At 62.9% G+C, this 227349-nt stretch carries 204 protein-coding genes, 2 pseudogenes and 2 riboswitches (2 of these 208 running past the window's edge); of the genes and pseudogenes, 109 read left to right on the top strand and 97 right to left on the bottom strand.

Translation table 11 applies throughout. From position 1 onward, the window contains the following. Positions 1-888: the 5' portion of a LysR family transcriptional regulator gene (locus BLT98_RS19745; RefSeq protein WP_034788899.1), read on the bottom strand. The gene continues 30 nt to the left of window position 1, outside the view; the window shows 888 of its 918 coding nt (coding positions 1-888); the start codon lies at positions 886-888; its stop codon lies beyond the left edge, outside the window. Between the two features lie 121 nt (positions 889-1009). Between BLT98_RS19745 and BLT98_RS19750 the strand changes: the two genes are divergently transcribed. Genes BLT98_RS19750 through mmsB form a run of 3 tightly spaced genes read left to right on the top strand, consistent with a single transcriptional unit; the run spans position 1010 to position 4663 of the window. After that, a complete protein-coding gene (locus BLT98_RS19750) occupies positions 1010-2227 on the top strand; it encodes an ABC transporter substrate-binding protein (RefSeq protein WP_034788901.1) in 1218 nt (405 codons plus the stop codon). Positions 2228-2244: 17 nt separating this feature from the next. After that, complete coding sequence (locus BLT98_RS19755) at positions 2245-3759, top strand: CoA-acylating methylmalonate-semialdehyde dehydrogenase (RefSeq protein WP_092610724.1); 1515 nt, start codon at positions 2245-2247, stop codon at positions 3757-3759. Between the two features lie 10 nt (positions 3760-3769). Continuing rightward, a complete protein-coding gene (mmsB, locus tag BLT98_RS19760; protein WP_092610726.1) occupies positions 3770-4663 on the top strand; it encodes a 3-hydroxyisobutyrate dehydrogenase in 894 nt (297 codons plus the stop codon). Here mmsB and BLT98_RS19765 read toward each other — a convergent pair. Beyond that, on the bottom strand, positions 4660-5049 hold the full coding sequence (locus BLT98_RS19765; RefSeq protein WP_170846439.1) for a DUF1090 family protein: 390 nt from the start codon (positions 5047-5049) through the stop codon (positions 4660-4662). The genes mmsB and BLT98_RS19765 overlap by 4 nt on opposite strands. Before the next feature lie 134 nt (positions 5050-5183). Between BLT98_RS19765 and BLT98_RS19770 the strand changes: the two genes are divergently transcribed. The 4 genes from BLT98_RS19770 to BLT98_RS19785 all read left to right on the top strand — a co-directional run bounded on the left by BLT98_RS19770 (position 5184) and on the right by BLT98_RS19785 (position 9236). After that, positions 5184-6026, top strand: coding sequence for a tetratricopeptide repeat protein (locus tag BLT98_RS19770; RefSeq protein WP_092610730.1), 843 nt, complete (start codon positions 5184-5186; stop codon positions 6024-6026). Further along, positions 6023-7024, top strand: a complete 1002-nt coding sequence (locus tag BLT98_RS19775) for a tetratricopeptide repeat protein (RefSeq protein ID WP_092610732.1) — start codon at positions 6023-6025, stop codon at positions 7022-7024. Before BLT98_RS19770 ends, BLT98_RS19775 begins: the two co-directional genes overlap by 4 nt. A gap of 68 nt (positions 7025-7092) precedes the next feature. Next, positions 7093-8307 carry an AGE family epimerase/isomerase gene (locus tag BLT98_RS19780; RefSeq protein WP_092610734.1) on the top strand — a complete coding sequence of 405 codons (1215 nt, stop codon included), beginning with the start codon at positions 7093-7095 and terminating at the stop codon, positions 8305-8307. Beyond that, entirely contained in the window at positions 8304-9236 is a 933-nt protein-coding gene (locus tag BLT98_RS19785) for a carbohydrate kinase family protein (protein WP_070253666.1), read from the top strand. Before BLT98_RS19780 ends, BLT98_RS19785 begins: the two co-directional genes overlap by 4 nt. Before the next feature lie 29 nt (positions 9237-9265). Here the strand turns inward: BLT98_RS19785 and BLT98_RS19790 are convergent, their stop codons facing one another. Together BLT98_RS19790 and BLT98_RS19795 are read right to left on the bottom strand one after the other, a co-directional pair. Further along, the gene (locus BLT98_RS19790; protein WP_092610736.1) at positions 9266-10345 is read right to left on the bottom strand and encodes a LacI family DNA-binding transcriptional regulator; all 1080 of its coding nucleotides are present in this window, start codon (positions 10343-10345) and stop codon (positions 9266-9268) included. Then, on the bottom strand, positions 10329-12242 hold the full coding sequence (locus BLT98_RS19795) for a glucokinase (RefSeq protein ID WP_070253665.1): 1914 nt from the start codon (positions 12240-12242) through the stop codon (positions 10329-10331). Before BLT98_RS19795 ends, BLT98_RS19790 begins: the two co-directional genes overlap by 17 nt. 346 nt (positions 12243-12588) lie before the next feature. Between BLT98_RS19795 and BLT98_RS19800 the strand changes: the two genes are divergently transcribed. The 5 genes from BLT98_RS19800 (at position 12589) to ugpC (BLT98_RS19820) (ending at position 18371) form a co-directional block, all read left to right on the top strand. Next, positions 12589-13887 (top strand): maltoporin, encoded by a 1299-nt coding sequence (locus BLT98_RS19800; protein ID WP_052140684.1) that lies wholly within the window; start codon positions 12589-12591, stop codon positions 13885-13887. A 245-nt stretch (positions 13888-14132) separates the two neighbouring features. Then, positions 14133-15386: an ABC transporter substrate-binding protein gene (locus BLT98_RS19805; RefSeq protein ID WP_034777937.1), complete on the top strand. Its 1254-nt coding sequence runs from the start codon at positions 14133-14135 to the stop codon at positions 15384-15386. Between the two features lie 115 nt (positions 15387-15501). Next, a complete protein-coding gene (locus tag BLT98_RS19810; protein WP_034777935.1) occupies positions 15502-16386 on the top strand; it encodes a carbohydrate ABC transporter permease in 885 nt (294 codons plus the stop codon). Then, positions 16383-17252, top strand: a complete 870-nt coding sequence (locus BLT98_RS19815) for a carbohydrate ABC transporter permease (protein ID WP_034777933.1) — start codon at positions 16383-16385, stop codon at positions 17250-17252. The genes BLT98_RS19810 and BLT98_RS19815 overlap by 4 nt, the downstream gene beginning before the upstream one ends. 9 nt (positions 17253-17261) lie before the next feature. Continuing rightward, positions 17262-18371, top strand: a complete 1110-nt coding sequence (ugpC, locus tag BLT98_RS19820; protein ID WP_070279178.1) for an ABC transporter ATP-binding protein — start codon at positions 17262-17264, stop codon at positions 18369-18371. 70 nt (positions 18372-18441) lie between these two features. Here the strand turns inward: ugpC (BLT98_RS19820) and BLT98_RS19825 are convergent, their stop codons facing one another. From BLT98_RS19825 to BLT98_RS19855, 7 genes are all read right to left on the bottom strand, one after another. After that, positions 18442-20109 carry a ParB-like protein gene (locus BLT98_RS19825; protein WP_139179334.1) on the bottom strand — a complete coding sequence of 556 codons (1668 nt, stop codon included), beginning with the start codon at positions 20107-20109 and terminating at the stop codon, positions 18442-18444. A gap of 77 nt (positions 20110-20186) precedes the next feature. After that, on the bottom strand, positions 20187-21218 hold the full coding sequence (locus tag BLT98_RS19830; RefSeq protein ID WP_092610741.1) for a ParB/Srx family N-terminal domain-containing protein: 1032 nt from the start codon (positions 21216-21218) through the stop codon (positions 20187-20189). A 112-nt stretch (positions 21219-21330) separates the two neighbouring features. Beyond that, positions 21331-22566: a maltoporin gene (locus BLT98_RS19835; RefSeq protein ID WP_092610744.1), complete on the bottom strand. Its 1236-nt coding sequence runs from the start codon at positions 22564-22566 to the stop codon at positions 21331-21333. Positions 22567-22656: 90 nt separating this feature from the next. After that, a complete protein-coding gene (gene ugpC / locus BLT98_RS19840) occupies positions 22657-23790 on the bottom strand; it encodes an ABC transporter ATP-binding protein (RefSeq protein ID WP_092610747.1) in 1134 nt (377 codons plus the stop codon). A 10-nt stretch (positions 23791-23800) separates the two neighbouring features. Beyond that, on the bottom strand, positions 23801-24640 hold the full coding sequence (locus BLT98_RS19845) for a carbohydrate ABC transporter permease (RefSeq protein WP_034777925.1): 840 nt from the start codon (positions 24638-24640) through the stop codon (positions 23801-23803). Between the two features lie 8 nt (positions 24641-24648). Further along, positions 24649-25563, bottom strand: a complete 915-nt coding sequence (locus BLT98_RS19850) for a carbohydrate ABC transporter permease (protein ID WP_034758088.1) — start codon at positions 25561-25563, stop codon at positions 24649-24651. A 111-nt stretch (positions 25564-25674) separates the two neighbouring features. Continuing rightward, positions 25675-26940, bottom strand: a complete 1266-nt coding sequence (locus tag BLT98_RS19855) for an ABC transporter substrate-binding protein (RefSeq protein ID WP_034777923.1) — start codon at positions 26938-26940, stop codon at positions 25675-25677. Positions 26941-27295: 355 nt separating this feature from the next. Here BLT98_RS19855 and BLT98_RS19860 point away from each other — a divergent pair, with 355 nt between their 5' ends. From BLT98_RS19860 to BLT98_RS19870, 3 genes are read left to right on the top strand one after another with little or no spacing between them, the layout of a single operon-like run. Further along, positions 27296-28624: an ABC transporter substrate-binding protein gene (locus BLT98_RS19860; RefSeq protein WP_244517592.1), complete on the top strand. Its 1329-nt coding sequence runs from the start codon at positions 27296-27298 to the stop codon at positions 28622-28624. After that, positions 28599-29312: a response regulator gene (locus tag BLT98_RS19865; protein ID WP_034777921.1), complete on the top strand. Its 714-nt coding sequence runs from the start codon at positions 28599-28601 to the stop codon at positions 29310-29312. Before BLT98_RS19860 ends, BLT98_RS19865 begins: the two co-directional genes overlap by 26 nt. Next, entirely contained in the window at positions 29305-30768 is a 1464-nt protein-coding gene (locus BLT98_RS19870) for an ATP-binding protein (RefSeq protein WP_034777919.1), read from the top strand. The genes BLT98_RS19865 and BLT98_RS19870 overlap by 8 nt, the downstream gene beginning before the upstream one ends. A 21-nt stretch (positions 30769-30789) precedes the next feature. Here BLT98_RS19870 and BLT98_RS19875 read toward each other — a convergent pair whose 3' ends face one another. After that, positions 30790-31440: a TetR/AcrR family transcriptional regulator gene (locus tag BLT98_RS19875; protein WP_244517594.1), complete on the bottom strand. Its 651-nt coding sequence runs from the start codon at positions 31438-31440 to the stop codon at positions 30790-30792. Positions 31441-31560: 120 nt separating this feature from the next. Between BLT98_RS19875 and BLT98_RS19880 the strand changes: the two genes are divergently transcribed. After that, positions 31561-32940 carry an MFS transporter gene (locus tag BLT98_RS19880; RefSeq protein ID WP_092610756.1) on the top strand — a complete coding sequence of 460 codons (1380 nt, stop codon included), beginning with the start codon at positions 31561-31563 and terminating at the stop codon, positions 32938-32940. 3 nt (positions 32941-32943) lie between these two features. On the opposite strand, the gene BLT98_RS19885 is transcribed toward BLT98_RS19880, so the two are convergent. Beyond that, positions 32944-34161 carry a hypothetical protein gene (locus tag BLT98_RS19885; protein ID WP_211615017.1) on the bottom strand — a complete coding sequence of 406 codons (1218 nt, stop codon included), beginning with the start codon at positions 34159-34161 and terminating at the stop codon, positions 32944-32946. Positions 34162-34401: 240 nt separating this feature from the next. Here BLT98_RS19885 and BLT98_RS19890 point away from each other — a divergent pair. Next, positions 34402-34789 (top strand): annotated as a pseudogene (locus BLT98_RS19890) (type II toxin-antitoxin system RelE/ParE family toxin). Then, a complete protein-coding gene (locus BLT98_RS19895; RefSeq protein ID WP_092610759.1) occupies positions 34758-35093 on the top strand; it encodes a helix-turn-helix domain-containing transcriptional regulator in 336 nt (111 codons plus the stop codon). The pseudogene BLT98_RS19890 and the gene BLT98_RS19895 overlap by 32 nt, the downstream one beginning before the upstream one ends. 15 nt (positions 35094-35108) lie before the next feature. Here BLT98_RS19895 and BLT98_RS19900 read toward each other — a convergent pair whose 3' ends face one another. The 3 genes from BLT98_RS19900 to BLT98_RS19910 are packed head-to-tail and all read right to left on the bottom strand — an operon-like array spanning position 35109 to position 38005. After that, a complete protein-coding gene (locus tag BLT98_RS19900; RefSeq protein ID WP_092610762.1) occupies positions 35109-36131 on the bottom strand; it encodes a Gfo/Idh/MocA family oxidoreductase in 1023 nt (340 codons plus the stop codon). A 28-nt stretch (positions 36132-36159) separates the two neighbouring features. After that, positions 36160-37146 (bottom strand): inositol 2-dehydrogenase, encoded by a 987-nt coding sequence (iolG, locus tag BLT98_RS19905; protein ID WP_081345411.1) that lies wholly within the window; start codon positions 37144-37146, stop codon positions 36160-36162. Next, positions 37139-38005, bottom strand: coding sequence for a MurR/RpiR family transcriptional regulator (locus BLT98_RS19910; RefSeq protein WP_034757651.1), 867 nt, complete (start codon positions 38003-38005; stop codon positions 37139-37141). The genes iolG and BLT98_RS19910 overlap by 8 nt, the downstream gene beginning before the upstream one ends. A 274-nt stretch (positions 38006-38279) precedes the next feature. Between BLT98_RS19910 and BLT98_RS19915 the strand changes: the two genes are divergently transcribed. From BLT98_RS19915 to cobA, 12 genes and pseudogenes are all read left to right on the top strand, one after another. Beyond that, positions 38280-39302 carry a sugar ABC transporter substrate-binding protein gene (locus BLT98_RS19915; protein ID WP_223279159.1) on the top strand — a complete coding sequence of 341 codons (1023 nt, stop codon included), beginning with the start codon at positions 38280-38282 and terminating at the stop codon, positions 39300-39302. Between the two features lie 139 nt (positions 39303-39441). Beyond that, positions 39442-40611 (top strand): ABC transporter permease, encoded by a 1170-nt coding sequence (locus BLT98_RS19920; protein ID WP_034777904.1) that lies wholly within the window; start codon positions 39442-39444, stop codon positions 40609-40611. Positions 40612-40614: 3 nt separating this feature from the next. Then, positions 40615-41400: an ATP-binding cassette domain-containing protein gene (locus BLT98_RS19925; protein WP_034777901.1), complete on the top strand. Its 786-nt coding sequence runs from the start codon at positions 40615-40617 to the stop codon at positions 41398-41400. An 8-nt stretch (positions 41401-41408) separates the two neighbouring features. Continuing rightward, positions 41409-43355 carry a bifunctional 5-dehydro-2-deoxygluconokinase/5-dehydro-2-deoxyphosphogluconate aldolase gene (iolC, locus tag BLT98_RS19930; protein ID WP_092610765.1) on the top strand — a complete coding sequence of 649 codons (1947 nt, stop codon included), beginning with the start codon at positions 41409-41411 and terminating at the stop codon, positions 43353-43355. Beyond that, a complete protein-coding gene (iolD, locus tag BLT98_RS19935) occupies positions 43352-45181 on the top strand; it encodes a 3D-(3,5/4)-trihydroxycyclohexane-1,2-dione acylhydrolase (decyclizing) (protein ID WP_092610768.1) in 1830 nt (609 codons plus the stop codon). The genes iolC and iolD overlap by 4 nt, the downstream gene beginning before the upstream one ends. Beyond that, on the top strand, positions 45178-46098 hold the full coding sequence (gene iolE, locus BLT98_RS19940) for a myo-inosose-2 dehydratase (RefSeq protein WP_092610771.1): 921 nt from the start codon (positions 45178-45180) through the stop codon (positions 46096-46098). The genes iolD and iolE overlap by 4 nt, the downstream gene beginning before the upstream one ends. Further along, positions 46095-46892 (top strand): 5-deoxy-glucuronate isomerase, encoded by a 798-nt coding sequence (gene iolB / locus BLT98_RS19945; protein WP_092610774.1) that lies wholly within the window; start codon positions 46095-46097, stop codon positions 46890-46892. Before iolE ends, iolB begins: the two co-directional genes overlap by 4 nt. A 10-nt stretch (positions 46893-46902) precedes the next feature. Continuing rightward, positions 46903-48402 (top strand): CoA-acylating methylmalonate-semialdehyde dehydrogenase, encoded by a 1500-nt coding sequence (locus BLT98_RS19950; RefSeq protein WP_092610777.1) that lies wholly within the window; start codon positions 46903-46905, stop codon positions 48400-48402. 70 nt (positions 48403-48472) lie between these two features. Next, positions 48473-48664: pseudogene (locus tag BLT98_RS28880) on the top strand (methylmalonate-semialdehyde dehydrogenase (CoA acylating)); the annotation flags it as partial. Between the two features lie 75 nt (positions 48665-48739). Next, a complete protein-coding gene (locus BLT98_RS19955) occupies positions 48740-49378 on the top strand; it encodes an ANTAR domain-containing response regulator (RefSeq protein ID WP_034777888.1) in 639 nt (212 codons plus the stop codon). Positions 49379-49535: 157 nt separating this feature from the next. Continuing rightward, a complete protein-coding gene (locus BLT98_RS19960) occupies positions 49536-50726 on the top strand; it encodes a CmpA/NrtA family ABC transporter substrate-binding protein (protein ID WP_092610780.1) in 1191 nt (396 codons plus the stop codon). A gap of 14 nt (positions 50727-50740) precedes the next feature. Then, complete coding sequence (cobA, locus tag BLT98_RS19965; protein ID WP_092611146.1) at positions 50741-51511, top strand: uroporphyrinogen-III C-methyltransferase; 771 nt, start codon at positions 50741-50743, stop codon at positions 51509-51511. 1 nt (position 51512) lies between these two features. On the opposite strand, the gene BLT98_RS19970 is transcribed toward cobA, so the two are convergent. Beyond that, positions 51513-52505 carry a cyclase family protein gene (locus BLT98_RS19970; RefSeq protein ID WP_070279192.1) on the bottom strand — a complete coding sequence of 331 codons (993 nt, stop codon included), beginning with the start codon at positions 52503-52505 and terminating at the stop codon, positions 51513-51515. A gap of 108 nt (positions 52506-52613) precedes the next feature. Between BLT98_RS19970 and BLT98_RS19975 the strand changes: the two genes are divergently transcribed. The 6 genes from BLT98_RS19975 to BLT98_RS20000 all read left to right on the top strand — a co-directional run bounded on the left by BLT98_RS19975 (position 52614) and on the right by BLT98_RS20000 (position 67885). Beyond that, the gene (locus tag BLT98_RS19975; RefSeq protein ID WP_092610783.1) at positions 52614-53504 is read left to right on the top strand and encodes a LysR family transcriptional regulator; all 891 of its coding nucleotides are present in this window, start codon (positions 52614-52616) and stop codon (positions 53502-53504) included. A 143-nt stretch (positions 53505-53647) separates the two neighbouring features. Further along, complete coding sequence (locus BLT98_RS19980) at positions 53648-56686, top strand: CHASE domain-containing protein (RefSeq protein ID WP_092610786.1); 3039 nt, start codon at positions 53648-53650, stop codon at positions 56684-56686. A gap of 75 nt (positions 56687-56761) precedes the next feature. Then, complete coding sequence (recC, locus tag BLT98_RS19985; RefSeq protein WP_092610789.1) at positions 56762-60181, top strand: exodeoxyribonuclease V subunit gamma; 3420 nt, start codon at positions 56762-56764, stop codon at positions 60179-60181. After that, a complete protein-coding gene (gene recB / locus BLT98_RS19990) occupies positions 60178-63849 on the top strand; it encodes an exodeoxyribonuclease V subunit beta (protein ID WP_092610792.1) in 3672 nt (1223 codons plus the stop codon). The genes recC and recB overlap by 4 nt, the downstream gene beginning before the upstream one ends. Beyond that, positions 63839-65797, top strand: a complete 1959-nt coding sequence (recD, locus tag BLT98_RS19995) for an exodeoxyribonuclease V subunit alpha (protein WP_092610795.1) — start codon at positions 63839-63841, stop codon at positions 65795-65797. Before recB ends, recD begins: the two co-directional genes overlap by 11 nt. A 159-nt stretch (positions 65798-65956) precedes the next feature. After that, positions 65957-67885 carry a methyl-accepting chemotaxis protein gene (locus tag BLT98_RS20000; protein WP_092610798.1) on the top strand — a complete coding sequence of 643 codons (1929 nt, stop codon included), beginning with the start codon at positions 65957-65959 and terminating at the stop codon, positions 67883-67885. 4 nt (positions 67886-67889) lie between these two features. Here BLT98_RS20000 and BLT98_RS20005 read toward each other — a convergent pair whose 3' ends face one another. Continuing rightward, positions 67890-68789: a LysR family transcriptional regulator gene (locus BLT98_RS20005; protein WP_092610801.1), complete on the bottom strand. Its 900-nt coding sequence runs from the start codon at positions 68787-68789 to the stop codon at positions 67890-67892. Positions 68790-68898: 109 nt separating this feature from the next. Here BLT98_RS20005 and BLT98_RS20010 point away from each other — a divergent pair, with 109 nt between their 5' ends. Next, a complete protein-coding gene (locus BLT98_RS20010) occupies positions 68899-69831 on the top strand; it encodes a DMT family transporter (RefSeq protein ID WP_092610804.1) in 933 nt (310 codons plus the stop codon). On the opposite strand, the gene BLT98_RS20015 is transcribed toward BLT98_RS20010, so the two are convergent. Further along, on the bottom strand, positions 69832-70710 hold the full coding sequence (locus BLT98_RS20015) for a serine hydrolase (protein WP_035826880.1): 879 nt from the start codon (positions 70708-70710) through the stop codon (positions 69832-69834). Between the two features lie 416 nt (positions 70711-71126). Between BLT98_RS20015 and BLT98_RS20020 the strand changes: the two genes are divergently transcribed. Genes BLT98_RS20020 through BLT98_RS20030 form a run of 3 tightly spaced genes read left to right on the top strand, consistent with a single transcriptional unit; the run spans position 71127 to position 73604 of the window. Next, entirely contained in the window at positions 71127-72386 is a 1260-nt protein-coding gene (locus tag BLT98_RS20020) for a sensor histidine kinase (protein WP_092610807.1), read from the top strand. Continuing rightward, entirely contained in the window at positions 72383-73132 is a 750-nt protein-coding gene (locus tag BLT98_RS20025) for a LytR/AlgR family response regulator transcription factor (RefSeq protein ID WP_092610810.1), read from the top strand. The genes BLT98_RS20020 and BLT98_RS20025 overlap by 4 nt, the downstream gene beginning before the upstream one ends. A gap of 43 nt (positions 73133-73175) precedes the next feature. Continuing rightward, positions 73176-73604, top strand: coding sequence for a DsrE family protein (locus BLT98_RS20030; RefSeq protein WP_092610813.1), 429 nt, complete (start codon positions 73176-73178; stop codon positions 73602-73604). A 54-nt stretch (positions 73605-73658) separates the two neighbouring features. Here BLT98_RS20030 and BLT98_RS20035 read toward each other — a convergent pair whose 3' ends face one another. Next, positions 73659-73877: a TOBE domain-containing protein gene (locus BLT98_RS20035; protein ID WP_034757699.1), complete on the bottom strand. Its 219-nt coding sequence runs from the start codon at positions 73875-73877 to the stop codon at positions 73659-73661. Between the two features lie 170 nt (positions 73878-74047). On the opposite strand from BLT98_RS20035, the gene BLT98_RS20040 reads away from it, so the two are divergent. Continuing rightward, on the top strand, positions 74048-74548 hold the full coding sequence (locus BLT98_RS20040; protein ID WP_092610815.1) for a hypothetical protein: 501 nt from the start codon (positions 74048-74050) through the stop codon (positions 74546-74548). 58 nt (positions 74549-74606) lie between these two features. Here BLT98_RS20040 and BLT98_RS20045 read toward each other — a convergent pair whose 3' ends face one another. Then, the gene (locus BLT98_RS20045; RefSeq protein WP_092610818.1) at positions 74607-75662 is read right to left on the bottom strand and encodes a sulfate ABC transporter substrate-binding protein; all 1056 of its coding nucleotides are present in this window, start codon (positions 75660-75662) and stop codon (positions 74607-74609) included. A 301-nt stretch (positions 75663-75963) separates the two neighbouring features. Between BLT98_RS20045 and BLT98_RS20050 the strand changes: the two genes are divergently transcribed. Continuing rightward, positions 75964-76494 (top strand): GNAT family N-acetyltransferase, encoded by a 531-nt coding sequence (locus tag BLT98_RS20050; protein ID WP_070253641.1) that lies wholly within the window; start codon positions 75964-75966, stop codon positions 76492-76494. A 65-nt stretch (positions 76495-76559) separates the two neighbouring features. Here BLT98_RS20050 and BLT98_RS20055 read toward each other — a convergent pair whose 3' ends face one another. Beyond that, positions 76560-77372 carry a class II glutamine amidotransferase gene (locus BLT98_RS20055; protein ID WP_092610821.1) on the bottom strand — a complete coding sequence of 271 codons (813 nt, stop codon included), beginning with the start codon at positions 77370-77372 and terminating at the stop codon, positions 76560-76562. Between the two features lie 234 nt (positions 77373-77606). Here BLT98_RS20055 and BLT98_RS20060 point away from each other — a divergent pair, with 234 nt between their 5' ends. After that, the gene (locus BLT98_RS20060; RefSeq protein WP_092610824.1) at positions 77607-78443 is read left to right on the top strand and encodes an EAL domain-containing protein; all 837 of its coding nucleotides are present in this window, start codon (positions 77607-77609) and stop codon (positions 78441-78443) included. Between the two features lie 132 nt (positions 78444-78575). Continuing rightward, positions 78576-79292: a YcbK family protein gene (locus BLT98_RS20065; protein WP_034787230.1), complete on the top strand. Its 717-nt coding sequence runs from the start codon at positions 78576-78578 to the stop codon at positions 79290-79292. A 6-nt stretch (positions 79293-79298) separates the two neighbouring features. On the opposite strand, the gene BLT98_RS20070 is transcribed toward BLT98_RS20065, so the two are convergent. Then, positions 79299-79502 carry a DUF3460 family protein gene (locus BLT98_RS20070; RefSeq protein WP_034787227.1) on the bottom strand — a complete coding sequence of 68 codons (204 nt, stop codon included), beginning with the start codon at positions 79500-79502 and terminating at the stop codon, positions 79299-79301. 77 nt (positions 79503-79579) lie between these two features. On the opposite strand from BLT98_RS20070, the gene BLT98_RS20075 reads away from it, so the two are divergent. After that, positions 79580-80461 (top strand): LysR family transcriptional regulator, encoded by an 882-nt coding sequence (locus tag BLT98_RS20075; protein ID WP_092610827.1) that lies wholly within the window; start codon positions 79580-79582, stop codon positions 80459-80461. On the opposite strand, the gene BLT98_RS20080 is transcribed toward BLT98_RS20075, so the two are convergent. Beyond that, positions 80437-80904, bottom strand: a complete 468-nt coding sequence (locus tag BLT98_RS20080) for a PACE efflux transporter (RefSeq protein ID WP_070253636.1) — start codon at positions 80902-80904, stop codon at positions 80437-80439. The genes BLT98_RS20075 and BLT98_RS20080 overlap by 25 nt on opposite strands. Positions 80905-81086: 182 nt before the next feature. Here BLT98_RS20080 and BLT98_RS20085 point away from each other — a divergent pair, with 182 nt between their 5' ends. Both BLT98_RS20085 and BLT98_RS20090 read left to right on the top strand, forming a co-directional pair. Further along, complete coding sequence (locus BLT98_RS20085) at positions 81087-81539, top strand: hypothetical protein (protein ID WP_092610830.1); 453 nt, start codon at positions 81087-81089, stop codon at positions 81537-81539. A gap of 117 nt (positions 81540-81656) precedes the next feature. Further along, positions 81657-83822 carry a putative bifunctional diguanylate cyclase/phosphodiesterase gene (locus BLT98_RS20090; protein ID WP_170846440.1) on the top strand — a complete coding sequence of 722 codons (2166 nt, stop codon included), beginning with the start codon at positions 81657-81659 and terminating at the stop codon, positions 83820-83822. Here the strand turns inward: BLT98_RS20090 and BLT98_RS20095 are convergent. From BLT98_RS20095 to flgB, 13 genes are all read right to left on the bottom strand, one after another. Further along, a complete protein-coding gene (locus tag BLT98_RS20095) occupies positions 83807-84907 on the bottom strand; it encodes a glycosyltransferase family 9 protein (protein WP_170846441.1) in 1101 nt (366 codons plus the stop codon). The genes BLT98_RS20090 and BLT98_RS20095 overlap by 16 nt on opposite strands. Before the next feature lie 147 nt (positions 84908-85054). Continuing rightward, positions 85055-86101: a hypothetical protein gene (locus BLT98_RS20100; RefSeq protein WP_034787803.1), complete on the bottom strand. Its 1047-nt coding sequence runs from the start codon at positions 86099-86101 to the stop codon at positions 85055-85057. Between the two features lie 5 nt (positions 86102-86106). Then, positions 86107-87018, bottom strand: coding sequence for a flagellar hook-associated protein FlgL (gene flgL / locus BLT98_RS20105; protein WP_034787818.1), 912 nt, complete (start codon positions 87016-87018; stop codon positions 86107-86109). A gap of 10 nt (positions 87019-87028) precedes the next feature. Then, on the bottom strand, positions 87029-88390 hold the full coding sequence (gene flgK, locus BLT98_RS20110; RefSeq protein ID WP_092610836.1) for a flagellar hook-associated protein FlgK: 1362 nt from the start codon (positions 88388-88390) through the stop codon (positions 87029-87031). 81 nt (positions 88391-88471) lie between these two features. After that, positions 88472-88861, bottom strand: coding sequence for a rod-binding protein (locus tag BLT98_RS20115; protein WP_092611155.1), 390 nt, complete (start codon positions 88859-88861; stop codon positions 88472-88474). A 114-nt stretch (positions 88862-88975) separates the two neighbouring features. Continuing rightward, complete coding sequence (locus tag BLT98_RS20120) at positions 88976-90088, bottom strand: flagellar basal body P-ring protein FlgI (protein ID WP_034787825.1); 1113 nt, start codon at positions 90086-90088, stop codon at positions 88976-88978. A 9-nt stretch (positions 90089-90097) separates the two neighbouring features. Then, entirely contained in the window at positions 90098-90772 is a 675-nt protein-coding gene (gene flgH / locus BLT98_RS20125; protein ID WP_034787828.1) for a flagellar basal body L-ring protein FlgH, read from the bottom strand. Then, a complete protein-coding gene (gene flgG, locus BLT98_RS20130) occupies positions 90772-91560 on the bottom strand; it encodes a flagellar basal-body rod protein FlgG (protein ID WP_170846442.1) in 789 nt (262 codons plus the stop codon). Before flgG ends, flgH begins: the two co-directional genes overlap by 1 nt. 32 nt (positions 91561-91592) lie before the next feature. After that, a complete protein-coding gene (locus tag BLT98_RS20135) occupies positions 91593-92321 on the bottom strand; it encodes a flagellar basal body rod protein FlgF (RefSeq protein WP_092610839.1) in 729 nt (242 codons plus the stop codon). 26 nt (positions 92322-92347) lie between these two features. Next, positions 92348-93526 carry a flagellar hook protein FlgE gene (locus tag BLT98_RS20140; protein WP_034787837.1) on the bottom strand — a complete coding sequence of 393 codons (1179 nt, stop codon included), beginning with the start codon at positions 93524-93526 and terminating at the stop codon, positions 92348-92350. A gap of 58 nt (positions 93527-93584) precedes the next feature. After that, positions 93585-94238: a flagellar hook capping FlgD N-terminal domain-containing protein gene (locus BLT98_RS20145; protein WP_092610842.1), complete on the bottom strand. Its 654-nt coding sequence runs from the start codon at positions 94236-94238 to the stop codon at positions 93585-93587. Between the two features lie 3 nt (positions 94239-94241). Further along, positions 94242-94658, bottom strand: a complete 417-nt coding sequence (flgC, locus tag BLT98_RS20150; protein ID WP_034757795.1) for a flagellar basal body rod protein FlgC — start codon at positions 94656-94658, stop codon at positions 94242-94244. Positions 94659-94666: 8 nt separating this feature from the next. Next, positions 94667-95029, bottom strand: coding sequence for a flagellar basal body rod protein FlgB (gene flgB, locus BLT98_RS20155; RefSeq protein ID WP_034758109.1), 363 nt, complete (start codon positions 95027-95029; stop codon positions 94667-94669). 254 nt (positions 95030-95283) lie between these two features. Between flgB and flgA the strand changes: the two genes are divergently transcribed. Further along, positions 95284-95931: a flagellar basal body P-ring formation chaperone FlgA gene (gene flgA, locus BLT98_RS20160; protein ID WP_052140608.1), complete on the top strand. Its 648-nt coding sequence runs from the start codon at positions 95284-95286 to the stop codon at positions 95929-95931. Between the two features lie 6 nt (positions 95932-95937). Here flgA and BLT98_RS20165 read toward each other — a convergent pair whose 3' ends face one another. The 17 genes from BLT98_RS20165 to BLT98_RS20245 all read right to left on the bottom strand — a co-directional run bounded on the left by BLT98_RS20165 (position 95938) and on the right by BLT98_RS20245 (position 109613). Then, a complete protein-coding gene (locus BLT98_RS20165; RefSeq protein WP_092610845.1) occupies positions 95938-96690 on the bottom strand; it encodes a glycoside hydrolase family 73 protein in 753 nt (250 codons plus the stop codon). After that, positions 96677-97117 (bottom strand): flagellar export chaperone FlgN, encoded by a 441-nt coding sequence (flgN, locus tag BLT98_RS20170; protein WP_092610848.1) that lies wholly within the window; start codon positions 97115-97117, stop codon positions 96677-96679. Before flgN ends, BLT98_RS20165 begins: the two co-directional genes overlap by 14 nt. Beyond that, positions 97114-97404 carry a flagellar biosynthesis anti-sigma factor FlgM gene (gene flgM / locus BLT98_RS20175; protein WP_034757812.1) on the bottom strand — a complete coding sequence of 97 codons (291 nt, stop codon included), beginning with the start codon at positions 97402-97404 and terminating at the stop codon, positions 97114-97116. The genes flgN and flgM overlap by 4 nt, the downstream gene beginning before the upstream one ends. A 16-nt stretch (positions 97405-97420) precedes the next feature. Beyond that, complete coding sequence (locus tag BLT98_RS20180) at positions 97421-98425, bottom strand: flagellar motor protein MotB (protein ID WP_034787914.1); 1005 nt, start codon at positions 98423-98425, stop codon at positions 97421-97423. After that, positions 98409-99323, bottom strand: coding sequence for a flagellar motor stator protein MotA (motA, locus tag BLT98_RS20185; protein WP_034757817.1), 915 nt, complete (start codon positions 99321-99323; stop codon positions 98409-98411). Before motA ends, BLT98_RS20180 begins: the two co-directional genes overlap by 17 nt. A 56-nt stretch (positions 99324-99379) precedes the next feature. After that, positions 99380-100123, bottom strand: coding sequence for a FliA/WhiG family RNA polymerase sigma factor (locus BLT98_RS20190; protein WP_034787845.1), 744 nt, complete (start codon positions 100121-100123; stop codon positions 99380-99382). A 33-nt stretch (positions 100124-100156) separates the two neighbouring features. Further along, complete coding sequence (locus tag BLT98_RS20195; protein ID WP_092610851.1) at positions 100157-100633, bottom strand: flagellar basal body-associated FliL family protein; 477 nt, start codon at positions 100631-100633, stop codon at positions 100157-100159. After that, positions 100633-101778, bottom strand: a complete 1146-nt coding sequence (locus BLT98_RS20200) for a flagellar hook-length control protein FliK (protein WP_092610854.1) — start codon at positions 101776-101778, stop codon at positions 100633-100635. Before BLT98_RS20200 ends, BLT98_RS20195 begins: the two co-directional genes overlap by 1 nt. Then, positions 101775-102017 (bottom strand): hypothetical protein, encoded by a 243-nt coding sequence (locus BLT98_RS20205; protein ID WP_225317290.1) that lies wholly within the window; start codon positions 102015-102017, stop codon positions 101775-101777. The genes BLT98_RS20200 and BLT98_RS20205 overlap by 4 nt, the downstream gene beginning before the upstream one ends. A 67-nt stretch (positions 102018-102084) precedes the next feature. Further along, entirely contained in the window at positions 102085-102474 is a 390-nt protein-coding gene (gene fliS / locus BLT98_RS20210; protein WP_034757830.1) for a flagellar export chaperone FliS, read from the bottom strand. A 50-nt stretch (positions 102475-102524) separates the two neighbouring features. Beyond that, entirely contained in the window at positions 102525-103937 is a 1413-nt protein-coding gene (fliD, locus tag BLT98_RS20215; RefSeq protein ID WP_034787851.1) for a flagellar filament capping protein FliD, read from the bottom strand. Positions 103938-104026: 89 nt separating this feature from the next. After that, the gene (locus BLT98_RS20220) at positions 104027-104464 is read right to left on the bottom strand and encodes a flagellar export protein FliJ (RefSeq protein ID WP_046684908.1); all 438 of its coding nucleotides are present in this window, start codon (positions 104462-104464) and stop codon (positions 104027-104029) included. 8 nt (positions 104465-104472) lie between these two features. Beyond that, positions 104473-105783, bottom strand: coding sequence for a flagellar protein export ATPase FliI (fliI, locus tag BLT98_RS20225; RefSeq protein ID WP_034787854.1), 1311 nt, complete (start codon positions 105781-105783; stop codon positions 104473-104475). Continuing rightward, positions 105780-106469 carry a flagellar assembly protein FliH gene (gene fliH / locus BLT98_RS20230; protein WP_034787861.1) on the bottom strand — a complete coding sequence of 230 codons (690 nt, stop codon included), beginning with the start codon at positions 106467-106469 and terminating at the stop codon, positions 105780-105782. The genes fliI and fliH overlap by 4 nt, the downstream gene beginning before the upstream one ends. Beyond that, the gene (locus BLT98_RS20235) at positions 106466-107506 is read right to left on the bottom strand and encodes a flagellar motor switch protein FliG (RefSeq protein ID WP_034787864.1); all 1041 of its coding nucleotides are present in this window, start codon (positions 107504-107506) and stop codon (positions 106466-106468) included. Before BLT98_RS20235 ends, fliH begins: the two co-directional genes overlap by 4 nt. Next, on the bottom strand, positions 107484-109214 hold the full coding sequence (fliF, locus tag BLT98_RS20240; RefSeq protein ID WP_092610858.1) for a flagellar basal-body MS-ring/collar protein FliF: 1731 nt from the start codon (positions 109212-109214) through the stop codon (positions 107484-107486). Before fliF ends, BLT98_RS20235 begins: the two co-directional genes overlap by 23 nt. A gap of 60 nt (positions 109215-109274) precedes the next feature. Continuing rightward, entirely contained in the window at positions 109275-109613 is a 339-nt protein-coding gene (locus BLT98_RS20245; RefSeq protein WP_034787870.1) for a flagellar hook-basal body complex protein FliE, read from the bottom strand. Between the two features lie 623 nt (positions 109614-110236). Between BLT98_RS20245 and BLT98_RS20255 the strand changes: the two genes are divergently transcribed. From BLT98_RS20255 to BLT98_RS20285, 7 genes are read left to right on the top strand one after another with little or no spacing between them, the layout of a single operon-like run. Beyond that, positions 110237-111037, top strand: coding sequence for a FliM/FliN family flagellar motor switch protein (locus tag BLT98_RS20255; RefSeq protein WP_034787875.1), 801 nt, complete (start codon positions 110237-110239; stop codon positions 111035-111037). A gap of 1 nt (position 111038) precedes the next feature. Further along, a complete protein-coding gene (locus tag BLT98_RS20260; protein WP_070253622.1) occupies positions 111039-111404 on the top strand; it encodes a FliM/FliN family flagellar motor switch protein in 366 nt (121 codons plus the stop codon). Beyond that, positions 111401-112171 carry a flagellar type III secretion system pore protein FliP gene (gene fliP, locus BLT98_RS20265; RefSeq protein ID WP_034787879.1) on the top strand — a complete coding sequence of 257 codons (771 nt, stop codon included), beginning with the start codon at positions 111401-111403 and terminating at the stop codon, positions 112169-112171. The genes BLT98_RS20260 and fliP overlap by 4 nt, the downstream gene beginning before the upstream one ends. 3 nt (positions 112172-112174) lie before the next feature. After that, positions 112175-112447, top strand: a complete 273-nt coding sequence (locus BLT98_RS20270) for a flagellar biosynthetic protein FliQ (protein WP_034757874.1) — start codon at positions 112175-112177, stop codon at positions 112445-112447. Positions 112448-112458: 11 nt separating this feature from the next. After that, on the top strand, positions 112459-113259 hold the full coding sequence (locus BLT98_RS20275; protein ID WP_070253621.1) for a flagellar biosynthetic protein FliR: 801 nt from the start codon (positions 112459-112461) through the stop codon (positions 113257-113259). Further along, positions 113249-114388, top strand: coding sequence for a flagellar type III secretion system protein FlhB (locus tag BLT98_RS20280; protein WP_034787883.1), 1140 nt, complete (start codon positions 113249-113251; stop codon positions 114386-114388). Before BLT98_RS20275 ends, BLT98_RS20280 begins: the two co-directional genes overlap by 11 nt. After that, on the top strand, positions 114385-116472 hold the full coding sequence (locus BLT98_RS20285; RefSeq protein WP_070253620.1) for a flagellar biosynthesis protein FlhA: 2088 nt from the start codon (positions 114385-114387) through the stop codon (positions 116470-116472). The genes BLT98_RS20280 and BLT98_RS20285 overlap by 4 nt, the downstream gene beginning before the upstream one ends. A 67-nt stretch (positions 116473-116539) precedes the next feature. On the opposite strand, the gene BLT98_RS20290 is transcribed toward BLT98_RS20285, so the two are convergent. From BLT98_RS20290 to BLT98_RS20350, 13 genes are all read right to left on the bottom strand, one after another. Then, positions 116540-117646: a hypothetical protein gene (locus BLT98_RS20290; RefSeq protein WP_211615019.1), complete on the bottom strand. Its 1107-nt coding sequence runs from the start codon at positions 117644-117646 to the stop codon at positions 116540-116542. A 57-nt stretch (positions 117647-117703) separates the two neighbouring features. Further along, on the bottom strand, positions 117704-118579 hold the full coding sequence (locus BLT98_RS20295) for a flagellin N-terminal helical domain-containing protein (protein ID WP_034787895.1): 876 nt from the start codon (positions 118577-118579) through the stop codon (positions 117704-117706). Positions 118580-118760: 181 nt separating this feature from the next. After that, positions 118761-119633, bottom strand: a complete 873-nt coding sequence (locus tag BLT98_RS20300) for a flagellin N-terminal helical domain-containing protein (RefSeq protein ID WP_070253617.1) — start codon at positions 119631-119633, stop codon at positions 118761-118763. Positions 119634-119875: 242 nt separating this feature from the next. Next, positions 119876-120751 carry a flagellin N-terminal helical domain-containing protein gene (locus BLT98_RS20305; protein WP_070253616.1) on the bottom strand — a complete coding sequence of 292 codons (876 nt, stop codon included), beginning with the start codon at positions 120749-120751 and terminating at the stop codon, positions 119876-119878. A 138-nt stretch (positions 120752-120889) separates the two neighbouring features. Continuing rightward, a complete protein-coding gene (locus BLT98_RS20310) occupies positions 120890-121654 on the bottom strand; it encodes a class I SAM-dependent methyltransferase (protein WP_034784226.1) in 765 nt (254 codons plus the stop codon). Between the two features lie 10 nt (positions 121655-121664). Continuing rightward, positions 121665-122120, bottom strand: a complete 456-nt coding sequence (locus BLT98_RS20315) for a GNAT family N-acetyltransferase (RefSeq protein ID WP_092610860.1) — start codon at positions 122118-122120, stop codon at positions 121665-121667. Further along, positions 122117-123088, bottom strand: coding sequence for a glycoside hydrolase family protein (locus BLT98_RS20320; RefSeq protein ID WP_092610863.1), 972 nt, complete (start codon positions 123086-123088; stop codon positions 122117-122119). Before BLT98_RS20320 ends, BLT98_RS20315 begins: the two co-directional genes overlap by 4 nt. After that, entirely contained in the window at positions 123085-124074 is a 990-nt protein-coding gene (locus BLT98_RS20325) for a glycoside hydrolase family protein (RefSeq protein WP_092610866.1), read from the bottom strand. The genes BLT98_RS20320 and BLT98_RS20325 overlap by 4 nt, the downstream gene beginning before the upstream one ends. A gap of 106 nt (positions 124075-124180) precedes the next feature. Beyond that, positions 124181-124891, bottom strand: a complete 711-nt coding sequence (locus BLT98_RS20330) for a WbqC family protein (RefSeq protein WP_092610870.1) — start codon at positions 124889-124891, stop codon at positions 124181-124183. Further along, positions 124888-126036: a dTDP-4-amino-4,6-dideoxy-D-glucose aminotransferase VioA gene (gene vioA / locus BLT98_RS20335; protein WP_092610873.1), complete on the bottom strand. Its 1149-nt coding sequence runs from the start codon at positions 126034-126036 to the stop codon at positions 124888-124890. Before vioA ends, BLT98_RS20330 begins: the two co-directional genes overlap by 4 nt. After that, the gene (locus BLT98_RS20340) at positions 126033-129221 is read right to left on the bottom strand and encodes a tetratricopeptide repeat protein (protein ID WP_170846443.1); all 3189 of its coding nucleotides are present in this window, start codon (positions 129219-129221) and stop codon (positions 126033-126035) included. Before BLT98_RS20340 ends, vioA begins: the two co-directional genes overlap by 4 nt. Before the next feature lie 196 nt (positions 129222-129417). Next, entirely contained in the window at positions 129418-130146 is a 729-nt protein-coding gene (locus BLT98_RS20345) for an LbetaH domain-containing protein (protein WP_092610879.1), read from the bottom strand. A gap of 186 nt (positions 130147-130332) precedes the next feature. After that, positions 130333-132009, bottom strand: a complete 1677-nt coding sequence (locus BLT98_RS20350) for an electron transfer flavoprotein-ubiquinone oxidoreductase (RefSeq protein WP_170846444.1) — start codon at positions 132007-132009, stop codon at positions 130333-130335. A gap of 264 nt (positions 132010-132273) precedes the next feature. Between BLT98_RS20350 and BLT98_RS20355 the strand changes: the two genes are divergently transcribed. Continuing rightward, a complete protein-coding gene (locus tag BLT98_RS20355; protein ID WP_034752351.1) occupies positions 132274-133050 on the top strand; it encodes an SDR family oxidoreductase in 777 nt (258 codons plus the stop codon). 22 nt (positions 133051-133072) lie between these two features. Here BLT98_RS20355 and BLT98_RS20360 read toward each other — a convergent pair whose 3' ends face one another. Next, complete coding sequence (locus BLT98_RS20360; RefSeq protein ID WP_034784217.1) at positions 133073-133639, bottom strand: LuxR C-terminal-related transcriptional regulator; 567 nt, start codon at positions 133637-133639, stop codon at positions 133073-133075. 147 nt (positions 133640-133786) lie between these two features. Here BLT98_RS20360 and BLT98_RS20365 point away from each other — a divergent pair, with 147 nt between their 5' ends. Together BLT98_RS20365 and BLT98_RS20370 are read left to right on the top strand one after the other, a co-directional pair. After that, complete coding sequence (locus BLT98_RS20365) at positions 133787-134488, top strand: CoA transferase subunit A (RefSeq protein ID WP_034784215.1); 702 nt, start codon at positions 133787-133789, stop codon at positions 134486-134488. A 20-nt stretch (positions 134489-134508) separates the two neighbouring features. Continuing rightward, on the top strand, positions 134509-135159 hold the full coding sequence (locus tag BLT98_RS20370) for a CoA transferase subunit B (RefSeq protein ID WP_070253603.1): 651 nt from the start codon (positions 134509-134511) through the stop codon (positions 135157-135159). A gap of 50 nt (positions 135160-135209) precedes the next feature. Here the strand turns inward: BLT98_RS20370 and BLT98_RS20375 are convergent, their stop codons facing one another. Next, positions 135210-135620 (bottom strand): DoxX family protein, encoded by a 411-nt coding sequence (locus BLT98_RS20375; protein ID WP_070253676.1) that lies wholly within the window; start codon positions 135618-135620, stop codon positions 135210-135212. A gap of 236 nt (positions 135621-135856) precedes the next feature. Beyond that, the gene (locus tag BLT98_RS20380) at positions 135857-137194 is read right to left on the bottom strand and encodes a dicarboxylate/amino acid:cation symporter (RefSeq protein WP_230521989.1); all 1338 of its coding nucleotides are present in this window, start codon (positions 137192-137194) and stop codon (positions 135857-135859) included. Between the two features lie 215 nt (positions 137195-137409). Between BLT98_RS20380 and BLT98_RS20385 the strand changes: the two genes are divergently transcribed. Genes BLT98_RS20385 through BLT98_RS20395 form a run of 3 tightly spaced genes read left to right on the top strand, consistent with a single transcriptional unit; the run spans position 137410 to position 140989 of the window. Further along, positions 137410-138291 (top strand): alpha/beta fold hydrolase, encoded by an 882-nt coding sequence (locus BLT98_RS20385; RefSeq protein ID WP_092610882.1) that lies wholly within the window; start codon positions 137410-137412, stop codon positions 138289-138291. Between the two features lie 54 nt (positions 138292-138345). After that, positions 138346-138696, top strand: coding sequence for a RidA family protein (locus BLT98_RS20390; protein WP_034784210.1), 351 nt, complete (start codon positions 138346-138348; stop codon positions 138694-138696). Positions 138697-138736: 40 nt separating this feature from the next. Beyond that, a complete protein-coding gene (locus tag BLT98_RS20395; RefSeq protein WP_034784208.1) occupies positions 138737-140989 on the top strand; it encodes a RelA/SpoT family protein in 2253 nt (750 codons plus the stop codon). Between the two features lie 153 nt (positions 140990-141142). Here BLT98_RS20395 and BLT98_RS20400 read toward each other — a convergent pair whose 3' ends face one another. From BLT98_RS20400 to BLT98_RS20410, 3 genes are all read right to left on the bottom strand, one after another. After that, positions 141143-142093: a cation diffusion facilitator family transporter gene (locus BLT98_RS20400; protein WP_070257419.1), complete on the bottom strand. Its 951-nt coding sequence runs from the start codon at positions 142091-142093 to the stop codon at positions 141143-141145. A gap of 117 nt (positions 142094-142210) precedes the next feature. Next, positions 142211-143086: a pirin family protein gene (locus tag BLT98_RS20405; RefSeq protein ID WP_092610885.1), complete on the bottom strand. Its 876-nt coding sequence runs from the start codon at positions 143084-143086 to the stop codon at positions 142211-142213. A gap of 57 nt (positions 143087-143143) precedes the next feature. Beyond that, a complete protein-coding gene (locus tag BLT98_RS20410) occupies positions 143144-143743 on the bottom strand; it encodes an FMN-dependent NADH-azoreductase (protein WP_070257417.1) in 600 nt (199 codons plus the stop codon). Between the two features lie 125 nt (positions 143744-143868). Here BLT98_RS20410 and BLT98_RS20415 point away from each other — a divergent pair, with 125 nt between their 5' ends. Beyond that, on the top strand, positions 143869-144774 hold the full coding sequence (locus tag BLT98_RS20415; protein WP_034784204.1) for a LysR family transcriptional regulator: 906 nt from the start codon (positions 143869-143871) through the stop codon (positions 144772-144774). 15 nt (positions 144775-144789) lie between these two features. Here the strand turns inward: BLT98_RS20415 and asd are convergent, their stop codons facing one another. Continuing rightward, the gene (asd, locus tag BLT98_RS20420; RefSeq protein ID WP_070257416.1) at positions 144790-145638 is read right to left on the bottom strand and encodes an archaetidylserine decarboxylase; all 849 of its coding nucleotides are present in this window, start codon (positions 145636-145638) and stop codon (positions 144790-144792) included. A gap of 284 nt (positions 145639-145922) precedes the next feature. Between asd and BLT98_RS20425 the strand changes: the two genes are divergently transcribed. The 5 genes from BLT98_RS20425 (at position 145923) to BLT98_RS20445 (ending at position 152173) form a co-directional block, all read left to right on the top strand. After that, a complete protein-coding gene (locus BLT98_RS20425; RefSeq protein ID WP_244517596.1) occupies positions 145923-148094 on the top strand; it encodes a TonB-dependent receptor plug domain-containing protein in 2172 nt (723 codons plus the stop codon). Positions 148095-148213: 119 nt separating this feature from the next. After that, a complete protein-coding gene (locus BLT98_RS20430; RefSeq protein WP_092611158.1) occupies positions 148214-149452 on the top strand; it encodes a DEAD/DEAH box helicase in 1239 nt (412 codons plus the stop codon). Between the two features lie 53 nt (positions 149453-149505). Then, on the top strand, positions 149506-150123 hold the full coding sequence (locus BLT98_RS20435; RefSeq protein ID WP_052140282.1) for an LON peptidase substrate-binding domain-containing protein: 618 nt from the start codon (positions 149506-149508) through the stop codon (positions 150121-150123). A 141-nt stretch (positions 150124-150264) separates the two neighbouring features. Next, positions 150265-151008 (top strand): DNA-binding protein, encoded by a 744-nt coding sequence (locus BLT98_RS20440; protein ID WP_092610891.1) that lies wholly within the window; start codon positions 150265-150267, stop codon positions 151006-151008. Positions 151009-151225: 217 nt separating this feature from the next. Beyond that, positions 151226-152173: a cupin-like domain-containing protein gene (locus BLT98_RS20445; protein ID WP_092610894.1), complete on the top strand. Its 948-nt coding sequence runs from the start codon at positions 151226-151228 to the stop codon at positions 152171-152173. A 3-nt stretch (positions 152174-152176) separates the two neighbouring features. Here BLT98_RS20445 and BLT98_RS20450 read toward each other — a convergent pair whose 3' ends face one another. Continuing rightward, a complete protein-coding gene (locus tag BLT98_RS20450; RefSeq protein WP_092610897.1) occupies positions 152177-153085 on the bottom strand; it encodes a DMT family transporter in 909 nt (302 codons plus the stop codon). 51 nt (positions 153086-153136) lie between these two features. Here BLT98_RS20450 and BLT98_RS20455 point away from each other — a divergent pair, with 51 nt between their 5' ends. Next, a complete protein-coding gene (locus BLT98_RS20455) occupies positions 153137-153694 on the top strand; it encodes a helix-turn-helix domain-containing protein (protein WP_240317657.1) in 558 nt (185 codons plus the stop codon). Positions 153695-153702: 8 nt separating this feature from the next. Here BLT98_RS20455 and BLT98_RS20460 read toward each other — a convergent pair whose 3' ends face one another. The 4 genes from BLT98_RS20460 to trpS all read right to left on the bottom strand — a co-directional run bounded on the left by BLT98_RS20460 (position 153703) and on the right by trpS (position 158519). Continuing rightward, entirely contained in the window at positions 153703-154434 is a 732-nt protein-coding gene (locus BLT98_RS20460) for a class I SAM-dependent methyltransferase (RefSeq protein ID WP_092610901.1), read from the bottom strand. Further along, the gene (locus BLT98_RS20465) at positions 154431-155684 is read right to left on the bottom strand and encodes a voltage-gated chloride channel family protein (RefSeq protein ID WP_092610903.1); all 1254 of its coding nucleotides are present in this window, start codon (positions 155682-155684) and stop codon (positions 154431-154433) included. The genes BLT98_RS20460 and BLT98_RS20465 overlap by 4 nt, the downstream gene beginning before the upstream one ends. Before the next feature lie 36 nt (positions 155685-155720). Continuing rightward, positions 155721-157310 carry a pyridoxal-dependent decarboxylase gene (locus tag BLT98_RS20470; protein ID WP_092610905.1) on the bottom strand — a complete coding sequence of 530 codons (1590 nt, stop codon included), beginning with the start codon at positions 157308-157310 and terminating at the stop codon, positions 155721-155723. A 132-nt stretch (positions 157311-157442) separates the two neighbouring features. Further along, positions 157443-158519, bottom strand: a complete 1077-nt coding sequence (gene trpS / locus BLT98_RS20475; protein WP_225317293.1) for a tryptophan--tRNA ligase — start codon at positions 158517-158519, stop codon at positions 157443-157445. A gap of 318 nt (positions 158520-158837) precedes the next feature. On the opposite strand from trpS, the gene BLT98_RS20480 reads away from it, so the two are divergent. Continuing rightward, entirely contained in the window at positions 158838-160781 is a 1944-nt protein-coding gene (locus BLT98_RS20480; RefSeq protein WP_092610907.1) for a CocE/NonD family hydrolase, read from the top strand. Here the strand turns inward: BLT98_RS20480 and BLT98_RS20485 are convergent. From BLT98_RS20485 to BLT98_RS20500, 4 genes are all read right to left on the bottom strand, one after another. Next, positions 160778-161635, bottom strand: a complete 858-nt coding sequence (locus BLT98_RS20485; protein ID WP_034784190.1) for a DMT family transporter — start codon at positions 161633-161635, stop codon at positions 160778-160780. The two genes, BLT98_RS20480 and BLT98_RS20485, sit on opposite strands and share 4 nt — an antisense overlap. A gap of 7 nt (positions 161636-161642) precedes the next feature. Beyond that, on the bottom strand, positions 161643-162464 hold the full coding sequence (locus BLT98_RS20490; protein WP_034784189.1) for a substrate-binding periplasmic protein: 822 nt from the start codon (positions 162462-162464) through the stop codon (positions 161643-161645). Positions 162465-162564: 100 nt separating this feature from the next. After that, entirely contained in the window at positions 162565-163848 is a 1284-nt protein-coding gene (locus BLT98_RS20495) for a TCR/Tet family MFS transporter (protein ID WP_092610909.1), read from the bottom strand. Between the two features lie 157 nt (positions 163849-164005). Beyond that, positions 164006-164656, bottom strand: a complete 651-nt coding sequence (locus tag BLT98_RS20500) for an HD domain-containing protein (protein ID WP_070279236.1) — start codon at positions 164654-164656, stop codon at positions 164006-164008. A 350-nt stretch (positions 164657-165006) separates the two neighbouring features. Here BLT98_RS20500 and BLT98_RS20505 point away from each other — a divergent pair, with 350 nt between their 5' ends. The 3 genes from BLT98_RS20505 to BLT98_RS20515 all read left to right on the top strand — a co-directional run bounded on the left by BLT98_RS20505 (position 165007) and on the right by BLT98_RS20515 (position 169139). Continuing rightward, positions 165007-165498 carry a chemotaxis protein CheW gene (locus BLT98_RS20505; protein ID WP_034784183.1) on the top strand — a complete coding sequence of 164 codons (492 nt, stop codon included), beginning with the start codon at positions 165007-165009 and terminating at the stop codon, positions 165496-165498. A 314-nt stretch (positions 165499-165812) separates the two neighbouring features. Beyond that, positions 165813-167420, top strand: a complete 1608-nt coding sequence (locus BLT98_RS20510; protein ID WP_092610911.1) for a methyl-accepting chemotaxis protein — start codon at positions 165813-165815, stop codon at positions 167418-167420. Positions 167421-167501: 81 nt separating this feature from the next. Further along, on the top strand, positions 167502-169139 hold the full coding sequence (locus BLT98_RS20515) for a methyl-accepting chemotaxis protein (protein WP_092610913.1): 1638 nt from the start codon (positions 167502-167504) through the stop codon (positions 169137-169139). On the opposite strand, the gene BLT98_RS20520 is transcribed toward BLT98_RS20515, so the two are convergent. Further along, positions 169136-169810, bottom strand: a complete 675-nt coding sequence (locus tag BLT98_RS20520) for a ribonuclease HI family protein (RefSeq protein ID WP_092611161.1) — start codon at positions 169808-169810, stop codon at positions 169136-169138. The genes BLT98_RS20515 and BLT98_RS20520 overlap by 4 nt on opposite strands. A 142-nt stretch (positions 169811-169952) precedes the next feature. Between BLT98_RS20520 and BLT98_RS20525 the strand changes: the two genes are divergently transcribed. Continuing rightward, the gene (locus tag BLT98_RS20525) at positions 169953-171161 is read left to right on the top strand and encodes an NAD(P)/FAD-dependent oxidoreductase (protein ID WP_092610915.1); all 1209 of its coding nucleotides are present in this window, start codon (positions 169953-169955) and stop codon (positions 171159-171161) included. Positions 171162-171220: 59 nt separating this feature from the next. After that, positions 171221-171787: an RrF2 family transcriptional regulator gene (locus tag BLT98_RS20530; protein WP_092610917.1), complete on the top strand. Its 567-nt coding sequence runs from the start codon at positions 171221-171223 to the stop codon at positions 171785-171787. Positions 171788-171805: 18 nt separating this feature from the next. On the opposite strand, the gene BLT98_RS20535 is transcribed toward BLT98_RS20530, so the two are convergent. Together BLT98_RS20535 and mgtA are read right to left on the bottom strand one after the other, a co-directional pair. After that, on the bottom strand, positions 171806-172147 hold the full coding sequence (locus BLT98_RS20535) for a hypothetical protein (RefSeq protein WP_092610921.1): 342 nt from the start codon (positions 172145-172147) through the stop codon (positions 171806-171808). A gap of 36 nt (positions 172148-172183) precedes the next feature. Then, positions 172184-174868 carry a magnesium-translocating P-type ATPase gene (mgtA, locus tag BLT98_RS20540; protein ID WP_092610925.1) on the bottom strand — a complete coding sequence of 895 codons (2685 nt, stop codon included), beginning with the start codon at positions 174866-174868 and terminating at the stop codon, positions 172184-172186. Positions 174869-175464: 596 nt separating this feature from the next. Between mgtA and BLT98_RS29250 the strand changes: the two genes are divergently transcribed. Then, complete coding sequence (locus tag BLT98_RS29250) at positions 175465-175806, top strand: hypothetical protein (protein ID WP_170846445.1); 342 nt, start codon at positions 175465-175467, stop codon at positions 175804-175806. Positions 175807-175879: 73 nt separating this feature from the next. On the opposite strand, the gene BLT98_RS20545 is transcribed toward BLT98_RS29250, so the two are convergent. Both BLT98_RS20545 and BLT98_RS20550 read right to left on the bottom strand, forming a co-directional pair. Further along, on the bottom strand, positions 175880-176494 hold the full coding sequence (locus BLT98_RS20545) for a TetR/AcrR family transcriptional regulator (RefSeq protein WP_092610928.1): 615 nt from the start codon (positions 176492-176494) through the stop codon (positions 175880-175882). A 22-nt stretch (positions 176495-176516) separates the two neighbouring features. Next, the gene (locus tag BLT98_RS20550) at positions 176517-177734 is read right to left on the bottom strand and encodes a Bcr/CflA family efflux MFS transporter (protein ID WP_092610931.1); all 1218 of its coding nucleotides are present in this window, start codon (positions 177732-177734) and stop codon (positions 176517-176519) included. Between the two features lie 163 nt (positions 177735-177897). Here BLT98_RS20550 and BLT98_RS29255 point away from each other — a divergent pair, with 163 nt between their 5' ends. Next, positions 177898-178056 carry a hypothetical protein gene (locus BLT98_RS29255; RefSeq protein WP_170846446.1) on the top strand — a complete coding sequence of 53 codons (159 nt, stop codon included), beginning with the start codon at positions 177898-177900 and terminating at the stop codon, positions 178054-178056. A gap of 184 nt (positions 178057-178240) precedes the next feature. Here the strand turns inward: BLT98_RS29255 and gcvP are convergent, their stop codons facing one another. The 3 genes from gcvP to gcvT form a co-directional block, all read right to left on the bottom strand. Next, on the bottom strand, positions 178241-181141 hold the full coding sequence (gcvP, locus tag BLT98_RS20555; protein ID WP_092610934.1) for an aminomethyl-transferring glycine dehydrogenase: 2901 nt from the start codon (positions 181139-181141) through the stop codon (positions 178241-178243). 103 nt (positions 181142-181244) lie between these two features. Further along, entirely contained in the window at positions 181245-181625 is a 381-nt protein-coding gene (gene gcvH, locus BLT98_RS20560; RefSeq protein ID WP_034784168.1) for a glycine cleavage system protein GcvH, read from the bottom strand. A gap of 70 nt (positions 181626-181695) precedes the next feature. Continuing rightward, the gene (gene gcvT / locus BLT98_RS20565) at positions 181696-182817 is read right to left on the bottom strand and encodes a glycine cleavage system aminomethyltransferase GcvT (protein ID WP_070279245.1); all 1122 of its coding nucleotides are present in this window, start codon (positions 182815-182817) and stop codon (positions 181696-181698) included. A 74-nt stretch (positions 182818-182891) separates the two neighbouring features. After that, positions 182892-182997, bottom strand: a riboswitch (glycine riboswitch). Between the two features lie 28 nt (positions 182998-183025). Beyond that, positions 183026-183112, bottom strand: a riboswitch (glycine riboswitch). Positions 183113-183281: 169 nt separating this feature from the next. Here gcvT and BLT98_RS20570 point away from each other — a divergent pair. The 7 genes from BLT98_RS20570 to def all read left to right on the top strand — a co-directional run bounded on the left by BLT98_RS20570 (position 183282) and on the right by def (position 193342). Further along, positions 183282-183854: an ATP-dependent Clp protease proteolytic subunit gene (locus BLT98_RS20570; RefSeq protein ID WP_070257426.1), complete on the top strand. Its 573-nt coding sequence runs from the start codon at positions 183282-183284 to the stop codon at positions 183852-183854. 147 nt (positions 183855-184001) lie between these two features. Beyond that, positions 184002-184637 (top strand): phosphatase PAP2 family protein, encoded by a 636-nt coding sequence (locus tag BLT98_RS20575; protein WP_225317295.1) that lies wholly within the window; start codon positions 184002-184004, stop codon positions 184635-184637. A 184-nt stretch (positions 184638-184821) separates the two neighbouring features. Then, positions 184822-188349: a chromosome segregation protein SMC gene (gene smc / locus BLT98_RS20580; RefSeq protein WP_092610937.1), complete on the top strand. Its 3528-nt coding sequence runs from the start codon at positions 184822-184824 to the stop codon at positions 188347-188349. Further along, on the top strand, positions 188346-189509 hold the full coding sequence (locus BLT98_RS20585; RefSeq protein WP_034784162.1) for a cell division protein ZipA C-terminal FtsZ-binding domain-containing protein: 1164 nt from the start codon (positions 188346-188348) through the stop codon (positions 189507-189509). The genes smc and BLT98_RS20585 overlap by 4 nt, the downstream gene beginning before the upstream one ends. A gap of 14 nt (positions 189510-189523) precedes the next feature. After that, complete coding sequence (gene ligA / locus BLT98_RS20590; RefSeq protein WP_092610940.1) at positions 189524-191890, top strand: NAD-dependent DNA ligase LigA; 2367 nt, start codon at positions 189524-189526, stop codon at positions 191888-191890. Positions 191891-191915: 25 nt separating this feature from the next. Then, positions 191916-192809, top strand: coding sequence for a UTP--glucose-1-phosphate uridylyltransferase GalU (galU, locus tag BLT98_RS20595; RefSeq protein WP_034784160.1), 894 nt, complete (start codon positions 191916-191918; stop codon positions 192807-192809). Beyond that, a complete protein-coding gene (gene def / locus BLT98_RS20600) occupies positions 192806-193342 on the top strand; it encodes a peptide deformylase (RefSeq protein WP_034784158.1) in 537 nt (178 codons plus the stop codon). Before galU ends, def begins: the two co-directional genes overlap by 4 nt. Before the next feature lie 78 nt (positions 193343-193420). Here the strand turns inward: def and BLT98_RS20605 are convergent, their stop codons facing one another. The 4 genes from BLT98_RS20605 to map form a co-directional block, all read right to left on the bottom strand. After that, positions 193421-194185, bottom strand: coding sequence for a flagellar brake protein (locus tag BLT98_RS20605; RefSeq protein WP_080753528.1), 765 nt, complete (start codon positions 194183-194185; stop codon positions 193421-193423). Positions 194186-194337: 152 nt separating this feature from the next. Next, the gene (locus tag BLT98_RS20610; protein WP_034752263.1) at positions 194338-195087 is read right to left on the bottom strand and encodes a pseudouridine synthase; all 750 of its coding nucleotides are present in this window, start codon (positions 195085-195087) and stop codon (positions 194338-194340) included. Positions 195088-195130: 43 nt separating this feature from the next. Next, positions 195131-197698 (bottom strand): [protein-PII] uridylyltransferase, encoded by a 2568-nt coding sequence (locus BLT98_RS20615; protein WP_034784157.1) that lies wholly within the window; start codon positions 197696-197698, stop codon positions 195131-195133. A gap of 47 nt (positions 197699-197745) precedes the next feature. Continuing rightward, a complete protein-coding gene (gene map, locus BLT98_RS20620; RefSeq protein WP_070257392.1) occupies positions 197746-198558 on the bottom strand; it encodes a type I methionyl aminopeptidase in 813 nt (270 codons plus the stop codon). 400 nt (positions 198559-198958) lie between these two features. Here map and rpsB point away from each other — a divergent pair, with 400 nt between their 5' ends. The 17 genes from rpsB to BLT98_RS20705 all read left to right on the top strand — a co-directional run bounded on the left by rpsB (position 198959) and on the right by BLT98_RS20705 (position 215967). Beyond that, positions 198959-199711 (top strand): 30S ribosomal protein S2, encoded by a 753-nt coding sequence (rpsB, locus tag BLT98_RS20625; RefSeq protein ID WP_010397614.1) that lies wholly within the window; start codon positions 198959-198961, stop codon positions 199709-199711. Positions 199712-199869: 158 nt separating this feature from the next. Continuing rightward, the gene (tsf, locus tag BLT98_RS20630; protein ID WP_034784153.1) at positions 199870-200781 is read left to right on the top strand and encodes a translation elongation factor Ts; all 912 of its coding nucleotides are present in this window, start codon (positions 199870-199872) and stop codon (positions 200779-200781) included. A gap of 147 nt (positions 200782-200928) precedes the next feature. Beyond that, entirely contained in the window at positions 200929-201645 is a 717-nt protein-coding gene (gene pyrH, locus BLT98_RS20635) for a UMP kinase (protein WP_034752258.1), read from the top strand. Between the two features lie 184 nt (positions 201646-201829). Then, positions 201830-202390, top strand: a complete 561-nt coding sequence (gene frr, locus BLT98_RS20640; RefSeq protein WP_034784152.1) for a ribosome recycling factor — start codon at positions 201830-201832, stop codon at positions 202388-202390. 99 nt (positions 202391-202489) lie between these two features. After that, on the top strand, positions 202490-203257 hold the full coding sequence (uppS, locus tag BLT98_RS20645; RefSeq protein WP_034784151.1) for a polyprenyl diphosphate synthase: 768 nt from the start codon (positions 202490-202492) through the stop codon (positions 203255-203257). After that, on the top strand, positions 203257-204090 hold the full coding sequence (locus BLT98_RS20650) for a phosphatidate cytidylyltransferase (RefSeq protein WP_034784149.1): 834 nt from the start codon (positions 203257-203259) through the stop codon (positions 204088-204090). Before uppS ends, BLT98_RS20650 begins: the two co-directional genes overlap by 1 nt. A gap of 8 nt (positions 204091-204098) precedes the next feature. Then, a complete protein-coding gene (gene ispC, locus BLT98_RS20655; protein ID WP_092610943.1) occupies positions 204099-205283 on the top strand; it encodes a 1-deoxy-D-xylulose-5-phosphate reductoisomerase in 1185 nt (394 codons plus the stop codon). Further along, a complete protein-coding gene (gene rseP, locus BLT98_RS20660) occupies positions 205280-206641 on the top strand; it encodes an RIP metalloprotease RseP (RefSeq protein WP_092610946.1) in 1362 nt (453 codons plus the stop codon). Before ispC ends, rseP begins: the two co-directional genes overlap by 4 nt. An 83-nt stretch (positions 206642-206724) precedes the next feature. After that, the gene (gene bamA / locus BLT98_RS20665) at positions 206725-209061 is read left to right on the top strand and encodes an outer membrane protein assembly factor BamA (protein WP_034784144.1); all 2337 of its coding nucleotides are present in this window, start codon (positions 206725-206727) and stop codon (positions 209059-209061) included. A gap of 51 nt (positions 209062-209112) precedes the next feature. Next, positions 209113-209631 (top strand): OmpH/Skp family outer membrane protein, encoded by a 519-nt coding sequence (locus BLT98_RS20670; RefSeq protein WP_051958405.1) that lies wholly within the window; start codon positions 209113-209115, stop codon positions 209629-209631. A 149-nt stretch (positions 209632-209780) separates the two neighbouring features. Continuing rightward, positions 209781-210836: a UDP-3-O-(3-hydroxymyristoyl)glucosamine N-acyltransferase gene (gene lpxD, locus BLT98_RS20675; RefSeq protein ID WP_092610949.1), complete on the top strand. Its 1056-nt coding sequence runs from the start codon at positions 209781-209783 to the stop codon at positions 210834-210836. Further along, a complete protein-coding gene (fabZ, locus tag BLT98_RS20680; RefSeq protein ID WP_070257388.1) occupies positions 210833-211327 on the top strand; it encodes a 3-hydroxyacyl-ACP dehydratase FabZ in 495 nt (164 codons plus the stop codon). Before lpxD ends, fabZ begins: the two co-directional genes overlap by 4 nt. A gap of 1 nt (position 211328) precedes the next feature. Beyond that, positions 211329-212120 carry an acyl-ACP--UDP-N-acetylglucosamine O-acyltransferase gene (lpxA, locus tag BLT98_RS20685; protein ID WP_092610952.1) on the top strand — a complete coding sequence of 264 codons (792 nt, stop codon included), beginning with the start codon at positions 211329-211331 and terminating at the stop codon, positions 212118-212120. Further along, positions 212104-213288 carry a lipid-A-disaccharide synthase gene (gene lpxB / locus BLT98_RS20690; protein ID WP_092611164.1) on the top strand — a complete coding sequence of 395 codons (1185 nt, stop codon included), beginning with the start codon at positions 212104-212106 and terminating at the stop codon, positions 213286-213288. The genes lpxA and lpxB overlap by 17 nt, the downstream gene beginning before the upstream one ends. Positions 213289-213332: 44 nt before the next feature. After that, on the top strand, positions 213333-213971 hold the full coding sequence (rnhB, locus tag BLT98_RS20695; RefSeq protein WP_092610955.1) for a ribonuclease HII: 639 nt from the start codon (positions 213333-213335) through the stop codon (positions 213969-213971). Further along, the gene (locus BLT98_RS20700; protein WP_092610958.1) at positions 213968-214753 is read left to right on the top strand and encodes a TrmH family RNA methyltransferase; all 786 of its coding nucleotides are present in this window, start codon (positions 213968-213970) and stop codon (positions 214751-214753) included. The genes rnhB and BLT98_RS20700 overlap by 4 nt, the downstream gene beginning before the upstream one ends. A gap of 11 nt (positions 214754-214764) precedes the next feature. Continuing rightward, positions 214765-215967: an aminotransferase class V-fold PLP-dependent enzyme gene (locus BLT98_RS20705; RefSeq protein ID WP_092610961.1), complete on the top strand. Its 1203-nt coding sequence runs from the start codon at positions 214765-214767 to the stop codon at positions 215965-215967. 53 nt (positions 215968-216020) lie between these two features. On the opposite strand, the gene BLT98_RS20710 is transcribed toward BLT98_RS20705, so the two are convergent. Next, positions 216021-216869, bottom strand: a complete 849-nt coding sequence (locus BLT98_RS20710; protein ID WP_034784135.1) for a posphoenolpyruvate synthetase regulatory kinase/phosphorylase PpsR — start codon at positions 216867-216869, stop codon at positions 216021-216023. 152 nt (positions 216870-217021) lie between these two features. On the opposite strand from BLT98_RS20710, the gene ppsA reads away from it, so the two are divergent. The 5 genes from ppsA (at position 217022) to BLT98_RS20735 (ending at position 222591) form a co-directional block, all read left to right on the top strand. Then, positions 217022-219454, top strand: coding sequence for a phosphoenolpyruvate synthase (ppsA, locus tag BLT98_RS20715; protein ID WP_034752367.1), 2433 nt, complete (start codon positions 217022-217024; stop codon positions 219452-219454). Between the two features lie 146 nt (positions 219455-219600). Then, complete coding sequence (locus BLT98_RS20720; protein ID WP_092610964.1) at positions 219601-220098, top strand: Dps family protein; 498 nt, start codon at positions 219601-219603, stop codon at positions 220096-220098. Positions 220099-220275: 177 nt separating this feature from the next. Continuing rightward, positions 220276-220692: an NfeD family protein gene (locus BLT98_RS20725; protein WP_034784134.1), complete on the top strand. Its 417-nt coding sequence runs from the start codon at positions 220276-220278 to the stop codon at positions 220690-220692. Positions 220693-220707: 15 nt separating this feature from the next. Then, positions 220708-221652 (top strand): SPFH domain-containing protein, encoded by a 945-nt coding sequence (locus BLT98_RS20730; protein WP_070257384.1) that lies wholly within the window; start codon positions 220708-220710, stop codon positions 221650-221652. 630 nt (positions 221653-222282) lie between these two features. Beyond that, entirely contained in the window at positions 222283-222591 is a 309-nt protein-coding gene (locus BLT98_RS20735; protein ID WP_010397665.1) for an H-NS histone family protein, read from the top strand. 312 nt (positions 222592-222903) lie between these two features. Here BLT98_RS20735 and smpB read toward each other — a convergent pair whose 3' ends face one another. Beyond that, positions 222904-223353: an SsrA-binding protein SmpB gene (gene smpB, locus BLT98_RS20740; RefSeq protein WP_034784131.1), complete on the bottom strand. Its 450-nt coding sequence runs from the start codon at positions 223351-223353 to the stop codon at positions 222904-222906. Positions 223354-223446: 93 nt separating this feature from the next. On the opposite strand from smpB, the gene BLT98_RS20745 reads away from it, so the two are divergent. The 4 genes from BLT98_RS20745 to guaA form a co-directional block, all read left to right on the top strand. After that, positions 223447-223878 carry a type II toxin-antitoxin system RatA family toxin gene (locus BLT98_RS20745; protein WP_035818194.1) on the top strand — a complete coding sequence of 144 codons (432 nt, stop codon included), beginning with the start codon at positions 223447-223449 and terminating at the stop codon, positions 223876-223878. Next, complete coding sequence (locus tag BLT98_RS20750) at positions 223871-224167, top strand: RnfH family protein (RefSeq protein WP_034784128.1); 297 nt, start codon at positions 223871-223873, stop codon at positions 224165-224167. Before BLT98_RS20745 ends, BLT98_RS20750 begins: the two co-directional genes overlap by 8 nt. Positions 224168-224302: 135 nt before the next feature. Continuing rightward, complete coding sequence (guaB, locus tag BLT98_RS20755; RefSeq protein WP_034777711.1) at positions 224303-225763, top strand: IMP dehydrogenase; 1461 nt, start codon at positions 224303-224305, stop codon at positions 225761-225763. Between the two features lie 70 nt (positions 225764-225833). Continuing rightward, positions 225834-227349 carry the 5' portion of a glutamine-hydrolyzing GMP synthase gene (gene guaA / locus BLT98_RS20760; RefSeq protein WP_034777714.1) on the top strand. Its footprint extends 95 nt past the window's final position, so the window shows 1516 of its 1611 coding nt (coding positions 1-1516); the start codon lies at positions 225834-225836; its stop codon lies off the right edge, out of view.

Raw genomic sequence — 227349 nt, forward strand, 5'->3', positions numbered from 1 at the left:
GCCCATCAGGTAGCCATGATTCAAATCGACGGCGGCACGCAAGTAGTTCCACAGGGCGCTGACCCTGGCAATATTGCGCCGCTCGCTGGGCGAAATCATCCAGAAGGCGCGCAGCAGGTCGATCTCGCCATCGAGCACGGGCACCAGCTCATTCGACTGCTGGGCCACGAAGCAGGGCAGGATGGCCAGCGCCTGGCCCGCGCGCGCCGCGTGGTACTGGGCGATCACGCTGGTGCTGCGAAACGCGCGCAGGGAATCGGGCGCCACGTTGTCCATGTAGCGCAGCTCCGAACTGAAGACCAGGTCGTCCACGTAGCCGATGATGGGGTGCTGCGCCAGCTGGGCCACGCTGGTGATCGGCGCGTGGCGCGCCAGGTAGGCGGGCGTGGCATACAGTTTCAGGCGGTAGTCGGACAGCTTCGTCACCACGTAGGGGCCGGACTGGGGGCGTTCGACGGAAATGGCCACGTCCGCCTCGCGCTTGGACAGGCTGACGAAGCGGGGCACGGCGATCAGGTCCACGCTGATGTGTGGGTATCGCCCGCAGAACTGCGCCAGGTGGGGCGCCAGCACGATGGCGCCGAAGCCTTCCGTGGCGCCCAGGCGCACCTGGCCCGACAACAGGCGGTTGTGCTCGCCTAATTCCTCGGTGGCGGCAAACACCGTGCTTTCCATGGTTTCCGCGTATTCCATCAGGCGGTGGCCTTCGGGCGTCAGCTGGTAGCCCACGTAGTTGCGGTCGAACAGCTGCGTGCCCACCTGCTCCTCGAACTTGCGCATGCGCCGCGACACGGTGGAATGGTCGATGCCCAGCTTTTTCGCCGCATCGACGAGGCCGGCGCTGCGCGTCAGTTCCAGGAAGACCCGTACATTGTCCCAATCGAGCATGGCAAACCCTCTCTGTGCATTTTTGCAAAGGAATTATGCATTAATTTTACTTGAGTGCATATTTTTACACATGCAGAATGCATCTAAACATATAAGAAAACCCATTCACCTGGAGACACGCATGAAAAAAACCGTTCTGGCCATGGGCGCGCTGGCGCTCACCCTTTCCTTTGGCGGCGCGCACGCGCAAATTTCCGATGGCGTCGTCAAGGTCGGCATCCTGACCGACATGTCCGGGCCGTATTCGGCCATGGGCGGGCGCGGCTCCGTCGTCGCCAGCCAGATGGCCGTCGAGGATTGCCTGAAGGCCGAATGCAAGGGCATGAAGATCGAAATCCTCTCGGCCGACCATTTGAACAAGGCCGACATCGCCGCCTCCAAGGCGCGCGAATGGATAGACCGCGACAAGGTCGACGCCATCGCCGACCTGACCAATTCCTCCGTAGCCCTGTCCGTGCAAAAGCTGATGAAAGAGAAGGGCGGCATCGCCATGTTCAGCGGCCCGGCCACGGGGCGCCTGACCAATGAAGACTGCTCGCCGAACGGCTTCCACTGGATGTTCGACACATATTCGCAGGCAGCCGGCACGGCGGCGGCGCTGACCAAGCTGGGACAGAAATCCTGGTACTTCGTCACCGTCGATTACGCGTTCGGCCATTCGCTGGAAAAGGATGCCAGCGAGGTCGTCAAGCGCAACGGCGGCACGGTGTTGGGCGCTGTGCGCCATCCCCTCAACGCGTCCGATTTCTCGTCCTTCCTGGTGCAGGCGCAAGGCTCGAAAGCGCAGGTGATCGGCCTGGCCAATGGCGGCGCCGACACGGTATCGGCCATCAAGCAGGCGCGCGAATTCCGCATCGGCAGCGGCAAGGACCAGCGCCTGGCCGCCTTGCTGGTGTTTCTCTCCGACGTGCACGCGCTGGGACTGGATACGGCCCAGGGCCTCGTCTACGCGGACGGTTTTTACTGGGATTACGATGACCGCAGCCGCGCCTTTGCGAAACGCTTCGAGGCGCTCAACAAGGGCGCCAAGCCGACCATGGTGCAGGCGGGCGTGTATTCCAGCGTCTACCACTACCTGAAGTCGGTGGCGGCCGCGAAGAGCGACGACTCGAAAATCGTTGCCGAAAAAATGCGCCAGCTGCCCATCAAGGATTCCGTGATGAACAACGCCTCGATCCGCCCCGATGGCCGCGTGATCCACGACATGTACCTGGTGCAGGTGAAGACCCCGGCCGAATCGAAAGGCGCGTGGGATTACCTGAAAGTGCTGTCCACCATCCCCGCCGACCAGGCGTTCAAGCCGATGGATGCTGCGGCGTGCAATCTCGTTAAAAAATAACCACGGAGTCTCGAACCATGAACCAAGCCCTCACCCAAGTCCCTGCCATCCCCCTGCACATCGGCGGCAAGCACCATGCGTCAAGCAGCAGCGAATGGCGCGACGTCGTCAACCCGGCCACGCAGGAAATCGTCGCCAAGGTGCCGTTTTCCACGCCGGACGAAGTCAACCTGGCCGTCGCCACGGCCAGGGAAGCGTTCAAGACCTGGCGCAATACCCCGCTGGCCGCGCGCATGCGCATCATGCTCAAGTACCAGCATCTGATCCGCGAAAACATTGGTGCCCTGGCCGAACTGATCACGCGCGAACACGGCAAGACCCTGCCCGACGCGGAAGGGGAAGTCATGCGCGGCCTGGAAGTGGTGGAGCACGCGTGTTCGATCGCCACCCTGCAGCTGGGCGAGATTGCGGAAAACGCGGCCACCGGTGTCGATGTCTACAATATCTACCAGCCGCTGGGCGTGGGCGCCGGCATCACGGCGTTCAATTTCCCCGTCATGCTGCCGTGCTTCATGTTCCCGATCGCTATCGCCTGCGGCAATACGTTTGTGCTGAAACCGTCGGAACAGGATCCGTCTTCGACCATGTACCTGGTCGAACTGATGTACCAGGCGGGCTTGCCGGCCGGCGTCCTGAACGTCGTGCATGGCGGCGCCGACGTCGTCAACATGCTGTGCGACCATCCCGACATCAAGGCCGTGTCCTTCATCGGCTCCACCCACGTGGGCACGCATGTGTACCGCCGCGCCAGCGAATCGGGCAAGCGCGCGCAATCGATGATGGGCGCGAAAAACCATTGCGTGGTGCTGGCCGACGCCAACAAGGAGCAGGCGATCAATAACCTGATCGGCGCGGCCTTCGGTGCGGCCGGCCAGCGCTGCATGGCCAATTCCGTCGTGGTGCTGGTGGGCGCGGCCCGCTCCTGGCTGCCGGAAATCGTCGCCCGCTCGCAGGCGCTGAAAGTGGGACCGGGCAGCGACCGCGATGCCGACCTGGGACCGATGGTTTCCAAGGCGGCCATGCAGCGGGCGGAAAAGCTGATCCAGGCGGGCGTTGACGAAGGCGCGCAGCTGCTGCTCGACGGCCGCGGCCACAAGGTGGCCGGCTACGAGGGCGGCAATTTCATGGGCCCGACGATTTTCTCCAAGGTCCAGGCGTCGAACTCCGTCTACACGCAGGAAATCTTTGGCCCCGCCATGTGCGTGGTCGAGACGGACACGCTGGACCAGGCCATCGCCTTCATCAACGCCAACCCGAACGGCAACGGCACCTCGATCTTCACCTCGTCCGGCTGGGCGGGGCGCAAGTTCCAGAACGAGATCGATGTGGGGCAGGTGGGCATCAACGTGGCCATTCCCGTACCCGTCGCGTATTTCAGTTTTACGGGGTCGCGCGCGTCGAAGCTGGGAGACCTGGGCCCGAACGGCAAACAGGCCCTGTACTTCTGGACGCAGACCAAGACCGTCACGGCGCGCTGGTTCGCCCCGGACGATGGCGGCAGCGGCGTCAATACCACCATCTCGATGAAATAAGGGGAAGGCCATGGGCACCAATATCGTTTTCATCGGCCTGGGCAACATGGGCTTGCCCATGGCGCAAAACCTCGTGCGGGCCGGCCATGCGGTGACGGGCTTTGATTTGCTGCCGGCCAGCGTGCGGCAGTTTGCCGACGGCGGCGGCCTCGTGTCCGATGACCAGGTGGCGGCGATCGGCCAGGCCGACATCGTCATCACGATGCTGCCGGCCAGCCGCCACGTGCTGGGCGCCTACCTTGGGGATGGGGGTATTTTGGCGCAGGCGCGGCCCGGCACCCTGCTGATCGATTGTTCGACGATTTCCACCGAGGCGGCGCGCCAGGTGGGCCGCGCGGCGCAGGAAAAAGGCATGCCCATGCTGGACGCGCCCGTTTCGGGCGGCACGGCGGGCGCCACCAACGGCACGCTGACTTTCATGGTGGGCGGCGAAGAATCCGCGCTGGCGGCGGCAAGGCCCTATCTGGACGTCATGGGCAAGGCCATCTTCCACGCGGGCGGCTCCGGTTGCGGCCAGACGGTCAAGATATGCAACAACATGCTGCTGGGGATACTCATGATCGGCACCAGCGAAGCCATACGCCTGGGCGTGGCCAATGGCCTCGATCCCAAGGTAGTGTCCGACGTGATGGCGAAAAGCTCGGGCCGCAACTGGACCCTGGACGTCTACAACCCGTGTCCGGGCGTGGCCGAAAACGTGCCCGCGTCGCGCGGCTACACGGGCGGCTTTGGCGTCGACCTGATGCTGAAAGACCTGGGGCTGGCCGTGGAAAGCGCGCTGGCCAGCGGCGCCTCGGTGCCGCTGGGCGCCTTGTCGCGCAATCTATATAGTTTGCACAGCAAGGCGGGATCGGGCGCGCTGGATTTCTCCAGCATTTATCAGTTGCTGGGCGATAAAGCTTAAGGTTGCTGCGCCTGCAGGGCGGCCAGTTCCGCCCTGGCTTTTTCCAGCTTGCCTTCCAGCTTGGCGATCTTCTTCGGTTCCTTGTTGGCTTCCTGGGCCAGGCGCAGCGAGCGCTCCGTCTGGTTCACCTTCGCCTGCGCCTTGACGATCTTCTTGTTGTGGCGTTCGACCAGGGTACTGTCGCGGCAGTGGGCGTTGACTTCGTCGAGCGCGCGCGTGAGGCCCGCGACCTTGTCGGACAGGCCCTGTTCCTGCGCCTGGCGCAATTCGCTGCGGATGCTTTCGCGCTTGGCGGCGCAGCCGGCCAGCTGGGTATCGGCGGCGCTGGCGCCCACGGAGGCTGCGGCGATCAGCAGGGTCAAGGCGGTTGTGGCGAGGCGGTTCATGGCGTTCCTGTGTAAGTGGTGGGCTCGTGCAATGTAAGCCTGCCGGCTTGCCCTGTCAAACTTCTTGTGCAGTGCGCGCCTGTCTGGCATGGCATCGGCTACCATGCGTGTTTTCTTCTTTCCGACACCGCCGCATGCCCAAGAAATTCCTCTTGCTGATTCCTTTCCTGCTGCCGTTGCCGCTCCTGGCCCAGACCTCGCCCACCTTGCTCGACCTGCAGCTGATCGCCATCAAGGCCAGGGCTGATGTGGCTAGCCATAGCCCGGAAAGCATCGCCGAGTTTGAGCAGGCCCGGCGCGCGGCCGAAGCGGGCGACGTGGAGGCGCAGCTGGACCTGGCCCGCATGCTGCAGCTGGGCGTCGGCACGCCGCAAGATACGACGCAGTCGATGGCCTGGATACGCAAGTCGGCCGAAGGCGGCTATGCACCGGCACAGTCGGCTTTGGGGATGGCCTATACCTTGGGCGGCAAGGTGCCCATCGACCGCGTGCAAGGCGAATACTGGCTGCGCAAGGGCGCGGCGCAGGGCAATGCAGAGGCGCAAACCATCCTGGCGCTGGAATTCATCGATGGCGACAGCAGCGCCGAGGAGCAGGCGCTGGCCATCACCTGGCTGAAGGCGGCGGCGAACGAGCAGCACTTTGTGCCCGCCTACAATGCGCTGGGCGAGCACCTGATGCGCGCAGCCGTCGATGAACAGGATCGCGCCGAGGCTTTCCACTGGTATTCCAGATCGGCGCGTGAAAAGGAGCCGGCCGGCATGCGCAACCTGGCCCGCGCGCACGAGCTGGGCCTCGGTGTGGCGCAGTCGGACAAGTGGGCCCTGGTCTGGTACGAGCGGGCGGGGTGGAGCGGCGACTTGCCCGCCATGCGGCGCATGATCGATGTGTATGTCAAAGGCGAACTGGGACAGGCTGCGAATGCCGAAGACGCGGCCGAGTGGCGCGGCAAGCTGGCCGGGAAGGAAAAGAAATGAAGACCATGCTGTTTGTATTGAGCCTCGCCCTGGCGCAGCCCGTGCTGGCGCAGCCGGCTTCCACCAAGGAACCGCGTCAGCATCCGGCGCTGGCCGAATTCGATATGTCCGGCCTCGACGACATGCGCGCAAGGGTACGGGCCGTGATCGACCGTCCGGCCGACCTGTCGCCGGACAAGGTGGCAGCCTTCGGGAAGGCGCGCCTGGCTGCGGAAGGGGGAGACACGGCCGCCCAGCTGGAGCTGGCGCAGATGCTGCACGGCGGCGAAGGCACGCCGCGCGACGTCGACGCCGGCCTGGCGTGGATGCGGAAATCGGCCGAAGGCGGCTATGGTCCGGCGCAGGCTTTCCTCGGCGTGGCCTACACGCTGGGGCAGGGCATGGCCATCGACCGCAAGCTGGGCGAATACTGGTCGCGCAAGGGCGCCGCGCAAGGCGTGGAGCTGGCCAACTTCACGCTGGCCATGCACTTTGAAAATATCCACAGCAGCCCGGCAGAACAGGCGCATGCGCTGCACTGGCTGAAGTTCTATGCCGAAAACGGCTTTATCTATGCCTACAATGAAATCGGCTACCGCCTGATGATGACGGCCAAGGACGAGGCGCAGCGCAAGGAAGCGTTCACCTGGTACATGAAGGCGGCCAAGGCGCTCGACCCGCCCGGCTTGAACAATGTCGCGTACTCGTATGAAGTGGGGCAGGGCGTGCCGCAGAGCGACGAGGCGGCCCTGGGCTGGTATGAAATGGCCGCCATCGCCAAAAGTCCACCGGGACAGACGGGTTTTGCGCGGCTGCTGGAACAGGGCCGTGGCGGCCCCACCCGGCAAGGGCCGGCGCCCAAGCCTTTCGCGCTGTACCTGCTGGCGGCGAAGCAGGGCGACGCGGAAGCCATCGAACGGCTGGTCAAGGTGTACGATAAGGGCGAGCTGGAACAGGCGGCCGACCCGGCGCAGGCGGCACTGTGGCGCGAAAAGCTCAGGCTGGCCAAGACTCCCTGAGCGGGCATGACGGAGTCAGGACGGCATGCTATCATCATTGTTATCGATAACAATATCATGAGAGACCCATGAATCCCGATTTCCGCTCCAAGGCGACGCTTGAAAAGCATATCCTGCACACGATGAACTTTTATCACCCGCGCGCTGTTGACCCGAGCGGCGGTTTCTATCATTTCTTCCTTGATGACGGCACGGTGTACGACGCCAGTACGCGCCACCTGGTCAGCAGCACGCGCTTCATCTTCAATTACGCCATGGCGTACCGCCGCTTCGGCGGCGACGATTACCAGGCGGCCCTGCGCCACGGCGTGGCCTTTTTGCGCGACGTGCACCGCGACCCGGCCACGGGCGGCTATGCCTGGCAACTGTCGTGGAAGGATGGCGTCAAGCAGGTCGAAGACGGTGCCAACCACTGCTACGGCCTGGCCTTCGTGCTGCTGGCCTATGCCCACGCCTTGCAGGCGGGCGTGCCGGAAGCGCGCGCGTATCTGGACGAAACGTTTGAGCTGATGGAGCAGCGCTTCTGGCTGCCCGAACACGGCCTGTATGCGGACGTGGCCAGCGCCGACTGGTCCACCCTGGACGGCTACCGGGGCCAGAACGCCAACATGCATGCCTGCGAAGCCATGCTGGCCGCGTTCGAGGCGACGGGCGAGGCGAGATATCTGCACCGCGCCGAAACCCTGGCGCACAACATCACAGTGCGCCAGGCGGGCCTGGCGAACGGCATGATCTGGGAGCACTACACGCCCGACTGGTCGATCGACTGGGACTACAACCTGCACGACAAGAGCAATATCTTCCGTCCGTGGGGTTACCAGCCTGGCCACTTCACGGAATGGGCCAAGCTGCTGCTGATCATGGAGCGCCACAGCCGGTTCATGGCCGGTCCGTCCGACTGGCTGCTGCCGCGCGCGCGCGCGCTGTACGACATGGCCCTGGCCAAGGCCTGGGATGGCGCGCATGGCGGCATCCACTACGGTTTCGGCCCGCAGGACGAGATCTGCGATGGCGACAAATATTTCTGGGTGCAGGCGGAAAGCTTCGCCGCCGCCGCCGTGCTGGCCGCCCGCACCGGGGACGAGGCCTACTGGCAAAGCTATGACAAGATCTGGGACTACAGCTGGACGCATTTCGTCGACCATGAACACGGCGCCTGGTACCGCATTCTGACGCCGGAAAACGGCAAGATCAGCAACGAGAAAAGCCCGGCCGGCAAGACCGATTACCACACCATGGGCGCCTGCTACGAAGTGCTGAACGTAATTGGCGGTGCCGCATGAGCGCCACCGCTTTTCCCTCTTTCCCCGCTTTTGTGTCGGCCGGCGAAGCGCTGACGGACATGCTGCGCACGGGCGCGGACTCCTGGAACAGCCAGGTGGGCGGCTCAACCTGGAACGTGGCGCGCGTGATGGCGCGCCTGGGCGTGCCCAGCGCCTTTGCGGGCGGCGTCAGCCTCGACGTCTTCGGCGACGCGCTGGCGCAGGCGACCGACGTGGCGGGCCTGGACATGCGTTTTTTGCAGCGCCATGCGAAGTCGCCGCTGCTGGCCATCGTGCATGAACTGCATCCGCCTACCTATTACTTCATCGGCGACGACAGCGCCGACCTGCATTTCGACGCGTCGCTCTTGCCGGCCGGCTGGATGCAGGGGGCGCAATGGGTGCATTTCGGCGGTATCAGCCTGGCGCGCGAACCGCTGGCGGGCAAGCTGGTGGCGCTGGCGCAGGAGCTCAAGGCGGCTGGCGTGAAGATCAGCTACGACCCGAACTTTCGCATCATGATGGATGAACGCTATGACGCCACCCTGCGCCGCATGACGCAGCTGGCCGACGTGATCAAGGTGTCCGATGAAGACCTGGCGGGCCTGTTCCGCCATGACGACATCGATGGCGCGTTTGCCATGCTGCGCAGCTGGAATCCGCAAGCCACGTATTTGTATACGCGCGGCGCGCAGGGTGCGGCGCTGTACCAGGGCGAACAGACATGGCAGGCGGCACCGCCCGTCATCGAGGTGGTTGATTCAGTGGGTGCGGGCGACGCCAGCATCGGCGGTTTGCTGTACAGCCTGATGTACCGGCCCGATGCCAACGGTGGCCAGCACTTGCGCTTTGCCGTCGCGGCGGGCGCTGGCGCCTGCCTGGCGGCCGGTGGCTCGCCGCCGTCCGTGGAACTGGTGGAATCGCTGGCGGCGCGCACGGTGCTGCGCTAGCAGTACCAGTCCGGCGGTAAATGCCGGGGTCAGACCCGGCGGGTCTGACCCCGCGTAACGGGTCCCGTCGACGCCCGCTCCATCAAGGTAAACGCCATCAAATGATGCGTGGCGGTGGCCGGTTCCCCCGCGCGGCGCTGGCGGATTTCGTCGATGACGAGATTGACGGCGGCGCGCGCCATGTCGGCGATGGGCTGGTGGATGGTGGTCAGCTCGGGCCAGACGGTGGTGGCGACGGGCGTGTCGTCGAAGCCGCACACGCTCAATTCCGCCGGCACCTGCAAGCCCATGCCGTGCACCACGGCCAGGGTGGCGGCGGCCATGTCGTCGTTGCTGGCGAAGATGGCGCTCGGGTGCGGTTTCTGCGCCAGCAGCCGGCGCGCCGCGTCGAGACCCGAACGATACGTAAAGTAACCTTGCGCCACCCTGTGCGGCGGCACCTGCAAGCCCGCTTCCCGCATGGCGTCCTCGAAGGCCTGGCGGCGCAGCAGGGCGGGCGTGTGCGCCGGATCGCCTTCGATGAAGCCGATGTCGCGATGGCCCAGCGCGAGCAGGTGGCGCGTCATGGCCAGGGCACCTTCGTAGTCGTCGATGCGCACGGCCGAGACGCCGGGCGAGGGGCGCGCCGTGGCCACGGCGATGGCCGGGATACCCATCCGGTTCAGTTGCGCCAGCACTTCCGGCGAATCGCACAGGGGCGGCGGCACGAGGATGCCGTCCACGCCGGCCGCCACCAGGCAATCGATGCCGGCGCGTTGGCTGTCCAGGTCTTCGCAGCGTTCCAGCAGCAACTGGCCGCCGCCCTGGCGGCATTGGTCCATGGCGCCAACTAAAAATTCGCTGAGGAAGGCTGCGCTTGGATTGCTGTACAACAGGCCAATGCGCAGGGTGCCCGTGCGGGCCGCCCTGGCCGCCAGGTTGGGCTGATAGCGCAGGCTGGCGATCGCCGCCTCGACCTTGTCGCGCGTGGCCGCGCTGACGCTGCTGCGTCCATTGATCACGCGCGATACCGTCATGGCCGATACGCCGGCCACGCGCGCCACGTCGTGCACGGTGGCGCCGCTGGCGGTATCGGGGGCGGCGTGCGCCGCCTTATTCGAGGTGGCCACCGAACTTCAGCTTGCCGCTGATGCGCATGCCGTGCAATTGGCCTTCTTCCAGTTCGGCGGCGCTGGTGCGCTGCGCCGTGTCGCGCCGGGCCAGTCCCACGGACAGGATATCGAGCATCATCAGCTGCAGCAGGCGCACGATCATGGGCACGAAATTGAGATTGCCTTCCGGGTGGTTCAAGGTCAGCAGTACGTCGGCCAGCTTGGCCAGCGGCGAACCGCTGGCCGTGATCGCCAGCACGCGCGCGCCGCAGCCCTGCGCCACCTTGACGGTGCGCAGCAGGTCGGGCAGGGCGCCCGAACGGGAAATGACCAGCGCCACGTCGCCCGGTTTCAGCATGGCGGCGCTCATTTCCTGCGCCTGCGGATCGGCAAAGAAGCTGCTGACGATGCCCAGGTTGAGCAGCTTGTGCTGCATGTCGTCGGCCACCACGCGGGCGCTGCCCACGGCCAGCAGCTCCACGCGCTGCGCGCCTCGCAGCAGCTCGATGGCCGCCGTCAGCGCCTTCACGTCGAGCATGTCGCGCATGGCCAGCGCTGCCGAGGCGTTATTGCCCAGCACCTTGCGCGCCAGTTCGGCGTCGGAGTCCGAGATCTCCACGTGGCAGTGGGCTACCGTGATGGCGCCGCCCGTCAGGCCGGACGCCAGCTTCAATTTGAAGTCGGCCAGGCCCTGCACGCCGATCGAGCGGCAAAAGCGCATCACGGTCGGCTGGCTCACGCCGACCCTCTGGGCGATTTCCGCGATCGGCAGGGTCAGCATGGCGTTCGGCTCCTTCAGCACCCAGTCGGCCACCTTGCATTCCGAGGGGCTCATACGCCCGCGCGCCTGGCGCACGGATTCGAGCACGGGCGCGCCGGAATGGGCGCGCTTGAGCTTTTGCGCCAGGATGGCGGCGATACCGAGGAACGTCGGCAGTTCGGCCGTGATCAGAAAGGTGGGGATCTGCGCCAGGTAGTCGTTCAGGCGGCCCTTTTGCTCGAAGCGGGCGCGGAACTGCGACTGCTCGAACAGGGGGCCCAGGCGCGGCACGATGCCCCCGCCTATATAGATGCCGCCCAGCGCGCCCAGGGTCATGGCCACGTTGCCGGCGATGGAGCCGAGGATGGCGCAGAAACAGTCCACCGCTTCGAGGCACACTTCGCATTCATTGTTCAGGGCGCGGCTGGTGATTTCGGCTGCCAGCAGCGGCAGCGCGTCGGGCTTGCCGGCGCGTTCGGACAGTGCGCGGTAGATCAGTTCCAGGCCGCGCCCGGAGGCGAGGCGTTCGGCCGAGACGTGCGACAGTTCGCGCCAGGCGAAGGACAGCACGTCCATCTCGCGCTGGTCGCAGGGCGCGAAGCTGACGTGGCCCCCTTCGCTGCCCAGCGCGATCCAGCGGTCTTCTGCGGGGATCATGCCCGACACGCCCAGGCCCGTGCCCGAACCGAGCAGGCCGATGACGCTGTCGGCGCGCGCCATGCCGCCGCCGATCTGCAGGCGCTGGTCGGGCCGCAGATAGGGCAGGGCCATGGCCAGCGCCGTGAAGTCATTCACCACCAGCAGGGTGTCGAGGCCCAGCGTGGCGCGCATGGCCTCGATCGAGAAGAACCAGTGATGGTTCATCATGCGGATAGTGTCGTCGTCGATGGGATTGGCGATGGCGATGGCCGCATGGCGCACGCGGGCCGAACCGGCGGCGCGCGCCTCGCTGCTATCCATATACGCGGTGATGGCGTCGAGCAGTGAAGCGTAGTCGTCGCAGGGCAGCACGGCCACCGCTTCCAGGTGGCCCTGGCGCGTTTCAAGCACGAAGCGGGCATTGGTGCCGCCGATGTCGGCCAGCAGGCGCGGCCCTTCACTGAATCGCTCCGCCGGATCGCTGCCTGCTACTTCCATTTTTTCATCAATTTTCATGGCGGTGCCTAGTCTCGTTTGCGTGCGCTGTCATGGCGGCGCACTGTCGTTATGGCAAAAACCAAGGATTTTAATTCGTATACGTGCCGCGTGCCGAAAAATGCGGGGCACCCGCGCAAATGCTTGTCCGCAGCGCCGGAAACGGGTGGCGCCAGCTGAAAAATCAGGGCGGTCAACTGGCAAATCCCTGCGCAAATAAAGTGTCGCAGAGTAGTCGTAGGATTACAACATAATATGTTGATATTTGTTCGTAGTATAGTTACTATGTCTCTGCTGGAAAGAATTCTGGCCAGTACATTCGGCCACGAATGACTAGATAAAAAATAAATTACTGAGGAGACTTACCATGCTGCATCGCACCATGTTGAAGGCCGTGTTGAAGACACTGCCAGCTGCCATCGTCTTGGCCATCGCCAGCGGTTCCGCTGCCGCCGACCCTATGTACCCATCCGACTCCGAAGGCTTCCACGGCTACCTGCGCGCTGGCGCCGGCAGCAATACATCGGGCGACGGCGGTTCGCAAGGCTGCTTCGGCCTGGGTGGCAATACCATGAAATATCGTCTGGGCAATGAGTGCGACGCCTACACGGAATTCGGCTACACCAAGTCTGTTGCCAAGTCCGGCGGCGTGAACTACCTGGCCACCATCTGGGTCAACGCTTACGCGCCAAACTCGGATTTCGGCGACAACAAACTGGGCATCGTCAAGGCCTATGTCGAAGCGCAGGGACTCGATTTCCTGAACGGCGGCACGGCCTGGGTCGGCAAGCGTTTCTACTACCGTCCTGACATCCACATGCTGGATCTGCAATACATCAACATGAACGGCACGGGCGCCGGCCTGGACCGCATTCCTGTTGGCCCGGGTAAATTCTCGTATGCCTTCTTCAAGGACAACGACATCAATGCCCGCGACAAGAACACTGGCGCCATTACCGGCACCCGTTCCGCCGTGCGCCAGAACTTCATCTACGGCGAAATTCCCGTCAATGAAAATGGCACCCTGGACCTGGCCGCGACCATCATCACGGCCGAAGGCAAGGACAACGACATCTACGGCCCGAAACATAACGGCTGGCAACTGTCGGCATTCCACCGTCAAGGCAAAGTCTTCGGCGGCGGCAACACCTTCGGCGTGCAGTACGGCGTCGGCCCTGGTGTTGGCGGTGACGGCAACGGACAGTTCGGCGCCTCGGGCAGCACTTCCTACGGTTCTGACCGCAAGCGCACGCGCGTCTTCAATGACATGGCGATCCAGCCGATGGAAAACTTCGGCATGGAATTCGTCGCCCTGTGGCAAAAAGACGAATCGACCGCCGCCGGTTCCTCGACCTGGACCTCGGTCGGCGTGCGTCCTGTGTACGCATTCACCAACAACTTCAAGCTGGTGGGCGAACTGGGCACGGACCGCGTGACGCAATCGGGCGGCCAGCCAGCCAAGCGCCTGACCAAGCTGACTATCGCGCCGACGATCTCGGCCGGTCCTGGCCTGTGGTCGCGTCCTGAACTGCGCGCTTTCGTGACCTACGGCAAATGGAACGATGCGGCCACCGCCTCGGTCAACGCGTCGAACAACGGCGGCCCGATCTACAACAACAATACCAGCGGCACTTCCTACGGTTTCCAAGTGGAAACCTGGTTCTAAGTTAGCAGGCGTTGTAAGTCTAAATCAACCTGGCGCATCCTTCGCGGATGCGTTTTTGGCGCCGTCCCGTGATATAAATGCAATGTAGTCGTTTCATGGATCACGGCGCCGTCTTTTCACTGAAGATGATGCCCGTTTGCAAGCGGGTCTGAGTACAAGAGCGCCGGTACAGGCGCAGATTTCACCTTTTTCGGCCCCCGTATGCCGAAGCCCCCTAAAAGCTTGATCAAAAAAGGAATGTGGAGATGAAACTGAAATTCAAGATTACCCAACTGGCCGCATTGACCACCCTGGCATTCGCTGGCAGCGCCTTTGCGACCGACGTGGAAGTGTTGCACTACTGGACCTCCGGCGGCGAAGCGAAGTCCGTGGGCCAGTTGCAGCAAATCGTGAAAGAAAGCGGCTTTGGCTGGAAAGACTTCGCTGTGGCCGGTGGCGCTGGCGAAAACGCCGCGACCGCGCTGAAAACCCGCGTCATTTCCGGCAACCCGCCAACGGCCGCCCAGCTCAAGGGCCCATCGATCCAGGAATGGGGCGCAGAAGGCGTGCTGGCGAATATCGATGATGCCGCCATTCCAGGCAAATGGGATGCCGTGCTGCCGAAAGTCGTCGCCGACATCATGAAATACAAGGGCCACTACGTCGCCGCTCCCGTCAACGTCCACCGCGTCAACTGGATGTGGGTCAATCCGGAAGTGCTGAAAAAAGCCGGCGTGGCCACCACTCCGACCACCTGGGATGCATTCTTCGACGCGGCCGAGAAAATCAAGAAATCGGGCGGCATCGCTATCGCCCACGGCGGCCAGCCTTGGCAGGACGCCACCGTGTTTGAATCCGTCGCGCTGGGCGTGGGCGGCACGGAATTCTACAAAAAGGCCATCCTCAAGCTGGATCAGAAGGAATTGACCGGCCCGACCATGCTCAAGGTGTTCGACACCCTGGGCAAGGTGAAGACCTACATCGACAAGGATGCGGCAGGCCGCGACTGGAACCTGGCCACCGCCATGGTCATCAACAACAAGGCCGGCTTCCAGTTCATGGGCGACTGGGCCAAGGGCGAGTTCACGGCCGCAGGCAAGGTGCCGGGCAAGGATTACCTGTGCGTGGCAGCTCCTGGCACGGACAAGGCCTACACCTTCAATATCGATTCGTTTGCCATGTTCACGCAAAAGGATGCGAATGCGAAGAAGGGGCAGATCGCCCTGGCCAACGCCATCATGAATCCGAAGTTCCAGTCGATCTTCAACCTGAACAAGGGTTCCATCCCCGTGCGTTCCGGCGTTTCCAAGGACAAGTTTGACGCTTGCGCCCTGAAATCGATGGAAGACATGGACGCCACCAACAAGACCGGCGGCCTGGTGCCATCGTTCGCCCACGGCATGGCGCTGCCATCGGCCACGCAAGGCGCCGTGACCGACGTCATCGCCAAGTTCATGAACACCAACATGAGCTCGAAAGACGCGGTTGCGGCATTGGCCAAAGCGGCAAAAGTGAAGTAATCACGACGGCGCCGGCACTCCCGCCGGCGCCCGCTGCATCGCATGCATCGCAGGCGTCCGCCCTGGCGTTCGACCAGGCCGGCGCCACACGCAGTTCTACTTCTACGGCTGTCCTATGTCCATACGCAAGCAATTCGACCGATGGATACCGCAGATGGTGTTGGGCCCCACGCTCATCGCCAGCTTGGTATTCGTCTATGGTTTTATCTTTTTGACCGGTTGGCTGTCGCTGACCGAATCGCGGCTGATGCCGAACTACGAGTTCGCCGGCCTGGTGCAATACTACGAGCTGTTCGATAATGAGCGCTGGTGGACCTCGCTCAAGAACCTCGGCATCTTTGGTGTCCTGTTCATCGGTTGCAGCATCGCCATCGGCCTGTTCCTGGCCATCCTGCTGGACCAGAAAATCCGCGCCGAAGGCGCGCTGCGCGCCATCTACCTGTATCCGATGGCGCTGTCCTTCATCGTCACCGGCACGGCCTGGAAATGGATGCTCAATCCCAGCCTGGGCCTGGAAAAGGTCATGCACGACTGGGGCTGGACCTCGTTTACCTTCGACTGGCTGGTGAACTCCGACATGGCCATCTACACGGTGGTGATCGCCGGCGTGTGGCAATCGTCGGGCTTTGTCATGGCCCTGTTCCTGGCCGGCCTGCGCGGCATCGATGATGAAATCATCAAGGCGGCGCAAGTCGATGGCGCGTCCCTGCCGACGATCTACTGGCGCATCGTGATTCCCGCCATGCGACCCGTGTTCTTCAGCGTGCTGCTGATCCTCGCGCATATCGCGATCAAGAGCTTCGACCTGGTCATCGCATTGACGGCTGGCGGACCAGGCAACTCGTCGTCCGTGCCGGCCATCTTCATGTACCAGTTTTCCTTCACCCGCGGCCAGCTGGGCCTGGGCTCGGCATCGGCAATGATGATGCTGGCCACCATCGTGGCCGTGCTCGTGCCGCTGATGTACCTGGAAACGCGCAGCGCAAAGGCGATGAGATGACACCTACCCGCAATAATCGCCTCACCCTCGGACGGGTGGTGGTATACCTGCTGCTGATTCTGTTTGCGGTGTACTACATCGTGCCCCTGTACGTGACCCTGTCGACGTCGTTCAAGTCGCTCGACGAGATCCGCAGCGGCAACCTGCTGGCCTTGCCGCACGTGTGGCAGTTCGATTCCTGGTCCAAGGCCTGGTCCTCGGCCTGCACGGGCGTCACCTGCGACGGCATGCAGCCGTTCTTCTGGAACTCGATCAAGATGGTGATTCCCGCCGTGCTGATCTCGACCTTCCTGGGCGCCTTCAACGGCTATGTGTTCGCGCACTGGCGCTTCCGCGGTTCGGAAATCCTGTTTGCCGCCTTGCTGGTGGGCTGCTTCATTCCGTTCCAGGTGGTGATCCTGCCGATGGCGCGCCTGCTGGGCGAATTCGGCCTGGCCAATACGACTACCGGCCTGGTCTTCGTCCACGTGGTGTATGGCACGGCGTTCACGACCCTGTTCTTCCGTAACTACTATATCGGCGTGCCGGAAGAATTGATCAAGGCGGCGCGCATCGACGGCGCCGGCTTCTTCCTGATCTTCCGCAAGATCGTGCTGCCGATTTCGGGTCCGATTTTCGTCGTCTGCATCATCTGGCAATTCACGCAGATCTGGAACGACTTCCTGTTCGGCATCGTCTTCGCCAGCGGCGATTCGCAGCCGATCACGGTGGGCTTGAACAACCTGGTCAACACGTCCACGGGCGTGAAGGAATACAACGTCAACATGGCGGCCGCGGTGATTGCCGCGCTGCCGACCCTGCTGGTCTATCTGGTCGCAGGCCGTTATTTTGTGCGCGGTCTGACCGCAGGCGCAGTCAAAGGTTAAGGAAAGAATATGTCCAGTTTATCGATACGCAGCATCCGCAAGGTGTACACGAATGGCGTCGAAGTCCTCAAGGGCATCGACATCGAGATCAAGGATGGCCAGTTCCTGATCCTCGTCGGCGGCTCCGGCTCCGGCAAATCGACCTTGCTCAACATGGTGGCCGGCCTGGAAAGCGTCACGTCGGGCGAAATCCTCATCGACGGCAAGGTCGTCAACGACCTGCCGCCGAAGGACCGTGACATCGCCATGGTGTTCCAGTCCTACGCGCTGTACCCGTCGATGACGGTGCGCGAAAACATCGCGTTTGGCTTGAACGTGAAAAAAGTGCCGAAGGCGGAGCAGGAAGAAATCGTCGCCCGCGTCGCCGAAACCCTGCAGATCACGCATTTGCTCGACCGTCGTCCGGCGCAGCTGTCGGGCGGACAGCGCCAGAGGGTCGCCATGGGCCGCGCCATTTCGCGCAAGCCGTCGCTGTTCCTGTTCGACGAACCGCTGTCGAACCTGGACGCCAAGCTGCGCGTGGAAATGCGCGCCGAGATCAAGCTGCTGCACCAGCGCCTGAAGGCCACCATCGTCTACGTCACGCATGACCAGATCGAGGCGATGACCATGGGCGACCTGATCGCCGTCATGAAGGATGGGGTAGTGCAGCAGCTGGGCACGCCGCAGGAAATCTATGACAACCCGGCCAACCTGTTCGTGGCCGGCTTCATCGGTTCGCCATCGATGAACTTCATCACCGTCAAGCCTGTCATCGAAGGCAACGAGGTGTTTGTCGCCATCGAGAACGCGGGCAAGAGCATGCGCCTGGCCTTGCCGTTCGCGGCCGACAAACTGCGCAGCTATGCGGGCCGCGACGTGATCCTGGGAGTGCGCCCGGAGCAGATCACGGACATGAGCAGCGCGCACGGCGACGTGGGCCAGGAACTCGGTTGCCTGATCGACCTGGTCGAGCCGACCGGCCCGGATACCTTGCTGACGACGCGCCTGAACGGCGCCGCCGTGACTTGCCGCACGCACCCGCGCGAAGCCGTGCTGCCGGGGCAGACCATGCAGCTGTCGTTCAACCTGTCGAAAGCGGCCCTGTTCGATCCGGAGAATGGTGAACGCATCGCGTAAGCGTCGTTACCCATGAAAACGGCCCGCCTGTCAGCTGACAGGCGGGCCGTTGTTGTTTACGCCGGAGCGCTTACTTTGCCAGCGATTTCTTGTACGCGATGGAATAGCTGAGCTTGCCCGTCGGCGTGACCAGGTCGTCCAGCGCCGCCTGGCTGAAGACGCCCGTCCAGCCCAGGGTTTGCGCCGTCACGCCGCGGCTGACGATATCGTTCGCCTTCAGGCCGGCCATCGCTGTCGATGCGCTCTTGATGGTGGCCATGTAGCTGGCGGCGTCGCGCGTATCCGTCTTTGCCAGGTCGATGCCGGCCTGTGTGCGCAGCCAGTCGGCCCAGTAGAATTCGAGGAATTCCGTGGCCATCGACGGCACCACGTAGCCGGCGTCGCGCGTGAAGTAGACGAGCGAGCGGTACGGGTCGTTGTCCAGCGACTTCAAGCCGATGGACGCGGGCAGCTGGCTGGTGGCGATCGCCTTGTTGCTGCCGTCTTTCAGCCAGACCTTGTTGACCTTTTTCATCTGCGCCCAGAAATCGTATTCATTGAGCTTGCTGAAATTGTCCGTCACCTTGACCCACACTTTCAGCTGCAGGTTCTGGCCATTGTCGGCGTCGCGGAAGGCGGAAAACGTGTGGTGGCCGTCCGTCAGGTACAGGGTGCCGTTCGGGCCGATGACGACGGTTTTCATGTCGCCCGGCTTGGTGCCCACGGCGGCCTTGCACTGGAACGTCGCCGGTGGATTGGTCAGGGTGGCGCCGGCCACGTTGGCCGTCTTGCTTACCACGTCGTCCTGGCCGTTGGCTTCGCACAGTTCGGCGAATTTCTTCGGCTTGTTGGTCTTGGCCATGACCAGGTCTTCCGCGCCATAGCGGCCCAGCTTGTAGTACACCTGGTCGTAGCCGATGGCCGGCTGCGTGGGGTGCAGTTCGTCGAGCGACACTTGCAGGAAGACGGGCGCCGCATCGGTGCCGGCAGCCGTGGCTGCCAGGACTTGCTGGCGCGCGCTGAGCACGGGCGGCGTTTCCAGCACGCTCTTGCCGGTGGCGAGCGGCGCGCCGCCATCGGTGATCTGCGCGACGATGCTGCCGCTGGCATTGACGATGTCGATATCCGTGCCGTTCTGTTTTACCTGCAGGTTGTCGAGCAGGACGTCTGCCGGGTCCTTGCTGTTCGGCGTCAGGGGGCCATTGATGAAATCATAGCTGGCCGCCATGCCCAGGGTTTGCAGGGGCGCCGCCAGGGCCGTGCCCAGCTGCGTCTGCGCCGTTTGCAGGCGTGCCGCATCGATGGCGGCCAGGCTGGCGGGGGATGCGCCCGACGGGATGCTGCCCAGCAGCTGCATGGCGATGACGGAGGTGAGCGGCGTCAGGTTGACGGCGCTTTCCTTCAGCGACAGTACGTACAGCGTGGTGCCGCCTGCCGGCGTGACGGAGACGAGGAAGGGCGCCTTCGCCGTGGCGGCCAGGGTGATGGCCGCTTTGCCGTTCGCGTCCGTGGTGCCGCTGCCGACGGCATTCTTGCCGGCGTCGAGCACGGTGACGGAGGCATTCGCCACGGCCTTGCCGGTGGCCGCTACCACGTTGAGGATGCGTGCGGGGGCGACGGGCTCCACCGGGGCGACGGGCGCCGTGCTGGTATCGCGGTAGTCTTTACCGCCACAGGCGGCCAGGCTGGCGCCCAGTGCGAGGGTGATGGCAATGGCCAAGGTGCTGCGGGTGCTGCTGCGGATGCTGTGCTTGTACATGGTGTCCCGTGATGTCGGCCTGAAAAGTGCCGACATGCTAGCGGGCGCAGATGTCAGGATGATGACACGCCGGGAGGTTACTGGCGCGGCAGCGACTTGCGGTAGCCGATGGCGTAGCCCAGCTTGCCCTTGTCTTCGGTCAGTTCGTCGAATGCTGCGTGGTCGATTTCGCGCAGCGCGCCCAAGTCCGCCGCGCGCTTGCCGCCGCTGACGATCTCCGCCGGTTGCAGCGCCACCATCGCCTGCGCGGCCAGCAGGATGGCGCTGGCATACGCGGCGGGATCAAGCAGATCGGCACGTTCCAGGTTGAGCGCCGGTTTGCGGCGCAGCCAGTCGGCCCAGTAGAATTCGAGGAATTCCGTGGCCTTGTCGGGCGGCTCGTAGCCGATCCCGCGCGTAAAGTAGACGAGCGAGCGGTACGGATCGTCGCCCAGGGCCTTCAGGCCGATGGCGGACGGCAGCTGCTGCGGCGTGATGGCCTGGTTGCGGCCGTTTTTCAGCCACACCTTGTTCTCTTCACGCATGCGTGTCCAGAAGGCCGCTTCGCCCAGCGCGCTGAAATTGTCGCTGACCTTGACCCAGACCTTCAATCGATGATTGCGCCCGCCATCGGCATCCAGGAAAGTGGAAAACGTGTGGTGGCCATCGGTGAGGTATACCGTGCCGCGCGGGCCGATGACGACAGTCTTCATGTCGTCGGGACGGCTGCCCACGGCCGCCTTGCAGCGGTAGCCGGCCGGTGGCGCGGCCAGGGTGGCGCCTGCCACATTGGCCGTGCCGGGCAAGACGTCGCCCTGGCCATTGGCCTCGCACAGGTCGGCGAATTTCTTTGGCTTGGCGATGTCGGCGATGTGTTTTTCCTCGGCCGCATAGCGTCCCAGCTTGTAGTACACCTGGTCGTAGCCGATGGCCGGCTGGGTCGGATGCAGTTCATCGAGGCTTACCTGCAGGATGCGCGGTTGGGCGGCGCTGCCCACGACGGTGGCCATCAGCGCCTGCTGGCGCGCGTTCAGGACGGGGGCCGGCGCGACGGCGGCATCGCGGGCCCAGGCCATGCTGGCGAAAGACAGGGCCAGCGCGGCGGCGACCCGGGGAAATGCGGTGTGCATGCGACCTCCGAAGTGAGCGGTATGGCGTGCAGCATAGCGCGGCACGCGATTTCGCGCAGTCCGACAGGCGCATGCACTGCGCCATATCAAGAGGGGTAATTAAAACCAGCGCTTAAAACCACGTTTCCACTTGCAGGCCGAACGAGGTGCCGCTGGTGGCGTTGCCGTACACGGGGCCCGATTCATTGGCCTTGTTGACGGCGGCCGTGGCGGCGTCGTTCCATTTGCCGTAGGTGACAAAGGCGCGCAGCTCGGGACGCGACCAGTAACCTTTGCCCGCTGTCAGGGTGGGCGCGAAGGTCAGCTTGGTCAGGCGCTGCGCGGCGCCGCCCGTGGGCGAGGTCACGCGGTCCGTGCCCAGCTCGAATTGCAGCTTGAAGTTGTCGTTGACGGCATACACGGGGCGCACGCCCAGGGTGGTCCAGGTCGAACTGCCGCCCGTGGCGTCGGACTTGTCGCGCTGCACGATGGCGATCATTTCCGCGCTCCATTCCGGCGTCGGCTGTATCCACAGCGAATTGAAGATGCGCAGGCGCGTGACGTCGCTGCCGTTGCGGATCGAACCCGTCGTGCCCATGCGGTCGCAGCACTGGCCGCCGGCGCCCGTGCCCGGCCCCACGCCGTACTGGATGCCGAAGGTGTTGGCGCCGCCCCACACTTTATCCTGCTTGTGCAGCACGGTGGCCTGCCAGCCGCTGTGCGAGGTGCTGTCCTTCTTGTCAGGCGTGATGAGGGTGGTCAGCACTTCCAGCGTACCATCCTGGTTGATGGGGATGCCCTGGTAGACGAGATTTTGCCGGATGGCCGAGTTGCCGGGCTTGTCGTTATCCTTGAAGAAGCCATAGCTGATGCGGCCCGGTCCCAGCTTGTACTGGTCGATGCCGCCGCCCGTGCCGTTCATATTGATGTATTGCAAGTCCAGCATGTGGATGTCGGGACGCATGTAGTAGCGCTTGCCGATCCAGGCCATGCCGCCGTTGAGCATGGCGATGTTTTTCGCTTCCACGTACATCTTCGACATGCTCAGTTCCGAATCGCTGACGGCGGAGCTGGGCGTGTAGGCGGCCACCATGATATGGCCGACGAAGCTGACGCCATTGGGCGACTTGGCCATTTCCTTCTGGTATTCGAACTCGCCATAGGTGTCGCATTCGTTGCCGAGCCGGTAGCGCATGGTGTTGCCGCCCAGGCCGTAGCAGCTTTGCGGGCCGCGGCTGTCCGAGCTCGAGCCGAGGCCGGCGCGGAAGTAGCCGTGGTATTCGCCTTCGGCATCGCTGGCGTGGGCGGCGCCGCAGGCCAGCAGCATAGTGCAGGCCAGGGCCAGCGAGGTCTTGATCGGGTGTTGCATGGAATCTCCTTGTCGTTATCAAAATGCGTGCTTGGGCACGTCGTACCGGATCGCTGCCGATCCAATCGGGGGACTGCCTGGGCGGAAAGCTCAGGCGGCCAAAATCTGTTTCGATGAAATCAGGTTGCCGGGTTCGCGCCGCGTGCGCGCCACGCCTTGCGCGTCGAACAGATGGAAGGCGTTGCTGGCGGCCGAGACCGTGAATGGCTGGCCCAGCGGCACGCGGTTGTTGCCGTCGCCGCGTATCACCAGTTCCTGGCCGTTGTCCAGTGCCAGGTAGATGAAGTTGGCTTCGCCCAGGTGTTCCACCAGGCTGACGACGCCCTGGAAGTGGGCGCTGCCATCGCCGTTTTCCAGGATATGTTCGGCGCGCAGGCCGACCGTGACGGCATCGCCCGGCAGCAAGCCGGCCGGATCGACGAGGGCCGTGATTTCCTGGCCGCTGGCCAGCGCCACGCGCACGCCATCGTCCTGCGCGGCGATGACCTTGCCCTCGAAGAAATTCATCATCGGCGCGCCGATGAAGCCGGCCACGAAGCGGTTGGCCGGCTGCTGGTACAGCTCGAGCGGCGTGCCGGCCTGCTGGATATGGCCGCCATGCATGACGACGATCTTGTCGCCCAGGGTCATCGCCTCGACCTGGTCGTGCGTCACATACACGATGGTGGCGTTCAACTGGCGATGCAGCTTGGCAATTTCCAGCCGCGTCTGCACGCGCAGGGCCGCGTCGAGGTTGGACAGCGGCTCGTCGAACAGGAACAGCTGCGGTTCGCGCACGATGGCGCGGCCGATGGCCACGCGCTGGCGCTGGCCGCCCGACAGTTCGCGCGGCAGCCGTTCCAGCAGGTGGTCGATCTTCAGGATGGCGGCCGCGTGGCGCACGCGCTGGGCGATGGCTTCCTTGCTGGCGCCGGCGATCTTCAGGCCGAACGCCATGTTGCGGTACACGCTCATGTGCGGATACAGGGCATAGCTCTGGAAGACCATGGCGATGCCCCGTTCGGCCGGCGGCAAGTCGTTGACAACCTTGCCGCCGATGGACAAGGTGCCCTGCGAAATGCTTTCCAGGCCGCACAGCATGCGCAGCAAGGTCGATTTGCCGCAGCCGGAAGGGCCTACCAGCACGACGAATTCACCGTCGCGGATGTCGAGGTCGATGCCGGCCAGCACATTGTGGCGGCCGTCGTAGGATTTGGTCAGTTGTTGCAGGCTTACATGGGCCATGGCGCACCTATTATTTGACCGCGCCGGACGTCAGGCCGCGGATCAGTTGACGAGAGAAAATGACGTACATGACGAGCACGGGAATGACGGCCAGCGACAGCGCCGCCAGCACGGAGTTCCAGTCCGTCACGTATTGGCCGATGAATTGCTGCACGCCCAGAGTGACGGTCTTGGTGCGGTCCGATGGCGCCAGGATCAGCGGGAACCACAGGTCGTTCCAGGCGGGAATCATGGTGAACACGGCCACCGTGGCGATGGCGGGGCGGATCAGGGGCAGGATCACCTGGAAGAAGATGGCGAATTCGCCCACCCCGTCGCAGCGCGCCGCATCCTTCAGTTCGCGCGGCACCTGGCGCACGAATTCGGACAGAATCATCACGGCCAGCGGCAGGCCCTGCGCCGTGTACACGAGCACCAGCGCGCTCAGGGTGTTGATCAGGTCGAGCCGCACCACCAGTTCCAGGATGGACACCGTGCCGAGGCGGATGGGGATCATGATGCCCAGCGCCAGGTACAGGGTCAGCAGGCGGTTGCCCGTAAACGTGTATTCCGACAAGGCCCAGGCCGCCATGGCGCCGAACAGCACGATCAGCAGCAGCGACAGCAGAGTGACGAACAGGCTGTTGCCGAAGTACAGCAGGAAGTCGGAATTGGCCAGCACCTTGTGAAAGCCCACGAGTGAAAAGGTGGACGGTGTGGGCAGGGCCAGCGGATTGTCGAAGATGGCGGCCCGCGTCTTGACCGAGTTGATCAAGATCAAGACGATGGGGAACAGGGCAATGATGGTGTAGCCGGCCAGGATCGCATGCACGGCGGCGCGGCCCAGGGGGCGGGTGGAAACGTTGCGCATGGCGGCCCTTACAGTTCGTAGCGTGTCAGCTTGCGCTGCACGAAAAAGAAATACACGCCCACGCCCACGAGGATCACGAGGAACATCATGGTGGCCACGGCGGCGCCCATGGTGGGGCTGCCCAGCTGGGCCTGGTAGCCGAAGAAGGTGCGGTAAAAGAAGGTGCCGAGGATGTCGGTGGCGTAGTTCGGTCCCGCCAGCGCGCCTTTCACGGAATACACGAGGTCGAAGGCGTTGAAATTGGCGACAAACGTGAGGATGGTCACCAGTCCCAGGGTGGGCCAGATCAGCGGCAGCTTGATTTGCCAGAAGATGCGCATGGCGCTGGCCCCTTCCGCGTGGGCCGCTTCGATGATTTCCTCGGGCACGGCCAGCAGGGCCGCATAGATCAGCATCATGGGGATGCCGATATATTGCCAAACCGAAATGAGGGCGATGGTCAGCAGGGCCGTCGATTCCTGGCCCAGCCACGGCGCGAAGTAACTGCCGATGCCGACGCCATCCATCAGCGACTGGCCCACGCCCCACAGCGGCGACAAGATCAGCTGCCAGATGAAGCCGATGATGACGACGGACAGCAGGGTCGGCAGGAAGATCAGGGTGCGGTAGCTGCGCTCGCCCTTCAACCCCTTGAGGCTGAAGAGGGTGGCCAGCAGCAGGCCGATGGGATTTTGCAGCAGCATGTGAATGAGGAAGAACTTGCAGTTGTTCCACATCGCATTCCAGAAACTTTGCGACCATTGCGGGTCGAACAGGATGGTGGCGTAGTTGGCCAGGCCGGCAAAATGGTGCTGGCCGCTTTCATCGGTCGTGTACAGGCCGAGACGCAGGGTATCGGCCAGGGGCAGGGCGCTGAACAGCGAGTAAATGACCAGCGCCGGGGCCAGGAACACGAGCACGTGCCATGGGAAAGCTTTTTTCACGGCGAAACTCCAGACGAAGAAAAGCACCGGCGGCGGGGCCGCCGGCAAAACCGTGCCACCGGCTGCCGCATCGCTTTGCTCAGGCCGGTTGCGCGGGGAGGAGGGAGGAATTTATTGCTGCTGCGGCTTGTACCACTTGGCAAAGCCGGACTGGATCTGGCGCGCCGCGTCCTTCGGCGCCAGCTTGCCGTTCAAGACCTGGGCGTTGACGTTCCACAGCTCGTTTTCCATGCTCGGTTCGCCACGGTTGAGGATTTGCGCGTTCAGGCGGATGGTCGAGGCGCAGCTGGCGCGCCAGCCGTTCATTTGCTTGGCCAGCGGGTCCTTGATGGAGATCAAATGGTTCGACAGCGAGAAGAAGCCCGTCACCTTGTTGGTGTAGATGTCGGCGAATTCCTGCGAACCGAGCCAGGCGAGGAATTTGTAGGCGTCTTCCTTGTTCTTCGACTTTTTGTTGACGCTCATGCCGATGTCCGTGTGGTCCGAGATATAGCACTTGTCGCCGGCCTTGCGCACGGGCGGGTTGAAGGCGCCCAGCTCCAGTTCCGGGTCTTGCTTGAAGTAGGCGATGTCCCAGGAGCCGGACGGGTAGATGGCGGCCTTGCCCAGCGCAAACTGGTTCTGGCTGTCGCCATAGGTTTGCGCGCTGGCCCCCTTGGACAGGTAGCTGCCCAGGCGGGCCTCGTATTCCCAGGCGGCGACGAATTGCGGGTCGGTAAATTTGGCCTTGCCGGCGATCAGCGCCTTGCGGCCTTCTTCACCCTTCCAGTAATTGGCGCCGATGCTGGTGAAGACCACCTGGTTCGCTTCCCACTGGTCGGCCGTGCCCAGCGCCAAGGGCGCATATTTGCCACTTTTCTTGACCGTTTCCAGTACCTTGAAGAATTCCTCTTCCGTGGCGGGTGGCTGCAGTTTCAGTTCGCGGAAGATTTTTTTGTTGTACAGGAAACCATGCATGACGGAGGCGATCGGCATGCAGAAGGTGTCCTTGCCATCGTCCGTCTGCCACGCCACCTTGGCCGAGGCGGGGAAGTTATCCATGCCGGCCTTGCCGTCGAGCTTTTCCAGCTGGCCCCGCTTGTACAGGGCCAGCGAGACGTCGAACGGGCGGCAGGCCAGCAAGTCGCCTGCCGTGCCGCCGCTCAGGCGCGCGTTCAGGGTGGAATCGTATTCGGTGGGGGCCGTGGGCGAGAATTTGATCTCGATGCCAGGGTGCTTTTTCTGGAAGGCGGGAATGAGTACCGTTTCCCACAGGGTCTTGTCATCCACGCGCCAGCTTTCGATGGTGAGCGTGCCAGCTTGTGCCGTGCCGCTGGCCAGCAGCAGGGCCAGTAATGTGTTGCGCGCGGCCACGCCGCCTTTTGCATGCAGTTGCATGTCGTCTCCTTGTTGATGTTGGTCTTGTTTTACTGCCGGTTACGCTGCAGTTGGCGGACAGTAGCATCGGAGAAAATGTGACGCCAGCGCCCGGCATTGGACCGATGTATTTTTCTTATCCTGTTGATTCAAAAGGATAATTTTAAAATGCGCAGGTGCGCTTGCTTACCTTTCCTTACCGTCATCCGATGCCGTGGCGCGCCGCGCGGGGCGTCGGGTGGCTGGCCCGGTTTATCCTCCGCGCAAGATAGGGCAACAAAAGCTCACATTTCTTTACAAATCAAGGTACTAAATTACCAACATGCTGTTTTGTAGTTGGGCTATAGTTTGTCGCGACAAGAAAAAGGGGACAGGATTGAAGACGCCACCGCGCAGCACCGCCGACCGCCATGCCGGGGCCGCCCGCCGTCGCGGCGTGGCGGCGCTGGCGCTGCTGGCCGCCCTGTTCTGCAGCGTGCCCGTGCGGGCCGAGCCGCTGCAAGTGCTGCACTGGTGGACTTCCACCGGCGAACGCCGCGCCGCCGACGTGCTGGTGGCACGCCTGGCGCAGGAAGGCATCGAATGGCGCGACGCGGGCATTGCGGGCGGCGCCGGGGTCGGCGCGGGCAAGGTTTTGAAGAGCCGCGTGCTGGCCGGCAATTCGCCGGAAGTCATGCAGCTGATCGGCTATACCCTGGGCGAGTGGAGCGACCTGGGCCTGCTGCTGCAGCTCGACAGCGTCGCCGCCAGCAACAACTGGCGCGCGACCATGTATCCCACCGTGTGGGGATTGCTGCAAAACCGGGGCCATACGATGGGCGTGCCGGCCGGCATCCACCGCATCAATACCCTGTTTTACAACCGCAAGATCTTCCAGCGCCTGGTCCTGGCCGTGCCGCGCAGCTGGAGTGACTTCGAGCGCGTGGCCGGCAAGCTGCGCCAGGCCGGCATCACGCCGCTGGCGCAAAGCAGCGAAGCGTGGCAGGTGGCGACCTTGTTTGAAACGCTGGTGCTGGCCGAATCGGGGCCCGCGTATTACCGCGCCCTGTTTGTCGACAAGAAAGCCGAGGCGTATGCCGACCCGCGCCTGCTCCACGCCTTGCAGCGGCTGAGGTCGCTGAAGCAATGGATGGGCACGCCGCTGCGCGAACAGGGCTGGCCCGAAATGGCGCGCCAGGTGGGCGATGGCGAGGCGGCCATGTACATCATGGGCGACTGGGCGAAGGGCGAACTGAACGCCTGGGGCCGCGCCACGGACGAAGTGTTCGGCTGCGCCGCCGCACCGGACACGGGCGACTACCACCTGTACAGCATCGATACGCTGGCCATGTTCGCGTCCGACTACACGCACCAGGGCGCGCAGGAAAAGCTGGCGCAGGTGGTCGCTTCGCTGCCCGTGCAGCTCGAATACAGCCAGGTGAAGGGCTCGATTCCCGCCTTGCGCCAGGCCGACCTGTCGCGTTTGGACAGCTGTGCACGCGCCTCGGCGCAGGCATTCGCGCGCGGCGCCGCGTTCCAGGCGCCCAGCCTCGTGCACCGCATGGCCACCGATGAAACCAGCAAGGACGCCATCATCGCCGAAGTGCACCGCTATTTCCTGGACGAGACGATCAGCGCGGCCGACGCCCAGCGCCGTATTGGCAGCATGTTGCAGGCGCTGAATAAAAAAGGACGAGACCATGTCACGCAAAATCCTGGTCGTTGACGACGATCAAAAGACCCGCATGCTGTTGAAGGCCTACCTGGAAAAGAACCAGTACGAGGTGGGCCTGGCGCACGATGGCGCCACCTTCCTGGCCGAATTCCACCGCCACGTCGACAGCCTGTCGCTGGTGATCCTCGACGTGATGCTGCCCGACACGGATGGCTTTGCCCTGTGCAAGGTGGTGCGCGCCCGCTCGAACGTGCCCATCATCATGCTGACGGCCAGCTCCGACGAGACGGACCGGGTGGTGGGGCTGGAACTGGGCGCCGACGACTACATCGCCAAGCCCTACAGTCCACGCGAATTGCTGGCGCGCATCAAGGCCATCCACCGCCGCACGGGCATCGACGCGGCCGCGCCGCCCCGCTATTACCGCTTCGTCGGTTTCACCCTCGACACGCTGGAGCGCACGGTGACGGATGCCGATGGCGAAGCGCTGCAGCTGACGGGCCTCGATTTCCAGCTGCTGCGCTACTTTGTCGAGCATCCGGGCGATATCCTCGACCGCAGCGTGCTGTGCGAGCAGACGCGGGGGCGCGACGCGGGGCCGCTCGACCGCTCGCTCGACGTGCAGGTCAGCCGGCTGCGCTTGCGCCTGAAGGACGATGGCAAGCAGCCCATGCTGATCAAGACGGTGCGCGGCGCCGGCTATGTCTTTTCTGCCGACGTGAGCAGTGCGCATGCCTGAGCGGGGCGCGCGCCGGCTGCTCGAGCGCCTGTTGCCGCCGTCGCTGCTGGGGCGCTTGTCCGTGGTGATGGTCGCCGGCGTGCTGGCCACGCAACTGGTGGGCAACCTGATCTGGGCCACGCAGCTGCGCCGCGACTCGGCGGTGGAGGCGCGCATGGCTTCGCAGCACCTGGCCCGCAGCGCCGCCAGCACCATCCGTTTCTTCCTCAGCCTGCCGGCCAACTACCGCCCCATCCTGATCCAGCAATTTCGCGAGATGGGCGGCACGCGCTTCTTCGTCAACGTCAACCAGGGGCCGCTGGCCATCCGCGAAATCGCCCCGCACGCGCTGGCCGATACGGTGGTGGCCACAGTGGGCGCGGCGCTGAAGAACGACTTGCCGCAACTGGCCGGCTACCGCGTGGGCTTCGCCTGGCCGGGCGACCTGGTGGTGGCCGATAGCGGCGCGCACATCGGCGACTTGCCGGAAAACTGGGTGCAGCACATCTTGCTGCTGAAACCGAATCCCGCGCCCGTCCTCGTGATCCAGGCCGAGCTGGAGCCTGGCAACTGGCTGTACCTGGCGGCACTGATGCCCAACCCGTATTTCTTGCAGAGCAGTAATCCGTGGACACTGGACCGGGTATTGCTGCAAGCGTTGTCGCTGGCGGCCGTGCTGCTGCTGTCGATCCTCGTCGTCCGCTGGACAACACGGCCGCTGGCCGCCTTGTCGGACGCGGCCGAAGCGTTTGGCCGTGGCGAGACGCCGCCGCCCCTGCCGCAGACGGGCAGCCGCGAGTTCGTGCAGACGGCGCGAGCCTTCAGCGGCATGCGCGAACGCATCCAGCGCTACCTGGAAGACCGCGAACGGCTGTTCGTCTCGATTTCGCATGACTTGCGCACGCCCATCACGCGCCTGAAATTGCGCACGGAATTGCTCGACGACGATGTGCAGCGCAACGAATTCCACGATGACCTCGATGAGCTGGACATGATGGTCAAGGGCGCGCTGCAATGCGTGAAGGATAGCGATATCCATGAAAACGCCACCGAGGTGCGCCTGGACCCCTTGCTGCAGCGCATGGTGCGCGGGACCCAGCTGGCTGGCCATGAAGTGCATTACGCGGAGACGGGCCTGAGCGTGAAGGCCAAGCCCCTGGCCCTGAAGCGCGCCATCGGTAATCTGCTCGACAATGCCCTGTTTTATGGCAAGACGGCCCACCTGTCGGCGTGCCGCGAAGGCGTCAACGTGGTGATCCGCATCCGCGATGACGGCCCCGGCGTGGCCGAAGAGGCGTTCGCCAGCCTGTTCCAGCCCTATGTGCGCCTGGAGCATGGCCGCGAGCAAAACGCGCATGGCATGGGATTGGGGCTCGGTATCGCGCGCAGCATCATCCAGGCGCATGGCGGCGAGCTGACCCTGGCCAACCACCGCGACGGCGGCCTGGAAGCGACTATCCGCCTGCCGGCACACTGAAGTGCCGCCATGCCTGCCCCGTCAGTGCGGCGTGCCCAGCATGCGCAGGCAGGCGTCGGCCACGTCAGCGGCGAAGGCGCTGCTGTCCTGTAACTGCGCGGCGATGGCGTCGTCCGTCACGCCGTGCACGGCCGAGTAAATCATCAGGGCCGCCAGGCGCGGCTGCGGCAGGGGCCATGCGCCCGCCGCCGCGCCGCCCGCCAGGATGGCGCCGAGCTGGGCCAGGATGGCGTTCTTGTCGGCATTGTCCGCAGGGTCGATGCCGATGCTGCGCCGGTGGCTCGTGTAGACGATGTCGTGCAATTGCCAGGTGCCCAGGTAAGTGGCGACATTCGCCTGCACCCACGCGCGCAGCCGGCCTTCCCAGTCGTTGGGCATGCACAGGTCGATGGCCGCTTCCAGGCTGGCCAGGAAATGCTGCGTATAGCGTCCGGCCAGCGCCGCCAGCATCTCGTGCTTGGACGGAAAATAGTGATAGAAGGTACCTTTCGCCACGCCGGCCAGGCTGGTGATATCGCTGACGGTGGTCGCGTCAACACCCTTGTCGAGGAAAAGGCGCTCGGCGGCGGTCATCAATTCATCGAGGCGCACTTCGGCTGGTTTGGTGCGGGGGCGTGCGGGCGCGTCCGTGGCAGGGGCGGCGTCGTGCATGGCGCGGAGGAAAGTAGTCATGTGTCTAGTATAAGTGAAGCGCTGGCGCTGCCAAAGCTCACCGGTGCACACGATTTTTTTAATTGACCGACGGTCAGTCGATAGTTATGATGAAGCCAAACTCATACATCGGAATCACTCATGCAACGTTATCGCCGGGCGGCTCTGGTAGCCGCCGCCTACCTTGGAACCTTTCTTGCCTCGCTCGATATCAGCATCGTCAACGTGGCCTTGCCCACCTTGCAAACGGCGCTGGCGACGGATATGGCGGGCTTGCAGTGGGTGGTCAACGCCTACGCGCTGTGCCTGTCGGCCTGCATGCTGTCCGCCGGACCGCTGGGCGACAGGCATGGGCACAAGCGCATCTGGCTGCTGGGCGTGGCGCTATTTACAGTGGGCTCGCTGCTGTGTGCGCTGGCCGCCAGCCTGCCGCTATTGCTGGCGGGCCGGGCCGTGCAGGGCATCGCGGGGGCCTTGCTGATCCCCGGCGCGATGCCGATACTGAGCCACGCGTTTCCCGACCCGCGCGAACGGGCGCACGTGATCGGCGGCTGGTCGGCTTTCAGCGCGCTGGCGCTGATCCTGGGGCCGCTGCTGGGCGGCATGCTGCTGGAGACCACGGGCTGGCAAAGCATCTTCCTGATCAATCTGCCGCTGGGATTGCTGGCCATGCTGCTGGGAGCCTGGGGCATCACGGAGCGCCATTACCGTGAGCAGGCGGCGCTGGACCGGACGGGGCAGGTACTCAGCATTGTCTGGCTCGGCGCGCTCACCTACGGCTTGATCGCACTGGGCGAGGCGGACGGACCGGGCGGCATGGCTGCCGGGCCATCGCTGGGCGGGGCGCTGCTGGCCTTCATCGCCTTCCTGGCCGTCGAAGCGCGCGCGCCGCGCCCCCTGTTGCCGCTGCGTCTGTTTCGCGACAGGACCTTTGCGGTGATCAACCTGGCCTCGCTGGTGCTGGGGTTTGCCTGCTACAGCAGCCTGTTCTTTTTCTCGCTGTACCTGCAGCAAATCCAGGGCTGGCCGGCGGGCGCCAGCGGCTGGCGCATGTTGCCGCAGTTCGCGGCCATGGGCATCGTTTCCCTGTGCTTCGGCCGCCTCAGCCGTCACGTGTCCCTGCGGCGATTGATGCTGGCGGGTTATGTGCTGGCGGGGCTGGTGCTGCTGGCGACGGCGACCTTGGCGCCGCAGACGCCCTACGCCATCGTCGGCAGCCTGTTCGGCCTGCTGGGCCTGGCCATGGGATTGGCCGTGCCAGCCACGGGCTTGCTGGCGATGGCAGCCGTGGAAGGCGAGCGAGCCGCCATGGCATCGGCCATCATGAATGCCTTGCGCCAGGCGGGCATGACCATGGGCGTGGCCGTGCTGGGCAGCGTGATGAGCTTGCGCGCCGCCACCCTGCTGGAGCGGGCGGGGCAGGTTGCCGCCCTGGCCGCCGGCTTTCAGCTGGCGATGCTGCTGGCAGGGCTGGCGTGCCTGGCCGTGGCCTTGCCGCTGTACTGCTTGCCGTCGAAGTAAGGCTCAGGCACGCAAGGCGCTGGGCACGCGTGGCGACGACATCAGGTCGCGGAACGCGGCCCAGTGTTCCGCGCGCGTGGCGCCCTGGCGCTCGACATAGGCTTTCGCCATGTCCTGGCCCAGGTTGTAATTGATGACGTACGCGCCCATGGCATCGTAGAACTGCAGGCGCTGCGCGGATTTCTCTGCCGGATACAGGCGCACGTTGACCAGCCATTCCAGTGCCTCTTCGCGGCTCAGGCTGCCTTCGAGGTACTGGCGCGCGATATCGTTGTCGGCATAGCTCAGTTTGGCCAGCAGCCCATTGAGTTGCGCATAGCGGGGCGCCAGCGCCGGATCGAGGCCGGCCAGCGGGTACAGCACCTGCTGTTCGAAAGCCAGCCGCTCTGCATCCGTGAAACTCAGTTCGATGCCGTAATTGGCCGTGCCTTCGGCAATCAGGGATTGCGGAGAATATAGCGGATAGATGCAGTATTCCATCCAGCCCTTGCCGCGCACCAGGTCGCGCTCGAGCAGCACGTTGTAGACGTGGTGGCCCGGATACGCTTCGTGGCAGCCGAGGTCGACGGCGCGGTCTATGTACACGGGCAAGTCGGTATTGATCTGGATCACGCTCTGGTAGTTGCCCTTGTACCAGTTGTAGCCGCTCCACGGCTTGTCGGTGACGAATTCCAGCACGAAATCTTCGCCTTCGGGCAGGGCGATGTACTGCAAGGTGCGTTCGCGGCCCGCGCGGATGGCCGCATCCATGACGGCGCGTAGTTTGTCGGCGGGAATGACAAGTTGCGCGCGCAAGGCATTGACCCGGTCGCTGACCGTGCCGTCGCCAGGCAGCAGGGCATCGATCTGCGCCACCAGTTCTGCATAGTACGCGCGGCTGTGATGGGGCGAGACGGCGTCATACAGGCGCGCGCTTTCCGTATCGAAATCCAGGCGCGATCCCTGCAGCATGTCCGCCTTGGCCAGCACGGCCTGCAACTGCTTGCGCAGGTTGAGGGCGCGCAAGCAGGCGGCGTCGGTCAGCAGGGCCAGCGCCGCGTTTGCACCATCCTTGATGCCGCTCAAACTCAGTTGCTGTTCTACCGCTTCTTGTTGCCATGCGGGCGGGCCGTAATACGCGTCGACATACGAGGCATCGTGCTGGCCCATGGCCAGGACCAGCTTGACGTAGCGTTCGGCCACGTCGGCAAGGAGGGGAGAGTGGCTGTCGTGCTGCGTCATGGCGGCATGCTTCCTGGCGGTTGAACAGGTGCTTATTGTATAGCGCATCTGCATGCAGATGCGATGTACACACGCGACATCATTTCCCTATAACAATTAGAAAAACGCATCTTGATGTAGCTCAGTGAACCCGGCATTCGCGGCCTGTGCGCGCGGGTTTGGTAGCAAGATGGGCGGCCTACTTTTTTACATGTACACGTGATTTTCCCCTTGATCTTTCTTCGTTTATGGACGAATATGATGTACGAGATACGGCACTACCTGACATCATCGGGCAGGGATTTGTATACGGAATGGCTGAAGCGCCAGCGCGACAATACGGCCAGGGTAGCCATCGTGCGCCGGGTACTGCGTATGATTCCCGGCAATTTTGGCGACCATAAATTTTGCCGCGACGGTGTGTGGGAGTTGCGCATCGATGTGGGGCCTGGCTACCGCGTGTATTACGCCATCGCTGACGGGCAGATCATTTTATTATTGTGTGGCGGCGCAAGCGCGTGGAGACAAGCGCACGCAGTCGAAAGATATCGAATACGCCTGTGCCTGCTGGCACGACTGGAAGGAGAGGGAAGATGAAAGAGGATGTGAAAGAGGTCATGAGCAAACCACCAAGAGACCGCTCGCATGACGAGGCGATGGCCGAACTGTACCGCGACGATCCCGCTTTCGCCCTTGCATTGATCAACGAGATCCTCGTCGATGGCGACCACGGCGAACTGCTGGCCGTGCTGCGCCAGCTGACGCGCGCCTTTGGCGGCGTGCCCGCCGTGGCGCAGGCGGCCAAGCTCAATCCTACCCAGCTGTACCGCACCCTGTCGCCCGATGGCAATCCCTCCTTGAGCACCTTGACGGCCATCCTCGATGCCATGGGCTTGCGCCTGGCCGTGGAACCCAGGCAGCCCGAGCGTCCATTTCCCGCGCCGGCTGCCTGAGTCCCTGCCTCTGGCTTAAAACGCCACGGGCCGTGCCTCGCGCATCGCTTGCGTCATGGCCAGGCCGATGCGCGTCGCTTCCGTCGCGTCGTGCAAGGTCAGCGACAAGGTGCGCCGGCCCAGTGCCGCATCCGTAAACTCCTGCGCCTCGATCAAAAAGGCGTCGGCGAAGCGGGCATAGAAGTCCGGCGTGCATTCATTGCGCACGCCATGCGCATCCGAAATTTCCACCCTGTTCAGGCGCGGATTGCTGCCCACGGCCAGGCGGCCGCCCGTGCCGAACACTTCCGTCAGGGTTTCGTGGCCGTGCGCCATGGTGCGCGAGGCCATGAAGCTGGCCATGCTGCCATCGGAAAATTCGACCGTCGCCAGGCCATTGTCCACGTCGCCGAACGCCTGCAAGCCCGTGTGGATGGCGTTGGTGCCGCTCGCATACACGCGTTTGGGCACGGGATTGCCCAGCAGCCAGCGCGCCAGGTCGATATCGTGCACGCTGCAATCGAGGAAGATGCCGCCGCTGGTGGGGGCGAAGCGCATGAAGGCGCCGCTGGGGTCGTTCTGGTCGCAGGTTTGCGAACGCACTAGGTAGGGCTTGCCGATCAAGCCTTGGGCAATCTTTTGCTGCGCATCATGGTAGCTGGCGTCGAAGCGGCGCACGAAGCCGATCATGATGGTCAGCTGCGGGTGGCGCGCCGCTTCCGCTTCCACCTTCAGGCAATCGGCCAGGTCCAGCGACAGCGGCTTTTCGCAAAACACGTGCTTGCCGGCGCGCAGGGCGGCGATGATCTGATCCGCATGCAGCGAGGTGGGCGTGACGAGGAAGACGGCGTCCAGGCCCGGGTGGGCCAGCAGGGCGTCGTAGTCGGCATAACCGGTGGTGATGCCGAGCGTGCTGGCTGCCCAGTCCAGTTCGGCTGGTACGGGGCTGCAGGCGGCCACGACTTCGGCATTCGGCACGCGCTGCGCCAGGTTGATGGCGTGGCGCTGGCCCAGCCGGCCCAGGCCGACGATGCCGACTTTTAATGTTGGGGATGACATGGTGTCTCCAGGTATTTTTATTATTGGTTTATAAAGTGACCACGCGCTGTTCGCGCCACGACAAGGTGGCCGCTTCGGCCAGCTCCAATGCCTTCAAGCCATCGTGAACGGTGGTGCGTAGCGGCGTGCCGTGGGTGAGGGCGTCAAAGAAATGCGCCATTTCCTGCGCGTAGGCCACGCGATAACGTTCCAGGAAGAAGTCTTCTGGCTTGTCCACGCTGACATTCACCGAACCATAGGCCGTCACTTCCGTCGGCTTGTGGTTGCCCGCTTGCAGCATGCCGGCGCTACCCAGCACTTCGAAGCGCTGGTCGTAGCCGTAGGCGGCGCGGCGCGAGGCATTGATCTGGCACAAGCGTCCCTTGGCCGTGCGGATGGTGACGACGGCCGTGTCCAGGTCGCCCGCCTCGCCGATGGCGGGGTCGACGAGGCAGCTGCCCGTGGCGTGCACGCTGACGGCTTCATCGTCGAGTATCCAGCGGAAGATGTCGAAATCGTGGATCAGCATATCCTTGAAGATGCCGCCCGACACCTTGATGTAGCTGACGGGCGGAGGACCAGGATCGCGGCTGGTGACGACCAGCAATTCGGGCGTGCCGATTTCGCCCGCTTCGATGCGTGTCTTGACGGCATTGAAAGTGGGGTCGTAGCGGCGCTGGAAGCCCAGCATGCACAGTACCTTGGCTTCCTTGACGGCGGCGGCGCAGGCGCGCGCGCGGTCGATCGTCAGGTCGACGGGTTTTTCGCAAAAGATGGCCTTGCCGGCGGCGGCCGAGCGCAGGATCAGGTCCGCATGCGTGTCTGTGCTGGAAGCGATGACGACGGCCTTGATGGCGGGGTCTGCCAATGCCGCCTCGACAGTCGCGCTGCTGCCGCCATGCAGGCCGGCCAGCGCGGCGGCGGCCTCCTGGTTGACGTCGACCACGTACTTGAACTGCACGCCGGGTTGGGCAGCCAGGTTGGCCGCGTGGATTTTGCCGATGCGTCCGGCGCCGAACAACGCTACTTCAATCATCATGTTCTCCTGGGGTGTGGATTTCTTCGATGTCGAGCTCTAATTTGTATGCCAGCGCGATGAACAGCGCCTGGCACAGGCAGATGGTGCTGGTCAGCGAACGGAAGGCGAAGGCGCTGCCCTCGGTGACGGTGAGCAGCGCGTCGGCGGCCCGCGCGAGCGGGGCCAGTTTGCTGTCGGTAATCACGAGGACCTTGGCGCCCTTGTCTTGCGCCGCCTTGATGCACTGCTGGGTTTCCTTGCCGTAAGGCGAGAAACTGATGGCGATCGCCACATCGCGTTCGCGCACGCTGCGCATCTGTTCGCGGTGCATGCCGCCCAGTCCGCTGATCAGGTGCACGCGCTTGTCCGTGTGTTCCAGCGCATAGGCGATGTAGGAGGCGATCGGAAAGGAACGGCGCACGCCGATCACATAGATATTTTCCGCTTTCAGCAGCAGATTGACGGCCGCTTCCAGCTGCGCGTCGTCGAGGCCGGCCGCCAGGTCGTCGAGGCCGGCGCGGCTGGCGCCGACGAATTCGCGCGTCAGGTCGCCTGCGCTGAGGGCGGCGTCGCGCGTGGAAATGAGCTTGCGGATGCGCTGCTGGTAGTCGGGCGTGGCGCCGGCCTGGTCCGTGTATGCCTGGCGGAACACATCCTGCATTTCCGAAAAGCCCGTATAGCCGAAGCGCTGCGCGAAACGCACGATGGCGGATGGCTGCACATCGCAGGCGGCAGCGATATCGCTGATGCGCTCGAGCATCAGGCTGGCCCGGTGCTTTTCAATGTATTGGGCGATGACTTTCAGCTGGCGCGACAGGTTGTCGTACTCGGCGGCAATGTGCTGCATCAACTGTTCGATGGGGGCGGTGGCTGCCATGGTGTTTTCCTCTGTGTGTTGCTGGGCCGTGGGATTGCTGCGGCTGGTTCTGGCGAGAATTATAGGAGGGAAATCCAAAAATAGAAATGAATTTCTATTTAAATTTATTTTGAAAATTTTATTGCATTTGTCTTTTTTGTGGCCTAAGCTGTGCGCAGTGCATCGGTTCGTGTGCCGCAAGGCCAGGCCGGTGACACCCTTCATAAAAGCTCGCAACTATAAAAATTAATCCGTCTAGGAGACATTCATGCATAGCAATAAAAGCAAGGGTTTGATGAAGTGCCTGGCCATCGCCAGCCTGGGCCTGAGCCTGGGTTTGAGCACGGGCGCCAGCCATGCTGCCGGCGAGAAATTCGTCATGGTCAGCCACGCGCCAGACTCCGATTCCTGGTGGAACACCATCAAGAACGCCATCAAGCAAGCCGGTGAAGACTTCAACGTATCCGTCGACTACCGCAATCCGCCGAATGGCGACCTGGCCGACATGGCGCGCCTGATCGAGCAGTCGGCCGCGCGCAATTACGATGGCTTGATCGCCGATATCGCCGACTTCAGCGTGCTGCAAAAACCGCTGGGTACGGTAGTGGCCAAGAAAATCATGCTCGTGACCATCAATTCGGGCACCATCGCGCAAAGCGAGCAGTTGAAAGCCATCATGCACGTGGGCCAGCCCGAGTATGACGCGGGCCTGGGCGCCGGCAAGCGCGCCAAGGAGGCGGGCATCAAGTCCTTCGTGTGCGTGAATCACTATGCGATGAATGCCTCGTCGTTCGAGCGCTGCCGCGGTTTTGCCGATGCGCTCGGCGTCGACTTCAAATCGTCCACGCTCGACACCAATGGCGTCGACCCTGGCGTGATCGAAAGCAAGGTCAGCGCCTATCTGCGCAGCAATCCGAAGACCCAGGCCGTGCTGGCGCTGGGACCGGATTCGGCGCCGGCCGCCATGCGCGCCGTCGAGAAGCTGGGCCTGAAAGGCAAGATGTATTTCGCCAGCTTCGACTTGTCGGAAGAAATCGCCAAGGGCATCAAGGATGGCAGCATCCAGTTCGCGATCGACCAGCAGCCCTACCTGCAAGGTTACATTCCTGTCGCCGTAATGGCCATCATGAAACAGCAAAAGATCACTGACCTGGCCAAGGTCAAGGAAATCCTGATCGCCAATCCGAAATACCAGGCGCGCCTGGCGGAATACGGCCTGACGCCCATCTACGGCCCACGCCACATCAGCTCAGGCCCCGGTTTCGTGACCAAGGAAAATATCTCCAAGGTCGAAAAATACGCCGGCCAATACCGCTAATCCACACAGTCGCCACCGGGAGTTGCCCAGCGCCGCACCGCCTCCCGCGGGCGGCGCATGGGAGGAACACGCCTGGCGCCAGCGATGCTGGCAGGAAAGTAATTGGAATTGGTAACAAGTATCACTGAAAGGACATCGTATGACTGCGCTCAAATCCAGCCTGGCTAGCCCCGGCAAGTATCCTCCTCCGCCTCCCGGCGCCTCCAGCAAGCCAGTTGCCGCCGCCGACGAGCGCGTGGGCACGACCAGCTGGGTCAAACGGTTTTTTGGCCGCCCCGAATTCGCCTCGATTTCCGGCGCGGTGCTCGTGTTTGCCTTCTTCGTCATCACGGCCGGCGATTCCGGCATGTTCAATCTCGATGGCGTCGTCAATTGGATGCAAGTGGCGTCCTACCTGGGCATCATCGCCATCGGCGCCTGCCTGTTGATGATCGCCGGTGAATTCGATCTGTCGATCGGTTCCATGATCGGCTTTGCCGGCATGATGATCGCCATTCCGACGATCTATTTCCACTGGCCATTGTGGGCCGCCATCCTGTTCGCCTTTGCCGGTTCCATGGCGCTGGGCTGGCTGAACGGCTACATCGTCATCAAGACGCGCTTGCCATCGTTCATCGTTACCCTGGCGTTCCTGTTCATCCTGCGCGGCCTGACGCTGGCCCTGTCGATCATGTTTGCCAACCGCACCATCGTCAGCGGCGTGGGCGACCTGGCGGCGCAGGACTGGCTGGCCAGCCTGCTGTTCCACGGCAATGTGGCGACGGGCCTGTTCCAGTGGATGGGCGCGCATGGCTGGATCGCCGTGCTCGACGACGGCTCGCCGCTGGTGAAGGGCATTCCGAAAGTCATCGCCTGGTGGCTGGTGCTGGCTGCCGGCGCCGCATTCGTGTTGTCGCGTACCCGCTTCGGCAACTGGATGTTTGCCGTGGGCGGCGACGCCAACGCGGCCAAGAACGTGGGCGTGCCGGTGCGCAAGGTCAAGATCTCGCTGTTCGTCTTCACGGCCTTCTGTGCCTGCCTGTTTGCCACCTTGCAAGTATGCGACGTGGGTTCGGCCGCCGCCGACCGCGGCATGCAAAAGGAATTTGAAGCCATCATCGCGGCCGTGATCGGCGGCGCCTTGCTGACGGGCGGCTACGGTTCCGTCGTCGGCGCCTGCTTCGGCGCGCTGATCTTCGGCGTGGTGCAGATCGGCATCACTTATACCAACATCAATTCGGACTGGTTCCGCGTGTTCCTCGGCGTGATGCTGCTGATCGCGGTGCTGTTCAATAACTTTGTACGCTCACGCGTCACGGAAGCGAGATAAATCATGAGCGAGCATATTCTTGCCCTGGAAAATGTCAGCAAGCGTTTCGGCTCCGTGCTGGCCCTGCAAAACATCACCATGCGCTTGCGCGAGGGGGAGGTTCATTGTTTGCTGGGCGACAACGGCGCCGGCAAGTCGACTTTGATCAAGACCCTGGCCGGTGTGCACAAACCGACCGATGGCCAATACCTGGTCGATGGCAAGCCCGTCGTCTTCAATTCGCCCAGCGAAGCGCTGGACATGGGCGTGGCCACCGTCTACCAGGATCTGGCGCTGGTGCCGCTGCTGTCCGTGGCGCGCAATTTCTTCATGGGCCGCGAGCCGATGAAAAAGCTGCTGGGCCTGGTGCCCGTGATGGATATCGACTATGCGGCCGACACGGCGCGCGACAAGCTGGCCGAGATGGGCATCATGGTGCGCGACCCGCACCAGGCCATCGGCACCATGTCGGGCGGCGAAAAGCAGTGCCTGGCCATCGCCCGCGCCATCCATTTCGGCGCCCGCGTGCTGATCCTCGACGAGCCGACGGCGGCCCTGGGCGTCAAGCAATCGTTCAATGTATTGAAACTGATTTACAAGGCGCGCGAGCGGGGCATTTCCGTGATCTTTATTACGCATAATGTGCACCATGCGTATCCGGTCGGCGACTCGTTCACTTTGTTGAACCGGGGCAAGTCGCTGGGCACCTTCACCAAGGATACGGTGACCAAGGATGCCTTGCTGGACATGATGGCGGGCGGTGCGGAAATGCAAACGCTGATGAGTGAACTCGACGGTGTCACGATTTAAGGATAGCCATGAATAATTCCACACAATTTGCCCAGGGGCGGGCGCTGGACGTGATCTGCCTGGGCCGCCTGGCGGTGGACCTGTACGCGCAGCAGATCGGCAGCACCCTGGAAGACGCGACCAGCTTTGCCAAATACCTGGGCGGCTCGTCGGCGAACATCGCCTTCGGCACGGCGCGCCTGGGCTTGAAGTCCGCCATGCTGTCGAAGGTGGGCGACGATCACATGGGGCGTTTCCTCACCGACACCTTGTCGCAGGAGGGTTGCGACGTCAGCCATGTCGGCATCGACCGCGACCGCCTGACGGCCCTGGTGATGCTGGGCATCAAGGATAAAAACACGTTTCCGCTGATTTTTTACCGTGAAAATTGCGCCGACATGGCCATCGAAGCATCTTCGGTGGATGCGGCCTTCATTGGATCGAGCAAGGCGCTGTTGATCACTGGCACGCATTTCTCCACGGCCGCCATGCACGCCGTCAGCACGCAGGCCCTTACATTGGCCCGCGCCAGCAACGTGCGCACCGTGCTCGACATCGATTACCGGCCCGTGCTGTGGGGCTTGTCGGGCAAGGCGGACGGCGAAACGCGTTTCGTCTCGAACGAAGGCGTCACCAAACATCTGCAAAGCATCTTGCCGCAGTTCGACTTGATCGTCGGCACGGAAGAGGAATTCATGATCGCCGGTGGCGGCGCCGACATCATGGCGTCCCTGCGCGCCGTGCGGTCCGCCACCCTGGCGACCCTCGTCGTCAAGCGCGGGCCGCTGGGCAGCGCCGTCATCGACAATGTGGTGCCGCACAGCCTCGATGACGCGTATAACTACCGTGGCGTGCGCGTGGAAGTGCTGAACGTGCTGGGCGCGGGCGACGCGTTTCTCTCGGGCTTTCTGAAAGGCTGGCTGCGCGGCGAGGATTACGAAGCGTGCTGCCGCTACGCGAACGGTTGCGGCGCCCTGGTCGTGTCGCGCCACGGCTGCGCGCCGGCCATGCCTTCGCCCGTCGAGCTCGACTATTTCCTGGCCAACGCGGCCAAACTGACGCAGCCGGACCAGGACGCGACCTTGTCCCGTCTGCACCGCACGACGGTAGCGCGCAAGGAGTGGAATGAGTTGTGCGTGTTTGCCTTTGACCACCGCACGCAATTCTTTGAGCTGGCGCAACAGACGGGCGCACCCGAGTCCGCCATTGCGGCCCTGAAGCAATTGATGGTGCAAGCCGTCGCGCAGACGGAAACGGCCTTGCAGCTGGCCGGCAAGACTGGCGTGCTGATCGATGGTCGCTATGGCGTCGATGCCCTCAATGATGCGACGGGACGTGGCTGGTGGATCGGCCGTCCCGTGGAATTGCCGGGATCAAACCCGCTGCAATTCGACTGGGGCCGTTCCATCGGCTCGCATCTGCTCAGCTGGCCCAAGGAACATGTGATCAAATGTCTGGTGCAGCTGCACCCGGACGATGCCGTGGAAAACCGCCTGGAACAGGAAGCGCAGATCAAGGGCCTGTACGACGCGGCGCAAGTGAGCGGTCACGAACTGTTGCTGGAAGTGATACCGTCGGAAGCCTTGCCGCACCGCGACGACACGGTCTTGCGTGCCGTCAAGCGCCTGTACAACCTGGGCATTTACCCGGAATGGTGGAAGCTGGAAAGTATGTCTGCCCAACAATGGCAATCCATCGATGCCCTCGTGCATGAGCGCGATCCGTATTGCCGTGGCGTCGTCCTGCTGGGTTTGAACGCGCCGATTGCCGCCCTGGCCGACAGTTTTGAGCAAGCCAGTGCCAGCACGACGTGCCGCGGCTTCATGGTGGGCCGCACCATCTTCCAGGAACCGAGCCGCCGCTGGCTGGCGGGCGAACTCGACGATGCGGGCCTGATCGCCGCAGTGCGCGCCAACTTCGAGCAGCTTATCGCCCTGTGGCAGCGTACGCGCAACCGCCTGGAGCGTGCAGCATGAGCGCCACGATCAGATTGACTATGGCGCAGGCGCTGGTGCGCTATCTGGCCGCCTTGCGGGTGGCAGGGGGCGAACCTTTGTTCGGCGGCGCCTTCGCCATCTTTGGCCACGGCAACGTGGCGGGACTGGGCGAGGCGCTGTACCAGTACCGTGACAGTTTCCCGACTTATCGCGCCCACAACGAGCAGGCGATGGCGCACTCGGCCATCGCTTACGCAAAAGCGCACATGCGCCGGCGCATGATGGCGGTCACCAGTTCCATCGGTCCCGGCGCCACCAACTTGCTGACGGCCGCCGCCCTGGCGCACGTGAACCGCTTGCCCGTGCTCTTGCTGCCCGGCGACGTATTCGTCTCGCGCGCGCCCGATCCCGTGCTGCAGCAGCTGGAAGATGCCTCGGACGGCAGCGTCTCGGTGAATGATGCCTTCAAACCTTTATCGCGTTATTTCGACCGCATCGTCTATCCGGAGCAATTGCTCACCGCCTTGCCGCGTGCCATCGCCGCCTTGACGGACCCGGCCGCCTGCGGCCCCGTCACTTTATCTTTGCCGCAAGACGTGCAGACCATGGCGTATGACTATCCTGCCAGCTTTTTCGAACCGAGAGTCGTGCGTTTCCGCGCCTTGCCGCCTGTCGAGCAGGAGCTGGAAGAAGCGGTGTCGCTGTTGAAAAACGCCAAGCAGCCGCTGATCGTGGCTGGCGGCGGCGTGCTGTACGGCCAGGCCAGCGCCGCCTTGCAGGCGTTTGCCGAGCGCCATGGCATTCCCGTGTCGGAAACCCAGGCGGGCAAGAGCGCCTTGCCGTGGGACCATCCGCTGCAGCTGGGCGCCATCGGCGTGACGGGCTCGCCTGCCGCGAACGCGCTGGCGGCGGATGCGGACGTGGTGCTGGCCATCGGCACGCGCCTGCAGGATTTCACCACCGGCTCGAATTCCCTGTTTGCGCAGGCGCAGCTGGTCAGCTTGAACGTCAACAGTTTTGACGTGCTGAAACGTCGTGGCCTGGGCTTGCAGGCGGACGCAACGCTGGGCTTGCAAGGCCTGTCGCGGCTGCTCGGCAGCTGGAACAGCGCAGGGCAATGGATGGACCGCGCGCAGCAGGCGGGCAACGCCTGGCGCGCGACGGTGGCTGCCATCACCGGCAAGCGCGAGGTGGCCGGCTTGCCGTACGACGGCGAAGTCATCGGCGCCGTGCAGCGTTCCGCTCCCGATTCCACCAGCCGCGACATCGTCGTTTGCGCGGCGGGGACTCTGCCGGCCGAACTGCACAAGCTGTGGCGCACGTCGACGCCAGGCGGCTACCACATGGAATACGGCTATTCGTGCATGGGCTATGAAATCGCCGGCGGCCTCGGCGTCAAGATGGCAAAACCGGAAGCGGAGGTCATCGTCATGGTGGGCGACGGCAGCTACCTGATGATGAATTCGGAAATCGCCACTTCCGTCATGCTCGATAAAAAACTCATCATCGTCGTGCTCGACAATCGGGGCTATGGCTGCATCAACCGCCTACAGCAGGCGTGCGGCAATGCTTCGTTCAACAATATGTTGCCCGATAGCGCGCCGCATATTGACTTTGCCCTGCATGCGCAATCGCTGGGCGCGCTGTCCGAACATGTGGGCTCGATTGCCGAACTGGAACAGGCGATGCTGCGCGCCCGCGCCGCTACGCGTACCTATCTGATCTGCATCGATACGGACGACACGCGCACGACCGAAGAGGGTGGTTGCTGGTGGGAAGTGGCCGTGCCCGAGGTCTCCACCCAGCCCGGCGTGCAGCTTGCGCGCGCCCGTTATGAACTTGACCGCCAAGGACAACAAAAATGAACGCACCGACATGGAATGTGAAGATCGGCATCAACCCGATCTCGTGGATGAACGACGATTTGCCGTCGCTGGGGGGAGAAACCCCGCTGGAAACGGCCCTCAAGGAAGGCGCCGAGATCGGCTACGTGGGCTTTGAGCTGGGCAACAAGTTTCCGAAAGATGCCCCTGCCTTGAACGCCGTGCTGGGCAAGTATGGCCTGGCGTGTGTTTCCGGCTGGTATTCGGGACGCCTGGCGCACCGCTCGGTCGAGGAAGAGATCGCCGCTGTGGCATCGCATCTGCGTTTGCTGGCGGACAGCGACGCCACCGTGATGGTCTACGGCGAAGTGGCCGACGCCATCCAGGGCGAAGCGCGCGCCCTGTATAAGCGCCCCCGTTTCCAGTCGCAGCAGCAATGGCAGGAATATGCAAACAAATTGACGGCCTTTGCCGCCCACCTGCTGGCGCATGGAGTACGCCTGGCCTATCACCATCACATGGGCGCTTACGTGGAAACGCCGGCCGATGTGGACCAATTGATGGCCTTGACGGGACCCGAGGTCGGCTTGCTGTTCGACACGGGCCACATCACCTTTGCCGGCGGCGATGCGCTGGCAGTGCTGAATAAACATATCGATCGCATTTGCCACGTGCATTGCAAGGACGTGCGCCCGAATGTGGTGAAACTGGCCCGCAATGGCCACTGGAGTTTCTTGCAGGCCGTCATCAATGGCGCCTTCAGCGTGCCGGGCGACGGCAGCATCGACTTCCCGGCCATCCTCACGCGTTTATATTTGCACGGCTACGAAGGCTGGCTGGTGGTGGAAGCGGAGCAAGACCCGGCCGTCGCGCCCAGCTACGAATATGCGAAGATGGGCCACGATTACCTGGCACGCCTGGTCGATGCCATTCCCCGCCTGGGCCGGGAGGCGGCATGAGCCCGCTGCTGGTGAAGGCCCGGTCGGGTTCCGCCATCGTCGAGGTGACGCCCGAGTCGGCCGGCTGGACGCATGTGGGCTTTGCCGCGCACCGGCTTCAAGCGGGCGAGTCATTGAACCTGGAGACAGGCAGCCGCGAACTGTGCATCGTCGTGCTGACGGGCACGGTCACCGTCAAGGCGGACGGGCAGGAATGGCGCGAGATCGGCAAGCGCCAAAGCGTCTTCGAGGACCGCTCGCCGTATGCCGTGTATGTCCCATTGGAAACCAAGGTCAGCATCACGGCCGTGAGCAACGCGGAAGTGGCCCTGTGCAGCGCACCGGCCACGACCCAGCGTCAGGCACGCCTGATCGAGCCATCGTCCATGATGCGCTCCGTACGCGGCAAGGGTGCCAACACGCGTTATGTGTGCGACATCCTGCCGCAGACGGCCGAGGCCGACGGCTTGCTGGTGGTGGAGGTGGTGACGCCATCCGGTCATTCGTCGAGCTATCCGCCGCATAAACACGACAGCGACAATGTGCCGCTGGAAAGTTCGCTCGAGGAAACCTATTACCACCGCCTGAACCCGGAACAGGGATTTGCCTTCCAGCGGGTCTACACGGATGACCGTTCCATCGATGAAGCCATGGCCGTGGAAAACCACGACGTGGTGATGGTGCCCAGGGGCTACCACCCCGTGACCGTGCCGTATGGCTACGATGGGTATTACCTGAACGTGATGGCCGGCCCGAAACGCGTGTGGCACTTTAAAAATGACCCGGCCCATGAGTGGCTGATGAATAGCAAATAAAGGAACTCCAATGACAACGCAACAGATTGGCCACTTTATCGGTGGCAACCCGATGGCTTCGCGCTCCGAGCGCACGAGCGACGTCTTCAATCCTGCCACGGGCGCCGTGACGGCGAAGGTGGCGCTGGCGACGCCTTCCGAATTGAACGCGGCCGTGGCCGCCGCCCATGCGGCGTTTCCCGCCTGGTCGCAAACCTCGCCCCTGCGCCGCGCCCGCGTGATGTTCAAGTTCAAGGAATTGCTGGAAGAGCACTCGGACCAGTTGGCCGCCCTTATCACGGCAGAGCACGGCAAAGTGTTCACGGATGCCAAAGGGGAAGTGACGCGCGGCATCGAAGTGGTGGAATTTGCCTGCGGCATCCCGCAAATGATGAAGGGGGAGTATTCGGAGCAGGTGGCCGGCGGCATCGACGCCTGGTCCATCCGCCAGGCGCTCGGCGTCTGCGTCGGCATCACGCCCTTCAATTTTCCCGTGATGGTGCCGATGTGGATGTTCCCGATGGCAATTGCCTGCGGCAATACCTTCGTATTAAAGCCGTCGGAACGCGACCCGTCGGCCAGCCTGCTGCTGGCGCAGCTGTTGACGGATGCGGGTTTGCCCGATGGCGTCTTCAACGTGGTGCAGGGCGACAAGGAAGCCGTCGATGGCTTGTTGCATCACCCGGACGTGCGCGCCGTCAGCTTTGTCGGTTCCACGCCGATCGCCGAATATATCTACGCCACCGGCTGCGCGCAGGGCAAGCGCGTGCAGGCGCTGGGCGGCGCGAAAAACCACATGGTGGTCATGCCGGATGCGGACATTCCGCAAACCGTCGATGCCCTGATGGGCGCCGCCTTCGGTTCGGCGGGCGAGCGCTGCATGGCCATTTCCGTGGTGGTAGCGGTGGGCAATGTGGCGGACCAGCTGGTCGAGGCGCTGGTGCCGCGCATCGCCGCCCTCAAGATCACGCAGGGCATGGATTTAACAGCGGAAATGGGGCCTGTGGTGACGCAAGTGCACAAGGAGAAGATCGCCGGCTATATCGCCACGGGCGTCAAGGAAGGCGCCAAGCTGGTCAGTGACGGGCGCGGTTTCGTGTTGCCAGGCTACGAAAACGGCTTTTTCCTCGGCGGCAGCCTGTTCGACCATGTCACGCCCGAGATGACGATCTACAAGGAGGAAATCTTCGGCCCCGTGCTGTGCATCGTGCGCGTGCCCGATTTCGCCACGGCGCTGGACCTCGTCAACGCGCACGAGTACGGCAACGGCACGGCCATTTATACGCGCGACGGCAACACGGCGCGCGAATACACGCACCGGGTGCAGGTGGGCATGGTGGGCGTGAACGTGCCGATCCCCGTGCCGATGGCTTTCCACAGCTTCGGCGGCTGGAAGCGCAGCCTGTTCGGCGACCACCACGCGCATGGTCCGGAATCCGTGCGTTTCTACACGAAGCAGAAGGCGGTGACGCAGCGCTGGCCCGCTTCCACGGCCGCCGGCGCCGAATTTGCCATGCCGACATTGAAATAAGCCCATCCAAACTGCACGTCGGGTGCGAGCACATGCACCGCGTGCAGGTGGGGAGGGATGGGAAAAGCAGGGCGTCAACGTGCCGATCCCCGTGCCGATGGCTTTCCACAGCTTCGGCGGCTGGAAACGCAGCCTGTTCGGCGACCACCACGCGCATGGTCCGGAATCCGTGCGGTTCTACACGAAGCAGAAGGCCGTGACGCAGCGCTGGCCTGCTTCCACGGCTGCCGGTGCCGAATTTGCCATGCCGACCCTGAAGTAATTGGCCCTAGCGCTATCTGGTTCGCTTCTTGCTTACTGCAATGGTTAATTGTTTAGCCATTGCAGATAGCCCTCCATGACGTCCAGCCGTACCCAGCCATTGCGCATCGTTGTCGTCAACACTATTGTCGAGCACGGCGTGCACGAGAATGCGGCATTGGCGGCCCAAGTGCAGCGCGGCAACGCCTTGCGCATCGGTTTGCTTGAATCGGGGTATGACATCGTCGCCTCCCTGCCAGCCGACCTCTACCTTCCCGAACGTATCGCCCAGTTGCAGCCCGACCTCATCATCATTGACGCCGAATCGGATGCGCGCGACGTACTCGAACACATCGTCATCGCCACGCGTGATGAGCGCCGCCCCATCGTCCTCTTTACCGAAGACGGCGCCACGGCCAGCATTGACGCGGCCATGGCGGCCGGCGTGTCCGCCTATATCGTGGCCGGCTTGCAGGCCGAGCGCATTCAACCCGTGCTGAACGTGGCTCTGGCGCGCTTTCGGCAGGAAGAAAAATTGCGCGCCGAATTGCTCGACACGCGGCACAAGCTGCTCGAGCGCAAGGTGATCGAGCGGGCCAAGGGCCTGTTGATGACGCATCACGGCTTGACGGAAGAGCAGGCTTACCAGCGCTTGCGCAGCATGGCCATGAACAAGAAACTCAAACTGGCGGAAATTGCCCAGCGTATCCTCGACGTGGAGGACTTGCTGGGATGAATCGTCCATTTCCTGATACATGCTGGTGCAGCGCACCATTCCGGTGCGTTTCCAGCCTCCCTGGACGGGACGTGCACAGGCACGGTCCTTGCTGCTGGAAGGGGAGAGCCTTGCCCACGGTGGCGCGGAAAAACAGTACTTATCAGCAAGGAATGGTATGACAGAGCAAGCGGGCAAAGAGGCGGGACATGGTGCCCAGGTGATGCGGTCCCTGCAGCCGGAAAAACAGACGATACGCATCGGCTACCTGCCGCTGGCCGATTGCGCCTCGCTGGTGATGGCGTCAAAGCTGGGCCTGGATGAAAAATACGGCATCAAGATCGAACTGAGCCGCGAGATGTCGTGGGCTGGCGTGCGCGACAAATTGAATAGCGGCGAACTCGACGTTGCCCACGTGTTGTATGGCCTCGTGTATGGCGTGCAGATGGGCATCGGCGGACAACAGCACGACATGGCCGTGCTGATGAACCTCAATCACAGCGGCCAGGCCGTCACCCTGTCGGCGGCGCTGGCGCGCGATGGCGCCCACGATGGCGCCACACTGGCGCGGCATATGCGCGGCGCGGCGCGGCCATTTGCGTTTGCGCATACTTTCCCGACCGGCAACCACGCGATGCTGCTGCAATACTGGCTGGCTGCGCATGGAATCGACCCGCTGCGCGACGCGCGCGTGATGACGGTGCCGCCGTCGCAGATGGTGGCCGCCTTGCGCGCGGGCCAGATGGATGGCTTTTGCGCCGGGGAACCGTGGGGCTACAAGGCCATCGTCGATGGCGTCGGCGTGACAGCCACCACCAGCGGCGCCATCTGGCCCGACCATCCGGGCAAGGTGCTGGGCACCAGCGCCGCGTTTGCGCAGCAGCATCCGAACAGCTGCCGCGCCCTGATCGCCGCCGTGCTCGAGGCGGGGCGCTGGATCGACGCCAGCGATGCCAACCGGCTGGCCATGGCTGCCATTCTGGCCGAACCCGCTTACTTGAATACGCCGCAGGAAACGCTGGCGCCACGCATTCTCGGCCATTATCAGGATGGCCTGGGCAAGACCTGGGACGAGGCGCACGGTTTAAGGTTTTATGGCGCCGGCGCCGTCAATTTTCCCTATCTGTCCGACGGCATGTGGTTCATGACCCAGCACCGGCGCTGGGGCCTGCTGCGCGACGAACCCGATTACCTGGCCGTGGCAAGGCAAGTCAACCGTATCGACCTGTACCGCCAGGCGGCGGAAATGACGGCCACGCCCTTGCCCGCTTCGCCGCTGCGCAGCTCGACCCTGTGCGACGGCGTCGTGTGGGACGGCAGCGCGCCGGAAGCGTACGCGGCATCGTTTGCCATCGGCCACTTTTTTTAATGGGAGATTTCATCATGGCACAACAAGGAAGCGTGACTTTGGTCGGCGCCGGTCCCGGCGACCCGGACCTGTTGACCATCAAGGCGGTGAAGGCCATCGCGCGGGCCGACGTGGTGCTGATCGACGATCTCGTCAACCCGGCCATCCTCGCGCATGCGGCGCCCGGCGTGCGCGTGGTCGAGGTGGGCAAGCGGGGCGGCTGTGCTTCCACGCCGCAAGCCTTCATCGAACGCCTGATGCTGGCCGAAGCCCGCGCCGGCCTGCACGTGGTGCGCTTGAAAGGGGGCGACCCCTATCTGTTCGGGCGCGGCGGCGAAGAGCGCGCCTACCTGCGCAGCCACGGCGTGGCCGTCGAAGTGATCCCTGGCATCAGCAGCGGCCTGGCCGCGCCTTCCAGCATCGGCGTGCCGCTGACGCACCGCGGCTGGAGCCAGGGCGCCATTTTCGTCACAGGCCATGGCAAGGATAGCGCGTCCGAGCCGAACTGGGCGGCATTGGCGCAGAGCAAGCTCACCCTCGTCATCTACATGGGCGTGGCTAGGGTGGCCGCCATCCAGGCGGGCTTGCTGGCCGGCGGCATGGCGCCAGGCACGCCCGTGGCCGTGGTGCAATCGGCCAGCTTGCCGGCGCAGCGCCAGCTGCTGAGTACCTTGCAAGCCTTGCCTGCCGACTTGCTGGCCAGCGGCCTGGGCAGCCCCAGCATCATCGTCGTGGGAGAGGTGGTGCGCTGCGCCGATGCCTGGGATGACCATGGCGCACAGGGCTTGCTGGCCGCGACCGTGTGATTTAGCGGATCGGCAGCGCCACGGGACGGATGGGGGCCGCGTCGCCGCCACGGAATTTCAATGAAGCGCCGATGAAGGCAAACTGGTAGACCCTGTCGCGCGACAGCGCTTCCAGGTCGACCAGTTCCAGGATGGGCGTGCCCTGCTGCGCCAGCAGATAGGTGTGCACGGGTAGGTAATTGCCGGCCACTTCGGACGGAAACGCTTCGAAACTGAGGTTGTCCGCACCGACCACCATGGCGCCGCCATCTTCTACGAGGAATTTTGCCGCGTCCAGCGACAGGCCGGGGGGATTGGCCATGTACGCTTGCGCCTGCTCATAGTGCTGCATGCGGCCCGTGCGTATCAGCACCACGTCGCCTTTTTCCAGCGTGACCTTCTGTTTTGCCAGCGCCGCGCGCAAGTCTTGCCGCGTGACCCGGTAATTGTCGGGCAGCTGTTGCAATCCCTTGGCCACGGCCACGTCGATCAGCACGCCGCGCGCGACGATGGGCGGCAGTTTTTCGGCCCCCGTCACGGTCCAGCCCCGGTCGCCCAGGTATTGCTCTTCCGTAAAACCATTCCAGATCTTGCCGTTCAGGCCAAAGTGATTGAGGGCGTCGATATGCGTGCCCATGTGCGCATACATGGACACGGCCGAGCCCGTATAACTGACGTGGCGGTTCATCTGTTCGCCCACGTTCATCGAGTCGGCCACCACGTTGCCCTTCGGCGTGTGCGTCATCCACATCTGGTAGGGCGGATCGCCGGCCGCCTGCCAGCTGGGCATGCCGACATAGAAATCGACGGCCAGGTCGTAGCTCTTGCCGCCGTCGATGCGCGCCAGGATGGCGGCGCGCGAGGCCGGTGTCATCAGGTTCAGGCGGCCGATCTCGTCTTTCGGCCCCCAGGGGCTGATGCCCACTTCCGGCAGGGCGGCGGCCGGGGCGGCCTGCACTGTGCCGGCCAGCAGCGCCAGCAGCACGGTGGTCAGGGTGGCGGATGGTTTGAACATGGGGTACTCCTTGCGTGACATGAATGAAGAAGCCGCCATCATATTATTTTCTGGCTCATTGATAATCAGCGATAAAATAATAAGATATTCAACCATAAGGAAAGAATCATGGATGTCCTGGCGCACATGCGCGTGTTTCGCAAGGTGGTCGAGCGCGACAGCTTCAGCAAGGCGGCGCTGGACCTGAACCAGTCGGCGGCGGCCATCAGCAAGCAGGTGCGCCAGCTGGAGGCGCATCTGGCGACCGTGCTGCTGGTGCGCACGACGCGGCGCATGAGTTTGTCGGACGGCGGGCGCGCCTACTATCTGGAATGCTGCCGCCTGCTCGATGAAATCGATGCGCTGGAACTGGCCACGCGCGGTTGCGCCGGCAAGGTGGCGGGGCGGCTGCGCGTGAATGCACCGCTGTCGTTTGGCCTGAAGGTGCTGTCGCCGCTGCTGCCGGTGTTCATGGCCCGCTATCCGGAAGTCAAAATCGAAATGACCCTGGACGACCGCCTGCGCGACGTGGTGGGCGAGGGCTATGACGTGTCGCTGCGCATCCGCGCCGCGCTGGCCGATTCGACCCTGGTGGCGCGCCGCCTGGGCGACGTCGAACAGATGATTTGCGCGGCGCCCGCCTACCTGGCGCGGCGTGGCACGCCCCGTCAGGCGCAGGATTTGCACGGCCACGATTGCCTGGCTTACCGCCTGGCCGACAGCCCCGGCATCTGGCAGCTGGCCGGACCGGAAGGGAGCAGCAGCATCGTCCTGCCTGTGCGCTTTTCCGCCGACAGCAGCCTGCTGCTGGCCGACATGCTGGTGGCGGGCATCGGCGTGGGCGCGCTGCCGTCGTTCGTCGCCGCGCCGCTGCTGGCCAGCGGCGCCCTGGTGCGCGTGCTGCCGTCGCACGGCATGGCCAGGCGCGGCGTGTATGCCTTGATGCCCGACGGACGCCATGTGCAGGAAAAGGTGCGCGCCTTTTGCGACTTCCTGGCCGGTGAGTTGCGGGAGGCTTAAGCGCGCGTTGTTTTCCAGTGCAACCATCATGCGCGCTTTTTTTCTTGCACAAGCGCGTCTGGCAGGAGCTTTGATAGTATCCTCGTACTTGCTGGGTGGCCGGAGCGCCGCACATTCGAGGAAACCGGAATAAGCGATTGACAATGCACACTTTGAGCAAGGGCGGGGCGGGATCAGGCATCAGGATCTGGGCGGGTGGCTTGCTGCTGGCATTGGCGGTGGGCGGCGCCCTGTATGCGGGTGCGGCGCGCACGGTCAATGACGACGCCGAACAGCGTTTCGACAATCTCACGCATGGCGCCCAGCATAGCCTGGCCACGCGCGTAAAAAGCTATTCCGACCTGCTGCGCGGCCTCGAAGCCCTGTTCCGCACCAGCGAGCACCTGACGCGCCGCCAGTTCCACGATTACGTGGCCGGCCTCGATATCGCGCGCCAGTTCCCTGCCATCGAATCGGTCAATTACGCGGTGGCCGTCCCGTCGGCGCAGCGCGCCGCCTTCATCGAGGCTGTGCGCAAGGACACCAGCCTGGCGCCGCGCGGCTATCCCGCATTCACCATCCGACCGCCCGGCGAGCGGCCGGAATACGCGGTGCTCACTTACCTGGAACCCGACTCCCTGCTGGCCGAACGCATGGGCGTCGATATCGGCGCCAACCCGCTGGTGGCGCAGGCCCTGGCGCAGGCGCGCGACAGCGGCGAGGTCGGCGCGTCGGGCCAGGTGATCATGATCAAGGGACCGCCCGCGCACGTGGGCCTGGGCATGCGCCTGCCCGTGTACCGCAATGGCATGCCGCAAGGCAGCGTGGCCGAGCGCCGCGCCGCCTATCAGGGATCCGTCGGCATCGGCTTTGGCGTGGCGCAGCTGGTGCACAGCGCACTCGAACGCAGCGCCCTGGAACCGCTGCACCTGACCCTGTACAGCGCCGCCGAGGCGCCGCCTGCCGACGGCGTCTGGCGCATCACGCCGCAGGACCGCCTGCTGTTCAACGACGGTGGCGACCTGATGGCCCCGCCGCCGCAACCGGGCAGCGATGCCGACTATTTCGACCAGGTGCTGCCGGTGGCGTACCAGGGCGGCCTGTGGAAAGCCCATTTCCGCGTGCGCAAGGCGGAGCTGTACAGCCCCTTCGACCGCTATTTTCCATGGCTGGCGCTGGCCGTCGGCGTGGCCGGCACCCTGCTTATTTATGGCTATATCTTTACCTTGTACCGCTCGCGCCGCAACGCGGTGGCGCAGCGCACCCTGCTCGATACGGTGCTCGACAGCGTCGACGCCTACGTCTACATGAAGGATGCCGACCTGCGCTACCGCTACGTGAATGCGCGCACGGCGAAGATACTGGGCCGTTCGGCGGAGCAGCTGATCGGCCGCCAGGATGGAGAATTGATGCTCGGTGATGCGGCGGCATCCGCGCAGCGCACGGAGCGCCAGGTGTTCGACAGCGGCGCCAAGTTCGTCGGCGAGGAGCGCTTCGTCGATGCGCAAGGGCAGGTGCACCACCTGTGGAGCGTGAAGGTGCCGCTGGGCTTGCCCGGTCCCGTCACGGGCCTGATCGGTCTGTCCACCGACGTGACGGAGCTGCACCGGCTGAAGGAGCAGGCCGACGCGGCCAGCCAGGCCAAGAGCGACTTCCTGTCGAACATGAGCCATGAAATCCGCACGCCGATGAACAGCATCATCGGCATGGCGCACCTGGCGCTGAAATCGGTAGCCGACGCGCGCCAGCGCGACTATCTGCAGAAAATCTTCCATTCGGGCCAGCATTTGCTGGGCCTGATCAACGACATCCTCGATTTTTCCAAGATCGAGGCGGGCAAGCTGGAACTGGAAGTGCTGGATTTCCGTCTCGACACCCTGCTGGCGAACATCGCCAGCCAGCTCGGCGATGCGGCCGCCGTCAAGGGCCTGGCACTGCAGTTCGATATCGCGCCGGAACTGACGCAGCGCTGGCGTGGCGACCCGCTGCGCCTGGAGCAGGTCTTGCTGAACCTGGCCAGCAACGCCATCAAGTTTTCCGACAATGGCAGCATCTTCGTGCGCGTGCGCCAGTCCGAGGAGCGGGGCAGCCACAGCATGCTGCGCTTCGAAGTGCAGGACCGGGGCATCGGCATGAACCAGGAAGAGGTGGCGCAGCTGTTCCGCTCCTTCCACCAGGCGGACCCGTCGACCACGCGCAAGTATGGCGGCAGCGGCCTGGGACTGGTGATCAGCAAGCAGCTGGTGGAGCTCATGGGCGGCAAGGTGGGCGTGTACAGCCAGCCTGGCCTGGGCAGCACCTTCTGGTTCACGGCGCGCCTGGAGAAAAGCACGCAGGCCAGTGACGAGCGCATCGCCGAAGTGGAGCCGGAAGTGCTGGGAGTGATACGCGGCGCGTCCATCCTGCTGGTGGAAGATAACGTCTTCAGCCAGCAGGTAGGCTGCGAATTGCTGGAAGACGCCGGCGCCACGGTCTGCGTCGCCTGCAATGGTCGCGAGGCGCTGGAATTGCTGGCCCACCAGCGCTATGACTGCGTGCTGATGGACGTGCAGATGCCGGAAATGGACGGCTTCGAGGCGACGCGCCGCATCCGCGCCGATCCGCAGCTTGCCGGCCTGCTGGTGATCGCCATGACGGCCAATGCGGGCAGCGAAGACCGCGCCCGCTGCCTGGCGGCGGGCATGGACGAATTCGTGACCAAGCCGATCGCCCCGAATCTGCTGTTTCACCTGCTGGCGAAATGGTTCCGCCTGCGTGGAGGCATTGGCGGCATCGGCCATGCGCGCGCGGGCGAGAGGCCGGCGGCGGCGCCGAAAGCGCCGCCATCGGCCGCTTCGCCGGAATTGCGCGACACGGCCATCCTCGACCTGGCCACGCTGGCGCTCACGTTCAGCAATGACGCCGTGAAGATGCGCAAGTACACCCAGCTGTTTCTCGACACGGCGCGCGACGGCATCGCCGAAATGGAGCAGGCCATGGCGCTGGAAGACCTGGGGCGCCTCGCCGACCTGGGCCACCGCAGCAAATCGTCGGCGCTGGCCGTGGGCGCGCATGCCTTTGCGGGCCTGTGCACGTCGATCGAAGGCTTGCGCCTGGGCGGCGACCTGCAGCAGGCGCGCGCTTTGCTGACGGCGCTCGGACCGGCGCTGGCGCAGGTGGCAGAACAAATTTCAGTGGAATTTTCCGCCAGCGACGCCCCCTGACGCAAGCAGCGGCGATAATATGCCTTTGACGTCTCTGGCCACCCGGCCGGAGGCGCGGCAACCCATCGGATCAGCATGCATACTCCCGTTACGCCCGGCCTCCTCATCCTGCATGGCAACCAGCTGGAACAGCTGCGCGCCGCCGTCTTCCAGTGGCTGCGCCAGCATCCGCTGGCGCCCCTGGAAACGGATATCTTCCTGGTGCAGTCAAACGGCGTGGCCGAGTGGCTGAAGATCGCCCTGGCCGAGGAGATGGGCGTGTGCGCCGCCACGCGCATCGCGCTGCCGGCGCGCCTGCTATGGGAAAGCTACCGGGGGATGCTGGGGCGCGAAAGAGTCCCGCGCGTGTCGCCGTTCGACAAGTCCCCGCTGACGTGGCGTTTGATGCGTCTGTTGCCCTCGCTGCTGGCCGACCCCGTGTTTGCGCCGCTGCGCTACTTCCTTGCCGATGGCGACAGCGAGCGCCGGCTGCAGCTGGCCGAGCGGCTGGCCGACTTGTTCGACCAGTACCAGGTCTACCGCGCCGACTGGCTGGCCGATTGGGCGGCCGGGCGCGACCAGTTGCGCACGGCGCGCGCTGTATCCATCGCATTGAAGGAAGACCAGCGCTGGCAGGCGCAGTTGTGGCGCGCCGTGGCGGCCGACGTCGAGGCGTTCGAGCGCGACACGGGCCGCGCCGACATCCACGACGCCTTCCTGGCAGCGATCGCCGCCGGCGATGCGCCTGCCGGCAAGCTGCCGCGACGTGTCGTGCTGTTTGGCGTGTCGGCCTTGCCGTACCAGACCTTGCAGGCGCTGGCCGCGCTGGCGCGCCACACGCAGGTGGTGCTGGCCGTGCCCAATCCGTGCCAGTTTTACTGGGGCGACATCATCGACGGGCGCGACTTGCTGCGCGCGCAAAACAAGCGCCAGCGGCAGCGCAACGGCACCGACCTGGCGCAAATTCCGCTGGAAGAACTGCATGCGCACAGCCACCCGCTGCTGGCCAGCTGGGGCAGGCAAGGGCGCGATTTCATCCGCATGCTCGATGAATTCGACGAACACGCGCAAGCCGAGGGTCGCGACGACAGCCTGCGCATCGACCTGTTTGGCGAGGAAACGGGCGAGACCCTGCTGCAGCAGGTGCAGGTGGCCATCCGCGAACTGCGCCCGCTGGCCGAGCATGAGCAGGTGCCGCCCGAGCCAGGCGACCGCTCGATCGAATTCCACGTGGCGCACAGCGTGCAGCGCGAAGTGGAAGTGCTGCACGACCAGCTGCTGGCCATGTTCGCGCACAGCGCCCAGACGGGCTTGCGCCCGCGCGACGCGGTGGTGATGGTGCCCGACATCGACACTTTCACGGCTGCCATCCACGCCGTCTTCGGCCAGTACCGGCGCAATGACGAGCGCTTCATCCCGTTCGAGATCGGCGACGTGAAGGACCGCAGCGTCAACCCGCTGCTCGTCGCGCTCGAGTGGCTGCTGCAGCTGCCGCAGCAGCGCTGCCGCCAGAGCGAAGTGCGCGACTTGCTCGATGTGCCGGCGCTTGCCGCCCGCTTTGGCCTGCAGCCGGACGACCTGGCCACCCTGGGCGCGTGGATCGAAGGGGCCGGCGTGCGCTGGGGCCTGGACCAGGAACACCGCGCCGGCCTGGGGCTGGGCGCGGCCGGCGAGCAGAATGCGTGGATCTTCGGCGTGCGGCGCATGCTGCTCGGCTATGCCAGCGGCAGTGGCGCCAGCTTTGGCGGTATCGAGCCGTATGCGGAAGTGGGCGGCCTCGATGCGGCGCTGGCGGGGTCCTTGGCGCAGCTGGTCGAGGCGCTGCTGCACTGGCGCACCTTGCTTGCAGGCGCCTGCACGCCAGCGGAGTGGGGCGTGCAGGCGCGCGCGCTGCTGGCCGCCTTCTTTGATGCTGACGACGAGGGCGACCGTTTGACCCTGGCGCAGCTGGAAGGCGCATTGCAGGGCTGGCTGGAAACCTGCGAGCATGCGGGCTTTGTCGAACAGGTGCCGCTGTCCGTGCTGCGCGTGGCGTGGCTGGGCGCGTTGGACGAGCCGACCCTGAACCATCAATTCGTCTCCGGCGGCGTCACGTTTTGTACCCTGATGCCGATGCGCGCCGTGCCGTTCCGCGTCGTCTGCCTGCTGGGCATGAACGATGGCGATTTCCCGCGCCGCGCGCAGAAGGCCGATTTCGACCTGCTGGCGCTGCCCGGCATGGCGCGCCCGGGCGACCGCTCGCGCCGGGACGATGACCGCTATTTGATGCTCGAAGCCTTGCTGGCCGCGCGCGACAAGCTGTACGTGAGCTGGGTGGGGCGCAATGTGCGCGACAATTCCGAGCAGCCGCCGTCCGTGCTGGTGTCGCAGCTGCGCGACTACCTGGCCGCCGGCTGGTCGCTGGACCGGCACCTTGTATCGCTCACCACCGAGCACGCGCTGCAGCCGTTCAGCCGCCGCTATTTCGAGGCCGATGGCTTGCTGACTTACGCGCGCGAATGGCGCGTGGCGCATGCCGATGCGGATGCGCAGGCCGAGGAACTGGCGCTTGGCCCTTACGAGCTCGATCCCGGCACGCGGCTGAAACTGGGTGAGCTGGCCAGCTTTTTGCGCCAGCCCGTCAAATACTTTTTCCGCCGCCGCTTGAGCGTGTATTTCGCCGATGCGGCCATGCTGGGCGAGGATGAAGAGCCGTTCGGCCTGAATGCGCTCGAGCGCTATCTGCTGGAAGACACCATGCTGGACGACGGCGGCGCCGTCGAAGCGCTCGATGACGTGCGCGCCAGCCTGGAAGCGCGCGCGGAAAAGCTGGCGCGCGAAGGCGTGCTGCCCATCGGTCTGATCGGCCGGCAAGTGCAGGCGCAATTGGTCGAGGCGCTGGTGCCCGTGCGCAGCGCGTGGCTGTCCCTGCGCGCCTCGTTCCCGTACGCGGCCGAGAAGCGCGCCATCAATTTGCCGTTTGGCGAGCTGCAGATCGACGACTGGCTCGACAAATTGTGCAGCAACGGGCGGGACACGGCCTGGCTGATGCAGATTTCCTCGAAGGTGACGGACAAGGGCGGCCTGGCGCGCGGCGACAAGCTGATGCTGATGTGGCTGCGCCAGCTGGCCGCCGCTGCCCTCGGTTTCCCCGTCACCGGCTACCTGGTGGCGCGCGACGCCATCGTCAGCATGGCGCCGCTCGATCCGGCTACGTCGCGCGATGCGCTGGCCACCTTGCTGGCGCTGTGGCGCGAAGGCATGAACCATCCGCTGCCGACGGCCTGCAAGACGGGCCTCGCGCTGGTGCAGCAGGGCGACCCGCGCGCCGTCTACGACGGCGGCTTTGAAGTCTCCGGCGAGCGCGAAGAGCTGTGCCTGGCGCGCCTGTGGCCCGAGTTTTCCGCATTGGCCGCGGAAGAAGCCTGGGAAGACTGCACGCGTGAGCTGTATGGCCCGCTGGCCGACTGGCTGCAGGAACACATCACGATCGACCCTATCAGCGCGCCCGCAGACGGCGCGGGAGAAGAACCATGACGAGCCATCTGCTCAACCCCCTGGCGTTCCCGCTGCACGGCTCGCGCCTGATCGAAGCGTCGGCCGGCACGGGCAAGACCTGGACCATCGCCGCGCTGTACGTGCGGCTCGTGCTGGGGCATGGTGACGACGACAGCCGTTTTACGCGACCCTTGCTGCCGGCCGACATCCTCGTGATGACGTTTACCCGCGCCGCCACGCGCGAATTGTCGAACCGCGTGCGCGAGCGCCTGATCGAGGCGGCCGCCTATTTTCGCCACGAATTTGGCATTGAATCCGGCGGCAGCGACCCCTTTCTCGACGCCTTGCTCGAGTCCTATCCGGACGAGAGCGAACGGCAAAAGGCCGCGCACCGGCTGATGCTGGCCGCCGAGACGATGGATGAAGCGGCCATTTTCACCATCGACGCCTGGTGCCAGCGCATGCTGCGCGAGCACGCGTTCGACAGCGGCAGCCTGTTCGACGAAGAACTGGTCAGCGACGAGCAAGCCCTGTTCGAGGATGCGGCCCACGATTACTGGCGCCAGCAAGTCTATCCCTTGCCGCCGCAGGCGCTCGACGTGCTGCTGGCCTGCTGGCCCGACGTGGGGGCGCTGAAGAAGGGTGCGCGCGAGCTGGCGCGCCGCGCGGACATCATGGGCATGGCGGACGAGGAACCGTTGTCCGCGCTGATCGCGCGCGAACAGCGGGCGCTGGCCGCGCAGCTGGCCACCCTGAAGGCGGGCTGGGTCGAGCGCGTGGACCAGATGGCCGCCTGGATCAACGACCACCGCGCCGCCAATCCCAAGTGTTTTAACGGCGTCAAGATGAAGCCGGAGAACCTGGCGAAGTGGTTCGATGGCTTGCGCCGCTGGGCGCAAGACCCGCTGCTGCTGCAGCCGGCCATCACGGCCAAGGCGTGGGAGAGATTGACGCCGTTCGGCATCGAGGATGCGTTTGCCAAGAGTTTCACGGCGCAGGTGCCCGAGTGCTTCGAGCATACGGAAGGGCTGGGCATCGCGCTGTCGGGCCTCACGCCGCTGGCGCACAAGCTGCACCTGCATGCGGCGGCGGCCATCGCGCGGCGCATGGACCAGTTAAAACGCCAGTCGCGCCAGTTCGGCTTTGCCGACATGCTGCAGCGCCTGCACGACGCGCTGGCCGGTAAGAATGGCACGGCCCTGCGCCAGCGCATCATCGACCAGTATCCGCTGGCCATGGTCGATGAATTCCAGGATACGGCGCCCGCCCAGTACCAGATTTTCAATCTGCTGTACCGCATTGCCGACAACGACCCGGCCCTGGGCCTGTTCCTGATCGGCGACCCGAAACAGTCGATCTACGGCTTTCGCGGCGCCGACATTCAGAGCTACCTGGCGGCGCGGCGCGCGACGACGGGACGCCATTACCAGCTGGGCACCAACTACCGCTCGACGGCGCCCCTTGTGGCGGCCGTCAACCAGCTGTTCCTGCACGCCGAGCGCGCCGAAGTGCCGCTTGGTGCCTTCCGTTACCGGAAAAATGGCGAGAATCCGCTGCCGTTCGAAGCCGTCGATGCCAAGGGGCGCGCCGAATACCTGGTGAATGCCGGCGGCCCGCTGCCGGCGCTGCTGGCCGCCTGCGCCAGCGATGAAGGGCTGCGCGGCGACAGCTACCGCGAGTATTTCGCGCAGCACTGCGCCGAGCACGTCGTCGCCATGCTGGGCGACCCGCAGGCGGGCTTCGATGGCCCCGACGGTTTTACGCGCCTGCAGCCGGCCGACGTCGCCATCCTCGTGCGCGACCGCAAGGAAGCGGCCGCTATCCGCCGCGCGCTGGCGCGCCGCCGGGTCGCCAGCGTCTACCTGTCCGACAAGGATTCCGTCGTCGACAGCGAGGAAGCGCAAGACGTGCTGCGCTGGCTGGCGGCGCTGGCCAATCCCCTCGACGGGGGACTGGCGCGCGCCGCCTTTGCCACGCGCACCATCGGCCTGTCGCTGGGCGAGCTGGCGCGCCTCTCCAGCGATGAACTGGAATGGGAACGCAGGGTCGAGCAGTTGAAGGCCCTGCACCTGATCTGGCAGCGCCAGGGCGTGCTGGCCATGCTGCGCCGCTTCATCCACGAACTGCAATTGCCGGCCATGCTGCTGCAGCAGACGGGCGGCGAGCGGCGGCTGACGAATCTGCTGCACCTGGCTGAACTGCTGCAATCGGCCAGCCGCCAGCTCGATGGCGAGCAGGCGCTGATACGCTGGCTGGCCGAGCAGATCGCCGGCGAAGGCGAGGGCGGCGACGAGCGCGTGCTGCGCCTGGAAAGCGATGCGGAGCTGGTCAAGGTCATCACCGTGCACAAATCCAAGGGACTCGAATACCCGCTGGTCTATTTACCGTTTGCCGTCACGGCGCGCAAGGTGGATAAGCGCAACCGCAGCTTCTTCGACTATGCGGATGAAAAAGGTGAACGCCGCCTCGACCTGTCCTTGTCCGACGAGGCCATGGCGGCGGTCGAAGAGGCGCGCATCGAGGAAGACTTGCGCCTGCTGTACGTGGCGCTGACGCGCGCGCGCCACTTCCTGTGGCTGGGCGTGGCCGCCCAGGCGGCGCGCAAGGCGGGCGAGAATACCTTGCACGAATCGGCGCTCGGCTACCTGCTGACGGGCGGCGACAAGCTGCCGTTTGACCAGCTGCTGCTGCGCTGGCAGCAGGTGGCGGATGACTGCGACGCCATCTACGTGGCTTCTTTGGCGCAGCCCGATGCCTGCACGGTGCTGGACCGGGTCGAGCGGCGCCCCGAGCTGCGTCCCGCGCCCGTGTTCGTGGGCGAGTTCGAGCGCGACTGGTCGGTGGGCAGCTTTACGTCGCTGACGCGCCAGATCGGTGCCGTGGCGGCCGCGCACGTGCCGCAACGGGCGCTGGAGGAAACCCTGCTGGAAGATGGCACGGCTGTCGCCGTGACTTCGCCGATGCACATGGGCGACGCGCCATGGCACCGCTTCCCGCGCGGCTCCGTGCCCGGCAATTTCCTGCACGAGCAGCTCGAGTGGATGGGCAGCGAAGGTTTTGACAGCGTCCACGAGGCGCACTTTGACACGCGCCTGGCCGCGCGCTGCGAGCGGGCCGGCTGGGGCCATCGCCAGGAAGATGCCATCGCCTGGCTCAGGGAAATCGCCCTCACGCCGCTGCCGCTGCTCGATGCGTCGCTGTCGCAGCTCGATAGCACCCTGTCCGAGATGGAGTTCTGGTTCCCCAGCGAGCATCTGTCCACGGGGGCGCTCGACCAGCTGTGCACGCGCTTGCTGCTCGATGGCGCGCCGCGTCCCGTGCTGCCGCGGCGCCAGCTGCACGGCATGCTGAAAGGCTTTGCCGACCTGGTCATCGAACGGGATGGCCGCTACTGGGTGCTCGACTACAAGTCGAATGCGCTGGGCGCCAACGACGGTGCCTATCACACGCAGGCGCTGGCCGCCGGCATGGCGCAGCACCGCTACGATATCCAGGGCGCCATCTACATGCTGGCCCTGCACCGGTTGCTGAAAAGCCGGCTCGGTGATGCCTACGATGCGGCTGAGCACCTGGGTGGCGCCATTTTCCTGTTCTTGCGCGGCATCGCGAATGCGGATACGCATGGCTGCTACTGGCTGGCGCCGCAGCTGGAATTGCTGGACGGCCTCGATCAACTGTTAGAAGAAACGGAACACCATGCAGCATGACGCACAGATGAACGATTTGTTTGCCTATGTCGACGGCGTCGCCGAGGATGGCCATCTGCGCCGCCTGAGTGCCGCCTTTGCCCGCTTCATCGCCAGCCTGGACGAGAATGCGCCGCATGCGCCGGCCGTGGCCGTGGCGTGCGTGGTGCTGTCCGAGCTGGAAGGACGGGGGCACAGTTGTTTGATGCTGGCTGACCTGGCTGGCGAACCGTCGCAGTTGCTGGGCTGGAGCGAGGAGCTATGGCATGCCGTGCTGGCCGTCTCCGGTCCGCTGCCGGACAGCGTCGATGGCTGGCGCGCGCTGCTGGCCGGCGCGCCGCAGGTGTGGCAGGTCGGTGCGGCCGATGTGCGCCAGCCGCTGGTGCTCGATGGCGACCGTTTGTATCTGCGCCGTTACTGGCGCGACGAAAGCCTGGTGGGCGAGAAAATCGCCCTCCGCGCACAGGATTTGACTGATCCCCCGCTGGCGCAGGTGCGGCAATGGCTCGACATCCTGTTCGACCAGCCCGCGCAGGATGGTGGCCCGGACTGGCAAAAAGTGGCGTGCGCGATCGCCCTGCGCGGCAAGGTGGCCATCATCACGGGCGGGCCGGGGACGGGTAAGACGTACACGGTGGCGAGCCTTTTGACCCTGCTGTTTGCCGTCTCGCCGCAGCCGGAGCAGCTGCGCATCGCGCTGGCCGCGCCGACGGGCAAGGCGGCCGCTCGCCTGAAACAGTCGATCGACAAGGCGCTGGAAGGCTTGGCGGCGAAGGCGGGCGATGCCTTGCCCCTGCAGGAACTGGCGCGGCGCATGGGCGCGGCCCGCACCCTGCATAGTTTGCTGGGTGCGCGGCCCGATACGCGCGCCTTTGCCCATCACGCGGGCAATCCGCTCGACGTCGACGTGCTGATCGTCGATGAAGCGTCGATGGTGCACCTGGAGATGATGGCCAGCGTGCTCGATGCCTTGCCGTCCACGGCGATCCTGATACTGCTCGGCGACAAGGACCAACTGGCGTCCGTGGAAGCGGGCGCCGTGCTGGGCGACTTGTGCCACGACGCGCAGGCGGGCGGCTACACGGACGCCACCATCACGTACGCGCAGGCGGCCAGCGGCGTGGCCATACCCGCCGATTTTGCCGGTGCCGCCGGCGCGCTGGCGCAGCAGACGGTGATGCTGCGCCACAGCCACCGCTTCAGCGGTCCGATCGGCGAGCTGGCGCTGGCCGTGAATGGCGGCAGGCCCGATCTGGCCAAAGCGTGCTTCGCCGGCGACAGCGGCGGCCAGCTGGCGTGGAGCGTGCCGGCGCAGCAGGAAGACGTGCTGCGCCTGGCCTTGCGCGGACGCGCCGACGCACCGGGCGGCTACCAGCCTTACCTGGCGCTGGTGAATGCGGGCGGCGAAGGCTACGCGCAGCATGACGACTGGGTGCGCGCCGTGCTGCACAGTTTTGAATCGTTCCGCATCCTGTGCGCCGTGCGCGAAGGCGAGTGGGGCGTGGCGGGCCTGAACACGGCCATCGAACTGCGGCTGGAAAAGGATGGCTTGATACGCCGCAGCGAATGGTATGTGGGCCGTCCCGTGATGGTCACGCGCAACGACTACGGCACCGGCGTGTTCAATGGCGATATCGGCTTGACCTTGCGCGATCCTGCGCGGCCCGGCTCCCTGCGCGTGTATTTTTTGGAGGGCGAGAATGTGCGCAGCGTGCTGGCCACGCGCCTGCGCCACGTGGAGACGGCGTTCGCCATGACGGTGCATAAATCGCAGGGCTCGGAATTTCGCCACACGGTGCTGGTGCTGCCGCAGGAAGGCGGCGCCATGCTGGCGCGTGAACTGGTCTACACGGGCATCACGCGCGCGCGCGACTTCTTTACCCTCGTCTCGCCCACGCAGGCCGTGCTGTTCGACGCGATCCTGCGCCGCACGCAGCGGGCCAGCGGCTTGAGGGGGCTGATCCGCTGATAGGTTGACCGGGTTCGATAGGTTTCTGCACGGAAATATATGTGTTGTATTCCGAATATTGATGAAAATTGTTCCGATTTTTGTGTGAAAATGCTTCCGTAGAGAAAGCGGTGCAACAGCACTGTTTCACGCCATTAAAATCGAAACGAGGAGTCCATCATGTTGTCTTCCCTTCGCACGCGGCTGGTGCTCATTTGCGTGGCCATTGTCATACTGTCCATGCTGGCCTTGTCGGTTGCCAATTACGTGACCACGCGCAGCAGCATGCTGGCGTCGTCGGATCAGCAGATGCAGCAACTGCTGCAAAGCCAGTCGGCCGTGCTGGCGCAATGGGTCGATGGCAAGAAAAAGGTCATGGCATCCGTTGTCATGTCGGCCGAGACGCCCGATCCGCTGCGCGCCTTCCAGATCGCGGAAAAGGCCGGCGATTTTGCGGAAGTGTTCATCGGCTATGCGGACAAACGTTCCGTGTTTACCCATCCGGGCCGCCCGGCCGATTTCGATCCCACGGCGCGCGCCTGGTACACGGACACCGTCAAGGCGGGCGTGCCGATGCTGACGCCGCCATACGTGGACGCGGCCAGCCACAAGCTGGTGGTGTCGTTTACGGCGCCCGTCGGCCCGAAAGAGGCGCTGCTGGGCGTGGCGGGCGCGGACGTGCTGCTCGATACGGTGATCGCCAACGTGGTGGCGATCAAGCCGACGCCGCACAGCTTTGCCTTCCTCGTCGACCAGAGCGGCACCATCATCGCCCATGCGAACAAGGACCTGAGCCTGCAGCCGGTGGCGAAACTCGATGCGGCGCTGTCGGCCGCGCAGGTCAACCGGCTGGAAAGCACGCGCACGAGCGAGGCCGTGCGCCTCGATGAGCGCGACGGCATGCTGTACGTCACGCGCGTGGCGGGCACCGACTGGCTGCTGGCCGTGGTGCTGGACCAGCAGGAAGCCATGCAAGCCTTGCAGACGATGCTGACGACGGCCACCGTCACTGCCGCGCTGCTGACCGGGCTGGCGGCGCTGCTGCTGTCGCTGCTGGTCTTCAAAATGCTCAAGCGCCTGGAACTGGTGCGCGACGCGCTCGACGACATCGCTTCGGGCGAAGGCGATTTGACGCGCCGCCTCGACGCTTCCGGCGTGGATGAACTGGCGCAGATCGCCGGCGCCTTCAACCGCTTCATCGACAAGATCGCCGCCGTTCTCGTGAAAATCCGCACGGCCAGCGAATCGGTCAAGGTTTCCTCGTCGGAAATCGCCGCCGGCAACCAGGACCTGTCGTCGCGCACGGAACAGCAAGCCAGTTCGCTGGAAGAAACGGCCGCCTCGATGGAAGAGCTGACCAGCACGGTGAAGCAGAATGCGGACAATGCGCGCCAGGCCAACCAGATGGCGCAATCGGCGTCCGGCGTGGCCAGCAAGGGCGGGCAAGTGGTGGCGCAGGTGGTCGATACCATGGCCTCGATCAACGATTCGTCGAAGAAGATCGTCGACATCATCAGCGTCATCGACGGCATCGCCTTCCAGACGAATATCCTCGCGCTCAATGCGGCCGTGGAGGCGGCGCGCGCGGGAGAGCAGGGGCGGGGCTTTGCCGTGGTGGCGACGGAGGTGCGCAGCCTGGCGCAACGCTCCGCCGGCGCAGCGAAGGAAATCAAGCTGCTGATCGACGATTCGGTGGGCAAGGTCGATTCGGGAGCGCGCCTGGTCGACGAGGCTGGCGCGACGATGCAGGAAATCGTCGACAGCGTGCGCCGCGTAACCGACATCATGGGCGAGATCACGGCCGCCAGCGCCGAACAGAGCTCGGGCATCGAGCAGGTGAACCAGGCCATCGCGCAGATGGACCAGGTGACGCAGCAGAACGCGGCCCTGGTGGAGCAAGCGGCGGCTGCGGCGGAAAGCCTGCAAGACCAGGCCAGCACGCTGGCGCAGGTGGTGGGCGTGTTCAAGCTCGATGAGGGGCAGGCGCCGCCGCAGCAGCAACCCGTTCGGCCCGTGGTGCGCGCCGCGATGGCGCCGCGCCTCGCCAGCACTCCGGCAAGGACGGCGGCCGTCAAACCGGAGCGCAGCGAGGAGTGGGAGACTTTCTAAACTCTCAAGCGCACCGTGGCGCCAGGGTCGGCGCCATCTGCCTGGCCACCTCAAAAAAGGCGTTGGTGGCGGGCGTGTTCTGGCGCCGGTCGCGCACGGCCAGGCCCACCTTGCGGCTGACGGGCGGATTGAGCGGCAAGGCGACCAGTTCCGGATACTGCTCCCGCAGCCGCTGCGGCAGGGCCAGTTCGGCGACGATGGACAGGCCGTCGCCGCGGCTGACCATGTCGAGGATGGTGATCACCTGGCTGATGCGATAGGGCACGTTCGGCTGCAAGCCCGCGTTGGCGAACAGCGGTTCGATCAGGCAGGCGCATCCCGCCTCGGACATGATGAACGGCCCTTCGCACAGCTGCGCCAGGGTGATGGCGGTTTCGCTGGCCAGCGCATGGCTGCGCGGCACCAGCGCCATCATCTGGTCTTCCACCAGCGGCGCCGTATCGAAGCGCTCGTCGGGCAGCACGACGAAGCCGACATCGACCCTGCGTTCGCGTATCCACTGCACCACTTCATGGTCTGCCCCCTCGTCGATGCGCAGGTCGATGCCCGGATAGCGCAGGCGGAATTGCGCCGTGATGGCGGGCAGCAGATTCAAGGAAGACGTCGGGCCGAAGGAGCCGATGCGCAGGGTGCCCTGGCGCTGGCCCAGCACGTCGGCCGCTTCCTGGCGCATGGCCTCCGACAAGCCGAGGATTTCGCGCGCGCGCACGAGCAGCTGGCGGCCTATGTCCGTCAGTTCGGCCGACGCCTGGTGGCGCACGATCAGGTCCACGCCCATCTCCTTTTCCAGCGCCTTCAAGGCGTGCGAGACGGCCGACTGGCTGATGCCCAGCTGCGCGGCGGCGGCGGAAAAGCCGTGCAATTCGGCCACCAGGGTAAAAATTTCCAGTTGCGTGAAGGTCATGGTGTGGTTTTGTTGAGTTATGAGTATTTACTCATTATTTCATGAGTTGATATTAGTATTAATATATATGGACACCACCCGCCGCGCAAGCGGCCATACAGGATATTCCATGTCTTCTTCCGCCATACCATCAGCCGCCTTGCCTTCCGTGCAATCGCCGCTCGTCTACATCAAACTGATCTTTGTCGCCCTGTTCTGGGGCGGCACCTTCATCGCGGGGCGCGTGCTGGCGCAGCAGATGCCGCCCATGACGGCCGCCAGCGGGCGCTTCGGCGTGGCCGTGCTGTTGCTGGTCATGCTGGCATGGAAACTGGAAGGGGGCTTGCCGCGCCTGGACCGCAAGCAGCTGGCAACGACGGCCGCGCTGGGCCTGACGGGCATCTTTTTATACAACCTGTGCTTCCTGGCGGCCCTGTCGCGCATGCCGGCGGGGCGCACGGCCCTGTTCGTGGCCCTGAATCCTATCGTCACGGCGCTGGCCTCGGCCATGCTGTTCCGCGAACGGCTCGGTTCCTTCAAGTGGCTGGGCATCATGCTGGCGTTTTGCGGCACGGCCATCGTCATCACGCGCGGCGATCTCGCCGGCGTGCTGCACGGCACGGGTGGAGGCATCGGCATGGGCGAGGTGTTCATGTTTTGCGGCATTTCCAGCTGGGCCGCCTACACCCTGATCGGCCGGGTCGCGCTGAAGGGCTTGAGCCCGATTGCCGCCACCACGTATGCGTCGATGTGGGGCCTGGCCTTTTTGCTGGTGGGGGCGGCCGTGGAATTTCCGAGCGTGCCATGGCACAGCTTTGGCTGGCAAGTGTGGGCCGCCATCGGCTACCTGGGCGTGTTCGGCACGGTGATCGGCTTTGTCTGGTATTACGAGGGCGTGAAGGCGCTGGGCCCGTCGCGCACGGCCGTCTTCAACAACCTCGTGCCGGTGTTCGGCATCGTGCTGGCGGCGGCGTTGCTGGGCGAGCCCGTGCTCGTCTCGATGCTGGTGGGCGGCGCGGTGACGATTGCCGGCGTCATCATGACCAACCGGCAAGCGAAGTAATTATTTTGCGCGGCGGCGTTTGGAGGGTTTCGCCGGCGCTTTTTTATGCCGGCTGACCGAGGCGCGCATCACTTTCGGTTCTTCGATGCCGTTTTCGGCCGCCAGCATGCGGCGGATGTTGACGGCGTCCATGGCGCGCACGGAATTGGCGCGCGCGTTGAGCAGGATCATGGTGGCGAACTTGCCGGCCGACTTGATGCGCATGATCAGGCAGCGGCCCGCTTCATTCGTGTAGCCCGTTTTCGACAGGCCGATATCCCAGCCCTTGGCACCCACCAGGCGGTTCGTGTTGTGGTATTCCACGTCGCGGCCCTTGATCTGGATCACGTCCTTCGAATCCGTCGTGATGCGGCTGATTTCCGGGTAGCGCGAGGCGGCCACGGCCATCTTGACGAGGTCTGCTGCCGTCGACTGGTTGTTCGGCGACAAGCCCGTTGGCTCTTCGATCACGGTCTGGCGCATGCCCAGGGCCTTGATCTTGGCGTTGACGGCCACGGCAAATGCGGTGGGGCCGCCGGGGAAAGTGCGCGCCAGCGAGGCGGCGGCGCGGTTGTCGGACGACATCAGCGCCAGTTGCAGCACGTCATGACGGCTCAGTGTGGCGCCCACGGGCACGCGCGAAGTGCTGTGTTTCAAGGTGTCGACATCCTCGCGGTCGATGCTGATCTCTTCCTGCATATTCGCCTTGGAGTCGAGCACGACCATGGCCGTCATGAGTTTGGTCAGCGAGGCGATGGGCACCACCACGTTGGAATTTTTTTCAAGCAAGACTTTGCCTGTACCGTCTTCGACCACCAGTATCGACTGGGAACCGAAGGGCACGGCGATGGCCGCTGTCGAAAGCGTCATCAGCACCGCGGCGAACATTTTTTTGAGCATGGGATTGTATGTGGGAAAGCAGTTTTGGGGCGCCATCGTGGGCGCTGCGCGCAAATCCGGAAACGGGCAGCGTGGGGACGCGGCGTGTATCTCGGAGGCAATATTTGCCAAGCTTAAACAATACCATTAAAGATCAAGCGATGTCTACGGTACAGGCCCGCGACAAGCGGTGTTGCGGCCAATTTGGCAAATAAATGGGGCTAATCTTGCCGTAGTGAAAATTGTTACGCAATTATTGATTTCGCCTTGGAAACTTCGTATTATTTCAGCAATATTGGCAGCGAGGGTCCGGCAGGCGCCATGTACCTCGTCGTTGATGCCTGTCCCTTCGTGCTTCGTCGCCCCGCGCTATGCCCTGCCATGGTGGCGCCGTAGACTGCGTTCATGCCTGAATCACAGACCAAGGGGAGCGCATCGTGTTAAAAAAATATACGGATTGGTACCGCAGCATCGACGAAGAATCGCTGCTGGTACTGAAACATCCCGAGATGGCGGACCAGATCCAGGGAAGAGTGCGCCGTTACGTCGCCATGAAGCTGGTCAAGCTGACGCCGATCGAGCGCCAGCAATTGCACGATTTCCTGCTCAAGTACCGCGGCGCCGGTTTTTACATCGCCGCGTTCAAGCTGATGGTGCTGTTCAGCGCCATCGGCGTCACCCTGCACCTGCTGTTGCCGGCCCGGTTCGAATTGCTCAAGGCCCTGGTCTTCAGCAACGGCTTGGGTTTTGCGCTGGCGTGGGGCCTGGTGGGCGTCTGGTTCAATTACCGCAGTTCCGTGCGCTACAAGTTCAAGAAGCTTTTGTTGATCGTGTCGACCTGCGCGGCAGGGGTAGCGGCCGGCGTGCTGCTGGCCGGCTTGAGCGATACGGGTTCCATGGAAATGGCCTTCGAGCGCTTGCTGCGCGTGGGCGGCATCGCCTTGCTGGTGGCCGGGTTGTTTTATATGGTGCCGCTGGCGGTCGTGAGCACCTGGCGCAACCGCCAGTATGAAGCGCTGGCCCTGCAGCTGCAGCAGGATGCCGAGCGCGACCGCCTGGCGCGCGAACTGAGCGAATCGCAGCTGCGGCTGCTGCGCGCGCAGATCGAGCCGCATTTTCTGTTCAATACCCTGGGCGCCGTGCAGCAGCTGGCCGAGCAGGGAGCGCAAGGCGCCGGCCGGGCCGCGGCATTGACTGCCGACCTGATTGCCTTTTTGCGCGCCAGCATGGCGGAGATGCGCAGCGAGCAAGTGCCGCTGCAAAGCGAGTTCGACATGGTGGCCGCGTATTTGCGCGTGATGCAGGCGCGCATGGGCTCCCGCCTGCGCTATGCGCTGGACTTGCCGGCCGAATTTGCACACGCGACGATTCCCAGCATGATCTTGCTGACCTTGGCGGAAAATGCCATCAAGCACGGTATTGAACCATCCTTGCGCGGCGGCGAGATCAGCCTGTCGGCGCTGCGGGTGGACGGCATGCTGCGCTTGCGCGTGCAGGACACGGGCATGGGCTTGCCGGCAAGCGCTGCGGGCAGCGCGCCGGAAGGCGGCCTGGGCCTGGAAAACGTGCGCAGCCGGCTGTCGCTGTCCGATCCGTCCGCCAGCCTGACCCTGCGTGACGGCGACGAGGGCGGCGTGATCGCCGAGATATTGCTTCCCATTAAAATTGCATCCAGCCTGAAAGAATTTGCCGCATGAATGCCACCATCCTGATCGCCGAAGACGAACCCCTGATGCGCGAACGCCTGCAAACGATGCTGGCGCTGGCCTGGCCCGAGGCGCGCATCGTGCTGGTGGCGGAAAACGGCAACGATGCCTGGGACGGTTTCCTCGAGCATGAGCCGGACGTGGTCTTCCTCGACATCCGCATGCCGGGCCTGTCGGGCCTGGAAGTGGCCGAGCGCATCGGCACGCGGGCGCACGTGGTATTTGTCACCGCGTATGACCAGTATGCCGTCGATGCCTTCGACGCGGGCGCCGTCGATTATCTGTTGAAACCCGTGCAGGCCGAGCGGCTGCAGCGGGCGCTGGCCCGGCTGCGCGACAAGCTGGGCGCCCAGCCGGCCGACATGGCCCATTTGCTGCAGTCGCTGCGCGCGGCGCTGCCGGCCGCGCCGCGCGAAAAACTGAAATGGATCAGGGCCAGCGTGGGCAAGCAGATCCGCCTGATCGACATTGACGACGTGCTGTTCTTCCAGGCCGACACCAAGTACACGCGCGTGGTGCTGGCCGGCTCGGAAGCGCTGGTGCGCACGCCGTTGAAGGATTTATTGGGCGGCCTCGATCCGGAACAGTTCTGGCAAATCCACCGCGGCACCATGGTCAACGTGAAAGCCATCGAGGCGGCCGAACGCATCGACGCCGAGCGCATGCAAGTGCTGCTGCGCGGCAGCACGGAAAAGCTGCCCGTCAGCCGCACGTTTACGTATTTGTTCAGAGATTGATATGATGGCAATGTTTTTAATCTGCCACTGAAATGGACATCTCATGACAATCTTGCGCCGCTGGTTCTCCGCCATCCTTCTTTCCTTGTTCGCTTGCACTGCCGCCACGGCAGCGCAGAAGGAGGAAAAGGTGGTGTACCACGTCAATGACGCCAGCAATGCCACGGCTGCGCTGAAAAATATCCGCAATCACCTGGACGCCAGTCCCCAAGCCACCATCGTGCTCGTCGCGCATGGCCCCGGCATCGATTTCCTGCTCGATGGCGCCGTCGACAAGAATGGCACTCCGTATGACGCAGTGGTGCGCGAGCTGGCCAAGCGCGGCGTGAGCTTTCGTGTCTGCAATAACACCTTGCAAGGACGCAACATCGACCGCCAGCGCGTGCTGCCCGACGCCGTCATCGTGCCCTCGGGCGTGGCCGAGCTGAGCCGCTTGCAGTGGCAGGAAGGGTATGCGTATATCAAGCCCTGACGCACGCGCCGCTGCCGGATGGCAAGGGGCGCGGCGTTAGCGGGTGGGTAACCCTTACTGGATCTTGGCGATCGACACTTCCGTCGATTTCACCAGCGCGATGACTTCGCTGCCCACTTTCAAGTCCAGGTCCTTGATCGAGCGCGAGGTGATGACCGAGGTGACGATGCCGTGCGGCGTTTCCACATCCACTTCCGAGACCACGGGCCCAAAGATGATTTCCTTGATCTTGCCGCGAAACTGGTTGCGTACATTCACTTCCGAGATAGCCATGATATTTCCTTTGAGCCCGTAATACGCCATGCGGCGCGACAAGGCCAGAGTACGGCGCGCGCACGCTTTTGACCACGAATCGATGCGCATATCGATATGCGCAAAGTGTGCGCCAGCGCTGCTGCAAGCATATTATTCGCCTATACTCAAGCATCTACCGGAGGTGTGCCATGCGTCCATTCCTGCTGTCGCTCTTGCTGTTGCCCCTGCTGTTGTCCACCTCGGCCGTGCTGGCGCAACCCATTGCCGCCCTGCAACCGATGGCTTTCCTGGCCGGGCATTGCTGGAAGGGCGAGTTCCCTGGCGGGAAGCAGACGGATGAGCACTGTTTCCAGTGGCTGTATGGCGGCCAGATGCTGCGCGACGTGCACACGGTGCGCAGCCCCGGCAAGCCCGACTACGTGGGCGAAACCACGTATTACCACGATCCCGCCGCAGGCAAGGTAGCCTTCCTGTATGTGGAGAATAGCGGCGGCCATAGCCGCGGCACGATGCTGCCGGCGGACGGCGGCCTCGACTTTCCCGCCACGCAATACGTGGGCGCGAATGGCAAGACGCTGACCTATCGCGTGCGCTGGACGCCCTCGGGCGATGCCTATGAGGCGGCCAGCGAGATGCTGGTGGACGGGCGCTGGGCGCCGCAATTCAAGCTGGTGCTGAAGAGGCAGTGATGTATGGCGACATAAAAAAAACCGGGACATGTCCCGTTTTTTTTTGATGCGGCGAAGATTACTTCTGATAAATCTTGTCGAACTCGCCACCATCGTCAAAGTGTTTCTTTTGTGCCTGTTTCCAGCCGCCAAAGACGTCGTCGATGGTGAACAGGGTGATCGGCTTGAAGCTGGCCGCGTATTTCTTGGCGACGGCCGCCGAACGGGGGCGCAGGTAGTGCTTGGCGACCAGTTCCTGGCCTGGTTCCGAGTACAGGTATTGCAGGTAGGCCGTGGCTTCCTTGCGGATGCCGCGGCGGTCGACGACCTTGTCGACGACGGCCACCGGCGACTCGGCCAGGATGGAGATGCTTGGATACACCACTTCGAAGTTGTCGCCGAATTCGGCGCGCACCAGTTGCACTTCATTTTCAAACGTCACCAGCACATCGCCGATTTCGCGCTGCGTGAAGGTGGTGGTGGCGCCGCGGCCGCCGCCGTCCAGCACGGGCACGTTCTTGAACAGTTTGGTGACGAGGTCGCGCGCCTGCGCTTCGCTGCCGCCTTTTTTCACGGCATAGCCCCAGGCCGCCAGGTAGGTGTAGCGGCCATTGCCCGAGGTTTTCGGATTCGGCACGATGACCTTGATGCCGGGCTTGGCCAGGTCGTCCCAATCCTTGATGTGTTTCGGGTTGCCTTTGCGCACCAGGTACACCATGGTCGAGTAGAACGGCGCCGCATTGTTCGGGAATTTCTTGGCCCAGTCGGCCACCACGAGACCGCGGTCGACGAGGATGTCGATGTCATTGGCCTGGTTCATGGTCACGACGGATGCTTCCAGGCCATCGGCGACGGAGCGCGCCTGCTTGCTGGAGCCGCCGTGCGATTGCTTGATGGTGATGGTTTCGCCCGTTTTGGCTTTCCAATCAGCAATAAATGCGGGATTCACGTCCTTGAACAATTCGCGCATCACGTCGTAGGACGCGTTCAGCAAGACCACCGGTTCGGCGGCGCTGGCGGCCATCGGCAGGCTCATGGCGGCGGCGGAAGCGGCCAGGGTGCTGGCCAGGAACCAGCGGCGCGAGCGTTGGGTGAGCGTTGCTGCGGCAGTCGTTACGGCGTTGGAATGGGTCATGTTGAACTCTTGTTGTGAGAATAGATAGACATAGTCTAAAATTCCGGCCGGAAAAGAAACGAATTTTTCGTAATATGCTTAGACTTGATTCCCGTTTGCGCTAAAAAACATATATCGATTTCTGGAAACATTCGTGGGCAAGATGCGCATCAGCACTTAGTCTGCAGGCATAGCGCCATAGGCAAAACTGGCCCGTGGCGTGCGGCAAAAAACCCGAAAGCGCCGCTTGGTGTATAGTCGAATCGCACGATACAGGGGGAAAACCGTCTGCATCGGCAACTGGAATATTTTGTGAGCGTACATGAGTCTTGAAATTCGTATTGCAACATCGACCGACGCTTTCGAGGCGTGCAACGTATTACGACGCTCCATCGTCGAATGCTGCAGCCTCGATCACCGGGACGATCCGGCCATCCTGGAAGCCTGGCTGGGCAATAAAACACCGCAGATGGTGGCGTGCTGGTTTGCGTCGCCGACTAATTTTTCGCTGGTCGCAGTCGAGGCGGGCGCCGTTGTCGGCGTCGGCTTGCTGACGCGCGCCGGCAAGCTGGCCCTGTGCTACCTGCTGCCCGAGGCGCAAGGCCGCGGCGCCGGCAAGGCGCTGGTGGAGCAGCTGGAAGCGCAGGCGCGCGAGTGGGGCATCAAGGCCTTGCAACTGCACAGCACGGCCAGCAGCCAGGCCTTTTTCGTCAAGCAGGGTTATGTCGAGGCGGGCAATGTGCGTTCGCCATATGGCGTGGAAACGATTTTTTGCTGGAAACAGATTGATCCCACGGGCATCGCTAGCGGCGATCCCAAGCGCAAGCGCTTTTGCAACTGCAATTCGGCCTGACGCCCCGTCAGTCCCTTAGCCCGCCCATCCGGCGGCGGGCCATTTCTTCCCGTTCAATAATTCCCTCAGTAACTGATCTGGATATACACGCCTTGTGGCGCGGCATCATCCGCCGGCAGCAAGGTGCCGCCCGTAAACAGTTTCAGTTCGCCGGGAGCGAACGCCAGCCAATCCTCGTTTTGCGTCAGCGGATGCGTGGCGATGACGGCGATCCTGTCGTCCAGGTGGTTGTGCTGGCGAAAGTCGATGCTGCGCTCGCAGTCGATCAGTTGCGCCACGGAAAACGGGTATTCGCGTATCACATAGTGCAAGTGCGTGGAACAGTGGGCAAACAGCAGTTCGCCGTCCGACAGGATGAAATTGAAGGTGCCGTGCGCCGCAATGTCCTTGGCGACCTCGGCGATGGCGGCGCGCAAGTCGGCGCGCGTGGGTTCACCGAGGGGAAACTGCGCGCGCAAGGTGGCCAGCAGGTGGCAGAAGGCTTGTTCGCTGTCCGTGTCGCCGCTGGCGCGGTAGTGCGCATTGGCGGGCGCACGCCACGTTTTCAAGTCCCCATTGTGGGCGAAGGACCAGGTCTTGCCCCACAGGTCGCGGGCGAACGGGTGGGTATTTTCCTGGGCGATGCGGCCTTGCGTGGCCTTGCGGATGTGCGCGACGATGTTTTTCGCCTTCACGGGATGTTGCTGCACCTGGGCCGCCAGCGGCGAATCGATGGCCGCCAGGTGATCCGTCAGCAGGGTGCAGCCGCTGCTGGAATGATAGGCGATGCCCCAGCCGTCGCGGTGCTCGTCCGTGCGTCCGCCCCGCTCGGCAAAGCCGGCAAAGGAAAATCCCAGCGCCGCAGGCTTGCTGCTGTTCATTGCGAGTAACTGGCACATGGCGGCCCTTCCTGATGGTATCGGTACATGCCCACAGTAAAGGCTGGACCAGGGGGCGGGAAGGAATGTTTCCGACTATCGTTATGCGCTGTCCGTTGTTGCGCCCATATTTGCTGGGTGCATATCAAAGGGCGAAACCATTCGTTCTCCTTTGGTTTGCGCTGCCTTACTCTGCACACTTTGGCGCCGTCTTCCCCATGAGGGCAGCTGGCGCAGCCTTACGAAGGAGCACGTATGCCATTTCCTGTCCTGAAAAATTACCTGGCCCGCCTGTCGCATCAAACCCAGGCCGGCACCAGCGTCTGGCTCGACGGGGAGGGCCGGGCGCTGGGGCGCTTTTTCAATTGCACCATGACCAGCGCCTTCCAGCCGCTGCGCGAACTGGAAAGCGGCAAGCTGGTGGCGTTCGAAGGATTGGCGCGCAGCGTGTCGAAGGCGGACGAGGGCTTGTCGCTGTGGCGCTTGCTCGATCACGCGGCCAGCGACGATGAATCCGTGGAACTGGACCGGCTGTGCCGCATGCTGCATGCCATTAATTTTTTCCGGCAGGCGGAAGCGGAGCAGGCCGACCTGTACCTGAATGTGCATGACCGCCTGCTGAGCGCCGTCAGCAGCAATCACGGCCACGCTTTCCAGCGCATCCTCGACGCGCTGGGCTTGCCCATCGAGCGCATCGTGCTGCAATTGCCGACGGTCACGCCGAACCAGGGCTGGCTGCTCAACTACGTGGCTGACAATTACCGCCGCAACGGTTTCCGCCTGGCCATCAACGTGGCCAACGTGCATGAGGCAACGGGCATGCTGGAGCGCCTGCACCCGCATGCGTTCAAGCTCGACGCGGGCAACCTCAGCGACGAGCAAGCCGTCGCCAGCTTCGTCACTGTGTGCCATGCGGCGAAAATCCGCGTCATTTTCAAGCGCCTCGACACGCCGGCCGCGCTGGCCGCGCTGCAGCGCGTCGCCGCCATCACGGGCTTGCCCATCGTGGCCCAGGGTTATCTGCTCGACAAGCCATTGACGGCGCTGGCGCAGGCGAAAGGCGCCGGCGTCTCCGTCGCGGCTGCCGCCTGACGCAAAATGCCTTGAAATGAGGGTGACACGATAGGCATTGAGGGTTTTTCTTCGCGGCACAATACGCTATAGTATTCCCATCGTTAAATTGGACTGACTATGGCATCGCGCAGAAATTTTCTACACCACGGTATGGGCCTGGCCGCGCTGGGCCTGGTTGCCACTCCTCTCATCGGCTGCGCCTCGCGCACGGCCGCTCCCGCCTCGGCTTCGGCCAGCGCCAAGCCACGCGCACCGCGCACGGCCGTGCCGCCGCAGCCGACGCAACTGGCCAGCATCGACCGCTCGATCACGTCGCAATCGCGCCAGGCCATCACCGAGATGGAACCGCCACCCGACATTTTCGATGCGCAGGCGCTGGACCTGGAATTCTGGCTCAAGCCCCGCACCCTGGAAGTGGTGCGCCCGGCCAGCAATGAAAAGGCCAAGCTGCTGTACTGGAAAGATGGCGAAGTCATCGATTCGGCCTACCAGGAACTGTGTCACTTGCTGCGCGACGTGAACGGCAAGAAGACGGCGCCCATCGATCCGAAACTGCTGGAAACCCTGTGGGGCACGCAAGCGTTCGTGGCCCGCTACGGCATCGAGCAGCCGCTGGAGATTTTGTCGGGCTACCGCACGGCCGAGTCGAACAGCAGGCTGCGCGAAGCGGGCGTGCCGGCCGCGCGCCAGTCGCTGCACATCTCGGGCCGCGCCGCCGACATCCGCGTGGCGAATCTGAACGCGGAAGTGCTCGGTTCGCTGGTGCGCAGCTTCAAGCAGGGCGGCGTGGGCTTCTATTACCGCAACGGCCCGCGTGGTGGCTGGATCCATGCGGACACCGGATTGCAGCGCGTCTGGAAAGGCTAAGAGTTTTTAGTCGTAATGGTAGGGTGGTTCCGGTACGCTGTCCGCGTGAGCCAGTTCCAGTTCGCGCATGCTGGCCGGGCGCTCCCAGAAAATGCGCCAGCCCTGGCGCTGGCTGGCTTGCACTTCCGGGTGCGCCTGCAGGTAGCCGTCGATAAAGCGGGTAAAGTCGGAAATGTAGCCGCTGCGGCGGTAAGTTAATCGATGGCGCATGTGTACTCCCGAGTGTTGCTGTCGTTCCCCGTTTTGACCGCCCGCGCGCCCGAAAGTGCCGCACTTTCCACTTTTTCATGAAACTGTCCAGCCATAACATCGAACTGTTCCTGGCCGTCGTCGATGGCGGCTCGTTCTCGGCTGCCGCGCGCGCCTTGCGGCGGGCGCCGTCGGCCGTCAGCATGGCGATGGCCAATATCGAGGCGGAACTGGGCATCACCCTGTTCGACCGCGGCGCGCGCGAAGCCGTGCCCACGCCGGCCGCGCTGGCCCTGATACCGCACGCGCGCCTGATCGCCGAGCAGTTGAAACAGTTGCACTTGCACGTGCAGGAATTGTCGCAGGGACTGGAAAGCCGCATTTCGCTGGGCATCGCGGCCGAGCTCGACCATACTCCCTTCCTGGCCGCCGTGCGCGCGCTGTCGCAGCGCCATCCCTTGCTCGATATCGAGGTGCTGACGGCGCCGCAGGACGATGTGCTCGACATGCTGCACCGGGGCCGCATCAGCGCCTGCATGGCTTTCGCAGGCGGACGCATCAATCACGAAGAACAGTTCCAGCTGGTGGGCAGCGATGCCTTGCTGGCGATTATTTCCACCCAGCATCCACCCAGCGCGGCGGGCCAGCCCTTGTATATCGAGGAATTGGTGAATTTGCGCCAGATCATCGTGGCCAGCCGCGAACTCGACCTGGCCGATGCGCGCCCCGTGGTGGGGCTGTCCTATTGGCGCACGGACAGCTTGCCGATGGCGCTGGCCATGGTGGAAGCGGGACTGGGCTGGGGCAACTTTGCCGCCTCGGCCATCGCCCATTCTCTGGCGGCGGGGCGGGTGCGCTGCGTGGCGTTCAAGAATACGGGCAATGGCCTGGTCGTGCCCATCCACCTGGTGTGGATGAAGGACCGGCCGCTGGGCATGGCGGCGCGGTCCTTTCTTCAGTTGCTCAGCGAAGCAGCCTGAACGTCAGTGGCTTCTTCCTTCGGCTGCTGCGCCGACAGGGGCACGCCGAACAGGCCGTCGAAGAAATAGTTAAAAATGAAGCTGTAGCACGGGATGATCAGCATCAGCGCGAAATCGAGCACGAAGGCTTGCCACAGGCTGATGTTCAGCCACCAGGCGATCAGCGGGATCAGGTAGATGACCAGCGTGATCTGGAAGCCGATCGCATGCAGGATGCGGCGCCAGACCGTGCGCGTGCGCGACACTTGCCGGATTTCCCAGTATTCGAACGCGGTGTTGTAGAGCAGGTTCCAGATCACGGCGATGGTGGTGATCATGATGGCCAGCGGCCCCGTGCTGGTGGGCGATTCGCCCGAAAGCAGGGTCAGCCAGAGCGTGGAAATGGCCATGCCGATGATTTCAAAAGCGGTGACGTAGACGATTTTGCGTTTAATGCCTTGCATGTAAAGCCTGTAAAGAAGAGATGGCGCATATTTTAAGTCAGGCATGCTGATCTTTAAAGTCGATAGCTGTCAGTTTTTCTGATTGATTCGGCGTAGGAATACCATGCTTGCCCTGAACGGTGGATAATGGCGGCTGGCAGGCAACCGGTCCCGCCGCATCACCGCAGAAAAGGTCAACGAGCATGCAAGGCGCAGCAGACAGCAACATCCCCGAGGTTCCCGACACCCCCGCCAGTGTGGACGAACGTCCCCGTTTTCGCCCCCGTCCGTGGGAGCACCTGGAAACGCCATACGACGTGGAAGTGTGGATCGAAGAACATAACCGCAGCATGCAGGACAATATTCGCGCCACGGAAACGGGCGTGGGCATCTGCTTTACCCTGGCCGAAGGCGGCGACATCTATATGCAGACCAGCGCCGACGGCGCCGTCGTGCTCGACGTGACGCCGGACGCGGCCTGGGTGTCTCCCCTGATCAGCGCGGCCACGGGCTGCGAGACGCCGGACTCGTCGCTGTGGATCTTGCCTGATGACAAATTGATCCAGCTGATCGTGGGGCTATCGAGCCTGGTAGCGAGCACCTTGCTGGTGGTGGGCCATGATTTCGGCTTGCGCCGCAGCCGCATGGGGCGCTGAACGGCCTTGTTGCAGAAGTGGCATCCATGGCAGGCTTGGCTCGACACTGCGCGTGGCGCATGCTAGTCTTGCAACTGCACCCACCTGGTTGCCAGGGCGGCGGTGCAAAGGATAGCCATGGACATACCACCGCTCGCGGTACCTGATCCGGATTCCTCCCAGCACAGCCATGACGGCGTGTTGGGGCATGCCGCGCCCCTGCTTGACGATGGCGTCTTCAGTCCGGAACGGGTGAAGGCCGAACGCGAGCAAGCCTATTTCAACGATTTATACCTGCTGGCGCCGGTCGCCTATTTCGTGCTCGGCCTCGATGGCGCGATCGTGCAGGTCAACCTGGTGGCGGCCGAATTGTTCGGCCTGGTGCGCGAGCGCCTTGGCCACGTGCTGTTCCGTTCGTATGTGCACGAGGCGTTCCGCCACGATTTCGAGCAGTTCGTGCAGCGCGTGCTCAATAGCAGCGAGCCCGAGCGCATCCAGCTACAGGTACGGCTGCGCCCTGGCGCGCGCGAGGCGGGCTTGCCCGTCAGCCTGCTGGGCAGCGCAGATCCGAACGGCCAGGCGCTGCGCCTGGTGCTGGAGCAGGCCGAGGGCAAGCTGGCTGCGCTCGAACGCAGCGAAGAGCGCTTCCGGCGCATCGTGCACGGCGCCGAGGAGGGCATCTGGGAAATCGATGCGCAGGCGCTGACCAGCTTTGTCAATCCGAAGATGGCGCACATGCTTGGTTGCCAGATCGAGGATATGCTGGGCCAGCCGCTGGCCGCCTTCATGGATGACGAGGGGCGCGCCATCCTGGAGCGCAACATTGCGCGGCGCCAGGATGGCATCGCCGAGCGCCACGAATTCAAGTTCCTGCGGCGTGACGGCAGCACCTTGTGGGCCACCCTGGCCACCAATCCCATCTTCGATTCCAGCGGCACCTACCTGGGCGCGCTGGCGCTCGTCAGCGACATCACGGCCCAGCGCGCCGCGTCCGAGCGCATCTGGCGGCAAGCCAATTTCGATCCCTTGACGGGCTTGCCGAACCGCCACATGTTTCTCGACCGCTTGCAGCACGAGGCGCGCCACGCCAGCCGCGAAGGCGGTTGCCTGGCCCTGCTGTTCATCGACCTCGACCATTTCAAGCAGGTGAATGACCGTCTCGGCCACGAGAAGGGCGACATGCTGCTGCGCCAGGCGGCGCTGCGCATCAGCGAGCGCGTGCGCGCCACCGACACGGTGGCGCGCCTGGGCGGCGACGAGTTCACCGTCATCCTGGCCGGCGTGGGGCACCTGGGCGGCATCGAACGCGTGCTGCAGGAATTGACGACGGCGCTGGCCCTGCCTTTCGTGCTCGACGGCGACACGGCGCAAGTGTCGGCCAGCGTGGGCGTGGCGCTGTATCCGGCCGACGCCGAGGCAACGGAAACCTTGCTGCGGCACGCCGACCAGGCCATGTATGCCGCCAAGAGCGCGGGGCGCAACGGCTACAGCTATTTCACGCCGGCCTTGCAGCAGGCGGCCGACCTGCGCCGCACCACGGTGCGCGAGATGCGCCTGGCGCTGGCGCAGGAGCAGTTCGAAGTGCATTACCAGCCCATCATCCGCCTGTGCGATGGCACGATTGAGCGGGCCGAGGCGCTGCTGCGCTGGCGCCATCCGCTGCGCGGCTTGCTCGTGCCCGCCGATTTCATCGCCTTTGCCGAGGCAAACGGCTTGATCATCGATATCGGCGAATGGGTGTTTCAGCAGGTCGTGCGCCAGGCGCGCCAGTGGCAGGGCGAGCATGGCGCCCCGTTCCCGATCTGTATCAACAAGTCGCCCGTGGAATTCCGCTGCGACGCCGCGCTGTACCAGGACTGGGGCAATGCCCTGGCGCGGGCGGGCCTGGCGCCGGGTGCCATCGTCATCGAAACAACGGAAGCCGTGCTGCTCGACAAGGCGCGCCAGGTGGGCGACCGCCTGCGCCAGTTCCGCGCCATGGGCCTGGCGCTGGCGCTCGACGATTTCGGCAGCGGCCAGGTATCGCTCGGATGCATCAAGAAGGCCGATATCGACTTTCTCAAGATCGACCGTTCGCTGGTCGGCGAACTGGGACGCGACGATGCCGGACTGGGCCTGTGCGAGGCGATCATTGCACTGGCGCAGCGGCTGGGAGTGAAAGTCGTGGCCGAAGGCGTGGAGACGGCGTCGCAGCGCGATTTGCTGCGCGCCGCCGGCTGCGACTATGCGCAAGGATATTTCTTTTCCCGCGCGCTGCTGGCAGGGCAGATGGATGGCCTGCTGGCGGCTCAGCCGGCGGCTTGAAGCGTCGCTTGCGCCTGCCCATCGTCCTGCATCAGCTGTTCCACGGCGGCCAGGGTCTCGGCGGCGCTGACCGTGGCCAGGGTCAGGCCGGGCGCCAGGATCACGCGGTAATGGCGGCTGGCCGGATAGAACCAGCGGTAGTTGTCGGTGCGGATGTAGTAGCCGACGATCTTCCTGTCATACGCCGAGGCGATGTGGATCACCGAGGTGTCGGGCGACAGCACCAGTTCGCAGCGGCGGATCAGGGCCGCCAGCTCCAGGATGTGGCCGGTGGGCGGCGCGGCCATCACGTTGGCATGGCCGGCGCCGCGCACGATCTCGGCGGCGCGCGCCTCGGTGCCCGGCGCGGCGATCACCAGCAGCGCATGGCGCGGGTAGCGCGCCGCCAGGGCCGCGCAGCAGCGCTGGGCATCGGCCACGCTGACCGTGCGTTGCGCATTGCTGCCCTGGAAATTCAGGCAAAACAGGCCTTCATGCGTGCGCAGCAGGGTATCGCAGGCGGCGTCGACCCGTGCCGCGTGCGCATCCACGCCGAACAGTTCATAGCGCATATCGATGTCGCGCAGCTCAAATTGCCCGAACGTGGCGAAATAGCTGTGCAGGATGTGGCGGCTGCGGTCGCAGGGCACCGTATGGTCGAACATGCCCAGATTCGCCGTCGAAGTGCCGTACTTGGGAATGGCAAAGCCCGTCAAATAGCGCGCACCCAGCCATTTGATGCGCAGCAGCAAGGGAATCGAAAAGCGGTTGTAGGGATTGAAGATGACGTCATAGCGGCGTCGGCGCAGCTCGGCAATGGTGGTGCGCAAGTCGCGCAGCAGCGGCTGCTTGTCCCAGATGAGGATTTCGCCGACATGCGGATTATCGGCGAGCACGGCCCGGTTGGCGCTGCTGGCGGCCACGTCGATCTGCCAGTGCGGATAGTTTTTCTTCAGTTCGCGCAGCAGGGCCGTGGTGACGATCATGTCGCCGATCTTGTCGTTGCGCAAAATTAATACCTTGCGCACCTTGGCGATATCGAGGGGGTGCTTGCCGGATTTGCCCAGCAGGGCGTAGCTGATCAGCCGGGCGGCGGTCTTTATCAAGGGAACTCCGGAGGTGGATGACGGGATGCGCTGGCGTATGGGATAAAGCGCCAGCGACAGCAGCATCTTACGGATTTCCACCGTCCTGAGCTAGGGTGTGTGCCCCATTATTGCCGCGTGCGCCAAGTCAGCGCACGCAGCAGGGGGTTATTCCAGGCCCAGCAGCGCGACGACGCGCTCGCGGCTGATGCCGACCAGCGCCGAGCTGATCGCCAGCAGTGATTCATAGCCGGGCTGGCTGGCTTTTTCCGTGAAGTTTTCCGCCAAGGTATCCATGCTGACGTTGACTTGCTGCACCGGTTGCGCGCGGGCGACCCGTCCCGTCGCTTGCGCCAGGGCCAGGCTGACGGAGCTGCGCGCCGCCTGCAACTGCGCCAGCGCCTGCACCACTTGCTGCAAGGTGGCGCGCAGGGCTTCCACGTCGCCGGTACTCCATTCTTCCGGGGCGATGGCGGCCGGTTCCGCATCCGTGCGCACGCGGCTCATCTGGCCGGTCGGGTAGCGGATGCCGCTGCCGCGCACGGACAGGCTGTCGCGCACGCTGGCCCAGGCCGCTTCCGACGTGCTGAACACCAGTTCGCCATTCTCGCCCAGCTTGACGCCTATGCCTGACGGCATCAGTGCGCGGTCGAAGCGGGAGACGATTTCGTTCTCGCTCAGGCCAGGTTCGATATTCACCGAGCGCAAGGCCTGGCTCGCGCCGCCGACGGAAAAGGCCAGCACTTCCTGCGGGCCTTCCTGCAGGCTGGCCATGGTCAGGCCGCGGATGCTGAAGTTCTGCTGTGCCGCCTGCGGGCTGGTATAGCCGAGCTGTGCATCGAGCGTGCCGCCCGAGGCGCTGGCGCGCTGGCGCCAGGTATTGCTGAACTGGCGTACTCTGGCCTCGACTTGCCCTTCGCGGCCCTGGCGCGCGGCCAGCTTGGCCGCCAGTTCGCTTTTCAGCGCTTGCAACTGGCTGCTGCTGCGTTCCAGGTAGTCGAGGGTTTGTTGTGCGTTAGAAATTTCCCCCTGCAGCTGGTGATCCCAGTTGCTCAGGCCACGCTGCAGGCTCGCCGTCGAACTCCTCGCTGCCGGCGCCTCGCTGCGCGCGCTGGCACTGCTTTTGACCGCGGCGGACGCGTCATCGACGACGCGGGCTGTGCCGGCGCCTTTGGCATTGACGCCGGAAGAGGAGGAAGTCTGAACGATTTGCATGATGGTCAGAGAAGATCAAACAGGGAAATAGTGCCAACCTTGGTGTAGGCTTTATAGGTTGCCTGCAGGGCCGTCTGGTAGCCGGTCAGTTCAATCGCGGCCGCGCCCATGTCGGTCTTTTTCAGGTCCAGCAGGGCCGAATTGTTCGACAGCGACACGTTGGCCAGGTTGCCGGACAGCGTGGTGAGGATGTTTTGCGCGCCGCCGAAGATGGCGATCTTGCCAGAGAGCAAATCCATGCCATCATCGGTGCCGCCCAGGCCGTCGTTGACGATGGCGCGCACTGCCGGGTCGTTGGGGTTGACGCCCGGCGTGCCGAGCGTGGTGATGACCTGGTCGATCTTGTTGAGCCACACTTCCAGGTTCTTCACGTCGACGTTGGCCGCCTGCGTCACGCCATTGCCCACTACCACGGTCTGCGTGTCGGTGTTGCCGATGTAGCTGTAGCGCGAGCCGGCGGCTGCCGTCGGGTCGTATTTGATTGCGGGCTGGTCGGTCGCTGTGCCGGAAAACATGTAGCGGCCTTCCTGGTCTTTCAGGTTGGCCGTGTACAGCACGCTGTCGCGCATGGCCGTCAGCGATTGCGTCATCGCATTCAGGTCGCCCGGCGTATTGCTGCCGTCGGCGGCCCATACCAGCAAGTCGCGCGCCTGGCCCATGTCGGTGACCATGCTCGACAGGTAGTTTTCATTCTTCAGCAGGCGCACTTTCACCGTGGCGATATTGTCCTGGTACTGCGTGACCATGGCTTGCTCGCGCGTCAGGCGCGAAATGCGCACGTTGCCGATCGGATCGTCCGATGGCAGCTGGATGCGCAAGCCGGAAGACATTTGCTGCGTCAGGAAGTTGATGCGTTCCTGATTTTGCTGAAGCGAAATATTGATCAGCGATTGGTACTGGCTACTGGCGACACGCATGATCTTCTCCTTAACCCATCATTTGCAAAGTGGCGTCAAACAAGCTATTCGCCACGGAAATGACTTTCATGTTTGCTTGATACATATTCTGGAATTCGACCAGGCTCATCGCTTCTTCATCCTTGTTCACGCCGCTGGTGGACTTCCAGTCGTCGATCGCTTGCGCGCGCACCGTGTTGGCCGTCTTCAGCAAGGCCTGGTTCTGCTGGCTGTAGATGCCCAGCTTGCCGACCAGTTGCGTATCCGCGTCGCTCATCAGGACAGAACCGACCCAGCTGACGGTGATCGGTTGATTCTTGATCTCGATTAATTTCTGCAAGTTGCCGCTGTCGCCGGCCTGGCCCGTCAGCGACAGGGCCAGGTCCTTGGCGTTGAAGCCGGGGGTAATGCTCAGCTTGCCATTTGCGTAGGCCAGCAGGGGACCACCTGGGGTCCCGGCCATGGTCTTGCCCAGTGCCAGCTGCGCGTTGACCTTGTTGGTCAACTGGGTGGCCATGTCTTGCAGCGACTGCTGCAGCGGTTTCAGGGTATTTTGCTCGAACTCGCCCAGGCCGCCCATCTGCCCGCCGATGGCGACCGGGTCGAGCTTGTACGAGGACTTGGCGAAATCAAGGCTCAGCGTCTGTTCGCCGGTGTTCGTCATGTTGCTGCTCATGGTGCCGGCCAGGCTGCCGATCACCAGCGGCTGGCCCGACTTCAGCGCGATATTGCGCGAACCGTCCGGCTGGTCGAGGACCTCGATGCCCATTTGCGAGGCCAGGCCGTCGATCAGCTGGTCGCGCGCATCCATCAGCGACGACACATTCGTGCCGGCGGCGGTGGAGGTGCTGATGCGCTGGTTCAGCGCGGCGATATTGGCCAGGGTGGTATTGACTTGCGGCACGATCGCTGCGCGTTGCTGCTGCACCGACAGCAACTGATTGCCCATCACGGTGCTGATGCTGTTGAAGCGCTGCGCCATGGCGTCGGCGGAGGTGACGATCTGCTGGCGCAGGGGCGTCGAGGTCGGGTCGACGGCCGAGGCGTTGAGGGCGGCGAAAAAGCCGTCGATGCCGTTGCTGATGCTGGAAGCATCGTCGCCCATCACGCGCTCGAGCTGCGTCAGATAAGGCTGGGTCTGCGAACGGGCGCCCTGGTCGGACGCGGCGCGCCACATTTGCTGGCTTTTATAAGCATCGGCAAAGCGCAGCAGGGCGGACACTTCCACCCCATTGCCGGCCGAGCGCACGCCCACGCCGGCACCAAGCGAGGACAACAGCACGCCCTGGCGCGTATAGCCCGCCGTTTGCAGGTTGGCGATGTTCTGGCTGGCCGCATTGAGTGCGGCCTGGGCGGCGATGCTGCCTGACAATGCATTGCTGATGATGCTCATTGGGCAAGTTTCTTTCGTGAAGAGAGTGGCGCGTGCTGGTGGGCAGGCATTGAATCGTTGTTACCTTGTACAGGCGACGCTTCAGACGGATTTATTAAGCGGCGCTGCAATATTGTCGGTCTTGACAGTGCTTTTGGCTGCCACGGGGGCGCTGGCCGCCGGCAGCAGCTGGCGCAGGATGGCGTCGGCGATGCCGAAGGCGCGCTGGCCGGCCATCTTGTCGGCCACCAGGTTGTCGGCCATTTCCAGCATGTCGTTGTTGATGGGATCCTTGAAGACGCTGTCTTCGCCCGCCATCTCGCGCGTGCCCGAACGCATCTGGCGCAGCATGTGCGAGATGAAGAACGCTTCGAACTTGACGGCCGCCTCGGTGGCCTTGGCCGCGTAGCGCGGATCGGCCGGCGTGGCGGCGGCAGGGGAGCGGTCGTCGAGCGCCGAGGGCAGGGCGCTGCTGCTGTCGTTTACATTCATTTCCATTCAGCTTTCAGTGTTCGTCAAAATGTTCAGGGCAAGGCGTATTGCCGAAGGCAGTACGACTGTACGACGAGGCAGTGCAACGCAGTCCTGGGCTTTTTGACGGGCACGTTAGATCACCACCAGTTCGCCTTCGATGGCTCCCGCCTGGTCGAGGGCTTGCAGAATTGCCATGATGTCATCGGGCGAGGCGCCCAGGCTGTTGACCACGTCGATGATCGATTGCAGCTTGGCGCCGGCCGGCCATTTGAACATATTGCCGTTGCCCTGGTCGACGGACACTTTGGATTGCGGCGTGACGGTGGTCTGGCCGCGGCCGAACGGCGCCGGCTGGCTGACGGCCGAGCTTTCGGAAATGACGACCTTGAGCGAGCCATGCGTGACGGCGGCCGCTTTCACGCGCAAGCCTTCGGCGATGACCACGGTGCCCGTGCGCGAATTGAAGACCACTTTCGGCGTATCGACGCCGACATCGACGCTCAAGGCTTCGAGCTTGGCCATGAAGGCCACGCGCTGGGTCGGGTTTTCCGGCGCCAGCACTTCCACGCTGGTGGCGTCGCTGGTGGTGGCGACGGCGCCAAAGCGGCGGTTGACGGCTTCGACGATATTGATGGCCGTCTCGAAATGCGGGTGGCGCAGATTCAGGGTGACGGTCGGCTTGGTCGAGAAATCGCTGAGGATTTCGCGCTCGATGTTGCCGCCGTTGGGAATGCGGCCCGAGGTGGGCGTGTTGACGGTGACGGACGAGCCGCTCTTGCCGGTGGCGTTCAAGCCGCCGACGACGACGTTGCCTTGCGCCAGCGCATACGTTTCATTGTCGGCCGCGCGCAATTGCGTCAGCAGCAAGGTGCCGCCGCGCAAGCTTTTCGCATCGCCCAACGACGATACGGTCACGTCGATGGCCTGGCCACGGCGGTATCCCGGAGGAAACACGGCGCTGACCATGACGGTGGCGACGTTCTTGCTTTTCGATTCGGCGCCGTCCGGCATTTTCACGCCGAACTGCTTGAGCATGTTGACCACGGACTGGCTGGAAAACTTCACCTGCGTGGTGTCGCCGCTGCCGTTCAGGCCCACGACGAGGCCGTAGCCGACCAGCGGGTTGTCGCGCACGCCCTCGATGCTGACCAGGTTGCGCAGCACTTGCGCGGCGCTGGCGGGCAGGGCAAAGCCGGACAGCGCAGCGAGCATGGCTGCCAGGGGCAGGGCGGAACGAAATTTCATGAGGTCACCTTAAAACGGCATCCATGGGCCGACGAAGAAACGCGTCAGCCAGCCTGGTTTGTTGGCTTCGGCCAGGGTGCCCTGGCCGGAATAGGCGATCTGCGCATTGGCGATGCGCAACGAGGACACCTGGTTGTTGGAATCGATATCGGCCGCGCGCAGGTAGCCGCGCAGGCGCACGAATTCCTCGCCCTGGTTCAGGGTCAGGGTTTTTTCACCCTGCACGCGCAGCAAGCCGTTCGGCAGCACTTCCTGCACGATCACCGTGATGGCGCCGGACAGCGCGTTTTGCTGCGTGCTGGTCGAGTCGCCGGCGAAGTTGCGGTCGGCAGACAGGTCGATGCCCGTCTTGGGGAAGGTCTTGCCGAGGATATTGGCCGCCTGCACGCCGACGGACGAACCCTTGTTGAACGAGGTGCCCGCCTTCTTGCTCGCCTGCGTGGTTTCCTGCAGGGCCACCGTGACGACGTCGCCGACGCGGAAAGCGCGGCTGTCGGAAGTCAGGGCCAGGCCCGCATCGGGATTGAAGACGCCGCCGGCCACGCCGCCGCGCGCAGCGCTGCGCGGCGCCACGGGCAGCGGCGTATCGGAAAAGCTGGGCGCCAGAGGGGCCACCGGCTGGCTGGCGCAACCGGCCGCCAGGACCAGCAGCAGGGCCGCTCCGGCTTTCAGTGCGGCCTTCATCAACGTGCCGCTTGCGCCAGGTATTGCAGCATATTGTCGGCGGCCGACAGCACCTTGGTATTCATTTCATAGGTGCGCTGGGCAGCGATCATGTCGACCATCTCTTCGACCACTTGCACGTTCGAGCCTTCCAGCGCGAACTGCTTCAATTTGCCCAGGGCGCCCTCGCCGGGACGGCCTTCCGTCGGCGTGCCGCTCGATGCCGTTTCCTGGAACAGGTTTTCACCGAGTGCCAGCAGGCCGGTCGGGTTGACGAAGCTGGAGAGGTTCAGCTGGCCCAGTTCGGTACCGGCGACATTGCCCGGTACGGTGGCCGTGACCATGCCGTTTTCACCGATGGTGATGGCCGTGGCGTTGTTCGGCACGGTGATCTGCGGCACCAGGGGCAAGCCCTGGGCGTTGACCATCACGCCGTTTTCATTCAGGCTCAACTGGCCGGCGCGCGTGTAGGCCGCTTCGCCGTTCGGGCGCAGCACTTGCAGGAAGCCGTTGCCGGTGATGGCGACGTCGAATTCGCGGCTGGTCGTTTGCAGGCTGCCGGTGGTAAACACCTTTTGCGTGCCGACCATGTGCGTACCGTTACCCAGCTGCACGCCCGATGGCGAGAGGGTGTTGTCGGCTCGCTGCGTGCCCGGCTGCTGCTCGACCTGGTAAAACAGGTCTTCGAAGACGACGCGGTCGCGCTTGAAGCCGACGGTATTGACGTTGGCCAGGTTATTCGCGATGGCTTGCAGTTTGGCATCTTGTGCCTGCACGCCGGTCTTGCTGATCCACATTGCTGGATTCATGTATTGCTCCTAATAATAGATTGGCGTTGGGCTTAAGCGCCCAGCAGGCGGTTGCCGGACTCGGTCATGGAATCGCTGGCCTTGAAAACTTTCATCTGCATCTCGAAACTGCGGTTCAGGCTCATGGTGGCGACCATTTCCTCGACGGCCGAGACGTTGCTGCCTTCCAGGTGGCGGTCGCGGATGCGTACCGTCGGATCAGCTTGCAGGTCTTCGCCGCCGCGCGCCACGATCAGGCCCGCTTCGTTCTTGGTCAGCTCGCCCGCTTCGGCGTTGACCAGCTTGAGCTTGTCGACCGTCTGCATTTGCGCAGTGCCCGGTACCTGGATGGAAATCGTGCCATCGCCGCCGATCGACAGGCTGGTGTGCTCGGGAATCGTGATCGGACCGCCTTCGCCCAGCACGGGCCGGCCGTTGATGGTCAGGGCGCCCGTTTCATCGAGGTCCATGGCGCCGGCGCGCGTGTAGGCTTCGCCGTTTTGCCACTGTACCGCGAGAAAGCCGGGGCCCGTGACGGCCACGTCGAGTTCGCGTCCCGTTTCCTTGATGGTGCCCGTACGCGTGCCGATGGCGCTCGACTGCGTCTGCGTCATGTGGCGGTCGTCGTAGCCATAGCCGTTTTGCAACGGCTGGGCAGTGGACACTTCCAGGTTGGCGCGGAAGCCGCCCGTTTCGATGTTGGCCAGGTTGTTGGCGTGTACCTGCTGTGCCCGCAGGGCACGGTCGGCTCCGCTCATGGCGGTATAAATCAGCGCATCCATTGCTCTTTACCTTTGCGTATCGTGGATTACAGCGCTTGCATCAGCGATTGCAGCATGGCGTTCTCGGTCGAGATGACCTTCGAGTTGGCCTGGTAGTTACGCTGCGACGTCATCAGGCCCACCAGTTCGGAGGTGATGTCGACGTTCGACTGTTCCAGCGAGCTCGTCACCAGTTTGCCGGCCATGCCGACGCCCGGACGGTCATACATGGCGGTGCCGGAAGTGGTCGAGGCGACCCAGCTGGTATCGTTGACGGCCGTCAATGCGCCTTCGTCAGGGAAGGTAGCCAGGGCGATCACGCCGATGCTCTGTTTTTGGCCGTTCGTGTATTTCGCCACGACGGAGCCGTCATCGGCCAGTTCCACGCCCGTGTAGGTGCCCGAGGCATAGCCGTCGGCGCGGTCGGTCGAGGTGGTGGCTTCGCCGGCGAACTGGGTGGTGCCCGTGTAGTCGATGACGACCGACAGCGCCGCCGCGCCAGGCGGCGTCGGCAGCACTGGCGTGGCGCCCGTGCCAGTCACCAGCTTGCCGTTCGTGTCGAAGGTCATGCTCGTCACCGGCGTCACATCGGCGTTGTCGAAGGTGTAGTGCACGTCCACGCCCGTTGCCGTCTTGACGAAATACTGGCCCAGCGAGTGCTTGGCGCCCAGCGAATCGTAGACGATCGAGGACTTGGCGCTGTTGTAGCTCAGTTCGTTGGTCTTGTTGAACGGCGGCGTTTTCACGGTCCATTCGGACGACATGTTGGCGGCATACGCCAGCTTGGTCGAGGCCACGGCGGGAATCTGGCCCGTTGGAATGAGCATGTCGCCCATGGTGCCCAGCGTGGTGCTGCCCTTGACGGCGGCATAGCCCTGCACCAGGCGGCCATTCGCATCGATCAGCTTGCCTTCATTGCTGGCCGAAAAGATGCCGACGCGGCTGTAGGTCATCGTGTTCTGCGCATCGCGCGTGACGAAATAGCCGCGGCCATCGATGGCCGCGTCAAGCGCGCGGCCCGTGTTCAGCACGCCGCCATTGAGCGACATGCTTTGCGTCAGCGAGCCGATTTCCGTGCCCGTGGCGCGCGAACCGGCGTACATGGCCGAAAAGTTGGCGCGGCTGCTCTTGAAGCCGTAGGTGCCGGCGTTGGCGATATTGTTACTGGTGCTGTTCAACTGTTGGTTGATGGACTGGATACCGGACAGGGCGATGTCGAAACTCATGTTGACTTCCTTTAGTGAAGGACGAGATTAGTGTTCAGGAAACGAAGGGAAGGGCGGATCAGGCCGTCTTACCGTTAAAGCCGGTGATCGCGCCAGGGTTGACTTCACCCAGGTTCGACACGCTCAGAATCATGCTGCCGCCGGCCGACAGGCGCACGCTATTGAGCTTGCCTGAGATGTCGACCGTCGGTTTTTCGGTGCCACTGGTCGTCACCGCCATGGTATAGGTGCCAGCAGGCAAGCCCAGGGCCACGGGATCGATGGTAAACGGTACCGTGCCGGCACCTTTGGCGCCCAGTTCGATCTTGTATTCCTTGTCGTCGATGCCTTTCAGGGTCACCGTGGTCTTGGTGGTGCCGGCCGCGAGCGCGATGCTGCCGCTGACCTTGCTCTTGTCGAGCTGGACCGTTTCGCTGTTGACCATCACTTCGGAACCCACTTGCGCGCCCAGGGCCAGCACCTGCATCGATTGCAGCACGCTGGCATTGGCGCTGGTCAGCGCCGACAGATTTTGCATCGCTTCCGTCTGCGCCTGCTGCGTCAATTGATTGACGAACTGGCTCGGATCGGTCGGTGCGAGGGGATCCTGGTTCTTGATCTGGGCCACCAGCAATTTGGTGAACATATCCTGGGTAGCATTGCTTTGCGACTTGACGGCATTGCTGCCGCTGTTGCTGCCACTGGTGTTGTTTGTAAAGAGATTGGTTTCCATGGATTATGCTTCACCTAATTTGAGGAGCGATTGCTGCATCGACTTGATGCGGCCCAGAACTTCGACATTGGTTTCAAACGCGCGCGACGCCGACATCATGTCGGTCATTTCGGCCACCTGATTGACGTTGGGGTAGAACACCATGCCATCGGCATTGGCCATCGGGTGGCCCGGTTCATACACCTTGCGCAGCGGCTCGTCGCTTTGCACCACGTCGAGCACTTGCACTCTTCCACCGGCGCCGCTGGCACCGGGGCCATCCATCACGGCCGCAAATACGGGCTTGCGCGCGCGGTAGGTTTCGCCTTCGGAACCGGCCACGGAATCGGCATTGGCCAGGTTGCTGGCGATGGTATTGAGGCGCACGGTTTGCGCCGCCATCGCCGAACCGGCGATCTTGGAAATATCCTGGAAGCTCATGCTGATCCTTATTGTCCGGAAATGGCCTTGGACAGACCCTTCAGTTTCATGTTGACGAAAGTCAGGCTGGTCTGGAAGTCGGTGGCATTCTGCGAGAACGCCGCCTGCTCGACGCCGATTTCGACGGTATTGCCGTCGCGGCTGGGGTGATAGGGGACGCGGTACAGGGCGCTGGCATCGTCATCGGTCGACAGTAGGCCGGCTTCGTTGTCCTGCAACTGCTGCAGGGCGCTGCCGAAATCCATGTCCATGGCCTGGAAGCCGGGCGTGTTTTCATTGGCGATGTTGGCGGCCAGTACGCGTGTGCGGTCGGCACGCAGCGCGAGCGCATCGGCGTGCACGCCCAGCGCATCCTTGAAATTAATCCCCATGGTCATCCTTTGTATTGAATTCGTTCGTGCTTTTTGCGGTTCGGGCTAGAAAATAGGTGGTGCAGAGGTAAAATCCCAGCCTGGTCATGTTGACGCATGGTAAGGTCATGCCGCTTCAGTATCTTTGATTAAGGTTAGCAATGATTTACTTTGAGAACTATTCCGTGATGTGGAACAAGGCGCAATGTCGTCACATACTGCTTCCGGGCCTCTTTTTACTGACCAGCCTATATAGTAGTGCAGGACGCGCAGAATTGCCAGCCGACAATATATTTTCGCGTGTGGAACAATTGGCGCGCGAGCAATTGGCGCAGCAGGCAGCCTCGGCCGGATTGCTGGAACCGCAGTTTCAAGTCACCGTGGTAAAAAGCACGCGCCCCGTGCCGGCGTGCGCGGCGCCCGTTGCGCTGGAAACGGCGGACAGCCGCTCGGCGCAGCGCATGCGCTTTGTCGCAGTGTGTCCTGGGAGCAACGGTTGGCGTTATGAAATGCTGGCGCGCGGCAGCATCACGGCCCAGGTGGCCGTCACCAGCGTCCCCGTCACGGCCAATACGCCGTTGCAGGCGGGCGACGTGACCCTGGCGCGGCGCGACGTGACGATGGTGCCCGACAGTATTGCCTCCTTGCCCGGCGCCGTTGGCCTGTCGAGCCGGCGCAGTTTGCGTGCCGGCGAAGTGTTGCGTCAGGGACAACTGGCGTCGCCCGTGCTGATCAAGCGGGGCAGTGCGGTGAATATCGTGGCGCGCAAGGAGCAGGTGGAAGTGAGCATGGCCGGCGAAGCGATGGATCCGGGCGCGCTGGGCGAGGTGATTCGCGTGCGCAACGCCACCAGCGGCACGGTGATACGTGCCAGGGTGGTCGATGCGGGCGTGGTGGAACCGGCCGAACTTCCCGGCCGTTAAGGAAAATCAGTCTGCGGCGGCCGTGCGCTGCAGACGCGTCGCCAGCTGCGTCAGCTTGGTGGCGTAATTCGGATCGGTGGCATAGCCGCCGCGCGCCAGGCCTTGCGCGAAGGCGCCCGCGTCGGCACCCGTGTTCAGGGCGGCGCGGTAGCGCGGATTGTCGAGCAAGACCTGCGCATAGTCGCGGAAGGCGCTGGCCTGGTCCGGATAGCTGCGGAAACGTTCCGTTTTCTTCAGGGCCGTGCCGCTGCCCGCCTCGTATTCGGTGGTGACGTTGCTGGCCACGTCGCCCTGCCATTTGCCGCCGGCCTTGATGCCGAACAGATTATTCGTGTCCGCCCCCGTGCCCTGGCGCAGCGGACGCTGGCCCCAGCCCGATTCCAGTGCCGCGTGGGCGGCGACGATTTCCGGCGCCACGCCCAGGCGCGCGCCCGTTTCTTGCGTCCACGGCTTGATCGAGGCGAGAAATTGTTGCTGTACTTCGCCGATTTCTCCGCCCTGGTTGATGCTGCCCAGCACATTGACGGGCTGGCTCTGTTCCAGGTAGGCGCGGCCTTGCGGGTTCAGGCTGGTGGCATTGCCGCCGCCCTGTTCGATGAAGCGGGCCACTTCGCCCTGTACTTGCCGGAACACGCTGCTGAAGTTGCCGCTGGAACTGGTGGCGTCGGTGGCGCGCATATTGCTCTGCACGGCGGACGTGGCTGCCGTCGACGGCGTTGCCGCCGTGGCGCGGGTTGTCAGGAAATCAGCCTGGCGCATACGTATCTTCCTCGCCATGCAGCACGCGCTGCATGATGCTGTACTGCTCTGTTAATAAATCACTGTTGCGGGCGTTCAGGCGTTTGCATTCAAGCACCATCTGCTCGAGCGCGGCCCAGTCGCGTTCGGCGCTCGTGCGCGCGTCTTCTTGCAACAGCGCAAATAATTGCGACATGTCGCCTTGCGGGCCCAGCAGGGCTGTGACGAGGCTGACCCGCTGGCGGCGGCGCGCATCGAGCGGGTCGACGGCGGCGATGACCTGGTCGGCCAGCGCCGTCAGCTGCGCGCTGCGGTGGTGCAGGGTGGCCTGGAATTGCTCTTCCAATAAGGTTTGCAGGGCGGCATAGCCGATGCTGTCGTCTTTCATGCCTTGCAGCACGCGGCGCACGGCTTCCTGGCGCGTGATGCCCTTGCGCGCTGCTGTCACGATTCACCGCCGTGGAAGCGCTGGATCAAGCCTGCCAGTTTTGACGGATCGAACGGCAATTCGCCCTTCGCCAGCGCATCGCGCAGCATGGCCACGCGCTCGTGGTCGATCTCGGGCATGGCGCGCAGCGCGGCCATGGCCGGTTGCAGCACGGCCGATTGCAATTCCGCCCCGGCCGACGAGCCGCCCATGGCGCCGGCGGCGCCCGCGTTCTCGGCGATCGCCTCGGCCGGCGCGACGGCGCTGCTGCGCACGGCGGCACCGGTATTGCCGGAGGAGATTTTCATACGTTGTCCCTTGCCCTTAATTTGCATGCTCATCCCGCTCCTTCTTTGCGGGCAGGCCCAGTTTTTCGCGCAGGCGCTGCAAGGTGCCCGCATCCGGTTCACCCACTTGCAGTTCGTCGCCTTGCGGCTTTTGCCCGGCCATGCCGAACATGGCGGCGATGCTGTCTGCCTGGCCACGCGTCAATATTAACAGTTCGATGCGGCGGTTGATGCCGGCGCTGGCATTTTTCACGTCCAGCGGCGCGCGGTCGGCCATGCCCACCACTTGCAGCACGCTGTCCGGACTCATGCTGCCGATCAGCAATTGCGCTCGCGCCGACATGGCGCGGTTGGCCGACAAGGTCCAGTTCGAATAGCCTTCATAGCCGTTATTGGCGTATTGCAAGGAATCCGTGTGGCCGACGATCAGCATCTGGTTTTCCATTTGCGCAAATACGGGGCCCATCTGGCGCAGCAGCTTGCGGAAGCGGTCGGTCGGCACGGCGCTGCCGCGCACGAACATGCCTTGCTTGTCCGTATCGTGCAGCATGACGCGCAAGCCGTACGGCGTGATCACGGATTGCAGGTTGCTCTTGAGTCCCGCTTCGTCGCTGAGCTTGTCGAGCGCGCGCGACAAGGCCATCAAGTCTTCCGGCGACTGGTAGCTGACCTTGGTCTGGTTTTGCGGCGCGGAGCCGGCTTTGCCGTCCTGCATCTGCTTGCCTTCCGTGCGCGTGTCGCCCGAGCCCTTGCGGGGCATGGGGAAGCGCTCGATCAGGCTGCCGCGCGGACCGCCACTCTGTTCCGGCATGACGCCCTGGCCTTCGCCCTGGCGGCTGCTGGCCGACGCATCCATCATGATTTCCTTCATTGCCTGCTGCTCGCGCGCGGCCATCAGCCACAGCACGAGGAACAGCGACAGCAGGGCCAGGCAAAAGTCGGCGAATGCTACTTTCCAGGCGCCGCCATGGCCATCGTCGTCATGCTTGCGGCCAGCACGCTTGATGATGGCCTGTTCATGTTTCTCATGCGGCTTTAGCACGGCGGCCTCCCCGGCCTTGGCCCTGCTCTTGTTCCGCGCCGCCATCTTCCAGCGCATTGATCCAGCTTTCCAGCTGGGCGAAGCTCGGCTTGATGTTCAGCTGCACCAGGCGGCGGCCCGCATCGATCGCCAGCAGGGGCGGCTTGCCCGCCACGTGCGTGACCAGCACGACCTTCACGCACTCCATGGTCGAGCCTTCTTCGCCCACCAATTGCTTCATCATGTTGCACATCGGATCGAGCACGCCGTAGCAAAAGAAGATGCCGATGAAGGTACCGACCATGGCGGCACCCACTTTTTCCGAAATTTCCGCCGCATCGGCGCCGTCGGCCACGGAATTCATGGCCATCACGATGCCCAGAACGGCAGCCAGGATACCGAAACCTGGCATGGCCTCGGCGATCTTGTGCAGGGACTTCGACGGTTGCAGCAATTCGTCGTGGATGGCTTCCAGTTCCTGCTCCAGCACGCCTTCGAGCTCATGCGCGTTGATCTTGCCCATCGCCATCAAACGGAAGTTGTCGACGATGAAGGCCAGCAGCTTCGGCTCTTCCAGCACCAGCGGATAGCGCTGGAACAGGGCGCTTTCGCGCGGTGCCTCGACGTGGGCGTCGAGCGCCTTCAGGCCGCCGGCGGCCGTTTGCAGCAGTTCATACATCAGCAGCAGCAACTGGCGCTGGAATTCCGAGCCTTGCTTCTTGTGCGTGACGATCTTGCGCATCTGGTGCAGCATTTCACCGAGTACATGCTTGGGGTTGCCCAGCACCAGGGCGCCAACGGCGGCGCCGATGATGATGATCAACTCGACCGGTTGCCAGATCGCGTGGACGGTGCCGCCCATCAGGGCGAAGCCTCCGAATACACACCCCATCACGATTAAGATACCGATAATTACCATGTCAACTGCCTTTCTGCGTCATTGTGCTGCGTCAATTTGATGGATCTTGCTTACTCTTATGCGTCTTGCAGCATGGCTTTCATCTTGCCCAGCGCCGTCTTGTTGAGCTGGCAGACGCGGGCGTCGCTCAGGTCCAGCACGGCGGCAATTTCTTTATAGCTCAGTTCGAATTCGTAATACATCTGCACCACGCGCTGTTCCCGTTCGTCCAGCGTGCGCAGCGCCTGTTCCAGGCTGCGCCGCACCATCAATTGCTCTTCCGGGCTCGGTGCGCTGTCGGCTTGCCCCAGGCTTTCCTGCAGCACTTCGTCGAAACTGGCGATCAGCTCGGCGTTTTCCGCCAATTGATATTCCTGGAAGGCTTCCGGCGTCAGTTTCAGGGCCGCCATGATTTCCGCTTCCAGCGGCTCGCGCCCCAGGCGCCGGGTCAGGGCGCGCACGCTGTCGCGCAGGCGGTGGCTTTCCTGGCGCACGGCGCGCGGGCGCCAGTCTTGGCGCCGCAGTTCATCGAGGATGGCGCCACGGATGCGCAGGCTGGCATAGCTGCCGAAAGACTGGTCCGGCACGCCGTAGCGGCGCAGGGCTTCCAGCAGTCCCATCAGGCCAATCTGTTCCATGTCGTCGCGGTCGATGGCGCCCGACACCTGCGAATTGAGCTGGCGCACGATGCGTTTCACCAAAGGGGAGTACGCGACCAGATGTTGTTGCTCTTCAGCAACGCTGAGCACGGCCGCGCAAGCGCTGGCGGCCGCATATTCGCCGGCGCCATACGCTTCCTGGTATTGCTCTACATAGGCCAAGGGATCTCCCACTAGGTCGGCTGGCGTGTTGGCTTATTCAATGATCAGCTTGCCGACCATGACTTCGGTGAAGGGTTTTTCCATTTGCTCGCGTTCATAGCTGACATTGAAGGCCTTGTTGATCTGTTCGGCATACTGCTCCACCGTCATGGTCTGTGCCTTTTCCATCGGAAAGCTCGACAGGGTGCTGACGGCGATCGAGCGCATCAACGGCAAGTGGTCCTTGGTCAGCTTTTCCTTTTCCTCGGTGGTGGCGATCACCAGGTCGGCCGACAGGTAATGCGTTTCACCGTCGCCGGGGCTGCGGCGCAGCATCACGATAACCTTGTCCAGGGTAATGAACTTGCGTGCCTTCTTGCCCGTGGCGGGCGGTGGCGGGGCTTTCGCTTCGGTGGCATCGGCATGGCCGGCAACCGGCTTGGCCAGGTACCACATGGCGCCGCCAGCCGCGCCGGCGGCCAGCACTGCCACGGCGACAAAGCCGCCGATCAGTTTCATTTTCATATTCATCAGGCGCTCTCTCGCTCGTGCATGGCGTAAGTGGTACTGGCAGTGCTGCCGTCGGACAGGGCGCGGCCCGGTTCGGCATCATCCTGCTGGCGGCCCGGTTGACGCTGGCCGCGCGCATCGCCTTCGGCAAACGCCTGGGCGGCCGGGCTGCGCGGGGTGGCGCTGATATTCACGGCCACCTCGGTGTACTGGCGCTGCGCCAGGTCGCTGCGCATGTTTTCGCCGATGCCTTGCAGCTGGCGTAACACTTCCGAGTTCGACGCCGTGACGTTTACCTGCAGCGCGCCTGCCGTGTGGCGGATGGAAATTTCAATGCGTCCCAGCATGGGCGGGTCGAGGCGGATCGTCGCGTGTTCGCTGTTGCGGCCGATCTGCGTCTGCAGGCGTTCGCCCAGCGCTTCGCGCAGCGGTTCCTGCCATTGCTGGGCAGGGCCGTTGAGTTTGATGGTATCGCCGGCCGGGGCCGCCGTAGCCGTATTGCCGATGGCGCCCGTCAAGCCCAGGTTGGGCGCGGCTGGCGCGGGCGTCGCGGCGCTGCGTTCGCCATCGCGCGCGGCAGGGGCGGCGACGGCGCTTGCCGGAGCGGCTTGCTGCAGCAGCGATTCGAACGGCTGTGCGGGCGCGCTGCCCTTGGCGGCGCTCGCCGGGATGGCTGCTGCCAGCGGTTCGCGCGTATCGCGGCCTGCCGGCTGCGCCGTTCCCTGTGCGGTGAGGGTGATTGCCGCCGGATGCAGGCTGATGTTGAGTGCCGGGTTGGCTTGCGCCACATTCGCCTGGGCTGGTGTCTGTGCCTGCGCGGCGGCGCGCGCCTCGGCTGCGACCGGGTCCGTTGGCGGCAGCATCGTCACCGGCAGGCCGATGACGGGCGCTGCCATGGCAGGCAAGCCGCTGTCGACCTGGCTGTCGCTGTCGCCATCCTTGACGGGGGCGGGCGCGGGCGTGGCGGCATCGGCCGACTCCCCGCCTGTCACATCGAGCACCTGCGCAAACAGGGGCAGGGCGGAGGGCGCGGCGCCGTTGCTGCCATAGCCTGGCGTGCCAGGCAAGGTGGCCGTCTGTGCCGGCGCTGGCGCCGACGCTGGTGTCGGTGCCGCATTGGCCGCGGCTGCCGGAGCGGCCGGCGCCTTGTTGAAGTTCATGATCATGCTTGATTCCCGTCCGAGTCGTATTCGCCGAGCGCGGCGTAGGCGACCCAACCTTCCTTATTTGCCTGTAATGCACCCAGGTGTTGACCCAGGCGTTCTTTTTCCGCAGAGCAAATTTTAACCGCTTGCGCGTGAATTTTGCGCAATTGCAACAATTCTGTTTGTTCCAGCGCATTCCATGCGCCACGTTCGGCCAGCAGCGGAATGTTTTTCGCCAGGCTGGCCGAGAGTTTTTCCATCGCCTCCCAGTCCGCCTGGGCGACAGCCGCGCTCAAATGCCGGCTCAGCTGCTGCAGCGCAGCGCGCCTAGGCATTATTCGCCTGGACGCCCACCCAGCCACGTTTGATGGTGGTCATCAAGGTAGTCACTTCATCGATCAGCGTCGGGTCGAGCTTGATGCCGGCCGTGTACAGGCGCGCCACGCAATAGTCGTACAGGCGCGCCAGGTTGACCACCACTTCGCCGCCATTGTCGAAATCGAGCGAGCTCGACAGACCGTTGATGATCTGCGTGCATTTATCCAGGCTGATCGCCTTTTGCTCGTAGCGCTTGCCCACGATGTGCCCGCGCGCGCGCGCCAGTTCTTCCAGCAGGCCGTCCGTCAGCACCAGTACCAGTTCGACCGGTGTGGCGCGGGCGGTCTGGGAATCCAGGTTGACGGCATGGTAGCTGCCGTAAGCTTCATTGTTCAACATTATTCTCTTCTCGCTATGTTAACTGTGGCGGCGCGGCAGGCACGTCCGCCTTAGGATTTATCGTTGCTAAACATGGCATCGAACATGTCCGAATTCCGGGTCATTTGCTCCTGCAATACTTGCAGTCGGGAATATTGGTCCAGGAAACGGGTGTAGGCAGTGTTGTACTGGTTGGTCAGGCGCTCGGCGCTCTTGGCCAGGCTTTTCTGCAACTTGTCCGTCGCTGCCATGCGCTGGGTGATCTGGCCTTTGGTGACATTGCTCCACTGTCCCAGCACCTTGTCCAGGCCGCCGAGCACGCCGGCAGGGGCCGACAGGCTGTTATTGCCGAACAGTTTGTCCAGGCCGCCAGGATTGTCCGCCAGCTTGGCCGTCAGCTTGGCCGTATTCAGGCTGATCGTGCCGTCGCGCTGGGCGGTAATGCCATACGCTACCAGCGATACGCCATCGACGTTCAGGCGCAAGGCATCGCCCATGCTGGTGCGCAGGGCGTTCAGGCCGGAGTCGTGGGCAAAGATGCCGGCAGCGATATTTTTTTCCGGATTGCCGGGGCTGGCCAGGCCATCCATCACGCTTTTCAGCTTGTTGTAGGCATCGACGAAAGCTTGCACATTGGCAATGGTGCCGGCGCTGTCGGTGCCGACGGTCACGGTCACGGGGCTCTCGCCTGCCGTCATGGCCTTGGTGAACGTCATTTTCACGTCAGGCACGTTGGTGAAGGTATTCGAGGCCTGCGTGATCTTGGTGCCGGAACCTTGCGCGCCCAGCCAGACGATGGCGTCCTTCGGTGCCGCGATGGCTTTTATGTCGCTCTGCAGCGCTGACTTCAGGCCCGCATCCGTCACGCTGTTGGTATCGATCGAGACGGCATTGGCCACGCCGGTGAGATTCGACGTCAGCACCAGTTGCGCCTGGTTGCCGATATTGATGACGGAAGCGGTGACGCGCGCATTATTCTTGCTGTTGCCATTGATGGCGGCGGCGATTTCCTGCGGCGTCAGGTAGGCGTCGCCATCCTTGTTGGCGGCGGCCAGGTCGATGTCGAAGGCGTTGTCGGCGGTGACGGCAGCCAGCGGATCGCCGAGGCGGATGGTCATGTTGCCGCCGTTGGCTGGCGTGGTGCTGCTCAAGCCGCCATACGAAGTCTGGCTGGCCGTGGCCAGTTGTTCGACAAAGAACGCGTAGCTGCCAGGCGCGGCCTTGATGCCGGCCGTGCCCGTGCCATACGCGGTATTGCTGAAGGTGGCGGACTGGCTCAGCACCGATTTGCTGGACGTCATGGTCGTCATCGCCAGCTGGAATGCCGAGATGGCCGATTTCAGGTTGCCCAGCGCGCTGCTGGTGTTGTTGGCCAGCGTGGTCTGATTCGCCAGGGCTGCCTTTTGCGCCGCCACCGATTTGGTAGCCAATTGTTCTGCTGTGACGATCGGATCGTATCGTGGTGCGGTAATTACGTTTGCCATGCCAGACTCCTGAATAAAGGGATATACCGGTACAAGGCGACCCCCATTCCCGTTTCGTGAAGTTTTCCTGAAAGAAACTTACACAAACCTCATTTTACCTGCCCGCGGAACCAGAATTGCGTCGCCAGCTCGTCTTGCCGCTTGGCATCAACTCGGTGTTGCTCATTTGCAACATGCTTTTGCTTTTGCGTCAGCACCTGGTCCAGCACTTCGCGCTTGGCCCAGGCCGTATTCAGCGCGCGTTGCGACACGGCCATGTTGGCTTCGTGCAGGTGCAGGTCGGTACGGTGCTGGTCGGCCATCTGCATCACGGCTTGCTTGAAGTTGCCACAGTTGACGGACAGGGCCAGGGGCAGGGCGCCGCTGGGGCCGCTATCCGTGTACAGGCCCGTGAGGCGCTCCAGGTTTTTCTGGTAGCGCTCGCGCACGGCCGTCTGCGCCGCCATTTCGCCTTGCAGGCGTTCCACTTCGGTGCTGCGCAGGCCGACCAGGGTGGTCAGGTTGCGGATGGTATGCGCGTCGCTCACGTATGCTCCTAGGCCATGATCTGTTCAAGTTGTTCGATGCACGGTCCCATCGGCGCCTCTTCCTTGGTGCCCTGGCACAGGAAGGCTTCGATGGGCGCGTGCAGCTGGACGGCGCGGTCGGTGATCGGGTCGGCGCCGGGCACGTAGGCGCCCAGCGGGATCAGGTCGCGCACGCGCGCATGGCGCGCCATCGACGCTTTCAGCGCGCGCGACGCCTGCATGTGGCTGGGCGTGATCACCTGCGCCATGCAGCGGCTGATCGAGGCGGCGATGTCGATGGCGGGGTAGTGGCCCCGCTCGGCCAGTTCGCGCGTGAGCACGATGTGGCCGTCGAGAATCGCGCGCGCCGTGTCGACCACGGGATCCTGCTGGTCGTCGCCTTCGGCCAGCACCGTATAGATGGCGCTCATGCTGCCTTCCGGGTGGGCGCCGTTGCCGGCGCTTTCCACCAGTTGCGGTAAGTTCGAGAAGACGGACGGCGGGTAGCCGCGCGTGGCCGGCGGCTCGCCCAGGGCCAGCGCCACTTCGCGCAAGGCCATGGCATAGCGCGTCAGCGAATCGACCAGCAGCAGCACGTGCTTGCCCTGGTCGCGGTAATGGGCGGCGATCGAATGGCACAGCTCGGTGGCCATGATGCGCATCAGGGGCGACTCATCGGCCGGTGCGATCACCAGCACGGCCTTTTTCAAGCCTTCGGCGCCGAGCGACTTTTCCACGAATTCGCGCACTTCGCGGCCCCGTTCGCCGATCAGGCCGACGACGACGACATCGGCCACCGTCTGGCGCGTGATCAGGCCCAGCAGCACGCTCTTGCCCACGCCGGAACCGGCCATCAGGCCCACGCGCTGGCCTTTGCCCAGGGTCAGCATGCTGTTGATCGCCCGCACGCCCACGTCCAGCGGTTCGACCACCGGTTGTTTCTTCAGGGGATTGATCTTCGGTGGCGTGACTTCCAGGATGTGTTCGCCACCGAGGCGGCCCAAGTCATCGATCGGCTCACCGAGGCCATTGACCATGCGGCCCAGCCAAGAGGGACCGATCTGCAGGCTGGCCTTGTCGGGCAACGGGAGAACTCTGGCGCCGGTGGTCAGTCCTGTCGCCTTCTTGAACGGCATCAGGTAAGACAGTTTTTCGCGAAAACCGACGACTTGCGCATCGAGCCACTCGCCGCTCACAGTTTCAATTTGACAACGCTGGCCCGTGTGCAGGCGGCAGCCGGCGCTTTCCAGCAGCAGGCCGGACGCGCCCACCAGGCGGCCGGTCGGTGTCGCGACAGGGATATCGCCGATCTCGAAACTGCGCAGCGTGTCGGCGATCATGCAGGCGCGCCTTGGTCCGCGTGTTCGGCGGCCAGCGCCAGGTGGCTGCTGACCTGTTCCATGCAGGCCGACAGGCGCTGATGGCAGCCCGCGTCGACTTCATTGTCGCCCGCCTTGATGCGGCATTCGCCCGCGTCGAGGCGCGCGTCGGCGATCAGGTTCCAGCGCTTGGCGCGCTTCGGATCGAGTTCGCTGATGCGTTTCAATTCTTCCGGATTGAGGAAGACGTCGATTTCTTCGCGCGTGGGCGGCATCGAGGCCAGGGTCTCGTCGACCAGGGCCAGCAATTGCACCGGCTGCAGCGCCAGTTCCGCGCGGATCACCTGACGCGCCACCTTGGCCACCAGGTCGACCACTTCCTTGCGCTGCGCTTCGCGGTAATCGGCGCGCACTTTTTTCAGGTCGCGCAAGATGGCGTCGACAGGGCGGGCCAGGCGGTCCAGGGCCACCAGGGTTTCATTGCGGCCTTCTTCGCGGCCCTGCGCCATGCCATCGTTGCGCCCGGTGTCGTAGCCGTCCTGCTGGCCTTGCACCAGGCCCACTTCGTAGCCGTCGCGCTGGCCCTGCTCGAAGCCTTCCGAGACGGACGCCTGCCACTGGCCATCCGTGTCCTCGTTGGAGGCGCGCTGGCCGGCGGCGATGAATTGCGACAGGGGCGGGAAACGATACGAGCGGAAGTGTTTCATTCGATCACCGCTTCGGCAAACAGTTGCACTTCGATCTCGCCCGCATCGGCGAGGCCTTTGACGGTGGCCATGATTTCCTGGCGCGTCTGTTCGATGCGCGACAGCGGCACGGGGCCGGAACGGCGCATCATGTCCTCGAAGCTCTGCGCCTGGCGGCGCGGCATGGTTTTCAGCACGGCGTCGCGGATCGACGGTTCCGCGCCCTTGAGGGCGATGGCCCACTGTTCCATCGGCACGTCTTCCAGGATACGCGTGAGCGTGACATCGCTCTGCGTGGCCAGGATCAGGAAGTCGTACATGCTCAGCTCGATTTCCGACACCACTTCCGGGTCGTGCGCGCGCAGCAGTTCGACCAGCGCGGCGCGGTTGCCCGGCATGCGGTTGAGAATCTCGGCCGCCTGGCGGATGCCTTCCACGCTGGTGCTTTGCGTGTCGAGCGTGCCCAGGCAGCGGCCCACCAGTTCGTCGAGCTCGACCAGCAGGTCGCGGTCGATCTCGTCCAGGCGTGCCAGGTTCAGCAAGACCAGGTCGCGTCCTTCGACGGGCAGGGCATCGAGGATCTGGCCGGCCAGCGCGGGCGGCAGGAAGGCCAGGAATACGGCTTGCATCTGCACGTGTTCGTTGACGATGTATTCGGCCAGCCATTTCGGCGAAGCCCACTGCAGGCGCGCCATCTTGGGGCGGATCGCGTCGCCGTAAATATTGTTCAGCACGCTATTTGCGATATCGCTGCCCAGCGCCATGTCCAGCGAGCGCTTCAGGTAGCTGCGCGAGGCGCCGTGCACGCCGCTTTGCTGGCGGTAGTCGTCGAAGAAGGTCTGCATGGCCGTTTTCACGGATTCGACCTTGATGCCGCTCATGCGCGACATCACTTGCGTGACTTCCAGCAATTCTTCACGCGACAGGCAGCGCAGCACATTGGCGGCCTGTTCTTCGCCGATGCTCAGCAGCACGATGGCCGCCTGTTCCACGGGGTTCAGGCTGACGCTTTCGTATTCTGCGCCGTCGGAGGGATTATTGTTGTTGAGTTCGGCCATTTTTCTGCATCCATTGTTTGACGACTTCGGCGACACGCTCGGGTTCTTTTTCAGCCAGCACTTTCAAGTGGTCGACCATCACGTCGACCGCCGAGCCAGGTGGCGGCAAGTCATAGTTTTCCAGCAGCGGCACGACCGGCATGTTGCCGGCGGCGGCCTCGCCTTCGAGCGCCAGCGGGCTGCCATTCACGCCCAGGGCAGGCGCGCCGGCTGCGGCCACGCCATTCGCGCCGGCGGCGCTGGCGCCGCCCAGTGCCAGGGCGGGATCGAGCTGTTTCAGTGGCGGCGGCGCCAGGCGCGTGGTCAGCAGGCGCAGCAGCGGACGCAGGATCAGGAAGTAGCCGAGGATGGCGCCCAGGGCGTACAGCAGCCAGCTGCTGAAATCGACGACGGTATCGCGCTCTTCCCACCACTGCGCCACGGGCGGCTTGGCCGGGAAGGCCAGCGCCGTCAGGCTCAGGCTGTCGCCGCGCTGGGCGTTGATGCCCAGGCCGCTGCTCAGCATTTTTTCAATATTGCCCAGTTCGGCAGGGGTCCAGCCCGTTTTCGGATTCGGTGCGGCGGCGCTGTTGAGGACGACGGCGACGCTGAGTTTTTCCAGGCGGCCACGGCTGCGCTTGATCTGCGTGATGCTGCGGTCGTAGGCGTACTGGCGCGTGGTGGCGTTCTTGCGGGCAGTGCCATCGTCGGATGGCTTCGGCGCGCCATCGGCGGGGGCGCCACCGGCGGCGTCGGCCGGTGCCGGCACGGCGGCCGCTGGCGGACGGTTCGACAGGCTGCCGGGAATGCCGGCCACGGTGCGGTTGCGTTCCTGCTCTTCGCGCATCGCTTCGCTCGTCACTTTCGGGGCTTCGCCGTATTTTTCCAGCGTTTCGTCCACGCGGTCGTTGTTCACGGCGGCCGTCACGCTGAGCTTGAAGTTGTCTTCGCCGATGACCGGGCCCAGCAAGCCCGTGACGTTGCGGCGGATTTCATCCTGGAAGCGTTTCGCGCCTTCGTTGCCGGCGGCCGAGGCATCGAAGCCATCCGTCAGGTCGATGTGCGAGGACAGCAGGTTGCCGCTCTGGTCGACCAGGCTCACGCGCGTGGGCGCCAGGCTGGCGACACTGCCGGCCACCATGTTGATGACGGCGGCGATCTGTTCCTGCGCCAGGGTGCGGCCCGGTTTCAGCGCCACCACGACGGAAGCGGAGGATTTGTCGCCGTCGCTGGCGACAAACGAAGTCGATTTGGCAATCGACAGATGGACGCGCGCCGAAGCGATCGCGTCCATCGTCATGATGCTTTGCGCCAGTTCGCCTTCCAGGCCGCGGCGGAAGCGCACGTCCTGCACGAATTGGGAGACGCCCAGCGGGTCGTTCTTGTCCATCAGCTCCAGGCCGGCCGGCAGCTGCGCCGTCACGCCTTTCGAGGCGAGCAGCATGCGCACCTTGCCCAGCATGGCGTCGGGCACCAGCACCTGGCCGCTGTCCGGATGCAGGCGGTAGGGGATGTGTTCCGCGTCCAGGGTGGCCATCATGTCCGTCACGGCCACTTTTTCGCGCGCGCCAAACACCGGCTTGTAGTTGGCCTGGTCGCGCCAGGCATACATGGTCACCATGGCGGTGATGCCGATGGCCAGCACGACGATGGGAACCAGGTTTTTCAGCAGGGCGGGCGGAATGGCGGGCTGGGCGCCAAGGCGCCAGCGCGCAAATGCGGACTTCATGGGGGTAATCACTTGGGGTAACTTTCGCTGGGAGGCTGGGCGTGGATCAGGACGTGAAGATTACAGAGGCAATTTGATGAGTTCGTCGACGGCGCCCATGACCTTGTTGCGCACTTGCATCAACATGGAGAAAGACAGGCTCGCTTCCTGGCTGGCCAGCATGGCGCCGACCATGTCGTCGCTCTTGCCGCTGTCGACGTCGCTCATTTTTTGCGCGGCCATGCGGTCATCGCCGTTGACCTTGCCGATGGCGTCTTTCATGCTTTGCGCAAAGGAGAAGCCGGATTGTTCCGGCGCGCCGAACTGGGCGGCAGGCGCGATGCTGGCGCCCAAGGCGCGCGCGTCATTGCTCAGTGCTGCCAGATCGGCCTTGATCAGACCTGCGAGTTCGTTGCTCATCTTGCCCTCTACTTTCAATATGCGGTGACGTATCAATCAGAAATTACTGGTGTTGCCATTCCGGCAGGCATTACATCCAATGCCATCTTGCCTGGCCCGATTTCAGGACCCATCAGTTTTATCAGTTGCCACACCATCCGCTCAAGCAGACTCAAACAAACCCAGCAAACCCACGCCAACATGATTTACATGGCCATGATAACTAATATTTATCTGATAAAAGTTTCTGCTGGTGGCAATAAGAAGGACTGGAAACTGCCATAAAAACCGGAATCAGGTAAGCGGAATGGCGCACTGCAAATCACTATTTTGTCGCTATAAGCTTACCTCGGGGCAACTATAAAGTAAAGAGAGGATTGCCTCAAGGAATATTGATACATGGCAATATTTAGCATTTTCATGTATTGTTCAGCACCGTAGTCATCTAGCATGCGATACGATGCGCAATCGTTTGCTTGCGGATCGGTTTGCAAGGTCAAGATGATGCTGTATTTAATTTCGGGTGATCCGTATAATTTGTTCTGCCACCGCAATACGACATGACCCTCATGATAACCACTAAGACAGATCAAACTGTGCGCCATCAAGTCCTCGATTCTTGTCTGCTTGGACGTCCTGTCCATTTGCTGCATGTATTCGGCGCCCAGCTGCGCGACGACTTGGCCGTGGCCCTGCGCCAGCCGATGAGCCGTCGCTACTGGGGCAACTTCCAGATCGATGGCGTGAGCTTGTCGCGCGTGGAAAACGAGGACAGCGTGAACCGCTGGCTGAGTTTTTCCACGGCGGCCAGCCAGACGGGCTTTGCCCTTGAACGGCAGATACTCTTGAGCGTGCTGAACTATCGCTATGGTAGTGCCGGCGCCAAGGGTGCGCTGCCCGATCCGGCGCAGGTGCGCGTGACGGCCACGGAGGAGCGCCTCGCTGTGGTGCTGGGACAACAGTTGGTGAACAGCTTGTTTTCCCGCGTCCACAAGAACCTGCAAACCCTGGGCAAGAGCAGCGACATCGACACCAGTGCCGAGGTCGCCGTACAGTCTGGCGTGCATCCGGCGCGCGGCAGCTGGATCGTCACCGTGGCGCTCAGCGACGTCGAGGCGGGGCAGAGCGGCCAGTTCTGGTTCTCGCTGGACAAGCGCCTGATGGCCGACGTGCTGCGCGGCCTGCTGCCCGAGCGCGCGCAAGCGAAGAAAGCCTTGCGTGGCAGCGTGCGCCCGCTCGCTTCGCGCCTGCAAGTGACCCTGGAAGGCCGGCTCGTCAGCAAACAGGTGCAACTGGGTGCCTTGTTCGACCTGCGCGTGGGCGACGTGATTCCCGTCAGCCTGAGCCGTACCGACGTCATGCTCGACGACTCCCGTTTATTTACAGCTGCTGTTTCCGAACACAAGGGCAAGCTCTGTTTAACCTCATTTGAAGATGTCGAATAATATGAATCTGAACGATACCAACCAGAGCGAAACCCTGCTGGAAGACCTGGGCGATGACATGATCATCGACCAGGGCGACGTGTCCGACGTGGCCAGCGGCCGCGCGCGGCGCGACATTCCGCAGATGATGCGCAAGATTCCCGTGACCCTGACCCTGGAAGTGGGCTCGGCCCGCATCTCGCTCGAAGAGCTGATGGCCATCGGCCCTGAAAGCGTGATCGAACTCGACATGCTGGCCGGCGAACCGCTGGTGATCAAGGTCAATGGCACGCCTATCGGCCGCGCCGAAGTGGTGGTGGCCGGCGAGAACTATGGCCTGAAAGTCATCGACCTCGACGGCCTCAATCTCGACCTGATGACAGCATGAAGCTGGCGGTACCCGGTTTGAGCCGGCGCCGCGGCGCGCTGGCTGCCGCGCTGGCTGTTCCCGTTCTGATGCTGTGCTGCGCCGCCGCCGGGGCGCAGGATTTATTGTCCGGCGTGGTGCCGGGCGCGAAGACCGACCTGTCGGTCAAGATGCAGATCCTGGTCGTCATGACCCTGCTCGGGCTGCTGCCCGTGATGGTCATGATGATGACCAGCTTTACCCGTTTCGTCATCGTGCTGTCCCTGCTGCGCCAGGCCCTGGGCCTGCAGCAGGGCTTGCCCAACCGCATCGTCACCGGCATCGCCCTGATTCTCACCTTGCTGGTCATGCGCCCCATCGGCGACCAGGTGTGGAAGGAAGCGTTCGTGCCGTACGACCGCGACCAGATCGGCATGCAGGAAGCCCTGAAGATCGCCGAAGTGCCGATTTCGCGCTTCATGCTGGCGCAGACGAGCAAGGCCGCGCTGGCGCAGATCGCGCACCTGGCCGGCGAACCGTCGAGCATGCGCCCGCAAGACCACAGCTTCACGGTCAAGCTGGCCGCGTTTGTGTTATCCGAACTCAAGACGGCGTTCCAGATCGGCTGCATGCTGTTCATCCCGTTCCTCATCATCGATCTGGTGGTGGCGTCCGTGCTGATGGCGATGGGCATGATGATGCTGTCGCCGCTGGTCATTTCGCTGCCGTTCAAGCTGCTGCTGTTCGTGCTGGTCGATGGCTGGACCCTGACCGTCAACACCTTAGTTACCAGCATACAGGGCTATTGATCCATGTTTACCCCTGAAGTCGCCGTCGACCTGATCATCGAAGCGTTGCATGTCGTCATGCTGCTGGTGGTGATCCTGGTCGTGCCGGGTTTGCTCATGGGCTTGCTGGTCGCGCTGGTGCAGGCGGCCACCTCGATCAATGAACAGACCATGAGTTTCCTGCCGCGCCTGCTGGTCACCTTGCTGGCCCTGATCCTGGCCGGACGCTGGATGGCCGGTTACCTGATGGATTATTGCGTGTCCATTTTTCAGCGCGCCGCCACCCTGGTCGGATAGCGCCGCGCGCCATGGATCAGATTTTCAATCAGGTGCTGCCGTTTCTGCTGGCCGTGTGGTGGCCGTTCTGCCGCATCCTGGCCATGCTCAGCGCCTCGCCCGTGATCGGCGACGCCATGGTGCCCGTCCCCGTGCGGGTGCTGCTGTCGCTGGTGCTGGCGATCCTGATGCTGCCCGTGATGCAGGCGTCGGGCGTGTCGCAGGACTTGCTGAAGATCGATCCGTTTTCCCTGCACGCCCTCGTCGCCACCCTGGAGCAGGCCATCATCGGCTTCGTCCTCGGCCTGGCCTTCCACTTCGCCATGTCCGTCATGTCGGTGCTCGGCTACCTGGTGTCTAGCCAGGTGGGCTTTTCCATGGCCGTGATGAACGATCCGCTTAACGGCACTTCGTCGGACGTGATCACGGGTTTGCTCACCATCATGTGCATGATCGTGTTTTTCGCCATCGACGGCCACCTGGTGCTGACGGGCGTGATCGGCGCCAGTTTCACGGCCTGGCCCGTGGGGCAGGGCTACGGGCCGCTGCTGCTGCAGACGGTGGCGTATAACGTGGCGTGGATCTTCGCCGCCGCCATGCTGCTGGCCTTGCCCATCGTCTTTTCCACCATGGTGGTGCAACTGGGCTTTGGCTTCCTGAACCGGGTGGCGCCGTCGCTGAACCTGTTTTCGCTGGGGTTTTCCATGATCACCATGTTCGGCCTGCTGATGCTGATACAGATCGTGCGCTTTATTCCTGAGCACTACATCGCCATGACCAACCGCGTGCTCGACATGATCCAGGAACAGATGCGGGTGGCCCATGGCGGATAGCAGCACGGGCGACAAGACAGAAAAGGCGTCAGCGCAGAAGCTGAAGAAATCGCGCCAGGAAGGGCAGGTGGTGCGTTCGCGCGACCTGTCGACGGCGCTCGGCATCCTGATCAGCATGAAGGTCTTCATTTATCTGCTGCCGGGCTATCTGCTGAGCTTTCGCGAGTTGTTCGCCATGGCCTTCATGCCGCTCGACAGCAAGGGCGCGCTGGAAAATGCCATGTCGATGGCGTTTACGACCTCGGTGGGCTTGCTGATCAAGATGATCGTGCCGCTGTTTTGCGTGCCCCTGTTTGTTGTGCTTGGCTCCTTGATTCCTGGCGGCTGGGTCATCAGCACGAAGAACTGGATGCCGAAGATGGAGCGCCTGAGCCCCGCCAAGAACCTGGGCCGTCTGTTTGCGCCCAAGCATGCTTTCGAATTCGGCTTGTCCATCGCCAAGGCCGTCGTGCTGGGCATGGTGCTGGTGCATGTGAGCCGCTCCAGCCTGACGCAGTACGTGGACTTGCAGCACCGGCCCTTGCAGCAAGCCATGCTCGATGGTTCCGCGCTGATGCTCGATGGCCTGATGGCGCTCATTTCCGTCTTCGTCCTGTTCGCCATCATCGACGTGCCGGCGCAGGCGTTTTTCTTTGCCCGCAACCAGCGCATGAGCAAGCAGGATGTCAAGGAAGAGCATAAAAGCAGCGAAGGCCGCCCCGAAGTGCGCCAGCGCATCCGCCAGCTGCAGCAGCAGATCGGCCGGCGCAGCGTGCGCAAGACCGTGCCCGACGCCGACGTGGTGATCGTCAATCCCGAGCATTACGCCGTCGCGCTGAAGTATGACCAGGACCGCGCCGAGGCGCCGTTCGTCGTGGCCAAGGGCGTCGACGAGATGGCGCTGTATATCCGGCAAGTGGCGAAGGAGCACCATATTGAAACGCTGGAGTTGCCGCCGCTGGCGCGCGCCATCTACAACACCAGCCAGGTGCAGCAGCAGATTCCCGTGCAGCTGTACCAGGCCGTGTCGCAGGTGCTGAACTACATCCTGCAATTGAAAGCATTCCGGTCCGGGCAGCGTGCTGCCCAGCCCGTATTACCCACCGAGATGGCCGTGCCATCTCATCTGAGCGAGGTCGTACCGCCATGAATTTCCTGAACCGAGTGGTTGCTGAAATGCGCCGCCACAAGTTCGCCACGCCGCTGTTCCTGCTGGTGATCCTGGCAATGATCATCTTGCCGCTGCCGCCGGTGCTGCTCGATATCTTGTTCACTTTCAATATCGTGCTGGCACTGATCGTCATCCTCGTCAGCGTGTCGGCCAAGCGGCCGCTCGATTTCTCCGTCTTCCCGACGGTGATCCTGGCCACCACCATGCTCCGGCTGACCTTGAATGTGGCGTCGACGCGTGTGGTGCTGCTGCACGGCCATACGGGCGCGGATGCGGCCGGTAAGGTGATCGAGGCATTTGGTAACGTCGTGATCGGCGGTAACTTCGTCGTCGGTATCGTGGTCTTCGTGATCTTGATGATCATCAACTTCGCCGTCGTCACCAAGGGTGCCGAGCGTATCTCCGAAGTGTCCGCGCGCTTTACCCTCGATGCCTTGCCGGGCAAGCAGATGGCCATCGACGCCGACCTGAACGCCGGCTTGATCAACCAGGAAAAAGCCCAGATCCGCCGCAAGGACGTGGCCGCCGAAGCGGATTTCTATGGCGCCATGGACGGCGCGTCGAAGTTCGTGCGCGGCGATGCCGTCGCCAGTATCCTGATCCTGATCATCAACATGGTGGGCGGCGTGGCGATCGGCTCGCTGATGCACGACCTGTCGTTTGGCGATGCCTTCCGTCAATACGCACTCTTGACCATCGGTGATGGCCTGGTGGCGCAGATTCCGGCGCTGCTGCTGTCGGCCGCGGCCGCCATCCTGGTGACCCGCATCAGCGATTCGGGCGACTTCGAACAGCAAGTGGCGGGCCAGGTGCTGACGTCGCCAACGGTGATCTACAGCGCGGCCGGCATGATGGTGGCGCTGGCCCTGATTCCGGGCATGCCATGGTTCATGTTCATGACCTTTGCCGGCGTGCTGGCTTTTGTTGCCTGGCGCCTGACCAAGCGCGTGAAAGGACCCGACGCGGCCGGCATGGCCGCCATCGAGGCAGCCTTGCGCGACGAGCGTCCGGCCGAACTGGAGTGGCAGCAACTGCCTGCCGTGCAGCCCTTGATGGTGATGCTCGGCTACAAGCTGGTTGGCATGGTGGATAAAACGCAAGGCGAACCGCTGAACAAGCGCGTCAAGGGCGTGCGCCAGAGCCTGTCCGAGGCGATGGGCTTGCTGCTGCCGAATATCGGCGTGCGCGACGACCTGGCCCTGAAGCCGTCGCAATACGCCATCGTGCTGTCAGGCACCGTGGTGGCGCAGGCGGAAGTGCAGGCCGACCGCCTGATGGCGATCCCGTCGCCGAATGTGTATGGCCAGCTGGACGGCATTCCCGGCATCGAGCCGGCCTACGGCATGCCCGTCACGTGGATCGAACCGGGTGAGAAGGCGCATGCGCTGGGCCTCGGCTACCAGGTCATCGAGGCGCCCAGCGTGATCGCCACGCACTTGTCGAAGATGGTGCGCGAATACCTGCCTGAACTGTTCCGCCACGAAGACGTCTCGAACATGATGGAGCGCCTGACGGCCTTGTCGCCGAAACTGGCTGGCGCGCTGGACAAGGCGCTGACGCACACGCAGCTGCTGCGCGTGTTCCGCGTCTTGCTGGCGGAAAATGTGTCGCTGAAGGATATCGTGCCCATCGCCACCACCTTGCTCGACAGCTCGGAAACGACCAAGGACCCGATCCTGCTGGCGGCCGAAGTGCGCTGCGCGCTGCGGCGCCAGATCGTCAGCGGGCTGTTTGGCCAGAAGATGGAAATGCAGGCGTTTAACCTGGGCGGCGAGCTGGAAAACATGCTGCTGGGCTCCCTGAACCAGGCGCGCCAGTCGGGCAAGGTGACCCTGGATAACTATCCGATCGACCCGCATCTGCTGTCGCAGCTGCAAGTGAACATGCCGGTGGCGCGCGAACAGATGAAGCAGCAGGCCACACCGCCGCTGCTGCTGGTGCTGCCGCAGATCCGTCCCCTGCTGGCCCGCTATGCGCGCCTGTTCGCGCCTGGCCTGCATGTGCTGTCATACAACGAAATCCCGGAAAACCGCGAAGTGAGCATCATCGGCACGGTGGGGTAGGACGGTGAAATGAAAAGAAAAACGGCGCTTCGGGCGCCGTTTTTTTTGCTGTATCAATTCTGTTGCGTCAATCCTGTTCGTCGATGGGTGGCAGCAGGTCGTGCTCCTGGCCGTCGGCCAGCAGCAGTACGGTGCCGCCTTGCGCCGTCTCTTCGTCGTCGCCATAGTCGTAACCGAGCGGCGCCGCCACTTCCTTCGAGACGGCGATGGTTTCCTCTTCGGCCGCCGCCGCGGCTTCGCTGGCAGCGGGCGCATCGGGATCGGCGGCCGCTTCCGCTTCCGGCTGCGTCAGCAGCAGCGCCACTTCGGCCATGGCGCGGAACAGTGCCAGCGACAGCGAGGCGGCACCCGCCTGCATCGGGTAGTTGCCGTGCACGCGCTGCGCATGCAGTTGGCGGTTCAGGCGGCAGCGCACCACGCGCAGGCCCGCGCGCCGCACGGCGTCGGCGATCTCGGACAGGGCCAGGCGCAAATGGCGCAATGCGGCTTCCTCGTCGGCGGCCAGTTCCAGCAGCACGCCGTCGCCGGCCGGCTCCATCTGGATCACGACCCGGCCGATGCCGATGATGATCAGTTCGACGCGCAGCGCCACCTTGCCGCGCCGTCTGGGCGTTGCATCTTCGTCTTCGTCGCTGGCCAGCACGCGCAGCAGCAGGCGCTGGCCGCCCCAGCCATACACGGCGAAGCGCCATGCTTCGCTGTCGACGCTCAAGGGCGGGCGGGCGCCTTCGCGCAGCAGGGCCGGTTGCTGCTCGGCCATGAACAGGTTGCCCGGCACGTGCTGGCCGCGCGCCTGCTCCTGCAGGGCCGCATATTGCTCGCCATACGTCTTGACCATCACGCGCCACGAGGCGGCCAGCTGCGCCGCGTCGGGCGGCTGCCAGACCAGCTGGCGCGTGAAGAAGAGCTGATTGACCTGCATGGCGCTGCTGTCGCGCGGCATGGCGCCGCCCGTGCCATCGGCATTCGGCTTGATGAGGGACGCCAGGCTGTCCTGTCCCTTCTGTTGCAGCTGGGCGGGCAGGGTGCCGGCGTCGGGCGCTGGCGCCATGTAGGGGCCGATGGGCACCAGCGGCTGGACCACGCCCGGCACCATCGGCGTCGCGGGGCTGACGTCGAAGCGCTGGGTAATCAGGGGCACCGGGTTGCCCGATGAGATGCGGTCTATCGCCATGCCATTGCTTCCTGCTGATACATATTCATCCGATCCGCCATCGCGCCCTGCCAGTCACTATTGTAGTAAAGAAAGAATCAGCTTGCTCATGCTCTGGCTTTGCTTGAGCATGGCCGTGCTCGCTTGCAGCAGCATTTGCGCCGAGGTCATGTTGGCGCTTTCGGCCGCGTAGTCGACATCCATGATGCGGCCGATGGCGGCCCTGGTATTGGTGATCATGTTCGACAGGTTGTTGTAGACGTGTCCGAGCCGGTTCGCGGTGGCGCCCAGCGCCGAGCGCACGCTGCCGACCTTGTCGACGGCCGCCGCCAGCATGTCGATCATGCCGTTGGCGCTGCTGTTGCTGGCAAATTCGCTGCCGGCTGTGGCGCCTGGCGCGAAATTGACGGAGATCGCCTGCAGGGCCGCATCCAGGCCGGCCATGTCGCCCGCCACGTTGAACTGCATGGTCTCGCTGCCGGTGGCGCCGATCTGGAACGTCATGGCTTGCGACAGGGTGCCCTTGCCGGCGCTGCCGTTGCCCAGCAATAAAGTGCCGCCGTAGCGGGTGTTTGTCATCACGTTGTACAGCTCGGCGCCCAGCGCATCGTATTCGCCTTGCATGGCCTCGCGGTCCTTCTGGTTCGACGAGGCGTCCGCCGCCTGGGTGGCCAGGTCCTTCATGCGCACCAGCATGCTGGTGACTTCGCCAAACGCGCCTTCGGCCGTCTGCAGCAGGGAAGTACTGTTTTGCGTGTTGCGCATGGCCACGGCCATGCCGCTGGTCTGGGCGCTCAGCCTGGTGGCGATCTGCAAGCCTGCCGCATCGTCCATGGCCGAGTTGATGCGAAAACCGGTGGAGAGGCGCGTCATCGACGTCGACAGCATTTGCTGGGCCCAGCCCATGGCCCGCTGGGCTGACAGTGCGGCAGTATTGGTATGAATGCTCAGCACGCGGCGGCTCCAGTAGGCGATTGTTCGGTGTTCTACCTTGTATAGGCGACTATGCCGGCAACATCGTTAAACGTGATGGCAATTTAGTTCAAGATGCGGGAAATGCCAGACACGGCAGGCGAAAAAAAAGCCAGACCGGAGTCTGGCTTCGAGAGACTGGCCGCGAGCGGCCAAGTCACTATTATTGCAGCAGGGACATGACCATCGAGGACATGCTGTTGCTTTGTTTCAGCATCGCGGTGCCAGCTTGCAGCAGCATTTGCGACGACGTCATGTTCGAGCTTTCGGTAGCGAAGTCGGTGTCCATGATGCGGCCGGTAGCGGCTTTGGTGTTGGTGGCGATGTTCGACAAGTTGGTGTTGACGTGGTCCAGACGGTTGGCCGTCGCGCCCAGTGCCGAACGCACGGTGCTGACGCTGTCGATGGCGGTAGCCAGCAGGCCGATGGTGGCATTGGCGGAAGCGGTCAGTTCCGTGGAAGTCGTCGTGCCTGCCGACGAGAAGTTCGTGCTCAAGCCGCTCAGGGCGGTATTCAGCGCGCTCAGATTGGCGGAGACGTCAAAGCTCATTTTTTCGGTCGAGCTGGCGCCGATCTGGAACGTCATCGAAGCCGACAGCGTGCCATTGCCGGCTGCGCCGTTGCCCAGCAGCTTGGTGCCGCCGAACGTGGTATTGGTCATGACGTTGTACAGTTCCTGGCCCAATGCATTGTATTCAGCTTGCATGGCGGTCTTGTCGTTGGCGGTCGACGAGGCATCGGCTGCCTGGGTTGCCAGATCCTTCATGCGCACCAGCATGTTGGTCACTTCGGCGAACGCGCCTTCAGCCGTTTGCAGCAGCGAGGTGCTGTTTTGCGTGTTGTTCATTGCAACGGTCATGCCGCTGGTTTGCGCTTTCAGGCGGGTTGCGATCTGCAGGCCGGCAGCATCGTCCATTGCCGAGTTGATGCGGAAGCCGGTGCTCAGGCGCGTCATCGAAGTCGACAGTTTGGATTGGGTATTCGTGATCGAATTTTGTGCCGACAGGGAGGCAGCGTTGGTGTGAAGGCTCAGCATGGTGTCATTCCTAATTGGGTGGTTGCGGTGAGGAGCGACTTTTAGCTGCTCCTATCAGTACAAGACGACCGTGCCGCCACCTTAATTAAATGCTTTAAGGAAATTTTTTGAAATAAATGCCATTTCTTGCTCCGCCGGCCTGTTTCGCCCGTGTTGCGGCATGCTTGCGCCAGCTGCGCACGAAAAAAAAGCCAGACAGGAGTCTGGCTTCGAGAGACTGGCCGCGAGCGGCCAAGTCACTATTATTGCAGCAGGGACATGACCATCGAGGACATGCTGTTGCTTTGTTTCAGCATCGCGGTGCCAGCTTGCAGCAGCATTTGCGACGACGTCATGTTCGAGCTTTCGGTAGCGAAGTCGGTGTCCATGATGCGGCCGGTAGCGGCTTTGGTGTTGGTGGCGATGTTCGACAAGTTGGTGTTGACGTGGTCCAGACGGTTGGCCGTCGCGCCCAGTGCCGAACGCACGGTGCTGACGCTGTCGATGGCGGCGGCCAGCTTGCCGATGGTGGCGTTGGCGGTGGCGGTCAGTTCCGTGGCGCCGGTCGATGCGGCAGCGGCGAAGTTGGTGCTCAGGCCCGTCAGCGCTGCGTTCAGCGAGGTCAGGTTGCCGGAAACGTCGAAGCTCATTTTTTCGGTCGAGCTGGCGCCGATCTGGAACGTCATCGATGCCGACAGCGTGCCAGCCGTAGCAGCCGAACCGTCGCCCAGCAGCTTGGTGCCGCCGAACGTGGTGTTGGTCATGACGTTGTACAGTTCCTGGCCCAATGCATTGTATTCAGCTTGCATGGCAGTCTTGTCGTTGGCGGTCGACGAGGCATCGGCTGCCTGGGTTGCCAAGTCTTTCATGCGTACCAGCATGTTGGTCACTTCGGCGAACGCGCCTTCAGCCGTTTGCAGCAGCGAGGTGCTGTTTTGCGTGTTGTTCATTGCAACGGTCATGCCGCTGGTTTGTGCTTTCAGGCGGGTTGCGATTTGCAGGCCGGCAGCATCGTCCATTGCCGAGTTGATGCGGAAGCCGGTGCTCAGGCGCGTCATCGAAGTCGACAGTTTGGATTGGGTGTTCGTGATCGAATTTTGTGCCGACAGGGAGGCAGCGTTGGTGTGAAGGCTCAGCATGGTGTCATTCCTAATTGGGTGGTTGCGGTGAGGAGCGACTTTTAGCTGCTCCTATCAGTACAAGACGACCGGGCCGCGGCACTTATTAAATGCAATGAGGAAATATTTTTATTTTTTCCCCGCATATCGACTGACTGCTCAAACCGCTGGTGCCGGTGCCGTGGGGCCGCGCGTGCAGAGCAGGAAAATACTCGAGCATAAATCCGGATATTGCTGGCCTAATTGATAACAGCCATCCAGGTAGGCGGGAGAAATGATGTCTGTCTGCAGCAAGCGATCCCATTGGAAATTGGCCAGGGCCTTGAAGAAGATGCCGGAGCGGTGCACCACGTTCAGGCCAGCGGCGCGCGCATCGCGTTCCAGGGTATCGAGCGTGTAGGTGCAGCGGTGGCCATGTTCGGCCTCGGCCGGTGTGACGGCCGTATTGTGGCTGATCAAGCCCATTTTGACGGCGATCTGGCGCGATGGCGCGTTCGCGTTGGGGCAGACGAGGAAAAAACTGCCGCCGTCGGCCAGCCATTCGTCATTGATGCGCTTGAGCACCGCAACGGGATCATCGATATGTTCCAGCACGTGCGTGAGCACGATATTGTCATATTTGCGCGGCAGGACGGCCTGTTCGAAGCGCGAGACGATGATCTGCGCCGCCGTGCCCAGTTTCGCGCGTGCCTCCGCGGCGGCCACTTCGGACGCCTCGACGCAGGTGATGTCGTCGAAGTGGCTGGCCAGGCGCCGCGTCAGGTCGCCCTTGAAGCTGCCCAGTTCAAGCAGGCTGCCTGGGCGGAAAAAAGGCTGGAACGACGTCAGCATATAGGGATGCATGACATCGAAATCGAAGCCGTAGGCATATTTCCTGGCCTGGCTGTCGATCATTTCTTGATTGTAATCACGTGTATTGGTCATGGCGGTCTCGCTATGGGTGAATTAGTTGTAGCTGCATGCGCAGCATCGTGCCTTCCGCCGGGCCGGCCGGCAGGAACCCCGCTGCGCCATACAGGGCAAGTGCGGCATGGTTGTCGCCGGCCACTTCCAGGGAGGCGTGCCGCATGCCATCGCGGCGCGCCTGTTCCAGGCACAGGCCCAGCAGGCGGCCCGCGATGCCCAGGCGCCAAAAGTCGCCGAGTACGCTGACATTGCTGATGTGGACGGTTGCCGACGCGTCGTGGTGGTAGGCGGCCAGCAAGCCCGCCAGGCGCGGACCCGACCACGCCTCGTAGCGCAGTGCCCGCGCATGCAGCTTGCTGACGTAGGCGCCCAACTCCGTGCGTGCGCGCAAGGCGGCCAAAAAACCGGCATCGCAGGCCAGGAAGTGCGCCAGCAGCGCGTCTTCACCGGCCTGCCCGTGCCGGTAGTCGAGCACTGGCATCATTGTTCCAGCACGGCCAGGCCGAAGCCGTGGCGGCCGAACTGGTTGCCGTTGTAGAGCAGGTAGACTGCGCCGTCGCATTCGAACACGTGCGGATAGCATTGCATGTCGCTATCCCATGCGCCATCAGTGCCGTGCAGCGCCGGTTGCTCGTCGTCGCGCGTCCAGTTGACCAGGTCGTCGGACCAGGCATGGCCGATGCGGTAGCCGCGCCCGCTGTTGACGCGGAAATCCGACGATTGGCGATAGCAGAAGAACATGTGGTGGCGCCCGTCGATCGTCACCACTGTGGGCAGGGCCTGGCTTTCGTCGGCGCCGAGCCGGTCGCTGATGATCTGGCGTGCCTCTTCCTTGGTCCAGTTGATGCCGTCGCTGGAGACGGCATGGCCGATCTTGTAGGTGCGGTCGGGCGCGCTGTCGGCGCTGTAGCGGCGCCAGCCCGTGCCGAAGATGTACCACATGTGGAACACGTCGCCGATGCGCTTGACGAAGCCATCGCCGACCAGGCAGGGTTCGTGCAGGGACGGGCCCAGCACGGGGCCGGGGCCGATGCGTTCGAACGTGAGGCCATCGTCATGGCTGATGGCCAGTCCGATGGCGGTATCCACGGACACGGAAACGCGCCGGTTCCAGCCGCAGGTGTAGCCATACACGGCGTCGCCATGGCGCATGACGCTCATGGGAAAAATGCCGTGTTCATCGAAGCAGCCCAGGGCGCCCAGGGCGATGACGGGCTGCTGCGCCACCCCAATGACGGTGCGCAAGTCCTTTTGCATGTCGACGAAGGCGATATGGCTCAGGTACTTGCCGTTCACGGGGTCCACCGCGCGGGTCGAGAAATAGATGCGCACGAAGTCGTCGAAGACCAGCGCCTGCGGCGACTGGGCGAAGTGCTGGCAGCCATTTGGCAGGACGTGTTCGGCGGGATCGAAGATATGGCCCAGCTTTTTCCACTGCAGGGTCTTGCTCATGCGAGGTTTCCTTCCAATACGGCCAGGCCGAAACCGTGGCGGCCCACCTGGTCGCCCAGGTAAGCCATGTAGATGCTGCCGTCGAGCTCGAAGACATGCGGATAGCTGATCATTTCAGCATCCCAGCCTTCCTCTGCCACGTCGATGCCCGCCTTGCTGTCGTCGCGCACCCAGTCGAGCAGGTTGCTGCTGGAAGCGTAGCCGATGCGGTAGCCAAATTCCTTGCCGCGGTAATTGCCGCTGTAGCGATAGCAAAAGAACATGTGGTACTTGCCATTCGCATAAAACACGTCGGGGCTGGCCTGCGCCTCGTCGGCCTCGACGCGGCTGTCGATCAGGTCGCGGTTGATCTTGTTCCAGTGCAGCCCATCGTCGGAGGTGGCCATGCGGATCTTGTAGACAGGCTCGGCGCGGCCATCGACCATCTTCCAGTTGCTGCCCGCGATATACCAGAGGTACCAGAGGTCGCCGAAACGGCGGATCTTCGGTCCGCTGAGGACGAATGGCTCGTCGGGCGTGTAGGGCAGCACGGGACCTTTGCCCAGCTTGCTGAAGGTGACGCCGTCGTCGTCGCTGACGGCGCCGCCGATGGCCACGTTGAAGGGCACGGATTCGCAGCGCGTCCAGCCCGCGTAATAGGCGCGCACCTGGCCGCCGTCGCGGATCACGGAGACAGGATAGGTGCCGAATTCATCAAACTCGCCCAGGCCGCCCAGGGCGAGAATCGGCTGCTCGCTGACCCGGCGTATCTTGAACAGGTCGCTGCGCTCGAGATCGACAAAGGCTGAATAGCTGACGTACTGGCCCTGCGCGTCGGGACCAGGGCGGCACGAGAAGTACACGCGCACGTAGTCGTCGAACACGAGCGTGGCGGGCGCCTGGGCAAATTCTTTCAGCCAGGGCCGTCCTTCGACGGCCTGGGGCGTGAATACCTTGCCGAGTTTTTTCCAGCGGAAGGGCGCTTCGCGTGGGGAGGATTGAATCATTGTTATTCCTTGCTTGCGCCGGGCGCGTCCACGGCTGGCGTGGCGTGGATGCCTGCACGGGCATGGTTAGAGGTCGTCATGGGCTGATGCTTTCGCGCTGCCGCTGTCAGGCAGGCGGATGAATGACATCATACTGATTCTGGATGGCAAGTTGCAATGTTTGCGGGGCATTGAACATCATGGCATCGACGATCGACAGCCACGGCACGAATTCGCCGCCGAACTGCGCATAGCTCGCCGGGCGCGGCTGGATGAATTCCAGGACGATGCCGCGGGCCTGGAAAGTCTCCGCCTGGTACAGCTCCTGGCCGCCGGATGCATTGATGTAGCGCTGCGCACCCACCGCCTGGCACAGGGCCAGCACCTTGTCCTGGCTCTTGAGCGCATGATCGATGGCAATGCCGGACGAGCGCACCAGGGGCGTGTCGATGCCCAGCTGGCGGCAGGTCGCTTGCAGGCTGTGCAGCAGGAAGTCGAACAGGTTGGCGGCAGGGTGGCGCACCACCGCTTCGAGCAGCGGAAAGATGTCCTGGAAGTGCGGCGCGCGCGCATACGCCGCCTTCAGCTGGTTCAGCAGCTTTTCCCCGTCAAACTGGGCCGAGACCTCGCGCTCGCCGATGTGCAGCTGGTCCGAGCCGTTTTTCAGCGGCACGCTGAAGGTCGCGTCTTGTCCGTTGAGCAGCATGCGGTTGCGGTTGATCCAGCCTTTCTTCGTGTACTTGATGTTGTCGTAGACGATGAACAGGTCGGCCGCCGCGATCAGCTGGTAATAGCCAATGTACGGCAGGAAATACGGCTGCATGATGGCCACTCTCATGCTGTTTTCAGCAGCGCCGCTGGCGCCCCGTGCATGGCGATGAGGTCGCTGATGGCGTCGATCTGCGCCGTTTCCAGGGTCGGGTACAGGGGCAGGCAAATCACCTGTTCCGCCGCTCTGCGGGCCACGGGCAGGTTGGCGGGCGCCGCCGATGGCATGCCGCGGTACATGGGGAAGTCACTGATGAGCGGGTAGAAATAGCGCCGCGCATAGATATTGTTTTCGCGCAGTATGGCAAACAGCGCGTCGCGGCTCAGCGGAAATTCCGGCCGCACGAGGATGGGGAAGTACGCGTGATTGGTGGTGGCGTCCAACGCCGGCTGCAGGCAGTCGATGCCATGCACGGGCGCCAGGTTGCGCCGGTAGCGCGCATCGATTTCCTTGCGCTGGGCCAGTGCCGCATCGATATTTTTCAGCTGCAGCAGGCCGAAGGCGGCGTTGATTTCGCTCATCTTGCCGTTGATGCCAGGCGCCACCACCGTGACTTCGTCGACGAAGCCGAAATTTTTCAGGTGGTCGATGCGCTGCTTGGTCTTGGCGTCCGGCGAGATGATGGCGCCGCCTTCGAAGGTGTTGAAGACCTTCGTGGCGTGAAAACTGAGGACGGACAGGTCGCCATGGTTGAGCACACTACTTCCCTGGTGGCGCACGCCGAACGCGTGTGCCGCGTCATAGATCACCTTGAGGTTGTAGTTGTCGGCGATCTTTTCGATGGCGGCGACGTCGCATGGCCGGCCGTAGCAGTGCACCGGCATGATGGCCGTGGTTTGCGGCGTGATGGCGGCCTCGATCTTGGCCGGGTCGAGGTTCAGGCTGTCCGGATCGATATCGACGAACACGGGCTTGATGCTGTTCCACAGCAGCGAGTGCGCGGTGGCGACAAACGAATACGGCGTGGTGATGACTTCACCGTTGATGCGCAGCGCCTGCAGCGCCGTCATCAGCGCCAGGGTGCCATTGGCGAACAGGCTGATGTATTTCACGCCCAGGTAGTCGCACAATGCCTGTTCGAGTTGCTGGTGGAACGGGCCGCCATTCGTCAGGATCTTGTTTTCCCAGATGGTTTCCAGATAGGGCAGGAAGTCCTGCAAGTCAGGCAGCAGCGGCTGCGTGACATACACGGGTTTCTTGTTTTGCGTGCTCATGCGAGTCCAATCGGCGGGTTGGGGACGGCCACGGGGGCCTCGAACGAGACGGGCGGCAAGCCTTCGCACCAGCGCTGCCACATGATGCGCAGGCTGTTTTCCAGGCCTTCCGTAATCAGCTTGGGGTTGCCCATGGCCGATTGTTCCAGGCGGTGGCGCATGCTGTAGCGGTAGGCGCCCAGCAGCATCGGGTTGGCCGCCATGGCCTGTGCCTTGCGCACATAGTCGTCGTCATCCTTGGCGATGAATTCTTCCAGTCCCACCTGCAGCAGGATCGACGTGCCGGCGCGGCTGGGCATGGTGGCGCCAGCCGTCGTCAGGGTGGGCACGCCCATCCACAGCGCGTGGAAGGTCGTCGTGCCGCCGCCGTACGGGAAAGTGTCGAGGCAGATATCGACGCGATGGTGCATTGCCATGAACTGCGTCATGCCCGTGCGGCCCTCGAAGGTCAGGCGTTCCGGCGCGATGCCTTCTTCCTCGAACCAGTCCATCAGCAGCGGATACGGCGTGGAAGTGGGCATGGCCGCGATCAGCATGCGGGCATCCGGAATGGCGCGCAGCAGCATGGACCAGCGCGCGATGACCTGGCGGTTGATCTTGCTGAGGCGGTTGAAGCTGCCGAAGGTGAGGTAGCCATTCGCCAGCGCGGGAGCAGGGTGGATGCCGGGTGCATATTCCGATGGCAGGAACGGCGAGCAGGCCGGCAGCAGGACCAGCTTTTCCGTGAATTGACTGTCGAGTATGCCGTCCGGCGCGAAATAGGGATCGGTCAGGTAATAATCCATGGCGCGCAGGCCCGTCGTCAGCGGATAGCCGATCCAGCTGGCCTGGATGGGGGCCGGCTTGCTGGCAAAGACCAGCAGGCGGTTCTTGCCCGTGTGGCCCGACAGGTCGATCAGGATGTCGATGCCGTCGTCGCGGATCTGCTGCGCCAGTTCGAGGTCGGTCATCTGCTCGACCTGGCGCCAGTGGGGGATGACTTCGCGCAAGCGCTGCGTGACGTGGTCATCCTGCGCATTGTTATGGTAGGCATGCAGCGACAGTCCCGCTTCGGCGCGGATATTCTCCAGCACCGGGATGATGAAATGTGGCACGGGATGGTTGTGCAGGTCGCCCGAGACCAGGCCCACTTTCAGGGTGCGCAGCGGGTCGCGCGCATTGCCGTGCTCCTTGACACTTTTTGCCACATGCGTCTCGAACGTATCGCTAAAGCGCAGATGCTCGGCAAACAGGGTGGCCGCATCGAGCTTGGCGCTGTGCGACAGCAGGAACAGGTAGTTGCTGAACAGGGTCTCCCACAGCGGGCACACTTTCAGGCCGGCGCGGCAGGTTTCGATGGCTTCATCGATGCGGCCGAGATTGCTCAGGGTGGCGCTGATGTTGACATAGGCGTCGCGGAAGTCGGGATTCAGGGCCAGCGCTGCGCGGTAGCATTCCAGCGCCGCAGTTGGCGCATTGGTCAGCGCGTGGCAGTTGCCGAGCGCGAAGTGGGCGCGCTCGTACGTGGGGTCGAGCGCAACCGCCGCCTGGTAGTGTGTCTGCGCCTGCCCATAGTTTTTTTGCGCCTGGAACACGGAGCCCAGGTTGCACATGGCCGAGACGTTCTTCGGGTTGAGTTCCAGCGCGCGCAGATAGGCGGCATGGGCTTCGTCGTAGCGCTGCAGTGCCTGCAGCGCCACGCCGAGATTGTTGTGTACCTCGTCGTTGTCCGGTTCGCGCTCGGTCGCGCCGTGATAGGCTTCGACGGCCAAGGCATAGCGGCGGATGGTGTTGTAATAATCGCCCAGCTGGTTGTAGGCGAGGGCGCTGCCGGGCGCCAGGTCGATCGCGCGCTGGAAGTACAGCAGCGCATTGTCCTGCTCTTCGGCGGCGCCGTAGACGATGGCCAACTGGCCGCAGGCCTGGGCATCGCCGGGTTGCAGAAGCTGCGCGCGCTGGCACAAGGCGATGGCCGACGCATAATTTTTTTCCTGGCATTGCAGCAATCCCAGGCTGCTCAGCGCCTGCACGAAGTTGCCATCGATGGCCAGTGCCTGTTCATAGGCGGCGATGGCATCGGCGACGTGGCCCTGCGATTGCAGCGCGCGGGCCAGGTTGTTGTACAGCATGGCTTCGTTCGGCGTCGCCTCGATGGCGCGCCGGTAGCTGGCCGCTGCGCCCTGGAAGTCGTCCGCTTCATGCAGCGCGCTGGCCAGGTTGGCATGCACGGCGGTGTTATGCGGCGCCAGCTGCAGCACGGCGCGGTAACTGAAAATGGCGGCTTGCCATTGTTTCAGGTCTTGCTGGGCGTTGCCGAGATTGAGGTAGACTTCCGCGTCGCCGGGCAGCAGAGCCAGCGCCGCCTTGTAGCTGGCGATGGCGTCGTCATTGCGCTGCATGGCCTTTAACGTATTGCCAAGATTGAAGTGGGCCTTGGCATAATCGGGGCGCAGCGCCAGCGCCTGCCGGTAAGCCTGCTCGGCCTGCTCCAGCTGGCCCAGCGACTGCAAGGTCACGGCCAGGTTGCCATAAGCTTCGACAAAGTCCGGATTCAGCTGCAGCGCGCGCGTATAACTGGCGACGGCCTCCTCGTGCATGCCGCGTGCCTGGCAGGCGGTGCCCAGGTTGCCGTGCGCTTCGGCGTCGTGCGGCGCCAGCTCCACGGTGCGTTGCCATGCCTGCAGCGCATCCTTGCCCTGCTGTTGCAGCGCGGTGCCCAGCACGCTCCAGGCAAAGTCGGAGAGCGGGTAGCGCTGCGTCAGGTCGCGGCTGGCCGCTTCCAGCTCGGCATGGCGGCCGGCCTGGTACAGGTCGATGACGGCCTGGATTTCCTGTGCGTCCGGCGCGGCGGCAATCGCCGTTTCCACGCGCTTGCGCAGCGTTTGCGACTGTTCGTTGTCGAGCCCCCGGGTGATCGCTTCGTTGACGATTTCCAGCGCCTGCTCACGCTCGCCCGCTTTCAGCAAACCGTCCGCGTACGAGAGCCAGAACTGGCCTTCGTCCGGATTCACCGACAGCGCCTTGTGCAGGTATGGCAGGCCGGCCTTGAATTGGCCAACCTGTCCCGCCAGCAAGCCCATGTTGTGATTGGCGATGGCGTGATAAGGCTGGGCCTGCAAAATAGCCAGGTACAGCTCTTCTGCCTGCTCCAGCAGCCCCCCCTGGTGCGCTGCAAGCGCTGCTTGCAGGTCGGTGTCGAGAGGCATCTCAGTGGTGGCGCTATCGGTCATGGCAAGTGGGAAAAGTAAGGTCAGCTGGAATTGTAACTGTTGGGGAGGGGAATAGAAACTTTCCCATGGGAATTTTATTGCGTGGCGATGCGCCGCTGGCAGCGGCGTGCCCGCAAAGCCACAGCGCACCGGAAAATATTGTGCGAATGGCAGTGCCGCCCCGGCGGCGGCTTCACACGGCGATGGCGCCGTGCTCCAGTTCCCATTGCTTGCGGCTGGTCTTCAGGATGTCGATGACCAGCAGCGCTTTTGCCTCATCCGTGGAAAGGTCTTCCATGAACATGGCATTGTTGGCGCGTATCCAGGCCAGCGGCATTTCCCACCAGGCCAGTTCCACCAGCCCGGCGCGCACCTTTTCGGAAAAGCGGTAGCGCAGCAGGCGCGCCGGCGAGCCCGCATATATCCCGTAGGGCTCGGAGCGGAAATTGGGCGGCAACAGCGCCCGCGCGCCGATGACGCAGCCGTTTTCAATCACGCTGCCGCCCAACACCATGACTTCATCGCCGATCCAGACATCGTTCTTGATAACGGTGTCGTCGTACTGCGGTGGCTCGGCCGATTTCAGGCCGCCGCCCAGCACGCCGAGCATATAGGTCGATATCGTGCGCATTTCATGCTGGCCATTCAGCACGAAGCGCAGGCGCGCGCCGCCAGCGACAAAGCGCCCCACGCACAGGCTTTGCTTGCCGCTGTCGTACTTCACTTGCGAACCGACGCCGAAACCGGAGCAGCGGCCGATGAAGAAATGACCAAAGCCCGACTCCTGGTCGAGCCAGTCGCGGAAAAACTGCGGCGGCAAGGTGCTGCTGGCGCCATCGGCATAGCCGAGCACGGTGAAGTGGGCGGAGAGGGGATGATCTTGCAGGGTACCTGTGTAATTGGCTTCTGTTGTGATTTGCACTACATTGCTCTTTGTGACGGTGAAGTTGCGGGAGGGTGATGCGACGTGCGGCTGTCCGGCCAGGTCGGCCGCTGCCGTGGCGGGAATTGTAACTGGCGCGGGAAGCGATGGGAAAATTTCCAATAGGAAATTTATCGCGGCCGTATGAAAAACGCCCCGGCGAAGAAGCCGGGGCGTGCGGGAAACTTACATGTTCGGATAGTTCGGCCCGCCGCCGCCTTCCGGTGTCACCCACACGATGTTCTGCGTCGGATCCTTGATGTCGCAGGTTTTACAGTGCACGCAGTTCTGCGCATTGATCTGCAGGCGTTCGGCGCCGTCGTCGTTCTTCACGAACTCGTACACGCCGGCGGGACAGTAACGGGCTTCCGGACCCGCATACGTGGCCAGGTTGACGTCGACGGGCACGCTGGCGTTCTTCAACGTCAGGTGGATCGGCTGGTCTTCCGCGTGGTTCGTGTTCGAGATGAACACGGACGACATCTTGTCGAAGGTCAGCTTGCCATCGGGTTTCGGATACACGATCTTTTTCGACTGGGCGGCCGGTTTCAGGCATTCGTGGTCGCCATGCGAGTGGTGCAGGGTCCATGGCGCCTTGCCGCGGAAGATCAGCTGGTCGATGCCCGTCATCAGGCTGCCCAGGTACAGGCCTTTCGACAGCCATGGCTTGACGTTGCGCGCCACGTGCAGCTCTTCATGCAGCCACGATTGTTCAAAGGCGGCAGGGTAGCTCGTCAGTTCGTCGTGCTGGCGCTGTTCGCCCAGCGCGCCGAAGGCCGCGTCCGCCGCCAGCATGCCGCTCTTGATGGCCGCGTGGCTGCCCTTGATGCGGCTCATGTTCAGGAAGCCCGCATCGCAGCCGATCAGCGCGCCGCCGGCAAACACCAGTTTCGGCAGCGATTGCAGGCCGCCGGCCGCAATCGCCCGCGCGCCGTACGAAATGCGCTTGCCGCCTTCGAAGAACTTGCGGATTTCCGGATGCGTCTTGTAGCGCTGGAATTCCTCGTACGGAGACAGGTACGGGTTTTCGTAGTTCAAGCCCACCACGTAGCCGACCATCACCTGGTTGTTTTCCAGGTGGTACAGGAAGGAGCCGCCGTAGGTTTTCGTGTCCAGCGGCCAGCCGCTCGAGTGGATCACCAGGCCCGGTTTGTGCTGGGCCGGGTCGATTTCCCACAATTCCTTGATGCCGATGCCGTAGGACTGCGGGTCCTTGCCGGCGTTCAAGTCATACTTGGCCATCAATTGCTTGCCCAGGTGGCCGCGCGCGCCTTCGGCGAACAGGGTGTACTTGGCGTGCAATTCCATGCCCAGCTGGAAGTCGGGGCCCGGTTCGCCATCGCGCTTGACGCCCATGTTGCCGGTCGCCACGCCTTTCACGGAGCCGTCGTCGTTGTAGAGGATTTCCGCGGCAGGGAAGCCGGGGAAGATTTCCACGCCCAGGTTTTCCGCCTGCTGGCCCATCCAGCGCACCACATTGCCCAGCGAGACGATGTAGTTGCCGTGGTTTTCAAAGCAGGCCGGCACGGCGAAGCCTGGCGTTTTATACGCTTTGGTTTCGGTCAGGAACAGGATGCGGTCTTCCGTCACTTCCGTGTTCAGGGGCGCGCCCAGTTCTTTCCAGTTCGGAATCAGTTCCGTCAGCGCTTTCGGGTCCATGATGGCGCCCGACAGGATATGCGCGCCCAGTTCGCCGCCTTTTTCCAGCACGCAGACGGACACTTCCTGGCTCTTTTCAGCGGCCAGCTGCTTCAGGCGGATCGCCGCGGCCAAGCCTGCGGGGCCACCGCCGACGATCACCACGTCATATTCCATGGTTTCGCGCGGTCCGTACTGTTCAACTAAGTTATTAGGCTGTGTCATGGTCTCGATTTATAGTCACTCAATTAGGTAGCAAGGATAGGGAATAAAGCATCATCGGGGAAATTTAAGCACGAGTGTGCTTGTTTTTGGCGAGGATTGCAACTTTGGCGCCATTTTGCGTGACATTGCCCCTCGCCGCAATCTAAATCCGGCCATTTTGTGTAATGATGGCGTTTACCTTTGCTCAAGTGCGATGCGGGGTATTTTGCCCCTATGCCAGTGGCACGGCGTAAAGTGTTGTCTAAAATAAAACAGGAGTAGCTCGTGGGCATAGAAGTCAATTTCGAGGGCAAGATTGCCCTGATTACCGGCGCATCGAGCGGCCTCGGCGCGCGCTTTGCGAAAGTGCTGGCCCAGGCTGGCGCACAGGTCGTGCTGGCGTCGCGCCGCACCGAACGCCTGAAGGAATTGCGCGCCGAGATCGAAGCGGATGGCGGTGCCGCGCACGTGGTGTCGCTCGACGTGACCGATTTCGCCAGCATCAAGTCGGCCATCGCGCATGCGGAAACGGAAGCGGGCCCCATCGATATCCTCGTCAACAATTCCGGTGTCTCCACCACGCAACGCCTGGTCGACGTCACGCCCGAAGATTACTCGTTCGTGATGGACACCAACCTGCGCGGATCGTTCTTCGTGGCCCAGCAAACGGCCAAGCGCATGATCGCGCGCGCCAAGGGCGACCCGAAGAAACAGCACCGCATCATCAATATCGCCTCGATGGCAGGCTTGCAGGTGCTGCCGCAGATCGGCGTGTACTGCATGAGCAAGGCGGGCATGGTGCACATGACGCGCGCCATGGCCGTGGAGTGGGGCAAGTACGGCATCAACACGAACGCCATCTGCCCCGGCTATATTTCCACGGAAATCAACGAAGATTACTTTGCCACCGAGCAGGGCAAGAAGCTGATCGAAATGCTGCCGAATAAACGTCCGGGCAAGCCGGAAGACCTCGACGGCCTGCTGCTGTTGCTGGCGGGCGAGGATTCGCATTTCATCAATGGCGCCATTATTTCCGCAGACGGTGGAATGAGTACCTTCTAAGGCACCGGCTTGCGCTGCAGCCCTAGCGCTGCAGCTGCAAGCCCACCAGCTTGTGCACCAGCTCCGACGAGGTCGAAGCGGCGAACTTGCGCATCAGCTTGGCACGGTGCATTTCCACCGTGCGGGGGCTGAGGTCGATCTGGCGGGCGATGACCTTGCTGGTCTTGCCTTCGACCAGCAGGGCGGCGATTTCGCGCTCGCGCGGGGTCAGCTCCGCCGTCACGGGACGTTTCTCGCTGACATCCTCGAACGTCCAGATGCCCGGCCCCAGCGGCTGTGCGGCCAGCATGGCGTGGCCCGTGACGTGGCACCAGAACAATTCACCATTACTGCGGCGCATGATGCGTTCGTCCGAATAGCGTCCCTTGGCGTTCATGATGGGGATGATGCGGTCACCCGTGCGCAGGAATTCATCGTGCGTGGGGTAGAGTACTTCGAACGACTGGTCGTCCAGCTGGGCGCGCGCATAGCCGAACATGGCTGCCAGCGCTTCGTTGCAGCTGCGCATGATGCGGTTTTCCGACATGCACATGCCCACGGGCGCGTGCAGGAAGATGCTTTCATAATCGATGGCTGACGCGGCGTTCATCTGATACGTATCACTCTCACAGGGGGATTGCGGGCACGGCGCCGGTAGTTCTACGGTATTGTACTTTCCACTCGCGTATTTTATGCTGAGTCGCTGCCTGAGTCATGGACTCAAGACCAAAGCTTAACAAAAGATAGAGGGACACCCATGAATAAAGTTTATCCTGACGCCGCTTCGGCGCTGGCCGGTATCGTCCAAGATGGTCAGACCATCGCCGTCGGCGGCTTCGGCCTGTGCGGCATTCCCGAAGCCCTGATCGGCGCCTTGCGCGATTCGGGCGTGACGGGCCTGACGGCCATTTCAAATAACGCCGGCGTGGACGGCTTCGGCCTGGGCCAGCTGCTGACCACGCGCCAGATCAAGAAAATGATCGCCTCCTATGTGGGCGAAAACAAGGAATTCGCGCGCCAGTACCTGGCCGGCGAGCTGGAACTGGAATTCACGCCGCAAGGCACCCTGGCCGAGAAACTGCGCGCCGGCGGCGCCGGCATTCCCGCCTTCTTCACCAAGACGGGCGTGGGCACCATCGTTGCCGACGGCAAGGAGCTGCGCGAATTCGACGGCGAGCAATACGTGATGGAACGCAGCCTGGTGGCCGATGTGTCGCTGGTGAAAGCCTACATGGCCGACCGCGCGGGCAATTTGGTCTACCGCAAGACGGCGCGCAATTTCAACCCGAACGTGGCCATGGCCGGCAAGATCACCATCGTCGAAGTGGAAAAACTGGTCGAAGTGGGCGAGATCGACCCGGACCAGGTCCACACGCCGAGCATCTTCGTGCACCGCATCGTGGTCAACGCGAACCCGGAAAAACGCATCGAGCAGCGCACCGTGCGCACTGAAGCATAAAAAAGAATACGGAGAACATCATGGCTTGGACTAGAGACGAAATGGCCGCGCGCGCGGCGAAAGAATTGCAGGATGGCTTTTATGTGAACCTGGGCATCGGCTTGCCGACCCTGGTGGCGAACTATGTGCCGGAGAATATCGAAGTATTCCTGCAGTCGGAAAACGGGCTATTGGGCATCGGCCCGTTCCCCACGGACGATGAGGTCGATGCCGACCTGATCAACGCGGGCAAGCAGACGGTGACGGCCTTGCCGGGCGCCGCCTACTTCAGCTCGGCCGACTCGTTTGGCATGATTCGTGGCGGCAAGATCAACCTGGCCATCCTGGGTGCCATGCAAGTGTCGGAAAAGGGCGACCTGGCGAACTGGATGATTCCAGGCAAGATGGTCAAGGGCATGGGCGGCGCGATGGACCTCGTCGCCGGCGTCAAGCGCGTCGTCGTGCTGATGGAGCACGTGGCCACGGCCAAGGATGGCACGACGTCGCACAAGCTGCTGAAGCAGTGCGACTTGCCACTGACGGGCGTGGGCGTGGTCGACGTCATCATCAGCGACCTGGGCGTCATCGACGTGACGGAAAACGGCCTGAAGCTGGTGGAACTGGCACCGGGCGTGACCAAGGAACAAGTGCAAGAGGCCACGGGCGCTGAGTTGGACGTGTCGGCCGTATAAATGGCTTGTTGTATGGAATAAAAGGGCGGACAGCGATGTCCGCCCTTTTTTTATGCGCCGGCCTTGCCGCGCAGCCCGTCCAGGCTGTAGGCGCCGCCGCCCGCTGCCGCGAAATACAGGAAGGTGAAGCAGTACATCACGGCCATTTCGCCGCCGTTCAGGATCGGCAGGAAACCGGCTGGCGCATGCGCCATGAAGTAGGCGGCCGCCATCTGGCCCGACAGGATGAAGGCGACGGGGCGCGTGAACAGGCCGACCAGCAGCAAGGTGCCGCCGACCAGCTCGATGACGCCGGCCGCCCCCATCACGGAAAACAGTTGCAGGCCGTCGAACATGGCCACATGCGGCGCGCCGAACAGTTTCGCCGTGCCGTGTTGCAGGAAGAGGAAACCGAGGATGATGCGCAGCACGCCCAGCAGGCGTGGACTCCAGGTGGCGTAGAAGGCGGGCGAGAGGGACATGACGTACTCCATTCAAAAGTGAGGATGGTTCGGTGTCAGGCTTGCATTAACGCAATGTCATTATGCGGGAGCTTGCGGGCGAACAGTGTTGTAACTGTAATTGTTTTTGATTCATTGATCATCCAGTGAAATATTGATGCATGATTTACTATGGGTTGATGATGCGGGCAAAAGCCTACGCGCATGAAAAAAGCCCCGCAGATCGCTCTGCGGGGCTTTTCAATGAAGAGTACGGCTTACTTGACGATATTCACGGCCGGGGCGACATACGCGTCGTCGGTCGGGTGGGTGGGATGGGCCAGCTCGCTGTGCAGCTTGTCCATGTCCAGTTCTTTTTCCCATTTCGACACGACGATGGTGGCCACGCCGTTGCCCACGAAATTCGTCAGCGCACGGCATTCGCTCATGAAGCGGTCGATGCCCAGGATCAGCGCCATGCCGGCCACAGGGATGGTCGGCACCACGGCCAGGGTGGCGGCCAGGGTGATGAAGCCGGCGCCCGTGATGCCGGACGCGCCTTTCGAGGTCAGCATCGCCACGCCCAGGATGGTGAGCTCTTGCCAGATCGTCAGTTCCGTGTTGGTGGCTTGTGCCACGAACAGGGCCGCCATGGTCATGTAGATGTTGGTGCCGTCCAGGTTGAACGAGTAGCCGGTAGGCACGACCAGGCCGACCACCGGTTTCGAGCAGCCGAGGCGCTCGAGTTTTTTCATCAGGGCCGGCAGGGCCGATTCCGACGAGCTGGTGCCGAGCACGATCAGCAGTTCTTCCTTGATGTACAGCAAGAAGCGGCCGATGGAGAAGCCCGTGTACTTGGCGATCAGGCCCAGCACGACGAAGACGAACAGGAAGCAGGTCAGGTAGAACGAACCCATCAGTTTAGCCAGCGGGATCAGCGAAGCCAGGCCGTATTTGCCGATGGTAAATGCCATCGCGCCGAACGCGCCGACAGGGGCGACTTTCATGATGATGTTGACCATGCCGAAGATGGCGTGCGACAGCTCGTCGATCAGCTTGGTGACGGGACGGCCGCGCTCGCCCAGCAGGGACAGCGAGAAGCCGAACAGGATGGCGATCAACAGCACTTGCAGGATGTCGCCCTTGGCGAACGCATCGACGAAAGTCTTCGGGATGATGTTCATCAGGAAATCGATGGTCGTCATGCCTTCGGCGTGCGTGTATTGCGCGATCGACTTGGCGTCCAGGTGGGCCGGATCAGCGTTGAAGCCGGCGCCCGGTTTCAGGATGTTGGCAACCAGCAAACCGATGGCCAGCGCGAAGGTGGAGACCACTTCGAAGTAGATCAGGGCCTTGCCGCCCACGCGGCCGATCTTCTTGACGTCCTGCATGCCGGCGATGCCGGAGACGACGGTACAGAAGATCACCGGGGCGATGATCATCTTGATCAGTTTGATAAAGCCGTCGCCCAGCGGTTTCATGTCGACAGCGTTGGAAGGGTAGAACACGCCCAGCAGCACGCCGGCCACGATGGCGAACAGCACCTGCACGTACAGGATTTTATAGAATGGTTTTTTCACGAGTGGTCTCCTCTTGCGGGTTGATGCTGCGATCATCCACTCATTGCCAGGCCGCCTCAATTGTGGATAACCGCAGATATGCATTTTCGCTATATCGGGTATTGCGCCATGACTGGCGTGCTGCGGCGCAGCATTTCAGGCGTGCGCTTGGAGCATTGCCCGCGCTGCGCTACACTGCCGTAGCGTCGCGCGCGGGACACCCCATGGCAGGCAGGAAGCGGTGCTCTTTTTATATCGAATAAGGAATTGGCATGATCGAAGCGAGCATCAAATCCGTCCAGTGCATCTCCCCCGCAGGCTTGCACACCATGTCGTACAAGGAGTGGGGCGCGGCGGACAATCCGAACGTGCTCGTCTGCGCCCACGGCGTGACGCGCGTGGCGGACGACTTCGACAACCTGGCGCGCGCCATGGCCAGCGATTACCGCGTGATCTGCCCCGACGTGGTGGGACGCGGGCGCTCGGGCTGGCTGGCCAATCCCCAGTTCTACCGCGTGCCGCAATATGTGAGCGACATGGTGACTCTGCTGGCGCGCGTGCTGGCCAATGGCGAGCGCCAGACGGTGGACTGGTTCGGCACGTCGATGGGTGGCTTGATCGGCCTGGGCCTGGCATCGTTGCCGAACAGCCCGATCAGCAAGCTGGTGCTGAACGATATCGGCCCGACCCTGGCGCCGGAAGCCTTGCAGCGCATCGGCGACTACATCGGCCAGGACTTGCGTTTCGAGACATTTGAACAGGGCGCCAAGTTTGTGCGCGACGTGTCCGCCAGCTTCGGCCCGCACACGGACGCGGAATGGCATAAACTGGCGGTGGATGTGTTGCGCCAGGATAAGGATGGCCACTGGCGCCGCCACTATGATATGGGACTGGCCATGCCGTTCCGCTCGGCCACGCCGGAATCGGCGGCCAGCGACGAAGCCATGCTGTGGGCCGCGTATGATGCCGTGCGTTGCCCCACCTTGCTGGTGCGCGGGTCGGAATCCGATCTGCTGTCGCACGAAACGGCGCAAAGCATGCTGGGCCGCGGCCCGAAGGCGGAGCTGGTGGAAATCACCGGCGTGGGCCATGCGCCCACTTTTGTCCACGATGACCAGATCGCCATCGCCCGCAAGTTTTTGCTGGGCAAATAAGAAGGCAACAAGCAATAACGCTGTACAGATTTTGAAACAACCGAAAGAAGAAGCATGGAAATTACACGACTGCACGTAGGCAAACGCCTCTCCGAAGTAGCCATACACAACAACACCATCTACCTGGCGGGCCAGATCGCGGAAGACACCACGCAGGGCATCGTTGGCCAGACGCGCGAAGTGCTCGGCCACGTCGACCGTTTGCTGATGGAAGCGGGCAGCGACAAGACTTGCATCCTGTCGTGCCAGATCTACATCGCCGACATGAAGGATTTCCCCGGCATGAATGAAGTGTGGGACGACTGGGTCGCTTCCGGCCACACGCCGCCGCGCGCCACGGTGGAAGCGAAGCTGGCCAATCCGGCATGCCTGGTTGAAATCGTCATCATCGCTGCAGAGCGTTAAGTCATCAAGTTGTTGAGTTATTAAGTTTAAAAGGTAATACATGGTTTCCATCTCGGCCCCGAATAGCGTCACCTCGGAACAACTGGTAGAGGGCTTGAGTGCGCCGGACAGTGCGCGCGTGCTGGACGCGCTCGCGTATGCCACCGAGGCGTATGGCGACAAGCTGACCTTTGCCGGCCGCTCCGCGCTGGACTTCGCCGTCGGCGTGGCCACCACCCTGGCTTTCCTGCGCAGCGATGCGGAAACGCGTATCGCCGGCCTGATGTTCGAGCTGACCCTGTTGGAACCGGACACGGCGGCCGACATCGAGCCGCGCTTCGGCAAGCAGGTGTGCGACCTGGCGACAGGCGTGCGCCAGCTGATCCGCTTGCGCGCGCTGACCCAGGCGCAGCACGGCAGCGCTGGCGGGCGCGGCAAGAATGCGGCGCAGCAAGCCGTGGCCCAGGTGGAAACCCTGCGCAAGATGTTGCTGGCGATGGCTTCCGACATGCGCGTCGTGCTGGTGCGCCTGGCTTCCTGCGTGACGACCTTGCGTTACTTTGCTGAATTAAAACTGTTCAACGAAATGACGCGCGAGTACGGCAAGGAAACGCTGGACCTGTACGCGCCGCTGGCCAACCGCCTCGGTATCTGGCAGCTGAAGTGGGAGCTGGAAGACTTGTCGTTCCGCTTCATCGAGCCGGAAGCGTATAAACGCATCGCCAAGATGCTGGAAGAAAAGCGCATGATGCGCGAGGGCTTTGTTTCCTCGGCGATCTTGCGCCTGCAGACGGAGCTGGCCTCGGCCGGCATCCAGGCGGAAGTGTTTGGCCGCCCGAAACACATTTACAGCATCTGGAACAAGATGCGCGGCAAGGAACTCGATTTCACTGCCCTGTACGATGTGCGCGCCTTCCGCGTCATCGTTGCCGACGTGAAGACTTGCTACACGGTGCTGGGCGTGGTCCACAATATCTGGACCCCCATCCCGAAAGAATTCGACGATTACATTTCGCGGCCGAAACCGAACGGTTACCAGTCGCTGCACACGGTGGTGACGGCCGAAGATGGCCGGCCGCTGGAAGTGCAAATCCGCACGAATGAAATGCACAGCTTTGCCGAATACGGCGTGGCGGCGCACTGGCGCTACAAGGAAGAGGGCGGCTCGAACTTTGCCGGCCAGAAATACGACGAAAAGATCGCCTGGCTGCGCCAGCTGCTGGCGTGGAAAACCGAGGTCGCCGACGCCGTCGTGGGCCAGGAAGAAATCCAGCGCGAATGGGTGGAAAAGCTGAAATCCGCCACCTTGGACGACCGTATCTTCGTCATGACGCCGCAGGCGCGGGTGCTGGAATTGCCCGTGGGCGCCACGCCCGTCGATTTTGCGTATCACTTGCACACGGACGTGGGCCACCGCTGCCGCGGCGCCAAGGTCGACGGCATCATGGTGCCCCTGAATACCCAGCTGAAAAACGGCCAGACCTGCGAAATCATCACGGCCAAGGGCGCGCCGGGCACGGCCGGGCCGTCGCGCGACTGGCTCAGCGCCGGTTACGCCGTCAGCACGCGCACGCGCTCGAAGATCCGTGCCTGGTTCCACGCCATCGACATGCAGGAAACCCTGGCCCATGGCCGCGCGCTGGTGGAGAGATCCTTGCAGCGCGAAGGCAAGACGGCCGTCAACCTCGAAGCCCTGGCGCAAAAGCTGGGCTTTGCCAAGGTCGACGAGCTGTTCCTGTCGGTCGGCAAGGATGAATTCAGCCTGCGCCATGTGGAGCAGGCGCTGCACGACAATGGCGAAGTGGTGGTGCCGGAAGACGCCGTGCTGGTCGGCAAGAGCCGCGCTTCCAGCGTGGAGCAGGGCGCCAAGTCCGGCGTGCTGGTGGTGGGCACGGAAGGCCTCATGACAGTGCTGGCCAAGTGCTGCAAGCCGGCGCCGCCGGACAGCATCGTCGGCTTCGTGACGCGCGGCAAGGGCGTCTCCATCCACCGCGCCACGTGCAAGAACTTCGAGGAAATGCGCGCCAAGTCGCCCGAGCGCGTGATCTTCACGGAATGGGGCAGCACGGGCGGGCACGACACCGTGTATCCGGTCGACATCTTCATCCTGGCAGGCGACCGTCAGGGCTTGCTGCGCGACATCTCCGAAATCTTCTCGCGCGAAAAGATCAACGTGATCGGCGTGAATACCCAAAGCGCCAAGGGCCAGGCCCGCATGACCTTTACGGCCGAGATCAGCTCGACGGCGCAGTTGTTGAAGGCGCTGAATGTGATCAAGGATGTCAGTGGGGTGCTGGAAGCGCGACGTAGTTGATGCCTGACCAAACCTACTGCGCGCCGGTATAGGCGGCCTGCGATGCTCACCGGCTCGGCGCCCCCGTACTTAGTACGGTTGCGCTTCTCGACCACCTCTACCTTCCGCTCGCTACGGTTTTGTCAGGCGTTGTGACGTTTGTTGAATTCCGTGCTAGTGGGTCTTGTCACCCTGATGCAAGCCCGCCATCGCCGCCGTCTCCGGCTGCAAGGTGATGTGGTCGATGCCATGCTTACTCAGTAACATCTTCTTGATCGCCCGCAAGACCTTCGGCCAATGGTCGAGGTGTTCGATTTCCACGTGGCCGATCAGGGCCGGCTGGCCCGGCGACATATCCCACACATGCAGGTCGTGCACGGCGATCACGCCATCCACCTGCTCCACGTCAGCGCCCACTTGGATGTAGTCGATATGCACGGGCACGCCTTCCATCAGGAAATGGTAGGACTCGCGCAGCACGCCGAATGTCGACTTTAAAATCAGCAGGGACACCAGCACGGACAGCAGCGGGTCGATCTGCATCCAGCCCGTAAAGTAAATCACGGCGCCGGCGACGATGGCGGCGACCGAGCCGAGCAAATCGCCCATCACGTGCACGAGGGCGGCGCGCGTGTTGACGCTTTGCTTGTCTTTCGACAATACCCACGCCACGACTATATTGATCGCCAGGCCGATGAAGGCAACGATGAAGACCATGCCGCCCTTTACCGGTTGCGGGGAGGAAAAGCGCAGCGCGGCTTCATAGCAGATCCAGCCCACCACGCACAGCATGGCCAGGCCGTTGACGAAGGCGGCCAGCGCTTCGGCGCGGCCAAAGCCGAACGAGTGGCGGGGCGAAGGAGGGCGGCGCGCGATCAGTTGCGCCAGCAGTGCCAGGCCCAGGGCCGCCGCGTCCGTGACCATGTGTCCCGCGTCGGAAATCAGGGCCAGCGAATTGGACAGGAAGCCGGCCGCCACTTCGATGCCGGCAAACGACAGGGTCAGGCCCAGCGCCCACGCGAGGATGCTCTGGCTGCGCCCCTCGAACGAGTGGGTGTGCTTGGCGTCGCCTTTCAAGTGGGCGTGCAAATGGGTGGCGTCGTGTTCGGTGTGCGTGGGCTGCATGGAATGCTTTGTGGAATGATGTTGCCGCCAGTGTAATTGAAAAGCAACAAAGTAGTCGGCACGTAAAAAAACCTGCAGGCCCGGAGGCACTGCAGGTTTTTGATGAGGCAGACAACTTTACTGCACGGCCGTCTCGCCAAACTTGCCCTCACGGAAATCCTGAACGGCCTGGAACACTTCCGCCTGGGTATTCATGACAAACGGGCCATATTGCGCAATCGGCTCGTTCAAGGGCTGGCCGGCGACGAGGATTACGCGGCCGCCTTGCGGCGCCTCGATGCGCACGCCATCGCTACCCGGCGTGTTGGCGAAGATCGCCATGCGCAGTGCGGGCACGGCCTTGCCGTCGACCTGCACTTCGCCACGGAAGGTGTAGATGAAAGCGTTATGGCCTGGCGGCAATGGCTGCTCGAAGCTGCTGCCGGCCGGCAAGTCGATATCGAGGTACAGCGGTTCCGTCAGTTCGCGCTGCACGGCGCCCGTCACGCCATGGCTTGCGCCGGCGATCACTTGCACGGCCACGCCCGCGTCCGTCGTGTAGCGGGGGATTTCACTGCTGGTGAAATCGCGGTACCACGGCGTGCGCATCTTGTCGCGCGCGGGCAGGTTCAGCCACAGCTGAAAACCTTCCATCACGCCTTCTTCCTGCTCCGGCATTTCCGAGTGGATCACGCCGCTGCCGGCCGTCATCCATTGCACGCCGCCCGAGGTCAGCAAGCCTTCATTGCCCGCGCTGTCCTTGTGGCGCATGCGCCCCGTGATCATGTACGACACGGTCTCGAAGCCGCGGTGCGGATGCTCGGGGAAGCCGGCGATATAGTCGTTCGGCTTGTCGCTGGCAAAGTTGTCGAGCATCAGGAAAGGGTCGAGGCGGCGTTGCAGTTGCTGCGTCAGCACGCGGTTGATCTTCACGCCGGCGCCATCCATGACGGCCTGGCCGGCAATCACGCGTTCGACGGCGCGTGGCTTGTTGACGGTGGTGGTATCGCTCATTGTTCTCTCCTCTAGGCCAGGGCGGCGCCAGTGCGCCGCCCCTTTCACTGCTGGGGATTACACCAGGATCGCGTTGATCTCGGCATCCGCTTGTGCTTGCGCCTTGGCCACGGCTTCCGGGCCCATGCCCATGCCTTCCGAATACACGTATTGCACGTCGGTCAGGCCCAGGAAGCCGAACATGGTGTTCAGGTAAGGCACCTGGCTATCGTTGGCGCTGTCGCGGTGCAAGCCGCCGCGGGACAGGCCCACGTAGACTTTCTTGCCGGTCAGCAGGCCCACGGGGCCGTTTTCCGTGTACTTGAAGGTGACGTTGGCGCGGGCAATCGCGTCGAACCAGCTTTTCAGTTGCACGGTGATGCCGAAGTTGTACATCGGCGCGCCGATGACGATCACGTCAGCCGCTTGCACTTGCGCAATCAGTGCGTCATCGAGGGCGATGCGGGCTGCTTGCTCCGGCGTGCGCTTGTCTGCCGGGGTGAACAACGCTTGCAGGGTCGGCTCGTCGAGCACGGGGTGCGGTGCGGCAGCCAGGTCGCGGCGGGCCAGGGTGGCGCCGGGGTTGGCCGCTTGTACGCGGGTAACGATGGCGTCAGCCAGGCGGGTCGAGGCGGAACCGGTGCTGCGGGCGCTGGAATTGATTTGCAGGATGTTCATCTTGTTTTCTCCGTTGTGAGGTGTCTTGCGATGGATGAACTATAGCAATTCCAAAATTGATGCGGAAGCCGTTAAAATGGATAACATTAATCCACCAGTGGAACAATCGAGTTAAAGGTAAGTATATGGATATCGATCCCGGAGATTTGCTGCTGTTTGCGCGCGTCGTCGAATGCGGCAGTTTCTCGCGCGCCGCCGTGCGCGTGGACTTGCCCAAGTCGACCCTGTCGCGCCGCATCTCGCTGCTGGAAGCGAAATTGGGCGAACGGCTGCTGCTGCGCACCACGCGCAAGCTGGCGCTGACGGAGTTTGGCGCCAGCTTGCTCGAGCATGCGCGCAAGGTGGTGGAAGAGACGGAGGCGGCCGGCGCGCTGGCACAGCACCGCCAGGCAGGACCCAGCGGCTTGCTGCGCATTTCCATGCCGGCCGACTTTGGCGACACCCTGATGCGCCAGGTGCTGGCCGAGTTCGTGCGCCGCTATCCGGCCATTTCGCTGGAACTGGACTTGTCGGCACGCCGCGTGGATTTACTGGAAGAGAACTTCGACCTGGCCATCCGCATGGGCAACTTGCCCGACGACGCCAGCCTGGCGGCGCGCCGCGTGGCGTTCAGTACGCTCGCCCTGTATGCCTCGCCGCAATACACGAGCGTGCACGGCTTGCCCGAGCATCCCGACGACCTGTATGGCCACGATTTGCTCAGCTTGCCACGGGCCGTGCATGGCCTCGTGCACTGGACTTTGATCCGCGGCAAGACGACGTGGGAGCGCGATTTGCCCGTGCGCTTGCTGGCCAATTCGCCGGAATTGCTGGTGCGCATGGCGTGCACGGGCGTGGGCATCGCGGCCAGCACGGACCGCTTTGCCAAGGCGTATGTGGCGACGGGGGAACTGGTGCGCGTGCTGCCGGAGTGGAGTTTTCCGCTGGTCACGGGCTGGGCCGTGTTTCCCGGCCGGCGTTTGATGCCGGCCAAGACGCGCGCGTTTCTGGACTTGATGGAGGAAATGTACCAAACCGACGCGCCCGTGTAGGCGCGTCTTGCTGCCTTACTTGGGCAGCTTGCCCATGACTTCGCCCAGCTGCACGGGGCCGGCCGGTTGCCAGTTGGCATTGAACGTCACGGTATCTTTCGGGAACAGCATGACGACGGTGGAACCGAGCAGGAAGCGGCCCAGCTCTTCGCCCTGCTTCAGCACGACATTGTCGTTCGCATAGCTCCAGTCGCGTACCTGGCCTGTGCGGGGCGGGTTGACGACGCCGTGCCAGACGGTGGCCATGCTGCCGACGATGGTGGCGCCCACCAGGGTCATGACGAAGGGGCCGTTGGCCGTATCGAACACGCAGACGACCCGCTCGTTGCGGGCGAACAGGCCGGGGATGCCGCGCGCCGTCGTCGGGTTGACGGAGAACAGTTCACCGGGCACATAAATCATGCGCGTCAGGCGGCCGTCGCAGGGCATGTGGATGCGGTGGTAGTCGCGCGGGCTCAGGTACAGATTGGCGAAGCTGCCGTGTTCGAACTGGGCCGCCAGTGCCGCATCGCCGCCCACCAGGGCCGTGGTGCTGAAGCTGTGGCCCTTGGCCTGGAAGATCTGGTCCCTGTCGATCGTGCCGAACTGGCTGATGCGGCCATCGACGGGGCAGACGTAGTCGGCCTGGGCCAGCGGACGGGCATCGGGGCGCAGCGCGCGCGTGAAAAAGTCGTTGAAGCTCGTGTAATGCGTGATGTCCGGGTCCAGCGCCTCATCCATGTTGACGTTGTAGCGGCCGACGAACCAGCGGATCAAACGCGTCGTCATGGCGCCGCCCTTGGCACCGGCGACACGGCCGGCAAAATTGGTCAACGCTCCCTTGGGCAGCAGATATTGAGGCAAAACGGCAAGACGGTCAGACACGATGGGAAGCCTTTGACGGGGTGATGGGAACAATGATGAAAACGCATTATAGCGGCGATGTGGCGCGCAATGATATGTACCGTATGCAAGGGGGCGTAGTGCAGCCGGCCGCCGAATTTAATTTGCCATAGGAAATATTTTCAGGAAACTGTGTCACTCGGAAAAAATTACAGCACAATACAGCGGCCTGTTTTTTAGCTTTTAGCCATTTTTATTCAGCCAACTTTTTTAGCCAGGTCATGATGCCACGCCGTTGCCTTCGCCTTACCATCCTTTGTTCCTCCGTGTTACTTGCCTGGAATGCCCAGGCCCAGCAATCCGAAACGCCCGCCGCCACTGACGCCGCCGTGCCGCTGAAGGCCGAGAAATCCGCCGCTCCCGCCATGCAGACTGTCGAAGTCAAGGGTAGCGGCTATGATCCGCGCCGCGACGATACGGCCAGCAAGATGGTCGTCGGCAGCGAGGAAATCCTCAAGTATGGCGACACGAATGTCACCGACGTGCTCAAGCGCCTGCCCGGCATTACCGTGACCGGCGCGGCCGGGCGCTCGGGCGGTGAAATCCGCATGCGTGGCCTGGGCAGCGGCTACACGCAGATACTGCTCAATGGCGAGCGGGCGCCGGCCGGTTTCTCGCTCGACACCCTGTCGCCCGACGTGATCGAACGCATCGAGATTTTGCATGCGGCCAGCGCCGAATACAGCACGCAGTCGATTGCCGGCACCATCAACGTGGTGCTGAAAAAGGCCGTCAAGACGGCGCAGCGCGAGCTCAAGCTGGGCGTGCAGGGCAGCGACGTGAGCTTTTCGCCCAGCGTGAACGTGCAATTGTCCGACCGCGACGGCAATTTCTCGTATTCGCTGGCCGGCTCGCTGTTCCGCTACGATTACCATTACGACAATCCCGGGCTGGAACTGGGCTACGCGCCCGATGGCCGGCAAAACCTGCTGCGCCGCACGAACGGCACGGGCGATGGCCGTCCGGAAGGCATCAACCTGTCGCCGCGCCTGAACTGGGTGCTGGCCAACGGCGACAATGTGACGGCGCAATTCTTCTTCAATGGCGGGCGCTCGAACCACCGCAATTTCAGCCGCGCGGAAACGGAGCAGGGCGTGCGCCCCGACTACGACAGCAACACGGGCAGCTCCAGCAACCACAATGCCTTCGGCCGCAGCGACCTGACGTGGATGCACAAGCTGGCCGGCGGCGCCAGGCTGGAACTGAAAGTGGGCGCCTCGGCCGCCCGCAATACGTCCGACAGCCTGCAGCAGGGCTTTATCGATGGCAGTGGCCTGGCGCTCGAGCGCAAGGTGGGCGTGAAGGCGACGGAAAACGGCGTCAGTTCGACCGGCAAGTATTCCACTCCCCTGCTGCCCGGCCATGCCCTGTCGATGGGCTGGGATGGCGCCTACACGGAGCGCGAGGAATCGCGCCGGCAGCGCGAAGGGGCCCTGGGTGCGCGTCCGCCCGTCAACAGCGACGAAGGTTTCGATGCCACTATTTCTCGCCTGGCCCTGTTCGTGCAGGATGACTGGGAAATCACGCCGCGCTGGTCCATGTATGCGGGCGTGCGCTGGGAAGGCATCGACACGCGCAGCGCGGGCGACACCTATGACGAAGTGCAGCAGCGCACCAGCGTGTGGAGCCCGCTGCTGCAAACCCTGTGGAAGTTGCCCGATACCAAGGGCGACCAGGTACGCCTGGCCCTGACGCGCACCTACAAGGCGCAGCCCACGTCAAGCCTGATTCCACGCCGCAATACCTCGACCAACAATAGCCAGACGGACCCCGACCGCGAAGGCAATCCGTATCTGAAGCCGGAGCTGGCGCTGGGCATCGATGTGTCGTACGAGCACTACTGGGCAGAAGGCGCCTTGCTCAGCGCGCGCGCCTCGGCCCGCCGCATCGATGGCTACACGCGCCAGGGCTTGCTGTTCGTCAATGACCGCTGGGTCTCCACGCCCGTCAACGATGGCCGCGCCAATACACAGACACTGGAACTGGAAGCGAAATTCCCGCTGCGCGCCGTGCTGGCCGCGCCTGTGCCGGCCATCGACCTGCGCGCCAGCGTCAGCCGCAACTGGTCGCAGGTGGAGCAGGTGCCGGGACCGGACAACCGGCTCGACCAGCAAACGCCCGTCAGCGGCAACTTCGGCCTCGACTACAAGACGCCCGATGGCGTGCTGACGACGGGCGGCAGCTTCAACTTCCGCAATGGCGGCCCCGTGCGCATCACCGAGCGCCAGAGCGCCTATACGTCGCCGCGGCGCGACCTCGATATTTATGCGCTGTGGAAGTTCGATGCGAAGAACCAGCTGCGCCTGGCCGTGTCGAACCTGCTGGCGCAAGACTTCGAAAGCACCACCACGTATGCGGACGCCAGCGGCACGATTACCCGCAACAGCATTTCACCGAGCTCGCCGCAGGCGCGCGCCACTCTGGAAATGAAGTTCTGATCGTGACGTTCCCGCACTGAAAACCCCGGCCGGCCTCCCCGCTGGCCTATAATCTCGGCAATCGCGCGCGCGGCCGGTCCGTGCGCGCCACCTTTTCATTTGCCAAGATTGCTTTCCCCATGACGTTTTCCTCCCTCGGCCTGATCGATCCCCTGGTCCGCAAACTCGATGAGCTCGGCTATGCCAAGCCCACGCCCGTGCAGGCGCAATCGATTCCTGCCGTGCTGGCCGGACGCGACTTGATGGCCGCCGCCCAGACGGGTACGGGCAAGACGGCAGGCTTTGCCGTGCCGCTGCTGCAGCGCCTGACCCTGGAAGGCGTGGTGGCACCCCAGTGCGTGCGCGTGCTGGTGCTCGTGCCCACGCGCGAACTGGCCGAGCAAGTCTATGCCAGCTTCCGCAGCTATGGCGGTAACTTGCCGCTGCGCAGCTTTGTCGCGTATGGCGGCGTACCCATCGAGCCGCAGATCAGCAAATTGCGCAAGGGCCTCGACGTGCTGGTGGCCACGCCGGGCCGCTTGCTGGACTTGCAGACGCAGGGCGCCGTCAAGTTCGAGCAAGTGCAGACGCTGGTGCTGGACGAGGCTGACCGCATGCTGGATCTGGGCTTCGAGCGCGAACTCGATATATTGCTGATGACCATGCCCAAGCAGCGCCAGACCCTGCTGTTCTCGGCCACCTTCTCGGACGCCATCCGCGCCATGGCGAAAACCATGCTGAAGGATCCCGTCTCGGTCGAGGTGAGCGCGCGCAACAGCACCGTCAAGGCCGTCAAGCAATCGGTCATCGTGTGCGACAAGAAGCGCAAGCCGGAACTGTTTCTGCATTTGCTGAAGAAAATGCGCTGGGGCCAGGTCCTGGTCTTCGTCAAGACGCGCAAGGGTGTCGAGCTGCTGGTGAATACCTTGCTGGAGCAGGGCGTGCGCGCCGATTCCATTCATGGCGACAAGACGCAGCCGAACCGCCTGCGCGCGCTGGCCAGTTTCAAATCTGCCGAGGTGCAGGTGCTGGTGGCGACCGACGTGGCCGCCCGTGGCCTCGATATCGAGCAATTGCCGGTCGTCGTCAATTTCGACTTGCCCACCGTGGCGGAAGACTATATCCACCGCATCGGCCGCACGGGCCGCGCGGGCGCTTCGGGTGCAGCCATTTCGCTTGTGTGCGCCGATGAAGTGGAGCTGCTGTCGGCAGTGGAAGCGCTGACCCGGCAAACGCTGAAACGCAACGAAGAGCCCGGTTTCGAGGCGGAACACCGCGTGCCGGGCACGTCCGCCGGCGGCACCATCCAGAAGAAGGCCGTGAAAGTGCTGGCGCCGAAGGCGGCGGAGCGGGCCAAGAAAAGGCGCTTTTACAAATAATCAAGGGCGCCAGGCGCGCAGCACGGATATGCCATTCGTGCCATCATGCGCTTATGACCTCGATACCTTTGTTCCCGCTCAATACGGTGCTGTATCCCGATGGCTATCTGCCCCTGCAGATCTTCGAGGTACGCTATCTGGACATGATACGCAAATGCATCATGGGCGAGCAGCCGTTCGGCGTGGTGCAACTGCTGGATGGCACGGAAGTGCGCAAGCCTGGCCATCAGGAAACCCTGGCGCCCGTGGGCACCCTGGCGCGCGTCATTGACTGGGCCGCGCCCTTGTCCGGCTTGCTGCAAATCAAATGCATGGGCATGCAGCGCTTTCACATCGTTTCCAGCGAACAGCTGAAGCACGGCTTGTGGATGGCGCAGGTCGAAACTTTACCGCCCGATAAAACCATTCCCATTCCGCAAGAGCAGCAGAACGTGGCCGACGCGCTCGGCGCGCTGATACGCACCTTGCAGGAGCAAAAGATCCCGCCCGACCAAATGCCCTTGCAGCCGCCGTACCGGCTCGACGAGTGTGGCTGGGTGGCGAACCGCTGGTGCGAGCTGCTGTCCCTGAGCGCCATGCAAAAGCAATTGTTGCTGAGCCAGGACAATCCCGTGCTGCGCCTGGAACTGGTGCAGGATATGCTCACGGAAAATGGCCTGCTCGAAGAGTAAAACATCCCAGGCCGCATGCTTGCACAAGTTCCGTTGTGTAATTGCAATTTCTATTGAGAAATACTTTACGCTTTGCCGCCGCTGGCATAAGATAATGCCCCTGGGCAAGATTGCCCTGGGCAACATTCAAGAGTACACGACATGGCAAAAGTAAGCGCGGAACAGATCAATGCGGCAATGGAAGCGATGGCGGGCGAAGGCCAGGCCATCACGGTACGCGCCTTGCGCGAACGGCTGGGCAACGGCGCCTGCCTGGGCACCATCAGCAAGCTCTTGCTGCGCCGCAAGGCCGGCGCGCAACGCCAGATCGCTGCCGCCGCCGAACTGTCGCCCGTGCTGCAGCAAGCCATCCTCGATTATGTAGGACAGGAATTAAGCGCCAGCCACAGCGCGCATGAAGCCGAGATGAATGACAATCAACAGGAATTGATGGACCTGGCCAGCGAGAACGAGCGCCAGCAAGAGTTGCTCGACCTGCAAGCGGGCGAGCTGGAAACCTTGCGCGAGGAGCTCGAGCGCGAACGGCAAGTGGCGAACCAGGCCCGCACGGACCTGGCCAAGGCGCAGCTGCGCCTGGAAGGCTTGCCGCGCCTGGAAGAGGCGGCCGAGCAGGCACGCATGGATCTGGCCAAGGCGCAATTCAAGCTCGAAGGCATCCCGCGCCTGGAAGAAGCGGCCGAAGCAGCGCGTGCCGAACTGATCCAGGCCCAGTTGAAGCTGGAAAGCCTGACGCGCGTGGAAACGGAACTGGCGGCCGCGCGCCTGGAACTGGAAGCGGAACGCGAAGAGCTGGGCGAAACGCGCGCCGAGCTGGACGAAGAGCGCACCTTGCGCATCAAGGCGCAGCAGTTCATCGTCGATCCGATATTCAAGATCCCTGTCTGAGGACACCTGACCAAACCTGCTGCGCGTCGCGCTTTGCGGCCTGCGATGCTCACCGTACTGGAGTACGGTTGCGCTTCTTAGCCACAAATCACTGCCGCTCGCGACGGTTTTGTCAGGTGTCGAGACGTCGGGGGGAATAGGTCATGCGGGCCTTGCTGGCTTAAAATGGCGCACTGTCGCGCCATGTCGTGCGACGCCTTGATCGCAAAGAAGGTTTATGCCCGTAGAAAAGAAAGTGCCGCTCCCGCTTGCGGCCACGCCCATATCGCCGCGCGCGCTGCCGCCCCGGCCGCCAGCACAATTCAGTTCGCCCGAAGCGGCCCTTGCGCGCAAGCAGGCACGCGAGGGCAAGGATGCGCAGGTGCGCGGCGTGACGTCCATCGACGCCATGCGCGAGGCCATCAAGCTGGCGGCGCGTGACTTGCCGGCCATCACCGAGGTGCCGCGCCTGGCCATGCTGGACGCCGCCGCCTTTCGCGCGCGCGCCGCGCTGGGATTGCCCTTCCTGATGCGCGGGCTGGTGCAGCGCTGGCCCTTATCCAAGCTGGAACCCGAAGTCTTGCGCGAGCAATTCAGCCATGTGCCCGTGCGTGCGCGCGTGGGCGACTACATCAACACGGCATTCGCGGCAGACCGCGCCATGCAGGACATGTCGATGGGGCAATACCTGGACCTGGTGGCGGAGGGCAACTACGCGCTGCCGCCATACCTGGGCAACCTGGAATTGCGCGAGCTGAACCGCCTGTGCCACTGGCCCACGTATTTTGACAAGATGGGCCCGCCGCGCTTCTGGGTGGGGCCGGGCGGTACGGTCACGCCCTTGCATTGCGATTACGACGACAATATCTTCGCGCAAGTGTGGGGCCGCAAGCGCATCTTTTTATCGCCGCCGCACCACGACGTCTTTCTCTATCCCAGCGAAGCGAACGCCATCCTGTTCGGTTCACCGTTCGACCCGGAAGCGCCCGATTTCGAACGTTTTCCCCTGGCGCGCCAGGCCAGCATGATCGAATGCATCGTCGAACCGGGCGACATGCTGTACGTGCCTGCCGGCTGGTACCACCAGGTGCGCGCGCTGACGTTTTCCCTGTCGTCGAACCGCTGGGCCAGGGCCGTGCCGCTGGCGCTGCATGCCGATGCGGCGCTGCGGCGGGGCGTGGAATAAACCTTATGGCTGCACGGCCTTGCCTGCAGCGCGCACACGGCGCTTGGGACGCCACTCGCTGAGGATGCCCGCGCAAATGATCAAGACCGCGCCCACGATGGCCAGGGCCGGCAGGCGCTCGCCGGCGATGCGGCCGATCACGCCGGCCCACACGGGTTCACCCGCGTAGATCAGCGTTGCTTTCGTGGCGGAAATGCGCTTTTGCGCCCAGTTCATCACATATTGGATCAGCGCGCTGGCGCAGCCCAGTGCCAGCACGCTGAGGATGAAAGTCTTGCTGAGGACCGGTGGCGCTTCGCCCATGACGGGCATCAGCAGCAAGGCGATCAATGACGCCGTGGCCAGTTGCACGATGGTCACGCGCAGGATGTTCAATTGCGGCGAGACGCGGCTGATGAGGATGATTTCCAGGGCAATCGCGATGGCGCCCACGGCAGTGATCAGTTCGCCCGTGCCGAAGCCCATGCTCAAGCCATCCGTGCCGGTGAGCAGCAGCAAGCCGGCAAACGCCAGCACGACGGCCGCCCATACGGCAGGGTGGGGCCGCTGCCTGAAGACCAGCCATTGCACCAGCGGCACGATGGGCACATAGAAGGCCGTGATGAAGGCCGACTTGCTGCTCGTGATATACATCAAGCCATAGGTTTGCAGCGCGTAGCCGCCAAAGATGCTCACGCCGATGGCCATGCCTGTCAACAATTCGGCCTTCGTCAGGTGGCGCAACTGGCCCCGGCAAATCAGGGCGCCGATACTGGCGGCCACGGCAAAGCGGGCGGCGACAAACGCCAGCGGGCCGCTGACCGTCACGGCATGTTGCACGACGAGAAATGTGCCGCCCCAGATGAAGGTGATGGCGATCAAGGCCAGTTCGGGCAGGCCGAAGGCGGGCGGGGGACTTGCGTGTGTTTTCATGGGGCGCTATGCTATGAGCAAAATATTTCCCATCATAATAGGAGCAATATATTGCGCAGTCAAGCCGAGGCCGGTGGCGTGCTGGCACACCTGGCCACCAATCTGCGGCGCTTGCGCCTCGCCGCCGGCCTCAGCCAGGAGGAGCTGGCGCGCAAGTCGGGCCTGAGCCGGCGCATGGTCAACGGCGTCGAGGCGGGCAGCACCAACATCAGCCTGGCCAACCTCGACCATGTGGCAGCCGCCCTGAACGTGGCCTTTGTCGACCTGGTGCAGCCGCCGCAACAGCCGCACGACAGCCTGCGCGTGCTGATGTGGCAAAGCGCGTCGCAAGCCAGCCAGGCCGTGCTGCTGGGTGCCGCGCCCGCCAGCCGCCAGGTGGAACTGTGGGCCTGGCGCCTGGCGCCTGGCGAGCGCTACGATGCGCAAGCCGATCCGGCGGGCTTCAGCGAAATGATCTACGTGCTGGAAGGCGAGCTGCAGCTGGAACTGGCGGCCGGGACGAGAACGCTGGGCACGGGCGATTTTTTTGTGTTCAGCAGCGCGCAAGCATATGCCTATGTGAATGCGGGCGAGTCCACCTTGCGCTTTACGCGCAATGTGGCCAGCTGACAGCGCGGTTACGGCAGGCCGCAGCCCACCAACAACAGCATCGGCCGCTCGCGCTCTTCCGCCAGGGCCGGCTGCAGGGCGACCTGCTCATCGCTGGGACCCCATTCTTCCACATGTTCCAGCTGGAAACCGGCGCGTAGCAGCGCATTGATGGTCGTACCCAGGGTGCGGTGCTGTTTGATCACGCCTGGCGCCAGCCAGTCCGACACGCGCGGGCCTTGCTGCTGGTAGCTGTCGACGGGCCAGCGCTTGCAGCCTTGCGCGTCCGTCAGCCAGCCCGGCTGGCGCGGAGCCATGAAGATCGGGTGCTCGATGGAAAACACCAGCTTGCCGCCCGGTTTCAAGCCGTGGCGGATGGCAGCCAGCAAGGTGGTGAAATCCTCGATGTAGTGAAACGCGAGCGAACTGTAGACGAGGTCGTAGCTGGCGGGTGGCAGGGCCAGTTGTACCAGGTCCAGCCGGGCATAGCTGACGACCGCGTGCGTCCCCATGGCGTTCGCCTGCGCCAGCATCTTTTCCGACACGTCCACGCCCAGTACCTGCGCCGCACCAGCGTCGGCTGCCCAGCGGCAGAACCAGCCATAGCCGCAGCCCAGGTCGAGCACGCTTTTTCCTTGTATCTCCGGCAGCATGGCGCGCAGGGCTGGCCATTCGGGGGCGCTGTCGAGTCCGCCGACGGAGCGGGGCAGCTGGCTGTAGCCGGTAAAGAAGGCGTCGTTGTCGTAGATATTCTGTGTCATGTGTCGATATCCTTGTGGACGGTGCGCTTGGCATGCCCGCCCCGTTGCGCCCGGTAAATGCCCGCGTGGCCGGAAAACAGATAGGCCACGACGCAGGCGATGGCCGCGTACACGCCGATCTCGGCGCCGAACAGTTCCATGGCCATCAGGGTCGAGGCGATCGGCGTGTTGGCGGCACCGGCGAAGACGGCAACGAAGCCGATGGCGGCCAGCAAGGTGACGGGCTGGTGCAGCAGCGGGCCCAGCGCATTGCCCAGGGTCGCGCCGATGAAGAACAATGGCGTCACTTCGCCGCCCTTGAATCCCGTGCCCAGCGAGATGATGGTAAACGCCATCTTGGCCAGGAAATCGTATGCCGGCAGCGGTTCCTTGAGCGCGTCGACGATGGTGGGGATGCCCAGGCCGATATACTTGTCCGTGCCGATCAGCCACACGGTAATGGCGATGATCACGCCGCCGGCCAGGGGGCGCAGCGGGGCGTAGCGGATCCAGCGCTTCATCAGCCCGCTCAAGCCGTGCGTGGCCTGCGCAAACACGTTGCCGGCCACGCCGAACAGCACGCCAGCGATCACCATGGCGGACAAGGTCCAGGCGGAGATGGCGGGGATCAAAGGCACGGCGTAATGCGTGTGGTGAATGTTGAATAACTGCCCCCACAGCAAGCCCACCTGGTCGGCGATGACGGCAGCTAGCAGGCAGGGCAGCATGGCTTCGTAGCGCAAGCGGCCGATGGCCAGCACTTCCAGGCCGAAGATGGCGCCCGCCAGCGGCGTGCCGAAGACGGAGGCAAAGCCGGCGCTGATGCCGGCCATCAGGACGATGCGGCGGTCTTCATTGTTCAGGTGAAACCTGCGGGTCAGCTGGTCGGCCAGGGCGCCGCCCATTTGCACGGCAGTGCCTTCTCGCCCGACGGAGGCGCCAAACAAATGCGAGATGACGGTGCCGCCCAGCACCAGCGGCGCCATGCGCAAGGGGATGATTTTTTTCGGGTCGTGGATTTCATCGATGAGGAGGTTCGCGCCGCCTTCGACGCTGCTGCCATAGCGCAAATACAGCCAGCCGACGGCAAAGCCCGCCACGGGCAGCAGCCAGATCAGCCAGGCGTGCGCCCGCCGCGTAGCGGTTGCCCATTCAAGGGCGAACAGGAAGCCGGCCGAAGCCGATCCCGCCAGCACGGCCACGACGCTCGCAAGCAGCAGCCATTTCAGCAGATGCCGCAAGAGGTCGGTGAGGGCGCTAAGACGCTGCATCGTGCATCCAGTCAAGGCTGATCGGTGGGTGTTTCCTTACAGGTCCAGTTCCGCCACCAGCGTTTGGCCGATGGCGCGCTGCTCGGCCAGGATGGCGCGCAGGTGGTGGGGGCGCGTTTTGACATTCGTCATGACCACGCGCAGCACGTTGGTCGGGCCAGGGTAGCGCGTCGATTCCAGTACCGTGCGCGACACAAAACTGTGGCCTTGCGCCTTTTGCCGGTTTTGCAGCTTAGCGTTCAATGTGTTCAGTTGCGTGTTCAGCTCTGCCGCCGCGTCCATCTGGCCGCCGGCCAGCAAGCTGTCCATGCGCTGGCGCAAGTGCGCGGGCACGTAGCGGTAGGTCAGGATGAAGGTGTCGGAGCGCGTGACGAGCTCGAAATCCTGCTGGTCGGCCAGCAAGTCCTGTAGCTGGCCGGACAGGGTGGCCGCCTGCCGCAGCAAGGTCGTGTAGCCGGATACGCCCAGCACCTTGAACGACGTCCACAGTTTCAAGGCATCGAAGCGGCGCGAGCCTTCCAGCGAGGTCTGGCCCAGGTCGCCCGAATTGTCGCGCAGGATGTAGTTGGCGTTGTGTTTCAGCAAGTTCAGGCTGGCGCTGTCCTTGAACAGCACCATGCTTTGCGCCATCGGCACCCACAGCAATTTATGCCCGTCGATGACGACGGAGTCGGCCAGGGCAATCCCGTCGTACAGGGCGCGGTACTGTTCCGCGATCAGGAGGGCGCCGCCCCAGGCCGCATCCACGTGGAACCAGATGCTTTCCCGCGCGGCAATGGCTGCCATGGCGGCCAATGGATCGATGGCGCCCGTTTCCGTCGTGCCGGCGATGCCGATCATGGCGACGACCTTGATCTTGCGCAATTTCAAGTCGGCAATGGTCGCTTCCAGTGCGGCGATATCGATGCGGTTGTCGCGGTCGACGGCCACCAGGTGCAAGGCGTTTTCGCCGAGGCCCAGGGTCGCCAGCGCCTTTTTCACGGAGTAATGGCTGCGGGCCGAGCCGATCAAGGCCAGCCCCGCGTAGCCCGACTCCTGCATGGCGGCAAACAGGCCCCGTTTGCGCGTGCCGGGCAACTGCCGTTCCAGCGCCACGGCCAGGGCCGTCAAGTTGCCCATGGTGCCGCCATTGACGACATTGCCCAGCGCGCCGCTGGTGGCGGCCATCGCCTGCGTGTAGACGCTATCGGCCTGCTGGTACACCTGGCGGTGCAGCCAGCCGAGGATCTGCTTTTCGATCAGGGTCGACACATACGCCGTCTCGATCTTCACCTGGTTCTGGTTCAGGGTCGCCGTAAACGCTTCGGCCAGCACGCTGATCCACGGCAGGGCCTGCGTCATGTGGCCAATGTATTGCGGATGGTTCAGCTGGGCCGTATTGGCCAGCACGGTGGTGTCGAGTTCTTGCAGGAATTGCGCCACGGGCATGCCGTGCGCGGGCAGGCAAGTATCGGACAGTTGCGTCAGCAATTGCGCATACGGCGTGTGCGGATAGGGCGTGTCGCGTTCGGCGGCCAGCCAGCCGCCCAGCATGCCCAGCGCCTGCTGCAGGGGCGCGGGCGAGCGTTGCAGCGCATCGATGGAAAAATGCTGCAGCAGCAGCTGTTCGATAGGGGTATCGGTCATGGCGCGTTGTCTTCTCTACGGATTGCTGATGCCACGGTGACAAACGAATTGCGCCCAGGCGAAAGCGGGATTTTACCCGACTCCGCCTGGGCGCATCAGTTTGCTATATCAGTTTGCTATGACTGCCGGTGATCAGAAGTAGTTCAGGCCCAGCGCCGACTTGACTTCATCGGCCGTGCGGGCCGCCACTTCGCGTGCCTTGAAGGTGCCTTCCTTCAGCATCTGGATGACCTGGCCCTTGTCCTTGGCGAATTCTTCGCGGCGGGCACGGATCGGCGCCAGCATTTCCTGCAAGACTACATCCAGGCGCTTCTTCACAATGCTGTCGCCCAGGCCGCCACGCACATAATGGGCCTTCATTTCGGCCAGCGCCGCTTTTTCCGGATCGAAGGCGTCCAAGTAGGTAAACGCGATGTTGCCTTCCAGGTGGCCCGGGTCTTCCACGCGCAGGTGCAGCGGGTCGGTATAGACTTTTTTCACGGCGGCCGTGATTTCGGCCGAGGTCGCGCCCAGGTTGATGGTGTTGCCCAGCGACTTGCTCATCTTCGCCTTGCCGTCGATGCCGGGCAGGCGGCCGATGTCGGGTACCAGGGCCTTGCATTCCATCAGCACTTCGCGGTTGTACATGCGGTTGAAGCGGCGCACGATTTCATTCGTTTGCTCGATCATCGGGATCTGGTCTTCGCCCACGGGCACCACACCCGCCTTGAAGGCCGTGATGTCGGCCGCCTGACTGGCAGGGTAGGTCAAAAAGCCGGCCGGGATGTCGCGCTCGAAGCCGCGTAGGCGGATTTCTTCCTTGACGGTGGGATTGCGCTCGAGGCGCGCCACGGTGACGATGTTCAGGTAGTAAAACGTCAGTTCGGCCAGTTCCGGGATTTGCGACTGGATGAATACCGTGGTCTTCGTCGGGTCGATGCCGACAGCCAGGTAATCGAGCGCCACTTCGACGACATTGCGGTGCACCTTGTCGATGTCTTCCATATTGTCCGTCAGCGCCTGGGCGTCGGCCAGCATGATGAATTGCTTGTAGCTGTTCTGGTAGCGGACGCGGTCGCGCAGGCTGCCCACGTAGTGGCCCAGGTGCAAGGGGCCGGTCGGGCGGTCGCCCGTCAGGATCACGGATTGCGACGCGATGGCGGCGGCCGACAGCGGCGCGGCCGGGGTATTCTCGGTGTCGGGGGTATCGGGGGTGTTAGGCAAGCTCATCAAGTTTCCTTTCGAGCCGCCTGCATCGGGGATGATCCAGGCTGAGCCTGTTACGCCACCGATCGAGGCGGCGTTGATCATAATTCACATCACTATGCAGTGGCCGCGCGAAAGTGAGCGGGACCACCAATTCAAGCAGGCGTGTTGTGAATGAATAAATTTCATGGCGTTATGGTTGCAGTTCGCACGCGTTCTGTCAAGTTTGCGCCCCGATTTATCTGCTGCGCTGCGTCAGAGGCTAGCCTTATGCAGAACTTGCTTTCCGGGTACTATTGCCGTTCGGCCACTTTTGCGTGGCATGAATCATTGGAGAACAGTATGCGCGTGTCGTCCCCCGTCCGGCTCACCGGTCTGGCTTTTGTTATCAGTTCCTTGTTTGCAGTACCGGCGATGGCGCAAACGCCGCCCATGACGCCCGATATCGGCGCCAAGCTGGTGATGCCCGACATGAATGACTACGTCAAGCGCGTGGTGATGATCCCCATGCGCGACGGCGTCAAGCTGTACACGGTGATCGTCGTGCCGAAAGGCGCGCAAAAAGCGCCGATCATGCTCACGCGCACGCCGTACAATGCGGCCCGCCGCGCCCAGCGCGCCGCCAGCCCCAGCATGCTGGTCACTTTGCCGCTGGGCGACGACACCCTGGTGGAAAACGGCTACATTCGCGTGTTCCAGGACGTGCGCGGCAAGTATGGCTCGGAAGGCGATTACGTCATGACGCGCCCCGTGCGCGGTCCGCTGAACAATACCAAGGTCGACAACGTCACGGATGCGTGGGACACCATCGACTGGCTCGTCAAAAACGTGCCGGAAACGAATGGCAAGGTGGGCATGCTGGGTTCCTCGTACGAGGGGCATACGGTGCTGATGGCCTTGGTCGACCCGCATCCGGCCCTGAAGGTGGCCATTCCCATGAGCGCCATGGTCGATGGCTGGCGCGGCGACGACTGGTTCCATAACGGCGCCTTCCGCATGCCCAGCCTGTCGTACATCGCGGGACAGACGAGCGTGCGCGGCGGCGGCGAATCGCCGGCGCTGGGCGTCTATGACGATTACGACGCGTATCTGCGCATCGGCTCGGCCGGTGACTACGCGAAAAAGTTCGGCATCGACAAGCTGACGTACACGAAAAAGCTGTTCGAACATCCGGCCTACGACAGTTACTGGCAAGAACAGGCGCTCGACAAGATCCTCGCGAAACGTCCGTTGATCGTGCCCACCATGCACGTGGTGGGGCAGTGGGACCAGGAAGATATCTATGGCCCCTACGCCACCTATTGGGCGATGGAGGGACGCGACAAGCGCAACAACCTCAATTACCTGGCCATCGGCCCGTGGCGCCATAGCGGCGTCAACTATGACGGTTCCAGCCTGGGTGCCCTGAAGTTTGACGGCGACACGGCGCGCCAGTTCCGCGAAAAAGTCATGCAGCCATTCCTCAATCAATACCTGAAGGATGGCGCGCCGGACGCGAATACGGCGCCCGTGGTGTCGTACCAGAGTGGCACGAACCAGTGGCAGCGCCTGCAGCAGTGGCCGCTGGCTTGCGAGACCTGCGACACGAAGCTGACGCCGATCTACCTGCAGGATGGCTACAAGCTGGGCTTTGCGGCGCCATCGGGCGCTGCGGATGCGGCTGAAGGCGCCTTCGATGAGTACGTGGCCGATCCCGCCAAGCCCGTGCCTTTCGTGCCCCGTCCCGTGCGCCTGAACGATGGCGACGTGTGGAAGCCATGGCTGGTCAGCGATCAGCGCGGCTATGCTGACCGCACGGACGTGCTCAGCTACGTTTCGGAACCGTTGAAAACGGCCGTGCGCATCGCCGGCGCACCGATGGTTAACCTGTTTGCCGCCACCAGCGGCACGGATGCGGACTGGGTGGTGAAACTGATCGACGTGTATCCGGATGAGGTGCCGTCGCAGCCGGCCATGGGCGGGTATCAGCTGGGCGTGGCGATGGATATCTTCCGCGGGCGCTACCGCGACAGCTTCGAGCACCCGACGCCGATCCCGGCGGGCCAGGTGCAGCGCTACCGCTTCGCCTTGCCGAACGCGAATCACGTCTTCCTGCCCGGCCACCGCATCGCCGTGCAAGTACAGTCGAGCTGGTTCCCCCTGTACGACCGCAATCCGCAAAACTACGTGCCGAACATCTTCCTGGCCGACCCAGGACATTATAGAAAGGCGACGCAGCGCGTGTACCACGCGACAGGGGCGGCCAGCGCAATCGAGTTGCCGATGGCGCCGCTCGACGCCCGCTAGGCCATTCGCATCAGCATGGCGCCCGCCGCGATCAGGGCGATGGCCAGGTAGCGGCGGGGACTGATTTTTTCGCGCAGGAACAGGGCCGCAATGGCGATGGCGAACAAAATCGATGTTTCGCGCAGGGCTGCGATGGCGGCCACGGGCGCCTGCGTCATGGCCCACAGGGCCAGGCCATACGAGGCGAGGGTGCCGAAACCGCCAACGGCGGCCAGGCGCCATTGCGTTTGCGCATACGCAAGCAAATCGGCGGGACGGCGCAACGCCGTCCACAGCAGCAATCCGGTTCCGTTCAAGACAAATATCCACATCGTATAGGCGGCTGGCGCGCCGGACAGGCGCACACCGATGCCGTCGATCAGGGTATAGCTGGCGATGACGCAGGCGTTGCCCAGCGCAAAGGCCGTGGCGCGCCCCGTGCTTTTCGGCACCGTGCCGATGGCGCTCGTGCGCGCGGCAACATACAGGCCGAGGATCCCCGCGCAGATGCAGGCGACGGCGCCCATCTGCATGGCGGACAGGCGCTCGCCGATCAGCGGCCAGCTGGCCAGCGCGACGATCAGCGGCGCGCTGCCGCGCATCAGGGGATAGGCATGGCTCATGTCGCCCGCCTTGTAGGCGGCCGCCAGCAGCGAGTAATAGGCCAGCTGCGCCACGGCCGAGGCGGCCAGGTAGGGCCAGCTGGCGGGCGCGGGAGCATGAACAAAGGGCAAAACGGCCAGTGAAATCAGGGCCGCGCCGACGGAGACGAGCACCGTGCTGAGAAAGGTATCCTTGCCCGACTTGACGATGGCATTCCAGCTGGCGTGCAGCAGGGCGGCAAACAGGACGACGGCGACGACCAGACCGGACATGCAGGCCTTAGCGGGGGCGTATGCTCAGCGACAGCAGTTCCTGGCGGTGATGGCGCTGGAATCCTTCCATCACGGAACCCGAGCGCCCCGCCTTGTCCAGCAGGTCGCGCAGGGTGGCCTGGTCTTCCGCCGTGAGGGATTTGCGCGACAGGTAGACGCCGCTCATGCCCCAAGGTAATTCCGGCAGCGCTTCCAGGCGCAAGCGGTCGGCCAGGCCATACACGCGCGCATCGTTCTGCGCCACGCCTGCCAGGATGGTGGGGCTCATGATGGTGGCATCGATGAAGCCGCTTTGCATCAGGCGCGCCACGGAGAGCGCGTCGACTTCGTAGAACAGGCGTCCCTGGCTGCTCAGTTCCTTCGCCAGCGCCTGGTACGGTGCGCCATAGTCGTAGCCGCGCACGAGCGCCACGCGCAATTCGCGCCGCTCGATCAGTTCCTGCATGGTGTTGATGGGCGCGCGCGCGCCCTGTAGCGAGATCAGCAGGGGGCGGCTGCCCAGCATGGGGATGAACAAGCCATGCTGGTCGCGCCGCAAGGTGCTGCTGGCGGGGATCAGCAAGTCGGCCTTGCCCGCCTCGAACATCGCTTCCAGGCGCGCGCGGGGCACGGCCGTGAAGATGAAATTGCAGCCGAGCTTGGCGCCCATGCTGCGCAGCAAGTCGGGATAGATGCCGCCGATCGTGGCGCCATTGACCACCACGCTGGCGCCGATGGCCGAGACGGGCACCTGGATGTCGCGCGAACATTGCGCGCCCGCCAGCGGCGGCAGCGCCAGCGCCAGCATGGCCACGGTTCGGCGCCAGGCGCTGGAATAAAAGTCAGTCATACCCATCCTTGCTCACCATCGAATGCCGGGCATCGGTAACGCCCCGCTGATTATCCCATTCTCGCCTATTTATTTCCCAAATACAACATTATCCCGCTGACTACTTTGTGGTGGAAACCATAAGTCTTGCCTCGCGTTGCGCCTTGAAGTAGCGCCAGGCCACCAGGATGGCCAGAATTTGCATGATCGCGCACAGGTAGAAAGTGCTGCCGATGCGCCAGTCCTGCGGCGGCAAATGGCTCACTTTGCCGAGGATCATGCTGCCCAGCAAAGGCATCATGATGATGCCCAGGCTGCTGATCGATTGAAGGGAGCCCATCAGTTCTCCCTGTTCGCTGGCGTTCGATGATTTCGAGATGATGCCTTGCAGGGCCGGTCCGGCGGCAAAGGCCAGCAGGTTGCAGAGGATCAGCGCATACATCATCCAGCCCTGCGTCGCCAGGCCGTACAGCAAATAGGTGAGGGCGCCCGAAGCCATGCCCAGCAGCGACAACCGCACCTCGCCGAAGCGCTTGATGAGTATGCCCAGCAAGCCCGCCTGCACGACGGCCGCGCACAGGCCCACGCAGAACAGGGCGATGCCGTTCTGGCGCGGCGTCCAGTCGAAACGGAAATGCGTGTACAGCACCCAGGTGGTGTTGAGCATCATTTGTGCAAACGTCATCAGGCCGAAAGCCAGTACCAGGCCGCGGATTTCCACGCGGCGCACCAGCTTCAGCAGGGCGGCAAACGGATTGATGCGCGCCAGGATGAACGGTGCGCGCGGGCCCGGCTGCAGCGATTCGGGCACGCAGAAATAGCCATAGATGAAATTGGCCGCCGACAGGCCCGCCGCCACGTAGAACGGCAGGCGCAGATCGATTTCGCCCAGCAGGCCGCCCAGCATGGGGCCGCAAATGAAACCCAGGCCGAAAGCGGCGCCGATCTTGCCGAAGCTCTTGGCGCGGTTGTCCGGCGTGGACACGTCGGAGGCGTAGGCGGACGCGACCGACATGCTGGCCGACGAGACGCCGCCGATGACCCTGCCGATGAACAGGCAGGCCAGGTTCGGCGCCCAGCCCGTGGCGAGAAAGTTGATGCCCATGCCGGCCATCGAGTACAGCAGCACGGGACGGCGTCCCACGCGGTCGCTGATGGCGCCCAGCATGGGCATGAAGATGAATTGCAGCAAACCGAAGAGGGCTGCCATGATGCCGTACCAGAACGCCTGGGCATCCTTGCCGTCGACAAAGTTGCCGATCAGGATGGGCAGCACGGGCACCACCAGGCCGATGCCCAGCATGTCGATGAAGACGCAGACGAGGATGAAATTGAGGTTGCCGGCGCGCGCGGGCGCGGCGGGCGATGATGGGGAGGGGCTGTCGGTGCTGGTTTTATCGGACATGCATGCTTTCGGCGCGCACCCCGCGCCGCCGTGCGGCTGGCGGGGTTCAGTTGTTGGCGTTGCGCCGGCGCGTTGCAGGTTTCTGCTGACGCGCGGCGCGATAGCTGAGCCTTGCATTATAGACAGCATGGGCCATGCTGGCTATCGCCACCAGGGTTTATGTACTAATACCCCATTCGCCGGCAAAGGCGGCGCGGAAATCCGTCAGCACGGCCAGCCGCTGTTCGGCCAGCGCGCGGCCTGCCGCCGTCTGCATCTTGCCGGGCAGTTTGTCGAGCTTGGTGACGATATGGTCGAGCGCGTATGCCTTGTCGTCGAGCGGGCGATGGGCTGCCAGCGGATCGCTGCCATGCGCCAGCGCGCTATCCATGCGCGCCGCCGTGTAAAACAGGCGTGCCAGTCCCACGGCGCCCAGCGCATCGATGCGGTCGGCATCCTGCACGATTTGCGCTTCGATGGTGTGCGGCGGCAAGTTGGCGGAAAAACTGTGCGTCTCGATGGCGTGTGCCACGCCGGCCAGTTTTTCTGATGGGAAATCCAGTTCCGCCAATTGGCGGCAAGCCAGTGCTGCCGCCTGGCGCGAGGCCAGGTGGCGCTCGGGATGGTTTTTCGGCAGGTTGACCAGGTCGTGCAGATAGCAGGCGGCCATCACGGTGAGGGCGTCCGCTTCCGCATGGTCCTGCAGCAAGACACTGGCATTGCGCCAGACGCGTTGCAGGTGGTTGATGTCGTGGGCGCTGTCATCGCCCAGGCCGGCCGTGGCCAGCGCCAGCAGGCGTGGTTGCCATTGGGAAAGCAAGGATTGCATGGTTCGAACTTCTAAAAGGCAAAGGCCGCAAGTGTGGCATAAAACGGCGAGCTCGGCAGTGCCGGCACCTGCATTTGCGGTCCGGTGAGTGCCATGCAGCGTGCCGTTTTTGCCACGTAATTTCCCCTTTGATAATGAGGCGGGTCGGCAGACGCTCTTTTTTAGTGCATGTAAAATTTACATGGGGTAACATTGCCGCATGGAAATTAGAAGCATAAGCTAATTGCAAGAAAGTATTTGCAAAACATACAAGTAGGAGCCATGCCTTGCGGATGGCTCTTGTCACGTCCAAGGCCTGCGTGCAGCGTGCCGTGGCCTGCGCCCTTGGGCGATTTAACTAAAGGATCATCATGAGCACCATTTCCAGCGACACTGGCGCAACCGTTGCCAAGGCTGCCGAATACCTGGCTTTTACCCTGGGCCAGGAAGAGTATGGCATCGACATCCAGAAAGTCAGCGAAATCCGCAGCTATGAAACGCCGACCCGCATCGCCAACGCCCCCGAGTTCGTCAAGGGCGTGGTCAACCTGCGCGGCATCATCGTGCCGATCGTCGACATGCGCATCAAGTTCAACCTGGGCACGCCCAGCTATGACCAGTTTACCGTTGTCATCATCCTCAATATCGGCAACCGCGTCGTCGGCATGGTCGTCGACCGCGTCTCCGACGTCACCACCCTGATGCCGGAGCAGATCAAGCCGGCGCCGGACATGGGCCGTTCGATCAACACGGAATACGTGATCGGCTTGGGCACCATCGACGAGCGCATGCTGATTCTGGTCGATATCGACCAGCTGATGTCCAGCGCCGACATGGGTTTGATCGAGAAGCTGGCCGCCTAGGCCGCCAGGAAAAGTCCAGGGCGGCGTTGCATTGCCTCGCCGTACATTCGTACTGCCTTCGGCCACGCGCCTTGCCCTGAACATGTCCCGACTCCCTGGTGCCGAGAGGGTTTTTTAGAAACAATTGACCCCAAGCATTGTTTGCTTTTTCTGCAAGGCGCACGCTAGCGCATTTCCTGGCGCACGGTTCAGCCGAACCGTGCGCCAGTTTCACTTGTCACGCCAATTCGCTACAGCGGCCAACCAGCGCCCGCCCATGAGCGAGATCGTCAGCTTGTTATCAGGCTGACGGCAGGGCTTTTTAGGATAGTCACATGAATTTATTACGCAACGTCAGCATCGGTGTCCGCCTCGGACTCGGTTTTGCCGTGATTTTGCTGTTTTCCATGCTCATTACGGGCATCAGCGTCTGGCGCCTGCACGACGTGGCCAGCGCCACGCGCGTCATGATGGAGCAGCCGCTGGCCAAGGAACGCTATATTTCCGACTGGTATGGCCGTATCGACAGCGCCGTGCGCCGCACCATCGCCATTGCCCGCAGCAGCGATACCTCGCTCAGCGGCTATTTCGCCGAAGAATCCAAAGTCTCGTCGTCCAGTTCGGCCGAGCTGCAAAAGAAGATCGAGGCGCTGATCGACAAGCCGGAAGAAAAAGCCATGTTCGCGGGCTTGCTGGAACAGCGCAAGGTGTACATCAGCTCGCGCGACCAGGTCTACAAGCTGAAGGGCGAAGCGCAGGTCGATGCCGCCAATGACGTGTTTGAAAAGACCTTCGTGCCGGCCGCCGCCAAGTACCAGAAGATGGTGCAGGACTTGCTGGAACACCAGCGCGCCAGCATCGATACGACGGCACGCGAGATCGACGCCGTCGCCAATACCAGCCGCAACCTGATGCTGGTGCTGGCCGCGCTGGCGCTGGCATTCGGCGTCGTCTGCGCCTGGGTCTTGACGATGGGCATCGTGCGCCCCCTGCGCACGGCCGTGGACATCGCCCGCAAGGTAGCCGATGGCGACTTGACGGCGCAGATCGACGCCAGCGCCAAGGATGAAACGGGGCAACTGTTGCTGGCCCTGAAAGACATGAACACCAGCCTGCTCAACATCGTCGGCGAAGTGCGCAGCGGCACGGACAGCATTGCGACCTCGTCGACGCAGATCGCCGCCGGCAACCAGGACCTGTCTTCCCGCACGGAAGAGCAGGCCGGTTCGCTGGAAGAGACGGCTTCGTCGATGGAAGAGCTGACCAGCACCGTGAAACAGAATGCGGACAATGCGCGCCAGGCGAACCAATTGGCGGCCTCGGCGGCGCAAGTGGCCGTCAAGGGCGGCGAAGTCGTGGCGCAGGTGGTGGGCACGATGGAATCGATCAATGCGTCATCGAACAAGATCGTCGACATCATTTCCGTCATCGATGGCATCGCCTTCCAGACGAATATCCTGGCCTTGAACGCGGCCGTGGAAGCGGCGCGCGCGGGTGAGCAGGGCCGTGGCTTTGCCGTCGTGGCGTCCGAAGTGCGCAACCTGGCGCAGCGTTCCGCTTCGGCGGCGAAAGAAATCAAGACCCTGATCGGCGCGTCCGTGGAGCAAGTCAACGCGGGCAGCATGCTGGTGGCGCAAGCCGGTTCGACCATGAACGATATTGTCGACAGCGTGCAGCGCGTGAGCGACATCATCACGGAAATCACGGCGGCCAGCAGCGAGCAAAGCGTGGGCATCGACGAGATCAACCGCGCCATCGGCCAGATGGATGCCGTCACGCAGCAAAATGCGGCGCTGGTGGAAGAATCGGCGGCCGCCGCCGAATCGATGCAGCACCAGGCACACAACCTGGCGCAGGTCGTCAGCGTCTTCAAATTGACTGGCCAGCAGGCGCTGAAACGCCCGGCTGCGCCGAAAACCGCCTTGCGCATCGGCACGCGCTGATGGCGCCGCGGCTGCCCCGAGCAGCCGCTTTCTGCTGTCCCCTTTTTACATAGTCTGGTTCCGCTTTTTTAGGATATTCACATGAATTTGTTAAGAAACGTCAGTATTGGTGTGCGCCTCGGCCTGGGTTTTGCCGTGATTTTGCTGTTTTCCATGCTCATTACCGGCATCAGCGTGTGGCGCTTGCATGATGTGGCCATGGCCACGCGCACCATGATGGAATTGCCGCTGGCGAAGGAACGCTATATTTCCGACTGGTACGCGAAGATCGACAGCGGCGTGCGCCGCACCACGGCCATCGCGCGCAGCAGCGACACCACGCTGGGCGCGTATTTTGCGGAAGAAGCCAAGCAATCATCCGTCGTATCGGGCGAATTGCAAAAGAAAATCGAAGCCTTGATTTCCAGCCCGGAAGAAAAGGAACTGTTCCGCCTGGTGAGCGAACAGCGCAAGGTTTACCTCGACTCGCGCGCGCAAGTGTCGAAGCTGAAAGCGGATGGACAGGAAGCGGAAGCGGAGCAGGCGTTCCAGGGCATCTTCGTGCCCGGTTCGACGAAATACCTGAAAGTGGTCAACGACATGCTGCAGCACCAGCGCGCCAGCATTGACAAGACGGCGCGCGAGATCGACGAGGTCGCCAAGACGAGCCGCAACTTGCTGCTGACCTTGGCCGTGCTGGCGCTGGGCTTTGGCGTCGTCTGTGCCTGGTTGTTGACGATGGGCATCGTGCGTCCCCTGCGCACGGCCGTGGACATCGCCCGCAAGGTAGCCGATGGCGACTTGACGGCGCAGATCGATGCCAGCGCCAAGGATGAAACGGGGCAACTGCTGCTGGCCCTGAAGGACATGAACACCAGCCTGCTCAATATCGTCAGCGAAGTGCGCTCGGGCACGGACAGCATCGCCACCTCGTCGACGGAAATTGCCGCCGGTAACCAGGACCTGTCTTCCCGCACGGAAGAGCAGGCCGGTTCGCTTGAAGAGACGGCTTCGTCGATGGAAGAGTTGACCTCGACCGTGAAACAGAACGCGGACAATGCGCGCCAGGCGAACCAGTTGGCGGCCTCGGCGGCGCAAGTGGCTGTCAAGGGCGGCGAAGTCGTGGCGCAGGTCGTGGGCACGATGGAATCGATCAATGCGTCATCGAACAAGATCGTCGACATCATCAGTGTGATTGACGGCATCGCCTTCCAGACGAATATCCTGGCCCTGAATGCGGCCGTGGAAGCTGCCCGTGCGGGCGAGCAGGGCCGTGGCTTTGCCGTTGTGGCGTCCGAAGTGCGCAACCTGGCGCAGCGTTCCGCTTCGGCGGCGAAAGAAATCAAGACCCTGATCGGCGCGTCGGTCGAGCAAGTCAACGCGGGCAGCATGCTGGTGGCGCAAGCCGGTTCGACCATGAACGACATCGTCGACAGCGTGCAGCGCGTGAGCGACATCATCACGGAAATCACGGCGGCCAGCAGCGAGCAAAGCGTGGGCATCGACGAGATCAACCGCGCCATCGGCCAGATGGATGCCGTCACGCAGCAAAATGCGGCGCTGGTGGAAGAGTCGGCGGCCGCCGCCGAATCGATGCAGCACCAGGCGCACAACCTGGCGCAAGTGGTCAGCGTGTTCAAGCTGAACGGGCAGCAGGCCAGTGTCAGCGGATTGAAGGGGGTGAAACGTCCGGTGGCGAAAGAGCCGAAGGAAGCGTTGCGGATCGGCCGCGCCGCTTAATCCTCTTCTACCCAGCCGGTAATGGCCAGCTGGGACAGCCGGTCCGCCTCGCCATTCCTGTGGCGCGGCAGCCAGCGCAAGCTCACATCAGTAAATTGTTCCAGCAGGGCCACTACGGTGGCCCTTTGCGTTTCCAGTCCCTTGGCCCCCAGCGGCGTCGTTCCCAGCACATCATTGATCACCACCTGGCTGTCGCCGTACAGCAGCAGTTGCACGGGCGGCGGACGCACCTTGAGTGCCGCCTGCAGCACGGCCGTCAGGGCCGCATATTCCGCGTCGCTGCTGCTGCCATAGCCGGCAGCCTCGCTCACTTCGATGCGCTCGCCGTTTGGCCCCAGCAGCAGGGCGCCTATGCCCAGCTTGCCCGGGTTCGGATGGGCGGAACCGTCGAACCAGCCGCGCCAGGCCGAAGCCGGCACGGCCATCACCCGCCGCGCCGCCTGCGCCTGCTGGCGATCGCTGATCTTTTGCGCCTTGCGCTGCGCTTCGGCGGCGTGCGCCTGCAGCCGCGTCGCCAGCAGGGCGGCCAGGCCCAAGGTGCCGGATGCCTGTTCCAGTATCCGCCGCAGCGCCGCGTCGCCGGTGATGCCTTCCAGCGCGGCTAGGCGGCGTGCCTGTGCCCGCTCGCTCTTGAACGCTGCTGCCAGCAATGTTTCCAATTCCTCTTGCATGGGGCCTTCCCTGATCATCGTGCCGCGAATCTACGCGAGTGCGGCACAGTCCGCAAGGCAGGCTGTTGCGATTTTGGCAGGCCAGCTTGCAACTCATAACGCGGAGTGATATAGTCTGCGTTATCAAATCAAGGAGAAAAACATGACACAGCGCGTATTGATCATTGGTGCCGGCTTTGCCGGATTGTGGAGTGCCCTGGCAGCCGTGCGTCGCCTAAGGCTGGAAAACATTGCCGCAGGCGAGATCGAAGTGGCGCTGGTGGCGCCGGAAGCCATGCTGACGATGCGCCCCCGCCTGTACGAACCGGCGCCCGCCAGCATGGTGGCGCCGTTGCAGCAACTGTTTGACGAGACGGGCGTGCGCTTCATCGCCGGCAAGGTCGATGCCATTCGCAGCGACAGCGACGAAGTCGACATCGTGGCCGCCGACGGCAGCCGTTCGACCCTGGCCTATGACCGCCTGGTGCTGGCGGCCGGTAGCAGCCTGTTCCGTCCGAATATTCCGGGCCTGCAAGAATTTGCCTTCAGCACCGACCAGCGCAGCGAAGCGGTGGCGCTCGATGCGCACCTGCATGCGCTGGCCGCCCGGCCCGCATCGGCCGCGCGCAATACCGTCGTGGTGGCCGGCGGCGGCTTCACGGGCATCGAGCTGGCGGCCGAGCTGCCGGCCCGCCTGCGCGCCATCCTGGGCGAAGATGCCGATATCAAGGTGATCATCGTCGAGCGGGCGCCCGATATCGGTCCCGACCTGGGGCCGGGACCGCGCCCCGTGATCGAGCAGGCGCTGGCGGAGCTGGGCGTGGCATGCCGGCTCGGTTCGGCGGTGGCCGCCATCGACGCGGATGGATTGACGACGGCCGATGGCGAGCGCATCGAGGCGTCCACCGTGGTGTGGACGGCGGGCGTGCGGGCCAGTGCGTTGACGGCGCAGGTTCCCGGTGAGAAAGACGCCGCGGGACGCCTGCGGGTGGCGCATGATTTGCGCGTGCCTGGCGCCGGCAGGGTATTTGCCACGGGCGACGCCGCCGTTGCCGCCACGGATGACGAAGGCAATCACACGCTGATGAGCTGCCAGCACGCCATGTTCCTTGGGCGCTCCTCGGGCGACAATGCCGTGGCTGACCTGCTGGGACTGGCCACGCGGCCCTACCGCCAACCCTATTATGTGACCTGCCTGGATCTGGGAGCATGGGGTGCGGTCGTGACGCAGGGCTGGGAGCGCAAGGTGTGGCTGACGGGCAGCGAGGGCAAGGCCATGAAAGTGGCCATCAATGGCCGTGTGATTTATCCGCCTGCCGATAGTGCCGCGGCGCTGGCCGCTGCCGATCCGGCGTTCGAGCTGTCGCTGTAGCCTTGCGGCTGCAAACGGGGAGTGCTACAGTCCCCGTTTTGCAACGGAGGAATGGCATCATGGCACATTATGGAAGCGGCACCGAGTATGGCTTGCATTGCCTGCTATATCTGGCACAGCCGCTTGCCGAGCCTGCCAGCAGCCGCGACCTGGCGGAGTTGCAGGGTATTTCCGTCTCCTTCCTGGCGAAAATCTTTCCCAAGCTGGAGAAGGCGGGCATCGTGACCGCGTCGGAAGGCATACGCGGCGGTTATCAGCTGGCGCGCCCGCCCGGCGACATCAGCGTGCTCGACGTGGTGGATGCCATCGAAGGCCCGAAACCCCTGTTCGATTGTCAGCAGATCCGCAGCCGCTGCACCCTGTACGAAGGCGAGCCGCCCGGCTGGATGACCAGCGGCGTATGCGGCATCCATGCTCTCATGCTGCGCGCCGAGAAAAGCATGCGCGCCGAACTGGGCAAGACCACCTTGCTTGACTTGGCGCAAGGTTTTGGCAGTGTCGCGCCGGCCGGCTTTGGCGCGGATGTGCAGGGCTGGTTCAGCGGCCGCGTGCAGGAGCGCAGCGAGGCGCGCATCGCCGCCGTCCGCGGACCGAAGTCGCGCCGCATCAAGGGCGACGTGGTTTGACGCTCATTTGACGCTACTTCACGGTTTCAACAGCACGGTATCGACCAGGCTGCCAATCCAGCATAGCACCAGCACGCCCACGGCCACCGTCATGGCGGGGCCGTCATTGGCGGACAGGGCATCGACTTTTTCCACGATCAGCTGCACGTCGAAGGGCAGGGCACCGCTGTCAATCTGTGCCATTATCTGGTCCAAACGTGCCATGATCTGGCGCACTACGAGCACCAGCGCGACCAGGGCCGGCACGAGGAAGAGGCAGCCGCGTGCCTTGCGTTGCAATACGAAATGCCCGCTGCCGGGAAAAAACAGGGCCGACAGCAGCAGGGCGAGATTACGCTTGGAAGGAGGGGAGCCGCTCATGCGTGCCTTGTGTGGGTGGAAGAGCGGCTCATCATACTATTGCCAGCCGAATTTGCGCAGATACACGCGTTTCATGAACGTCGTCAGCACCGTGTAGCAGACGAGGATGCCCAGCAGCCAGGGGAAGTAGCCCAACGGCAAGGCCTGCAGCTTGAAGTAGGTCGCCAGCGGACCCATCGGCAGGAACACGCCCACGGCCATGATGGCGGTGGTGGCCACCAGCAGGGGCACGGACGCGATGCTGTCGATGAAAGGCAGCTTGGGCGTGCGGATCAGGTGCACGATCAGGGTTTGGGTCAACAGCCCCACGACGAACCAGCCGGACTGGAACAGGGTTTGCTGCTCTGGCGTATTCGCGCCAAACACATGCCACATCAAGATAAACGTGCTGATGTCGAAGATCGAGCTGATGGGGCCGAAAAAGACCATGAAGCGGCCGATGTCGCGCGGATTCCAGCTCAGCGGCTGCTGGATCAGTTCGGCGTCGACATTGTCGAAAGGAATGGCGATCTGCGACACGTCATACAGCAGGTTCTGCACCAGCAAGTGCAGCGGCAGCATCGGTAAAAACGGCAAAAAGGCGCTGGCCACCAGCACGGAAAACACATTGCCGAAGTTCGAGCTGGCCGTCATGCGGATGTATTTCAGCATGTTGCTGAAGGTGCGCCGGCCTTCCAGCACGCCTTCTTCGAGCACCATCAGGCTCTTTTCCAGCAAGATGATGTCGGCCGCCTCCTTTGCGATATCGACGGCGGAATCGACGGAAATACCGATGTCGGCCGCGCGCAGGGCGGGCGCGTCGTTGATGCCGTCGCCCATGAAGCCGACGATGTGGCCATTGCCGCGCAGGGCGCGCACGAGGCGCTCCTTGTGCAGCGGGCTGAGCTTGGCAAACACGGTATTGTCTTCCGCTGCCCTGGACAGGGTGGCGTCGTCCATGTCGTCGAGCTGCGGGCCTTGCAGCACGCCATGCACGGCCAGGCCCACTTCGCGGCAAATCTTCGCCGTCACGAGGTGATTGTCGCCCGTCAAGACTTTCACGGTCACGCCATGTTCCGCCAGCGCGCGCAGGGCCGGCGCCGTCGATTCCTTTGGCGGATCGAGGAAGGCCACATAGCCGATCAGGGTCAGCGCCGTTTCATCGGCCACGCCGTACACGGTTTTGTGGGGCGGCACTTCCTTGACGGCCACGGCCACCACGCGCAAACCTTCCGCGTTCAGGCCATGCGTGGTTTCCAGCACCTTGGCCAGCAGGGCCGCATCGAGGGGAATATTCACGCCGCCCAGGCGCAGATGGCTGCAGGCGGCGAGGATTTCCTCGACGGCGCCCTTGCAGATCAGCTCATGGTGGTCGTTTTTTTCGGAAACGACGACGGACATGCGGCGGCGCACGAAATCAAACGGGATTTCATCGACTTTCACGTAATCGCGGGCCAGCTGCATTTCCGTCTGCAGCTCAACATGGTCGAGCACGGCCCGATCGAGCAGGTTTTTGAGGCCCGTCTGGTAGTGGCTGTTCAGATAAGCGAATTGCAGCACTTCGTCGGAGGGCTGGCCGAACACGTCCGTGTGGCGCTCGAGCACGATCTTGTCCTGCGTCAAGGTGCCCGTCTTGTCCGTGCACAGCACATCCATGGCGCCGAAGTTCTGGATGGCGTCCAGGCGTTTCACGACGACTTTCTTTTTCGACAGTTTCACGGCGCCCTTGGCCAGAGTGCTGGTGACGATCATGGGCAGCATTTCCGGCGTCAGGCCGACGGCGACGGACAGGGCAAACAGGAACGCTTCCATCCAGTCGCCCTTGGTCCAGCCATTGATGAGGAAGACCAGCGGCGCCATCACGAGGGCGAAGCGGATCAGCAGCCAGCTGACGCTGTTCACGCCCGCCTCGAAGGCCGTCGGCGTGCGCTCGGTGACCGTCACGCGCGTGGCGATGGTGCCGAAATAGGTGCGGTTGCCCGTGGCCAGGACCAGCGCCGTGGCCGCGCCCGAGATCACATTCGTGCCCATGAAAAGCAGGTTGGCCAGTTCCATGGGATCGCGGCCTGCGCTGTCGGCCAGTTCGGCCATTTTTTCCACCGGCAAGGATTCACCCGTCATGGCGGCCTGGCTGACGAACAGGTCTTTCGCGGAAAGCAGGCGGCAGTCGGCGGGTATCATGTCGCCGGCCGACAGTACGATGAGGTCGCCCTGCACCAGCTGGCGGATAGGCAGCTCGACCTGCTGGCCGTTGCGCAGCACGGTGGCCGTATTGCTGACCATGGCTTTCAGGCGCTCGGCGGCCCGGTTCGAGCGGCCTTCCTGCACAAAGCGCAGCAGGGTCGACAAAATCACCATGGTGCCGATGACGATGGTGGCCTTCGGGTCTTCCGTCAGGTAGGACACGATGGCCAGCACGGTCAGCAGCAGGTTGAACGGATTCTTGTAGCACAGCCACAGGTGCTGGTACCAGGCCAGCGGTTTTTCATGCTCGACTTCATTGGGGCCCGTTTGCGCGCCGATGACTTGCGCCTCGGCATCGCGCAAGCCTTCGATGCGCGTGTGCAGGCGGTTCAGCGCCGTATCGAGGTCTTCATGGGCGGCGGCCAGCAGCTGGCGCGCCAGGTGGTCGGGCACGGGACGGGCCGTGCTGTTTTCCAGCGGCATGGCGCGGCGGCGGAAGTGGCCGGTCGTATGGCGCTTGCGCAGGAACGATTCGAATAAGCGGGTGAAGAGATTCATGGCTCTTCCTTTCACGACGAGGTGTTGACGGGCGGCGCAGCCGCAGGCAAGACTTGCGTGCCGCCAACGCAACATGGCGAGGCATGGCGCTGGCGGGCAATCCGGGTCAGTAGCCGGTCGCGATCGGAAAGAGGGGGAGAGGCGCGCAGCCGTACTGGCCGCGCGAGACACCGCACCTTGCTCAGCAAGGCACGGAGGAAAGAGATTTCCGCGTTGCTTGCTGTTTAGCTGCCGAGGCAATCACCGATACAAGATCGGCTACTGTCACTAGAACAAGTACCCACGTGGGACTCCGTAAATGAATAATGAGGGCATCTTATGGATGTGCTGCAAGAGTGTCAACTGAAGAAATCTTAGATTTCCAAAGTGTAATGTCGTTGTGAGCAAATACGAGCGTTCGATGTTAAATAACAAAGGTTGATGCAAAGAATGCGGGCGGAGATGCCCGCGGGGGCCTCTGTTCTGGCTGGCAGCGCCATTCGCGTAGATGTGAGAATGCGTGATTTTTTTCGCTTGGCAATCCGTTATGCTCGGGTACGCTGATTGGCTGGCAATAGCCATGGTAAATACCATGCATATACGGAAAAGCATTGTCTATGGAATTGATCGTTGGGGCGGTAATAGCCGGGCTTGTTGTCATGCTCTTTGTCGGCAAGCATTTTTCTAAAAAACTGCCCAAAGAAACACATTTCGAATGTGCCCGTTGCGGCACGCTTGTACGCCACACCGATCGAACCATAGCCGCCTGGCGCAACAACAAAACCACATTCTTTTGCCAGTCCTGTCATATGAAATGGGTTCATGCCAGGACGCCACGAGAGCGCGGCACTTCTCCTGCAGCTTCCATATCCGGATCCAAATCAGGATGCCTTGGCGTCGTGGTGCTTTTTGTCGCCGTTCCGCTTGCTGGCTTTCTATTGGTGCACGCATACGCCTGACCCATGTTGGGCGTGGTGCGCCTTGCCAAAAACTTCCCGCTCCTTTCACAGTGTGGCTGTCGCCGATACCGCGTCAGGCCGATTGCGCCGCCATTGCCAGCGAATCAGACAATATCTGCCACAAGGCCGCGTGGCGCTGCTGCAGCGCGGCGCCGCCCGCGTAGATCAGTTCCACGTGCAGGCTGTCGACGATGCCCAGATAGGCTTGCGCGTACAGGTCGATGCGCTGGGGCGGCAGCGCGGGCGCCAGCCGGCCCAGGCTGGCCACGTAGTGCCGCTGCAACTGCGCCAGCAAGGCTTCGTAGCCCGTGCCGACTTCGATGCGCAGGGGCGCGGGCGGCAAATACGCCGTGCGCAGCAAAAAGCGCAAATGGGCCGAGTCCGCATAGCGCTGCGCCATGCGGTCGCAGTACAGGGAGCCGGCCAGGGCACTGCCGGCCGTGGCCGTCAGCGCCGCTTCATCGGTGAAACAGGCATCCATGAAGGCTTGTTCTTCGCCCAGGGCGTCGGCAAAGACGTCGAGGAAGAGAGCATCCTTGCCGGCGAAGTGCGAGTACAGCGAAGCCTTGCGCATGCCCGCCTGCCCGGCGATGTCGCTGAGGGACGAGGCATCGTAGCCGTGCTCCGAAAAGTGCACGACGGCAACGGCACAGATGTTATCGGCCGAAGCCGAGCGTTTTTTCATCATTGGGGTGAGTGTGAGTGAGGCGTCAGTGCGCTCCCAGGCTGCTGGCATGGACCGGATGGACGCGCGCAGTGGCCAGGGTCAGCCATGATACCAGCAGGCCGGCCACGGTCAAGAACAGCAGCCAGGGCAATGGCCCCCATTCGGACAGGCTGGCCGCCAGCGGCGTGGCCAGGGACGACAAGGTCATCTGGATGGCGCCCAGCAGGGCGGCCGTGGAGCCGAGCGCGCGCTGCTGGGAACCCATGGCCATGGCCATCAGCGCCGCTTCCGCGATGCCCAGGCCAAACAGGGCCACGAACATGCCCGGCACGACGGCGGTGATGCCTGCACCCACCCGGGCACCGAGCAGGGCCAGTCCCGCGCCGCACAGCATGGCCGCGCTGCCCGTCACGCTCAACCGCGCCACGCCATATTTTTCCACCAGGCGGCCGCTGGCCATCGCACCCAGCAGCACGGCCACGCCCGTGGCGCCGAAGACGAGGCCAAAACTGCCGGCGGACAGGCCGAAATCGCGCTGGTACACGAGCGATGCCCCGCCGATATACGCAAACAGGAAAAAGAAAGTGGCGGACAGGGCCAGCGCGGGCAGCAGGAAGGCGCGATCCAGCGCGATGCGCGCATACGTGCGGTGCATGCCGCGCGGCGAGACGCGGCGGGCGCGGGGCAGCGTTTCCGGCAGGAACAGCGCGCTATTGAGCAGGGTCAAGACACCGAGCGCGGCCAGGGCCAGCATCACGGCGCGCCAGCCGTAATGTGCGTCGAGCAAGCCACCCACGGCCGGCGCCAGCACGGGCGCCAGGCCCACGATGGTCATCAGGAGGGCAAACAGCTGCGCCGCCTGCACGCCATCGGCCACGTCGCGCACCATGCTCATCACGACGACCAGGGTCAGCGCCGCGCCCAGGCCCTGCAGGGTGCGCGCCAGCAGCAGGGTGGTCAATTGATCCGCCTGCGACGCCCATACGGCGGCAAGAATGTAGACGGCGATGCCGGCCAGCAGCGGACGGCGCCGGCCCAGCATGTCGGTCAGCGGGCCGCACAGCAGCTGCCCGCCGCCCAGTGCCAGCAGGAACACGGTCAGGCTCAGCTGCACATTCGCATACGAGGTGTGCAGCTCGCGCGCCATGGCGGGCATCGAGGCCAGGTACATGTCGATGCCGGCCGGACCGAGCACGGCGACCAGGGCCAGGGAAGCCGCCAGCCCGAGACTGGCGGCGGGAAGAGGGGTTTGCTGCTGCATTGCGCTTCCTTTGTATCGTCAAAAAACACGGCATGGACATTGCCGTCTTTTTTATTGTACACTAACTACCTACCGATAGGTAGCCAACTCAATAAAGGCAAAGGATGACGACGATGATGAACGTAACAATGGCGGCTGCGCCGCATCTGCGGGGAGAGCGGACATGACGGAAGTGGGAATTTCGCTCAGCGGCGTGGCCGTCGCACTGCTGTTTGCCGCCTGGAGTTCGCACCGCGCCCGCTGCGAGCGGCGCGATGTCGTGTTGTTGACGATGCTGGGCACCGTGCTGGGGGTGCCGGGCGCGGCCTTGCTGGCGCTGTAGCGTTGTCACGTTGTAGGTCGGATTAGCGGAGCGTAATCCGACATCGCCACAAGCGCCAACCATGTGTCGGATTACGCGCTTGCGCGCTAATCCGACCTACGTGGATGTGCAGGCATAAAAAAAGGCAGGCCGCGTGGCCTGCCTTCTTGTCGTCGACACGCCCGCGGAAGCGGGCGCCCGGCGCTTACTCTTCTTCGTACGAGCTGATGGGCGCGCAGCCGCAGAACAGGTTGCGGTCGCCGTACACGTTGTCGGCGCGGCCGACTGGTGGCCAGTATTTGCGCTGGCGCAGGGAAGCGACGGGGTAGGCGGCGATTTCGCGGCTGTACTTGCGTTCCCAGTTGTCCGACATCAACACCTGTGCCGTGTGCGGCGCGTTTTTCAGCGGGTTGTCGTCGTGGTCGAATTCACCGCTGGCGACCTTGGCGATTTCCGCGCGGATGGCGATCATGGCGTCGATGAAGCGGTCGATTTCCACTTTCGATTCGCTTTCCGTCGGCTCGATCATCAGGGTGCCCGGCACGGGGAAGCTCATGGTCGGCGCATGGAAACCGAAGTCCATCAAACGCTTGGCCACGTCTTCGTTGCTGATGCCGGTGGCGTCCGTGATCGGGCGCAGGTCCAGGATGCACTCGTGCGCGACTAGGCCGTCGTGGCCCGAGTACAGCACGGGGTAGTGCGGCGCCAGGCGGCGCGCGATGTAGTTCGCCGCCAGGATCGCCGTCTCGGTGGCGGCCGTCAAGCCTTCCGCGCCCATCATGGCGATGTACATCCACGAAATCGGCAGGATGCTGGCCGAGCCGAATGGCGCGGCGCTGACGGCGCCGATGCCGGCCACATCGCGCTGGTAGCCGGAGGAACGCTGGTTCGGCAGGAATTTCGCCAGGTGGGCGCCGACGCCGATCGGGCCGACGCCTGGTCCGCCGCCGCCGTGCGGGATGCAGAAGGTCTTGTGCAGGTTCAGGTGCGACACGTCGCCGCCAAACGAGCCGGGAGCGGCCACGCCGACCAGCGCGTTCATGTTGGCGCCGTCGATGTAGACCTGGCCGCCGTGCGAGTGGATGATCTCGCACAGTTCCTGGATGCCTTCTTCAAACACGCCGTGGGTGGATGGGTAGGTGACCATTACGCAGGCCAGGTTGGCGCTGTGCTTTTCCGCTTTCGCTTTCAGGTCGGCCAAGTCCACGTTGCCGTTAGCGTCGCAGCTGGTGACGACCACCTGCATGCCGACCATGTTGGCCGATGCCGGGTTGGTGCCGTGCGCCGACGACGGGATCAGGCAGATGTTGCGGTGGCCTTCGCCGCGCGATTCGTGGTAGGCCTTGATCACCAGCAGACCCGCGTATTCACCCTGCGAGCCGGCGTTAGGCTGCAGCGAGACGGCCGCGTAGCCTGTCAGCGCGCACAGCATCTCTTCCAGTTGCGCGATCATTTCGCGGTAGCCGACCGTTTGCGCATCGGGAGCGAACGGGTGGATGTTGGAGAACTCGGGCCAGGTGACGGGAATCATTTCACTCGTCGCGTTCAGCTTCATGGTGCACGAGCCGAGCGGGATCATGGTGCGGTCCAGCGCCAGGTCCTTGTCGGCCAGGCTGCGCAGGTAGCGCAGCATTTCGTGTTCCGAGTGGTAGCTGTTGAAGACGGGGTGGGTCAGGTAGGCGCTCTCGCGCGCCAGCTGTGCCGGCAGGGCGCTGGTGACGCCAGCTTCCACGCTGTCCAGGTCAGGCGCGGCAGGCGCGTTGGCCAGGCCGTGCGCGAACACTTTCCACAGCAGCGCGATATCGTCGCGCGTGGTGGTTTCATCGAGCGACACGCCGACATGGGTATTGTCGATCTTGCGCAGGTTGACGCCGTGGTGCATGGCCGTCGCGTGCAGTTGCGCCGCATCGGCGACATTGATGGTCAGGGTGTCGAAGTAGCTCGCGTTGACGACGCCATAGCCGAGGGTCTTCAGGTTGGCGGCCAGCACGCCCGTGTAGCGGTGCACGCGCTGGGCGATCTGCAGCAGGCCGGCAGGACCGTGGTAGACGGCGTACATCGAGGCCATCACGGCCAGCAGCACTTGCGCCGTGCAGATGTTCGAGGTCGCTTTTTCGCGGCGGATATGCTGTTCGCGCGTTTGCAGGGCCAGGCGATACGCCTTGTTGCCTTGCGCATCGACGGTCACGCCGACCAGGCGGCCCGACATATTGCGCTTGAATTCATCGCGTGTCGACAGATAGCCCGCGTGCGGGCCGCCGAAACCGAGCGGCACGCCGAAGCGCTGGCTGTTGCCGACGACGACGTCGGCGCCCCATTCGCCCGGCGGCGTCAGCATGGTCAGGGCCAGCAGGTCGGCCGCGACGATGACCATGGCGCCATTCGCGTGCAGTTTTTCCACGCCGGCGCGGTAGTCGCGCACGACGCCGTTGACGCCAGGGTATTGCAGCAGCACGCCGAAGCAGGCGTCCAGCGACTCGATTTCAGCCGGGTCGAAGGTGCGCACTTCGATGCCGATCGGCTGGGCGCGCGTCTGCACCACTTCCAGCGTTTGCGGCAGCACGTCGTTGGCGACGTACAGCACGTTCGACTTCGACTTGCCCACGCGCTGGATCAGGGTCATCGCCTCGGCGGCGGCCGTGCCTTCGTCCAGCATCGAGGCGTTCGAGATGCCCATGCCGGTCAGATCCGTGATCACTTGCTGGAAGTTCAAAATCGCTTCCAGGCGGCCTTGCGAAATCTCTGGCTGGTAAGGCGTGTACGCCGTGTACCAGGCCGGGTTTTCAAAGATGTTGCGCAACACGACGCCAGGGGTGAACGTGTTGTAGTAGCCCTGGCCGATCAGGGATTTGAGTACCTGGTTCTTGCCGGCGATGGCTTTCAGGCGCGACAGGGCTTCCTGTTCCGGCATGGGCTGCGAGTACGCGCCCAGGGGCAGGGCGCCCTTGTTGCGGATGTTGGCCGGTACCAGGGCGTCGATCAGCGCGGCGCGCGATGGATAGCCGAGGGTCGCCAGCATGGCTTGCTGTTCGGTGGCAGAAGGGCCGATGTGGCGGGCGATGAAGGCATCGCGTGCTTCGAGTTGGGTCAGGCTGGTGCGGGTCATGATATAGAGGCCAAAAAAGACTGAAAAACCGGGATGCGGCGCGCGGACGCAGCGCAGAAAAAATGCAAACGGGCCGCGATTGCGGCCCGTGAGTCAAACGCGATTACGCGCCGGTGGTGGCGCCATAGGCGGCAGCGTCGAGCAAGCCGTCCAGGGCCGACACGTCGGCTGGCTTGATCTTGAACAGCCAGTTGGCGTAGGCGTCGGCGTTGATCGACTCAGGCGAGTTGACCACGTCGTCGTTGACGGCCACGACTTCGCCGGCGATCGGCGCGTAGATGTCGCTCGCTGCCTTGACCGATTCCACCACGGCGGCGTCGTCGCCGGCGCCGTAGGTATTGCCCACGGTTGGCAGTTCGACGAAGACTATGTCGCCCAGGGCGTCCTGCGCGTACTCGGTGATGCCGACGGTGATCGTGCCGTCGCCTTCAAGGCGTACCCATTCGTGGGAAGCGGTGTACTTCAGTTCTGCAGGAATGTTCATGTGTGGCTCCAGATGGTAAGTGTTCGTTATTGATTATGGTTGTACGGTCTTGCGGGCGGCTCTAATACGCTTACGCAGCCAGGATTTTACCGTTACGCACGAAAGGCAGCTTGACAACAGAAGCGGCCAGCTGCTTGCCGCGGATTTCCACGTGCACGGTGTCGCCCACGTTCACGCCGTTCGGCACGCGCGCCAGGGCAATCGCTTCCTGCATCGTCGGGCTGAAGGTGCCGCTGGTGATTTCGCCCGTGGCTTCGCTGCCTGCGATGATGACTTTCTGGTGGGCGCGCAGCACGCCGCCTTTTTCGCGCAGGATCAGGCCCACGAATTGCGCGTTCTGGCCTTTGGCCAGCAGGGCGGCCTTGCCGATGAAGTCGCGCTCGCTGACCAGGTCGATGGTCCACGCCAGGCCCGCGTCGAGCGGGTTGACGGTTTCATCCATGTCCTGGCCGTACAGATTCATGCCCGCTTCCAGGCGCAGGGTATCGCGCGCGCCCAGGCCCGCCGGCTTGACGCCGGCCGCTGCCAGGGCGTTCCACAGGGCTTCCACCTGGGTGGCGGCCACGCCGATTTCAAAGCCGTCTTCACCCGTGTAACCGGTGCGCGCCAACATGACTTCGCCGAAAGCCGTGTCCTTGACGATGACGACGTTGAATGGCTTGATGGCTTCGGAGGCCGCTTGCGTTTCCGGCAGCACTTGCCACACCTTGGCGCGGGCGTTCGGGCCTTGCACGGCGACCAGCGCCATGGCGTCATTGCCGTCGCGGCGCTGGGTGATCGTCAGGCCGCTGTTGGTGCTGGTATTTTGCTGCTGCATCCAGGCCACGTCTTTTTCCGCCGTGCCCGCGTTGACGACCAGACGGAACCAGTTTTCATTGAAGAAGTAAACGATCAAGTCATCGATGACGGTACCTTCGGCATTGAGCATGCACGAGTACAGCGCCTTGCCCGACACTTGCAGCTTGTCAACGTTGTTGGCCAGCAAGCCGCGCAGGAAAGCGCGCACGTTCGGACCTTCGATATCGACCACGCACATATGGGACACGTCGAACATGCCGGCGTCGCCGCGCACGGCATTGTGTTCTTCGATTTGCGAGCCGTAGTTGACGGGCATGTCCCAGCCGCCGAAATCGACCATGCGGGCGCCGAGGGCACGGTGGGCGTTATTGAGTGGGGTCGCTTTGAGCGTCATGGATTCCTCGGGACGAAGGTAAAAGGGGAGTTAACAAAACATAGAATAGCCAAACACGGCTTTCCAGCGTGATCACTGACCCCCCTGTCCTTTGTACCTGAGAGATTACGGGGGCTTGCCCCGTGCGCCCCTTCGGTGGGTCGCCGGCAATAGCCGCGGCCGCTCTCCAGAGTTGAGCTGAAACGTGTCGCCAAAGCAACAGCTTCAGTTCGCCTGATCGGTCCTTTTGCCTGAGAGTTTTTGGGTAGTGCCCCTTCGGCGGCAACGCTGGTTTGCCCTCTCCCGATCAAGTGGGAGGAATATATGCCAGCAGGGTGTTTCTGTCAATCTGAAAAGACGTTGCCAAATTGCAGCAAAAGCCCCGGTTTGCGGGGCTGGGAGGGGCGCTGGCCCGGTGCAAAAGGGCGCCCGGCCACGCGGGAATGCGCTATGATGAAATTCTGGCTTTCTTGCGGGTGCCTGCCATGAACACTACACAAAGCGAGACGCAAAACAACACCGAGCAGCACGGTTACTTTACCCTTTCGGGCGACGTCAACAGCGACATGGTGCGGCGCGTCTTCAACGCCGTGGCCGACATCACGGAAGACAAGCTTACCACCGCGCACATTTTGATCCAGTCCAACGGCGGCTATGTCAGCGATGGCATCTGTCTGTACAACTTTCTCAGCAAGTTGCCGCTCGACATCATTACCTACAATGCGGGCGCCGTGGCGTCCATCGCCGTCACCCTGTTCCTGGCGGGGCGGCACCGCCACGCCAGCGACACGGCCCGTTTCATGGTGCACAAGTCGCATGCGACAGCCTCGCCCGGATCGCGCCCCGACGCGCTCAGCATCATCGTCGAGGGCTTGCGCGCCGACGACATGCGCACCGAGCGCATCCTGCGCGGCCACGTCAACCTGACGGAAGAGCAGTGGCAGGTGCACGCGTATTCCGACCTGCACCTGACGGCCGACCAGGCGCTGGAAGTGGGCATGATCGAATCGATCCGCGACTTTGCGCCGCCCAAGGGCAAGCGCTTGACGAATATCTGACGCGTGCCTTGCAATGCCCGGCGGATGGTTTCGGCGTGGAAATTTTGTAATCGAATGTAATTCTTCGCTGCAGCACAGCAAAAGCCGCGCGGAACAGCACTGAGTCGTGGCATAGTGCAAGCTGATCATGAAATAAGTGCAGGCACGATGACTTGGTGGAATGGAATTTCTTTTGCGGCCGATATGGCCGTGATGGGGCCGGCTGGCGTGGCGATCGCCCTCTGGTTGCTCGTTTCGCGCCAGTGGCGCCTGGTACTGAGCTGGAGCCTGTGGTACGGCGGCGGCCTGGCCCTCGTGGTGCTGTCGAAGCTGGCCTTCATGAGCTGGGGCGTGGGCAGCAGCGCGCTCGATTTTACGGGTTTCAGCGGCCACGCCATGCGCGCTGGCGCCGTGTTTCCCGTGCTGATGTATGTGCTGCTGCAGCGGGCCGCACCGCGCTGGCGCCATGCCGGCGTGCTCGTCGGCGTGGCGTTTGCCGTGCTGGTGGCTATTTCCCGCGTGGTCGTCCATGCGCACAGCGTGTCGGAAGCCGTCAGCGGCTGCGTGCTGGGTCTGGCGCTGGCGCTGGGCTTCATGTGGAATGCCCGCGGCGCCGTCAATTTTGCCGTCAGCCATGCGCTGGCCCTGGCCAGCCTGGTGCTGATGGTGGTGCTCAGCTTCAAGGCCGAACCCATGCCGACCGAGCAATGGCTGCAAAAACTGGCCCTGGTGCTGTCCGGCCATGAACGTGTTTTTTCCCGCGAAGACTGGAAACTGGCGCAGGATGGCCGCCCAGCCCCATGATGCGGGGCAGGCTGGCGCCTGGCGCCACGGTTTTTTGGCCAGAAAAGCATCAGGAAATGGTATGATGAACCACTTTTTTTGCGGTGCATGGCCAGACAGCCGCCGCGATGGTGCATCTGAAGTGAATATGAACCGGGTTCACCCATAATATAACCGCCAGCATAGGCCAGGAACTCTAAAACACGTGCGTCTCTCTTCCATCAAGTTGTCGGGATTTAAGTCTTTCGTCGATCCCACCAATTTCCAGGTGCCAGGCCAGCTCGTGGGCGTGGTCGGGCCGAATGGCTGCGGCAAGTCGAACATCATCGACGCCGTGCGCTGGGTGCTGGGCGAATCGAAAGCGTCGGAACTGCGCGGCGAGTCCATGCAGGACGTCATTTTCAATGGCTCCACGCACCGCAAGCCGGCCGGGCGCGCCTCGGTCGAGCTGGTATTCGACAACAACGATGGCAAGGCCTCGGGCCAATGGGGCCAGTACGCCGAGATCGCCGTCAAGCGCACCCTGACGCGCGACGGCACGTCCACCTATTACATCAATGGCCAGCCCGTGCGCCGGCGCGACATCCAGGATATTTTCCTTGGCACGGGCCTCGGTCCGCGCGCCTACGCCATCATCGGCCAGGGCATGATTTCGCGCATCATCGAATCGCGTCCCGAAGAATTGCGCGTCTTCCTGGAAGAGGCGGCTGGCGTTTCCAAATACAAGGAACGCCGCCGCGAGACGGAAAACCGCTTGCAGGACACGCGCGAGAATTTGCTGCGCGTGGAAGACATCTTGCGCGAACTCAATGCCAACCTGGAAAAGCTGGAAGCGCAGGCGGCCGTGGCCACCCGTTTCCACGCCTTGCAGGCGGACCAGGAAGAAAAACAAAAACTGTTGTGGTTGCTGCGCAAGAACGAGGCGCAAAACGAGCAGACGCGCTATTTCCGCGAAGTGGAACAGGCGCAGACGGACCTGGAAGAGCAGACGGCCAAGCTGCGCAATGTGGAACTGACCCTCGAGCAGATGCGCCAGGCGCACTTTGCCGTGGGCGACCGTTTGCACACGGCGCAAGGCCATCTGTACCAGACGAATGCGGAAATCGGCAGCCTGGAAGCGCAGATCAAGTTCGTCATCGAATCGCGCGCGCGCCTGCAGGCGCAGCTGGCGACCCTGACGGCCCAGCGCGACCAGTGGACGCAACAGGGTGGCGAATACCAGGAACAGATCGAAGAGGCGGAATTTCATCTCGAAGAGCTGGCTGCCAAGGTCGAGCAATCGCAAATGATGGCGGAGCAGAAGGGCGAGCAATTGCCCGAGCTCGACGCCGCCTGGCGCGCCGCGCAAAACAAGAGCACGGAATCGCGCGCCCGGATCATGCAGGCCCAGCAGCAGCTGGAACTGGAATCGGCACACCAGCGCAACGCCTCGAACATCCTGGCCAGTCTCCTGAGCCGCCGCGAGCGCCTGCAGCAGGAAAAGAACAGCCTGAGTTTGCCCGACAGCAGCCATCTGGAAAACCTGAAACTGCAGCTGGAAGAAAAGCAGCAAACGCTGGAAGAACAGGGCTTCTACCTGGAAGAGGCGCTGGAGCAGCAGCCGAAGCTGGAGCAGGAACGGATGGAGGCGCAGGCGCAGGTCAATGCCGAAACAGCCGCCAACGCCCAGCTGGAAGCGCGTCTTTCTGCTTTGAAACAATTGCAGGAACGGGTACAGACCCAGGGCAAGGTTCAGCCATGGCTGAAAAAGCACGAGCTCGACACCTTGCCGCGCCTGTGGCAAAAGCTGCAGATCGAAGCGGGCTGGGAAGCGGCCATGGAATCGATCTTGCGCGAGCGCACGTCGGCCCTGCAACTGTCGAACATCGACTGGGCCAAGGCATTCTTTGCCGACGCGCCGCCGGCCAAGCTGGCCCTGTATGCGCCATCCACCGTGGCGCCGCTGCCGATGCCGGAAGTGCCGGGTCTGAAACCGTTCCTGAACTTGCTCAAACTCAATGATCCGGGCTTGCGCGGCTTATTGCAGGATTGGCTGTATAACGCCTACGCCGTGGAAGACGCGGCCGAAGCCCTGGCCGAACGCGCAAAGTTGCCGCCAGGCGGCTACTTCGTCACGCGCGCCGGTCACGTGGTCACGGCCACCAGCGTGCGCTTCTATGCGGCTGATTCGGAGCAGGAAGGCATGCTGGGCCGCCAGCAGGAAATCGAGAATATCGGCAAGCAATTGCGCGCCCAGCAATTGCTGGCCGAAGAGGCGCGCGCCCGTTCCGTACGGGCCGACGCGGCCGTGGGGGCCTTGACGCGCAACCTGTCCGACCTGCGCCTGCGCATCCAGCAACTGACGGCATCCGTGCATACCTTGCAGCTCGACGTGGTCAAATTGTCGGAAGTGGAAGCGCGTTTCAACCAGCGCAGCACGCAGATCGGCGCCGACCTGGCCGAAATCGCCGCGCAGGAAGCGGAACAGATGCAGACCAAGCTGGAATCGGAAGAAAAATTCGAACAGCTGGACATGGAACTGGGCAACTTGCAGGAAGCGCACGAAGACGGCCATACGGACTTCCTGCAGAAGGAACAGCGCTTGGCCGAAGCGCGCGAAGCCTTGCGCGACCTGGAGCGGGCCGCCAAGGATACGGAATACGCGGAAAAAGCCCACCGCGCGAAGATCGAGGAGTTGCGCCGCAACATCGCCACGGCCAGTACGCAGGCCCAGCAAGTGACTGCCAGCCTGCAGGCGGGCGAACTGGAACTGGCCAACCTGGAAAGCGGTGCGGCGGCCGACGGCTTGCAGGACTTGCTCGAACGCCGCACGACGCAGGAGCGGGCGCTGGCCGATGCGCGCCATGAACTCGATCAGATCACGCAGCAGCTGCGCCTGTCCGAAGATGCGCGCACGCAATCGGAACGCAGTCTGCAGCCGCAGCGCGACAAAATCATGGAAATGCAGCTCAAGGAACAGGCCGCGCGCCTGAACCAGGAGCAATTCGCCCAGCAATTGCTGGAGTCGGGCGCCGATGAAGCGGTCCTGACGGAAAAATTGCACCCGGACATGCGTCCCTCGTATCTGCAGGGCGAAGTGACGCGTTTGACGAATGCCATCACGGGCCTGGGCGCCGTCAACCTGGCCGCGCTGGACGAGCTGGCGCAGGCATCCGAGCGCAAGAATTTCCTCGATGCCCAGAATGCCGACCTGACGGAAGCGATCAATACGCTGGAAGACGCGATCCACAAGATCGACAAGGAAACGCGCGACTTGCTGCAAGACACGTTCGACAAGGTCAACCATCACTTTTCCGAGCTGTTCCCGATTCTGTTCGGCGGCGGCCAGGCGAAACTGACCATGACGGGCGACGAGATTCTCGATTCCGGTGTACAAGTCATGGCGCAGCCTCCCGGCAAGAAAAATGCCACCATCCACCTGTTGTCAGGTGGAGAGAAGGCGCTGACCGCGACCGCATTGGTGTTTTCCATGTTCCGCCTGAATCCGGCGCCGTTCTGCCTGCTCGACGAAGTCGATGCACCGTTGGACGATTCGAACACGGAACGCTTCTGCCGCATGGTCAAGCGCATGTCCGACCAGACCCAATTCCTTTTCATTTCGCATAACAAGATTGCGATGGAAATGGCCCATCAATTGATCGGTGTGACGATGCAGGAGCAGGGCGTATCGCGCATCGTGGCGGTGGACATGGAGTCCGCCGCAAATTTTGCAACCGAGGCACAAGCAGCATGACAGACCTTCAAATTACCTTGTTCGGCGCCGGCGGCGTCTTTATCGTCGGCGTTTTCTCGTATAACAAATGGCAGGAATACAAGGCCAAGAAAAGTGTGGAACGGGCCTTTTCCACTGACCACGACGACGTGCTGATGCGCGAGGGCGACGCCCCCGCCGTGGAAGCCCAGGAACCCGTCTTGCGCCAGGAGCCGCGCTTCGACGCGGCGCCCGCCGCCAAGGCCGAACCATCGTTCGGCGCGCCGCCAGCGGCCCCCGTACCTGACGCGCCCGTGCATGCGGAACCTTCGCTGGCCGATGCCGACCCTGCACCCGCCACGCCTGCCGCGCCGGCGCAGCAGGAAGTCAGCGCCGCCAGCGAACAGGCAACCAGCCTGGTCGACCCGCTGATCGATTGCCTGCTGCCCCTGTCGCTGGAAGCGCCCGTGCGCGGCGACAAGATCCTGCCCGTGCTGCAAACCCTGCGCCTGGTGGGTAACAAGCCCGTGCACTTCATCGGCTTGCACGTGAATGGCGACTGGGAACCGATCACGCATGGCGGTGTCTACACCAAGATGCAGGGCGGCGTGCAGCTGGCCAGCCGTAGCACGGCCTTGAATGAACTGGAATACTCGGAACTGGTCACGCGCCTGCGCGGTGTGGCCGACGAGATCGGCGCCGAGCCGGAAGTGCCCGACATGATGGAAGTGATGGCCGAAGCGCGCAATCTGCACCGTTTCGTGGCCGGTCACGATGCCCAGCTGGGTGTGAACCTGCACACGAATGGCGCGCCATGGGCCATTTCCACCTTGCTGTTCGCGCTGGAAAAACAGGGCTTTGACGTGCGTCCTGATGGCCGTTTCGTCATGCCGGACGGCGACGGCGGCTATCTGTTCTCGCTGTCGACGAATGTCACCCTGGCCGAAGAAACGACGCCACGCCTGACCCTGTTGCTGGATGTGCCATGCGTGGCGCCTGCACGCGACGGTTTCGGCGCCATGGTCGCCTGCGCCAAGGCATTGGTGGGCCGCCTGGACGCGACCATCGTCGACGATTACAACCAGGCCTTGTCCGATGCGGCGCTGGCCGAGATCGCCGGCCAGGTGCAAGAGTTTTACCAGGAAATGGACGCGGCCGACATTCCGGCCGGCTCCACCCGCGCCCTGCGTTTATTTAGCTGAAGAATCCCGCAACAATGACTGATCCGATCAACCAGGACGCCGCAGCGCGGAATGCCGCCCAGCGCGTCCTGGCACTCACGGCCGAACTCAATCGGCATCTGCACGCCTACCACGTGCTCGACAATCCCACCATTCCCGACGCCGAGTACGACAAGCTGTTTGTCGAACTGCAGGCGCTGGAAGCAGCCCATCCCAAATTGCGCACGCCCGATTCGCCCACCTTGCGCGTGGGCGCGGCGCCCTTGCCGCAATTCGAGCAAGTCACGCACACGGTGCCGATGCTGTCGCTGAATAATGGTTTTTCCGATGACGATATCGTCAATTTCGACCGCCGCGTGCGCGAAGGCCTGGACCTTGACGGTGCAGAGGTCGACTATGCGGCCGAAGTGAAATTCGACGGCCTGGCCATCAACCTGCGCTATGAAAACGGCCTGTTCGTGCAGGCGGCCACGCGCGGCGATGGCGCCACGGGCGAAGACGTGACGGCGAATATCCGCACCATTTCCGGCATCCCGCTGCGCCTGCATGGCGACAGGATTCCTGCCGTGCTCGACGTGCGCGGCGAAGTGATGATGTTCAAGGCCGATTTTGCCCGTTTGAACGAACGCCAGCGCGAAGCGGGGCAGAAGGAATTCGCCAACCCGCGCAATGCGGCCGCCGGCAGCCTGCGCCAGCTCGATTCGCGCATCACGGCGCAGCGCAAGCTGCGTTTCTATGCGTATGGCATCGGCGCCCTCGATGGCGCCGCCATGCCGGTGTCGCATTCGGCCTTGCTGGACTGGTACGAAACGCTGGGCATCCCCGTGTCGAAGGAGCGCAAGGTAGTGCAGGGCGCGCAGGGCTTGCTGGCATATTACGCCGATATCGGCGCGCGCCGGCCCGTCTTGCCCTACGAAATCGACGGCGTGGTCTACAAGGTGAATGCGACGGAAGACCAGCAGGAACTGGGCTTTGTGTCGCGCGCGCCCCGTTTTGCGCTGGCGCACAAGTTCCCCGCCGAAGAGGCGCTGACGCAGGTGCTGGGCATCGATATCCAGGTGGGCCGCACGGGTGCCATGACACCCGTGGCGCGCCTGGCGCCCGTGTCCGTGGGTGGCGTGACGGTGACCAACGCCACCTTGCACAATGAAGATGAAGTGCTGCGCAAGGATGTGCGCGTGGGCGACACCGTCATCGTGCGCCGCGCTGGCGACGTGATTCCCGAAGTGCTGAGCGTGGTGCTGGAAAAACGCCCGGAACCGGCGCCGCTGCCGTTCAAGATGCTGGAAGCGTGCCCCGTCTGCGGCTCGCACGTGGTGCGTGAAGAGGGCGAGGCGATTGCCCGCTGCTCGGGTGGCCTGTTCTGTTCGGCACAGCGCAAGGAAGCGTTCCGCCATTTTGCGGGCCGCCGCATGATGGATATCGAAGGCCTGGGCGAACGTTATATCGATACCCTGGTCGAACTGGAATACGTGCATGGCTTGGCCGACTTGTACGGCCTGACCCTGGATAAACTGCTGGAAATGAAAGTGCGCGCCGACGAGCGCGACGGTTCGACGCCTGAAACAGTGCAACAAGGCAAGATTCCTACCAAGTGGGCGGAAAATCTGCTGGCCGGCATCGAGGCGAGCAAGCGCCCGCCGCTTGAACGTTTCCTGTTCGCGCTGGGCATCCGCCACGTGGGGGAATCGACGGCCAAGACCCTGGCCGAATGGCTGGGCAGCCTGGCGTATGTACGCAAAGCGCCGGCGGCCTTGCTGCGCGTGCTGCCCGATATCGGCGGCACCGTGGCCGAATCGATTGCCGACTTCTTTGCGGAAGAAAAGAATCAGCAGGCGCTGCAGGCATTGCTGGATGCCGGTGTCACGCCGCAGGGCGAACATGCGCCCAGCGCCAAGCTGCGCACGCAGCTCGAACAAACTACCTTGCTGGCCGCCATCGGCATCCCGAAGCTGACGGAGCCGCGCAGCAAGCAGCTGGTGGAGCGGGGCGTGACCCTGGCCAGCCTGGCCGCGCAAGGCGCCAGCTTCCACGCGGGCTTGCCCGCCACCGTGGCCGAAGCGCTGGCGCAATGGCTGGCCGATGAGGGCAATGTCAAGCTGCTTGCTCAACTGGACGCCCTGCGAAATAAATTACTGTCACAATTGCCTGAAATGCCAGCCGCTGGCGGCAAACTGGACGGCAAGACTTTCGTCCTGACGGGCACCTTGCCCAACATGAGCCGCGACGAAGCCGCGGAGTTGATCGAGGCGGCCGGTGGCAAGGTCAGCGGTTCTGTATCGAAGAAGACAGGCTATGTCGTGGCCGGTTCGGATGCCGGCAGCAAGCTGGCCAAGGCCCAGGAGCTGGGTGTGGCCATACTCGACGAGGCTGGCTTGCTGGCTCTGCTGGCGCAGGACTAATCATTCAAAATACTACAGAAGACCCATGAAAAAAATCAGAAAAGCAGTTTTCCCCGTCGCCGGCCTGGGCAGCCGTTTCTTGCCAGCGACCAAGGCGCAACCGAAGGAAATGCTCCCCATCGTCGACAAGCCATTGATCCAGTACGCGGTGGAAGAAGCGGTGGCGGCCGGCATCACGGAAATGATCTTCATCACGGGCCGCAACAAGCGCGCCATCGAAGACCATTTCGATACGGCCTACGAGCTGGAGTCCGAACTGGAAGCGGCCGGCAAGCGCCAGTTGCTCGACATGGTGCAAAACGTCATTCCCAAGCACATCAATTGCATTTACATACGCCAGTCGGCGCCGCTGGGGCTGGGGCATGCCGTGCTGTGCGCCCGTCCCGTGATCGGCGACGAGCCGTTTGCCGTCTTGCTGGCCGACGATTTCATGGATGTGGAAGAGGGCGTGCGCCCCGTGCTGGCGCAGATGACCGATGTCTTCCAGTATGAAAATTGCTCGCTGCTGGCGGTGCAGGATGTGCCGCGCGCGGAAACCAAGCAGTACGGTATTGTCTCGGCAAAGAATTATCAGCCCGACCTCGAATTGGTCTCGGCCATCGTGGAAAAGCCTGCGCCCGAAGAGGCGCCATCGACCCTGGCCGTGGTGGGCCGTTATGTGCTGACCAGCCGTATCTTTAACCACCTGGAAAATATCGGCACGGGTGCCGGCGGCGAAATCCAGTTGACGGACGGCATCGCCGCCCTGATGCGCGAAGAGCGCGTGCTGGCTTACCGCTACCAGGGGCAGCGTTATGATTGCGGCTCCAAGCTAGGCTACCTGAAGGCAACGACGGCGATGGGCATGAAACATCCGGAAACGGGCGCGGCCTTCCGCACTTACTTGCAAGAACTGCAATCGGCACTGGAAGTAAAATGACCGTACGTGAAATCCTCAAGATGGGCGATCCGCGTTTGTTGCGCATGGCCGAGCCTGTGCGTGAATTCGATACGCCCGAATTGCATGCCTTGATCGCCGACATGTTCGATACCATGCATGCGGCCAATGGCGCGGGCCTGGCGGCGCCGCAGATCGGCGTCAACCTGCAGCTGGTGATCTACGGCTTCAAGCAAAACCTGCGCTATCCCGACGCGCCGCAAGTACCGGAAACCGTGCTGATCAACCCTGTGCTTACGCCTTTGTCGGAACGCAAGGAAGAGGGCTTTGAAGGCTGCCTGTCCGTGCCCGGCCTGCGCGGCAGCGTGCCGCGCTGGAGTGAACTGCATTACGAAGGCGTGGACCAGTTCGGTCAGCCCATCAGCCGCGACTGCGATGGCTTCCATGCCCGCGTGGTGCAGCACGAGGTCGACCACTTGCACGGCATTCTGTATCCGATGCGTATCGTTGACTTTACCCAGTTCGGCTATACGGAAGTGATGTTCCCCGAGTTGGATCCGAACGACGACGACTAGGCGCCGCATACCAGCCGACGATAAAACAATGGCCGCGCAGCATGAGCTGGGCGGCCATTTTTTATGCCTGAAGCAAACCTAGCGTACCTTGCGGCTGCTGCCCAAGTTATCCAGCAGCATCTTTAATTCATCCTGCATGGCATCCGTCAGGTTCAGGAAGCGGCAGCCGATCTGCACTTGTTCTCCCAGCAGGAAGGAGCGGAAGGTGCGCGACAGGCGGATTTCCAGGTCGGCGATCATGACCTTGTTTGGCCCCAGTTCCAGGCGCACGCGCGACAGCTTGCGCCCCACGTACAGGCCCACCGTGTCGCGCGGATGGGCGCGCATGCCGATGCCGCCGGCCGAGAAATCATACAGCTGCAATTCATAGGGACGGCCCTCGAGCACGAAGGCGGCCAGGTAGTACACGCCCAGCGGCGTTTCCAGGCGCGTCGATTCGCGCCGTTCCAGCACCAGGCAATGGCTGGGGAAGTTGGTCAGATATACGTTCGGCCGCTCGGGATACGCCTGCCATTCGCCATTGATGGTGAATTGCAGCTTGGCGCTTTGCACCCACGATACGAATGTGGCACCGCCTTCGGGCAGGGTGGCGCCTTCATTGAGTTCCAGCACGAATTGCGGCAAGTCGTCGTCGACGGACAGGATGCGCGCCATGATGACGTCTTCGCCGCCCGTCGGGTAGATGGAGATGGCGTCGCCATTGTCAGCCAGGCTGCACAGGGTTTCGCCGATGTCCCACGGATCGCTCATATGGTGCGGCTTGGTGCCGGGCGCCATCGGCTCGGCCACGTCAGCCAGGCTGGGCGCGCCTTTGCGCAGGGGATTGGGAATGGGATCGTTCACGACAGCGTATCTCTTTTGTTCTAATGGGGAATAGTGTATAGGTTTAAAGCAATATTTACTAAGTAAATCACAATAATTGTTTTTATATCACTATATTCCTGTTGCTTATGCGGAATGGCACGCCGCGCGGCATGCCATCCAGATGTCGCCGCTTAAAATTGTTCGTCCGCGCTCAGGTAACGCCATTGCCCCGTCGGCAAGTCGCCCAGCTTGACCTTGCCGATGCGCACGCGTTTCAGGCCCAGCACTTTCAGGCCCACGGCTTCGCACATGCGGCGGATCTGGCGTTTCTTGCCTTCGCGCAGGGTAAAGCTCAGCTGGTCTTCGTTTTGCCAGCGCACCTTGGCCGGCAGCAGCGGCTTGCCGTCGAGCCACAGGCCGTGGTTGAGCTTTTTCAGCTCGCTGTCGGGCAGGGTGCCGCCCTTGGTGTAGCTCACGCGCACCAGGTATTCCTTGTCGATATCGGTATCGTGGCCGATCAGCTGCTTGGCCACGCGGCCGTCCTGCGTCAGGACCAGCAAGCCGACGGAATCGATGTCCAGTCGGCCAGCCGCCACCAGGCTGCGCAGTTGGGTGGGGTGGAACTGTTCCGGGCTGCGGTCTTCCGCCCAGCGGTTTTCCGCCTTGATCAGGGCCACGGCAGGCGTGTAGCCGTCTTCCGCCTGGCCGCTGACATAGCCGACCGGTTTGTTGATCAGCACGGTGACCCGCTTCGATTGCTCGGCCGCCGCCTGGCGTTCCACGGTGACTCTCTGGCTCGGGTAGACCTTGCTGCCCAGTTCGGACACCACCTTGCCGTCCACACGGACCCAGCCGCGCGCGATCCATTCATCGGCTTCGCGGCGGGAGCACAGGCCCAGTTCGGACATGCGTTTGGACAAGCGTAATAATTCTTCGGTCATGTTGTTTCAGTTTCAGTAAAGGTAGGCGCTGCGCGGGAGGTCATCAAACCTTTAGCGCATCGAGTAAATCGGTTTCCAGCAATATCTGGTTGCGGGCATTGTTGAGCGCGGGACCGTCGACGAGGAAGACGTCTTCGACCCGCTCGCCCAGGGTCATGATCTTGGCCGTGTGCAAGTTAATGCGGTACTTGGTCAGCACGTTGGCGATCGCATACAGCAAGCCCGTGCGGTCGTTGGCCGCCACCGACAGCAAATAGTACTGGCCCTTTTCATCGGGCCGCAAATCCACGGTCGGCTGGAAGGGGAAGGTGCGCGACAGGCGCGACAGCCGTCCCTTGCCCGGTGGCGGCAGCGGCGTTTGCGACTGCAGCAGTTCGCCCAGCTCATGCTCGATCAGGCTGATGATGTCGCGGTAGCTCTTGGCGAAGTTTTGCTCGGTGACAAGGAACGTATCGAGTGCATAGCCATTCTTTGTCGTGTGGATCTTCGCGTCGAGAATGCTGAAGTTCTTGCGGTCGAAATAGCTGCAGATGCGCGCGAACAGGTCGGGCTGGTCGGGAATGTACACGGCCACCTGCAAGCCTTCGCCTATGGGCGCCAGCCGGCATTTTACCACCGGCAACTTGCTGTCGAGCTTGTCATACAGCGAGCGCGTCTGCCAGGCGATGTCGGACGCGTCGTGGCGCAGGAAATACGCCACGTCCAGCTGCTGCCACAGTTTCAGGTGAGCATCCGGCGGCAAGCCGTACAGGCGCAGGGTGGCCAGCGCTTCCTGCTGGCGGTTCTTCAGCTCGCGGTCGGCCGTGTGCGGCTCGCCGCCCAGCACGCGCAAGGTGATCTTGTACAGGTCTTCCAACAGCTTGCCCTTCCAGGCATTCCACACTTTCGGGCTGGTGCCGCGGATGTCGGCCACCGTCAGCAGGTACAGGCCCGTCAGGTGGCGCTCGTCCTTGACCACTTTCGCAAAGGCGGCGATGACGTCGGGATCGGAGAGATCCTGTTTTTGCGCCACTTGCGACATGGTCAGGTGATTTTCCACCAAGAAAGCCACCAGTTCCGTGTCTTCCGCCGACAGGCCGTGGTCCTGGCAGAACTGGGTGGCGTCGGCCACGCCCAGCTTCGAGTGGTCGCCGCCGCGGCCCTTGGCGATGTCGTGGAACAGGGCCGCCACGTACAGCAGCCACGACTGCGAGAAATCGGCCATCAGCTGGCTGCAGAACGGATATTCGTGCGCGTGCTCGCTCATCGTGAAGCGGCGCATGTTGCGCACCACCATCAAAATGTGCTGGTCGACCGTGTACACGTGGAACAGGTCGTGCTGCATCTGGCCCACGATGCGGCGGAAATTGGGCAGGTAGCGCCCCAGGATGCTCATCTCGTTCATGCGCCGCAGCGCATGGATGATGCCCACCGGGGCTTGCATGATGCGCAGGAAGAGGGCGCGGTTGACGGGATCCTGGCGGAAGGCGCCATCGATCTTGAAGCGCGCATGCCACAGGGCCCGCGTGGCGCGCGACGTCATGCCTTTCAGGGCCGGGCGCTCCGTCATCAGCACGAAGACTTCCAGCATGGCCGATGGGTATTGCTCGAACGTATCGTCGGCGCTGATGTCGATCAGGCTGTTGACTTCATTGAAGCGTTCGTTGATGGGCACCGCCACGTCGTCTTGCGGAAACAATCGTGCCTCGATGTTTTGCAGCAAAATCGTGTTGAGCTGAGTCACCGTCTTGGCGGCCCAGTAGTAGCGCTGCATCAAGAATTCGCTGGCGCGGCGCATGTGCGGCCCGCTGCCCGTCGCTTGCAGGCCCAGCGATTCGGCGATGGCCGTCTGCACGTCGAACACGAGGCGGTCTTCGCGCCGTCCCGCATGCAGGTGCAGGCGCACGCGGATATCCTTGAAGGCGCGCTCCTTTTCCATCAGCTGGCGCGCTTCCGTCAGGGTGATCAGGCCGCCCGTGGCCAGCGTGCGCCACGAGTTCGCCAAGCCGGCCGCCTTGGCCACCCACAGGATCACCTGCAAGTCGCGCAGGCCGCCCGGGCTTTCCTTGCAATTCGGTTCCAGGCTGAAGGCCGTGTCTTCGTATTTGGCATGGCGCTGGCGCATTTCCGCCGTTTTCGCCTGGAAGAATGCCTGCGGATCCATGGCCGCGTCATAGCGCTGCTGCAATTGCGCGAACAAGTCCGCGTTGCCGCACACGAGGCGCGCTTCGAGCAAGCTCGTTTGCACGGTGATGTCGGCCTTCGATTCGACCATGCACTCGTCGACCGTGCGGATGCTGTGGCCGATTTCCAGGCCCAGATCCCACAGCAGCTGCACCAGTTCCTCGAGCTTTTCCTGCGTGGCCGCATCGGGCGCCTGTTGCAGCAGGATCAGCAGGTCGACATCGGAATAGGGAAACAGTTCTCCGCGGCCATAACCGCCCACGCCGACCAAGGCCGTGCCGGGCGGCAAGCCGGCTTCCTGCCAGGCACGCGCCAGCACGCCGTCGACGCTGTGGCGCAGGCTGCGCAGCAGTTTTTCAGGCTTGCCGTCGGCCTGGAAGGCCGCAATGACGACCTGGCGGTCGGCTTTCAGTTGCTGTTTCAGCTGTTCCCGAACTTGCTTTTTCATCTGGGCCCTGGGTGGCGGTGGGTCGGGGTGCGGTCAAGCCTGATTGATCAGGCTTTATTGCCGATCAAGGCGGGCGGCGGCGGCATGCCGGGCGAGACGGTCAGCACTTCATAGCCCGTTTCCGTCACCAGCACCGTGTGTTCCCATTGCGCCGACAGGCTTCGGTCCTTGGTTTTGATGGTCCAGCCATCGTTCATTTCGCGGATTTCGCGGCGGCCCGAGTTGATCATCGGTTCGACGGTAAAAATCATGCCCGCTTCCAGGCGCTCCAGGGTGCCTGGTTTGCCGTAATGCAACACTTGCGGCTCTTCATGGAAAACCTTGCCGATGCCGTGGCCGCAGAATTCGCGCACCACGCTGTAGCCGGCTTTTTCCGCGTGCTGCTGGATGGCGTGGCCGATGTCGCCCAGGTGGGCGCCCGGCTTGATCTGGTCGATGCCCAGCCACATGCATTCATAGGTGATTTCCGACAGGCGCTTGGCCAGGATGGTCGGCGTGCCGACGAGGAACATGCGGCTGTTGTCGCCGTGGTAGCCATCCTTGATGACGGTGATGTCGAGGTTGACGGAGTCGCCGCTCTTGAGGACCTTGTCGCCGGGGATGCCATGGCAGATGACGTCGTTGACGGAGGTGCAGATGGCTTTCGGGTACGGCGTGTAGCCGGGTGGGCAATAGTTCAGCGGGGCAGGGATGGTGCCCTGCACGTTGACCATGTATTCGTGGCACAGGCGGTCCAGTTCGCCGGTCGTGACGCCGACCTTGACGAAGGGGGTGATGTAGTCGAGTACTTCGGCGCCGAGCTTGCCGGCAACGCGCATGCCTTCGATGTCGGCGGCGCTATTGATACGGATGGTGGACATGGTGTATTTCGCAATCTGCAAGAATTCAGGTGAAAAGCACAGACTATTTCTGCTGTATGGGAAAAAGTCTGCAAATATGTCGAAATTATAAACGAGGCGCCCTGAATCCGCCGCCTCCTTCCTATGGGCAGGCAGGGATTTGTGGGTGAAGTGGCGGCCAGCAGGCGGCGGCGCCACACCTTGCACCAGCATGGTGCATTGGGTGTTTCCGCAGGGCGCGCGATTTGCAGCGCGGACTTGATGCGGCGGGCATTTCGGTGTAGAATCCCGGGTTGCTTGAATTCTCTTTTAAGCAATGCAGTAAAACAGTGTCTTTAATTTATATAAACACGCGAATCCGGTCGACAAGGGTGCCTGTATGGTGACTGATCGGATTCCAGACCCAACCCTGGAGTTAATAATGTCCGTAACAATGCGCGAAATGCTGGAAGCCGGTGTCCACTTTGGTCACCAAACCCGTTTTTGGAATCCAAAAATGGCACCGTTCATCTTCGGCCATCGCAACAAGATCCACATCATCAACCTGGAAAAAACCATGGCGATGTACCAGGACGCAATGAAGCACGTGCGTCAACTGGCTGCAAACCGTGGCACCATCCTGATGGTTGGCACCAAGCGTCAAGCTCGCGAAATCATCGCTGCTGAAGCACAACGCGCTGGCGTGCCTTTCGTTGATCAACGTTGGTTGGGCGGCATGCTGACCAACTTCAAAACGATCAAAACCTCGATCAAGCGTCTGAAAGACATGGAAGTGATGATCGAAGATGGTTCGATCGAGAAGCTGTCGAAAAAAGAAGCGCTGATGTTCTCCCGCGAAATGATCAAGCTGCAAAAATCGATCGGCGGCATCAAGGACATGGGCGGCATTCCTGACGCAATCTTCGTCGTCGACGTCGGCTACCACAAAGGTGCGATCACCGAAGCAGCTAAACTGGGTATCCCGGTCATCGGCGTTGTCGATACCAACCACTCCCCAGAAGGCGTGAACTTCGTGATCCCAGGTAACGATGACTCCTCGAAAGCCATCATGTTGTACGCTCGCGGTGTTGCTGATGCAATCATCGAAGGCCGTGCAGCTGCCGGTAACGAAGTTGTTGAAATGGTTAAAGCAGCCGCTGGCGACGAATTCGTCGAAGTAAACGAACAGGCTTAATGGCCGGGCTATCGCAAGATAGCCGTTTGTAAGCACAGCAGTAAGGGAAAAGGGGTGGCAGCAGCTCCCCCTTTTTTTTAACAAAAAAACGATAGTGACCGCTGGCGAGGCATGCATGCCCGGCCGCGACTATCGACTCACCGAATCAGGAGAAACACATGGCAGCGATTACAGCAGCGATGGTAGGCGAATTGCGCGGCAAAACCGACGCACCAATGATGGAATGCAAAAAAGCACTGACCGAAGCCGATGGCGACATGGCTCGTGCGGAAGAGATCCTGCGCGTCAAGCTGGGCGGCAAGGCATCGAAAGCATCGGCACGCATCACCGCTGAAGGCGTCGTGGCAACCTACATCGCCAATGGCGTAGGCGCCCTGGTCGAAGTGAACTCGGAAACCGACTTCGTTGCGAAAAACGACGATTTCCTGGCACTGGCCAACAACGCTGCCCGTCTGGTGGCAGAACACAACCCGGCTGACGTAGCTGCCCTGCTGGCCCTGCCACTCGATGGCAAGACCCTGGAAGACGTGCGCGCTGCCCTGATCGGCAAAATCGGCGAAAACATGACCATCCGCCGCTTCCAGCGTTTCGAAACCAGCAACAAGCTGGCTTCGTACCTGCACGGTTCGCGCATTGGCGTGATCGTCGAATTCGACGGCGCCGATGAGCAAGTCGGCAAAGACGTGGCCATGCACATCGCTGCCATGAAGCCAGTGTCGCTGTCCTCGAACGAAGTTCCAGCGGAACTGATCGAAAAAGAGCGTTCGGTTGCCCAACTGAAAGCCGAAGAAGACGCAGCCAAAGCGGCCGCCGAAGGCAAGCCAGCGCAATCGCCGGAAATCCTGGCCAAGCGCCTGGAAGGTTCCGTACAGAAGTTCCTGAAAGAAGTTTCCCTGCTGAACCAAGCTTTCGTGAAAAACGACAAGCTGTCGGTTGAGCAAATGCTGAAGGCGGCTAACACCAGCGTCAAAGGTTTCGCCATGTACGTAGTGGGCGAGGGCATCGAGAAGAAGCAAGACGACTTCGCAGCAGAAGTCGCAGCACAGATGGCTGCCTCCCAGGGAGCGTAAGTAAAGCGGGCCGAGAGGCCCGTTTTTTTGGCCCGCCCGCACCTGTCGTGCCGGGCGGCGGCATGGGCAGCCCCGCGCGCCTATCCGGCGCTGCAAGGCGCTGCGCCATGTCATACTCGAATAACCTCATTTATGGAGCCCCAGCTCATGTCAAAACCAGCCTACAAGCGCGTCCTCCTCAAGTTGTCCGGCGAAGCCCTGATGGGTGATGATCCCTACGGCATCAACCGCGCCACGATCGAGCGCATGGTGGCCGATGTGGCCGAGGTGGCGAAGTTGGGTGTGGAACTGGCAATCGTGATTGGCGGCGGCAATATCTTCCGCGGCGTCGCGCCTGGTGCGCAAGGCATGGACCGTGCCACCGCCGACTACATGGGCATGCTTGCCACGGTGATGAATGCACTGGCCCTGGCCGATGCCATGCGCCACGTCGGCATTACCGCGCGCGTCATGTCGGCCATCGGCATCGAACAGGTGGTCGAGCCGTACGTCCGCCCGAAAGCCCTGCAATACCTGGAAGAAGGTAAAGTGGTGGTCTTCGCCGCCGGCACCGGCAATCCATTCTTCACCACCGACACGGCAGCTGCCCTGCGCGGTTCCGAGATCAGCGCCGAGATCGTCCTGAAGGCCACCAAGGTCGACGGCGTCTACACGGCCGATCCGAAGAAAGATCCGAACGCCACCCTGTTCCACACGATTACGTTCGACGACGCCATCGCCAAGCACCTGCAAGTGATGGATGCCACGGCATTCGCCCTGTGCCGCGACCAGAAACTGCCGATCAAGGTGTTTTCGATCACCAAGCCGGGCGCGCTGATGCGCGTCATCATGGGTGAAGATGAAGGCACCCTGGTGCACGTATAAGGGAAGCGGAGCGCCGAGAAACCGCCCATGGCTGCGTTGCAGCGCCTGATCCACGTTATGTACTATTCGTAGCGTCTTCGGTTCTGCGCCTTGCCCTGAACGGTTTTCGGCACTCCCGGCTGCGGTACCATTCAAGCCGCAAGCGCAATAGAATATTCATTATTATCAAGACAAGGAGTAGGTAATGTCCTTAGCTGACGTTAAAAAGAACACCCAGGAACGCATGACGAAGTCGCTGGAAACACTGCGGGCCGATCTGGCCAAAGTGCGTACCGGCCGCGCCCATACGGGTATCCTGGACCACGTGATGGTCGATTACTACGGTTCGCCGACGGCGCTGACCCAGGTCGCCAACGTGACCCTGATCGACGCGCGCACCATCGGTGTGCAGCCGTACGAAAAGAAGATGGCCAACACCATCGAAAAAGCCATCCGCGACGCCGACCTGGGCTTGAATCCATCGGCACAGGGCGACCTGATCCGCGTTCCGACGCCGCCGCTGACGGAAGAGCGCCGCAAGGAAATGGTCAAGCTGGTCAAGAGCGAGGCGGAAGACGCGAAGATTGCCGTGCGTAATATTCGTCGCGATGCGAACGAGTCGCTGAAGAAACTGGTCAAGGAAAAAGCCTGCTCCGAGGACGATGAGCGCCGCTCGTCGGAAGAAGTGCAGAAACTGACGGACAAGTTTATTGCCGACATCGACAAGATGGTCGTCGACAAAGAAAAAGAAGTACTGACGGTCTAGTTTTCAGTCCTTTTGACACTGCCCGGGAAAGCATGGCTTTTCCGGGCAGTGCTATTTGGCGCATAATAGCTATCTTTTATTTTTGGTATTCGTGTTTTCATGATCTATTCGAGTTCGACAACGGCAGTACCTGAGGTGGGCACGGTGCCGCGCCATGTGGCAATCATTATGGATGGCAATGGTCGCTGGGCAACCAAGCGCTTCCTGCCCCGCGTGGCTGGCCACGTCAAGGGCGCCGACGCCGTGCGCGGCATCGTCGAGACTTGCCTCGACCGCGGTGTCGAATATCTGACCCTGTTTGCCTTCAGTTCGGAAAACTGGCGCCGCCCGGAAGAAGAGGTGTCGATGCTGATGCGCCTGTTCGTCACGATGCTGGAACGTGAAGTGGTCAAGATGCATGCCAGCGACATCCGCCTGAAGGTGGTGGGCGACTTGTCGCGCTTCAATGGCGAGCTGCAAACCCTGATCGCCAATGCGGAGCGCAAGACGGCGAACAACACGCGCCTGACGGTATCCATCTGCGCCAATTACGGCGGCCGCTGGGACATCATGCAGGCAGTCAACAAAATGACGGCCGAGGCGGCAGCCAATGGCCAGCCCGCCGCGCACGCTTATACGGAAGAGCAACTGGCGCCGCATTTGGCCATGGCCTACGCGCCCGAGCCCGACTTGTTCATCCGCACGGGCGGCGAGCAGCGCATTTCCAATTTCCTCCTGTGGCAACTGGCGTACACTGAGTTGTTTTTCACCGAGACTTTCTGGCCCGACTTCAATGACGAGTGCCTCGACGCGGCAATCGCGTCTTACCAGCAGCGCGAACGGCGCTTTGGCCGTACCAGCGCGCAATTAACTGAAAAGACAAACTGATGCTGAAAACACGGATAATCACCGCCCTGGTCTTGTTGGCGGTCTTGCTGCCGGTTCTGTATCTGAATTATTTCCCCGCCTTCGCCGTGATCGCCACGGCGTTCTTCGGCGCCGCCGTCTGGGAAAGCTTCCGCATTTTCAAAAATCGCCATGCGCTCGTGATTGCCGCCGTCTGGACTGCCGCCTTCGCGTATACGTTCTTTGTCGGTAACGGCATGGCGCAGCTCAATTTCTGGTTCGCCCTGTGCGTGGCCATTTGGCTGATCCGCTTCGTGCCCTCGCTGGCGACGGGCTTGCCGCCTACCGAAGGCCTGGGCAACACCTTGCTCAGCCTCGTGTATCCGGTGACCATCGTCGGCTGCTTCGTCGCCATCATCGCCCTGTTCCTGCATAGCCCCTTGTTCCTGCTGTCCGTCATGGCCCTCGTGTGGATCGCCGATATCGGCGCCTATTTCTCGGGCAAGGCTTTCGGCAAGCGCAAGCTGGCGCCAAGCATTTCCCCAGGTAAATCCTGGGAAGGCGCCATTGGCGGCGGCATCGCCGTGCTGGTCATTGCCGCCATCACCATCGTGGCCGCGCCATCGCTGCCGGTCTTGCAAGACACCTTTGCCGTGCAGCTGCAATTGCGCCGCGGTTGGCTGGTGGCCCTGCTGGTGCTGCTGCTGATCGTCGCCGCCAGCATCGTCGGCGACCTGTTCGAATCCCAATTGAAGCGCCGCGCCGGCATCAAGGACAGCAGCAGCCTGCTGCCTGGCCATGGCGGCGTACTCGACCGTATCGACGCGTTGATCCCGGTCCTGCCATTTGCCGCCCTCGTGGCCAGCTGGCTTTAAGGAAACTCATGCAATACATCACCATTCTTGGCGCGACCGGTTCGGTCGGCGTGTCCACCCTGGACGTGCTCGCGCGTCATCCGGAGCAATACAGCGTGTATGCGCTGAGCGCGCATACGCGTGTGGCCGAACTGGCCGCCCAGTGCCTGCAATTTCGTCCCCAGCGCGCCGTCGTCGGCACGGCGGACGCCGCCCTTGAACTGACGCGCTTGCTGCGCGGGCAGGGCGTCGATACGCAAGTCGAGTACGGCGAGGAAGCCCTGTGCGCCATCGCCAGCGCGCCGCAAGTGACGGGCGTGATGGCGGCCATCGTCGGCGCGGCCGGCCTGGCGCCCACTCTGGCGGCGGCGCGTGCCGGAAAGAAAGTATTGCTGGCCAATAAAGAAGCGCTCGTCATGTCCGGCCAGCTGTTCATCGATGCCGTGCACGATAACGGCGCCGTGCTGCTGCCGATCGACAGCGAACATAACGCCATCTTCCAATGCATGCCGCATGCCCATGGCCGCGCGCCAGGCGCCGCAGGCGTGGCAAAAATCGTGCTCACCGCTTCCGGCGGCCCCTTCCTCACGCGCGACGTCGAAACGCTCGACTCGGTCACGCCGGACCAGGCGTGCAAGCATCCGACCTGGGCCATGGGGCGCAAGATTTCCGTCGATTCGGCCACCATGATGAACAAGGGCCTGGAAGTGATCGAGGCGCACTGGCTGTTCGGCGCCCCTGCCGAGCAGATCGAGGTGCTGATCCACCCGCAAAGCGTGATCCATTCGATGGTGTCGTATGTCGATGGTTCCGTGCTGGCCCAGCTGGGCAATCCGGACATGCGCACGCCGATCGCGCATGCGCTGGCATATCCGCAGCGTATCGCTTCCGGCGTGGCGCAACTGGACCTGGCGCAAGTGGCTACCCTGCAGTTCGAGCGTCCCGACTTCCGCCGTTTCCCTTGCCTGGCGCTGGCCTTCGACGCCCTGCGCGCGGGCGGCACGGCCCCGGCTTTGCTCAATGCGGCCAATGAAGTGGCCGTGCAAGCCTTCCTCGACGAACAGATCGGCTTCCGTCAGATCGACCGGGTCATCGCGCACGTGATCGAGACGGTGCCGCATGGCGCCGCTTCCAGCATCGAGGCCGTGATGGAGCAGGACCGCCTGGCCAGAGCGGCTGCGCGAGCATACATCGCCCAGAGGCTGGCTGCATGACGCTCATCACCACGTTGCTGGCCTTTATTGTCGCGCTCGGTTCGCTGATTACCCTGCACGAGCTGGGCCACTACCTGGTGGCGCGCTGGTGCGGCGTGAAAGTGCTGCGCTTCTCGATCGGCATGGGGAAAGTGGTGTATTCGCGCAAGTTTGGCAAGGATCAGACGGAATGGGCGATTTCCGCGCTGCCGCTGGGCGGCTATGTGAGCATGCTCGACAGCCGCGCGCAAGACCTCAGCGACTTGCCGGAAAGCGAATTGTGCCGCGAATTCACGCGCCAGAGCGTGTGGCGCCGCATCGCCATCGTGGCCGCCGGCCCGCTGGCCAATTTCCTCGTCGCCATCGTGCTGTACGCGGGCCTGTTCATGCATGGCATCGAAGAGCCGTCGAGCAAGCTCGGCCCCGTGGCCGAGCAGACGGCCGCCTATGCGGCCGGCTTGCGCAGCGGCGATACGGTCGAAGCGGTGAATGGCAAGGCTGTGGCCAGCTGGTCCGAACTGCGCTGGGAACTGATCCAGGCCACGCTCGACAAGCAGCCGGCACGCATCGAAGTGCGCCGGCCTGACCGTGGCGAGCAGGAAGCGACCTTGCCGACGGCCAGCCTGACGGAAACGGATCTGGAAGGCGATGTGCTGGGCAAGCTGGGCCTGACCCTGGCCCGTTCCGCGCCCACTCTGATGGAAATCATGCCCGGTGGCGCCGCCGCGCGCGCCGGCCTGCAGAAAGACGACCAGATCCTGGCCATCGACGAACAGCCCGTGCACGACGTGGCGGCCGTCATCGCCACCCTGAGCCAGGCGCCGGGCCGGACCTTGCAATTGCAACTCTTGCGCCAAGGGCAGGACCTGACCTTGGCCATTACGCCGGACGCCGTGCCGGGCGCCGGGGCAGAGGGAGCTGTAACAGTTGGTAAGATACAGGCAAAGCTGGGGCAGGTGCCGGATATGATCACCGTGGCATCCGGACCGTTCGCCGCCGTGGGCAAGGCGTCCGTCAAGGTCTGGGATACCAGTGTCATGAGCCTGAAAATGCTGGGCAAGATGATCACCGGCCAGGTCTCGCTGAAGAATGTGACGGGACCCATTACCATCGCCGATTACGCGGGCCAGACGGCGCGCATCGGCCTGGTAAGCTACCTGAGCTTCATTGCCTTCATCAGTATCAGTCTGGGCGTGATGAATTTGCTACCCATTCCTGTTCTGGATGGCGGGCATTTGCTGTATTATTCGCTGGAAGTTTTGACCGGACGCCCCTTGCCGGAGCGCGTAGGCGAGATTGCCCAGCGCCTGGGGATCGGTTTGTTGCTGACCTTGATGGTGCTTGCCGTCTTTAATGACGTGTTGCGATTGCTGAATTAGGGCGGTGGTTGATGCCATTGCGTGAGTCGCACAAGCAATCTTTTGTGTATGTTGTCCATTGATTTACCCATTGAATAACCCCAATGAAATTACATTCTGCTCGTTTTGCCTTGCCTTCCTTTCGCCGCAGCCTGATCGGCGCCGCCGTCATGGCCTTCTGTTCCGGCCACGCGCTGGCCGTCCAGCCATTTACTGTCAAGGACATCCGGGTCGAAGGGATCCAGCGTACCGAAGCGGGCACCGTGTTTGCCTACCTGCCGGTGCGGGTCGGCGAGACGTTCTCCGACGAGAAGAGCGTGGCCGCCATCAAGGCCCTGTACGCGACGGGCATGTTCAAGGATGTGCGCCTGGAAGCCGATGGCGACGTGCTGGTGGTGCTGGTCGAGGAACGTCCAGCCATCGCCACCGTGGAATTTACCGGTACCAAGGAATTTGAGAAGGATGTGCTGGTCAAGGCCCTGAAGGAAATCGGCGTCGGTGAAGCCAAGATTTTCGACAAGGCATCCGTTGACCGCGCGGAACAGGAACTCAAGCGCCAGTACCTGTCGCATGGCCTGTACGGCGTGAAGATCACCACCACCGTCACGCCGATCGAGCGTAACCGCGTCAACGTGGTGTTCGCCGTCGACGAGGGCGACGTGGCCCGCATCAAGCAGATCAACATCGTCGGCAACAAGGCCTTCACCGACAAGGAACTGCGCGAGCAGCTGGCCCTGAACACGGGCGGCTGGTTCAGCTGGTACACCAAGGCCGACCAATATTCGAAGACCAAGCTGACGGGCGACATCGAGTCGCTCAAGTCCTACTACCTGGACCGCGGCTATATCGAGATGCAGGTCGACTCGACGCAAGTGTCGATCACGCCCGATAAAAAAGACATCTACCTGACGATCAATATCACCGAAGGCGAGAAGTACAAGATCGCCGGCACCAAGTTCGAAGGCGAGATGTTTGGCCGCGAAGAAGAGCTGAAAGCGCTGAACCTGATGCGCGAAGGCGAAATCTATTCGGGCGCGCGCCTGACGGCGACGAACAAGCGCATCCAGGATCGCCTGGCCACGTTCGGCTATGCGTTTGCCAACGTCAACGCGAATCCGGAAATCAACCGTGAAAAGCATGAAGTGGGCTTTACCTTCTTCATCGATCCGGGCAAGCGCGTGTACGTGCGCCACATGAATATCGCCGGCAACACCACCACGCGCGATGAAGTCATCCGCCGCGAATTCCGCCAGTTCGAATCGTCCTGGTATGACAGCAACAAGATCAAGCTGTCGCGCGACCGTGTCGACCGCCTTGGCTATTTCAAGGACGTGACCATCGATACGCCGGAAGCGCAGGGCACGACCGACCAGGTCGACGTCAACGTGACGGTGGTGGAAAAACCAACCGGTAACTTCCTGATCGGCGGCGCTTTCTCGCAATCGGAAAAATTCACCCTGTCGGCGTCGATTTCGCAGGCCAACTTTGCCGGTAGCGGCAACACGGTCGGCATCGAACTCAATACCAGCCACTACAGCCGCACGATCGCGTTTTCGCAAACCAATCCGTACTACACGGACGATGGCATTTCGCGCAGCTTTGAAGTCTACCTGCGTACGACGGAACCGCCGGCGCTGAACATCGGCAGCTACAAGATCAAGCAAACCGGTGGCCGCGTCAGTTTCGGCGTGCCGTTCTCGGAAGTCGACACCGTCTTCTTCGGTATCGGCGCCGAGCGCTCGCGCATCGAAACCGACATCACCAGCCCGATCCGCTTCAAGCAATACGTGGTTGACAACGGCGGCCCGTCCGACGGTATCGGTTCGGCCACCACCAATTCCATCCCGCTGACGGCGGCATGGCAGCGCGACAGCCGCGACAGCGCCCTGACGCCGTCGATCGGCCGCTACCAGCGCGTCAACCTGGAGGCTGACCTGATCGGCGACCAGAAATACTTCCGTGCCATCTATGAGCACCAGTATTTCCGTCCGCTGTTCAGCAAGGTCACCCTGGCGCTGAAGGGCGAACTCGATTACGGCCACGGCATCGGCAAGCACGTGTACCCGGTCTTCAAGAACTTCTACGGCGGCGGTATCGGTTCGGTGCGCGGCTACCTGAGTTCTTCGCTGGGCGCGGTCGAACCGAGCACCAACGATGCCCTGGGCGGCGCTTCGCGCCTGATCGGTAACGCGGAACTGCAGATGCCATTCCCCGGTTCGGGCAATGACCGCAGCTTGCGCTGGTTCGGTTTCCTTGACGGCGGCCAGGTCTACCAGGAAGGCGAAAAAATGCGTTTGTCGCAATTGCGCTATTCTGCTGGCTTGGGCATCAGCTGGATTTCCCCGGTGGGCCCGCTCAAGCTGAGCTATGCCAAGCCGCTGAACGCCAAGCCGACGGACCGCCTGGAGCGCTTCCAGTTCCAGATGGGCACCGGTTTCTGACCGGCCATCTGAACCGGGGCGACAGCTTTTACTTTTTGACCATGGAGTATCATGAACACCGCATCCGCTACCCTGCCCAAGACCCTTGCCGTGATCGCATTGTGCTGGAGTTCGCTGTTGCCGGTGCAGGCGCAGGCTCAGGAGTCGAAGATCGCCTGGATCAGCAGCGAACGTATTTATAACGAATCGAGGCTGGCCAAGCTGGCCAGCGCCAAGCTGGCCGAAGAGTTCCGCTCGCGTGAAAAAGCCGTGCAGGAACTGGCTAGCCGCTTCAAGGTCGCCAACGAAGCCCTGGAAAAGGACATGCCGACCCTGAGCGAGGCGGAGCGCGCCAAGCGCCAGCGCGAGTTTTTCGAGCTGGACAAGGAGCTGCAACGCCGCCAGCGCGAATTTCGCGAAGACCTGAGCCAGCGTACGAACGAAGAGCGCAGCGCCATCGCGGAAAAAGCCAACACCATCATCCAGCAGATGGCGCATATCGAAGGATATGACATCGTGCTGCAGGAAGCCCTGTGGGCCAGCCCGCGCATCGACATTACCGACAAGGTATTGAAGGCGCTGGACAAGTAACTGTAATAGTTTTTACGCCTGACAGTGCCGTGGCGAGCGGAGGTGAGTTGTGGTTGAGAAGCGGAGCTGTGCTGGAGCACAGTGAGCATCGGAGACCGCAAATCGCGCCGCGCAGCAGGCATAGTCAGGCGTTCTTATAAAGGTAAAAGATGGGCACTCGACTAGGAGAATTGGTCGAACGCTTCGGCGGGCAGTTGGCGGGCGATCCGAACCTGGAAGTTTCAGGTATCGCACCGCTGGCCGACGCCGGCGCTTCGCACATCAGCTTTCTCAGCAACAGCAAATTCCGCGCACAGGCCGCCCAGAGCGGCGCCGCGGCGCTGATCCTCACGCCGGCCGACGACGCGCTGATCGGCGGCGACTACGCCGGCGCGCGTATCGTCACCCCGAATCCCTATGTGTATTTCGCGCGTGCGGCGCAGTATTTCGCCGCCCTGCACGAGATCAAGGCCCCGGTCGGCATCCATCCGGGCGCCTTTGTCGACGCCAGCGCGCAGGTTGATGCCAGCGCCTCCGTCGGCGTGCATGCGGTGATCGAAGCGGGCGCCGTGATCGGTGCCGGCTGCGTCATCGGCGCCGGCTGCGTGGTGGGCCGCGACGCCGTCATCGGCGCCGGTACCCAGCTGTTCGCCAACGTGACCTTCCACGCGCGCTGCGTGATCGGCCAGCGCGGCATCATCCATTCGGGCGCCGTGATCGGCACCGACGGATTCGGCTTCGCCAACGAAGGTGGCGTGTATATCAAGATTCCGCAGACGGGCAGGGTGGTGATCGGTGACGATGTCGATATCGGCGCCAACACCACCATCGACCGTGGCGCACTGGCCGACACCATCATCGAAGATGGCGTCAAGCTCGATAACCAGATTCAGATCGGCCACAACTGCCATATCGGCGCGCACACGGCCATGGCCGGCTGCGTCGGCGTGGCCGGCAGCGCCATCATCGGCAAGTACTGCACCTTTGGCGGTGCCGCCATGGTGCTGGGCCACCTGACCATTGCCGACCGCGTCCACGTGGGCTCGGGCAGCATGGTTTCGCGTTCGATCCTGGAAGCGGGCCAGTACACGGGCTTCTATCCGCTGGCCAAGAACGCCGACTGGGAAAAGAGCGCCGCCATCGTGCGCAACCTGTCAAGCATGCGCGAGAAGATACGCGCGCTTGAAAAAACAATTAAAACACTGACCACGCAAGACGAAAAATGACTACTGAAAAAAAGACCCTCGACATCCTCGCCATCAAATCGCTGCTGCCGCACCGTTACCCGCTGCTGCTGGTTGACCGCGTGCTGGACTGGGAAGCGAACAAAACCATCACCGCCATCAAGAACGTGACGGTCAACGAAGAGTTCTTCCAGGGCCATTTCCCGCACAAGCCAGTCATGCCTGGCGTGCTGATGATCGAAGCGCTGGCGCAGACGGCGGCCTTGCTGTCGTTCCTGACGATGGGCGTGAAGCCGGACGAAAATTCGGTGGTGTACTTTGTCGGCATCGACAATGCGCGCTTCAAGCGTCCTGTCGAGCCGGGCGACCAGCTGAAGATGGATGTGGAAATCCTGCGCGTCTCGCGCGGCATCTGGAAATACAAGGCCGTCGGTACGGTCGACGGCAAGCTGGCGGTGGAAGCGGAACTGATGTGCACCATCCGCAGCGCGCAGGATGCGAGCCAGTCTGCGAGCCAGCCAGCGGGGCAGTAACATGGCGGCCATCCACTCCACGGCAGTCATCGACCCGAAGGCCGAGCTCGACAGTTCGGTCGAGGTGGGTCCGTACACCATCATCGGTCCGCACGTGCGCATCGGCGCCGGCACCAAGGTTGGCCCGCACGTGGTGATCGACGGGCACACGACGATCGGCAGCGATAACCACCTGTTCCAGTTTTCCTCCATCGGCGCGCAGCCGCAGGACAAAAAATGGGCGGGCGAGGCGACGCGCCTGGAAATCGGCGACCGCAATACCATCCGCGAATTCTGCACCTTCAACACGGGCACCGTGCAGGGCGGCGGTGTGACGCGCCTGGGCAATGACAACTGGATTTCGGCGTATGTGCACCTGGCGCACGACTGCCTGGTGGGCAACAACACGATTTTTTCGAACAATGCGCAGCTGGCGGGCCACGTGGAGATCGGCGACTGGGTCATCATGAGCGGCTTCGCCAATGTGCACCAGTTCTGCAAGATCGGCGCGCACGCTTTTGTCGGCATGAGCACCAGCCTGACGCAGGACGTGCCACCGTTCGTCCTGTTGAACGGCAATCCGGCGCAGGCGCATGGCGTCAATATCGAGGGCTTGAAACGCCGCGGCTTTACGCGCGAGCAGATCAACGGCATCCGCACCGCGTATAAACTCATCTACCGCTCGGGACTGACCCTGGAAGAATCCAAGGCAGCCCTGTTCGAAGAAGAAGCGGCATCGTCGCCCGAGGTGGCGGAACACATTCGTGCCATGCGCGAATTCCTTGGCGTGGCGTCGCGTGGCATCGTCCGCTGACCAGTCCGGCGGCCGGCCGGTCGCCAATGTCGCCATCGTCGCCGGCGAGGTGTCGGGTGACCTGCTGGCCAGCCGGCTGCTGTCCGGCCTCGTGCCGCAGCTGCCTGGTGCCCGCTTTCACGGCATTGGCGGCGAGCACATGGCCAGGCAGGGCTTCGTGTCCGACTGGCCGCTCGACAAGCTGACCGTGCGGGGCCTGTTCGAGATCATTCCCCGCTACCGCGAGATCAAGGGCATCCAGAACGCATTGCGCGACCAGCTGCTGGCGGAGCGTCCCGCCGTCTTCATCGGCGCCGACTACCCGGGCTTCAACCTGGGGCTGGAACAGCAGCTCAAGGAAGGCGGCATCCCTACCGTGCACTACATCGGGCCGCAGATATGGGCCTGGCGCGGTGGCCGCATCAAGAAAATCATCAAGGCCGTCTCGCACATGCTGGTGATCTTCCCCTTCGAGGAAGAGATCTACCGCAAGGCGGGCGTGCCCGTCACCTATGTCGGCCATCCGCTGGCCGAAATGATTCCGTTGCAGCCCGACGAAGCGGCCGCGCGTCGCACTTTGGGCTTGCCGGAAGACGCGAATGTCGTGACCCTGATGCCGGGCAGCCGCATGGGCGAACTCAAATACAATACGGTGGCGTTCGTGGCCGCCTGCAAGCTGCTGCTGGCGCGCGACCGCTCGCTGCGTTTCGTCGCGCCCATGGCCGGCGAAAAGCAGCGCCAGTACTTCCTGCAATTGATTGCGGAAGCAGGCTTGCAGGACGTCGAGATACTGCTGACGGATGGCGGCTCGCACACGGCCATCTGCGCCGCCGATGCGGTGCTGGTGGCGTCCGGCACGGCCTCGCTGGAAGTGGCGCTGTACAAGAAGCCCATGGTCATCGCCTACAAGATGATGCGCGCGTCGTGGGAAATCATGCGCCACATGGGTTACCAGCCGTGGATTGGCTTGCCCAACATCCTGGCGCGCGACTACCTGGTGCCCGAACTGCTGCAAAACGCGGCCAGCCCCGAATCGCTGGCCGAGGCCATGTGGCAGCAGCTGAGCGACGTGCCGGGCCGTTTGCGCCTGGTGCAGCGCTTCACGGACATGCACCACAGCCTGCTGCGCGACAGCGCGCGAGAGAGCGCCAACGCCGTCATGCAAGTCATCGCCGCCAACCGCAAGTAAGCCCCGATCATCGCTTCAACCGCAGTACCAACCAAAGATTCAACGTGAAAAATATCTATCCCGGCCTGTTTGACGACTTGCCATTCTCGCTCGATGAAATCATCTGCGGCGTCGACGAGGCAGGACGCGGTCCGCTGGCCGGCCCCGTGTTCGCCGCCGCCGTGATCCTCGACCCGAACCAGCCTATCGACGGCCTGCGCGACTCGAAAAAACTCAGCGAAACCAGGCGCGACCTGCTGGCGCCGCAGATCAAGGCCAAGGCTCTGGCCTGGGCCATCGCCGAAGCGTCGGAGGAAGAGATCGACCGCCTGAACATTTTGCAGGCGTCGATGCTGGCCATGCGCCGCGCCGTCGAGGCGTTGGCTACCGTGCCGACCCTGGCCCTGATCGACGGCAACCGCTGCCCCGTGATGCCGATACGCGGCATGGCCATCATTGGTGGCGACGACAAGGTCGATTCGATTTCCGCCGCCTCGATCCTGGCCAAGACGGCGCGCGACGCGGCCCTGGTACACCTGCATGCGGCCTATCCCGAATACTGCTTCGACCAGCACAAGGGCTACGGCACCAAGCTGCACCTCGAGCGCCTGCACCTGCACGGCGCCTCGCCCGTGCACCGCCGCTCGTTCGCGCCCGTGCGCAACGTGATCGCCCTGTTCGGCGCACAGGAGGTGGTGGCATGAAGACGATTACCTCGCGCGACAACGCGCAATACAAGGATTTGCTGAAGCTGGCGGGCAGTTCGCAGGCGCGCCGCAAGTCGGGCCGCACCTTGCTCGACGGCGTGCACCTGTGCCAATCCTACCTGCAGCTGCGCGGCATGCCGGAGCAATGCATCGTCAGCGAAAGCGCCTTGCAGAACGGGGAAGTGGCGGACATCGTCGGCCGGCTGGAAAGCCAGCGCGCGCACGTGCTGGGCTTGCCTGACGCGCTGTATAACGCGGTGAGCCAGGTCGAGCACGGCGTGGGCGTGATGTTCCTCATCGAGACGCCGGAACGGGCCGTCACGCAGCCCCTGGGCGTGTCGGCCGTGTTGCTCGATAACCTGCAAGATCCGGGCAACGTGGGTTCCATCCTGCGCAGCGCGGCGGCCGCCGGCATCACGCAGGTGTATTGCAGCGCCGGCACGGCCTTCTGCTGGTCGCCGAAGGTGCTGCGCGCGGCGATGGGCGCACACTTCGTGCTCGACATCTTTGAAAACGTCGACCTGGCGGCGCTCGTTTCCGGTGCCAAGGTGGCGACCCTCGCCACCAGCGGCTATGCCACGCAGCGATTGTACGACGTCGACCTGCGCCAGCCCGTCGCGTGGCTGTTCGGCCATGAAGGGCAGGGCGTCGCCGACGATTTATTGTCGATGGCCACGCACCAGGTGGTCATTCCCCACCTGGGCCAGATCGAATCGCTGAACGTGGCCGCCTGCGCCGCCGTGTGCTTCTTCGAACAGCTGCGCCAGGGCCAGGCCTGAACAGGATAGCCATGTTTTTCCCCCTGCTCGCCGACGGCGCCGCACGTGACGAGGCCTGGTGGCGTCAGGTGGCCGCGTTGTATCCCGCGCCGCCAGACGCCATCGTCAATCTCGAGCACGGCTATTTCGGCGCCATGGCCGCGCCCGTGCAAGCGGCCTTCGAGCAGGCCGTGCGCTACACCAACGAGCAACTGAGTCCTTTCGTGCGCGGCGAGTTCACGCGCACGCATGTGGATATCCTGCGCCAGCGCGTCGCCGCGCTGATCCACGCGGAGCCGCGCGAGATACTGCTGACCCGCAGCGGCACCGAGTCGATGCAGGTGCTGATCACGCAATACCACGGCCTGGCGCCCGGTGATACGGTACTGTGGAGCAATCTCGACTATCCGGCCATGCGCACGGCTATGCGCTGGCTGGCGCAGCGCCGTGGCGTCACCAGCACGCAAGTCACATTGCGCTTGCCCATCAGCGATGACGAGATCGTCGGCAGTTACGCGCAAGCCATGCGCCAGGCCGTCAAGCCCAAGTTGCTGCTGCTGTCGCAGGTGGCGCCGGCCAACGGCCAGCAATTGCCAGTGCAGGCCATCATGGCGCTGGCGCGCGAGCACGGCATTGACGTGCTGCTCGACAGCGCCCATGCGCTGGGGCAGGTCGACGTGGACGTGCAGGCCATGGGCGTCGATTTCGCCGGTTTCAATCTGCACAAATGGCTGGGGGCGCCGGCGGGACTCGGTGTCGTGTATATCCGCGCGTCGCAGCTGCACAAGATCGAGCCGCATTTTGGCGACGATGATTATCCGCCCGACGATATCCGCGGCCGCCTGCACATGGGCATGCCGCCGATCGGCGCCATCCTGGCCGCGCCTGCCGCATTGGACTTCCATGCGCGCCTGGGCGGCACGCCGGCCAAGATGGAGCGCCTGGCCTGGCTGCGCAATTACTGGGTCAGCCGCGCCGCGCAACTGCCCGGCGTGCGAATTCTGTCGCCGCTCGATGCCAGGCGTGGCACGGCGCTGGTGGCCTTTGCCGTCGATGGCATGCGTGCGCGGGAACTGCAACAGGCTTTATTGCACCGCTTCGGCGTGTTTACCGTCGAACGCAATATCGGCGATACCGACATCGTGCGCGCCACGGTGGCCATCACGACGCAGACCAGCGAACTCGATCAACTGGTCGCCGCGCTGACGGTGCTGTCCGGCGAGGCGAACACCTGACAAAACCGTCGCAAGCCATCTATACCGACGCGCAGCAGGTTTGGTCAAGCGTTCTAGTATTCGCGGCGGTTCGGCTTGATCTCTTGCAGGATCGTCGTGGAGATCTCTTCGATTGACTTGGTGGTCGACGACAGCCAGCGGATGCCTTCGCGTTTCATCATTTTTTCCGCCTCGTTGACCTCGTAACGGCAGTTTTCGATGGCCGCATACTTGCTTCCAGCGCGCCTTTCGTTGCGTATTTCCGACAAACGTTCGGGCGTAATGCTCAATCCGAAAATTTTATTCTTAAATTCCAGCAGGGCCGATGGCAGCTTGTCGCGCTCGAAATCGTCGGGAATCAGCGGATAATTGGCCGCCTTGATACCGTATTGCATGGCCAGATACAGGCTGGTGGGGGTCTTGCCAGAGCGTGACACACCCACCAGAATGACATCGGCCGAGGACAGGTTCTTGTGCGACTGGCCATCGTCGTGCGCCAGCGAATAGTTGATCGCCTCGATGCGGTTCTTGTATTCCTCGCTGTCGACGATATTGTGCGAGCGCCCGATGGTATGGGTCGACATGACGCCCAGTTCCTGCTCCAGCGGGGCGACAAAGGTCTGGATCAGGTCCATGTGCATGCCGCTGGACTTGCGGATCACGGCCGACAGGTCGTTCTTCACCAGGGTGGAGAAAATGATCGGACGCTGGCCATCGGTGGCGAACGCTTCGTTGATCTTGCGCGCCGCCTCGTAGGCCTTGTCCATGGTGTCGATGAAGGGCAGGCGGATCTGGCGGAAGCGCAGATCGAACTGCGTCAGCACCGAGTGGCCGAACGTCTCGGCGGTGATGCCGGTGCCGTCGGAAACGAAGAAGACGGTGCGGGCCGCGGAGGGCAGAGGGGGGCGTGGATCTTGTGTCATGGGTTTTCGGATCAAGATTGTGCGTCGTCAATTTGCGCCGCACAAGGTAAAATGGCTGCAACGGTATGATTGTGCTGCACGACGCCAAGAATAACAAGAAGACTGTCTGTGCGCCGCGCGTAAAGATTTCTATCATCAGTAAGGGTGTCATTATGACCAACGCAGTATCGCAACAGCAGGAAGACAAGGACGCGGTGTATGTTGCCTCGTTCGAGCATTTGCGCATGACGGATGTCGAATCCGTCGGCGGCAAGAACGCCTCCCTGGGCGAAATGATCAGCCAGCTGGCGGAAGCCGGCGTGCGCGTGCCCGGTGGCTTTGCCACCACGGCGCAGGCATTCCGCGATTTCCTGTCGTATAGCGCCAATGGCGGCTTGCCGCTGGCCGAACGCATCGCCCAGCGCCTCGAAGGGCTGAACATCGATGACGTGCGCTCGCTGGCGCAAGCCGGTGCCGAGATCCGTCAATGGATCGTGGAAACGCCATTCCAGCCACGCCTGGCCGCCGAAATCGACCAGTTCTATGCCAAGCTGGTGGCCGATTCCGATACCGAAATGTCGTTTGCCGTGCGTTCCTCCGCCACGGCGGAAGACTTGCCGGATGCTTCTTTTGCTGGCCAGCAAGAAACTTTCCTGAACGTGGTCGGCATCGACAACGTGCTCGAGGCCATGAAGCAGGTGTTCGCGTCGCTGTACAACGACCGCGCCATCTCGTACCGCGTGCACAAGGGTTTTACGCACGCTGAAGTGGCCTTGTCGGCCGGCGTGCAGCGCATGGTGCGTTCCGACCTGGGCGCGGCTGGCGTGATGTTTACCATCGATACGGAATCGGGCTTCAAGGACGTGGTCTTCGTCACCTCCAGCTATGGCCTGGGCGAAACCGTGGTGCAGGGCGCCGTCAATCCCGACGAATTCTATGTGCACAAGCCGATGCTGGAAAAAGGCAAGTCGCCCGTGATCCGCCGCAATATCGGCTCGAAGCTGCTGAAGATGGAATTCACGAACGAAGCGAAAGCTGGCCGTTCCGTGAAAACCGTCGACGTGCCCGTCGAAATGCGCAACCGCTACTCGCTGAACGACAGCGAAGTGGTGGAACTGGCCAAATACGCCGTCATCATCGAAAACCACTACGGCCGTCCGATGGACATCGAGTGGGGCAAGGATGGCCGCGACGGCAAGCTGTACATCCTGCAAGCGCGTCCAGAGACCGTCAAGTCGCAGCAAAAGGCGACCGACGTGCAAGAGCGCTTCAAGCTGAAAAGCACCGGCACCGTGCTGACGTCGGGCCGCGCCATCGGCCAGAAGATTGGCGCCGGCCCCGTGCGCGTGATCCACGATCCGGCCGACATGGAACGCGTGCAGCCAGGCGACGTGCTTGTTGCCGACATGACGGACCCGAACTGGGAGCCTGTCATGAAGCGCGCTTCGGCCATCGTCACCAACCGCGGCGGTCGTACTTGCCACGCAGCAATTATTGCGCGTGAACTGGGCGTGCCTGCCGTCGTCGGCTGCGGCGACGCGACCGACGTGCTGAAAGACGGTACGTTTGTCACCGTCGTGTGCTCCGAAGGCGACGAAGGCAAGATCTACGATGGCTTGCTGGAAACAGAAGTGTCGGAAGTGTCGCGCGGCGAATTGCCGAAGCTCGACACCAAGATCATGCTCAACGTGGGCAATCCGCAGCTGGCGTTCGATTTCCAGTCCGTGCCGAATGCCGGCGTGGGCCTGGCGCGCCTGGAATTCATCATCAATAACAATATTGGTGTGCACCCGCGCGCGATCCTGGAATACCCGAACATCGATGCCGACCTGAAAAAGGCCGTGGAATCGGTGGCGCGTGGCCACGCTTCGCCGAAGGCGTTCTACATCGACAAGCTGGCCGAAGGCATCGCCACCATCGCCGCCGCGTTCTGGCCGAAAAAAGTCATCGTGCGCCTGTCCGACTTCAAGTCGAACGAGTACAAGAAGCTGATCGGCGGTTCGCGCTACGAGCCGGACGAAGAAAACCCGATGCTGGGCTTCCGCGGCGCGGCGCGCTACCTGTCGGCCGACTTCTCCGAAGCATTCAACATGGAATGCGAAGCGATGAAGCGCGTGCGCAATGACATGGGCCTGACCAACGTGGAAATCATGGTGCCGTTCGTGCGCACCCTGGGCCAGGCCGAGAAAGTCATCGACTTGCTGGCGAAGAATGGCTTGAAGCGCGGCGAGAACGACTTGCGCGTCATCATGATGTGCGAAGTGCCGTCGAACGCCATCCTGGCCGACCAGTTCCTCGACCATTTCGATGGCTTCTCGATCGGTTCGAACGACCTGACCCAGCTGACCCTGGGTCTGGACCGCGATTCCGGCATGGAATTGCTGGCCGCCGACTTCGACGAGCGCGACCCTGCCGTGAAAGCCCTGCTGGCCCTGGCCATCAAGGCTTGCCTGGCACGCGGCAAGTACATCGGCATTTGCGGCCAGGGTCCTTCCGACCATCCGGACTTCGCCGTCTGGCTGATGGAGCAGGGCATCGAATCGATGTCGCTGAATCCGGATTCGGTGATCGACACCTGGCAGAAACTGGCTGCGCTGAAAGCGTAAGCATCTTTCCCGCCCTTTGAAAACCCGCTGCCGCTCACCCGGCAGCGGGTTTTTTTATGCCTGCCACGCGGCGCACGGCAGTATTCGATGGACTTGCTCCAGATCAGCTAAAATGATTCCACCAATACATTGAAACAGGAGTTCACATGGCAAGCAAGAAACCGAGCAAAGTGGCAAAGATCGATATCGGCATTTCCGAAGCGGACCGCGCGAAGATTGCGGACGGCCTGTCCGGCCTGCTGGCCGACAGCTACACCTTGTACCTGATGACCCATAATTTTCACTGGAACGTCAAGGGGCCGATGTTCAACACCCTGCACCTGATGTTCATGACGCAATATACGGAGCAGTGGGCCGCGCTGGACCTGATCGCCGAGCGCATCCGCGCCCTCGGCTACCCGGCGCCGGGCACCTACAAGGAATTCGTCAAGCTGGCCTCGATCAAGGAAATCGACGGCGTGCCGCCGGCGCTGGACATGGTCAGCCACCTGGTATCGGCACAGGAAGCAACCGCGCGCACGGCGCGCCGCCTGTTCCCGTTGCTGGAAAAGGCCAATGACCAGCCGACGGCCGACCTGATCACGCAGCGCCTGGATTTGCATGAAAAGACGGCGTGGATGTTGCGCAGCCTGCTCGAGGAATAAAGGCCGGGCCTGCGGCGCTAATTCGCCCCCGCCTATTGACGTCATCAGGAATTGCGTTAGACTGCTTGTATATAGGTGTTTGGCAAGAATAATATCAGGCAGTAATACGCATTAAACCCCGTCGCTTATATAGGCTACGGGGTTTTTTATTTTCGGATTCGCAAAGATGGAGGCATCATGGCTGAATGGGTAGGCTGGTTTGTGGCGGCTGGCGCGGTATTGATCCTGGAGCTGTTTACGGGCACGTTTTATTTGCTGATGATCGCCATCGGCATCAGTGCCGGAGGACTGGTGGCGCTGGCGGGCGGCAATGGCGGCTGGCAAGCCCTGACGGCCGCCATTGTCGGCGTGGCGGCCACCCTGTTATTGCGGCGCAGCCGTTTTGGCAAGGCGGCGCGGCGCGATGCGGCGCAGGACCCGAATGTGAATCTCGATATCGGCCAAAGCGTGGCGGTCGCGCATTGGGTCGATGGCGCGGCGCGCGTCATGTACCGCGGCGCCTTGTGGGATGTGGAGCTGATTCCCGGCGGCGATACGCAAGCCGGCCATTACACCATACATGCCGTGCGTGGCAGCCGTTTGATTGTTGGATAACCTGGAGAGTAGATTATGGAAGTAAGCACTGGTAGCGTGTCGCTGATCTTGTTATTGCTGGCATTGGTATTTGTCTTCAAGACGGTCAATGTGGTGCCGCAGCAGCATGCCTGGGTGGTGGAGCGTCTGGGCAAGTTTCACGCGGTATTGGGTCCTGGCCTGAATATTGTCGTGCCTTTTGTCGACCGTATCGCCTACAAGCACGTGCTCAAGGAAATTCCGCTCGACGTGCCGCCGCAGGTGTGCATTACGCGCGACAATACGCAATTGCAGGTCGATGGCATTTTGTATTTCCAGATTACCGATGCCATGCGTGCTTCATATGGCTCGTCGAATTATATTGCCGCCATTACGCAGCTGGCGCAAACGACCTTGCGTTCGGTGATCGGTAAAATGGAACTCGACAAGACATTTGAAGAACGCGACCATATCAATACGGCCATCGTGAATGCCATCGATGAATCGGCGGCGAATTGGGGCGTCAAGGTATTGCGCTATGAAATCAAGGATTTGACGCCGCCCAAGGAAATCCTGCATGCGATGCAGGCACAGATTACGGCCGAACGCGAAAAGCGCGCCCTGATTGCCGCCTCGGAAGGGCGCAAGCAGGAACAGATCAATATCGCCAGCGGTGAGCGCGAAGCGGCCATTGCCCGCTCCGAAGGCGAGAAGCAGGCCTCGATCAACCGTGCCGAAGGCCAGGCCACGGCCATCGTCGCGCTGGCGCAAGCCAGTGCCGAGGCGCTGCGCCAGGTGGGTGCCGCCATTCGCGAACCGGGCGGGGAAGATGCCGTGAACCTGAAAGTAGCCGAGCAGTATGTGGGCGCGTTCGCACAATTGGCGAAAACCAATAACTCGATTATCGTGCCGGCGAATCTGGGCGATATGAGCGGTTTGATCGCCACGGCGATGCAGGTGGTGAAAACGCAGAAGCCGAAAGGCAGTGTGGCGATTCCCTGATTGCCTGGTGAATAGCAAACTCGTAGCAGGTTTGTCTTTAAAACTGCCCGCCATATCGCGGGCAGTTTTCAATTGCGCCATTGGAATATATGCTGGCAGACGGGCTGGAGTATCTGCGCTTGAATCCATAACGTTGAAATCTTTTCTTTATGCTATGCTGTGCGCACTTTCGGGCTTATATGCTGTCGTGCGACGCTTATCTTTTTGATTAAGTAGAATCTGCGGCTCATGCATGGCTATGATTGCGCCGATATCCGCGACGGATACTTGGGAGGAATTTTTGGAGTTGATGCATAAGGGCGATAGTATTGCTCCCATGTATATTTTGAATTGCAATTTATAATTACTATAAATTGCAATGAAACAAAAAGTACTGCAAAATAAATACTGCCGATGGCGCTGTATTGAACCGCAGCCGTACAAAGCGGAGACGCTTGCACAGGCAGTTCATGCGCGATGCCGGTTCCCCATGCTGGAAGGATTACACTGTTTGAAAGCCAGGGAAGCAGGTTTTTTGGTAAAAGAATTGTAAAAAACAATCAAATCTGAAGAAAAATCACCTCAGTCGCGTTACAATTGGATAGAATTTAACTGTTCAGTTATATTTTTCAACTCACACAAGGAAATATCATGGATCTGTCCAGCTTATCCCTGTCCGAACTGCGCACCTTGCAGGACGACATCAAGAAGCAAATGAAGAAACGCGAACAGGACGATCTGTCCAAAGCGCGCGAGCAAATCCTGGCAATCGCCCAGAGCGTTGGCGTTTCCGTAAAAGATCTGGTTGGTACGGGTATCCGCGCTAAAACCGGCACGGTCGCAGTACGCTATCGCAATCCGGATGACGCGACGCAGCAATGGACTGGCCGTGGCCGTCAGCCGAAATGGGTCAAAGAGTGGACCGATTCGGGCAAGTCGCGTGATCTGCTGAAGGTGTGATTCTGAAGGTTTAAAAACCGTTCATTCGGATGCTTGTCCTGTGCAGTGATACAGGTGTAGTACAAGGCAGCATGCAAGCATCCGGAACTTTCCTGATTTATCGTCTTTGGCCAGGCAGGCAAAGCTGATTCATTCGCTTATCTCCATGGTGTTTTCACCAATACCAGTTTTTTCCCGCCGTATCTCTTTCCATTCCCTGTTTTTATCCCATTGCGCTGTGCGTTTCCGCTTGCCGCAGGCACCGGCAAAATAAAACCCGGCATATAGCCGGGCTTGATGGTATCGGCGCAGCACGCTGCGCGTAGCGCCGGATCAGCGGCGGTGCGACTTCATCGCCGCCTGGACTTCGCGCGCGCCGTCGCGGTCGCGTTCCGCTGCCCGCTTGTCGTGCTGCTTCTTGCCCTTGGCCAGACCGATTTCGCATTTCACGCGGCCGCCCTTGTAGTGCAGGTTGAGCGGCACCAGGGTATAGCCGGAGCGTTCCACCTTGCCGATCAGTTTATCCATTTCCGCACGGTGCAGCAGCAGCTTGCGCGTGCGAACGGCTTCCGGATGGATGTGGGTGGAGGCGGTCGGCAGGGCGCTGATATGCGCACCGAACAGGAAGAGTTCATCGCCGCGGACGACGACGTAGGCTTCCTTGATTTGTACGCGGGCGTCGCGGATGGCTTTGACTTCCCAGCCTTCCAGCACGATGCCGGCTTCGTAGCGATCCTCGATAAAGTAGTCGTGGAAGGCTTTTCTGTTGTCTGCTATGGTCATGAGATGGTAAATGTGCGCGGGTCGGTTAAACTACTGTCTCGCGCAAGCGCGATAAAATCAAATGTATCCAACATCATAGCAAATGGTTCTTCAATGGCAGTAGTACATAAATCAGTTTTTCTCGGCTATAGCGCCGAACAAATGTTCGCGCTGGTGGCGGCGGTGGAGGATTATCCCAAATTCCTGCCCTGGTGCGGTGCGGTCGAGATTCGCGAGCGGGGCGAGAACACGGTTGTCGCCAGCGTGGGCATACATTACCACGGCGTGCGCCAAAGCTTCACCACGTCCAACGAGAACGTGCCGCCGACCTCCATCAAGATGAAGCTGGTGGACGGTCCTTTCAAGACCCTCGACGGCGTGTGGACCTTCAAGGCCCTGCGCGAAGATGCGTGCAAGATCGAACTGGACCTGCACTACGAGTTTTCCAGCCGCGTACTGGAACAGATCATCGGCCCCGTCTTCGGCATGATCGCCAACAGCATGGTCGATTCCTTCTGCAAGCGCGCGGAGACGGTGTATGGCTGAAGCAGGCATCACGGTGCAAGTATGCCACGCGCTGCCGGACAGCACGTTCCTGCGCTCCTTGAATGTGCCTGCTGGCACCACCATCGAGCAGGCGGTGGCGCTGAGCGGACTGCTGCGGGAAATCCCCGCCATCGACCTGGCCGTGAACATGGTCGGTATCTATGGCAAGAAGAAGCCGTTGGATACCGTCCTGCGCGAGCATGATCGGGTGGAAGTTTACCGTCCCTTGCAGGCAGACCCGAAAGAAGCGCGCCGGCGCAGGGCTGGCGGCAAGCCTGCGAAGGGCTGAGCGGTCATGCCCATCGCCGCGAAGCCATTGCCTGGTGAGCGCCATTTTTTGCTATTTCCAAATATCTTTTTTATGCCGCAAGGACGGAGGGCGCTTTTTTCTGTATAATCTGCTTTTGCGCCAATAGGAAATGCTATGCGTCTACTTCAAAAAGCACTCACATTCGATGACGTGCTGCTCGTCCCAGCCTACTCCAACGTTCTGCCCGCCGATACGTCCCTCAAAACTCGCCTGACCCGCAATATCACCCTGAATATTCCCTTGCTGTCCGCAGCCATGGATACGGTGACGGAAGCCCGTCTGGCGATCGCGATGGCCCAGGAAGGCGGCATCGGCATCATCCACAAGAATTTGAACCCGAAGGACCAGGCACGTGAAGTGGCCCGCGTAAAGCGTTTCGAAGCAGGTGTGTTGCGTGATCCGATCACGATTCCGCCGGAAATGAAAATCCGCGACGTGATCGCTCTGACGGAACAGTACGGCATCAGCGGTTTCCCTGTTGTCAAGGGCAAGGAAGTCGTCGGCATCATCACCAACCGCGATTTGCGCTTTGAAAAGGAACTCGACGCGGAAGCTTCCGCCAAGATGACCCCGCGCGAAAAGCTGGTGGTCGTGAACGAAGACGCCGATACGGCTGAAGCCAAGCGCCTGATGAACAAGCACCGCCTCGAGCGCGTGCTGGTCGTCAATGACGCGTTTGAGCTGCGCGGCCTGATCACCGTCAAGGATATCCAGAAATCGACCTCCCACCCGTTCGCATCGAAAGACAGCCAGGGCAAACTGCTGGTCGGCGCCGCTGTCGGCGTAGGCGCCAAGGATGAAGAACGCATCGACCTGCTGGTCGCTGCCGGTGTCGACGTGCTGGTGGTCGATACGGCCCACGGTCACTCGCAAGGTATCCTCGACCGCGTACGCTGGATCAAGACCAAGTACCCGCAAGTGGAAGTGATTGGCGGCAATATCGCTACCGCCGCCGCCGCCAAGGCGTTGGTGGAATACGGCGCCGATGCGGTCAAGGTCGGCATCGGTCCTGGCTCGATCTGCACCACGCGTATCGTCGCCGGCGTGGGCGTGCCGCAAATCACGGCCATTTCGAATGTTGCCGAAGCTTTGGCCGGTACGGGCGTGCCATGTATCGCCGATGGCGGTATCCGCTTCTCGGGCGATATCTCGAAAGCGCTGGCCGCTGGCGCCTCGACCGTCATGATGGGTTCCATGTTTGCCGGTACGGAAGAAGCACCAGGCGAAGTGATCCTGTACCAGGGCCGCAGCTACAAATCGTACCGCGGCATGGGTTCGCTGGGCGCGATGTCCGATGGTTCGGCTGACCGTTATTTCCAGGACGCCACCATGAAGGCCGACAAGTTCGTGCCTGAAGGTATCGAAGGCCGCGTCGCCTACAAGGGCAGCGTGCTGGCGATCATCTTCCAGCTGGTGGGCGGCGTGCGTCAATCGATGGGTTACTGCGGTTGCGCCACCATCGACGAACTGCGCGAAAAAGCGGAATTCGTGGAAATCACCTCAGCCGGCATGCGCGAGTCGCATGTCCATGATGTGCAGATCACGAAAGAAGCGCCAAATTATCGCTCCGAGTAAGCGGTAACGAAAGTCCAGACCGGCGCCCAGTGCGCCGGTTTTGCAATTGACCCTGAATAAAGCTCCGACCATGCATTCTAAAATCCTCATTCTCGATTTCGGTTCCCAAGTCACCCAGTTGATCGCCCGCCGCGTGCGCGATTCCGGCGTGTTTTCCGAAGTCTTCCCGTATGACGTCAGCGACGAATTCGTGCGCAACTATGGCGCTGCCGGCGTGATCCTGTCGGGCAGCCACAATTCCACGCTGGATGGCGACTCGCCGCGCGCGCCGCAAGCCGTGTTTGAGCTGGGCGTGCCCGTGCTGGGCATCTGCTACGGCATGCAAACCATGGCGGCCCAGCTGGGCGGCAAAGTGGAAAATGGCCTGGTGCGCGAATTCGGCTACGCCGAAGTGCGCGCCCGCAGCCATACCAAGTTGCTCAACGGTATTGCCGACTTCGTCACAGACGAAGGCCACGGCATGCTGAAAGTGTGGATGAGCCATGGCGACAAGGTGCTGGAAATGCCGCCAGGCTTCAAGCTGATGGGCAACACCCCGAGCTGCCCGATCGCGGCCATGGCCGACGAAGAGCGCCAGTTCTACGGCGTGCAATTCCACCCGGAAGTGACGCACACGGTGCAGGGCAAGGCCATGATCGGCCGTTTCGTGCATGAAATCTGCGGCTGCAAGTCGGACTGGAACATGCCCGACTACATCAGCGAAGCGGTGGAAAAAATCCGCGCGCAAGTCGGTAGCGATGACGTCATCCTGGGCCTGTCCGGCGGCGTCGATTCGTCCGTGGCTGCTGCCCTGATCCACCGCGCCATCGGCGACCAGCTGACCTGCGTCTTTGTCGACCACGGCCTGCTGCGCCTGGACGAAGGCAAGATGGTGATGGACATGTTCGCCAAGAACCTGGGCGTGAAAGTCATCCGCGTCGATGCGGAAGACCAGTTCATGGGCCACCTGGCCGGCGTTACCGATCCCGAGCAAAAGCGCAAGATCATCGGCCGCGAATTCGTCGAAGTCTTCCAGGTCGAGTCGGGCAAGCTGGTCAACGCCAAATGGCTGGCGCAAGGCACGATCTACCCGGACGTCATCGAATCGGCCGGTAAAGGTAAAAAAGGCCAGACTATCAAGAGCCACCACAACGTGGGCGGCTTGCCGGACACCATGAAGCTCAAGTTGCTTGAGCCTTTGCGCGAACTGTTCAAGGACGAAGTGCGCAAACTGGGCGTGGCCCTGGGTCTGCCGCATGACATGGTCTATCGCCACCCGTTCCCGGGCCCGGGCCTGGGCGTGCGCATCCTCGGCGAAGTCAAGAAAGACTACGCCGATCTGCTGCGCCGCGCCGACGCCATCTTCATCGAAGAACTGCGCAACACGCCGTACGAATTCGTCGCCGGCCAGGCCGTCGACCCGGACGCGCTGCCAGCGAACTGGTATGAAGCGACGAGCCAGGCTTTCGCCGTCTTCCTGCCTGTCAAATCGGTGGGCGTGATGGGCGATGGCCGTACCTACGAATACGTGGTGGCCTTGCGCGCCGTGCAAACGCAGGACTTCATGACGGCCCACTGGGCGCACTTGCCGCACAGCTTGCTGGGCA

It is taken from the genome of Janthinobacterium sp. YR213, from assembly GCF_900099875.1.
GTDB lineage: Bacteria > Pseudomonadota > Gammaproteobacteria > Burkholderiales > Burkholderiaceae_D > Janthinobacterium > Janthinobacterium lividum.

Excerpts from the sequence above, each read along its gene's own strand:
- iolC (WP_092610765.1), top strand. The coding sequence starts at position 41,409 with ATGAATAATTCCACACAATTTGCCCAGGGGCGGGCGCTGGACGTGATC.
- BLT98_RS19955 (WP_034777888.1), top strand. The coding sequence starts at position 48,740 with ATGACGTCCAGCCGTACCCAGCCATTGCGCATCGTTGTCGTCAACACT.
- BLT98_RS20200 (WP_092610854.1), bottom strand. The coding sequence starts at position 101,778 with ATGATCATGAACTTCAACAAGGCGCCGGCCGCTCCGGCAGCCGCGGCC.
- BLT98_RS20380 (WP_230521989.1), bottom strand. The coding sequence starts at position 137,194 with ATGATCGCAGCATCAACCCGCAAGAGGAGACCACTCGTGAAAAAACCA.
- frr (WP_034784152.1), top strand. The coding sequence starts at position 201,830 with ATGTCCTTAGCTGACGTTAAAAAGAACACCCAGGAACGCATGACGAAG.
- BLT98_RS20410 (WP_070257417.1), bottom strand. The coding sequence starts at position 143,743 with ATGAACATCCTGCAAATCAATTCCAGCGCCCGCAGCACCGGTTCCGCC.
- BLT98_RS20400 (WP_070257419.1), bottom strand. The coding sequence starts at position 142,093 with ATGCAGCCCACGCACACCGAACACGACGCCACCCATTTGCACGCCCAC.
- BLT98_RS20745 (WP_035818194.1), top strand. The coding sequence starts at position 223,447 with ATGGCAGTAGTACATAAATCAGTTTTTCTCGGCTATAGCGCCGAACAA.
- BLT98_RS20440 (WP_092610891.1), top strand. The coding sequence starts at position 150,265 with ATGGCAAAAGTAAGCGCGGAACAGATCAATGCGGCAATGGAAGCGATG.
- BLT98_RS19915 (WP_223279159.1), top strand. The coding sequence starts at position 38,280 with ATGAAGTGCCTGGCCATCGCCAGCCTGGGCCTGAGCCTGGGTTTGAGC.
- motA (WP_034757817.1), bottom strand. The coding sequence starts at position 99,323 with ATGGTAATTATCGGTATCTTAATCGTGATGGGGTGTGTATTCGGAGGC.
- BLT98_RS20035 (WP_034757699.1), bottom strand. The coding sequence starts at position 73,877 with ATGGCTATCTCGGAAGTGAATGTACGCAACCAGTTTCGCGGCAAGATC.
- BLT98_RS19830 (WP_092610741.1), bottom strand. The coding sequence starts at position 21,218 with ATGCACACCGCATTTCCCCGGGTCGCCGCCGCGCTGGCCCTGTCTTTC.
- BLT98_RS20430 (WP_092611158.1), top strand. The coding sequence starts at position 148,214 with ATGACGTTTTCCTCCCTCGGCCTGATCGATCCCCTGGTCCGCAAACTC.
- gcvT (WP_070279245.1), bottom strand. The coding sequence starts at position 182,817 with ATGACGCTCAAAGCGACCCCACTCAATAACGCCCACCGTGCCCTCGGC.
- iolD (WP_092610768.1), top strand. The coding sequence starts at position 43,352 with ATGAGCGCCACGATCAGATTGACTATGGCGCAGGCGCTGGTGCGCTAT.
- BLT98_RS19895 (WP_092610759.1), top strand. The coding sequence starts at position 34,758 with ATGAGCAAACCACCAAGAGACCGCTCGCATGACGAGGCGATGGCCGAA.
- fliF (WP_092610858.1), bottom strand. The coding sequence starts at position 109,214 with ATGAAGTCCGCATTTGCGCGCTGGCGCCTTGGCGCCCAGCCCGCCATT.
- uppS (WP_034784151.1), top strand. The coding sequence starts at position 202,490 with ATGATCTATTCGAGTTCGACAACGGCAGTACCTGAGGTGGGCACGGTG.
- BLT98_RS19970 (WP_070279192.1), bottom strand. The coding sequence starts at position 52,505 with ATGTTCAAACCATCCGCCACCCTGACCACCGTGCTGCTGGCGCTGCTG.
- BLT98_RS20010 (WP_092610804.1), top strand. The coding sequence starts at position 68,899 with ATGTCTTCTTCCGCCATACCATCAGCCGCCTTGCCTTCCGTGCAATCG.
- BLT98_RS19925 (WP_034777901.1), top strand. The coding sequence starts at position 40,615 with ATGAGCGAGCATATTCTTGCCCTGGAAAATGTCAGCAAGCGTTTCGGC.
- fliI (WP_034787854.1), bottom strand. The coding sequence starts at position 105,783 with ATGATCGCCGACACGCTGCGCAGTTTCGAGATCGGCGATATCCCTGTC.
- BLT98_RS20405 (WP_092610885.1), bottom strand. The coding sequence starts at position 143,086 with ATGAGCGATACCACCACCGTCAACAAGCCACGCGCCGTCGAACGCGTG.
- BLT98_RS20415 (WP_034784204.1), top strand. The coding sequence starts at position 143,869 with ATGGATATCGATCCCGGAGATTTGCTGCTGTTTGCGCGCGTCGTCGAA.
- bamA (WP_034784144.1), top strand. The coding sequence starts at position 206,725 with ATGAAATTACATTCTGCTCGTTTTGCCTTGCCTTCCTTTCGCCGCAGC.
- mmsB (WP_092610726.1), top strand. The coding sequence starts at position 3,770 with ATGGGCACCAATATCGTTTTCATCGGCCTGGGCAACATGGGCTTGCCC.
- BLT98_RS20300 (WP_070253617.1), bottom strand. The coding sequence starts at position 119,633 with ATGCTGAGCCTTCACACCAACGCTGCCTCCCTGTCGGCACAAAATTCG.
- BLT98_RS20140 (WP_034787837.1), bottom strand. The coding sequence starts at position 93,526 with ATGAGTTTCGACATCGCCCTGTCCGGTATCCAGTCCATCAACCAACAG.
- BLT98_RS20385 (WP_092610882.1), top strand. The coding sequence starts at position 137,410 with ATGATCGAAGCGAGCATCAAATCCGTCCAGTGCATCTCCCCCGCAGGC.
- BLT98_RS19910 (WP_034757651.1), bottom strand. The coding sequence starts at position 38,005 with ATGGCAGCCACCGCCCCCATCGAACAGTTGATGCAGCACATTGCCGCC.
- BLT98_RS20080 (WP_070253636.1), bottom strand. The coding sequence starts at position 80,904 with ATGCAAGGCATTAAACGCAAAATCGTCTACGTCACCGCTTTTGAAATC.
- BLT98_RS20275 (WP_070253621.1), top strand. The coding sequence starts at position 112,459 with ATGGATCAGATTTTCAATCAGGTGCTGCCGTTTCTGCTGGCCGTGTGG.
- iolE (WP_092610771.1), top strand. The coding sequence starts at position 45,178 with ATGAACGCACCGACATGGAATGTGAAGATCGGCATCAACCCGATCTCG.
- BLT98_RS20285 (WP_070253620.1), top strand. The coding sequence starts at position 114,385 with ATGAATTTCCTGAACCGAGTGGTTGCTGAAATGCGCCGCCACAAGTTC.
- BLT98_RS20650 (WP_034784149.1), top strand. The coding sequence starts at position 203,257 with ATGCTGAAAACACGGATAATCACCGCCCTGGTCTTGTTGGCGGTCTTG.
- BLT98_RS20135 (WP_092610839.1), bottom strand. The coding sequence starts at position 92,321 with ATGGATGCGCTGATTTATACCGCCATGAGCGGAGCCGACCGTGCCCTG.
- fliD (WP_034787851.1), bottom strand. The coding sequence starts at position 103,937 with ATGGCAAACGTAATTACCGCACCACGATACGATCCGATCGTCACAGCA.
- BLT98_RS20040 (WP_092610815.1), top strand. The coding sequence starts at position 74,048 with ATGCGTCCATTCCTGCTGTCGCTCTTGCTGTTGCCCCTGCTGTTGTCC.
- BLT98_RS20445 (WP_092610894.1), top strand. The coding sequence starts at position 151,226 with ATGCCCGTAGAAAAGAAAGTGCCGCTCCCGCTTGCGGCCACGCCCATA.
- BLT98_RS20090 (WP_170846440.1), top strand. The coding sequence starts at position 81,657 with ATGGACATACCACCGCTCGCGGTACCTGATCCGGATTCCTCCCAGCAC.
- BLT98_RS20710 (WP_034784135.1), bottom strand. The coding sequence starts at position 216,869 with ATGACACAAGATCCACGCCCCCCTCTGCCCTCCGCGGCCCGCACCGTC.
- BLT98_RS19780 (WP_092610734.1), top strand. The coding sequence starts at position 7,093 with ATGAATCCCGATTTCCGCTCCAAGGCGACGCTTGAAAAGCATATCCTG.
- recB (WP_092610792.1), top strand. The coding sequence starts at position 60,178 with ATGACGAGCCATCTGCTCAACCCCCTGGCGTTCCCGCTGCACGGCTCG.
- BLT98_RS19880 (WP_092610756.1), top strand. The coding sequence starts at position 31,561 with ATGCAACGTTATCGCCGGGCGGCTCTGGTAGCCGCCGCCTACCTTGGA.
- lpxD (WP_092610949.1), top strand. The coding sequence starts at position 209,781 with ATGGGCACTCGACTAGGAGAATTGGTCGAACGCTTCGGCGGGCAGTTG.
- smpB (WP_034784131.1), bottom strand. The coding sequence starts at position 223,353 with ATGACCATAGCAGACAACAGAAAAGCCTTCCACGACTACTTTATCGAG.
- BLT98_RS20450 (WP_092610897.1), bottom strand. The coding sequence starts at position 153,085 with ATGAAAACACACGCAAGTCCCCCGCCCGCCTTCGGCCTGCCCGAACTG.
- ppsA (WP_034752367.1), top strand. The coding sequence starts at position 217,022 with ATGACCAACGCAGTATCGCAACAGCAGGAAGACAAGGACGCGGTGTAT.
- BLT98_RS19765 (WP_170846439.1), bottom strand. The coding sequence starts at position 5,049 with ATGAACCGCCTCGCCACAACCGCCTTGACCCTGCTGATCGCCGCAGCC.
- BLT98_RS20515 (WP_092610913.1), top strand. The coding sequence starts at position 167,502 with ATGAATTTGTTAAGAAACGTCAGTATTGGTGTGCGCCTCGGCCTGGGT.
- map (WP_070257392.1), bottom strand. The coding sequence starts at position 198,558 with ATGTCCACCATCCGTATCAATAGCGCCGCCGACATCGAAGGCATGCGC.
- BLT98_RS20460 (WP_092610901.1), bottom strand. The coding sequence starts at position 154,434 with ATGACACAGAATATCTACGACAACGACGCCTTCTTTACCGGCTACAGC.
- ispC (WP_092610943.1), top strand. The coding sequence starts at position 204,099 with ATGCAATACATCACCATTCTTGGCGCGACCGGTTCGGTCGGCGTGTCC.
- guaB (WP_034777711.1), top strand. The coding sequence starts at position 224,303 with ATGCGTCTACTTCAAAAAGCACTCACATTCGATGACGTGCTGCTCGTC.
- trpS (WP_225317293.1), bottom strand. The coding sequence starts at position 158,519 with ATGAGCTTGCCTAACACCCCCGATACCCCCGACACCGAGAATACCCCG.
- BLT98_RS20705 (WP_092610961.1), top strand. The coding sequence starts at position 214,765 with ATGTTTTTCCCCCTGCTCGCCGACGGCGCCGCACGTGACGAGGCCTGG.
- BLT98_RS19950 (WP_092610777.1), top strand. The coding sequence starts at position 46,903 with ATGACAACGCAACAGATTGGCCACTTTATCGGTGGCAACCCGATGGCT.
- galU (WP_034784160.1), top strand. The coding sequence starts at position 191,916 with ATGAAAAAAATCAGAAAAGCAGTTTTCCCCGTCGCCGGCCTGGGCAGC.
- fabZ (WP_070257388.1), top strand. The coding sequence starts at position 210,833 with ATGACTACTGAAAAAAAGACCCTCGACATCCTCGCCATCAAATCGCTG.
- vioA (WP_092610873.1), bottom strand. The coding sequence starts at position 126,036 with ATGAGCACGCAAAACAAGAAACCCGTGTATGTCACGCAGCCGCTGCTG.
- BLT98_RS19845 (WP_034777925.1), bottom strand. The coding sequence starts at position 24,640 with ATGCGCAACGTTTCCACCCGCCCCCTGGGCCGCGCCGCCGTGCATGCG.
- BLT98_RS20350 (WP_170846444.1), bottom strand. The coding sequence starts at position 132,009 with ATGACACAGCCTAATAACTTAGTTGAACAGTACGGACCGCGCGAAACC.
- iolB (WP_092610774.1), top strand. The coding sequence starts at position 46,095 with ATGAGCCCGCTGCTGGTGAAGGCCCGGTCGGGTTCCGCCATCGTCGAG.
- BLT98_RS19900 (WP_092610762.1), bottom strand. The coding sequence starts at position 36,131 with ATGTCATCCCCAACATTAAAAGTCGGCATCGTCGGCCTGGGCCGGCTG.
- BLT98_RS20055 (WP_092610821.1), bottom strand. The coding sequence starts at position 77,372 with ATGTGCCAGTTACTCGCAATGAACAGCAGCAAGCCTGCGGCGCTGGGA.
- BLT98_RS20015 (WP_035826880.1), bottom strand. The coding sequence starts at position 70,710 with ATGCTCAAAAAAATGTTCGCCGCGGTGCTGATGACGCTTTCGACAGCG.
- BLT98_RS20330 (WP_092610870.1), bottom strand. The coding sequence starts at position 124,891 with ATGAGAGTGGCCATCATGCAGCCGTATTTCCTGCCGTACATTGGCTAT.
- BLT98_RS19870 (WP_034777919.1), top strand. The coding sequence starts at position 29,305 with ATGCCTGAGCGGGGCGCGCGCCGGCTGCTCGAGCGCCTGTTGCCGCCG.
- BLT98_RS19855 (WP_034777923.1), bottom strand. The coding sequence starts at position 26,940 with ATGCAACTGCATGCAAAAGGCGGCGTGGCCGCGCGCAACACATTACTG.
- BLT98_RS19980 (WP_092610786.1), top strand. The coding sequence starts at position 53,648 with ATGCACACTTTGAGCAAGGGCGGGGCGGGATCAGGCATCAGGATCTGG.
- BLT98_RS19875 (WP_244517594.1), bottom strand. The coding sequence starts at position 31,440 with ATGACTACTTTCCTCCGCGCCATGCACGACGCCGCCCCTGCCACGGAC.
- BLT98_RS20390 (WP_034784210.1), top strand. The coding sequence starts at position 138,346 with ATGGAAATTACACGACTGCACGTAGGCAAACGCCTCTCCGAAGTAGCC.
- BLT98_RS20725 (WP_034784134.1), top strand. The coding sequence starts at position 220,276 with ATGGCTGAATGGGTAGGCTGGTTTGTGGCGGCTGGCGCGGTATTGATC.
- BLT98_RS19800 (WP_052140684.1), top strand. The coding sequence starts at position 12,589 with ATGCTGCATCGCACCATGTTGAAGGCCGTGTTGAAGACACTGCCAGCT.
- BLT98_RS20670 (WP_051958405.1), top strand. The coding sequence starts at position 209,113 with ATGAACACCGCATCCGCTACCCTGCCCAAGACCCTTGCCGTGATCGCA.
- BLT98_RS20525 (WP_092610915.1), top strand. The coding sequence starts at position 169,953 with ATGACACAGCGCGTATTGATCATTGGTGCCGGCTTTGCCGGATTGTGG.
- BLT98_RS20290 (WP_211615019.1), bottom strand. The coding sequence starts at position 117,646 with ATGGCGATAGACCGCATCTCATCGGGCAACCCGGTGCCCCTGATTACC.
- BLT98_RS19885 (WP_211615017.1), bottom strand. The coding sequence starts at position 34,161 with ATGACGCAGCACGACAGCCACTCTCCCCTCCTTGCCGACGTGGCCGAA.
- BLT98_RS20510 (WP_092610911.1), top strand. The coding sequence starts at position 165,813 with ATGAATTTATTACGCAACGTCAGCATCGGTGTCCGCCTCGGACTCGGT.
- BLT98_RS20165 (WP_092610845.1), bottom strand. The coding sequence starts at position 96,690 with ATGCGCCAGGCTGATTTCCTGACAACCCGCGCCACGGCGGCAACGCCG.
- BLT98_RS20750 (WP_034784128.1), top strand. The coding sequence starts at position 223,871 with ATGGCTGAAGCAGGCATCACGGTGCAAGTATGCCACGCGCTGCCGGAC.
- BLT98_RS19795 (WP_070253665.1), bottom strand. The coding sequence starts at position 12,242 with ATGAAAATTGATGAAAAAATGGAAGTAGCAGGCAGCGATCCGGCGGAG.
- BLT98_RS20395 (WP_034784208.1), top strand. The coding sequence starts at position 138,737 with ATGGTTTCCATCTCGGCCCCGAATAGCGTCACCTCGGAACAACTGGTA.
- BLT98_RS19815 (WP_034777933.1), top strand. The coding sequence starts at position 16,383 with ATGACACCTACCCGCAATAATCGCCTCACCCTCGGACGGGTGGTGGTA.
- flgM (WP_034757812.1), bottom strand. The coding sequence starts at position 97,404 with ATGAAAATCTCCTCCGGCAATACCGGTGCCGCCGTGCGCAGCAGCGCC.
- BLT98_RS20325 (WP_092610866.1), bottom strand. The coding sequence starts at position 124,074 with ATGATTCAATCCTCCCCACGCGAAGCGCCCTTCCGCTGGAAAAAACTC.
- BLT98_RS19865 (WP_034777921.1), top strand. The coding sequence starts at position 28,599 with ATGTCACGCAAAATCCTGGTCGTTGACGACGATCAAAAGACCCGCATG.
- BLT98_RS20700 (WP_092610958.1), top strand. The coding sequence starts at position 213,968 with ATGAAGACGATTACCTCGCGCGACAACGCGCAATACAAGGATTTGCTG.
- BLT98_RS19770 (WP_092610730.1), top strand. The coding sequence starts at position 5,184 with ATGCCCAAGAAATTCCTCTTGCTGATTCCTTTCCTGCTGCCGTTGCCG.
- BLT98_RS19805 (WP_034777937.1), top strand. The coding sequence starts at position 14,133 with ATGAAACTGAAATTCAAGATTACCCAACTGGCCGCATTGACCACCCTG.
- BLT98_RS20610 (WP_034752263.1), bottom strand. The coding sequence starts at position 195,087 with ATGACCGAAGAATTATTACGCTTGTCCAAACGCATGTCCGAACTGGGC.
- BLT98_RS20720 (WP_092610964.1), top strand. The coding sequence starts at position 219,601 with ATGGCAAGCAAGAAACCGAGCAAAGTGGCAAAGATCGATATCGGCATT.
- BLT98_RS20575 (WP_225317295.1), top strand. The coding sequence starts at position 184,002 with ATGACTTGGTGGAATGGAATTTCTTTTGCGGCCGATATGGCCGTGATG.
- ligA (WP_092610940.1), top strand. The coding sequence starts at position 189,524 with ATGACTGATCCGATCAACCAGGACGCCGCAGCGCGGAATGCCGCCCAG.
- BLT98_RS19975 (WP_092610783.1), top strand. The coding sequence starts at position 52,614 with ATGGATGTCCTGGCGCACATGCGCGTGTTTCGCAAGGTGGTCGAGCGC.
- BLT98_RS20060 (WP_092610824.1), top strand. The coding sequence starts at position 77,607 with ATGCCATTTCCTGTCCTGAAAAATTACCTGGCCCGCCTGTCGCATCAA.
- BLT98_RS20305 (WP_070253616.1), bottom strand. The coding sequence starts at position 120,751 with ATGCTGAGCCTTCACACCAACGCTGCCTCCCTGTCGGCACAAAATTCG.
- BLT98_RS20115 (WP_092611155.1), bottom strand. The coding sequence starts at position 88,861 with ATGAATGTAAACGACAGCAGCAGCGCCCTGCCCTCGGCGCTCGACGAC.
- BLT98_RS20260 (WP_070253622.1), top strand. The coding sequence starts at position 111,039 with ATGAATCTGAACGATACCAACCAGAGCGAAACCCTGCTGGAAGACCTG.
- BLT98_RS20435 (WP_052140282.1), top strand. The coding sequence starts at position 149,506 with ATGACCTCGATACCTTTGTTCCCGCTCAATACGGTGCTGTATCCCGAT.
- BLT98_RS20005 (WP_092610801.1), bottom strand. The coding sequence starts at position 68,789 with ATGACCTTCACGCAACTGGAAATTTTTACCCTGGTGGCCGAATTGCAC.
- BLT98_RS19960 (WP_092610780.1), top strand. The coding sequence starts at position 49,536 with ATGACAGAGCAAGCGGGCAAAGAGGCGGGACATGGTGCCCAGGTGATG.
- BLT98_RS20000 (WP_092610798.1), top strand. The coding sequence starts at position 65,957 with ATGTTGTCTTCCCTTCGCACGCGGCTGGTGCTCATTTGCGTGGCCATT.
- pyrH (WP_034752258.1), top strand. The coding sequence starts at position 200,929 with ATGTCAAAACCAGCCTACAAGCGCGTCCTCCTCAAGTTGTCCGGCGAA.
- flgK (WP_092610836.1), bottom strand. The coding sequence starts at position 88,390 with ATGAGCATCATCAGCAATGCATTGTCAGGCAGCATCGCCGCCCAGGCC.
- gcvH (WP_034784168.1), bottom strand. The coding sequence starts at position 181,625 with ATGAACATTCCTGCAGAACTGAAGTACACCGCTTCCCACGAATGGGTA.
- flgL (WP_034787818.1), bottom strand. The coding sequence starts at position 87,018 with ATGCGTGTCGCCAGTAGCCAGTACCAATCGCTGATCAATATTTCGCTT.
- BLT98_RS20520 (WP_092611161.1), bottom strand. The coding sequence starts at position 169,810 with ATGCAAGAGGAATTGGAAACATTGCTGGCAGCAGCGTTCAAGAGCGAG.
- BLT98_RS20280 (WP_034787883.1), top strand. The coding sequence starts at position 113,249 with ATGGCGGATAGCAGCACGGGCGACAAGACAGAAAAGGCGTCAGCGCAG.
- BLT98_RS19835 (WP_092610744.1), bottom strand. The coding sequence starts at position 22,566 with ATGCAACACCCGATCAAGACCTCGCTGGCCCTGGCCTGCACTATGCTG.
- BLT98_RS20085 (WP_092610830.1), top strand. The coding sequence starts at position 81,087 with ATGCAAGGCGCAGCAGACAGCAACATCCCCGAGGTTCCCGACACCCCC.
- BLT98_RS20050 (WP_070253641.1), top strand. The coding sequence starts at position 75,964 with ATGAGTCTTGAAATTCGTATTGCAACATCGACCGACGCTTTCGAGGCG.
- BLT98_RS20545 (WP_092610928.1), bottom strand. The coding sequence starts at position 176,494 with ATGATGAAAAAACGCTCGGCTTCGGCCGATAACATCTGTGCCGTTGCC.
- BLT98_RS20100 (WP_034787803.1), bottom strand. The coding sequence starts at position 86,101 with ATGCAAATCGTTCAGACTTCCTCCTCTTCCGGCGTCAATGCCAAAGGC.
- flgC (WP_034757795.1), bottom strand. The coding sequence starts at position 94,658 with ATGAGCTTCCAGGATATTTCCAAGATCGCCGGTTCGGCGATGGCGGCG.
- BLT98_RS20205 (WP_225317290.1), bottom strand. The coding sequence starts at position 102,017 with ATGGAAAAACTCTCGGCCAGCCTGGCGAAAAACATTCCGCTGCTGGCC.
- BLT98_RS20360 (WP_034784217.1), bottom strand. The coding sequence starts at position 133,639 with ATGAACGCCGCGTCAGCCATCGATTATGAAAGCATCTTCCTGCACGCG.
- BLT98_RS20365 (WP_034784215.1), top strand. The coding sequence starts at position 133,787 with ATGAATAAAGTTTATCCTGACGCCGCTTCGGCGCTGGCCGGTATCGTC.
- BLT98_RS20310 (WP_034784226.1), bottom strand. The coding sequence starts at position 121,654 with ATGACCAATACACGTGATTACAATCAAGAAATGATCGACAGCCAGGCC.
- BLT98_RS20340 (WP_170846443.1), bottom strand. The coding sequence starts at position 129,221 with ATGCCTCTCGACACCGACCTGCAAGCAGCGCTTGCAGCGCACCAGGGG.
- BLT98_RS29255 (WP_170846446.1), top strand. The coding sequence starts at position 177,898 with ATGACGGAAGTGGGAATTTCGCTCAGCGGCGTGGCCGTCGCACTGCTG.
- BLT98_RS19775 (WP_092610732.1), top strand. The coding sequence starts at position 6,023 with ATGAAGACCATGCTGTTTGTATTGAGCCTCGCCCTGGCGCAGCCCGTG.
- BLT98_RS20615 (WP_034784157.1), bottom strand. The coding sequence starts at position 197,698 with ATGAAAAAGCAAGTTCGGGAACAGCTGAAACAGCAACTGAAAGCCGAC.
- fliP (WP_034787879.1), top strand. The coding sequence starts at position 111,401 with ATGAAGCTGGCGGTACCCGGTTTGAGCCGGCGCCGCGGCGCGCTGGCT.
- BLT98_RS20550 (WP_092610931.1), bottom strand. The coding sequence starts at position 177,734 with ATGCAGCAGCAAACCCCTCTTCCCGCCGCCAGTCTCGGGCTGGCGGCT.
- recD (WP_092610795.1), top strand. The coding sequence starts at position 63,839 with ATGCAGCATGACGCACAGATGAACGATTTGTTTGCCTATGTCGACGGC.
- ugpC (WP_092610747.1), bottom strand. The coding sequence starts at position 23,790 with ATGGCCCATGTAAGCCTGCAACAACTGACCAAATCCTACGACGGCCGC.
- BLT98_RS20320 (WP_092610863.1), bottom strand. The coding sequence starts at position 123,088 with ATGAGCAAGACCCTGCAGTGGAAAAAGCTGGGCCATATCTTCGATCCC.
- BLT98_RS19825 (WP_139179334.1), bottom strand. The coding sequence starts at position 20,109 with ATGTACAAGCACAGCATCCGCAGCAGCACCCGCAGCACCTTGGCCATT.
- BLT98_RS20030 (WP_092610813.1), top strand. The coding sequence starts at position 73,176 with ATGACAATCTTGCGCCGCTGGTTCTCCGCCATCCTTCTTTCCTTGTTC.
- ugpC (WP_070279178.1), top strand. The coding sequence starts at position 17,262 with ATGTCCAGTTTATCGATACGCAGCATCCGCAAGGTGTACACGAATGGC.
- rpsB (WP_010397614.1), top strand. The coding sequence starts at position 198,959 with ATGTCCGTAACAATGCGCGAAATGCTGGAAGCCGGTGTCCACTTTGGT.
- BLT98_RS20375 (WP_070253676.1), bottom strand. The coding sequence starts at position 135,620 with ATGTCCCTCTCGCCCGCCTTCTACGCCACCTGGAGTCCACGCCTGCTG.
- BLT98_RS19810 (WP_034777935.1), top strand. The coding sequence starts at position 15,502 with ATGTCCATACGCAAGCAATTCGACCGATGGATACCGCAGATGGTGTTG.
- BLT98_RS20120 (WP_034787825.1), bottom strand. The coding sequence starts at position 90,088 with ATGAAATTTCGTTCCGCCCTGCCCCTGGCAGCCATGCTCGCTGCGCTG.
- fliH (WP_034787861.1), bottom strand. The coding sequence starts at position 106,469 with ATGAAACACTTCCGCTCGTATCGTTTCCCGCCCCTGTCGCAATTCATC.
- recC (WP_092610789.1), top strand. The coding sequence starts at position 56,762 with ATGCATACTCCCGTTACGCCCGGCCTCCTCATCCTGCATGGCAACCAG.
- rseP (WP_092610946.1), top strand. The coding sequence starts at position 205,280 with ATGACGCTCATCACCACGTTGCTGGCCTTTATTGTCGCGCTCGGTTCG.
- BLT98_RS20735 (WP_010397665.1), top strand. The coding sequence starts at position 222,283 with ATGGATCTGTCCAGCTTATCCCTGTCCGAACTGCGCACCTTGCAGGAC.
- BLT98_RS20065 (WP_034787230.1), top strand. The coding sequence starts at position 78,576 with ATGGGCCTGGCCGCGCTGGGCCTGGTTGCCACTCCTCTCATCGGCTGC.
- BLT98_RS20490 (WP_034784189.1), bottom strand. The coding sequence starts at position 162,464 with ATGACTGACTTTTATTCCAGCGCCTGGCGCCGAACCGTGGCCATGCTG.
- flgG (WP_170846442.1), bottom strand. The coding sequence starts at position 91,560 with ATGAATCCAGCAATGTGGATCAGCAAGACCGGCGTGCAGGCACAAGAT.
- BLT98_RS20075 (WP_092610827.1), top strand. The coding sequence starts at position 79,580 with ATGAAACTGTCCAGCCATAACATCGAACTGTTCCTGGCCGTCGTCGAT.
- BLT98_RS20045 (WP_092610818.1), bottom strand. The coding sequence starts at position 75,662 with ATGACCCATTCCAACGCCGTAACGACTGCCGCAGCAACGCTCACCCAA.
- tsf (WP_034784153.1), top strand. The coding sequence starts at position 199,870 with ATGGCAGCGATTACAGCAGCGATGGTAGGCGAATTGCGCGGCAAAACC.
- BLT98_RS20505 (WP_034784183.1), top strand. The coding sequence starts at position 165,007 with ATGAGCACCATTTCCAGCGACACTGGCGCAACCGTTGCCAAGGCTGCC.
- BLT98_RS20470 (WP_092610905.1), bottom strand. The coding sequence starts at position 157,310 with ATGACCGATACCCCTATCGAACAGCTGCTGCTGCAGCATTTTTCCATC.
- BLT98_RS20500 (WP_070279236.1), bottom strand. The coding sequence starts at position 164,656 with ATGCAATCCTTGCTTTCCCAATGGCAACCACGCCTGCTGGCGCTGGCC.
- iolG (WP_081345411.1), bottom strand. The coding sequence starts at position 37,146 with ATGATTGAAGTAGCGTTGTTCGGCGCCGGACGCATCGGCAAAATCCAC.
- BLT98_RS20495 (WP_092610909.1), bottom strand. The coding sequence starts at position 163,848 with ATGTCCGATAAAACCAGCACCGACAGCCCCTCCCCATCATCGCCCGCC.
- BLT98_RS20270 (WP_034757874.1), top strand. The coding sequence starts at position 112,175 with ATGTTTACCCCTGAAGTCGCCGTCGACCTGATCATCGAAGCGTTGCAT.
- BLT98_RS20535 (WP_092610921.1), bottom strand. The coding sequence starts at position 172,147 with ATGAGCGGCTCCCCTCCTTCCAAGCGTAATCTCGCCCTGCTGCTGTCG.
- BLT98_RS20245 (WP_034787870.1), bottom strand. The coding sequence starts at position 109,613 with ATGAGCAACGAACTCGCAGGTCTGATCAAGGCCGATCTGGCAGCACTG.
- BLT98_RS29250 (WP_170846445.1), top strand. The coding sequence starts at position 175,465 with ATGGAATTGATCGTTGGGGCGGTAATAGCCGGGCTTGTTGTCATGCTC.
- BLT98_RS20070 (WP_034787227.1), bottom strand. The coding sequence starts at position 79,502 with ATGCGCCATCGATTAACTTACCGCCGCAGCGGCTACATTTCCGACTTT.
- BLT98_RS20480 (WP_092610907.1), top strand. The coding sequence starts at position 158,838 with ATGCGCGTGTCGTCCCCCGTCCGGCTCACCGGTCTGGCTTTTGTTATC.
- flgB (WP_034758109.1), bottom strand. The coding sequence starts at position 95,029 with ATGGGGATTAATTTCAAGGATGCGCTGGGCGTGCACGCCGATGCGCTC.
- BLT98_RS19785 (WP_070253666.1), top strand. The coding sequence starts at position 8,304 with ATGAGCGCCACCGCTTTTCCCTCTTTCCCCGCTTTTGTGTCGGCCGGC.
- def (WP_034784158.1), top strand. The coding sequence starts at position 192,806 with ATGACCGTACGTGAAATCCTCAAGATGGGCGATCCGCGTTTGTTGCGC.
- BLT98_RS20730 (WP_070257384.1), top strand. The coding sequence starts at position 220,708 with ATGGAAGTAAGCACTGGTAGCGTGTCGCTGATCTTGTTATTGCTGGCA.
- BLT98_RS19750 (WP_034788901.1), top strand. The coding sequence starts at position 1,010 with ATGAAAAAAACCGTTCTGGCCATGGGCGCGCTGGCGCTCACCCTTTCC.
- BLT98_RS20570 (WP_070257426.1), top strand. The coding sequence starts at position 183,282 with ATGAACACTACACAAAGCGAGACGCAAAACAACACCGAGCAGCACGGT.
- cobA (WP_092611146.1), top strand. The coding sequence starts at position 50,741 with ATGGCACAACAAGGAAGCGTGACTTTGGTCGGCGCCGGTCCCGGCGAC.
- BLT98_RS19755 (WP_092610724.1), top strand. The coding sequence starts at position 2,245 with ATGAACCAAGCCCTCACCCAAGTCCCTGCCATCCCCCTGCACATCGGC.
- flgH (WP_034787828.1), bottom strand. The coding sequence starts at position 90,772 with ATGAAGGCCGCACTGAAAGCCGGAGCGGCCCTGCTGCTGGTCCTGGCG.
- BLT98_RS20465 (WP_092610903.1), bottom strand. The coding sequence starts at position 155,684 with ATGCAGCGTCTTAGCGCCCTCACCGACCTCTTGCGGCATCTGCTGAAA.
- gcvP (WP_092610934.1), bottom strand. The coding sequence starts at position 181,141 with ATGACCCGCACCAGCCTGACCCAACTCGAAGCACGCGATGCCTTCATC.
- BLT98_RS20025 (WP_092610810.1), top strand. The coding sequence starts at position 72,383 with ATGAATGCCACCATCCTGATCGCCGAAGACGAACCCCTGATGCGCGAA.
- BLT98_RS20585 (WP_034784162.1), top strand. The coding sequence starts at position 188,346 with ATGACAGACCTTCAAATTACCTTGTTCGGCGCCGGCGGCGTCTTTATC.
- BLT98_RS20315 (WP_092610860.1), bottom strand. The coding sequence starts at position 122,120 with ATGATGCCAGTGCTCGACTACCGGCACGGGCAGGCCGGTGAAGACGCG.
- BLT98_RS20485 (WP_034784190.1), bottom strand. The coding sequence starts at position 161,635 with ATGTCCGGTCTGGTCGTCGCCGTCGTCCTGTTTGCCGCCCTGCTGCAC.
- BLT98_RS20145 (WP_092610842.1), bottom strand. The coding sequence starts at position 94,238 with ATGGAAACCAATCTCTTTACAAACAACACCAGTGGCAGCAACAGCGGC.
- BLT98_RS20195 (WP_092610851.1), bottom strand. The coding sequence starts at position 100,633 with ATGAATATGAAAATGAAACTGATCGGCGGCTTTGTCGCCGTGGCAGTG.
- fliS (WP_034757830.1), bottom strand. The coding sequence starts at position 102,474 with ATGTTGAACAATGAAGCTTACGGCAGCTACCATGCCGTCAACCTGGAT.
- BLT98_RS20370 (WP_070253603.1), top strand. The coding sequence starts at position 134,509 with ATGGCTTGGACTAGAGACGAAATGGCCGCGCGCGCGGCGAAAGAATTG.
- BLT98_RS20530 (WP_092610917.1), top strand. The coding sequence starts at position 171,221 with ATGGCACATTATGGAAGCGGCACCGAGTATGGCTTGCATTGCCTGCTA.
- BLT98_RS19920 (WP_034777904.1), top strand. The coding sequence starts at position 39,442 with ATGACTGCGCTCAAATCCAGCCTGGCTAGCCCCGGCAAGTATCCTCCT.
- mgtA (WP_092610925.1), bottom strand. The coding sequence starts at position 174,868 with ATGAATCTCTTCACCCGCTTATTCGAATCGTTCCTGCGCAAGCGCCAT.
- lpxA (WP_092610952.1), top strand. The coding sequence starts at position 211,329 with ATGGCGGCCATCCACTCCACGGCAGTCATCGACCCGAAGGCCGAGCTC.
- BLT98_RS20235 (WP_034787864.1), bottom strand. The coding sequence starts at position 107,506 with ATGGCCGAACTCAACAACAATAATCCCTCCGACGGCGCAGAATACGAA.